Origin of the sequence: Segatella bryantii (assembly GCF_022024215.1) — a bacterium.
Classification (GTDB): Bacteria; Bacteroidota; Bacteroidia; order Bacteroidales; family Bacteroidaceae; genus Prevotella; species Prevotella bryantii.
This window is the reverse complement of sequence record NZ_CP091798.1, coordinates 1,935,001-2,145,000: the sequence shown is the minus strand read 5'-3', so window position 1 is coordinate 2,145,000 and position 210,000 is coordinate 1,935,001. Positions and strand designations below refer to the sequence as shown.

193 protein-coding genes, 10 tRNA genes, 2 rRNA genes and 1 pseudogene (2 of these 206 cut by a window edge) are annotated in these 210,000 nt (G+C 37.7%); 132 read left to right on the top strand and 74 right to left on the bottom strand.

The annotated features are described in order from the left end of the window. The 7 genes from L6471_RS13180 to priA form a co-directional block, all read left to right on the top strand. A protein-coding gene (locus L6471_RS13180; protein ID WP_036858058.1) for a PorP/SprF family type IX secretion system membrane protein crosses the window boundary here: on the top strand, positions 1-749 show its 3' portion. 217 nt of this gene lie to the left of the window's left edge; the window shows 749 of its 966 coding nt (coding positions 218-966); the start codon falls outside the window, past its left edge; it ends in the stop codon at positions 747-749. 27 nt (positions 750-776) lie between these two features. Then, complete coding sequence (porK, locus tag L6471_RS13175) at positions 777-2,228, top strand: T9SS ring complex lipoprotein PorK/GldK (RefSeq protein WP_237797438.1); 1,452 nt, start codon at positions 777-779, stop codon at positions 2,226-2,228. Further along, the gene (porL, locus tag L6471_RS13170; protein ID WP_237797437.1) at positions 2,228-3,043 is read left to right on the top strand and encodes a type IX secretion system motor protein PorL/GldL; all 816 of its coding nucleotides are present in this window, start codon (positions 2,228-2,230) and stop codon (positions 3,041-3,043) included. The genes porK and porL overlap by 1 nt, the downstream gene beginning before the upstream one ends. A 28-nt stretch (positions 3,044-3,071) precedes the next feature. Further along, positions 3,072-4,628 carry a type IX secretion system motor protein PorM/GldM gene (gene porM / locus L6471_RS13165; RefSeq protein WP_006281541.1) on the top strand — a complete coding sequence of 519 codons (1,557 nt, stop codon included), beginning with the start codon at positions 3,072-3,074 and terminating at the stop codon, positions 4,626-4,628. Between the two features lie 20 nt (positions 4,629-4,648). Continuing rightward, positions 4,649-5,671 (top strand): type IX secretion system ring subunit PorN/GldN, encoded by a 1,023-nt coding sequence (gene porN / locus L6471_RS13160; RefSeq protein WP_237797740.1) that lies wholly within the window; start codon positions 4,649-4,651, stop codon positions 5,669-5,671. A 29-nt stretch (positions 5,672-5,700) separates the two neighbouring features. Beyond that, a complete protein-coding gene (locus tag L6471_RS13155; protein WP_027453370.1) occupies positions 5,701-6,321 on the top strand; it encodes a porin family protein in 621 nt (206 codons plus the stop codon). A gap of 75 nt (positions 6,322-6,396) precedes the next feature. Next, positions 6,397-8,667, top strand: a complete 2,271-nt coding sequence (gene priA / locus L6471_RS13150) for a replication restart helicase PriA (protein ID WP_237797436.1) — start codon at positions 6,397-6,399, stop codon at positions 8,665-8,667. Positions 8,668-8,697: 30 nt separating this feature from the next. Here the strand turns inward: priA and L6471_RS13145 are convergent, their stop codons facing one another. Both L6471_RS13145 and L6471_RS13140 read right to left on the bottom strand, forming a co-directional pair. Beyond that, on the bottom strand, positions 8,698-10,257 hold the full coding sequence (locus L6471_RS13145) for an OmpP1/FadL family transporter (protein ID WP_237797435.1): 1,560 nt from the start codon (positions 10,255-10,257) through the stop codon (positions 8,698-8,700). Positions 10,258-10,416: 159 nt separating this feature from the next. Then, positions 10,417-12,486, bottom strand: a complete 2,070-nt coding sequence (locus tag L6471_RS13140; protein WP_237797434.1) for an HD family phosphohydrolase — start codon at positions 12,484-12,486, stop codon at positions 10,417-10,419. Positions 12,487-12,596: 110 nt separating this feature from the next. Between L6471_RS13140 and gltX the strand changes: the two genes are divergently transcribed. After that, on the top strand, positions 12,597-14,114 hold the full coding sequence (gltX, locus tag L6471_RS13135; RefSeq protein ID WP_237797433.1) for a glutamate--tRNA ligase: 1,518 nt from the start codon (positions 12,597-12,599) through the stop codon (positions 14,112-14,114). Between the two features lie 28 nt (positions 14,115-14,142). After that, a complete protein-coding gene (locus tag L6471_RS13130; RefSeq protein ID WP_006281534.1) occupies positions 14,143-15,375 on the top strand; it encodes a 3-deoxy-D-manno-octulosonic acid transferase in 1,233 nt (410 codons plus the stop codon). A gap of 53 nt (positions 15,376-15,428) precedes the next feature. On the opposite strand, the gene L6471_RS13125 is transcribed toward L6471_RS13130, so the two are convergent. From L6471_RS13125 to L6471_RS13110, 4 genes are all read right to left on the bottom strand, one after another. Beyond that, positions 15,429-15,953, bottom strand: a complete 525-nt coding sequence (locus L6471_RS13125; protein WP_006281533.1) for a nitroreductase family protein — start codon at positions 15,951-15,953, stop codon at positions 15,429-15,431. Positions 15,954-16,009: 56 nt separating this feature from the next. Beyond that, on the bottom strand, positions 16,010-17,167 hold the full coding sequence (locus L6471_RS13120; RefSeq protein WP_237797432.1) for a MalY/PatB family protein: 1,158 nt from the start codon (positions 17,165-17,167) through the stop codon (positions 16,010-16,012). 5 nt (positions 17,168-17,172) lie between these two features. After that, positions 17,173-18,018, bottom strand: a complete 846-nt coding sequence (locus tag L6471_RS13115; protein ID WP_237797431.1) for a DUF3737 family protein — start codon at positions 18,016-18,018, stop codon at positions 17,173-17,175. A gap of 187 nt (positions 18,019-18,205) precedes the next feature. Then, positions 18,206-19,198, bottom strand: a complete 993-nt coding sequence (locus L6471_RS13110; protein ID WP_006281530.1) for a malate dehydrogenase — start codon at positions 19,196-19,198, stop codon at positions 18,206-18,208. A 194-nt stretch (positions 19,199-19,392) separates the two neighbouring features. Between L6471_RS13110 and L6471_RS13105 the strand changes: the two genes are divergently transcribed. The 53 genes from L6471_RS13105 to L6471_RS12845 all read left to right on the top strand — a co-directional run bounded on the left by L6471_RS13105 (position 19,393) and on the right by L6471_RS12845 (position 56,604). After that, positions 19,393-21,201 (top strand): aminopeptidase P family protein, encoded by a 1,809-nt coding sequence (locus tag L6471_RS13105; protein ID WP_094448078.1) that lies wholly within the window; start codon positions 19,393-19,395, stop codon positions 21,199-21,201. 126 nt (positions 21,202-21,327) lie between these two features. Beyond that, positions 21,328-21,519: a 30S ribosomal protein S21 gene (gene rpsU / locus L6471_RS13100; RefSeq protein WP_006281528.1), complete on the top strand. Its 192-nt coding sequence runs from the start codon at positions 21,328-21,330 to the stop codon at positions 21,517-21,519. A gap of 74 nt (positions 21,520-21,593) precedes the next feature. Then, positions 21,594-22,475, top strand: a complete 882-nt coding sequence (locus L6471_RS13095) for a tyrosine recombinase XerC (RefSeq protein ID WP_006281527.1) — start codon at positions 21,594-21,596, stop codon at positions 22,473-22,475. Positions 22,476-22,497: 22 nt separating this feature from the next. Then, on the top strand, positions 22,498-22,797 hold the full coding sequence (gene hpf / locus L6471_RS13090; RefSeq protein WP_006281526.1) for a ribosome hibernation-promoting factor, HPF/YfiA family: 300 nt from the start codon (positions 22,498-22,500) through the stop codon (positions 22,795-22,797). Between the two features lie 100 nt (positions 22,798-22,897). After that, a tRNA-Thr gene (locus L6471_RS13085) sits at positions 22,898-22,971 on the top strand. 24 nt (positions 22,972-22,995) lie between these two features. Then, positions 22,996-23,077, top strand: a tRNA-Tyr gene (locus L6471_RS13080). A gap of 5 nt (positions 23,078-23,082) precedes the next feature. Continuing rightward, a tRNA-Gly gene (locus L6471_RS13075) sits at positions 23,083-23,155 on the top strand. Between the two features lie 12 nt (positions 23,156-23,167). After that, positions 23,168-23,239, top strand: a tRNA-Thr gene (locus L6471_RS13070). A gap of 81 nt (positions 23,240-23,320) precedes the next feature. Next, complete coding sequence (gene tuf, locus L6471_RS13065; protein WP_074803322.1) at positions 23,321-24,538, top strand: elongation factor Tu; 1,218 nt, start codon at positions 23,321-23,323, stop codon at positions 24,536-24,538. Between the two features lie 47 nt (positions 24,539-24,585). Then, positions 24,586-24,658 (top strand) — tRNA-Trp (locus tag L6471_RS13060). Positions 24,659-24,673: 15 nt separating this feature from the next. Continuing rightward, a complete protein-coding gene (secE, locus tag L6471_RS13055) occupies positions 24,674-24,871 on the top strand; it encodes a preprotein translocase subunit SecE (protein ID WP_036858065.1) in 198 nt (65 codons plus the stop codon). A 5-nt stretch (positions 24,872-24,876) separates the two neighbouring features. Further along, positions 24,877-25,419 carry a transcription termination/antitermination protein NusG gene (nusG, locus tag L6471_RS13050; RefSeq protein ID WP_027453359.1) on the top strand — a complete coding sequence of 181 codons (543 nt, stop codon included), beginning with the start codon at positions 24,877-24,879 and terminating at the stop codon, positions 25,417-25,419. A 57-nt stretch (positions 25,420-25,476) separates the two neighbouring features. Next, positions 25,477-25,917, top strand: coding sequence for a 50S ribosomal protein L11 (gene rplK, locus L6471_RS13045; RefSeq protein ID WP_027453358.1), 441 nt, complete (start codon positions 25,477-25,479; stop codon positions 25,915-25,917). A 21-nt stretch (positions 25,918-25,938) separates the two neighbouring features. Then, complete coding sequence (gene rplA / locus L6471_RS13040; protein WP_027453357.1) at positions 25,939-26,631, top strand: 50S ribosomal protein L1; 693 nt, start codon at positions 25,939-25,941, stop codon at positions 26,629-26,631. 18 nt (positions 26,632-26,649) lie between these two features. After that, positions 26,650-27,168 (top strand): 50S ribosomal protein L10, encoded by a 519-nt coding sequence (rplJ, locus tag L6471_RS13035; RefSeq protein ID WP_027453356.1) that lies wholly within the window; start codon positions 26,650-26,652, stop codon positions 27,166-27,168. 51 nt (positions 27,169-27,219) lie between these two features. Then, positions 27,220-27,594: a 50S ribosomal protein L7/L12 gene (rplL, locus tag L6471_RS13030; protein ID WP_027453355.1), complete on the top strand. Its 375-nt coding sequence runs from the start codon at positions 27,220-27,222 to the stop codon at positions 27,592-27,594. Between the two features lie 105 nt (positions 27,595-27,699). Continuing rightward, positions 27,700-31,512: a DNA-directed RNA polymerase subunit beta gene (gene rpoB, locus L6471_RS13025; RefSeq protein ID WP_027453354.1), complete on the top strand. Its 3,813-nt coding sequence runs from the start codon at positions 27,700-27,702 to the stop codon at positions 31,510-31,512. Between the two features lie 26 nt (positions 31,513-31,538). After that, entirely contained in the window at positions 31,539-35,873 is a 4,335-nt protein-coding gene (gene rpoC / locus L6471_RS13020) for a DNA-directed RNA polymerase subunit beta' (RefSeq protein ID WP_027453353.1), read from the top strand. Between the two features lie 130 nt (positions 35,874-36,003). Further along, positions 36,004-36,327: a DUF3467 domain-containing protein gene (locus L6471_RS13015; RefSeq protein WP_006283662.1), complete on the top strand. Its 324-nt coding sequence runs from the start codon at positions 36,004-36,006 to the stop codon at positions 36,325-36,327. Between the two features lie 633 nt (positions 36,328-36,960). Continuing rightward, positions 36,961-37,341, top strand: a complete 381-nt coding sequence (gene rpsL, locus L6471_RS13010) for a 30S ribosomal protein S12 (protein ID WP_006283661.1) — start codon at positions 36,961-36,963, stop codon at positions 37,339-37,341. Positions 37,342-37,509: 168 nt separating this feature from the next. Beyond that, positions 37,510-37,986: a 30S ribosomal protein S7 gene (rpsG, locus tag L6471_RS13005; protein ID WP_006283660.1), complete on the top strand. Its 477-nt coding sequence runs from the start codon at positions 37,510-37,512 to the stop codon at positions 37,984-37,986. 22 nt (positions 37,987-38,008) lie between these two features. Then, a complete protein-coding gene (gene fusA, locus L6471_RS13000; protein ID WP_074803329.1) occupies positions 38,009-40,123 on the top strand; it encodes an elongation factor G in 2,115 nt (704 codons plus the stop codon). Positions 40,124-40,217: 94 nt separating this feature from the next. After that, positions 40,218-40,523 carry a 30S ribosomal protein S10 gene (gene rpsJ, locus L6471_RS12995; protein WP_006283658.1) on the top strand — a complete coding sequence of 102 codons (306 nt, stop codon included), beginning with the start codon at positions 40,218-40,220 and terminating at the stop codon, positions 40,521-40,523. A gap of 19 nt (positions 40,524-40,542) precedes the next feature. After that, positions 40,543-41,157, top strand: coding sequence for a 50S ribosomal protein L3 (gene rplC / locus L6471_RS12990; RefSeq protein WP_006283657.1), 615 nt, complete (start codon positions 40,543-40,545; stop codon positions 41,155-41,157). After that, the gene (gene rplD / locus L6471_RS12985; RefSeq protein WP_006283656.1) at positions 41,157-41,786 is read left to right on the top strand and encodes a 50S ribosomal protein L4; all 630 of its coding nucleotides are present in this window, start codon (positions 41,157-41,159) and stop codon (positions 41,784-41,786) included. Before rplC ends, rplD begins: the two co-directional genes overlap by 1 nt. Positions 41,787-41,797: 11 nt before the next feature. Continuing rightward, positions 41,798-42,091, top strand: coding sequence for a 50S ribosomal protein L23 (rplW, locus tag L6471_RS12980; protein WP_006283655.1), 294 nt, complete (start codon positions 41,798-41,800; stop codon positions 42,089-42,091). Between the two features lie 7 nt (positions 42,092-42,098). Beyond that, positions 42,099-42,923 carry a 50S ribosomal protein L2 gene (rplB, locus tag L6471_RS12975; protein WP_006283654.1) on the top strand — a complete coding sequence of 275 codons (825 nt, stop codon included), beginning with the start codon at positions 42,099-42,101 and terminating at the stop codon, positions 42,921-42,923. A 10-nt stretch (positions 42,924-42,933) separates the two neighbouring features. After that, positions 42,934-43,203 (top strand): 30S ribosomal protein S19, encoded by a 270-nt coding sequence (gene rpsS, locus L6471_RS12970; RefSeq protein ID WP_006283653.1) that lies wholly within the window; start codon positions 42,934-42,936, stop codon positions 43,201-43,203. 29 nt (positions 43,204-43,232) lie between these two features. Further along, positions 43,233-43,637, top strand: coding sequence for a 50S ribosomal protein L22 (rplV, locus tag L6471_RS12965; RefSeq protein WP_006283652.1), 405 nt, complete (start codon positions 43,233-43,235; stop codon positions 43,635-43,637). An 8-nt stretch (positions 43,638-43,645) separates the two neighbouring features. Next, positions 43,646-44,371: a 30S ribosomal protein S3 gene (rpsC, locus tag L6471_RS12960; protein ID WP_006283651.1), complete on the top strand. Its 726-nt coding sequence runs from the start codon at positions 43,646-43,648 to the stop codon at positions 44,369-44,371. A 14-nt stretch (positions 44,372-44,385) separates the two neighbouring features. After that, the gene (gene rplP, locus L6471_RS12955) at positions 44,386-44,814 is read left to right on the top strand and encodes a 50S ribosomal protein L16 (protein ID WP_006283650.1); all 429 of its coding nucleotides are present in this window, start codon (positions 44,386-44,388) and stop codon (positions 44,812-44,814) included. 2 nt (positions 44,815-44,816) lie between these two features. Continuing rightward, the gene (gene rpmC / locus L6471_RS12950) at positions 44,817-45,011 is read left to right on the top strand and encodes a 50S ribosomal protein L29 (protein ID WP_006283649.1); all 195 of its coding nucleotides are present in this window, start codon (positions 44,817-44,819) and stop codon (positions 45,009-45,011) included. A gap of 2 nt (positions 45,012-45,013) precedes the next feature. Further along, on the top strand, positions 45,014-45,280 hold the full coding sequence (gene rpsQ / locus L6471_RS12945) for a 30S ribosomal protein S17 (RefSeq protein ID WP_006283647.1): 267 nt from the start codon (positions 45,014-45,016) through the stop codon (positions 45,278-45,280). 2 nt (positions 45,281-45,282) lie between these two features. Next, positions 45,283-45,648, top strand: a complete 366-nt coding sequence (gene rplN, locus L6471_RS12940; RefSeq protein ID WP_006283646.1) for a 50S ribosomal protein L14 — start codon at positions 45,283-45,285, stop codon at positions 45,646-45,648. A 20-nt stretch (positions 45,649-45,668) separates the two neighbouring features. Continuing rightward, the gene (rplX, locus tag L6471_RS12935) at positions 45,669-45,986 is read left to right on the top strand and encodes a 50S ribosomal protein L24 (protein WP_006283645.1); all 318 of its coding nucleotides are present in this window, start codon (positions 45,669-45,671) and stop codon (positions 45,984-45,986) included. Further along, a complete protein-coding gene (rplE, locus tag L6471_RS12930) occupies positions 45,986-46,540 on the top strand; it encodes a 50S ribosomal protein L5 (RefSeq protein ID WP_006283644.1) in 555 nt (184 codons plus the stop codon). Before rplX ends, rplE begins: the two co-directional genes overlap by 1 nt. A 5-nt stretch (positions 46,541-46,545) precedes the next feature. Next, entirely contained in the window at positions 46,546-46,848 is a 303-nt protein-coding gene (gene rpsN, locus L6471_RS12925) for a 30S ribosomal protein S14 (RefSeq protein WP_006283643.1), read from the top strand. A 67-nt stretch (positions 46,849-46,915) separates the two neighbouring features. Continuing rightward, on the top strand, positions 46,916-47,311 hold the full coding sequence (gene rpsH, locus L6471_RS12920) for a 30S ribosomal protein S8 (RefSeq protein WP_006283642.1): 396 nt from the start codon (positions 46,916-46,918) through the stop codon (positions 47,309-47,311). A 14-nt stretch (positions 47,312-47,325) separates the two neighbouring features. After that, the gene (gene rplF, locus L6471_RS12915) at positions 47,326-47,898 is read left to right on the top strand and encodes a 50S ribosomal protein L6 (RefSeq protein ID WP_006283641.1); all 573 of its coding nucleotides are present in this window, start codon (positions 47,326-47,328) and stop codon (positions 47,896-47,898) included. An 18-nt stretch (positions 47,899-47,916) separates the two neighbouring features. Continuing rightward, complete coding sequence (gene rplR / locus L6471_RS12910; RefSeq protein WP_006283640.1) at positions 47,917-48,261, top strand: 50S ribosomal protein L18; 345 nt, start codon at positions 47,917-47,919, stop codon at positions 48,259-48,261. Positions 48,262-48,267: 6 nt separating this feature from the next. Further along, the gene (rpsE, locus tag L6471_RS12905) at positions 48,268-48,780 is read left to right on the top strand and encodes a 30S ribosomal protein S5 (protein ID WP_027453351.1); all 513 of its coding nucleotides are present in this window, start codon (positions 48,268-48,270) and stop codon (positions 48,778-48,780) included. 13 nt (positions 48,781-48,793) lie between these two features. After that, positions 48,794-48,970, top strand: a complete 177-nt coding sequence (gene rpmD, locus L6471_RS12900) for a 50S ribosomal protein L30 (protein ID WP_006283638.1) — start codon at positions 48,794-48,796, stop codon at positions 48,968-48,970. A gap of 23 nt (positions 48,971-48,993) precedes the next feature. Beyond that, positions 48,994-49,440 (top strand): 50S ribosomal protein L15, encoded by a 447-nt coding sequence (gene rplO / locus L6471_RS12895; RefSeq protein ID WP_006283637.1) that lies wholly within the window; start codon positions 48,994-48,996, stop codon positions 49,438-49,440. Between the two features lie 4 nt (positions 49,441-49,444). Then, positions 49,445-50,782, top strand: a complete 1,338-nt coding sequence (gene secY / locus L6471_RS12890; RefSeq protein WP_006283636.1) for a preprotein translocase subunit SecY — start codon at positions 49,445-49,447, stop codon at positions 50,780-50,782. 9 nt (positions 50,783-50,791) lie between these two features. Further along, positions 50,792-51,568 (top strand): M24 family metallopeptidase, encoded by a 777-nt coding sequence (locus L6471_RS12885; protein ID WP_006283634.1) that lies wholly within the window; start codon positions 50,792-50,794, stop codon positions 51,566-51,568. A gap of 10 nt (positions 51,569-51,578) precedes the next feature. Beyond that, on the top strand, positions 51,579-51,797 hold the full coding sequence (infA, locus tag L6471_RS12880) for a translation initiation factor IF-1 (RefSeq protein ID WP_006283633.1): 219 nt from the start codon (positions 51,579-51,581) through the stop codon (positions 51,795-51,797). A gap of 9 nt (positions 51,798-51,806) precedes the next feature. After that, entirely contained in the window at positions 51,807-51,923 is a 117-nt protein-coding gene (ykgO, locus tag L6471_RS12875) for a type B 50S ribosomal protein L36 (RefSeq protein ID WP_004350205.1), read from the top strand. 103 nt (positions 51,924-52,026) lie between these two features. Beyond that, entirely contained in the window at positions 52,027-52,407 is a 381-nt protein-coding gene (gene rpsM / locus L6471_RS12870) for a 30S ribosomal protein S13 (protein WP_006283631.1), read from the top strand. A 21-nt stretch (positions 52,408-52,428) separates the two neighbouring features. Next, the gene (gene rpsK / locus L6471_RS12865; protein ID WP_006283630.1) at positions 52,429-52,818 is read left to right on the top strand and encodes a 30S ribosomal protein S11; all 390 of its coding nucleotides are present in this window, start codon (positions 52,429-52,431) and stop codon (positions 52,816-52,818) included. 39 nt (positions 52,819-52,857) lie between these two features. Beyond that, entirely contained in the window at positions 52,858-53,466 is a 609-nt protein-coding gene (rpsD, locus tag L6471_RS12860; RefSeq protein ID WP_006283629.1) for a 30S ribosomal protein S4, read from the top strand. 12 nt (positions 53,467-53,478) lie between these two features. Beyond that, entirely contained in the window at positions 53,479-54,471 is a 993-nt protein-coding gene (locus tag L6471_RS12855) for a DNA-directed RNA polymerase subunit alpha (protein WP_006283628.1), read from the top strand. A gap of 27 nt (positions 54,472-54,498) precedes the next feature. After that, entirely contained in the window at positions 54,499-54,975 is a 477-nt protein-coding gene (gene rplQ / locus L6471_RS12850) for a 50S ribosomal protein L17 (protein ID WP_006283627.1), read from the top strand. Between the two features lie 615 nt (positions 54,976-55,590). Beyond that, positions 55,591-56,604 carry a class II fructose-bisphosphate aldolase gene (locus tag L6471_RS12845; RefSeq protein ID WP_006283626.1) on the top strand — a complete coding sequence of 338 codons (1,014 nt, stop codon included), beginning with the start codon at positions 55,591-55,593 and terminating at the stop codon, positions 56,602-56,604. A gap of 337 nt (positions 56,605-56,941) precedes the next feature. On the opposite strand, the gene L6471_RS12840 is transcribed toward L6471_RS12845, so the two are convergent. Further along, positions 56,942-58,459, bottom strand: coding sequence for an NAD(P)H-hydrate dehydratase (locus L6471_RS12840; protein WP_094448076.1), 1,518 nt, complete (start codon positions 58,457-58,459; stop codon positions 56,942-56,944). Between the two features lie 88 nt (positions 58,460-58,547). Between L6471_RS12840 and hpt the strand changes: the two genes are divergently transcribed. From hpt to L6471_RS12815, 5 genes are read left to right on the top strand one after another with little or no spacing between them, the layout of a single operon-like run. Continuing rightward, complete coding sequence (gene hpt / locus L6471_RS12835) at positions 58,548-59,090, top strand: hypoxanthine phosphoribosyltransferase (protein WP_006283624.1); 543 nt, start codon at positions 58,548-58,550, stop codon at positions 59,088-59,090. A gap of 45 nt (positions 59,091-59,135) precedes the next feature. Further along, positions 59,136-59,714 carry an adenylate kinase gene (locus L6471_RS12830; protein ID WP_006283623.1) on the top strand — a complete coding sequence of 193 codons (579 nt, stop codon included), beginning with the start codon at positions 59,136-59,138 and terminating at the stop codon, positions 59,712-59,714. 29 nt (positions 59,715-59,743) lie between these two features. Further along, positions 59,744-60,904, top strand: a complete 1,161-nt coding sequence (gene obgE / locus L6471_RS12825; RefSeq protein WP_006283622.1) for a GTPase ObgE — start codon at positions 59,744-59,746, stop codon at positions 60,902-60,904. A gap of 20 nt (positions 60,905-60,924) precedes the next feature. After that, entirely contained in the window at positions 60,925-61,704 is a 780-nt protein-coding gene (pgeF, locus tag L6471_RS12820) for a peptidoglycan editing factor PgeF (protein WP_006283621.1), read from the top strand. Between the two features lie 26 nt (positions 61,705-61,730). After that, the gene (locus tag L6471_RS12815; protein ID WP_036858055.1) at positions 61,731-62,900 is read left to right on the top strand and encodes a M23 family metallopeptidase; all 1,170 of its coding nucleotides are present in this window, start codon (positions 61,731-61,733) and stop codon (positions 62,898-62,900) included. 48 nt (positions 62,901-62,948) lie between these two features. On the opposite strand, the gene L6471_RS12810 is transcribed toward L6471_RS12815, so the two are convergent. Both L6471_RS12810 and L6471_RS12805 read right to left on the bottom strand, forming a co-directional pair. Next, positions 62,949-63,161 (bottom strand): hypothetical protein, encoded by a 213-nt coding sequence (locus L6471_RS12810; RefSeq protein ID WP_006283619.1) that lies wholly within the window; start codon positions 63,159-63,161, stop codon positions 62,949-62,951. Positions 63,162-63,176: 15 nt separating this feature from the next. After that, positions 63,177-64,364 (bottom strand): phosphoribosylaminoimidazolecarboxamide formyltransferase, encoded by a 1,188-nt coding sequence (locus L6471_RS12805; RefSeq protein ID WP_256208013.1) that lies wholly within the window; start codon positions 64,362-64,364, stop codon positions 63,177-63,179. 109 nt (positions 64,365-64,473) lie between these two features. Here L6471_RS12805 and L6471_RS12800 point away from each other — a divergent pair, with 109 nt between their 5' ends. Then, positions 64,474-64,701, top strand: a complete 228-nt coding sequence (locus tag L6471_RS12800) for a hypothetical protein (RefSeq protein ID WP_006283617.1) — start codon at positions 64,474-64,476, stop codon at positions 64,699-64,701. Positions 64,702-64,764: 63 nt separating this feature from the next. Here the strand turns inward: L6471_RS12800 and rplS are convergent, their stop codons facing one another. Continuing rightward, on the bottom strand, positions 64,765-65,127 hold the full coding sequence (rplS, locus tag L6471_RS12795) for a 50S ribosomal protein L19 (RefSeq protein WP_006283616.1): 363 nt from the start codon (positions 65,125-65,127) through the stop codon (positions 64,765-64,767). A gap of 187 nt (positions 65,128-65,314) precedes the next feature. On the opposite strand from rplS, the gene L6471_RS12790 reads away from it, so the two are divergent. Both L6471_RS12790 and L6471_RS12785 read left to right on the top strand, forming a co-directional pair. Then, positions 65,315-66,082, top strand: coding sequence for a 5'-nucleotidase C-terminal domain-containing protein (locus L6471_RS12790; RefSeq protein ID WP_027453345.1), 768 nt, complete (start codon positions 65,315-65,317; stop codon positions 66,080-66,082). Between the two features lies 1 nt (position 66,083). Then, complete coding sequence (locus L6471_RS12785; RefSeq protein ID WP_094448087.1) at positions 66,084-66,923, top strand: bifunctional metallophosphatase/5'-nucleotidase; 840 nt, start codon at positions 66,084-66,086, stop codon at positions 66,921-66,923. 51 nt (positions 66,924-66,974) lie between these two features. Here L6471_RS12785 and porT read toward each other — a convergent pair whose 3' ends face one another. Continuing rightward, positions 66,975-67,721, bottom strand: a complete 747-nt coding sequence (gene porT / locus L6471_RS12780) for a type IX secretion/gliding motility protein PorT/SprT (protein ID WP_074549399.1) — start codon at positions 67,719-67,721, stop codon at positions 66,975-66,977. Between the two features lie 177 nt (positions 67,722-67,898). On the opposite strand from porT, the gene L6471_RS12775 reads away from it, so the two are divergent. Next, positions 67,899-68,069, top strand: coding sequence for a DUF362 domain-containing protein (locus L6471_RS12775; protein ID WP_006283612.1), 171 nt, complete (start codon positions 67,899-67,901; stop codon positions 68,067-68,069). 271 nt (positions 68,070-68,340) lie between these two features. Here the strand turns inward: L6471_RS12775 and L6471_RS12770 are convergent, their stop codons facing one another. The 9 genes from L6471_RS12770 to L6471_RS12730 form a co-directional block, all read right to left on the bottom strand. Continuing rightward, the gene (locus tag L6471_RS12770; RefSeq protein ID WP_027453342.1) at positions 68,341-69,762 is read right to left on the bottom strand and encodes a tetratricopeptide repeat protein; all 1,422 of its coding nucleotides are present in this window, start codon (positions 69,760-69,762) and stop codon (positions 68,341-68,343) included. Between the two features lie 57 nt (positions 69,763-69,819). After that, the gene (locus L6471_RS12765) at positions 69,820-70,779 is read right to left on the bottom strand and encodes a PstS family phosphate ABC transporter substrate-binding protein (RefSeq protein ID WP_094448075.1); all 960 of its coding nucleotides are present in this window, start codon (positions 70,777-70,779) and stop codon (positions 69,820-69,822) included. 5 nt (positions 70,780-70,784) lie between these two features. Continuing rightward, a complete protein-coding gene (locus L6471_RS12760; protein ID WP_006283609.1) occupies positions 70,785-71,642 on the bottom strand; it encodes an energy transducer TonB in 858 nt (285 codons plus the stop codon). Between the two features lie 30 nt (positions 71,643-71,672). Continuing rightward, positions 71,673-72,323, bottom strand: a complete 651-nt coding sequence (locus tag L6471_RS12755) for an ExbD/TolR family protein (protein WP_006283608.1) — start codon at positions 72,321-72,323, stop codon at positions 71,673-71,675. Then, positions 72,323-72,967, bottom strand: a complete 645-nt coding sequence (locus tag L6471_RS12750; protein WP_027453340.1) for an ExbD/TolR family protein — start codon at positions 72,965-72,967, stop codon at positions 72,323-72,325. Before L6471_RS12750 ends, L6471_RS12755 begins: the two co-directional genes overlap by 1 nt. 30 nt (positions 72,968-72,997) lie before the next feature. Next, a complete protein-coding gene (locus L6471_RS12745) occupies positions 72,998-73,834 on the bottom strand; it encodes a MotA/TolQ/ExbB proton channel family protein (RefSeq protein WP_006283606.1) in 837 nt (278 codons plus the stop codon). 239 nt (positions 73,835-74,073) lie between these two features. Next, positions 74,074-75,267: a pyridoxal phosphate-dependent aminotransferase gene (locus L6471_RS12740; RefSeq protein WP_006283605.1), complete on the bottom strand. Its 1,194-nt coding sequence runs from the start codon at positions 75,265-75,267 to the stop codon at positions 74,074-74,076. A 134-nt stretch (positions 75,268-75,401) separates the two neighbouring features. Beyond that, complete coding sequence (locus L6471_RS12735; RefSeq protein WP_094448074.1) at positions 75,402-76,610, bottom strand: bifunctional 3,4-dihydroxy-2-butanone-4-phosphate synthase/GTP cyclohydrolase II; 1,209 nt, start codon at positions 76,608-76,610, stop codon at positions 75,402-75,404. 17 nt (positions 76,611-76,627) lie between these two features. Then, entirely contained in the window at positions 76,628-78,523 is a 1,896-nt protein-coding gene (locus L6471_RS12730) for an LptF/LptG family permease (protein WP_094448073.1), read from the bottom strand. 293 nt (positions 78,524-78,816) lie between these two features. On the opposite strand from L6471_RS12730, the gene L6471_RS12725 reads away from it, so the two are divergent. From L6471_RS12725 to rodA, 7 genes are all read left to right on the top strand, one after another. Next, positions 78,817-78,890 (top strand) — tRNA-Met (locus tag L6471_RS12725). A 287-nt stretch (positions 78,891-79,177) separates the two neighbouring features. Further along, positions 79,178-79,771 carry an IMP cyclohydrolase gene (locus L6471_RS12720; protein ID WP_027453338.1) on the top strand — a complete coding sequence of 198 codons (594 nt, stop codon included), beginning with the start codon at positions 79,178-79,180 and terminating at the stop codon, positions 79,769-79,771. Positions 79,772-79,795: 24 nt separating this feature from the next. Further along, positions 79,796-80,818 (top strand): rod shape-determining protein, encoded by a 1,023-nt coding sequence (locus tag L6471_RS12715; RefSeq protein ID WP_006283589.1) that lies wholly within the window; start codon positions 79,796-79,798, stop codon positions 80,816-80,818. Between the two features lie 4 nt (positions 80,819-80,822). Then, positions 80,823-81,686, top strand: a complete 864-nt coding sequence (gene mreC, locus L6471_RS12710) for a rod shape-determining protein MreC (RefSeq protein ID WP_094448072.1) — start codon at positions 80,823-80,825, stop codon at positions 81,684-81,686. A gap of 4 nt (positions 81,687-81,690) precedes the next feature. Next, entirely contained in the window at positions 81,691-82,191 is a 501-nt protein-coding gene (mreD, locus tag L6471_RS12705) for a rod shape-determining protein MreD (RefSeq protein WP_006283587.1), read from the top strand. Next, the gene (gene mrdA / locus L6471_RS12700; protein ID WP_006283586.1) at positions 82,192-84,042 is read left to right on the top strand and encodes a penicillin-binding protein 2; all 1,851 of its coding nucleotides are present in this window, start codon (positions 82,192-82,194) and stop codon (positions 84,040-84,042) included. Further along, positions 84,023-85,492, top strand: coding sequence for a rod shape-determining protein RodA (gene rodA, locus L6471_RS12695; protein ID WP_027453336.1), 1,470 nt, complete (start codon positions 84,023-84,025; stop codon positions 85,490-85,492). Before mrdA ends, rodA begins: the two co-directional genes overlap by 20 nt. A 50-nt stretch (positions 85,493-85,542) precedes the next feature. On the opposite strand, the gene L6471_RS12690 is transcribed toward rodA, so the two are convergent. From L6471_RS12690 to L6471_RS12660, 7 genes are all read right to left on the bottom strand, one after another. Then, positions 85,543-86,001 (bottom strand): gliding motility lipoprotein GldH, encoded by a 459-nt coding sequence (locus tag L6471_RS12690; protein WP_006283584.1) that lies wholly within the window; start codon positions 85,999-86,001, stop codon positions 85,543-85,545. A 27-nt stretch (positions 86,002-86,028) separates the two neighbouring features. Continuing rightward, positions 86,029-87,384, bottom strand: coding sequence for a PSP1 domain-containing protein (locus L6471_RS12685; RefSeq protein WP_036858049.1), 1,356 nt, complete (start codon positions 87,382-87,384; stop codon positions 86,029-86,031). A gap of 3 nt (positions 87,385-87,387) precedes the next feature. After that, the gene (locus tag L6471_RS12680; RefSeq protein ID WP_094448071.1) at positions 87,388-88,485 is read right to left on the bottom strand and encodes a DNA polymerase III subunit; all 1,098 of its coding nucleotides are present in this window, start codon (positions 88,483-88,485) and stop codon (positions 87,388-87,390) included. Between the two features lie 6 nt (positions 88,486-88,491). After that, positions 88,492-89,448, bottom strand: coding sequence for a methylenetetrahydrofolate reductase [NAD(P)H] (gene metF / locus L6471_RS12675; RefSeq protein WP_006283581.1), 957 nt, complete (start codon positions 89,446-89,448; stop codon positions 88,492-88,494). A gap of 529 nt (positions 89,449-89,977) precedes the next feature. Continuing rightward, a tRNA-Lys gene (locus L6471_RS12670) sits at positions 89,978-90,050 on the bottom strand. A 103-nt stretch (positions 90,051-90,153) separates the two neighbouring features. After that, the gene (locus L6471_RS12665) at positions 90,154-91,242 is read right to left on the bottom strand and encodes an AI-2E family transporter (protein WP_074549427.1); all 1,089 of its coding nucleotides are present in this window, start codon (positions 91,240-91,242) and stop codon (positions 90,154-90,156) included. Then, positions 91,220-91,864 carry a thymidine kinase gene (locus tag L6471_RS12660; protein WP_074614610.1) on the bottom strand — a complete coding sequence of 215 codons (645 nt, stop codon included), beginning with the start codon at positions 91,862-91,864 and terminating at the stop codon, positions 91,220-91,222. The genes L6471_RS12665 and L6471_RS12660 overlap by 23 nt, the downstream gene beginning before the upstream one ends. A gap of 93 nt (positions 91,865-91,957) precedes the next feature. Here L6471_RS12660 and rsmI point away from each other — a divergent pair, with 93 nt between their 5' ends. Together rsmI and L6471_RS12650 are read left to right on the top strand one after the other, a co-directional pair. Beyond that, on the top strand, positions 91,958-92,677 hold the full coding sequence (gene rsmI / locus L6471_RS12655; protein ID WP_027453333.1) for a 16S rRNA (cytidine(1402)-2'-O)-methyltransferase: 720 nt from the start codon (positions 91,958-91,960) through the stop codon (positions 92,675-92,677). Then, complete coding sequence (locus L6471_RS12650) at positions 92,674-93,528, top strand: Cbp1 family collagen-binding glycoprotein adhesin (RefSeq protein WP_027453332.1); 855 nt, start codon at positions 92,674-92,676, stop codon at positions 93,526-93,528. The genes rsmI and L6471_RS12650 overlap by 4 nt, the downstream gene beginning before the upstream one ends. Positions 93,529-93,593: 65 nt before the next feature. Here the strand turns inward: L6471_RS12650 and L6471_RS12645 are convergent, their stop codons facing one another. Further along, positions 93,594-94,046, bottom strand: a complete 453-nt coding sequence (locus L6471_RS12645; protein WP_027453331.1) for a nucleoside deaminase — start codon at positions 94,044-94,046, stop codon at positions 93,594-93,596. A 90-nt stretch (positions 94,047-94,136) separates the two neighbouring features. Here L6471_RS12645 and L6471_RS12640 point away from each other — a divergent pair, with 90 nt between their 5' ends. Genes L6471_RS12640 through pyrH form a run of 3 tightly spaced genes read left to right on the top strand, consistent with a single transcriptional unit; the run spans position 94,137 to position 95,978 of the window. Beyond that, a complete protein-coding gene (locus tag L6471_RS12640) occupies positions 94,137-94,511 on the top strand; it encodes a YraN family protein (RefSeq protein WP_027453330.1) in 375 nt (124 codons plus the stop codon). Positions 94,512-94,513: 2 nt separating this feature from the next. Further along, positions 94,514-95,248 (top strand): biotin--[acetyl-CoA-carboxylase] ligase, encoded by a 735-nt coding sequence (locus L6471_RS12635; protein ID WP_074549385.1) that lies wholly within the window; start codon positions 94,514-94,516, stop codon positions 95,246-95,248. A gap of 19 nt (positions 95,249-95,267) precedes the next feature. After that, the gene (pyrH, locus tag L6471_RS12630) at positions 95,268-95,978 is read left to right on the top strand and encodes a UMP kinase (RefSeq protein ID WP_027453328.1); all 711 of its coding nucleotides are present in this window, start codon (positions 95,268-95,270) and stop codon (positions 95,976-95,978) included. Between the two features lie 66 nt (positions 95,979-96,044). On the opposite strand, the gene L6471_RS12625 is transcribed toward pyrH, so the two are convergent. From L6471_RS12625 to L6471_RS12615, 3 genes are read right to left on the bottom strand one after another with little or no spacing between them, the layout of a single operon-like run. After that, positions 96,045-96,344 (bottom strand): DUF4834 family protein, encoded by a 300-nt coding sequence (locus L6471_RS12625; RefSeq protein ID WP_006282133.1) that lies wholly within the window; start codon positions 96,342-96,344, stop codon positions 96,045-96,047. A gap of 4 nt (positions 96,345-96,348) precedes the next feature. Beyond that, a complete protein-coding gene (gene pssA, locus L6471_RS12620; protein WP_006282132.1) occupies positions 96,349-97,068 on the bottom strand; it encodes a CDP-diacylglycerol--serine O-phosphatidyltransferase in 720 nt (239 codons plus the stop codon). Further along, the gene (locus L6471_RS12615) at positions 97,068-97,760 is read right to left on the bottom strand and encodes a phosphatidylserine decarboxylase family protein (protein WP_039870200.1); all 693 of its coding nucleotides are present in this window, start codon (positions 97,758-97,760) and stop codon (positions 97,068-97,070) included. The genes pssA and L6471_RS12615 overlap by 1 nt, the downstream gene beginning before the upstream one ends. 138 nt (positions 97,761-97,898) lie before the next feature. Here L6471_RS12615 and dnaE point away from each other — a divergent pair, with 138 nt between their 5' ends. Further along, a complete protein-coding gene (gene dnaE / locus L6471_RS12610) occupies positions 97,899-101,606 on the top strand; it encodes a DNA polymerase III subunit alpha (RefSeq protein WP_173651756.1) in 3,708 nt (1,235 codons plus the stop codon). A gap of 77 nt (positions 101,607-101,683) precedes the next feature. Further along, positions 101,684-101,998, top strand: a complete 315-nt coding sequence (gene trxA / locus L6471_RS12605) for a thioredoxin (RefSeq protein WP_006282129.1) — start codon at positions 101,684-101,686, stop codon at positions 101,996-101,998. 71 nt (positions 101,999-102,069) lie between these two features. Here trxA and tsaE read toward each other — a convergent pair whose 3' ends face one another. The 7 genes from tsaE to L6471_RS12570 are packed head-to-tail and all read right to left on the bottom strand — an operon-like array spanning position 102,070 to position 111,101. Continuing rightward, positions 102,070-102,483: a tRNA (adenosine(37)-N6)-threonylcarbamoyltransferase complex ATPase subunit type 1 TsaE gene (tsaE, locus tag L6471_RS12600; protein ID WP_006282128.1), complete on the bottom strand. Its 414-nt coding sequence runs from the start codon at positions 102,481-102,483 to the stop codon at positions 102,070-102,072. A gap of 11 nt (positions 102,484-102,494) precedes the next feature. Beyond that, on the bottom strand, positions 102,495-104,063 hold the full coding sequence (gene porX, locus L6471_RS12595) for a T9SS response regulator signal transducer PorX (RefSeq protein ID WP_006282127.1): 1,569 nt from the start codon (positions 104,061-104,063) through the stop codon (positions 102,495-102,497). Between the two features lie 2 nt (positions 104,064-104,065). After that, positions 104,066-107,326, bottom strand: a complete 3,261-nt coding sequence (porW, locus tag L6471_RS12590) for a type IX secretion system periplasmic lipoprotein PorW/SprE (protein ID WP_237797430.1) — start codon at positions 107,324-107,326, stop codon at positions 104,066-104,068. A 35-nt stretch (positions 107,327-107,361) separates the two neighbouring features. Further along, complete coding sequence (locus L6471_RS12585) at positions 107,362-108,186, bottom strand: metal ABC transporter permease (protein ID WP_006282125.1); 825 nt, start codon at positions 108,184-108,186, stop codon at positions 107,362-107,364. After that, positions 108,173-108,607 (bottom strand): hypothetical protein, encoded by a 435-nt coding sequence (locus tag L6471_RS12580; protein ID WP_036858046.1) that lies wholly within the window; start codon positions 108,605-108,607, stop codon positions 108,173-108,175. Before L6471_RS12580 ends, L6471_RS12585 begins: the two co-directional genes overlap by 14 nt. A gap of 4 nt (positions 108,608-108,611) precedes the next feature. Then, positions 108,612-109,862 (bottom strand): 3-phosphoshikimate 1-carboxyvinyltransferase, encoded by a 1,251-nt coding sequence (locus L6471_RS12575; RefSeq protein ID WP_237797429.1) that lies wholly within the window; start codon positions 109,860-109,862, stop codon positions 108,612-108,614. A gap of 18 nt (positions 109,863-109,880) precedes the next feature. Then, the gene (locus L6471_RS12570) at positions 109,881-111,101 is read right to left on the bottom strand and encodes a zinc-dependent metalloproteinase lipoprotein (RefSeq protein WP_027453322.1); all 1,221 of its coding nucleotides are present in this window, start codon (positions 111,099-111,101) and stop codon (positions 109,881-109,883) included. An 897-nt stretch (positions 111,102-111,998) separates the two neighbouring features. On the opposite strand from L6471_RS12570, the gene L6471_RS12565 reads away from it, so the two are divergent. Further along, on the top strand, positions 111,999-112,505 hold the full coding sequence (locus tag L6471_RS12565; protein WP_027453321.1) for a toxin-antitoxin system YwqK family antitoxin: 507 nt from the start codon (positions 111,999-112,001) through the stop codon (positions 112,503-112,505). 91 nt (positions 112,506-112,596) lie between these two features. On the opposite strand, the gene L6471_RS12560 is transcribed toward L6471_RS12565, so the two are convergent. The 5 genes and pseudogenes from L6471_RS12560 to L6471_RS12540 all read right to left on the bottom strand — a co-directional run bounded on the left by L6471_RS12560 (position 112,597) and on the right by L6471_RS12540 (position 117,440). Further along, positions 112,597-113,349, bottom strand: a complete 753-nt coding sequence (locus L6471_RS12560) for an exodeoxyribonuclease III (protein WP_006282120.1) — start codon at positions 113,347-113,349, stop codon at positions 112,597-112,599. A 17-nt stretch (positions 113,350-113,366) separates the two neighbouring features. Next, positions 113,367-113,963: a GTP cyclohydrolase I FolE gene (folE, locus tag L6471_RS12555; protein WP_006282119.1), complete on the bottom strand. Its 597-nt coding sequence runs from the start codon at positions 113,961-113,963 to the stop codon at positions 113,367-113,369. Positions 113,964-113,997: 34 nt separating this feature from the next. Further along, on the bottom strand, positions 113,998-114,690 hold the full coding sequence (locus L6471_RS12550; protein ID WP_027453320.1) for an SPOR domain-containing protein: 693 nt from the start codon (positions 114,688-114,690) through the stop codon (positions 113,998-114,000). Positions 114,691-114,764: 74 nt separating this feature from the next. Further along, positions 114,765-116,878 (bottom strand): annotated as a pseudogene (locus L6471_RS12545) (BT_3928 family protein). Between the two features lie 19 nt (positions 116,879-116,897). Next, a complete protein-coding gene (locus L6471_RS12540) occupies positions 116,898-117,440 on the bottom strand; it encodes a DUF1599 domain-containing protein (RefSeq protein ID WP_173651754.1) in 543 nt (180 codons plus the stop codon). A 124-nt stretch (positions 117,441-117,564) separates the two neighbouring features. On the opposite strand from L6471_RS12540, the gene L6471_RS12535 reads away from it, so the two are divergent. The 5 genes from L6471_RS12535 to lpxA all read left to right on the top strand — a co-directional run bounded on the left by L6471_RS12535 (position 117,565) and on the right by lpxA (position 125,990). Further along, positions 117,565-119,031, top strand: a complete 1,467-nt coding sequence (locus L6471_RS12535; protein WP_006282114.1) for a CCA tRNA nucleotidyltransferase — start codon at positions 117,565-117,567, stop codon at positions 119,029-119,031. Between the two features lie 272 nt (positions 119,032-119,303). Beyond that, complete coding sequence (locus L6471_RS12530) at positions 119,304-120,503, top strand: efflux RND transporter periplasmic adaptor subunit (protein ID WP_006282113.1); 1,200 nt, start codon at positions 119,304-119,306, stop codon at positions 120,501-120,503. Between the two features lie 21 nt (positions 120,504-120,524). Next, positions 120,525-123,806: an efflux RND transporter permease subunit gene (locus L6471_RS12525; RefSeq protein WP_237797428.1), complete on the top strand. Its 3,282-nt coding sequence runs from the start codon at positions 120,525-120,527 to the stop codon at positions 123,804-123,806. After that, the gene (locus L6471_RS12520) at positions 123,793-125,187 is read left to right on the top strand and encodes an efflux transporter outer membrane subunit (protein ID WP_006282111.1); all 1,395 of its coding nucleotides are present in this window, start codon (positions 123,793-123,795) and stop codon (positions 125,185-125,187) included. Before L6471_RS12525 ends, L6471_RS12520 begins: the two co-directional genes overlap by 14 nt. Before the next feature lie 20 nt (positions 125,188-125,207). Then, a complete protein-coding gene (lpxA, locus tag L6471_RS12515; RefSeq protein ID WP_237797427.1) occupies positions 125,208-125,990 on the top strand; it encodes an acyl-ACP--UDP-N-acetylglucosamine O-acyltransferase in 783 nt (260 codons plus the stop codon). A gap of 90 nt (positions 125,991-126,080) precedes the next feature. On the opposite strand, the gene L6471_RS12510 is transcribed toward lpxA, so the two are convergent. Beyond that, complete coding sequence (locus tag L6471_RS12510) at positions 126,081-126,860, bottom strand: radical SAM protein (RefSeq protein WP_006282108.1); 780 nt, start codon at positions 126,858-126,860, stop codon at positions 126,081-126,083. 234 nt (positions 126,861-127,094) lie between these two features. Between L6471_RS12510 and L6471_RS12505 the strand changes: the two genes are divergently transcribed. From L6471_RS12505 to folK, 6 genes are read left to right on the top strand one after another with little or no spacing between them, the layout of a single operon-like run. Further along, positions 127,095-127,973, top strand: coding sequence for a cell division protein FtsX (locus L6471_RS12505; RefSeq protein ID WP_006282107.1), 879 nt, complete (start codon positions 127,095-127,097; stop codon positions 127,971-127,973). Positions 127,974-127,991: 18 nt separating this feature from the next. Then, positions 127,992-128,234, top strand: a complete 243-nt coding sequence (locus tag L6471_RS12500) for a DUF3098 domain-containing protein (RefSeq protein ID WP_074614604.1) — start codon at positions 127,992-127,994, stop codon at positions 128,232-128,234. Continuing rightward, positions 128,234-129,064: an undecaprenyl-diphosphate phosphatase gene (locus tag L6471_RS12495; RefSeq protein ID WP_006282105.1), complete on the top strand. Its 831-nt coding sequence runs from the start codon at positions 128,234-128,236 to the stop codon at positions 129,062-129,064. The genes L6471_RS12500 and L6471_RS12495 overlap by 1 nt, the downstream gene beginning before the upstream one ends. Next, on the top strand, positions 129,065-129,772 hold the full coding sequence (gene truB, locus L6471_RS12490; RefSeq protein ID WP_006282104.1) for a tRNA pseudouridine(55) synthase TruB: 708 nt from the start codon (positions 129,065-129,067) through the stop codon (positions 129,770-129,772). A gap of 33 nt (positions 129,773-129,805) precedes the next feature. Next, positions 129,806-130,969 carry a tRNA preQ1(34) S-adenosylmethionine ribosyltransferase-isomerase QueA gene (queA, locus tag L6471_RS12485; RefSeq protein WP_006282103.1) on the top strand — a complete coding sequence of 388 codons (1,164 nt, stop codon included), beginning with the start codon at positions 129,806-129,808 and terminating at the stop codon, positions 130,967-130,969. Between the two features lies 1 nt (position 130,970). Further along, on the top strand, positions 130,971-131,378 hold the full coding sequence (folK, locus tag L6471_RS12480) for a 2-amino-4-hydroxy-6-hydroxymethyldihydropteridine diphosphokinase (protein ID WP_006282102.1): 408 nt from the start codon (positions 130,971-130,973) through the stop codon (positions 131,376-131,378). Positions 131,379-131,436: 58 nt separating this feature from the next. On the opposite strand, the gene rpsO is transcribed toward folK, so the two are convergent. Further along, entirely contained in the window at positions 131,437-131,706 is a 270-nt protein-coding gene (gene rpsO / locus L6471_RS12475; protein WP_006282101.1) for a 30S ribosomal protein S15, read from the bottom strand. A 201-nt stretch (positions 131,707-131,907) separates the two neighbouring features. On the opposite strand from rpsO, the gene typA reads away from it, so the two are divergent. After that, complete coding sequence (gene typA / locus L6471_RS12470) at positions 131,908-133,710, top strand: translational GTPase TypA (protein WP_027453313.1); 1,803 nt, start codon at positions 131,908-131,910, stop codon at positions 133,708-133,710. A 212-nt stretch (positions 133,711-133,922) separates the two neighbouring features. On the opposite strand, the gene L6471_RS12465 is transcribed toward typA, so the two are convergent. Next, the gene (locus L6471_RS12465) at positions 133,923-134,612 is read right to left on the bottom strand and encodes a 5'-methylthioadenosine/adenosylhomocysteine nucleosidase (RefSeq protein WP_027453312.1); all 690 of its coding nucleotides are present in this window, start codon (positions 134,610-134,612) and stop codon (positions 133,923-133,925) included. A gap of 109 nt (positions 134,613-134,721) precedes the next feature. Here L6471_RS12465 and L6471_RS12460 point away from each other — a divergent pair, with 109 nt between their 5' ends. The 6 genes from L6471_RS12460 to L6471_RS12435 all read left to right on the top strand — a co-directional run bounded on the left by L6471_RS12460 (position 134,722) and on the right by L6471_RS12435 (position 144,722). Beyond that, the gene (locus L6471_RS12460) at positions 134,722-137,220 is read left to right on the top strand and encodes a YfhO family protein (protein ID WP_237797426.1); all 2,499 of its coding nucleotides are present in this window, start codon (positions 134,722-134,724) and stop codon (positions 137,218-137,220) included. 136 nt (positions 137,221-137,356) lie between these two features. Further along, complete coding sequence (locus L6471_RS12455) at positions 137,357-138,232, top strand: GSCFA domain-containing protein (protein ID WP_237797425.1); 876 nt, start codon at positions 137,357-137,359, stop codon at positions 138,230-138,232. A 1-nt stretch (position 138,233) separates the two neighbouring features. Continuing rightward, positions 138,234-140,708: a bifunctional UDP-N-acetylmuramoyl-tripeptide:D-alanyl-D-alanine ligase/alanine racemase gene (locus tag L6471_RS12450; RefSeq protein ID WP_006282095.1), complete on the top strand. Its 2,475-nt coding sequence runs from the start codon at positions 138,234-138,236 to the stop codon at positions 140,706-140,708. 163 nt (positions 140,709-140,871) lie between these two features. After that, positions 140,872-142,257, top strand: coding sequence for a PTS galactitol transporter subunit IIC (locus tag L6471_RS12445; protein ID WP_006282094.1), 1,386 nt, complete (start codon positions 140,872-140,874; stop codon positions 142,255-142,257). 12 nt (positions 142,258-142,269) lie between these two features. Next, positions 142,270-143,235: a 5-dehydro-4-deoxy-D-glucuronate isomerase gene (gene kduI, locus L6471_RS12440; protein ID WP_006282093.1), complete on the top strand. Its 966-nt coding sequence runs from the start codon at positions 142,270-142,272 to the stop codon at positions 143,233-143,235. Between the two features lie 29 nt (positions 143,236-143,264). Next, complete coding sequence (locus L6471_RS12435) at positions 143,265-144,722, top strand: MFS transporter (protein ID WP_027453308.1); 1,458 nt, start codon at positions 143,265-143,267, stop codon at positions 144,720-144,722. 82 nt (positions 144,723-144,804) lie between these two features. Here the strand turns inward: L6471_RS12435 and L6471_RS12430 are convergent, their stop codons facing one another. After that, complete coding sequence (locus L6471_RS12430; protein WP_237797424.1) at positions 144,805-145,545, bottom strand: nitroreductase family protein; 741 nt, start codon at positions 145,543-145,545, stop codon at positions 144,805-144,807. 916 nt (positions 145,546-146,461) lie between these two features. On the opposite strand from L6471_RS12430, the gene L6471_RS12425 reads away from it, so the two are divergent. The 5 genes from L6471_RS12425 to dnaA all read left to right on the top strand — a co-directional run bounded on the left by L6471_RS12425 (position 146,462) and on the right by dnaA (position 153,358). Next, positions 146,462-149,047: an adenosylcobalamin-dependent ribonucleoside-diphosphate reductase gene (locus L6471_RS12425; RefSeq protein WP_094448845.1), complete on the top strand. Its 2,586-nt coding sequence runs from the start codon at positions 146,462-146,464 to the stop codon at positions 149,045-149,047. Next, positions 149,047-149,430 carry a dihydroneopterin aldolase gene (folB, locus tag L6471_RS12420; protein ID WP_237797739.1) on the top strand — a complete coding sequence of 128 codons (384 nt, stop codon included), beginning with the start codon at positions 149,047-149,049 and terminating at the stop codon, positions 149,428-149,430. The genes L6471_RS12425 and folB overlap by 1 nt, the downstream gene beginning before the upstream one ends. A gap of 52 nt (positions 149,431-149,482) precedes the next feature. Continuing rightward, positions 149,483-150,691: an N-acetylmuramoyl-L-alanine amidase family protein gene (locus L6471_RS12415; RefSeq protein WP_074614625.1), complete on the top strand. Its 1,209-nt coding sequence runs from the start codon at positions 149,483-149,485 to the stop codon at positions 150,689-150,691. A 6-nt stretch (positions 150,692-150,697) separates the two neighbouring features. After that, the gene (locus L6471_RS12410; RefSeq protein ID WP_006282078.1) at positions 150,698-151,600 is read left to right on the top strand and encodes an MlaD family protein; all 903 of its coding nucleotides are present in this window, start codon (positions 150,698-150,700) and stop codon (positions 151,598-151,600) included. A 348-nt stretch (positions 151,601-151,948) separates the two neighbouring features. Further along, positions 151,949-153,358, top strand: coding sequence for a chromosomal replication initiator protein DnaA (dnaA, locus tag L6471_RS12405; protein ID WP_237797423.1), 1,410 nt, complete (start codon positions 151,949-151,951; stop codon positions 153,356-153,358). Between the two features lie 43 nt (positions 153,359-153,401). Here the strand turns inward: dnaA and rhaM are convergent, their stop codons facing one another. The 7 genes from rhaM to hflX all read right to left on the bottom strand — a co-directional run bounded on the left by rhaM (position 153,402) and on the right by hflX (position 162,558). After that, on the bottom strand, positions 153,402-153,719 hold the full coding sequence (gene rhaM / locus L6471_RS12400) for an L-rhamnose mutarotase (protein ID WP_006282076.1): 318 nt from the start codon (positions 153,717-153,719) through the stop codon (positions 153,402-153,404). Positions 153,720-153,916: 197 nt separating this feature from the next. After that, positions 153,917-154,564 carry a thiamine diphosphokinase gene (locus tag L6471_RS12395; RefSeq protein ID WP_027453304.1) on the bottom strand — a complete coding sequence of 216 codons (648 nt, stop codon included), beginning with the start codon at positions 154,562-154,564 and terminating at the stop codon, positions 153,917-153,919. 11 nt (positions 154,565-154,575) lie between these two features. Continuing rightward, entirely contained in the window at positions 154,576-155,157 is a 582-nt protein-coding gene (pnuC, locus tag L6471_RS12390; protein WP_027453303.1) for a nicotinamide riboside transporter PnuC, read from the bottom strand. Continuing rightward, positions 155,158-157,515 (bottom strand): TonB-dependent receptor, encoded by a 2,358-nt coding sequence (locus L6471_RS12385; protein WP_237797422.1) that lies wholly within the window; start codon positions 157,513-157,515, stop codon positions 155,158-155,160. A gap of 242 nt (positions 157,516-157,757) precedes the next feature. After that, the gene (locus tag L6471_RS12380; RefSeq protein ID WP_006282072.1) at positions 157,758-159,416 is read right to left on the bottom strand and encodes a fumarate hydratase; all 1,659 of its coding nucleotides are present in this window, start codon (positions 159,414-159,416) and stop codon (positions 157,758-157,760) included. Positions 159,417-159,441: 25 nt separating this feature from the next. Beyond that, the gene (locus tag L6471_RS12375; protein WP_237797421.1) at positions 159,442-161,277 is read right to left on the bottom strand and encodes a DUF4954 family protein; all 1,836 of its coding nucleotides are present in this window, start codon (positions 161,275-161,277) and stop codon (positions 159,442-159,444) included. Between the two features lie 33 nt (positions 161,278-161,310). Continuing rightward, positions 161,311-162,558, bottom strand: coding sequence for a GTPase HflX (hflX, locus tag L6471_RS12370; RefSeq protein WP_006282070.1), 1,248 nt, complete (start codon positions 162,556-162,558; stop codon positions 161,311-161,313). A gap of 471 nt (positions 162,559-163,029) precedes the next feature. Here hflX and L6471_RS12365 point away from each other — a divergent pair, with 471 nt between their 5' ends. After that, a complete protein-coding gene (locus L6471_RS12365; protein WP_237797420.1) occupies positions 163,030-164,994 on the top strand; it encodes a glycoside hydrolase family 97 protein in 1,965 nt (654 codons plus the stop codon). 75 nt (positions 164,995-165,069) lie between these two features. Here the strand turns inward: L6471_RS12365 and clpB are convergent, their stop codons facing one another. Both clpB and rmuC read right to left on the bottom strand, forming a co-directional pair. After that, positions 165,070-167,658 (bottom strand): ATP-dependent chaperone ClpB, encoded by a 2,589-nt coding sequence (gene clpB / locus L6471_RS12360; protein ID WP_237797419.1) that lies wholly within the window; start codon positions 167,656-167,658, stop codon positions 165,070-165,072. Between the two features lie 141 nt (positions 167,659-167,799). Next, positions 167,800-169,242, bottom strand: coding sequence for a DNA recombination protein RmuC (rmuC, locus tag L6471_RS12355; protein WP_143007236.1), 1,443 nt, complete (start codon positions 169,240-169,242; stop codon positions 167,800-167,802). 171 nt (positions 169,243-169,413) lie between these two features. Here rmuC and L6471_RS12350 point away from each other — a divergent pair, with 171 nt between their 5' ends. Further along, positions 169,414-170,487: a DUF1573 domain-containing protein gene (locus L6471_RS12350; RefSeq protein WP_074549347.1), complete on the top strand. Its 1,074-nt coding sequence runs from the start codon at positions 169,414-169,416 to the stop codon at positions 170,485-170,487. A gap of 27 nt (positions 170,488-170,514) precedes the next feature. Then, positions 170,515-171,375 carry a 4-hydroxy-3-methylbut-2-enyl diphosphate reductase gene (locus L6471_RS12345; RefSeq protein WP_006282065.1) on the top strand — a complete coding sequence of 287 codons (861 nt, stop codon included), beginning with the start codon at positions 170,515-170,517 and terminating at the stop codon, positions 171,373-171,375. A 230-nt stretch (positions 171,376-171,605) separates the two neighbouring features. Here the strand turns inward: L6471_RS12345 and cmk are convergent, their stop codons facing one another. Together cmk and porQ are read right to left on the bottom strand one after the other, a co-directional pair. Then, positions 171,606-172,298: a (d)CMP kinase gene (gene cmk / locus L6471_RS12340; RefSeq protein WP_237797418.1), complete on the bottom strand. Its 693-nt coding sequence runs from the start codon at positions 172,296-172,298 to the stop codon at positions 171,606-171,608. Between the two features lie 2 nt (positions 172,299-172,300). Next, positions 172,301-173,245 carry a type IX secretion system protein PorQ gene (gene porQ / locus L6471_RS12335; RefSeq protein ID WP_006282063.1) on the bottom strand — a complete coding sequence of 315 codons (945 nt, stop codon included), beginning with the start codon at positions 173,243-173,245 and terminating at the stop codon, positions 172,301-172,303. A gap of 135 nt (positions 173,246-173,380) precedes the next feature. On the opposite strand from porQ, the gene L6471_RS12330 reads away from it, so the two are divergent. The 9 genes from L6471_RS12330 (at position 173,381) to L6471_RS12290 (ending at position 179,134) form a co-directional block, all read left to right on the top strand. Further along, complete coding sequence (locus L6471_RS12330; protein ID WP_173651744.1) at positions 173,381-174,121, top strand: energy transducer TonB; 741 nt, start codon at positions 173,381-173,383, stop codon at positions 174,119-174,121. A 20-nt stretch (positions 174,122-174,141) separates the two neighbouring features. Beyond that, a complete protein-coding gene (locus L6471_RS12325) occupies positions 174,142-175,116 on the top strand; it encodes a polyprenyl synthetase family protein (RefSeq protein ID WP_006282061.1) in 975 nt (324 codons plus the stop codon). 26 nt (positions 175,117-175,142) lie between these two features. Then, complete coding sequence (locus tag L6471_RS12320) at positions 175,143-175,943, top strand: TatD family hydrolase (protein WP_094448853.1); 801 nt, start codon at positions 175,143-175,145, stop codon at positions 175,941-175,943. Between the two features lie 101 nt (positions 175,944-176,044). Further along, positions 176,045-176,132, top strand: a tRNA-Ser gene (locus L6471_RS12315). A gap of 22 nt (positions 176,133-176,154) precedes the next feature. Further along, positions 176,155-177,000, top strand: coding sequence for a MotA/TolQ/ExbB proton channel family protein (locus L6471_RS12310; protein WP_006282059.1), 846 nt, complete (start codon positions 176,155-176,157; stop codon positions 176,998-177,000). Next, positions 176,997-177,524, top strand: a complete 528-nt coding sequence (locus L6471_RS12305; protein ID WP_027453295.1) for a hypothetical protein — start codon at positions 176,997-176,999, stop codon at positions 177,522-177,524. Before L6471_RS12310 ends, L6471_RS12305 begins: the two co-directional genes overlap by 4 nt. Beyond that, a complete protein-coding gene (locus L6471_RS12300) occupies positions 177,508-178,038 on the top strand; it encodes an ExbD/TolR family protein (RefSeq protein WP_006282057.1) in 531 nt (176 codons plus the stop codon). Before L6471_RS12305 ends, L6471_RS12300 begins: the two co-directional genes overlap by 17 nt. Further along, positions 178,035-178,499, top strand: a complete 465-nt coding sequence (locus tag L6471_RS12295) for an ExbD/TolR family protein (RefSeq protein WP_173651743.1) — start codon at positions 178,035-178,037, stop codon at positions 178,497-178,499. The genes L6471_RS12300 and L6471_RS12295 overlap by 4 nt, the downstream gene beginning before the upstream one ends. An 89-nt stretch (positions 178,500-178,588) precedes the next feature. Then, positions 178,589-179,134, top strand: a complete 546-nt coding sequence (locus L6471_RS12290) for an Lrp/AsnC family transcriptional regulator (protein ID WP_006282055.1) — start codon at positions 178,589-178,591, stop codon at positions 179,132-179,134. Here the strand turns inward: L6471_RS12290 and L6471_RS12285 are convergent. From L6471_RS12285 to L6471_RS12230, 12 genes are all read right to left on the bottom strand, one after another. Continuing rightward, positions 179,029-179,568, bottom strand: coding sequence for a dihydrofolate reductase (locus L6471_RS12285; protein WP_074549343.1), 540 nt, complete (start codon positions 179,566-179,568; stop codon positions 179,029-179,031). The genes L6471_RS12290 and L6471_RS12285 overlap by 106 nt on opposite strands. After that, positions 179,565-180,965 carry an RsmF rRNA methyltransferase first C-terminal domain-containing protein gene (locus tag L6471_RS12280; protein ID WP_006282054.1) on the bottom strand — a complete coding sequence of 467 codons (1,401 nt, stop codon included), beginning with the start codon at positions 180,963-180,965 and terminating at the stop codon, positions 179,565-179,567. Before L6471_RS12280 ends, L6471_RS12285 begins: the two co-directional genes overlap by 4 nt. Beyond that, positions 180,962-183,031, bottom strand: coding sequence for a PorE family type IX secretion system protein (porE, locus tag L6471_RS12275; RefSeq protein ID WP_027453292.1), 2,070 nt, complete (start codon positions 183,029-183,031; stop codon positions 180,962-180,964). Before porE ends, L6471_RS12280 begins: the two co-directional genes overlap by 4 nt. Before the next feature lie 38 nt (positions 183,032-183,069). Then, the gene (locus tag L6471_RS12270) at positions 183,070-185,154 is read right to left on the bottom strand and encodes a DNA topoisomerase 3 (RefSeq protein WP_006282052.1); all 2,085 of its coding nucleotides are present in this window, start codon (positions 185,152-185,154) and stop codon (positions 183,070-183,072) included. A gap of 83 nt (positions 185,155-185,237) precedes the next feature. Next, positions 185,238-186,338, bottom strand: a complete 1,101-nt coding sequence (locus L6471_RS12265) for a DegT/DnrJ/EryC1/StrS family aminotransferase (RefSeq protein WP_074614623.1) — start codon at positions 186,336-186,338, stop codon at positions 185,238-185,240. 1 nt (position 186,339) lies between these two features. Beyond that, positions 186,340-187,281, bottom strand: a complete 942-nt coding sequence (locus tag L6471_RS12260) for a GNAT family N-acetyltransferase (RefSeq protein WP_094448837.1) — start codon at positions 187,279-187,281, stop codon at positions 186,340-186,342. Continuing rightward, complete coding sequence (locus tag L6471_RS12255) at positions 187,269-187,673, bottom strand: sugar 3,4-ketoisomerase (RefSeq protein ID WP_027453289.1); 405 nt, start codon at positions 187,671-187,673, stop codon at positions 187,269-187,271. The genes L6471_RS12260 and L6471_RS12255 overlap by 13 nt, the downstream gene beginning before the upstream one ends. 126 nt (positions 187,674-187,799) lie before the next feature. After that, on the bottom strand, positions 187,800-188,981 hold the full coding sequence (gene purT / locus L6471_RS12250; protein WP_006282049.1) for a formate-dependent phosphoribosylglycinamide formyltransferase: 1,182 nt from the start codon (positions 188,979-188,981) through the stop codon (positions 187,800-187,802). A 5-nt stretch (positions 188,982-188,986) separates the two neighbouring features. Then, complete coding sequence (locus L6471_RS12245; protein WP_006282048.1) at positions 188,987-189,292, bottom strand: hypothetical protein; 306 nt, start codon at positions 189,290-189,292, stop codon at positions 188,987-188,989. Continuing rightward, positions 189,292-189,801 carry a metallophosphoesterase family protein gene (locus L6471_RS12240; protein ID WP_074614595.1) on the bottom strand — a complete coding sequence of 170 codons (510 nt, stop codon included), beginning with the start codon at positions 189,799-189,801 and terminating at the stop codon, positions 189,292-189,294. Before L6471_RS12240 ends, L6471_RS12245 begins: the two co-directional genes overlap by 1 nt. Then, the gene (locus L6471_RS12235) at positions 189,798-190,421 is read right to left on the bottom strand and encodes a cytidylate kinase-like family protein (RefSeq protein WP_006282046.1); all 624 of its coding nucleotides are present in this window, start codon (positions 190,419-190,421) and stop codon (positions 189,798-189,800) included. Before L6471_RS12235 ends, L6471_RS12240 begins: the two co-directional genes overlap by 4 nt. Positions 190,422-190,432: 11 nt before the next feature. Then, positions 190,433-191,815: an MATE family efflux transporter gene (locus tag L6471_RS12230; RefSeq protein ID WP_237797416.1), complete on the bottom strand. Its 1,383-nt coding sequence runs from the start codon at positions 191,813-191,815 to the stop codon at positions 190,433-190,435. A gap of 151 nt (positions 191,816-191,966) precedes the next feature. Here L6471_RS12230 and L6471_RS12225 point away from each other — a divergent pair, with 151 nt between their 5' ends. From L6471_RS12225 to trmB, 6 genes are all read left to right on the top strand, one after another. Further along, positions 191,967-193,373: a S8 family peptidase gene (locus L6471_RS12225; RefSeq protein WP_237797415.1), complete on the top strand. Its 1,407-nt coding sequence runs from the start codon at positions 191,967-191,969 to the stop codon at positions 193,371-193,373. A gap of 2 nt (positions 193,374-193,375) precedes the next feature. Beyond that, positions 193,376-194,671, top strand: coding sequence for an exodeoxyribonuclease VII large subunit (gene xseA / locus L6471_RS12220; protein WP_074614594.1), 1,296 nt, complete (start codon positions 193,376-193,378; stop codon positions 194,669-194,671). A gap of 11 nt (positions 194,672-194,682) precedes the next feature. Beyond that, positions 194,683-194,880: an exodeoxyribonuclease VII small subunit gene (gene xseB / locus L6471_RS12215; RefSeq protein ID WP_027453284.1), complete on the top strand. Its 198-nt coding sequence runs from the start codon at positions 194,683-194,685 to the stop codon at positions 194,878-194,880. Positions 194,881-194,977: 97 nt separating this feature from the next. Further along, complete coding sequence (locus L6471_RS12210; RefSeq protein WP_074549332.1) at positions 194,978-195,994, top strand: branched-chain amino acid aminotransferase; 1,017 nt, start codon at positions 194,978-194,980, stop codon at positions 195,992-195,994. A 53-nt stretch (positions 195,995-196,047) separates the two neighbouring features. Continuing rightward, positions 196,048-196,662, top strand: coding sequence for a DUF975 family protein (locus L6471_RS12205; protein ID WP_237797414.1), 615 nt, complete (start codon positions 196,048-196,050; stop codon positions 196,660-196,662). Positions 196,663-196,763: 101 nt separating this feature from the next. Further along, complete coding sequence (gene trmB / locus L6471_RS12200; protein WP_006282038.1) at positions 196,764-197,534, top strand: tRNA (guanosine(46)-N7)-methyltransferase TrmB; 771 nt, start codon at positions 196,764-196,766, stop codon at positions 197,532-197,534. Between the two features lie 53 nt (positions 197,535-197,587). Here trmB and L6471_RS12195 read toward each other — a convergent pair whose 3' ends face one another. Next, a complete protein-coding gene (locus L6471_RS12195; protein ID WP_237797413.1) occupies positions 197,588-200,095 on the bottom strand; it encodes a glycosyl hydrolase 115 family protein in 2,508 nt (835 codons plus the stop codon). Between the two features lie 157 nt (positions 200,096-200,252). Between L6471_RS12195 and L6471_RS12190 the strand changes: the two genes are divergently transcribed. Continuing rightward, on the top strand, positions 200,253-201,365 hold the full coding sequence (locus L6471_RS12190) for an Mrp/NBP35 family ATP-binding protein (protein ID WP_006282036.1): 1,113 nt from the start codon (positions 200,253-200,255) through the stop codon (positions 201,363-201,365). Between the two features lie 57 nt (positions 201,366-201,422). Here L6471_RS12190 and L6471_RS12185 read toward each other — a convergent pair whose 3' ends face one another. The 3 genes from L6471_RS12185 to L6471_RS12175 form a co-directional block, all read right to left on the bottom strand. Further along, entirely contained in the window at positions 201,423-203,522 is a 2,100-nt protein-coding gene (locus L6471_RS12185) for a glycoside hydrolase family 127 protein (protein ID WP_006282035.1), read from the bottom strand. 73 nt (positions 203,523-203,595) lie between these two features. Next, positions 203,596-204,426, bottom strand: coding sequence for a hypothetical protein (locus L6471_RS12180; protein WP_237797412.1), 831 nt, complete (start codon positions 204,424-204,426; stop codon positions 203,596-203,598). 110 nt (positions 204,427-204,536) lie between these two features. Continuing rightward, positions 204,537-205,355, bottom strand: a complete 819-nt coding sequence (locus L6471_RS12175; RefSeq protein WP_027453277.1) for an SGNH/GDSL hydrolase family protein — start codon at positions 205,353-205,355, stop codon at positions 204,537-204,539. A gap of 1,440 nt (positions 205,356-206,795) precedes the next feature. Here L6471_RS12175 and L6471_RS12170 point away from each other — a divergent pair. The 4 genes from L6471_RS12170 to L6471_RS12155 form a co-directional block, all read left to right on the top strand. Continuing rightward, positions 206,796-208,325 (top strand): 16S ribosomal RNA (locus L6471_RS12170). 182 nt (positions 208,326-208,507) lie between these two features. Beyond that, positions 208,508-208,581 (top strand) — tRNA-Ile (locus L6471_RS12165). A gap of 36 nt (positions 208,582-208,617) precedes the next feature. Beyond that, a tRNA-Ala gene (locus L6471_RS12160) sits at positions 208,618-208,691 on the top strand. 179 nt (positions 208,692-208,870) lie between these two features. After that, positions 208,871-210,000 (top strand): 23S ribosomal RNA (locus L6471_RS12155) (it continues 1,765 nt past the right edge of the window). Together the 16S and 23S rRNA genes with 2 tRNA genes alongside form the textbook arrangement of a ribosomal RNA operon.

Below are 210,000 nucleotides of genomic sequence, written 5' to 3'. Positions count from 1 at the left end.
CTGCAGATATGCCTCTTTATTTTATGAAGAATTTTCATGGGGTTGGTATACAGTTAATCAATGACCAGTTGGGTTTAATGAAGCATCAGATGATTAGTGTGCAATATGCTTATAAGCATCGGCTTTTAGGGGGACAAATAAGCATCGGCTTACAAGCAGGTATGGCCAGTGAGTCTTTTAAGGGAAGCGAACTGGATTTGGATGATACCGAATCGGGAACTGATAATGCACTTCCTACCTCTGATGTAACTGGTAATGGTATGGATTTGTCAGCTGGTGTGTATTATTCCAAGGGTAATTGGTATGCAGGTTTGTCAATTACGCATATTACAGCTCCTACAATAACTTATTCTTCGTCAGATAATAATATCAATGAACTCAAGATTGACCCAACTTATTATTTGACAGGAGGATACAATATTAAACTAAGAAACCCGTTTTTAACAATAAAACCTTCTGTCTTGGTTCGTACGGATGGTGTAAGTTATCGTGCAGATATAACAGGACGTTTAGTTTATAATCATGATAAGAAATTATTATACGGTGGTTTAGCTTATAGTCCGACTAATTCTGTTACGGTTTTGGTAGGTGGCAATTTTCATGGTGTTATTATAGGGTATAGCTATGAAGTCTATACTTCAGCTATTAGCATTGGTAACGGAAGTCATGAATTATGTATTGGATACCAAACGGATATTAACTTAATGAAGAAAGGTAAAAACCTTCATAAAAGCGTAAGAATACTATAGAAATTAGAATATAATAGAAAGCGAATTATGAAAAAAATATTACTAGCCCTTTGCTCTTCCATTGCTCTGATAACTTTATCAGGGTGTTTGGGTGCTCGCTCTGCGTCTGTATCAGGAAGAGGAGGTGAAGTAGTTGGCGTAGGTGGAAGGAATTTCGTAGAACCTACTCCTTATGGCATGGTTAAAGTTAATCGTGGTCATCTTAGGATGGGCCTAGAGAACAATGATTCTTTGTGGGGAAAGAATACTCCTGTAAAGGATATTTCTGTTGATGGTTTTTGGATGGATGAAACAGAGGTCACAAATTCAGAATATAAACAATTTATTAATTATGTCAAGGATTCTTTGTTAAGAACACGTCTTGCAGATCCTTCATATGGTGGTGATGAAAGTTATATGATTACAGAAGATAAGAATGGTGATCCTATAACTCCTCATTTGAACTGGAAAAAGCCGTTGCCTCGTAAGCCAAATGAAGATGAAAAGCGGGCTTATGAGAGTTTGTATACGGTTAACCCAGTGACAGGTGAAAAATTGTTAGACTGGCGACAGATGAATTATAAGTATGAAATCTATGACTATACAAAAGCGGCTCTTCGTAAAAATCGAATCCGTCCACAGGAACGTAATCTGAATACAGATATTGCGGTGGATGAAAGCGAAGTGGTTATGATTTCTAAAGATACTGCTTATATTGATGATGAGGGTAGAATCGTAAGTGAAACGATTAATAGACCTCTTTCTGGTCCTTGGGATTTCTTGAATACGTATATCGTGAATATCTACCCTGATACAACAGTGTGGGTTAATGATTTTAAAAACTCTGATAATGAAGTATATTTAAGAAGTTATTTCAGTAATCCTGCTTATAATGATTATCCTGTAGTGGGTGTGACATGGGAACAAGCTAATGCTTTTTGTGCATGGAGAACTGATTATTTATTAAAAGGACTGGGTAACGAAGCCCGTTTTGTACAGCGTTATCGCCTTCCAACAGAAGCAGAATGGGAATATGCTGCGAGAGGCAAGAATGGAAGTGAGTTTCCATGGGAAAAGCAAGACGTAAAAAATGGTAGTGGATGTTTCTATGCTAATTTTAAACCTGATCGTGGTAATTATACTCAAGATGGTAACTTGATAACAAGTAAGGTTGGAATTTTTTCTCCTAATTCTAATGGGCTTTATGACATGGCAGGTAATGTGGCTGAGTGGACTAATACTGTGTATACAGAGTCTGGTGTCGATGCTATGAATGACTTGAACCCAGAGCTAGAGTATAAGGCTGCAAAAGAAGATCCATATCGTCTCAAGAAAAAAAGTGTTAGAGGTGGTTCATGGAAAGATCCAGAATCGTTTATCAGATCAGCATGGAGAAGTTGGGAATACCAAAATCAGCCACGTTCATATATTGGCTTCCGTTGTGTGAGAAGTCTGGCTACAACATCTAGTACAAAACAAAAATCTAATAAGAGAAAATAATGACAGAGTATAGTAAGTTTAATATTGTCTATCGTCTGCAAAAGTGGATGGATAGTGTACCTGGACAGACATTCTTAAACTATGCCTACAGTTGGGGTGCTTCTATTGTAATTCTTGGTACCCTCTTTAAACTGACTCACCTTCCTGGAGCTAATGTCATGTTATTCTTGGGTATGGGAACCGAAGTCCTCGTGTTCTTTATTTCAGCTTTTGATCGTCCTTTTGATAAAACTCAAGAGGGTATGGATCTTGCTATTCATGCTTTTAAGGCAACAACGGATGATGATGATAAAGCAAGTGTAAATAATAATGATATTGTTGCTACTCCAAGAAGTAATGGAGCATCTCGTGTAGCTGGTAACCAAACGGTGGTTGTTCCTGTTTCATTGAATGATGCTTCTAAGGCTGCAAACGTAACAGCGGTAGAGATAGAAAACGGTTCTCATAATTTAGGTTCTGTTCCTCCAATAAATACGGAGGTAGTAGATGCTCAGAATAATTATATAGAAGAACTCAAGAAACTTGTAGATACTTTAAGTAAAGTTAATGAGCAGAGTACTCGTCTTACACGTGATAGTGAGGAAATGGAAAATCTTAACCGTACACTTACAGGCATAAGTAAGGTTTATGAAATGCAACTTAAAAGTGCAAGTCAGCAGATTGGTACTATTGACCAAATCAATGAACAGAGCCGTAAGATGGCAGAGCAGATAGAGCAACTGAATAAGATCTATGCTCGAATGATTGAGGCGATGACTGTAAATATGCAGGTAGCTCGTCCGGCAGGCGCTTCTCGTATCAAAGATGAAGACTGATCTTATCCTTTTTAAGTTTTAAAACACTATGGCTATAAAGAAAAAAAGAGTTACACCTCGCCAAAAGATGATAAACTTGTTGTATGTCGTCTTGATGGCCATGTTGGCTCTAAATATATCAACAGAAGTCCTAAATGGATTTTCTATTGTCGAAGAAAGCCTGAATAGAACAACAGCTAACTCTTCCTCAGAGAATCTATCGCTATATAAAGATTTTGAAGATCAAATGCAGAAAAATCCGGCGAAGGTGCGGGAGTGGTTTGAAAAAGCTACAACTGTAAAGAATATGAGTGATTCTCTCTATAATTTTGCTCAATCATTGAAGGTTGCAATAGTAAGAGAGGCTGATGGTGAGTCGGGTGATGTTTATCATATTGAAAATAAAGATAATTTGGAGGCCGCCGGTATTATTATGTTGGCACCTGGCTCAGGAAAAGGAAAAAAACTCTATGAAGCGGTAAATCGTTATAGAGAGCAAATTTTAAAGATGATAGCCGATCCTGAACAAAAAAAGATCATTGCCAGTAATTTGTCTACCGCTTTACCAAAGAAAGCAAATACGTTAGGTAAAAACTGGCAAGAATATATGTTTGAGAATATGCCAGTGGCTGCTGCTGTTACGTTGCTATCGAAATTACAAAGTGATGTGAGATATGCAGAGGGTGAGGTGCTTCATACGTTAGTTGCTAATATTGGATTGAAAGATATCCGTGTTAATAAACTTGATGCGTTTGTAATACCAGAGAAAACAACTCTTTATCCAGGGGAGCGTTTTAATGCTAATATCGTAATGGCAGCTATAGACACAACACAGATACCTGAAATCTATGTGAATGGTTCTCGAGTACGTTCTGCTAAGGGTGATTACTCTTTTACGGCAGGTGGAGTAGGCGAACATCAGTTTAGTGGTTATATTTTGATGCATAATGCTAATGGTGAGACGCTTCGACGGAATTTTTTGCAGAAGTATAGTGTTATACCAGCGCCAAATACAGCAACTGTTGCTGCCGATTTGATGAATGTGCTCTATGCTGGTTTCCAAAATCCAGTAAGTGTTAGTATGCCTGGTATTCCGCAAAATGCGGTTTCACTTACAGCTTCTGGGGCTTCAGTATCATCTCGAGGTAATGGACATTTTATAGTAAAACCAACTGCTGTTGGTAAAGATGTTACATTACATATTTCTGGTCGTGATGGTAAAAATATGCGTAATGCAGGCTCTTTTATTTTTCATGTAAGGAAATTACCTGATCCTACAGCGTATATCAGTTTGGGTACAGATCGCTTTAAAGGTGGTGGCATGGGAAAAGCTGCTTTGATGGGGGCTAGTGGTATCCATGCAGCTATAGATGACGGCTTGCTGGATATCCCGTTCCGTGTGGTTAGTTTTGAAACTGTATTTTTTGATAATATGGGAAATGCTATACCAATGGCATCAGCAGGTGCTAGTTTTACTGATCGGCAGAGAGATACATTTAGAAAATTATCTCGTAACAAGCGTTTCTATATTTCTCATATCACGGCGATTGGTCCAGATGGAATTACTCGTAAATTGCCTACAGCAATGGAAATTATTGTAAAATAATGAATAGATTTAAAATGAAAATGAAGAAACTCTTATTCATATTTCTGATGGGATGTACATCGATGACTGTCTGGGCACAGCCTACAGCTCGTCGTCAAGCTCAGCAGAAAACTCAGACGAATGCAAACAATATTACGACTCGTGCTCGTTTGGATTTCCCAACAGCTGCTCCAATGGAAGAAAATGTGGTTTGGCGTAGAGATATCTATCGTGAAGTCGACTTGATGCTCGATCCTAATGCTGGTCTTTACTATCCAACAGAGTCAATAGGTAATCAGATGAATCTGTTTACTTATATCTTTAAGTTATTTATGACGGGTAATATTAATGTTTATGAGTATCGTTTGGATGGTAATGAGTCTTTTATTGATGCAGCAAAGGTGAATCCGAAAGCTTTTCTAGATAATTATCATATTTATTATGAGCGAACGGATAGAGGTATTCATATCGATGATAGTGATATTCCATCTAAGGAGGTTAAGGGATATTATGTGAAGGAAAGTGCTTATTTTGATCAGGTATCTGCTACTTTTCATACTAAGGTGTTAGCTTTGTGTCCTATTATGCAGCGTGAGGATGATTTTGGAGATGGCTCTCAGAAGTATCCTTTGTTTTGGGTGAGATATGATGATCTAGCTCCTTTTCTCGCTAAGCAGCAGATTATGACAAGTAATCTGAATAATGCTGCCACAATGAGCATTGATGATTTTTTTACAAGGAATCAGTATCGGGGTAAGATTTATAAGACCACTAATATGTTGGGCAAGACTCTGGCTCAGTATTGCAATACAGATTCTGCTTTGACAAAAGAGCAAAAGCGTATCGAAGCAGAGCTTGTGGCTTTTGAAAAGAATATTTGGGGAGATCAAGCTAAGAAAGATTCTCTAGATAGCATTGCTAAGTCACGTGTAGATGTGAAAAAGAATAAGGTGGCCAAGTCTAAAAATAGAAGAGATAAAGTTAATTCTTCATCAAAGCGTTCTCGCGGAGAATCTTCTACTGGAAGTAGTGCTCGTGTAACTGTCCGTAGACAGCGTCATTAGTGTAAGTTTTTATTTAAAGATAAGGTATAATGAAAAAATTATTTTCTGCATTGTTGGTTGTCATGTGTTTGATGGCAACTTCAGTAAATGCTCAGACTAAGTTTGGTATAAAGGCTGGTATCGATGCTACGAGTATGAGCTTGAATAGTGAAGAAGTTTTTAAAGCTTCTAATAGAGCAGGCTTCTTTGTAGGTCCAATGGTTAAGTTCACGCTTCCTATTATAGGTTTAGGTGTTGATGCTGCAGCTTTGTATGATAACCGAACTTCAAAAGTAGCGAACGAATCAGCGGCATCTTCTGAGTCTATCAAGCAACAGTCTATATTGATTCCTGTAAATGTGCGTTATGGTGTAGGCCTAGGTGATGCAGCTAATATATTCCTCTTTGCTGGTCCTCAGTGGGCTATTAATGTCGGCGATTCTGAATTTAAATGGAATAGCACAGATAGCTATTCTTTGAAGAAGTCAACATTTAGTATTAATGTTGGTATTGGAGCAACTGTGTTGAGTCATATTCAATTGACAGCTAACTATAATATTGCTTGTGGCAAATCTGCTAATTTGGATGTGTGGGATGCTGTATCTAATGCAACCAAGAGTTATAATAGTCGTAATAATACTTGGCAGATTGGTGCTGCTTATTTATTCTAGGAATTATAAGCATCCTCATATAAAATGCAGACAACCTCTTCGTTGTCTGCATTTTTTTGTTTACCTTTGTTCATTATGAAGTATGTTGATGTTATTTTACCACTTCCTCTAGAGGGGCTTTTTACCTATGGTATTCCAGAAGAAATGATGGATAGGATAGCCGTAGGTCAGCGTGTTTTGGTGCCATTGGGGAAAAGTAAAAAGTATATTGCTATAGCTTCTCGTTTGCATCATGATGATCCATCATTTAAGGTACGTCCAATACTTGATATTTTAGATGATCAGCCAATATTGTATCCAGAACAGTTAGATCTTTGGCAATGGATATCTTCATATTATATGTCACCGATAGGCGATGTTTATACCGCAGCGATTCCTGGTGGCTTGAAAAGCCTGGATAAGTATAAACCTAAAATGGAAACTTATGTGGGACTGGCCGAAAACTATCAACATGAAGAAACGCTACATATAGCTTTGCATACATTATCTCGTGCTTTTAAGCAACAAAAAGCCTTTATCGAATTTTTAGCCTTGAGTCATTGGGATTCTTTAGAAGGTGATCAGCCGCGTGAACCGATTAAAGAGATTACGCGTGAAGAATTGATGAATGCTTGTCCTTGTACTTCTGCTGTTGTTAAAGCTTTATGTGATAGAGGAATTCTGTGTATTTATGAAAAGGAAGTTGGTCGACTAAATACTTCTTATTCATCTGCTTTATTACCATTAAAGCAATTGAGCGATGCTCAGCAAACAGCCTATCATCAAGTACTTCAGCAATTTGAACAGAAGGATGTCGTACTTTTACATGGCGTAACGTCAAGTGGTAAGACGGAATTGTATATTCATCTCATCCAAAAAGCTATTAATGAACACAAACAAGTGTTATATCTTCTTCCAGAAATCGCATTAACTGTGCAGATTATGGAACGTTTGAAAAAGATTTTTGGCAATAAATTGGGTATTTATCATTCTAAATACAGTGATGATGAGCGAGTGGAAATATGGAAAAAGCAACTGTCTGAACATCCATATGACGTTATATTGGGTGCACGAAGTGCAGTCTTTCTGCCATTTCAGCGTCTAGGTTTGATTATTGTTGACGAGGAGCATGAAAGTTCTTTTAAGCAACAAGACCCTGCTCCTCGCTACCATGCTCGCAGTGTGGCAGTAGTGCTGGCAAAGCGGTGTGGAGCTAAAACTTTATTGGGAACAGCTACTCCTTCCATGGAAAGTTACTATAATGCTGTTCATGGTAAATATGGTTTTGTGGAGCTTAAAACACGTTTTCAAGGTATACAATTGCCAAAAATACAGGTAGTAGATATTAAAGATTTGCGTCACCGTAAGATGATGAATGGTCCTTTTTCTCCTCAACTGTTAGCGGCTGTAAGAGCCGCATTGCAGTCAGGACAGCAGGCTATTCTCTTTCAAAATCGAAGAGGATTTGCTCCGATGATAGAATGTAAGGTATGTGGATGGGTTCCTAAATGCTTGAACTGTGATGTGTCTTTAACATTGCACAAGAATCTGAATTTGTTGACATGTCATTACTGTGGTTCTACTTATCCTGTACCATCTGAATGTCCAAACTGTGGAAGTACAGAGATAAAAGGTAGAGGATATGGTACAGAGAAAATAGAAGACTATATCCGTGAAATATTTCCGGAAGCTAAGGTTGCCCGTATGGATCTTGATACTACGCGTACTCGAAATGCATATGAACGCTTAATAGGTGATTTTTCTGCTGGAAGAACCAATCTGCTTATAGGTACCCAAATGATTAGTAAAGGACTGGACTTTGACCGGGTCAGTGTGGTCGGTATATTAGATGCAGATAGTATGCTTAATTATCCTGATTTTCGTGCTTATGAACATGCTTTTATGATGATGTCTCAAGTTAGTGGTAGAGCAGGAAGAAAAGGAAAACAAGGATTGGTGATTTTACAAACCAGAAATACAGATCTGCCGATTATACAGCAAGTTGTGCATCATGACTATACTTCCTTTTTTAAAGGTCTTTTATCTGAGCGACAAATGTTTCATTATCCACCATTTTATCATTTAATTTATGTGTATATGAAACATAAGAAAGATAATGTTGTAGAAATGGCTGGACAGGAGATGGGATATACGCTCAAACAGTGGTTTGGTGAGCGTGTGTTAGGTCCAGATAAACCTTCTATATCTAGAATTAAGGATATGAATATCCGTAAAATCGTATTAAAACTCGAGAATGGTATTCATCTTAATAAAGTACGCGAGTACCTTCGGTTTGCTCAAGAGCACATGTTGAAGGACTCGCGTTACGGAGCTTTGCAGATCTTTTATGATGTAGATCCGCTATAAAAATCTTATCGTTGCAGTTTCGGGTATGGATTAGAATTTGAAGTCGACACCAACACCGAATACATGGTTGGTACGGGTGTAATCAGAATTATATGATAATTTAGTTGTACCCAAAGTCGATTCTTCACTAGTCTTCTCATGACCATAGAGTGTTGTGAAGTAAGCCAGATTCAAATCTAATTTATTTGTAAGATGAAGGCAAACACCTGCACCAATGGAATTAGAACTGGTAACAAACGATTTGTCTTCCATATATTCTTGTGTGAGGCCGTAGTTTGTATTTTGCCAACCTGCACTTACTGTAACAAGTTTACTAGCATCATATTCGACACCTGCATTTAACTCAATTGTTCCACGAGAAAGTTTCTCGTTTTTATTGTTATATGCAGTAGCTTGCTTATCCCAAAAATAATGGTAACCAATATTGATGCGCAATGGATCTATAGGGCTGTAGCCTACACCCAGGGTTAATAATGCCGGAATATCGCATGCTATGCTCTTGCCATCTGCATATTCACCGATGGCTTCATCCAGCTTTTGGTCAAACTGAGTCTTTAAACTTACCATGGCATCTGTTACGTTCTTACTATTTAATATTGCTGCACTTGTATTTTCATCGAAACCATTTGCAGAGAACGCTGAGGCTAGGTTTGCCGGTAAATTACCAATACTTGGAGTTCTGTTAACCGACTCATTTTTAAGTCGCATGCGAGTTTTAAACTCATATTTAGCACTAAAATTCCAATGACGGAGTTTGTAGTCAATAGCAATAATTGGTGTAAATCCCCAACCATTTTGATCACAATTCAATTCAATATCTGCTGAATTTGATTTGGTCGGATCTAATACTTGATATAGTGGCATATTACCAACTTTTATATCTTTTACGTATCCATAGTAGTTGCAGGATGCATAAACAGTGCGAAGACCTCCGTATACACTCCAATTAGAATTCAGCTTATAAGCTGCACCAACAGAAAGTCCAAAATAATATTGGCGACCACGCATATAACTGTTGAAACTGTATGTGCCTTTTGTGCCAAACATTGCATCGTTCGTAAAAATTTGCATTCCTGTTGTTTGCAGTGCTTGATTAATAGTGCCGTCAATAGCATTAGCTAGTCCAACTGCCCCCATGGCAGTTTCAGAAACGATCTTTTCAAAACTTCCTAAGCCATCATCGAATTTACATTTACCACCACCACCGGCTACTGCAAAGTTAGCTTGTAATGAAAGATTGTTTTTGTTATATGCAAACTGGAATGAAGGGAGTACAGGAGCAAATGCTTTTCCCTTAAATTGACGTTGTGCCGTAGGGTTATTGGTATTATTATTAAATAATGCGTACTCATTCTCTATGGTTCTGGTCTGTGCTACGGTCTGCCAGTTGATAGAAAAATATGTACCATCATCCATAAATGCTACACCGGCTGGATTATAATATACACCATCAATGCCTATAGAAGCCTCACGGCTCATCATACGATTAAATGCTATATGCTGGTTGGTGTTAGTAAGTAATCCACCAGCAAAAGCAGGAGAACATGCTGCTATACTGATAGCAGTAAATGCCAATTTCATTTTATTCATCTTAAAATATCTATAACAAATTGGTCGCAAAGTTACTTATGTTGTTCGATTTTACCTAATTTGCCAATCCTATTTAAAGTATGTTAACAATATACGAAAAGAATCTTGCACAAACTATAACAATTGTGCAAGATTCTTTTGTGAATTTATGTGATAATCTTATGCTCTTGTATTCTGAGCTTTTTTGAGTTCTGGATATTGGATTCTTGTGTGATAAATGGCCTTGAGACGGTCTATCAGTACGTTTTTGGCAAGATAAATATCGCGGAAAGTAATCGGACATTCTTTAAAGAAACCATCTGCTAATTGACCATCAATTAATTTATTTACAAGATTGCTAATGCTTTCTTCTGTGTATTCTGATAAAGAGCGTGAAGCAGCTTCTACAGTATCTGCAATCATTAATATAGCCTGTTCTCGAGTGAAAGGATTAGGACCTGGGTATTGGAATATAGTTTGGTCTATTTCTTCATCAGGATGCTCGTTTTTATATTTGATATAGAAATATTTGGTAAGTCCTGTTCCATGATGCGTAGTGATAAAACTCTTAATAATACTTGGTAAACCGTATTTCTCTGCAAGTTTTAAGCCATCTGTTACATGGCTGATGATGATACGTGCACTTTCTTGATAAGGAATGTTGTCATGTGGATTTACACCAGCTTGGTTTTCTGTGAAGAAAACAGGATTATTCATTTTACCGATATCATGATATAATGCTCCTGTTCTGACGAGCAAGCTGTTGGCTCCGATACGGTTTGCAATCTCTGCAGCTAAGTTACCCACGGTAATGCTATGCTGGAATGTTCCAGGTGCAATCTCACTCAAATCGCGAAGAACCCCTTTATTGGTATTTGATAATTCAAACAAGGTGACATTTGAGATAAATCCGAATGTCTTTTCTATTAAGAACATAAGCGGATATGCAAGTAGCAGGAATATACCATTTATGGCAAAATACTTATACATATTTCTATCAAGTTCGCTCAAACTATTGGTTTGTATAAGTTGTAAGGCCAAGTAAATAGCTGAACTAGCCAGTGTTACATATATCGCAGTCTTAAATACTTGTGCTCTTCTGGAAAGATCCCGAAGTGAATAGATAGCAATAAGGCCAGATACTAATTGAACAGCAACAAATTCATACTGATATTTTACTGCTACTGCACTTATGAGAATCATAATGGCATGAGCTACAAATGCTGTTCTTGAGTCCATAAAGACACGTATAAAGATGGCACCCATAGCGAAAGGAATGATATATACGTTAAAGATGCTATGCTTCATAATGAGAGATACGAATATAGGGAAGATTGTTATCATCGCATAGATCATGGCTATGTTTCTGTTTTTTTCAAAGTAATCCTTCCTGAACAAAACCATGTAGATAGAGAATAATAAAACAAGTATGAAGACATACAGTGTTTGCCCCATGTATGTTGTGGTAATCTCTATTTGTGTTGACTCTCTTCGCTTCATCTCCTTCTCGAAAGAATTGAGGACGCGGTAAGTATATTCGTCGATAATTTCTCCTTGGTCTATAATCTTTTGGCCACTTAATACCATTCCGCTTGCTAGTGGTATACTACTTAACATATCGTTTCTTTCCGATTCTGTCCTGTTCTTTTCATAGATTAAGTTTGGCTCAATGTAGTCATTCAAATTACATCTCTGCAAAATCAGCTTCTGTTTCCCAAGAATAGAGTCTTTGAATAGTTTTTCATATGCACCCATAGTAGAGTAGAAGCAGTTCAGTTGTACACTTTGTGCTTTTTTCCCATAGACCACTCGTATCATGCTTGTGGTATCCTTATAAATAGTATTATATTCCGGTGTATACATGATACCCGCCGCATACAATTGATGTAAGCGATTGATAATCGTAGCTTTGTATTCTGGAGATAGGCCCGGGATTCCTTCCTTGAAATCTGAATTAAATTTTTCTATTTCTTTTTTTTCTACTGAAACGTCATATCTATAATATGGCTGAAATAGTTTGAGCATAGAATCACGTTCCTGACGAATGGTCTCATCGGTCTTATAAATAGGAAAGTCAAATTTGGCTATGAATGAGCCATACATCCATGGTTTATTGATATCGTAGTGAAAACGTTGTCCTTCTTCACGTGGCAAAAACCACACGATAATAAAAACCGTACCAAAGACAAGACCGATACGTGTGAAAAAATTACGCCAATAGTGTTCTTCTTTTCTTTTGAATGCGCTCATTTGCAGTGTTTTTATTTTTTGATATTGCGAAAATACGAAAAAATTGGGCTATAATGCAAAAAAATATGTAAATTTGCACAAAAATTATATCTTAAGCTATATTTTTTAGGATGGCAGAAAGAAAAGTTAGAGTGCGTTTCGCACCTAGCCCTACAGGGGCTTTGCATATTGGTGGTGTTCGTACCGCCTTGTATAATTATCTCTTTGCGCGCCAGCATGGTGGTGAACTGGTATTCAGAATTGAGGATACTGATTCGCATCGTTTTGTACCGGGTGCAGAGGAGTATATCATTGAATCTTTTAAATGGCTCGGCATAAAGTTTGACGAAGGTGTTAGTTTCGGAGGAAACTATGGTCCTTATCGCCAAAGTGAGCGTCGTGATATTTATAAAAAGTATGTAAAGCAATTATTGGATAATGGTAAGGCATACTATGCGTTTGATACTCCAGAAGAACTTAATGCTAAGCGTGAAGCAGTAAGCAATTTCCAATATGATGCACATACTCGTATGGAAATGCGTAACTCTCTTGCTTTGCCAAAGGAGGAAGTAGAGAAACTCTTGGCCGATGGTGCACAATACACAGTTCGCTTTAAAATTGAACCAGGAGAAGAGGTTCATGTTAACGATATGATTCGTGGTGATGTGTGTATCAAGAGTGATATCTTGGATGATAAAGTGCTTTATAAGAGTGCAGATGAACTTCCAACTTATCATCTAGCTAATATTGTTGATGACCATTTGATGGAAATCACTCATGTGATACGTGGTGAAGAATGGCTGCCTAGTGCACCTCTTCATGTCTTGCTATATAAGGCTTTTGGTTGGGAAGACACTATGCCTCGTTTTGCTCACCTTCCACTGTTGTTAAAACCTGAGGGTAAGGGAAAATTGAGTAAGAGAGATGGTGATCGTCTTGGTTTCCCTGTGTTCCCGTTGGAGTGGCATGATCCAAAGACAGAGGAAGTATCTTCTGGTTATCGTGAAAGTGGATATTTCCCAGAGGCTGTTGTTAATTTCTTAGCTCTGTTGGGCTGGAACCCTGGTACAGAGCAGGAATTATTCTCTCTTGACGAGCTTGTTCAAGCATTCGATATATCAAAATGCTCAAAGAGTGGTGCTAAATATGACTACAAAAAGGGCATTTGGTTTAATCATGAATATATTCTTCGTAAGAGTGATGAGGAAATTGCACAGTTATTTGCTCCTATCGTAGCTAATAATGGTGTTGATGCTTCTATGGAACAGGTTACAGCTGTTGTTCACATGATGAAAGATCGAGTTGATTTTGTTAAGGAACTTTGGCCATTGTGTTCTTTCTTCTTTATTGCTCCAACTGAGTATGACGAGAAGACTGTGAAGAAACGTTGGAAGGAATACTCTGCACAGCAGATGACCGAACTTGCTGAAGTTATCGAAGGAATCGATGATTTCTCTGTTGAAGGTCAGGAAGCTGTTGTCATGAAGTGGGTTGAAGAAAAAGGATATAAGCTAGGTGATGTTATGAATGCTTTCCGTTTAACTTTGGTAGGTATTGGTAAAGGACCTGGTATGTTCGATATTACAGCCTTCCTTGGAAAAGAAGAAACACTTAAGCGTCTTCGTAGAGCAATAGAAGTGTTGCACTAATTGAATATTCATTGAAAAATAGAAAGTCGTGTATATTCTTTTTACCTATTTGTTAGAGCTGGGCGTTGCAATAGCAAGTCTGTTCAGTAAAAAAGTAAGAAAGATGTGGCGTGGTGAGCGTCACTCTTTTGAGATTCTACGGGAGAAGGTAGATCCCAATGCACGATACATTTGGTTTCATGCTGCATCTTTGGGCGAATTTGAACAAGGTCGTCCTTTGATGGAGCGTGTACGCCAAAATTATCCTGAGTATAAGATATTACTTACTTTCTATTCGCCTTCAGGATATGAGGTGAGAAAAGATTATAAAGGGGCGGATATCATTTGCTATATGCCTATAGATACACCGACCAATGCAATTCGTTTTTTGCGTCTGGTTCGTCCTGTTATGGCTTTTTTCATCAAGTATGAGTTTTGGTATAATTTCTTGCATATACTTCATCATCGAAATATTCCTACTTACAGTATATGTAGCATTTTTCGTCCTGATCAGATTTTCTTTAAGTGGTATGGGCGTCAATATGGAAGAGTCTTGAAGTGTTTTACACATTTCTTTGTGCAAAATGAAGAAAGCAAGCGGTTGTTGGCTGGTATAGGACTGAATAATGTCGATATTGTAGGTGATACAAGATTTGATCGTGTCTTACAGATAAAAGAAGCTGCAAAGCAATTGCCTATTGTTGAGGCTTTTGTTCATTCCGGTGATCCGATGCGGTCTAAGGTCTTTATAGCTGGTTCTTCTTGGCAACCTGATGAGGATATTTTTATTCCTTTCTTTAATAACCATAAGGATTGGAAAATGATTATTGCTCCTCATGTGATTAGTGAGAATCATTTGGCGCAGATTGAAAGTAAATTGCAGGGAAAATCTGTACGATATACTCAAACTTCTAAAGAACAGGCTGCAGAGGCTGATTGTCTAATCATCGACTGTTTTGGTCTTTTGAGCAGTATTTATAGATATGGAGATGTTTCATATGTAGGAGGTGGCTTTGGTGTTGGTATCCATAATACATTAGAGGCAGGTGTATGGGATATTCCGGTTATATTTGGTCCTAATAATAAAAAGTTCCAAGAGGCTCAGGGACTATTAAGGGACAAGGGGGGATTTGAAATTACTAATGCTAGTGATTTTAATCAAATTATGACTGGATTTATTCAAGATCAGAAGGCTATTTTACGTGCAGGTAGCCAAGCTGGTAATTATGTAAAGAAGTTGACAGGTGCAACGGATATTATTATGAATAGTATTCAGTTGTAGTGTACAGCGTTGATATAAAAAACACCGAATTTCATTTAGAAATTCGGTGTTTTTTATTTGATAATTCGGTAATAATTTTCTTTTCTTGGTTTTACTGTATTTGGATGGCTGGAAGCATAGCCTAAAGCTAAGGCTCCGATGCCAACAAGTCCGTCGGGAAGGTTCCATGTCTTCATAAGTTCTTTGCCTTCATCTGTAGCAAACATACTATCTTCTCGATTTATCCAGCAAGATGCTAACCCTATAGAATGAGCAGCCAACATCATATTGCCAAGAACTAAACTTCCATCACGGAAATTGTTAACATTATCTAGAGGTGCGAAAACAAGAACAATGGTAGGAGCATCGTAATATGGGTTTGAAGTTACTCCCATAACGGTGGCATTCATTCTGATGAGTTGCTCCTTTTGTTGTTCATTCTGAACAGCCACGATCCATGGTGCTTGTGTTCCATGTCCTGTTGCAGCCCATGTTCCGGCTTCTAAAACAGTTTGAAGTTCTTCGTCTGTTACTTGTTCTGGTTTAAACCTACGAATACTTCTTCTCTCTTTAATAGCTTTTAATACTTCGTTGTTCATATTTTCGTGTTTAGTATATTTCTGATTGCAAATATAGTAAAATAAAAGAAAAAATACTATTTTAATGCTGATACAATTCTTTCTAATCCTTCTTTTAATGTTTGTCTAGGGCAGGCCAAATTCAATCTTAAATATCCTTCACCAGAAGTTTCTCCATAAAGAGTACCGTTGTTAAGCATTACTTTACCTTGTAATAGTTTGTTGTAGGCTTCTTCAGAAGAAAGGTTGGTAGCTGTAATATCTATCCAAGCTAAATATGTGCCTTCTAACTTTAGTACTTCAATATTTGGAAGTTTTTGCTTAAAGAAGTCAACCAAATATTTATAGTTGTCTGCAATATACAAAATTAGTTGGTCAAGCCAGTCTGCACTGTTATCGTAAGCAGCCTCTAGCGCTAGAACACCAAACGGGTTGACATCACAGACTTCGTAAATATTGATATATCTATCAATTTTTCTTCTTCGCTCAGAATCTTTACATATGATATTGGCGATTTGTAGTCCTGCTATGTTGAAAGCCTTGGTAGGTGAGTTTAATATGATACTGTTTTCTGCACATGCTTCGGATACAGAAGCAAAAGGGATAAAGGTATATCCTGGCATAATGAGTTCACCATGAATTTCATCGCTGATAACTTTAACACCATGGCGTAAACAGATTGTATTTAATTTTTCTAATTCATCTTTACTCCATACTCTTCCTGCAGGGTTGTGAGGATTGCATAGTAGAAATACGGTTGTTTTCTCGTCAGAACATTTTTTTTCAAAGTCGTCAAAATCAATAATATATGTATTTCCTTCACGTATGAGTTTGTTCTCAAGTACTTCACAGCCTTGGTTTTTAATGCTTGAATAAAAGCAGTTATAGACAGGGGTCTGTACTAGTACTTTCTCTCCAGGTGTCGTCAGGGCTTTTATACTACAGCTAATGGCAGGTATAACCCCTGATGTATAAATAATCCAATCTTTTTGTATATTCCAATTGTGTCGTGTTCTGAACCAATTGGTGATAGATTGATAGTACGAATCTGGTACTAGTGTATATCCAAAGATGCCATGGCTTACACGTTTTTGCAGTGCTTCAATGATGGCTGGTGCAGTTGCAAAATCCATATCAGCAACCCACATAGGGATAACATTATCCTCAGATATGATATCCCATTTATATGAGTTGGTTCCTCTTCTATTAATAATTTTATCAAAGTTGTATTTCATGAACTTTATCTTTCAGTGATTTCACAGTTGTTAGGAGCCTTAACATATTCATTAATTGTTACAGAGCCGATTTCGTCTGCGACAATTTTTCCAGAAATAGGATTTTTGATATTTGTAATTCTTCCTTTTATTGATGCGTTGATATTACTACATTCTTCGAAAGCTCGGTCACACTCCTGATCAAAGGTGCAGTCTTCAAGTATCACATTGTCCATATAACAGAGTGGCTGTTCGCCTGAGATATGGCAACGTACCAGTTTTACGTTAGTAGAATGCCATGCAAGGTATTCTCCGTTCAGTTCAGAATCGTAAATGGTAACATTGTTGCATTCCCAAAAACTATCTTTCGTAGTTATCTTAGCATGGCGTATTTCTACATTTTCGCAATATTGAAATACATATTTTGCATCACTGATTAAACCATCTACAAAAATATTCTTTGAGAACATAAATGGATATGTGCCCTCATGAAGTTCTACATCTTTAATTTTCAGGCCATCAATTTTCCAAAATGTTTCATCAGCATCATTGATTTTGACATTTTCCAGGGTCAGATTATTCATTTCTCTGAAAAATTTTGGACCATCTATGATACAATCTTTCATGGTCATATCATTGCTGTACCAAATAGCAGAGCGTGAGCCTGGTGCAAAATAACAATTGGTGATAAGACTTTTATTAACATGCCACCATGGATATTTTCCATAGAATTTAGAATTGTTGCATTCTAGGTTTTGACAGCATTTTATGCCAGATTCTCCATCAGTGATAGTTATATTTTCAAGTCTCAAATTTTGTGATCTAAATAGAGGTCTTTCACCTCCAAAGCTTTTATTCTTTATAATTTCCATCTTTTTTTTATACCTATTGTTTCTTATTTTTATTTATGTTGCAAATATACATACTGTATCGCAAACGTTAGGTATATTAATTACGGAAATGATAACCATTTTTGCAGTTTTATTTTTAGACTTTACAAAAAAAGCCTGAAAACAGAGTTTCAGGCTTTTTAAAATTATGTATAACAAATTTCAAGAATTAGAGATTTGCATTGTCATTTTTCCATGCTTCGATACTTGGAACGATATCTAGGTCAATAATCTCTTGACGCATCTTGCAAAGGTGCTCGTAAGATTTCTGAAGTTCTGCAAGTTCTTCAGGTGTACCCGTTGGCTCTGAATAGTGGACACCAGTCTTATCGATAGTAGTAGGCATTGCCATCATAACATTCTTGAAACCAAGTTTGTCATCGTTAACATAGCAACCTGCAGGAAGAGTGAATGGTTCGCCACCCATAGCAGCTTCAATCATCTTAACTGCATTGTAAGCTGGGCTCTGGAAAGAACTGCGACCACGAAGTTTGATGATGTTTGAACCACCTTGTACAGTCTTATGTTTGATTTCTTCCCAACGCTCTGCAGAAAGGCCCATTTCAGACAATGGCTTGCCGTCAATCTTAACCTGAGAAGCAAATACTGCCATCTGCTCACCATGGCCACCATAAGTATGTGCGCCTGTAACCTTATCCTGCTGTACACCAAATTCGTGAGCAAGAGCTTGCTGCAAACGAGTAGAATCAAGAGCTGCAAGTGAAGTCAACTGATTTGGTTTCAAACCTGAGTGGATAAGAGCTGTAAGAGCTGTAACATCGGCAGGGTTGAAAATTACAACAACGTGATTTACGTCAGGGCAATACTTCTTGATGTTCTCACCGAATTCAGCAGCAATCTTACAGTTACCTTTTAACAAGTCTTCACGAGTCATGCCCTCTTTACGTGGTGCACCACCAGATGAAATGATGAATTTAGCATTTGTGAATGCCTCTTCTGGATCTACTGTGTAAGTGATATTTGCACCAGGGAAAGCGCACTGCTGCATCTCGTCGTATACACCATGTACTCCTGGCTCATAGATGTCGTACAAGCAGATGTTTGGAGTAAGGCCGAGCATCAGAGCACTCTGAACCATGTTTGAACCAATCATACCACCGGCTCCGACAATTAAAAGTTTGTCATTAGTTAAAAATTCCATAACTGCGTATTTATATAAGATTTTTAATTTGTCTATCTTTATTTTCTAAACGATTTGTTTTCTCAAACAAATTATCTCTTAGAAGCACCGCAAAGTTACTAAATTAAAGTGTAATTTCTGCATTTACTTGTTATTTAATTTGTGATAATTTCTTAAAATTGCTATCTTTGTAAGGTCTAAATAGCAAAATAGATATGAAACAGAAAGTATATGAACGCTTGGAGGCTCTTCGTGAGTTGATGAGACGTGAACGAGTTGCGGCTTTTATTTTTTCTAGTTCAGATCCGCACAATAGTGAATATGTTCCTGATCGTTGGAAAGGTAGAGAATGGATATCTGGTTTTGATGGTTCTGCTGGTACTGTGGTTGTTACATTGAAGCATGCTGCCTTATGGACAGATTCTCGTTATTTTCTTGCAGCTGAAGTGCAGTTAAAAGATACGGGTATTGAATTGATGAAACTTAAAATGCCAGGCACGCCTTCTGTTTCTCAATGGATTGCCCAGGAAATTTACGATGAAAATGACGGTGGAATAACTGAAATAGGAGTGGATGGACGGGTAAACTCTCATAGTTTTGTAGAACAACTAAAATATGATTTGCAGCAATCTGGCATAACCGTACGTACGAATTGGGATCCTTTGGAAGAATTATGGTTGGATAGGCCTGATATTCCTAATGCTATTATACATATTCATCCTTTGAAATATGCAGGGGAAAATGCTATAAGTAAAATTAAACGTATTCGGCATGAGGTAAGTTTACTGCATGGAGATGGAATTTTGATATCTTCTTTGGATGATATCGCTTGGACTTTGAATCTTCGAGGAACAGACGTTCACTGTAATCCTGTTTTTGTGTCTTATCTACTTATCGAACCAGATAAAGTTGTTCTTTTTGTTGATGCTAACAAATTAACATTAGAAGTCAAGCAATATTTATGCAAAATAGGTGTTAGTGTACTTCCGTATAATTCAATATCTTCCTATTTACATAAGGATTATTTAGCCTATAATATATTGCTTGATCCTGATGTAACGAACAGTTATTTGGTAAACTGTGTTGATCGTAAACGTGTAAAAATAGTATTTGGGCATTCACCTGTTCCTGCCATGAAAGCGGTTAAGAATTCTGTTGAAATAGAAGGATTTCATCAGGCAATGTTACGAGATGGTGTCGCAATGGTAAAGTTTTTGAAATGGCTTCAGCCTGCTATAGAGGCAGGTGGACAGACGGAAATTTCGTTAGATCGAAAGCTAACATCTCTTCGTGCTCAACAGGCTTTATTTAAAGATATATCTTTTGATACTATTGTAGGTTATGAGGCACATGGTGCTATCGTGCATTATGAAGCAACTCCGGAAACGGATGCTACTGTCGATGCAAAGGGGCTTGTCCTGATAGATAGTGGTGCTCAGTATGAGGATGGTACAACAGATATTACACGTACGATTGCCTTGGGACCTGTAACGGAAGAGCAGCGTCATATTTACACCTTAGTTTTAAAAGGACATATTCAGTTGGAATTGGCGAAGTTCCCAGTAGGAGTCAGTGGAACACAAATAGACGCTCTTAGCAGAGAGGCTATGTGGCGAGAAGGATTCAACTTCTTACATGGAACTGGGCATGGAGTAGGTTCTTATTTAAATGTTCATGAAGGTCCTCATCAGATAAGAATGGAGTTTATGCCAGCCCCACTACATGCAGGAATGATCGTAACAGATGAGCCTGGATTGTATCTTTCTAATAAATTCGGTGTGAGAATAGAAAATACTCTTCTTATCAAAAAATATATGAAGACCGAATTTGGGGAATTTTTACAGATGGAACCATTAACACTTTGTCCTATAGATTTGACCCCAGTGGATATAACAATGTTGTTACCGGAAGAAGTCATGTGGTTGAATAATTATCATCAATTAGTTTATGCAAAATTATCTCCGTATCTGTCTGTAGATGAGAGAGAATGGCTGAAAAATGCGACAAAAGCAGTAGAATTATAAATAAAATGCAAAAAAAAGGCTGAAAAGTTGTTTTTTTAATAAATAAGATGTAATTTTGCACCCGCAAATAGTGGCACTAGGTCACAAACGCTAAGTTTAACAAATTTAAAATTAAAAACAAAAAGTATGATTATTGTACCAGTAAAAGATGGTGAGAACATCGAAAGAGCTTTGAAAAAGTTCAAGAGAAAATTCGAAAAGACAGGTGTTGTTAAGGAGCTTCGTGCTCGTCAGCAGTATGACAAGCCATCTGTTTTGAAAAGACTCAAGATGGAACACGCTGTCTACGTACAAAAATTACGTGACGCTGAGGAATAAAAATTTTCCTCTTAAAATTTGGTAGTTTGAATTTTATTCCGTATATTCGTTGCTGAAAACGTAATATCAGTGCGATGATAATAGAAGATTTTTTGGACTACTTGCAATTTGAGCTTAATCGCTCAGAGCGCACGGTGCAAAGTTACGGTGATGACCTTCGGGCATTTCAATCGTACTTTGAAGGTTTAGATGATCATCTCTCGTGGGAATCTGTAGATTCTGACGTAGTACGTGGCTGGATAGAGCTGATGATGGATAAAGGAAATAGTGCAACTTCTATAAATAGAAGGTTAAGTGCACTTCGTACTTTTTATCGATTCGCCCTTTCTCGCAAAAGAGTTGAGTCAGACCCTGTTCATATGATAAAGGGTCCCAAAAGGGGAAAGCCTCTTCCTCAATTCTTGAAGGAGAATGAAATGAATGCTCTGCTGGATACGGCTATGCATGGAGAAAGTTTTTATGATGTTCGTGATCGTACGATTATAATGACTTTCTACGAAACGGGAATTCGCCTTTCAGAACTGATTGGATTAGACGATAATGATGTCGATTTTCAAAAAGGTGAACTGAAAGTTACTGGTAAGAGAAATAAACAGCGTATTATTCCGTTCGGAAACGAATTGGCAAGTGCGCTAACAATATATATGAAACTCAGAGATGAGTTTATTGGTAATACATCTCTTGCTCTGTTCGTGTCGAATAAGGGTTGCCGTTTGAATGGTAATCAGGTGAGGTATCTAGTTCAAAAAAATCTATCTAGGGTTAGCACGTTGAAAAAACGTTCGCCCCATGTGTTGAGGCATACATTTGCTACAGCTATGCTAAATCATGAGGCTGGATTAGAAAGTTTGAAAAAATTGTTGGGTCATGCTAGTCTGTCTACGACAGAGATTTATACGCATACAACCTTTGAACAATTAAAACGTATATATTCTAATGCCCACCCTAGGGCTTAACCTTTTAAAATTGGAGGTCACTATGGAAGTAAAAATTCAGTCGATCCATTTCGATGCTACCGAGAAGTTATTGGCATTCGTTGATAAGAAAGTTGCCAAGTTAGAAAAAACTTATGAAGATATTCAGAAAGTAGAGGTGCAATTAAAAGTCGTAAAACCTGCTACTGTCCTAAATAAAGAAGCTGGAATAACCGTAACGGTGCCAGGTAATACATTGTTCGTAGAGAAAGTGTGTGATTCTTTTGAGGAAAGTGTGGATCAAGCAGTAGATGCTTTGAAGGTTCAATTGACTAAATTTAAAGAAAAACAAAGAAAACACTAAAATTTTTTAGGAAAAAATTTGGTGATTCAAAATAAATTCGTAACTTTGCAGCCGTTTCACAACAACATGAAATCAGAAGCCGTGTACGGCTGCAAGATTTGCCTCTTTAGCTCAGTTGGCCAGAGCACGTGATTTGTAATCTCGGGGTCGTTGGTTCGAATCCGACAAGAGGCTCAAGAAACGAAAAGTTCGTGGTCCGGGTAGTTTCCAGAGTGGCCAAATGGGGCAGACTGTAAATCTGCTGCTTCTAGCTTCGGTGGTTCGAATCCATCACTACCCACATTTGCGGAAATAGCTCAGTTGATAGAGCACTAGCCTTCCAAGCTGGGGGTCGCGGGTTTGAGCCCCGTTTTCCGCTCTATTTTTGTTCGCTGTAATAGCTCAGTGGTAGAGCACTTCCTTGGTAAGGAAGAGGTCCTGAGTTCAACTCTCAGTTACAGCTCTTTTTGTATATTTCGATCTTGAATAAGAGAAGAAAATATTTAAATAGATTATTCATTTATATAAATAAAAAGTTTAAGCTATGGCTAAGGAAGAATTCGTGCGTACCAAACCGCATGTAAATATTGGTACTATTGGTCATGTTGACCACGGTAAGACTACATTGACTGCAGCTATCTCTAAGGTTCTTAATGAGAAGCTTGGTACTGCTGAAGATGTTAAGTCATTCGATCAGATTGATAATGCACCTGAGGAGAAAGAGCGTGGTATTACTATTAATACAGCTCACATCGAGTACGAAACAGAAAATCGTCACTATGCACACGTTGACTGTCCGGGTCACGCTGACTATGTAAAGAACATGGTTACTGGTGCTGCTCAGATGGATGGTGCAATCTTGGTTGTTGCTGCTACTGATGGTCCTATGCCTCAGACTCGTGAGCACGTACTTCTCGCTCGTCAGGTAAATGTACCTCGTTTGGTTGTTTTCTTGAACAAGTGTGATATGGTTGACGACGAGGAAATGCTTGAACTCGTTGAAATGGAAGTACATGAAATCCTTGAGCAGTACGGTTATGAAGAGGATACTCCAATCGTTCGTGGTTCTGCACTTGGTGCTTTGAATGGCGTTGATAAGTGGGTTAATAGCGTACTTGAGTTGATGTCAACTTGTGATACTTGGATTCAGGAGCCTACTCGTGACCTCGATAAACCATTCTTGATGCCAGTTGAGGACGTATTCTCTATTACTGGTCGTGGTACTGTAGCTACAGGTCGTATTGAGACAGGTAAGTGCCATGTAGGTGATGAGGTTCAGTTGCTCGGTCTTGGTGAAGATAAGAAGTCTACTATCACTGGTGTTGAGATGTTCCGTAAGACTCTTCCAGAAGGTGAAGCTGGTGATAACGTAGGTTTGCTTCTCCGTGGTATCGATAAGGAAGAAGTTAAGCGTGGTATGGTAGTTGTACACCCAGGTGCTATTACTCCTCACGATCACTTCAAGGCTTCTATCTATGTTTTGAAGAAGGAAGAGGGTGGTCGTCATACTCCATTCGGTAACCACTATCGTCCTCAGTTCTATCTTCGTACAATGGACTGTACAGGTGAAATCAAACTTCCAGAGGGAGTAGAGATGGTTATGCCTGGTGATAACGTTGAGATTGAGGTTAGCTTGATTTATCGTGTTGCATTGAACGAAGGTCTTCGTTTCGCTATCCGTGAGGGTGGTCGTACAGTAGGTTCAGGTCAGATTACTGCTTTGCTTGAGGATCTTCCTGAGAACTGGCAGAATAAGAAGTAATTATAGATAATTACATAGTCTCCGCATCTTGCGGTGCGGAGACACATACGGGTTTAGCTCAGTTGGTAGAGCACTGGTCTCCAAAACCAGGTGTCGAGGGTTCGAGTCCTTCAACCCGTGCTAAAAGAAGATAATATGTTTACAAAGATAGTTAATTATTGCAAAGCTTGTTATAATGAGCTAGCGCATGAAACTACATGGCCAACTGGACGCGAATTAACGCACAGTGCAATGGTTGTATTATCTGCTTCCCTTGTCATTGCACTTGTAGTATTCGCCATGGATTCTGTTTTTAGATTCATCATGACTGGTCTTTATTCAATTGGTAACTAAGGAAAATGGCAGAGACAATTAACAAATGGTATGTTCTTAAAGCTGTAAGTGGTAAGGAAGCTAAAGTTAAGGAGTATATTGATGCTGAGATCAAACATAATGATTTGTTAGCAAATAATATTTCTCAAGTACTGATTCCTACAGTTAAACAAGCAACTTTAAGAAATGGTAAGAGAGTAGTCAAGGAGAAAGTAAGTCTTCCTGGCTATGTTTTTGTTGAAGCTAATCTTAAGGGTGATGTTGCTCATACTTTAAGATTTATGCCTAACGTATTAGGTTTCCTTGGTGGATTGGATGAGCCTACACCTGTTCCACAGGCAGATATCAATCGTATGCTTGGTACTGCTGATGAAACAGAGTTGGAAGAGAGTATGGATGTTCCTTATGCAGTAGATGATACTGTAAAGGTTACAGACGGTCCTTTCAGCGGTTTCAGTGGTGTTATTGAAGAAGTTGATTCTCAGAAGCACAAACTGAAGGTGATGGTTAAGATCTTCGGACGAAAGACCCCGTTGGAGCTGAGTTTTATGCAAGTTGAAAAAGAATAATGCCTGTTACGAAGTATTGTTCTTTTTATAAATTCAAATTTTTAATATACAAAAAAAATGGCTAAAGAAGTTGCTGGATTAATCAAATTACAGATTAAAGGTGGCGCTGCAAATCCTTCACCTCCAGTAGGACCTGCTCTTGGTTCTAAGGGTATAAATATTATGGGATTCTGCAAGGAGTTCAACGCCCGTACCCAGGATAAGGCTGGAAAAGTTTTACCAGTTGTTATCACTTACTATACAGATAAGTCATTTGATTTCGTTATCAAGACTCCTCCTGCAGCAGTTCAGCTGAAGGAAGCAGCCAAGGTAAAGTCTGGTTCAGGTCAGCCTAATCGTAAGAAGGTTGCTGAAATTACTTGGGATCAAGTAAAGGTAATCGCTGAAGATAAGTTGAAAGATCTTAACTGCTTTACAGTGGAATCAGCTATGAGACTTATTGCTGGTACAGCAAGAAGTATGGGTATCACTGTAAAAGGGGATTTCCCTGGTCAATAATTTATAACTTCAATTAGAAAAATGAGTAAACTGACAAAAAATCAAAAATCAGTAGCTGATAAGGTTGAAGCAGGGAAAGCATACTCTTTGGAGGAAGCTTCAAAATTGGTAAAGGAAATTACAACAACTAAGTTTGATGCTTCTCTTGATATTGACGTACGCTTGGGTGTAGATCCACGTAAAGCTAACCAGATGGTTCGTGGCGTTGTATCTCTCCCTAATGGAACAGGTAAAACAGTTCGTGTTCTTGCTCTTTGTACACCTGATCAGGAAGAAGCTGCTAAGGCAGCTGGTGCTGATTATGCAGGTCTCGATGAGTATATCGATAAGATCAAAAGTGGATGGCTCGACATTGATGTCATCATCACTATGCCATCTTGCATGGGTAAAGTAGGTCCTTTAGGTCGTTTCCTTGGTCCTCGTGGTTTAATGCCTAACCCAAAGAGTGGTACTGTAACAATGGACGTTGCTAAGGCAGTTAAAGAAGTTAAGCAGGGTAAGATTGACTTCAAGGTTGATAAGGCTGGTATTATCCACACATCAATCGGTAAGATTTCAATGACTCCTGAACAGATCGCTGGTAATGCAAGAGAATTCCTCAATACAGTTATCCGTTTGAAGCCTGCTTCTGCTAAAGGTACATACATCAAGAGTATCTTTATTTCTAGCACTATGAGTAAGGGTATCAAAATTGATCCTAAATCAGTTGAATAACTCTAAAAGTATTGAAAAATGAAGAAAGAAGTTAAAGATACTATTATCGTAGATTTAGGTCAGAAGTTGAAGGAATATCCTCACTTCTATCTAGTTGACGTAACTGGTCTTAACGCAGAGGCTACTAGCAAGCTCCGTCGTGATTGCTTTAAGCAGGAAATCAAGATGGTAGTTGTTAAGAATACCTTGTTGCGTGAGGCAATGGAAGCTTCAGATGTAGATTTCGCTCCATTATATGGTAGTCTTAAGAATAACACAGCTGTTCTTTTTGCTCATACTGCAAATGTACCAGCAAAACTTTTGAAGGACTACGCTAAAGAGGGCATTCCTGCATTGAAAGCCGCTTACGCTGAAGAAGAGTTCTATGTAGGTGCTGATAAACTTGATGAACTTGTTTCTATTAAGAGCAAGAACGAAGTTATCGCAGATATCGTTTCTTTGTTGCAATCACCTGCAAAGAATGTTATTTCTTCTCTACAATCAGGCGCAAACACTATTCATGGTGTGCTTAAGACTTTGGGCGAGCGTGCTGAATAATCAAAAGTCACAATTATTTACAGTATAAACAAAATTAAATTTTAGAATAAAATGGCAGACGTAAAAGCTATTGCAGAAGAGTTAGTAAATCTTACTGTTAAGGAAGTTAATGAATTGGCAACAGTCCTGAAGGACGAGTATGGTATTGAGCCTGCTGCTGCAGCTGTTGCTGTAGCTGCTGGTCCTGCTGCTGCAGGTGCTGCAGCTGAGGAGAAGTCAGCATTCGACGTAGTTCTCGTTGAAGTAGGTGCTACTAAACTCCAGGTAGTTAAGGCTGTTAAAGAGGCTTGTGGTCTCGGTTTGAAGGAAGCTAAGGATCTTTGCGACGCAGTTCCTGCAACATTGAAGGAAGGTGTAGCTAAGGACGAGGCTGAAAACCTTAAGAAGGCTATCGAAGAGGCTGGTGCTAAGGTAGAGCTTAAGTAATCGAACTTAACTTTTTAAAATATGGTTAGAGTCCACCAAGTAGGTGGGTTCTAACCTTTTTGTGTCTTATATATTTAGATTAACAACACCCGTTAAAATCTTCTAATGACAACAAAAGTAGTAAATAATAGAGTAAATTTTGCCAGCGTGCATAATCCGTATCCATTCTCGGATTTTCTCGATGTGCAGTTGAAGTCTTTCCGTGACTTCTTACAGTTGGATACTCCGCCTGAGGAACGCAAGAATGACGGTCTTTTTAAGGTATTTGCAGAGAATTTTCCTATAACCGATACAAGAAATAATTTCGTTCTTGAGTTCTTGGATTACTATATTGATCCGCCTCGTTATACTATTGACGAATGTTTGGAGCGCGGCTTGACTTATAGTGTACCTTTGAAGGCTAAGATGAAGCTGTACTGTACTGATCCTGATCATGAGGATTTTGGTACTTTTATCCAGGATGTTTTCTTGGGTACTATCCCTTATATGACACAGAATGGTACTTTTATCATTAATGGTGCTGAGCGTGTTGTCGTTGCTCAATTGCATCGTTCTCCTGGTGTATTCTTTGGTCAGGGTGTTCATGCAAATGGTACTGTACTTTATTCTGCACGTATCATTCCTTTTAAGGGTAGTTGGATTGAATTTGCAACTGACATCAATAATGTCATGTATGCATATATCGATCGTAAAAAGAAATTGCCTGTAACAACATTGCTTCGTGCGATGGGTTTTGAACAGGATAAAGATATTCTTCAGATTTTTGATCTTGCCGAGGAGGTAAAGGTTAATAAGAAAAATCTTAAGGCAGCTATTGGATGCAAGTTAGCTGCTCGTGTCTTGAAGAGTTGGAATGAAGACTTTGTTGATGAAGATACAGGTGAGGTTGTTTCTATAGAGCGTAATGAAGTCATTATGGACCGTGAAACAGAATTGACTGAAGAGAATATTGAGGATATTCTGGATAGCGGTACACCTACAATCTTACTTCATAAAGATGCAGAGGCTGCTAATAAGTTCTCTATTATCTTTAATACATTAGCTAAAGATCCAAGTAACTCTGAAAAGGAGGCTGTTAATTATATTTATCGTCAGTTGCGTAATGCAGATCCTGCTGATGATACTAGTGCTCGTGAAGTATTCCAAAATCTATTCTTCTCTGATAAGCGTTATGATTTAGGAGAAGTAGGCCGTTATCGTATCAATAAGAAACTTGGCTTGGATACTGATATGGATACTAGAGTCTTGACTAAGGAGGATATTATTGCTATTATCAAGTACTTGATTAAGCTTGTTAATTCTCAGGCTACTGTTGATGATATTGACCACTTATCTAATCGACGTGTTCGCACTGTTGGTGAACAGTTAGCTAATCAGTTCTCTATTGGTCTTGCTCGTATGAGCCGTACTATTCGTGAACGCATGAATGTTCGTGACAATGAAGTATTTACTCCAACAGACTTGATTAATGCTAAGACAATTTCTAGTGTTATCAATTCTTTCTTTGGTACAAATCCATTGTCACAGTTTATGGATCAAACTAATCCATTGGCAGAGGTTACTCACAAACGTCGTTTGTCAGCATTAGGTCCTGGTGGTTTGACACGTGAACGTGCAGGTTTCGAGGTGCGTGACGTACACTATACTCACTATGGTCGACTTTGTCCAATTGAGAGCCCTGAAGGTCCAAACATTGGTTTGATTTCTTCACTTTGTGTATATGCAACTATAAACGAACTTGGCTTTATCGAGACTCCATATCGTAAGGTTAATAATGGAGTTGTTGATATGGACAATGAAGATGTTGTTTTCTTGTCAGCTGAGGAAGAGGAAGGCAAAATTATTGGACAGGGTAATGCTCCTTTAAATGTTGATGGTACATTTATTCGTAAAGTCGTTAAGTGTCGTCAGGATGCAGATTATCCTGTAGTTACTCCTGAGAATGTAGACTATATGGATGTCGCTCCACAACAGATCGCTTCAGTTTCTGCTTGTTTGATTCCATTCTTGGAGCATGATGACGGTCACCGTGCTTTGATGGGATGTAACATGATGCGCCAGGCTGTTCCATTGCTTCACAATGAGGCACCTATCGTTGGTACTGGTCTTGAAAAGCAGGTATGTGAGGATTCACGTACTCAAGTTACAGCAGAAGGTGAGGGTGTAATCGATTACGTTGATGCTACAACAATTCGTATTTTGTATGATCGTACAGAAGAAGATGAGTTCGTAAGCTTTGAGCCAGCATTGAAAGAATATCGTATACCAAAGTTCCGTCGTACTAACCAGAACATGGTAGTCGATCTCCGTCCTATTTGTAGCAAGGGCCAGAGAGTTAAGAAGGGTGATATTCTGACAGAGGGTTATGCAACAGAAAATGGTGAATTGGCACTCGGTAGAAACCTCTTGGTAGCTTATATTCCTTGGAAGGGTTATAATTATGAGGATGCTGTCGTTATTTCTGAGCGTATGATTCGTGAGGATGTATTGACATCTGTACATGTTGACGAATATTCTCTTGATGTTCGTGAGACCAAGCGAGGTGTTGAGGAATTCACCAATGATATTCCAAATGTAAGTGAGGAAGCTACAAAGGATCTTGATGATAATGGTATCATTCGTGTAGGTGCTCGTGTTGAGCCAGGTGATATCTTGATCGGTAAGATTTCTCCTAAGGGTGAAAGTGATCCTTCTCCAGAAGAGAAGCTCCTCCGTGCGATTTTCGGTGATAAGGCTGGAGACGTTAAAGATTCTTCACTTAAGGCTAACCCTTCATTGAGTGGTGTTGTTATCGATAAGAAATTGTTCTCTCGTGCTGTTAAGACTCGTGAATCAAAGAAGCAGGATAAGATAATCTTAGCTAAGATAGACGAGGAGTATGAGGCAAAGAACGATGATCTTAAGGATATCCTTGTTGATAAGTTGTTGACTTTGACTGAGGGTAAGGTTTCTCAGGGAGTTAAGGACTATACAGGTGCAGAGATTATCACAAAGGGTAGTAAGTTTACTACTGTTGCTTTGAAAAATCTCGAGTATGATGGCGTAGAGTCTAATAATTGGACTGGCGATGAGCATACAGATAAGCTTATCCAAAAGTTGATTATGAACTATATCCGTAAGTATAAGCAACTTGATGCAGAATTGAAGCGTCGTAAGTTTGCAATTACTATTGGTGATGATCTTCCTTCTGGTATTTTGCAGATGGCAAAAGTATATATAGCTAAGAAGCGTAAGATTCAGGTAGGTGATAAACTTGCTGGTCGCCATGGTAATAAGGGTATTGTTTCTAAGATTGTAAGAATGGAAGATATGCCATTCCTCGAGGACGGTCGACCTGTAGATTTGGTTTTGAACCCAATGGGTGTGCCTTCTCGTATGAACTTGGGTCAGATTTTCGAGGCTATCCTTGGTGCTGCAGGTAAGAAGTTGGGTGTTAAGTTTGCTACACCTATTTTTGATGGTGCCAAACTTGATGATTTGTCAGAATGGACAGATAAGGCTGGTTTACCACGTTTGTGCTCTACTCATATCTTTGATGGTGAGACAGGTGAGCAATTCGATCAGCCAGCTACCATTGGTATGACTTACTTCTTGAAGCTTGGCCATATGGTAGAAGACAAGATGCATGCTCGTTCTATTGGTCCTTACAGTTTGATTACTCAGCAGCCACTGGGTGGTAAAGCTCAGTTTGGTGGTCAGCGTTTTGGAGAGATGGAGGTTTGGGCACTCGAGGCTTTCGGTGCCAGTCATGTACTTCAGGAAGTTCTTACCATCAAGTCGGATGATGTAGTAGGCCGTTCTAAAGCTTATGAGGCAATTGTCAAAGGTGATGCCATGCCAACTCCTGGTATCCCAGAATCACTTAACGTATTGCTTCATGAACTTCGTGGTCTTGGTTTGAGCATTAAACTCGATTAACAGTCAACCCCTTAACAAAAAGAAACATGGCTTTTAAAAAAGAGACAAAAGTAAAAAATAATTTTACGAAAATTACCATAGGTTTAGCTTCTCCTGAAGAAATCTTGGAAAATTCGTATGGCGAGGTTACTAAACCAGAAACCATTAACTATCGTACATATAAGCCTGAACGAGATGGTCTTTTCTGCGAGCGTATTTTTGGTCCTACTAAGGATTATGAGTGTGCTTGTGGTAAGTATAAGCGTATTCGTTATAAAGGCATTGTTTGTGATCGTTGTGGTGTAGAAGTTACAGAAAAGAAGGTTCGTCGTGAGCGTTGTGGTCATATCGAACTTGTAGTACCTGTTGCTCATATTTGGTATTTCCGTTCTTTGCCAAATAAGATAGGTTACCTTCTGGGTTTACCAACAAAGAAGCTTGACGCTGTTATCTACTATGAGAAGTATATCGTTGTCAAGCCAGGTGTTATGGAAGGTAAAAAAGATGCCGATGGTGTCGAATTAAATGGTTCTCATAAAATGGACCTCCTCAGTGAAGAGGAATATATCGATATTATCGATAATCAAATAGATCCTAATAATGATCGTTTGGCTGATGATGACCCAAATAAGTTTGTTGCTAAAATGGGTGCAGAAGCTATTTATGATCTCCTGACAGATATCGATCTTGATGGTCTTTCTTACCAGCTTCGCGACATGGCTAATAATGATTCTAGTCAGCAGCGTAAGACAGAAGCATTGAAGCGTCTTCAGGTTGTAGAAGCTTTCCGTACCAGCAAGGGTATTAACAGACCTGAGTGGATGATCATGAAGATTATTCCTGTTACTCCACCAGAACTTCGTCCATTGGTTCCACTTGATGGTGGTCGTTTTGCAACTTCTGACTTGAATGATCTTTATCGTCGTGTTATTATTCGTAATAACCGTTTGAAGAGACTTGTAGAAATCAAGGCTCCGGAAGTCATTTTACGTAACGAAAAACGTATGCTTCAGGAGGCTGTGGACAGTTTATTTGATAATTCTCGTAAGAGCTCAGCTGTTAAGAGTGAAAGTAATCGTCCTTTGAAGTCTTTGTCTGACTCTTTGAAAGGTAAGCAGGGACGTTTCCGTCAGAATTTGTTGGGTAAGCGTGTTGACTATTCTGCTCGTTCTGTAATCGTTGTAGGTCCTGAGCTGAATATGGGTGAATGCGGTCTTCCTAAGTTGATGGCTGCTGAGCTATATAAACCATTTATCATTCGCAAGCTTATTGAGCGTGGTATAGTAAAAACTGTAAAGAGCGCTAAGAAGATTGTTGACCGTCGTGAACCAGTTATTTGGGATATCCTTGAAAATGTAATGAAGGGTCACCCTGTTATGCTTAACCGTGCTCCGACACTTCACCGTTTGGGTATTCAGGCTTTCCAGCCAAAATTGATAGAGGGTAAAGCAATTCAGTTACATCCATTGGCTTGTACTGCATTTAATGCAGACTTCGATGGTGACCAGATGGCTGTTCACCTTCCTTTGAGTAATGAAGCTGTATTGGAAGCTCAGATTTTGATGCTTGAGAGCCACAATATCCTTAACCCTGCTAATGGTGCTCCTATCACCGTACCTGCACAGGATATGGTGCTTGGTTTGTATTATATTACTAAATTGCGTCCTGGTGCTAAGGGTGAAGGCTTGACTTTCTATGGTCCTGAAGAGGCAATTGTTGCAAGTAATGAGGGAAAGTGTGATTTACATGCGATTGTAAAGGTTGTAGTAGACGATATTGTTGATGGCAAGCATGTTAAACATATGGTTGAAACATCAGCAGGTCGTGTTATTGTAAACCAAATTGTCCCTGATGAGGTTGGTTACTTCAATGATATTATCTCTAAGAAAACTCTTCGTGGTATCATTGCTGATGTGATTGGTGCTGTCGGTATGGCACGTGCATGTAGCTTCTTGGATGGTATCAAGAATTTGGGTTATCGTATGTCTTATGAGGCTGGTCTTTCCTTCAATCTTGATGATATTATCATTCCAGAAGAAAAGGTCGCTATCGTAGAAAAGGGTAATAAGGAAGTTGAGGAAATTACCAATAATTATAATATGGGTTTCATCACAGATACCGAACGTTATAATCAGGTAATTGATACATGGACTCACGTAAATAATGACTTGGGTAACATTCTGATGAAGGAGATGCGCGAGGCAGATCAGGGTTTCAATGCTGTTTATATGATGCTTGATTCTGGTGCTCGTGGTTCTAAAGATCAGATTAAGCAGCTGTCTGGTATGCGTGGTTTGATGGCAAAACCTCAAAAAGCAGGTGCAGAAGGTGCTCAAATTATTGAAAACCCAATTTTGTCAAACTTTAAAGAGGGTATGTCTGTGTTGGAATACTTTATTTCTTCACATGGTGCTCGTAAGGGTTTGGCTGATACTGCTATGAAAACTGCAGATGCTGGTTATTTGACTAGACGTTTGGTTGACGTAGCTCATGATGTTATTATTACTGAAGAAGATTGTGGTACATTAAGAGGCCTAGTTTGCTCGGCTTTGAAGAATGGTGATGAAATCATTTCAACGTTGTATGAGCGTGTTCTTGGTCGTGTATCTGTACATGATGTTGTAGATCCAACTACAGGTAATCTTATAGTTGCTGCTGGTGAAGAAATTACTGAGCCTAAGGCCAAAGCTATTGAAAATTCGCCAATCGAAAGTGTAGAGATACGTTCTGTACTTACTTGTGAAAGTAAGCATGGTGTTTGTATGAAGTGTTATGGTCGTAACTTGGCTACAGCTAGAATGGTACAGCTGGGTGAAGCTGTGGGCGTTATCGCAGCTCAGGCTATTGGTGAACCTGGTACACAGTTGACTCTTCGTACATTCCACGCTGGTGGTATTGCTGCTAACGCTGCTGCTAATGCTAATATTACGGCAAAGAATGATGCAAAACTAGAATTCGATGAACTTCGTGTTGTTCCTTTTGTAGAGGAAGATGAGGAAGGTAATGATATTAATTGTCAGATGGTAGTAAGCCGTTTGGCTGAGGTTCGTTTTGTAGATCCTAATACAGGTATTGTTCTTTCTAGCTTGAATGTTCCTTATGGTGCTTCTTTGTATAAAAAGCACGGAGATGTAGTTAAGAAAGGTGATGTTATCTGTAAATGGGACCCATTTAACGCCGTTATCGTATCTGAATATGCTGGTGTTCTGAAGTTTAATGATGTTGTTGAAGGTCAGACTTATCGTGCAGAGACCGATGAAACAACAGGCTTGACTGAAAAGATCATTACTGATTCTAAAAATAGATCTTTGGTTCCTACATGTGATGTAGTTGATGCTGAAGGTAATGTAGTAGGTACATATAACTTCCCTGTAGGTGGTCACGTTGTTGTTGAAGATGGTCAGACCATTAGTACAGGTACAACATTGGTTAAAATACCTCGTGCTGTTGGTGGTGCTGGTGATATTACCGGTGGTCTTCCTCGTGTAACCGAGTTGTTTGAGGCACGTAATCCTTCTAATCCTGCTATTGTTTCTGAAATTGATGGTGAGGTTACTATGGGTAAGGTTAAACGTGGTAATCGTGAAATCATCGTAACTTCTAAGACTGGTGACCAAAAGAAATACTTGGTTCCATTGTCTAAGCAGATCCTTGTACAGGAACATGATGCTGTTCGTGCAGGTACACCTCTTTCTGATGGTGTTACAACTCCAGGTGATATTCTTGCTATTAAGGGTCCTACCGCTGTACAGGAGTATATTGTTAACGAAGTTCAGGATGTTTACCGTCTTCAGGGTGTGAAGATTAATGATAAGCACTTTGAAATCATTGTTCGTCAGATGATGCGTAAGGTTCGTATCGATGATCCGGGTGATACAACATTCCTCGAGCAGGAACTTGTTGATAAACTCGACTTTGCTGATGAAAATGATCGTATTTGGGGCAAGAAGGTCGTTACAGATGCAGGTGATTCAGAATTGCTTAAACCTGGTCAGATTGTGACGGTTCGTAAGCTAAGAGATGAGAACTCTAGCTTGAAGCGTAGAGACTTGAAGTTAGTTCAGGTTAGAGATGCTGTTCCAGCTACATCTACCCAAATCCTTCAGGGTATTACCCGTGCAGCTTTGGGTACTAAGAGTTTCATGAGTGCTGCATCATTCCAGGAAACTACTAAGGTACTCTGTGAGGCTGCAATTCGCGGTAAGAGTGATTATCTTGAGGGTATGAAGGAAAATGTTATTTGTGGTCATTTGATTCCTGCAGGTACAGGTCTTCGTCAATGGCAGAAACTTGTTGTAGGTTCAAAGGAAGAATATGAGCGTATACAGGCTAATAGAAAGAATGTTCTTGACTTTGCAGATAACAATGTTGCAACAGAATAATCTTTAATATTATACTTTTAAAAAGGAGTTGTCATTTTAATAATGACAACTCCTTTTTTAGTTATAGATTTGTGTGTTCTATGTATTTTAAGTATCTTTGCAAAGTAAAATCCAATTATAATTATTACTTATGGCAGAAAATTCAGATAAAGAAAATGGTAAAGCGGTTCAAATAGATATTAAACCTGAGGTTGCTCAAGGTGAATATTCTAATTTGGTGTTGATAGCTCATTCAAGTTCAGATTTTATATTAGATTTTGCTAAAATACTGCCAGGGATGCAGCAGCCACAAGTCAAAAGTAGAGTGATTTTGGCTCCAGAACATGCCAAGAAACTTTTATTGGCATTGAAGGAAAACATTTTTAATTACGAGAGTGCTTATGGAGAAATTAATATTTCAGATCAGGCCCCTCGTACTATAGCTCCTTTTAATACTGGAGGTAATGAAGCTTGACGTAATTTATTTTGTGAATATATTCTTGCCCCATTAGAGCTTCTGACAGTAGTACTTTTGGTCTGTATTTTTGGAGTCTACAGCAAAGTCTTTGTACGCTCATTTGAAAGAATACTTGACTTTAAACTAGTTGCTACATGCTGTTTACTAAAGTTTTAGTCTTAGCTGGTTGTAATAGACTAGTGGATCTGTCTAATAAAACTTGATGTATTCCAATGGTGAACTTCGATAATGTTGCATGACAATATCATGTATCTGAAAGTTTATAATCAAATTGAAGAGTAGAGGTCTGTTTCACTCTCACACAGTTATTGAAACGTTTTCAGAACTATACTTATTATAGAGAAATTCTACTCAACTGCTAATTATATTTACTGCTATCTGTTTTTAAAGTCTTAGTTACTATAGAATACCACTTGCTGAACTTGTTGGATTTTAAAGTTAAACATTAAAAAAATATTAATAAAGACTATATTCTGCTAATTTTTGATTAATATGGTCTTTTTATTTTAGATAATAGATATCATATTGCGGGATTTTTTGTACCTTTGCAGCCCGAAACGGTTTGTGAAAAGTTGTTTCGTAACAGGTTGATAATAAACAAAATAAATATATAAATTAAAAAGTAAAATTATGCCTACTATTTCACAATTGGTTAGAAAGGGCAGAAAGGTATTGGTAGACAAGAGCAAGTCACCAGCTTTGGATAGCTGTCCACAGCGTCGTGGTGTTTGTGTTCGTGTATACACAACTACTCCTAAGAAGCCTAATTCAGCAATGCGTAAAGTTGCTCGTGTGCGTTTGACAAATCAGAAAGAGGTTAACTCTTATATTCCAGGAGAAGGTCATAACTTGCAGGAGCATTCAATTGTTTTGGTACGTGGTGGTCGTGTTAAGGACCTTCCAGGTGTGCGTTATCATATCGTACGTGGTACACTTGATACTGCGGGTGTTGCTAATCGTACACAGCGCCGTTCTAAGTATGGTGCAAAGCGCCCTAAGGCAAAGAAGTAATATCAACTTATTATTAAGCTGAAGGCTATTAGTTAGGATAAAAGGCTAAGTGCTAGATGCTTTTATGTTTTTTTTTAGTTTTGCTGGAGAAGTAACAGGTTGAGTAAACGCTCGAGTGAGAGCATTGAAGAACATTGAAACAGCCCCAGTCAAATAATTTTTATTAAAATGAGAAAAGCAAAACCAAAGAAGAGAGTGATCATTCCAGATCCTGTCTTCAACGACCAGAAGGTCTCTAAGTTCGTTAATCATTTGATGTATGATGGTAAAAAGAATACATCTTATGAAATTTTCTACAAAGCTCTTGATAATGTAAAGGCTAAAGCTGCAAACGAAGAGAAATCAGCTCTTGAAATTTGGAAGGCAGCTTTGGATAACATTACTCCTCAGGTAGAAGTTAAGAGTCGCCGTATCGGTGGTGCTACTTTCCAGGTTCCTACAGAAATTCGTCCTGATCGTAAGGAAAGTATCGCTATGAAGAATCTTATTGCATTTGCTCGTAAACGTAGTGGTAAGTCTATGGCAGAGAAATTGGCTGCAGAGATTATGGACGCATTCAATAATCAGGGTGGTGCATACAAGCGTAAAGAAGATATGCATCGTATGGCTGAGGCTAACCGTGCATTCGCTCACTTTAGATTCTAATCATTTAGGAGGATTATAAGAAATGGCAAATCGTGATTTACATTTGACTCGTAACATCGGTATCATGGCTCACATTGATGCTGGTAAGACTACAACATCAGAGCGTATCTTGTTCTATACAGGAAAGACTCATAAAATTGGTGAGGTACACGATGGTGCGGCTACAATGGACTGGATGGCTCAGGAGCAGGAGCGTGGTATTACAATTACATCTGCTGCTACTACTTGTAACTGGAATTATAACGGTAATAGCTATAAAATTAACTTGATCGATACTCCGGGACACGTTGACTTTACTGCTGAGGTAGAGCGTTCTCTTCGTGTTCTTGATGGTGCTGTTGCTACATATTCAGCTGCAGATGGTGTTCAGCCACAGTCTGAAACTGTATGGCGTCAGGCAGATAAATATAACGTTCCTCGTATTGGTTATGTTAATAAGATGGACCGTTCTGGTGCAGATTTCTTTGAAACTGTACAGCAGATGAAGGATATCCTTGGTGCTCATCCAGTTCCTGTTCAGATTCCAATTGGTGCAGAGGAAAACTTCAAAGGTGTCGTTGACTTGATTAAGATGAAGGCTATCTTATGGCATGATGAGACCATGGGTGCAGAATATGAAATTGAAGATATTCCTGCTGATTTGGTTGATGAAGCACAGGAGTGGCACGATAAGATGATCGAGGATGCAGCTAACTTTGATGATGAAATTATGGAACTTTATCTCGATGGTAAAGATATTCCAGAAGATAAGATTCTTGCTGCTCTTCGTAAGGGTTGTATTGCAATGGAGTTAACTCCTATGACTCTTGGTTCTTCTTATAAGAATAAGGGTGTACAGCCACTTCTTGATTATGTTTGTGCTTTCCTTCCATCACCTCTTGATACTCCTGCAATCGTAGGTGAAAATCCTGAAACAGGTGAAGAAGATAGTCGTAAGCCTTCAGAGACAGAGGCAACTTCTGCTCTTGCATTTAAGATTGCAACTGATCCATTCATGGGTCGTCTTGTTTTCTTCCGTGTTTATTCTGGTAAGATTGAGGCTGGTTCTTATGTTTACAACCCTCGTTCAGGAAAACGTGAGCGTATCAGCCGTTTGTTCCAGATGAACTCTAAGCAAGAGATTCCAATGGATTCAATCGATGCTGGTGATATTGGTGCAGGTGTTGGTTTCAAAGATATTCGTACCGGTGATACTTTGTGTGATGAAAATCACCCAATCGTATTGGAATCTATGTCATTCCCTGATACTGTAATTTCTATTGCAGTTGAACCTAAGAGTCAGGCTGATGTAGCTAAAATGGATAATGGTCTTGCAAAATTGGCAGAAGAGGATCCAACGTTTACAGTTCGTACTGATGAGCAGAGTGGTCAGACTATTATTTCTGGTATGGGTGAGCTTCACCTTGATATTATCATCGATCGTTTGAAGCGTGAGTTCAAGGTTGAGTGTAATCAGGGTAAACCTCAGGTTAACTATAAAGAGGCTATTACTAAGGCAGCTCAGAGCCGTGAAACTTATAAGAAGCAGTCTGGTGGTCGTGGTAAGTTCGCATGTATCGATGTTACTATCGAACCTAAGGATGAGGATTACACAGAGGGTGACTTGCAGTTCATTAACCAGGTTAAAGGTGGTAATGTGCCTAAGGAATTCATTCCTTCTGTAGAGAAGGGTTTCAAGGATTGCCTTTCTGCAGGTGTTCTTGGTGGCTTCCCAATGACTGGTCTTAAAGTTACATTGAATGATGGTAGCTTCCATCCTGTAGACTCTGACCAGTTGTCTTTCGAGTTAGTTGCACATCAGGCATTTAAGGTTCTCTGCCCTAAGGCAGGTCCTGTTTTGATGGAGCCTATCATGAAGGTTGAAGTTGTTACTCCAGAGGAGAACATGGGTGATGTTATTGGTGACTTGAATAAACGTCGTGGTTTAGTTCAGGGTATGGAAGAAGCTCGTAGTGGTGCTCGTATCGTTAAAGCTATGGTTCCATTGGCTGAAATGTTCGGTTATGTAACAGCTCTCCGTACAATCACTTCTGGTCGTGCAACATCTTCTATGGAGTATGATCATCATTCACCTCTTTCTTCTTCTATTGCTAAGGCTGTGCTTGAAGAAGTTAAGGGTAATTCAGAACTTCTGTAATAAGATATAAAACTAAGAAGAGACGCTGTTTAGCGAATGACTCTTAATCAGTGCTCTCTTCTTTCTATTTTTAATATATAATTTATTTTATCTAATGAGTCAAAAAATTAGAATTAAGCTTAAGTCTTATGACCACCAGTTGGTAGATAAGTCAGCTGAAAAGATTGTGAAGGCTGTTAAGGCAACAGGCGCTATTGTTAGCGGTCCTATTCCATTGCCAACACACAAGCGTATTTTTACTGTAAACCGTAGTACTTTCGTTAATAAGAAGTCTCGTGAGCAGTTCCAGTTGTCAGATTTCAAGCGTCTTATTGATATCTATAGCTCAACAGCTAAGACTGTAGACGCACTTATGAAACTTGAATTGCCTAGTGGTGTTGAAGTAGAAATTAAAGTTTAACTATTTATATTAAATTGAAATGCCAGGATTAATTGGAAGAAAAATCGGAATGACATCCGTTTTCAGTGCCGACGGTAAGAATGTACCGTGCACTGTTATCGAAGCAGGTCCTTGTGTAGTAACCCAGGTTAAAACCGTAGAAAAAGATGGCTACAAGGCTGTTCAGCTTGGTTTCGGTGAGGCTAAAGAGAAGAATACTTCAAAGCCTTTGATGGGAACCTTTAAGAAAGCCGGCACAACACCTAAGAAGCACTTGGCCGAGTTCAAGTTTGATGAGGAATTAAACTTAGGTGATACCTTGACTGTGGAAATCTTCAATGATGCTCAGTTTGTAGACGTTGTTGGTACCTCAAAGGGTAAAGGTTTCCAGGGTGTTGTTAAGCGTCACGGTTTCGGTGGTGTAGGTCAGTCTACTCATGGTCAGGATGACCGTGCTCGTAAGCCAGGTTCTATTGGTGCTTGTTCTTACCCAGCAAAAGTATTTAAGGGTATGAGAATGGGTGGCCAGATGGGTGGCGACAGAGTAACTACTCAAAACCTTAAGGTGTTAAAAGTAATTCCAGAGCATAATCTCATTCTTGTTAAGGGTTCTGTAGCTGGATGCAATGGTTCAACTGTTTTAATTGAGAAGTAATGGAAGTTAACGTATTAGATATTAAAGGTCAGGAGACCGGCCGTAAGGTAACTCTTAATGATGCTATCTTCGGAATTGAACCTAACGATCACGTTCTTTATCTCGATGTTAAGCAGTATCTCGCTAACCAGCGTCAGGGTACAGCTAAGTCTAAAGAAAGAAGTGAGATGTCTGGTTCAACTCGTAAGTTGGGACGCCAGAAAGGTGGTGGTGGAGCTCGTCGCGGTGATATCAACTCTCCAGTTCTCGTTGGTGGTGGTCGTGTATTTGGTCCTAAGCCACGTGATTATCGTTTCAAATTGAACAAAAAAGTTAAGGTTTTGGCTCGTAAGTCAGCTTTAACTTACAAGGCACAGGAAAATGCTATTGTTGTTGTTGAAGATTTCAATTTTGAAGCTCCAAAGACTAAAGATTTTGTAAATATTGCTAAAAATCTTAAAGTTGACAACAAGAAGGCGTTGGTAGTTTTGCCAGAAGTAAATAAAAATGTATATTTGTCCGCTCGTAACTTAAAGAAGGCTAATGTCGAGACAGCATCATCTATCAATGCATATAAAGTTTTGAATGCTGATGTTCTTGTTATTTCAGAAAGCTCACTTGAGACAATCGAGTCAATCTTAAATAAATAAAGGAGAGAAATATGTCAATTATCATTAAACCATTGGTCACAGAAAAGCAGGCCAAGATGACAGAGAAACAGCCTAACCGCTATGGTTTTGTTGTTCGCCCTGAGGCAAATAAGCTCGAAATTAAGAAAGAGGTTGAGAGTCTCTATAAGGTTACAGTCGTAAGTGTGAATACGGTTCGTTATGCAGGTAAGCGTCAAGCACGTTATACAAAGGCTGGTCTCGTAAAGGGACAGAAGAACGCATTCAAAAAGGCAATCGTTACCGTTAAGGATGGCGATCAAATTGATTTTTACAGCAATATTTAAATAAAAAATGGCAGTACGTAAATTTAAACCGGTAACTCCGGGACAAAGACACAAAGTTATTGGCACGTTCGAGGATATTACTGCATCCGTGCCAGAGAAGTCTCTCGTTTACGGCAAACGTTCTACTGGTGGTAGAAATAACACTGGTAAAATGACCGTTCGCTACATTGGCGGTGGCCATAAGCAGAAGTATCGTCTTATAGACTTCAAACGTGAGAAAGATGGTGTTCCAGCTGTAGTTAAGTCAATCGAGTATGATCCAAATAGATCTGCTCGTATTGCGCTTTTATACTATGCAGATGGTGAAAAACGTTACATTATTGCTCCTAATGGACTGCAGGTTGGTGCAACCTTAATGTCTGGTGCTGATGCTGCACCAGAAGTAGGTAATTCACTTCCACTTGCTAATATCCCAGTTGGTACTGTAATTCATAACATTGAATTACGTCCAGGTCAGGGTGCTTTATTGGTTCGTTCGGCTGGTAATTTTGCTCAGTTGACTTCTCGTGAGGGCAGTTATTGTGTTATTAAGCTTCCTTCTGGCGAAACTCGTCAGATCTTGAGTGCTTGTAAGGCTACTATTGGTAGTGTAGGTAATTCTGATCATGCTCTAGAACAGTCTGGTAAGGCTGGTCGTTCTAGATGGTTGGGACGTCGTCCTCACAACCGTGGTGTTGTTATGAACCCTGTTGATCACCCAATGGGTGGTGGTGAAGGCCGTCAGAGTGGTGGTCATCCACGTTCACGTAAGGGCTTGTACGCTAAGGGTCTCAAGACTCGTGCACCTAAGAAGCTTTCTAACAAGTATATTATCGAAAGAGCTAAAAAATAAAGAGTAAATTATGAGTCGTTCATTAAAAAAAGGTCCATATATTAACGTATCACTCGAGAAGAAAATTCTTGCTATGAATGAGAGTGGTAAGAAATCTGTAGTTAAGACATGGGCTAGAGCTTCAATGATTTCCCCTGATTTTGTGGGTCATACTGTTGCAGTTCATAACGGAAACAAATTTATCCCTGTTTATGTTACAGAGAATATGGTTGGTCATAAGTTAGGTGAGTTCTCACCTACTCGTCGTTTTGGCGGACACTCTGGTAATAATAAGAAGTAAGGGTTAAATCCATTTAAAGTAAATAAATAATGGGAGCAAGAAAACATATCGCGGCTGAAAAATTAAAAGAGGCACGCAAAAATTTGTACTTTGCTAAGCTCAATGGAGTACCTTCGTCACCACGTAAAATGCGTTATGTTGTAGACATGATTCGTGGTATGGAAGTTAACAAAGCTCTGGGAGTACTTAGATTCTCTAAGAAGCAGGCTGCTGCTGATGTAGAGAAACTTCTCCGTTCAGCTATCGCTAACTGGGAAACAAAAAATGACCGTAAAGCTGAGGACGGTGAACTTTTTGTAAGTAAAGTCTTCGTTGATGAAGGTGTTACTATGAAACGTATGAGACCAGCACCACAAGGTCGTGGTTATAGAATTCGTAAGCGTTCTAACCATGTAACTATCTTTGTTGATGCTAAAACTAACGACGATAAATAAATAATAGAATGGGACAGAAAGTTAATCCAATAAGCAACCGACTTGGTGTAATTCGTGGTTGGGATTCAAATTGGTTCGGTGGTAAGAACTTCGGCGATAGTCTTGTAGAAGATCAGAAAATCCGTAAGTATCTTAACGAGCGTTTGGCTAAGGCTAGCGTTTCTCGCATTGTCATCGAACGTACCTTGAAATTGGTTACCATTACTATTTGTACAGCCCGTCCGGGTATCGTTATTGGTAAAGGTGGTCAAGACGTTGATAAATTGAAAGAAGAACTGAAGAATCTCTTTAAGAAGGATATTCAGATTAACATCTTCGAAGTTAAGAAGCCTGAATTGGATGCAACTATCGTTGCAACTAATATAGCTCGTCAGGTAGAGGGTAAGGTAGCTTATCGTCGTGCTATTAAGATGGCGATTGCTAATACAATGCGTGCTGGTGCTGAAGGTATTAAAGTTCAGATCACAGGTCGTTTGAATGGCGCTGAAATGGCACGCAAGGAGATGTTAAAGGAAGGCCGTACTCCTCTTCATACATTCCGTGCAGATATTGATTTCTGTCAGGCAGAAGCTCTTACTAAGGTAGGTTTGCTCGGTATTAAGGTATGGATTTGCCGTGGAGAAGTATATGGCAAACGTGATCTTACACCTAATTTTACTCAAGACAGTAAGAACAATCGTAATAACGGTCGTTCTAATCGCGGTAATGGTCGTAAGAGAAACAATAACCGTTAAATGTAAGAATTACAATGTTACAGCCTAAAAGAGTTAAATATAGAAGACCTCAAGATGGACGTGGTAATAAAGGTAACGCCCATAGAGGTACACAGTTAGCTTTTGGTTCTTTTGGAATTAAGACACTTGAAGCTAAGTGGATTGATAGCCGTCAGATCGAAGCTGCACGTGTTGCATTAAACAGATACATGAATCGTCAGGGACAAGTTTGGATTCGTATTTTCCCTGATAAACCAATTACTCGTAAACCTGCTGATGTGCGTATGGGTAAGGGTAAAGGTGATCCAGCTGGATGGGTTGCTCCAGTAACTCCAGGTCGAATTCTTTTCGAAGTTGAGGGTGTATCTTTTGATATTGCAAAAGAAGGCCTTCGCCTTGCAGCACAGAAGTTGCCTGTTAAGACTAAGTTTGTTGTTAGACGTGATTTCGATAAAAACGCTTAATTATGAAGATTAAAGAAGTAAGAGAACTCGAAACCAAGGAATTGGTAGAGAAATTAGAAGCTGCAGAGGCTAATCTTAAGAAGATTAAGCTTAATCATCAGATTACTCCTCTCGTAAATCCATCTCAGATTAAGGCCGCTCGTCGTGATATTGCGCGTATGAAAACCGAACTTCATCAGAGAGAACTTAACAAATAATAATGGTCCAGATGGAAACAAGAAATTTAAGAAAAGTAAGACAGGGTGTTGTTATCAGCAACAAAATGGATAAAACCATTGTTATTGCAGCTAAGTTCAAAGAGATGCACCCTATTTATGGTAAATTCGTTCAGAAGACGAAGAAATATCATGTACATGATGAAAACAATGAAGCTAATGTTGGTGACACTGTTATGATCATGGAGACTCGTCCTTTGTCAAAAACAAAGAGATGGAGATTAGTACAAATTGTTGAAAAAGCTAAGTAATTATGATACAAACAGAATCAAGACTTACAGTGTGTGATAATAGCGGCGCACGTGAAGCAAAATGTATTCGCGTTCTCGGTGGTACCGGTCGTCGCTATGCTAGCGTTGGTGACGTTATCGTAGTTGCTGTTCAGAACGTTATTCCTTCTAGTGATTTGAAGAAAGGTGCTGTTTCTAAAGCATTGATCGTTCGTACCAAAAAGGAAATCCGTCGTGCGGATGGTTCTTATATTCGTTTTGATGATAATGCTTGTGTATTGTTGAACAATGCCGGTGAGCTTCGTGGTAGTCGTATCTTCGGTCCAGTTGCACGTGAACTTCGTGCAGTTAACATGAAGGTTGTTTCATTAGCACCTGAGGTTCTTTAATTTAAAAAAGAAATTTAGTAATGAGTAAATTACATATTAAAAAAGGCGATACCGTAATTGTTCTTACTGGTAAAGATAAGGGCAATAAGGGTAAGGTGCTTCAGGTTCTTGTAGATGAGAACCGTGCTATTGTTGAAGGTATTAACTTGGTATCTAAAAGTACCAAGCCTTCTGCAAAAAATCCTCAGGGAGGTATTGTTAAGCAGGAAGCTCCTATCAATATTTCAAATTTGAGTTTAATCGATCCTAAGAGTGGTAAGGCTACTCGCGTTGCTATCAAGCATGATGGTAAAAACGTTATCCGTATTGCTAAAAAATCAGGGGAGGAAATTAAATAATGGATACAGCACAGTTAAAGAAGGTTTACAAGGAGACTATCGCTCCTGCGCTGCAGAAGCAATTTAATTACTCTTCTGCAATGCAAACTCCTGTATTGAAGAAAATTGTGATTAATCAGGGTCTCGGTGATGCAACTCAAGATAAAAAAATCATTGATGTTGCTATCAACGAAATTACAGCAATTACTGGTCAGAAGGCTGTTGCTACATATTCAAAGAAGGATGTTGCGAACTTCAAACTTCGTAAAAAGATGCCTATTGGTGTAATGGTTACATTGCGTCGTGAGCGTATGTATGAGTTCCTTGAAAGACTTGTACGTGTTGCTTTGCCTCGTATCCGTGACTTCAAGGGAATTGAATCTAAGTTTGATGGACGTGGTAACTATACTTTAGGTATCACAGAGCAAATTATCTTCCCTGAAATCAATATTGATCAGGTAGATAGAATTCAGGGTATGAATATTACTTTCGTAACATCAGCTAAGACTGACGAAGAGGGTTATGCTCTCCTAAAGGCATTTGGTCTTCCATTCAAGAACGCTAAAAACGATTAAAAGATATGGCAAAAGAATCAATGAAAGCTCGCGAAGTTAAGCGTGCAAAACTTGTTGCTCGTTATGCTGAAAAACGTGCAGCTTTGAAAAAGATTATTGCAACTTCTAATGATCCAGCTGAGGCTTATGAGGCATCTCGTAGGCTTCAGGCTATTCCAAAGAATGCTAATCCTATTCGTCTGCATAATCGTTGCAAGATAACTGGCCGTCCAAGAGGTTATATGCGCCAGTTTGGTCTTTCACGTATTCAGTTCCGTGAGATGGCATCTTCAGGTTTGATTCCTGGTGTTAAGAAAGCAAGTTGGTAATATTATTACCGTTCATTTTATATTTTTAATATTGTCGGGGATGTCCCGATTAATTAAATTATTTTTTATGACAGATCCAATAGCAGATTATCTGACAAGACTCAGAAACGCGATCATGGCTCATCACAGAGTTGTTGAGGTTCCTGCGTCAAATTTGAAAAAAGAGATTACTAAGATTCTCTTTGAAAAGGGTTATATCTTGAACTACAAGTTCATTGAGGATGGTCCTCAGGGTACTATTAAAGTAGCTCTTAAATATGATCCAGTTACTAAAGCAAATGCAATAAAGAGTTTGAAACGTGTTTCTACTCCAGGTTTGCGTAAGTATACTGGTTATAAAGATATGCCAAGAGTTATTAATGGTTTAGGTATCGCAATCTTGTCTACATCTAAGGGTGTAATGACTAATAAGGAAGCTGCTGACCTGAAAATCGGTGGTGAGGTTCTTTGCTACATTTATTAATTGGAGGGATTTATATGTCAAGAATAGGAAAATTGCCAATTAGTATTCCATCAGGAGTTACAGTTAACTTCGATGAAAAAGCAAATGTTATCTCTGTTAAGGGTCCTAAAGGTGAACTTTCACAGGATATCAACGAATCAATCAAGGTAAAGATTGAAGATGATAAGGTTATTTTTGAAGTAGATGAAAATAGCCCAGTAAATTATAAGCAGAAACAAGCTTTTCATGGTTTATATCGTTCACTTGTTAACAATATGGTTGTTGGTGTAAGTGAAGGATTTAAGAAAACTATGGAACTTGTAGGTGTTGGTTACCGTGTTTCTAATCAGGGTAATATCATCGAGCTTTCTTTAGGTTATACTCACCCTATTTTTATTCAGGTTCCTAGCGAAGTTAAGGTAGAGACAAAGTCAGAAAGAAACCAGAATCCTATATTAACTTTGGAGTCATGTGACAAGCAGTTACTTGGTCTCATCTGTGCTAAAATTCGTTCTTTCCGTATGCCAGAACCTTATAAGGGTAAAGGTATTTTGTTCCAGGGTGAAGTTATTCGCAGAAAGTCTGGTAAGACAGCTGCTGCTAAGTAATTTTTTATTTTTACGATTATGACAACAAAGAAAGTAGAAAGACGAATTAAGATAAAATTCCGTATTCGCAAGAATGTAAATGGAACTGCAGAACGTCCTCGTTTGAGTGTTTTTCGTTCTAATAAACAGATCTACGCACAGGTTATTAACGATTTGACTGGTAAGACATTGGCTTCTGCTTCTTCACTTGGTTTGGAGAAGTTGCCTAAAGTAGAACAGGCTAAGAAAGTTGGTGTATTAGTTGCAGAAAAGGCAAAAGCTGCAGGTGTTGAATCAGTAGTTTTTGATCGTAATGGTTATCTGTATCATGGTCGTGTTCAGGCATTAGCTGATGGCGCTCGTGAAGGTGGTCTTAAATTCTAAACGATAATGGCAATGAATAAAGTAAAAGTAAATAATGATGTTGAATTAAAGGATCGCCTTGTTGCAATTAATCGTGTAACAAAGGTAACTAAAGGTGGTCGTACTTTCACATTTGCTGCTATCGTCGTTGTAGGTGACGGTAACGGTGTTATTGGCTGGGGTCTTGGTAAGGCTGGTGAAGTTACAGCTGCTATATCTAAGGGTACTGAAGCTGCAAAGAAGAATCTTATTAAGGTTCCTGTTTTGAAGGGAACTGTACCTCATGAAGTCGAAGTAAAGTTCGGTGGAGCACAAGTTTTGCTTAAGCCAGCTGCTGCAGGTACTGGTTTGAAGGCCGGTGGTGCTATGCGTGCTGTTTTGGAGAGTGTTGGTGTTAAGGACGTTATTGCTAAGTCAAAAGGTTCTTCTAACCCTCACAATCTTGTAAAGGCAACTATCCTTGCACTTTCTGAGATGCGTGATGCTTATCAGGTTGCTGGTGAGCGTGGAATCTCTATGGATAAAGTTTTTAATGGTTAATTAGGATATAACGATGGCAACAATCAAGATTAAACAAATTAAAAGTAGAATTGGAGCACCTGTAGATCAGAAGAAAACACTTTTGGCTTTAGGTCTTCATAAGATTTCTCAAGTTGTTGAAGTTGAGGATAATCCTAGTATGCGTGGTATGATTCGTAAAGTTCATCACCTTGTAACCGTAGTTGATTAATTTAAACTTAAAATTGAACAATTATGAAATTAAATAATTTAAAACCAGCAGTAGGTTCTACACATTCACGTCGTCGTATTGGTCGTGGTCCTGGTTCAGGATTAGGTGGTACTTCTACTCGTGGTCACAAAGGTGCTAAGGCTCGTTCTGGTTATAAGAGAAAAATCGGTTTTGAAGGTGGTCAGATGCCTTTGCAGCGTCGTATTCCAAAAGCTGGATTTAAAAATATTAACCATAAAGAGTATTTTGCTGTTAACTTGTCAACTCTCCAGAGTTTAACAGAGGCTAAAGGTTTTACAAAGATTGGTATCGCAGAACTTAAAGAAGCAGGTCTTACTAATGGTAAGGAGCTAGTTAAGGTTTTGGGTAATGGTGAGTTAAAAGCTAAAATCGATGTAGAAGCTAATGCATTCTCAAAAACTGCAGAAGAAGCAATCAAGGCAGTTGGTGGCAATGCAACAATAATCTAAATAAATGAAAAAGTTAATCGAGACACTGAAGAATTGCTGGAAGGTTGAGGATTTGCGTCAGCGACTCCTTATAACTCTTCTTTTTACGGCTATTTATCGTTTTGGCTCATTTGTTGTCCTTCCGGGCATCAATCCGGGCATGTTGGAAAAATTACAGTCGCAAACTTCAACAGGTCTTATGGCCTTGTTGAATGCATTCTCCGGTGGAGCATTTTCCAATGCGTCTATTTTCGCTTTGGGAATTATGCCTTACATCTCGGCTTCTATCGTTATGCAGCTTCTAGCTATTGCTGTACCTTATTTTCAGAAGATGCAGCATGAAGGTGAAAGTGGTAGAAAGAAAATTAATTGGTATACAAGGATCCTGACTGTAGCTATATTGCTCTTTCAGGCTCCTTCGTACTTACTTAATTTAAAGATGCAGGCAGCTGGTGCCTTAGCTTCAGGTATTTCTTGGACAGTATTTATGATTCCTGCTACTATTATTCTTGCAGCAGGAAGTATGTTTATCCTTTGGTTGGGTGAGCGTATTACTGACAAGGGTGTAGGTAATGGTATTTCTCTTATCATTATGATTGGTATCATTGCTAGATTACCTCAGGCTTTTGTTCAGGAGGTTACTTCTAGATTACAGGCTATTACTAGCGGTGGTCTAATTATGTTTATTGTGGAGCTACTTATCTTATATGGTGTAGTTTGCGCTTCTATACTTCTTGTTCAAGGTACTAGAAAAGTTCCAGTTCAATATGCAAAGCGATTGATTGGGAATAAGCAATATGGTGGTGCTAGACAGTACATTCCATTAAAGTTGTTTGCTGCTAATGTAATGCCAATTATTTTTGCGCAAGCATTGATGTTTATCCCTTTGGCTATAGTACAGTATCAATCAGACGGAGCTAGTTCTGTTGTACGTCAGTTGTTGGATAATAGAAGTTTGCTTTATAATATAATTTATGTTGTATTGGTTATAGCATTTACTTATTTTTATACTGCTATTACTTTGAATCCTACACAGATGTCCGAAGACATGAAACGTAATAATGGTTTTATTCCTGGTGTAAAGCCAGGTAAGGATACTGCAGAATATATCGACACCGTTATGTCTCGTATAACTTTACCGGGTTCTTTTTTTATTGCATTTATAGCTATCATGCCAGCTCTTGCTGGACTTCTTAATGTTCAACAGGAATTTTCACAGTTCTTTGGAGGTACTTCTCTTTTGATTCTTGTGGGTGTTGTTATTGATACATTGCAGCAAGTTGAAAGCTATTTGCTTATGAGGCATTATGATGGATTGTTAAATTCAGGTCATACTCGTCAAGGGAGCGTTTCTGCATATTAAATTTTCGTCATGAGTTTTATTCTTAAGACGAATGATGAAGTTGGTTTAATGCGCAAAGCCAATCAATTAGTTGGTGCAACGTTATTTGAACTTGGTAAACATATAAGACCAGGTATATCGACCTTCCAATTGGAACAGTTAGCTAGGGATTTTATATTAAAACATGGAGGTACTCCATTTTTTATTAATTTTCTTAATCCTCTTGGAGGGTCTTTTTCTGTTTCTGAAAATTATTCAGGACATGATTTGAACAAGAAAACAGTTACTCTTAGTGAGGGTGATATTATATCTATAGATTGTGGCGTTAGTTTCTGTGGCTTTTGTGGTACCTGTTCTCGCATTTTTTTTGTGGGGAATGTTTCAACTGGTCTAACGGAGTTGGTTCATGGTATTGAAGTTGCTCTCATTGATGCAATTAATTCAACTATTCCTGGTAAATATATTTGTGATATAGGATATTCTATTGAACAGGTATTTGAATCATTAAAAGGTGTTAGAGTAAGACAGATTTTTGGGAATAGCATCGGACAAGAGTTTGCAGAATCAACAAGATTATCTTTCAATTCAAAAAGAGGTAAAAGAGTTCTTTTAAAAAATGGAATGTGTTTTACTATTAATTGTATAGTAAGTTTAGAGAAAGGTTATTTAACCCAGCATAATATCAGTAGTGGTTTTGCAGGGAATAATGCACAGTTATCACTCCATTTTAAGCATACTTTTTCTGTTGGTATTGATCATGTGGATATTTTATCAAGTTTTGATAGTATAGAACGAATTGACAGTTAGATAGTATTTTATGGCAAAACAGTCAGCAATTGAACAGGATGGTACAATTTTAGAATCTCTTTCTAATGCCATGTTTAGAGTGGAATTAGAGAATGGAGTTCAGATTGTAGCTCACATCTCTGGAAAGATGAGAATGCATTATATAAAGATTCTCCCAGGAGATAAAGTAAAAGTGGAAATGAGCCCATATGATTTAACAAAGGGTAGAATAGTTTTCCGATATAAATAAACAATTAAAATGAAAACAAGAGCATCATTAAAGAAGCGTACACCAGATTGTAAAATTGTACGTCGTAAAGGTCGTTTGTTTGTTATTAACAAAAAGAACCCTAAGTTTAAATTGCGTCAGGGTTAATTAAAAAATGTGAATTCTTTGGTAGTTATTTATTTTCTATTAAATATTTTGACTACCTTTGCTTTCCATTTTAGTTAAACACATTTTATATTTATTATTTCAAATGGCAATTAGAATTGTTGGAGTAGATTTGCCCCAGAATAAGCGTGGCGAAATCGCATTGACTTATATCTTTGGTATAGGTCGAAGTAGTTCAGCAAAGATATTGGATCAGGCAGGTGTAAACCGTGACTTGAAGGTCAGTGAGTGGACTGATGAGCAAGCAGCTAAAATCCGTGAAATTATCGGCGCTGGTTTTAAAGTTGAAGGTGATCTTCGTTCTGAGATCTCCATGAATATTAAGCGTCTGATGGATATCGGTTGTTATCGTGGTATCAGACATCGTAATGGTCTTCCTGTTCGCGGTCAAAGCACTAAGAACAATGCTCGTACTCGTAAGGGAAAGAAGAAGACTGTTGCTAATAAGAAGAAGGCTACTAAGTAATTTTGAAGGAGTTAAATTATTATGGCAAAGACAAAAGCAACATCTAAAAAAAGAAATGTAAGAGTTGATGCAATTGGACAACTTCATGTTCATAGCTCTTTCAATAACATTATAGTTTCTCTTGCTAATAATGAAGGTCAGATTATTTCTTGGTCTTCTGCTGGTAAGATGGGTTTCCGTGGTTCTAAGAAGAATACACCTTATGCTGCTCAGATGGCAGCTGAAGACTGTGCAAAGGTCGCTTTCGATCTTGGTCTTCGTAAAGTAAAGGCTTATGTTAAAGGTCCTGGAAATGGTAGAGAATCAGCTATCCGTGCTGTACATAGTGCAGGTATTGAGGTAACTGAGATTGTAGACGTAACACCATTGCCACATAATGGTTGTCGCCCTCCAAAGCGTCGTCGTGTTTAATCAATATTACAGATCCTTTAATAATTAGCATTTTAAATTATGGCAAGATATATAGGTCCAAAGTCTAGAATTGCACGCCGTTTTGGTGAGCCAATTTTCGGCGCAGATAAAGTTTTGAGTAAACGCAATTTCCCTCCAGGTCAGCATGGTAATAACCGTCGTCGTAAGCAGTCTGAGTACGGTGCACAGTTGGCTGAGAAGCAGAAGGCAAAATACACTTATGGTGTATTAGAGCGTCAGTTCCGTAACATGTTTGATAAGGCCGCTAAATCTGATGGTATTACAGGTGAGGTTCTGTTGCAGGAACTCGAGAGCCGTCTTGATAACGTGGTCTTCCGTTTGGGTATTGCTCCAACACGTGCTGCTGCTCGTCAGCTTGTTAGTCATAAGCACATTGTTGTTGATGGCGCTGTTGTAAATATTCCTTCTTATTCTGTAAAACCTGGTCAGGTTATTGGTGTTAGAGAGAAAGCTAAGTCTCTTGAGGTTATCGAAGGTGCTTTGGCAGGTTTCAATCATAGTAAGTATCCTTGGATCGAATGGGATGAAAACACTAAGAGTGGTAAGTTCCTTCACAGACCTGAGCGTGCAGATATTCCTGAGAATATTAAGGAACAGTTAATAGTTGAGTTGTACTCTAAACAATAAATCATTGAATTAATGGCGATATTAGCATTTCAAAAACCTGACAAAGTCGTAATGCTGGAGGCTAACGATAAGTTCGGAAGATTTGAGTTCCGTCCTCTCGAGCCTGGATTTGGTGTTACTGTAGGTAATGCCCTCCGTCGCATGCTTCTTTCCTCTCTTGAAGGATATGCTATCAATACTGTTAAAATTGCAGGTGTTGAGCATGAATTTTCTTCAGTTCCGGGTGTTAAAGAAGATGTAACCAACATTATCTTGAATCTCAAACAAATTCGATTCAAGCAAGTAGTAGAAGAATTCGAGAACGAGAAAGTTAGTATCATAGTAGAGAATTCAACAGAATTCAAAGCTGGTGATATAAGTAAACATCTGACTGGATTTGAAGTGTTAAATCCTGAATTAGTGATTTGTCATTTAGACCCTAAGGCTTCGATGCGAATTGACCTTACAATCAACAAGGGACGTGGTTATGTTCCTGCTGATGAGAATCGTCAATTTTGTACTGACGTTAATGTCATTCCAATCGATTCTATCTACACCCCTATTCGTAATGTTAAATATTCAGTTGAACCTTATCGTGTTGAACAGAAAACAGACTACGATAAATTAACAATTGAAGTTACTACTGATGGTTCCATTCATCCAAAGGATGCGCTTAAGGAAGCAGCTAAGATATTGATTTATCACTTTATGTTATTCTCTGATGAAAAGATTACACTTGAAAATCCTGATCAGGATGGTAATCAAGAGTTTGACGAAGAGGTTCTTCATATGCGTCAGTTGTTGAAGACTAAGTTGGTAGACATGAATCTTTCTGTTCGTGCTCTTAACTGTCTGAAAGCTGCGGATGTAGAAACTTTAGGTGATTTAGTTCAGTATAATAAGACTGATTTGCTTAAGTTCCGTAATTTTGGTAAGAAATCGCTTTCTGAGCTTGATGATTTGCTCGAGAGTCTGAATCTTTCGTTTGGAACTGATATTTCAAAGTATAAACTTGATAAGGAGTAATCTTCTTATCTTAATTAAAAAACAATAATGAGACACAATAAAAAATTCAACCATTTGGGTCGTACTGCATCTCATCGTGATGCCTTGCTTTCAAACTTGGCTATCTCTTTGATTATGCACAAAAGAATCACTACGACTCTTGCAAAAGCTAAAGCTCTTAAAAAATATGTAGAGCCTTTAGTTACTCGAGCTAAGAATGATAGTACAAATTCTCGTCGTGTAGTTTTCCGTTATTTACAGAATAAAGAGGCTATCAAGGAATTGTTTGGTACTGTTGCAGCAAAGGTTGGTGATCGTCCAGGTGGTTATACTCGTGTAATCAAATTGGGTACTCGTCAGGGTGATGCAGCTCCAATTGCTTTTATCGAGTTGGTTGACTTTGATGAAAACATGTCTAAAAGCGCTAAATCTGCTGCTAAGAAGACTCGTCGTTCACGCAAGTCTACAAAGGCAGTTGAAGAAGTTGTTGAGACTCCTGAAACCGAAAATAATGCAGCTGAGTAAGTTTTAGCATTTTATATTAATCTCCATCCCGAAAAGGATGGAGATTTTTTTTGCTCTATTTAAAATTTGATTGCTTCAGGAAAGTTCTTGTAGCATATATAAGTTTGTCATTTATGAATGGTTATATGCTTTCTATAAGTAATTTTCAATCCTATGGTCTTTGTTTCCTTATTAGATTATGCCTCATTTTGCTTTTATTGCCTTTTTGCTCTGTTATTGTGCAGTGATAGCGGATTCATTTTTATCACATTAGTGTCTTTTCAAGATGCCTTTTGTTTTTTTTGAATAATTATCTATTATGGATTTTCGCTTTTGTAATTGTGGATGACTTCTTGTATCCAGTTTTTCTTGTGTAAGTTTTTCAAATCAACCAACTACGTTAAGTAGTTCTTTCATTGAGAATTTACGTTGTATTTGTTTCTTACTAATCTTTGCTTTTGTAATGTGAATTTAGCAAAATCTATTTTCATACTTATGATACTGAATTAATCGCCTTTTTAAGTTCCCTTATGCACTAAAAAAGTTACATTCTTTTTTGAAAAGCCAGAAGAAAATACTATTTTTGCAATGGTTTCAGTGGTTTAAAAATTATTCATTTTAAATATAAAAAATATTATGGCAGTAAATTACAAGGATTTAGGCTTGGTAAACACTCGTGAGATGTTTAAAAGAGCTATCAAAGGTGGTTGGGCAGTTCCAGCATTTAACTTTAATAACCTTGAGCAGCTGCAAGCTATTGTTAAGGCTTCATCTGAGTTGAAATCACCTGTTATTATTCAGGTTTCAAAGGGTGCTCGTAACTATGCCAATTCAACTCTTCTTCGCTATTTGGCAGAAGGTGCAGTTGCTTATGCAAAGGAATTGGGTTGCAACCATCCTGAGATTGCTCTTCATTTGGATCACGGTAGCAGTTTTGAATTGTGTAAAGACTGTATAGATCTCGGTTTCTCATCAGTAATGATTGACGGTTCAGCTCTTCCTTATGAAGAGAATGTTGCTTTAACTAAGAAGGTGGTAGATTATGCTCATCAGTTTGATGTAACCGTAGAAGGTGAGCTTGGTGTATTAGCTGGTGTTGAAGATGATGTAGTTGCTGAGGAATCTCATTATACTAAGCCTGAGGAAGTTGTTGATTTCGCTACTCGTACAGGTTGTGATTCTTTGGCTATATCAATTGGTACTTCACATGGTGCTTATAAGTTCAAGCCAGAGCAGTGTACACGTGATCCAAAGACAGGTTTACTTGTACCACCACCATTGGCATTTGATGTTTTGGCTGGTGTAGAAGAGCAGTTACCAGGTTTCCCAATTGTTCTTCATGGTTCATCTTCAGTTCCACAGGAATATGTTAAGATTATCAATTCTAACGGTGGTAAGCTTCCTGATGCTGTAGGTATTCCAGAGGAGCAGCTTCGTAAGGCTTCTGAGAGTGCTGTTTGCAAGATTAATATTGACTCAGATTCACGTTTGGCATTTACAGCTGGTGTGCGTGAAACATTGACTCAGCATCCTGAATATTTCGATCCTCGTCAGTATTGTGGCGCTGGTCGTGAGTATATGGAGCAGATGTATCGTCATAAGATTATTGATGTATTAGGTTCTGATAACAAGTTGGGTCAACTTGATTAATAGATTAAGTTTATTTTAATTTTATAGTAGAGGATGGGGCAGAATTGACTCATCCTCTTTTTTTGTTAATTTGGGTTGATATTATGAGCAATGCGTAGCAGGTGATCGTCTGGAGCGAGTTGTAATAATGCTGATATTCCTTTTTAATCCTTGTGTAAGTAGTTCTAATAGCAATTAATAAGTGTTTAATTTAAAACGTGTAAGAGGTATGCAATTAGAATGTCATACCATAGAAATATTATAATTCGCACAGAGAATAATACAAGTCTTAGTGGAATTATAATATTTTGCTATACAGTATCATCTTTATCAGATAGCTTTCTGATACCGGTAGCTTCTAGTCTTCTAAGCGTAAAAATGCTTGAGGTAAATACTTAATTATATCACTTGCAATCAAACTTTCTTTGCCTAAATCTTTTACAGCTAAATCACCCGCTAATCCATGCAAATACATGCCAAGTTTGCATGCTTCTTCTTGCTTATATCCTTTTGCCAATAATCCTGTAATAATACCAGTAAGAACATCGCCACTACCTGCTGTAGCCATTCCGCTATTTCCAGTTGTATTGAAGAAAATATGTCCATCGGGAAGACAAAGCGCAGAATAGTGTCCTTTTAAAATGATATAGACTTGGAAATGTTCAGCTAGCTCTTGTGCTTTCCGAAGTCTGTCGTAGGAACCATTATTGATGCCATTATTAAGTCTATCCATCTCTTTAGGATGAGGAGTTAGTATAGCACCTGGAGGTAATTGTTGCATCCATGCACGATGATTGGCAAGAATATTTAAGGCATCAGCATCAATGACAATCGGGCAGGTAGCTCTTCTTATTTGGGCAATTAGTGCAATAGCAGTATTTTCTAAAGAACCTAATCCTGGGCCAATTCCCACTGCATTATATTTTTCAGTATCTATTGGTTCTGAAAAATATAATTCATCCTTGTCCATTTGGAGAACAGCCTCAGGTACAGAAATCTGCATAATTTCATAGTTTCTTCTAGGCGTAACGGCAGTAACTTTACCAACTCCAGCTCGTAAACAAGCTTTAGTAGCTAGAACAGATGCACCAGCCATGCCGTAGCTGCCAGCTATGATAAGTGCGTTTCCCATATTTCCTTTATGTGCAAAGTCATTGCGGTGGTGGAGAAGTGAACGAATATCGTTTTCTTCAACCATTTGATATGGGCTATCTGTGTTTTGTATAAATTCTTGAGACAATCTGATATCCAGTACTTTAATCTTACCAAGAAATATTTGATTGTCAGCCAAGAGCATAGCTAATTTTTTCTGTTGGAGTGTAAATGTTTGATTTGCTTTAATGATATTCGTAGGTATATTGTAAGTATTGTCTTCACACATCAAACCAGAAGGTAAATCAATACTTATAACCTTACAAGCAGATGCATTAATATATTTTACTAAAGAAGCAAATCCGCCAGAAAGCGGCTTATTCAGTCCGCTTCCAAATAGTCCATCAATGACAACAGTATTTTCGTCTAGTGTAGGAGGATCAAAATTTACAGTTATTTCTGTAAATTTCTTGATCTTTTTCCCATCGAGAATTCTTTGTTTATTAGTCGCACATTCTTCAGAAAGGTGATTGTGAATATTAAAGAGGAAAACAGACACGTTGTATCCATTTTCAGCTAGCATTCGTGATACAGCTAGCGCATCACCACCATTATTGCCCGGTCCTGCAAAAACTACAAAAGAGATACGATTATCATATTCTGCAGAAATCGCATGGTATATCGCTTTAGATGCGCGTTCCATTAAGTCTATAGATGATATAGGTTCGTGCTCTATAGTGTATTTATCAAGTTCGTGGATTTGGTTGCCAGTAAATATCTTCATACATGCAAAAATACGAAAATTATGCCAATGAGTATGTTATGTTTGCTATATTTTTCGTAATTTTGCTCCAAATTTAAAAATCATATCAATGAGTATCGTAAAAATCAAGGATTTAACGTTTAAAACGTTCATTCCGGAAGATGAAATCCAAAAGAATGTCAAGCAGGTAGCAGATAAAATCAATCATGATTTAGCTGGAAAAAATCCATTGTTTCTTGCTGTTCTTAATGGGTCTTTTGTATTTGCAGCAGATCTCATGAGATATATTACTATCCCATGTGAAATCTCTTTCGTTAAATTGGCCTCTTATCAGGGTACTACTTCTACAGGTACAATCAAGGAAGTAATTGGTCTTAATGAAGATTTAGCTGGGCGTACAATTGTCATAGTAGAGGATATTGTAGATACAGGTTTTACGATGAAGCGTATGGTAGAGTCTTTAGGAACTCGTGGACCAAAGTCTATCCATATTTGTACATTATTGTTAAAACCTGGAAAACTTCAGGTACCTTTGAACATTGAGTATGCTGCCATGTCTATTCCAAATGACTTTATAGTCGGTTATGGTTTGGATTATGATCAGCAAGGTCGAAATTTAAGAGATATCTACACCCTTGTAGATGATAAATAATTACTTGTAAAGCGAATAATCAAAAACAAATCTATAAGAAAACAAATGAAAAATATTGTAATTTTTGGTGCCCCTGGTGCTGGAAAAGGAACACAGAGTGACAAAATGATAGAAAAATATGGTTTAGGTCATATTTCTACAGGTGATGTGCTCCGTAGTGAAATCAAGAATGGTACAGAACTTGGTAAGATTGCTAAAGGATTTATTGATAATGGTCAGTTGATACCAGATGAACTGATGATTGATATCTTGGCTAATGTATATGATTCTTTTGGTAAAGAGCATAAAGGTGTGATCTTTGATGGCTTCCCTCGTACTATACCACAGGCAGAGGCCTTGAAAAAAATGCTTGCAGAGCGTGGGCATGTTGTTGCTGCAATGATAGAATTGGCAGTTCCTGAAAAGGAGTTGATGAGTCGTCTTATTAATAGAGGTAAAATCAGTGGTCGTTCTGATGATAATGCGGAAACTATTCAGAAGCGTTTGAATGTATATCATGAGCAGACTTCTCCGTTGATAGATTGGTATAGTAAAGAAGGAATTCATCATCATGTAGAGGGTCTTGGTACAGTAGATGAAATCTTCAGCCGTATCGAGTCAGTGATAGATGCCCTCGAAGATTAATTTTAACATATAATATAACGTTATATTGAATGGCAGAATCTAATTTTGTAGACTACGTAAAAATTTATTGCCGCTCTGGAAAGGGTGGTAGAGGATCTATGCATTTAAGGCATGTTAAGTATCAGCCTAATGGTGGACCTGATGGTGGTGATGGCGGTCGTGGAGGTAGCATTATTCTTCGCGGCAATCACAATTATTGGACTCTGCTTCATTTAAAATATCAACGTCATATTAAAGCTGAGCATGGTGGAAATGGCGGGCGTGACAAGTGTCATGGTACTGATGGTAAAGACATGTATATTGATGTTCCTTGTGGAACGGTGGTATATAATGCTGAAACAGGAAAGTATATCTGTGATGTTACGTATGATGGCCAGGAAGTTGTGCTGTTGAAAGGTGGTAGAGGTGGTCTTGGTAATTTTCAGTTTCGTACTTCTACAAATCAAGCTCCTCGTTATGCACAGCCAGGAGAACCTGCTCAGGAATTGAATGTCATTATGGAATTGAAGCTCTTGGCAGATGTTGGCTTAGTTGGTTTTCCAAATGCAGGAAAGTCTACTTTGCTTTCATCTTTGTCAAGTGCTCGTCCAAAGATTGCAAACTATCCATTTACTACATTGGAGCCTTCACTTGGTATAGTCAGTTATCATGATCATAAGTCTTTTGTGATGGCTGATATTCCTGGTATTATAGAAGGTGCTAGTGGTGGAAAAGGGTTAGGACTTCGTTTCTTGCGTCATATCGAACGTAACTCATTGCTTCTTTTCATGGTGCCTGGAGATACAGATGATATTAAGAAGGAATACGAAATCTTACTGAATGAGTTAAAAACCTTTAATCCAGAGATGCTTGATAAGCATCGAGTTCTGGCTGTTACCAAGTGTGACTTGCTTGATGAAGAATTGATGGAGATGTTAAAAACGACTTTACCTGATGATTTGCCAGTTGTTTTTATTTCATCTGTAACAGGATTAGGTCTGAATGAACTGAAAGATGTATTGTGGCGTGAGCTCAATAGTGAAAGCAATAAGCTTCAGGATATCATGTCGGAAGATACATTGGTTCATCGTGATAAGGATATGTTAACGTTTGCTGAAGAGTTGGATGCTGAGCATGTCATTGATGACGATGAAAATGCTGAGTATGAGGCTGACGATATTGATGATCTTGATGATTTTGAATATGAATAAAAAATCATAATCTTTGAGTTTTGCAGAAACTTGATTTAACATATTATCATTTTGGTGATGATGTAGTTGCTTTTTCCTCTACTCGTCATGGCGGTTATGGTATAGGAAATTATAGTGACTTTAATATCAATCCTTACAGTGGTGATGATACAACCCATATAAAGGCTAATCGGGAATTATTATGTAGCTTATTACATATTCCTGATAGCCGTCTTATATTGCCTCATCAAACGCACGGGATTGTATGTCGCCAAATAACCCAGTCTTTTTTAGATAGTCCTTCAGAACTCCGTGATGCTTTATTAAATCAAGTAGATGCCGTTATGACAAATTTGAAAAATGTGTGTGTAGGAGTTTCTACTGCAGATTGTATTCCCGTTTTACTTTATGATAGTCATCGGAAAGCAGTTTGTGCTATTCATGCTGGCTGGCGAGGAACGTTGAATAGAATAGTACAACATTGTATATTAGAATTTACGCGTGCCTATTCGGTGAAAGTTTCAGATATACGTGCAGTGATAGGACCTGGCATTTCATTGCAGAATTTTGAAGTTGGACAGGAGGTTTTTGATCAATTTCGTTTAGCAGGTTTTGATATGTCTAAAATAGCAAAGAAGTATACCAAATGGCACTTAGATCTTTCTGAGTGTAATCGTATACAGCTTATAGAGTCTGGCCTGTTACCCGATAATATTCATTTAAGTGGTATTTGTACTTATCAAGAAGTGAAGCATTATTTTTCTGCTCGTCGATTAGGAATATTGTCCGGGCGTATCTATACAGCTTTGATGCTTCGTTAATCTTCTAACCTTGATAATCTAAAATTATGAAATTAAAACATTTGTTTATAGGCTTGCTTACTTTCGGAAATAGTTTTTTGGTGTGTTATGCTCAGCAGTCTGGTTTTTCAGTAGCTGAGCAGGAACAAATCAGTATCCCAACACCACATCTTTTTTCACATAGTAATGTACTCACTATAGACTTTAGTACTTATAGTAATCAGGATTATTCTTTTCCTTTACCAATAGGTAAGGCTACATTGCAGAATAATCAGGCACTAGAAATTACGACGAGAAAAGGTGACGCTGTTCGAGCGATGTTTGCAGGAGTAGTTCGTTTAGCTCGAAAGACTTCTAAGTATGGAAATGTTATAGTCGTGCGTCATGATAATGGTTTGGAAACGGTTTATGCCTATAATCTTCAGAATGTTGTCAAAGTGGGACAGCGTGTTAAGGCGGGGCAGACTTTGGCTATTGTTGGTGGAAAGGATAATCGTTTTTTTTGTCTTTTTGCTATAATGATTAATGGAGGCTGGCTTAATCCTTCAATTTTTGTAGAGGTTAATAGTCATAAATTGAGTAAAAGGGCTTTTTCGTTTAAGAGATTCGGAAATCATGTTGATATTATTCCATCATCATCTTCTTCAAATGGAAGTTTATTACAAGAAAGTTCAGATAAAAAAAATAATTCGCCAGTGAAATTGACATTGGATCCAGAAGAAGCCTCAGATCCTTTCTTGAATAGTATGACGTTCAAACTTGATTTAGAAGGCATTCAGAAGGAGCATTGGGCTTATCCTTTACCTGGAAGTCATGTTATAAGTTCATATGGCGGTAAAAGAAATCATTCTGGTGTTGATATCAAAACAAAGCCTAATGATAATATCTTAGCAGCTTTTGATGGTTTAGTGATTAAGTCTTCACCCTTTTCGGGTTATGGTAATTGCATTGTTATTAAGCACGCTTATGGATTTGAAACTCTCTATAGTCACCAAAGTAAAAATTTGGTCAAAGTAGGTCAAAAGGTTAAAGCTGGTCAAGTTATAGGTTTGACAGGACGAACGGGTAGAGCAACTACAGAGCACTTACATTTTGAAGTTCATTTTAAGGGTAGAACAATTAATCCAGCTACTATTTTTAATCATGTGGCACGTCGATTGCAGGCATTTACTCTAATACTTTCCAAGAGCGGAAATGTGAAAACTCTGAAGAAGTAAAAATAAAAAACTCATACCAAACATTATGTTGGTATGAGTTTTCTATTTTTACTTCTTTTTCTGTGATTTCCTATTTGCTCTTTGCTGGCGGTATTTCGCCTTTTGTTTAGCAGATCCGGAACCATGAGAACCGGTGATGTATTTCTTCTTTTTGGCTTTAGTTTTTACTTTGCCATCGTCATTATGTCCTCCCTTTGGAGCACTTTTAAATACCAGACCACCACCGGAAATGATCTCGTCTATTTCGTCTTCGTTGGGCATAATTTTTATTATATATTAATGGTGGAACAAACGGACACCAGTCATTGCCATGGTGATGCCGTATTTATCACAAGTTTCAATAACATTGTCATCTCGGATAGAGCCTCCTGCTTGTGCTATATATTGTACACCGCTCTTATGTGCACGTTCGATGTTGTCCCCAAATGGGAAGAATGCGTCACTACCGAGAGATACATTTGTATTTTTGGCAATCCATTCCTGTTTTTCTTCACGTGTGAAAACTTCCGGTTTTTCGGTAAAGAACATTTGCCAAGTACCATCACGTAAAACATCTTCGTATTCATCACTAATGTATACATTGATAGTGTTGTCTCTGTCAGCGCGGCGTATACCTGGCTTAAATGGCAGCCCCATCACTTTTGGGCTCTGGCGAAGCCACCATTCATCAGCTTTACTTCCTGCAAGTCGTGTACAGTGTACGCGGCTTTGTTGTCCAGCTCCAATACCAATAGCTTGTCCGTCTTTGACGTAGCATACAGAGTTACTTTGAGTATATTTCAAAGTGATGAGGCTTATCATCAAATCTCTGATAGCTTCTTTAGGAAACTCTTTTGATTTAGTTGGGATATTTTCAAACAATTTTGGATCATTCAGTTGGATATTATTTCTTCCTTGTTCGAAAGTGATGCCAAATACTTGCTTGTGTTCTATCTCATCTGGAATATAATTTGGATCAATCTTAATGACATTGTATGTGCCTTTACGCTTTTCTTTCAAAATTTCGAGGGCTTCTGGTGTATAATCAGGTGCAATAACACCATCGCTAACCTCACGTTTGATAAGAAGTGCCGTTTCTTTATCACAGGTATCGCTTAGGGCACAAAAGTCTCCATAAGAGCACATACGGTCAGCTCCACGTGCTCGAGCGTATGCACTAGCAAGTGGTGTCAATTCAAAATCAACATCATCAACAAAATAAATTTTCTTGAGTGTGTCAGATAATGGAAGTCCTACAGCAGCACCAGCAGGTGAAACGTGCTTAAAACTTGCAGCAGCAGGTAATCCGGTAGCTTCCTTCAATTCTTTTACCAATTGCCAGCTGTTTAGGGCATCCAAAAAGTTAATGTACCCAGGACGACCGTTAATGACTTCGATAGGTAATTCCTTACCACCTTCCATGTAAATTTTAGAAGGCTTCTGGTTAGGATTACATCCATACTTTAAAGCTAATTCTTTCATTATTGAGGGATTAATAAAATAGTATTGCAAAGGTACAATTTTTCGATGATATTTGCTTATCGTATTTCAAAAATTAATATCTTTGCAGTAGATTTTAAAAATACGTTAGGTTATGAAGCGTGATTTTCATCTTCTTATTCAAGCTGTAGAGAAGAAACTAGGTAAAAAGATAACTTTGGCAAATGAAGTGGGCAAGTTATGTCAGCGTTTGAAAGAAACAGGTAAATTAACTCCGTCTTCTTTAGATAAATTGGCTTTATTCGTGGGTTTTCAGAACTGGAAAGAATTTCAGAATGCCTTGCATGGAGATGAAGATGGTCAAGTTAATTATAATGGTTAGAACAAAAATAAAGAGAGATTCCTTATATGGAGTCTCTCTTTATTTTTGTTTTGGTTGAATTGCTTAGTCTGCCTTAACAACGGTTCTCTTCTCAGCAATACGAGCCTTTTTACCGGTGAGTTTACGAAGGTAGTACAATTTAGCACGACGTACTTTACCACGTTTGTTCACTTCGATGCTATCAATAGCAGGAGATTCGATTGGGAATATACGCTCTACACCTACTGTGCCTGACATTTTACGAACAGTAAAACGCTTTTTGTCACCATGACCAGAAATCTTGATAACAACACCACGATAGAGCTGGATACGCTCTTTAGAACCCTCGATAATCTTGTAAGCTACAGTGATTGTATCACCTGCACTGAACTTAGGGAATTGCTTACCTGTTGCAAATGCTTCTTCAGCAACTTTAATTAAATCCATGATTTAAAAAATATTTTAAATGATTTGTATTACGATGCAACGTGACACGCAACTCTTCTGCTGTCAGCGGTTACACCATAAAGCGGTGCAAAGTTACTACAAAAAATGTAAAGAACCAAATTTTGGTACCTTTTCTTTGCCTTTTTATCCTTTTTAACTACCTTTGCAGCAATCAATTATAATTATAATGTGTAGTAAGTATTTTGTTTTAGGTCTAATTAGTGCTTCTCTTTTTACAGAGTCGTGCAGTTCTCATTACGAATTACTGTCTGTAAAGCGCAATCGAATAATCATAGATGAAAGATATGATGCTAATCCAGATGAGGCTGCGATTCGTTTTTTGGCTCCTTATCAGCATACTGTTGATAGCTTGATGAGCCCTATTGTAGGTCAGGTTGCTTATGATTTGTCTGCAAAGAGGCCAGAAAGTAGTTTATCTAATTTATTAGCAGATATTTTGGTGTGGGGTAGTTCAAAATTTCAGGAGCATCCTGATTTTTCGGTTTATAATGTTGGTGGTATTCGTGCTGCTTTTGCAAAGGGGACAGTAACCTATGGTGATGTCTTAGATGTTTCTCCTTTTGAAAATAAAATATGTTTGCTTTCTTTATCAGGTGAAAAAGTTTTAGAGTTGTTTCGTCAGATAGCAAGTCGTGGTGGAGAAGGGGTTAGTCATGGTGTTCAGCTCAAAATCACTAAGAGTGGAAAACTAGTTGAGGCTATTCTGAATGGTAAGCCTATTGATCCACAAGCAACTTATCGTGTAGCCACTTTAGATTATTTGGCTCAAGGTAATGATCAACTTGTTGCTTTTAAATCAGGAGTGAATGTTCTTTCACCTAAATCAAAGGATAATAATGCTCGTTTTATTATAATGGATTATTTCCGTGAAAAATGTTCAGGAGGCCGTGCATTGGCACCAATAGTTGAAGGTAGAATTAAAGTGGTTGAATAATATGAAAATCAAGAATATTTTATTAGGTTGTCTTTTCTTGTTAGTGTTACCTTCTTTTGCACAGAAGCATTTGGAGATTTTGCATACAAATGATACTCATAGTTGTATAATGCCGTTGAGTAAAAATTTGGCTGATACGATGCTTGCTAATCGTGGTGGTTATATTCGTCGAATTTCTATGTTAAAAGAAGAGCGTAAAAAGAATCCTTATATTTTACTTTTTGATAGTGGCGATTTTTCTCAAGGATCTCCTTATTATACCCTATATAAGGGTGATGTGGAGATTGGTTTGATGAATCAGATGGGCTATGATGCTGTTACTATAGGCAACCATGAGTTTGATTTTGGTCTTGAAAACATGGCTCGTCTTTTTAAAAAGGCTAATTTTCCGATTATTTGTTCGAATTATGACTTTACAGGAACCCCTCTTCAAGATATTGTTAAACCTTATATTATTTTAAGGCGTAATGGAATCAAAATAGGAGTTTTTGCTTTGTGTCCTAAGTTGGATGGTTTGGTCTCAAAAAATAATTATGGTTCAGTTGTTTACTTATCTCCTATAGAAGTTGGCCAAAAAATGGCATCCTTCCTTAAGAAAAGTAAAAAGTGTGATGTTGTTATTCTGTTGTCTCACCTTGGTTGGAATATCGAGGGTGATGATGATAATGCGCTCATATCACAAACAAATAATATTGATTTGGTCTTGGGTGGACATTCTCATTCTTTTTTAAAAGAGTTAGAGTATGTACCTAATAAAGATGGCAAACTTATTCCTGTAGATCAGAATGGTAAGAGTGGTTTGTTTATTGGTAAAGTATTTTTAGATTTTCAAAAGAAATAAAATTTTTGAATGAAACAAGAAATGCACTCATATTAGAGTGCATTTCTTGTTTCATTCAAAATAAAATGTTAATGCGATTATTTTACTTTTAGCTTGATCTACTGAAGTTGTGTATGGGAGCAGTGCTCCATCTTTTACTTTATTTGCGTGATTTTTATCGAGACAATTTGTTAAGCCGAACATGAATTTAAGTTCTGGTCTTAGCTTAAAATATGGAAGGTAGAAATCGCAACCTAATCCTGCTTCAATAAAGACATCAGAACTTTTAAGTTTTAATATATCATCATCGTTACCGCTTAAATTGATCATTGGATTAATGCCAAACATCAAATAAGGTCTATGATTATTAAATCTTGGAGCAGCTGCGATTAATTCGATAGCTGTAGATATATAAGCAGTTTTCATATCTTGCTGCTTTGTCGAAAGTTCTTTGTTGTTTTGATCAGCTGTTAAGTTTCTGAAATTATAATGTCTAGTACCGAAATAAAGTGTAGGTGCAATTCTTAGTTGGAAGTGTGTGTGTAGTCGTATTTCGCCTAATACGCCAATGTTGAATCCTGGTTCCCATTGGTTTTGATCACAAGTAATTAATGCTTCTTGTTTGTTTCCATTTTCATCAGTATACGTATGTAATCCCACATTATTGAATTCTATATCTTGCATGTGAGTTCCTACTAATATTCCAAAATGGAATTTTCTTAGATCTGTATAGGGTCTATTTTCTACAACTTTTTCTTGTGCTTGGCAAGTACAACAGAGTAGAATATGTAATATTATGATTGTTATAGTATTCTTCATTGATTTTATAACGGGTTGTTATCACTTTTATTATATATACTATTTCGACTTCGTACAAATAAAAAAAAATCTATCATCATTTTTAGGTATTTCAAAAATATTTTATAACTTTGTAGCCATAAGTAGGTATTTCTACTTTATTATACAAACATTATATTAACAATAAATATTTTTATTATGGCTTACGTTATTGGTGACGATTGTATCGCATGTGGTACATGTATTGATGAGTGCCCAGTTGGTGCTATCTCTGAAGGTGAAAAGTATTCAATTGACCCAGACGCTTGTACAGAATGTGGTACATGTGCTTCTGTTTGTCCTAATGAAGCTATTGCTCTTCCTGAGTAAGAAAATACTTTTTAGTTACATAAAAAGGAAAAAGGCGTTCTTTTTAGAACGCTTTTTTTGTTTTATGTTGATGTGTTCTTGTTGGTGCAATTACCTTTCCAGGCCCTGTGGTAAAAAAATAAAATTGCAGGAGGTAATAGTATTATGAATATGATGTAGTTATGTAGTCAGTATTTGAAGTAATGGAGGATCATTTTTCGATGTTTGATTTTATATAAAAAAATGAGGTGAACAAAAATGTTCACCTCATTGAATATTTTTTTGTCGATTTTTACTGAGCTGATTCATCTGTGATACCTAATGCAGCTTTAGCATTTTTATCATTTGGATCCAGTTTATACAATTTTTCGTAATATGGTTTAGCTTTTTCTAAATCATTCTTTGTACCCCAGTAGTAGTAGCCAATATTACTATAAGCTGATTTCAAATAGCCTGTTTCGTCATTGTCACGGCCTTCTTTGTTCTCAAGTAAGTCTATAACTTTCTGGAAGAATGAAGCTGCTTTCTCATCGTATCCAGCTTTAGAAGCTTGGAAACCAGCTTGTAGACCAGCCCAACCTGCTATTGATGGAAATTTTTCTGCAATTTTATTGTATATGCTAAATGCTTTATCGTATGTTGCATCTTTTGCAGCACCTGTTAGTTTTTCAGCTTTAGCCAAATATACACCAGCTAATTTAGCGTAGTCTGATGGTGCAGCTGCAGTGTTTGCACTCATATATTTTTCATTATACTCGAGTGCTTTATCTTCGTCGCCCATTGCAGTATATACGTCCGAAATGTACTGTAATGGTTTAATGTCATCAGATTTCATTTCAAGAGCCTTGTTATACTGTGTAATAGCTTCGTTATATTGTTTGTTACCAGCTAAAGCCATGCCATAGTAAACGATATCACGCTGTGTTTTTTCTATAGAGTCTGTATTGACGATTACATTTGCAAATTTGATAGCCTCTTCAAATTTTTGTAGGTCATCAGCACTCCATAAAGCTACACGTTGGAATGCAGCACTTTTAGGGAATTTGTTGATACCAAATTTTGCAAGTTCTAAACTTTGTTCTTTTTTGTTCTGCAAGTAGGCAGATACTGCATATTCATTAAGCTGGAATTCTTTCAGCTTGTTCTTATCAGCTTTGTCGAAATTCTCCAAAGCCTTATCATATCTACCGCCACTATAGTATGTGTGTGCTGCTTCAGCTTCAATAGGAAAATCTGGACGTTCCTGTTTTAATTTATTAAGTGCTCTTTCTGCTTCTTCTGGAAATTTTCTGTTTACAGCAGCATAGCTCATATATCCTTGTGGATTTTTAGGGTCCATAGTCATAGCCTGTTCGAACCACATAGCAGCGTTACCACCATCATCTTTAAGAGCTGCGATATTTCCAAGAAGTATATATGCGTCGCCAAAGTTCTTGTTTTTCTGAATTACAATATTAGCAATTTCTTCTGCTTCTGCGTATCTTTTAACGCTTACCAAAGCATTTCCTAATGCAATCAGAGCTTTAGGATCTTTCTTATACTCTTTTTTATAAGTCTTGATGAGATCTTTTGTTGCCTCGACATCTTCAGGCTTATCTTTTAACACATTTACGATTGACTTTAAAGGTGTTTCAAAATTAACATCTTGAGCGCAAACTGGTGCAGTCATACTCAGTACGAGAGCACCTATCATAACATATCTTCTTGTATTCATAATTCTAACATTAATAGTTGTTAATTCTAAGACTCTTTATTATTTCAAAGGTTTAATTTAATTTTTTACATTAACAGTTCTAATATTAATTTCTCCTCTGTATGGTAAAAGTCCTGATTTAAATATTATTAGCTGTCCAGTAGGACTTGTAATATAATTTGCAAAACTCCATGGTAATGCTTTGCTACCGTCTGCAACATTAGCCCATAATGTTCTTACAAATGGGTATCTTCCATCTAATAAATATGCTTGGTAAGGTTTCCAGCTATTCATGACGGTAGCTTTATCCCTTGTTGATATTGACATTACATGGATATTTTTATTAAATGTTGTATTGGTAGTATCTCGTTTGTCGTTCAGCCAGTTTGATCCAATAATGCCAATGGCATTTGGAGTCTTATGAACGTATTCGATAACTTCTTTACTTGTTTTAGCTGCGAAGATATTTTTTCCTTCAAGCTTCTTTCCACCAAGAATAGAATCTACAACGAAATTGGTTGTTGCGGATCTTACGTTATCAAGAACGACTTCAATATTTCCTCTTTTTGAGCCTGGATTAATTTGATTCCAGTTTGTAGCTTTTCCTGTCAGTATTCTTTTGATATCATTTACAGTGATGCATGTATCGTTATTTTCTTGATTTACAATAAAAGCAACACCATCATATCCGATAGGAAAACTTTGAGCTATGATATTAGAATTGGTTTTAATGTATGCCAATTCACTATCCTTTAGTTTTCTAGAGGTGATTAAAAGACATGTTTTGAAGTCTTTCAACATTTGAAGTCCCGTAACTTCATCTGTGTATTTAGGTTTAAGATGAGCTTTAGGATATTCAAATTCAAATTGTTTTCTCTCTTCTTCTACTATGGGAGAAAAACTTTCGTCAGAGACGAATTCAATCGTCCCTGACGTCGGTGTATCAGTTCTCTTAACCTTACTATTTTTCCCACTGCATGAGAAAAGTAGTAAGGGTAGAGATAATCCTATAATACTATAAGATACGGTCTTTTTCATATAAATTATTGCAATCTGAATGAAACAGGTACGTTGTATTTAACACGTACTGCGGAACCATTCTGCTTACCAGGATTCCACTTAGGCATGCTCTTAACAACACGAGCTGCTTCGCGGTCAAGTGAAGGGTCTACAGAACGAACGACTTTAACGTCAGAGATTGAACCATCACGTTCTACAACGAATGATACAATGACACGTCCTTGAACACCATTCTCTTGTGCTACAACTGGATATTTTACGTTGCTGCTGAGATATGACATCAAAGCACCATTACCTCCAGGGAATGAAGGCATAACTTCTACAACGTCGAATACCTTATTAGTAACAACTTCAGTAGGAGCTGCTGCTGGTGGAGGTGGAGGTGTATTGACAGCAATGTCATTTCTTACAGCCTCTACAGTACGGTTCTTAGAACCTTCTACATCCTGGTTACCTACAGCTGCTTTATCATCCAATTTATCCATCTGCTTCAACTGGTTGTCCTCTTTTACGAGTTCATCCTTTTTGATGACAGGGGCAGTAAACTTCTGAGTTTCGCGAGCTACAGGTATTTCCTTTTTAGGCTCTACTTTTGGTTTAACAGGTTCCTGTTTCTTCTTGTCTTCTTTCTTAGCCATCTCCTGAGCCTTAGCAAGCTGCATAGCTTCCATATAGGCCTGCTGTTCTTCCATCTGCTTCTGCTGAATAACCTTCCATGCAAGGAAGCCACCGATGAGAGCTGCAGCTATGACCAAGATAACAATAGCTTTGATATTTCGCGAAGAAGTACCTTTTCTAAGCTGGTAAGCTCCGTACTCCTTGTTTTTGTTGGCGAATACCATATCTACCCATTTAGGGTCGTATAGATCTATTTTAGCCATTTTTTCTTGTTTTAATTAAGTTGTAAATCATTACTCCTTAACACCTGCAGATTTGAGAAGTTTCTCGTCGTCAGGGTTAAGTTTGTCAATGACATACGTACCAATGTTCAAAATCTGCATTTCATCGAGCGCATCGACAAGGTTCTTGTAAGAAGCATTGTCAGTTGGTTTGATGACAATAGTCAGAGTTGGTATCTTCTCGCCACCTGGGAGTTCACCACCTTTGATATCAGCAAGTTTCTTCTGATAGATGCTGTCTGGCATCATTTTAGGATTCTTTGCTCTCTCTTGGTTCAACTGCTTTACGGCAAGACTGATACGTGTTACAGGACGAGTTCCATCTTCTGTTGCGTGATCTCTCAAGGCTTTACGGATACCATCGTTACCCCAAGTTGTCTTTTTCAGCCAAGCTGGGTTGTCATATTGTGGTACACCTTCGCCATAATAGATCTGATTGTCAGCAGCAACATAAAGAGTAACTGTCTGAGAAGCCTTAGCTTCATTTTTCTGATCTTCTCTTGTATTTTCGTCATTGCTAGGCATGGTTAACTCCATGGTCTGAGGCTTGCTCAGAGTGGTACAAAGCATGAAGAATGTGATCAGAAGCATAAGCATATCCACCATAGGCGTAAAGTCTACGCGGACATTCATCTTCTTTTGTTTACCTTCTTTCTTAGCCATTATTCATCCCCCTCTTGTTTAAGCTGTGTGATCATGTAGTAGTGGCTCTCATCCATATCCTGAAGCTCGTTCATGACGCGTTTAACTGTTTTGTAAGGAGTCTTAGCATCTGCCTTAAGAGCGATTTTAATATCCTCGTTTACAGTACGTGCCTGATTTACCCAGTTTTGGAATTCACTCATACCACCATCGATACTATCCAATGGAATACCCTTAGTTGCGAGTACCTTATCGCGCTGCTTTGAAGGCATTGCGAGGTATGCTGCTAATTCCTTCATTGGAACACCGAATGTACCTTCAGTCTTGAAAACATCTCTCAACTGTGGAGCAATATTTATACCAAACTGACTTGCCATTCCGTCCAATGTACTACCTAGCTGGTCCGTATTATCAATACTCATAAATACCTGGCCTTCACCTGTAGGTTTGCCTGTGGCATCCTTTTCAGGGCTAACCAGAATTGTCAAAACGCCGTTCTCTGGCACCTTTATTTCAGATACAGATCCTGGTGTATTTACCTTAACTGGCTCATTCTTAACGAATGTAGATGTCAGCATAAAGAAGGTAAGCAACAGGGTCATTACGTCTGACATAGGCGTCATATCGATCCAGACGTCACTCTTCTTAATTTTTACTTTACCCATAGCGATAAAATTTTAAAGGGTTAGCAAAAATTAAGCCTCTTCTGTGTGGTTTGCTTCGTATGTCTGAGCAATAGAATAACCTACCTCGTCAAGAGCGTATGTCAATTTATCAACCTTGTTTGTGTAGAAGTTGTAAGATACAACAGCACACCAAGATGTAGCGATACCGAATGCAGTATTGATCAAAGCCTCAGAAATACCGGCAGAAAGAGCAGCTGAGTCAGCACCACCACCTGCAGACAAAGCAGAGAATGACTTGATCATACCTGTTACAGTACCAAGAAGACCGGTCAAAGTACCCAATGTTACGATAGTAGCGATGATAGGAAGGTTCATTGTCAGAGTTGGCATCTCAAGCTGAGTTGCTTCTTCGTGAGCCTGCTGAATCTTAGCTACCTTCTGAGCCTTTTTCAAGTTAGCGTTAGCGCCTGATTCCATGTCTGCATAAGCGTTCAAAGAAGCTTTTACAACATTAGCTACAGAACCTTTCTGCTTGTCGCAGAGCTCGTTAGCCTTTTTGAAATCGTTAGCATCAAGAGCAGCCTTAATGTTTGCAACGAACTTAGGAAGTGAACCCTTACCGAAAGCTGTCTTCAATGCGAAGTAGCGCTCGATAGACATAGCTAAAACGGTGAGCAACAATGTGTGGATAACTGGTACGACTACACCACCTTTGAAGATTGTACCCCAAACGTCAGCTGGTGTTGTCATAGCTTCACCATCCTGGAAGTGCATTGGGTTACCGAACCATGTGTAGAACAATGTAAATGCGATACATGCGCAAACAACGATGATCCAGAATGCACCTCTTACTCCCTGAAAGCCCTCAGATTTCTTAGGGCTGGCTTTTTGATTTGTAGTTGCCATAATTTTAAACTTTTAATTTTTAGTTATTTGATAAATTTAAATTGTTATTTTCTGATTTAACGCCAACAATTTACATATATTGTTTATGTTAGGTTTGCAAAGGATCTAATATTCCCTTTTAAATGTTTCCCGCAAAGGTAATCATTTCATCAAAATTATGAAACTAATTAATAAGTTTTAACGGGATATTTGCTAAAAAATCACAAATACCCCGCTAATCCTATAATTTTTTTGCCTTATTATTTTAGTTTGCTTACGGCTTCTTTGATTCTTCTAAGAGCTTCTTTAATGTTTTCATCGCTAGTTGCATAGCTCATTCTGAAGCATTCAGGGCTTCCAAATGCATCACCTCCTACAGAGGCTACGTGTGCATTTTCTAGCAAGTAAAGTGCAAAGTCTGTAGAATTATTAATTGTCGTTTTTCCATCGCTTTTTCCGAAGAAACTTGATATTTTAGGGAAAAGATAGAATGCACCTTGTGGCATATTAACTTCGAAACCAGGAATGTCTTTGGCCAGTTCAACAATCAGATTTTTGCGTCTTTCAAATGCTTTACGCATTTCTTCCACACAGTCTTGTGGACCTTCGTATGCTGCTACTGCGGCCATTTGACTTACATCACATGTACCACTTGTGTATTGACCTTGAAGTTTGTTGATTCCTTTGATGATCCATTCTGGTCCAGCAACCCAACCTAATCTCCAACCGGTCATGGCGTAAGCTTTTGATACGCCATTACAGATAATGGTACGTTCCTTCATGCCAGGGAATTGAGCAATACTTTCATGTTTGCCTACGTAGTTAATATGCTCATAGATTTCATCTGCTAAGACGAATAGGTCTTCATGCTTTAGTACAACATTGGCAATTTCCTTCAATTCTTCTTTGCTGTATACGCTACCTGTAGGGTTACTTGGTGAACAAAGAATTAGCATTCTTGTGTTAGGGGTTATTGCTGCTTCTAGTTGTTCTGGTGTTATTTTGAAATCTTGTTCAATAGGAGCGTCTATTATAATAGGTGTTCCTGCTGCTAGTTTTACCATTTGTGGATAGCTTACCCAATATGGTGCTGGTACGATTACTTCGTCACCTTCATCAATCAGAGCCATAATAGTGTTGCAAACTCCTTGTTTGCCACCTGTTCCACAGATAATTTCGCTAGAAGTATAGTTCAGGTTGTTTTCTTTTTTGAGTTTGGCTACAATTGCATTTCTCAGAGCCGGATATCCAGGTACGGGAGAATATTTGGAATAATTGTCAGTTATTGCTTTTTTTCCAGCTTCCTTGATGTGCTCAGGGGTCATGAAGTCTGGTTCACCAACACTCATGTTGATAACGTCTATGCCTTGAGCCTTCATTTCATTACTCTTCTGTGACATCGCCAGTGTTGCTGATGGTGCCAATCTGTTTAATCGATTAGATAATTGTGCCATATTTCAATACTACTGATTGTTATTTTTGCAAAAGTAATCATTTTATTCTTTAATAGAAAAGAAAAGTGGCAATATTTCGCAAATTATATAGAAATTGTGAAATATTGCCACTTTTGTGGGATTATTTTTTACTTTTATTTTATGTGTAGTCTATGCCCCATACGGTCTCTTTTGGTTTTTAGATAGCGTTCGTTGTAGCGATTTGGTGCTACTTCTATAGCTACGATTTCTGTTATCTCTAAGCCGTAGGCTTCTAGTCCAACTCGTTTAACAGGATTATTTGTCAGAAGTCTCATCTTATGTATACCAAGGTGTCTTAGCATTTGGGCTCCACATCCGTAGTCGCGTTCATCAGGCTTGAATCCAAGGTGTACGTTAGCATCTACGGTATCATAACCTTCTTCTTGGAGTTTGTAGGCTGCAATTTTGTTCATAAGGCCAATGCCTCTTCCTTCTTGTTGCATATAGATGATAGCACCTTTCCCTTCTTTTTCTATCATTTCCATGGATTTATGAAGTTGGTCGCCACAGTCACAACGTTTACTACCCATGATATCACCTGTTGCACATGAAGAATGTACACGTACGAGAATTGGTTCATCTTCTTTCCATTCTCCTTTTATTAGTGCCATGTTCTCCAGTCCATTGTTTTGGCGGAAAGGTATGAGTCTGAAGTGTCCCCATGCGGTTGGCATATCTACTTCTTCACCGACTTCTATACATGATTCTTTGCGAAGTCTGTATGCGATAAGATCTTTGATACTGATGAGTTTCATGCCCCATTCTTTAGCCTTTTCGGCTAGTTGTGGAAGTCTAGCCATGGTTCCATCTTCGTTCATAATTTCAATGAGGGCACCTGCTGGATATAGTCCTGAAAGTTTACAGAGGTCTATGGCTGCTTCTGTATGTCCAGAACGACGAAGTACTCCGTTATCTTGTGCGTAGAGTGGGTTAATGTGCCCAGGTCTTCCAAAAGTCTGAGGAGTAGATGTTGGATCAGCCAATGCTTTTATCGTTTCCGCCCTGTCGTAAGTAGAAACACCAGTACTGCATCCTTCCAACTTATCTATTGTTACAGTAAATGGAGTACCCAACATGGATGTATTATCTTCTACTTGATGGGGTAAACCGAGTTCATCTGCTCTAGATATAGTTATAGGGGCGCATAATACACCTCTAGCATTCTTGAGCATGAAATTCACTTTGTCAGGAGTTATTTTTTCGGCAGCAATAATGAGGTCTCCCTCATTTTCACGGTCTTCATCATCAACGACGATGACAAAATTACCATTTTTGAAGTCTTGCAAAGCATCTTCGATGCGGTCAAGTTTGATTTCTCCCATGTCTTTATACTTTTTAGTTACATTTCTTGTATTCGTGCAATCACCTGTTCGTTGGTTTTAGAGGTGATCTTTAAGTCTCTTAGTAGGCGCAGTCTGAATCGCCACATTCTCATGTAGAAAAATAGGCCTGCTGGTATGATGATAGCGGCAATAATATTTTTCCATTTCTTTTCAAAGGGACGAGTATGGGCCTTTACAGCCATAATGGGGTATTGATTGATATATCTGAGAATTTGTTGATCTTTGGTATTTGCCAAATTCTCAATAATCTTTTCTAGTTCCTCATTAATCATTTCTATGGCATGATCAGGTTTGTATTTGAAGAATACACGGATAGGATTTGGTGCCTTTTTCAAGCGATGTACAGTATTGTATTCTGCTATTTGTTGTGATATTTTTTGCAACTGTAATGCATCAGCTTGATAATTAGGTTCTTCTATGATAACTTCTTTGCTTGGGATGTGACGCTTAAGTCTTAATCCAAGTGCTTTCATAAGCAAGTTTCGGTAGACGTCAACGTTAAAGACTACAGAATCTTTATTGGCCTTATAAGTTACAAAAATAGCTATCGGGGTTAATACACCTGGTGCAAGACCCTTTCCGAACCAAATAGCCCAGATGCCTTCTCTGGCCATTCTGAATCCAGAGTTGTCAAGAATGTAATATATTATGAATACTAAGACTGAAATAATTACAGGTACACCTAATCCACCTTTTCTGATAATGGCACCTAAAGGTGCACCGATAAAGAAGAAAATGAGACAAGATAGGGCAACGGTGAATTTGTTGACCATTTCTATTCTATGTCTTCTTATGTTCTTATCACCATCACTTGTAAGAAGACTCTTAAATTCTAAATCGCTCATCTCATTTTGAGCTTTGGCTAAAGCTGAAGCTACAGTTTGCTGTTTTTGTTCTGTCGATAATTTGCCGAAAATACTATCTATATTATAGCCTTGGGTATATGCAAGCTGTAGTGCTTTTAAGGAATCTCTTCTCTCTGTATGAGGTATGTTATAATACAGCATATTGAGATCTCGTAAATAATTTCTACCAATGCTGTCATATACTAAATTAATAGAGTCTAAGTCATTTCGTATTTTTGCAAGACTTTTACCTTGAGCATTATTAGACAAAGCTGCAGCATCGGTAAGGTTAAAATCACCATCAAAATCAAGGACGATTTTTTTGTATGTAAAGGTTTCGCGACGATATGGTACGGCTGCACTGTTGCCTAATTCGTCAGAACGCATATTTTCAAACCATTCTCCACTCCAGAGTTTTAAAATTAGGTGTTTTTTTTCAGCGGTAGATTGCATCATACCAGAATCGGCAAGGATAATGGCTGCATCCTCGTAACTTTGTGTCATACGGTATATCATGATACCATATAGTTTTCCTGATTTTAAGTCTTTTTTTTGAACGTAAATGTTACTGTTAGGTATTCCGTCATAAAAAACACCTTCAGGAATTTCTAGTTCTGGACTTTTTTGCTTCATAGAAATCAGCAATTGACTGAGTTTCATGTTCGCATCCGGACCGAGATTGTTCTCAAAGTAGAAAGAGGCCATCATGATGATACAGGTAATTACAATCAAAGAGCGTAAAGCCTGTAATAATGATATTCCTGCGGCCTTGATAGCTGTAAGTTCTGAACTTTCTCCTAAGTTTCCCAATGTAATCAAAGAGGAAAGAAGAATTGCTAGAGGTAAAGCTTGTGGAACCATCATTAACCCCATGTACCAAAAAAATTGTGCAAGGGCTGTCATTGGGATACCTTTACCGATAAGATCGTCAACGTATCGCCATAAAAATTGCATCATCAGCACAAATTGGCAAATGAAGAAGGTTCCTGCAAAAAGTAGTCCAAACTGTTTGGCAAGGAATATATCTAATTTCTTTATGCGGAGCATATTTGAATAATTGCTTATAAACTAGTTTGCAAAAGTAACACAAAAATATCAAAATCTTTGCTTTTTACGGAATTTTATTATTTTTGTATGAGTGTGTAATGTGGTGTATGATTATTGATACAAAAAGAGAAATTTTGATTTTTGATATTAATATAATAAGGTGTAAAAATTGTATAAAGGATGCTTTTATTATTATTTGAAAATAAAATAGCAAAAATCTCTCAAAATATTTGGTGGGTTTAAAAAAATATATTACCTTTGCACCCGCAATCGAAAACAAGATTGAATGTGATGGCGGGATAGCTCAGCTGGTTAGAGCGTCGGATTCATAATCCGGAGGTCGTGGGTTCGGGTCCCACCCCCGCTACAAATAATGAGGTTATATCTTAATTAGTAGATATAATCTCTTTTTTTGTTTGCAAGTTTCTTCAAAGAAGAAATGTTCGTTTCAGTCTTTTGGGTATAGTACAAAAGTTTCCGTTCTTATAGAATTTTAATAGCATTCAGTAAGATAATCGACGCCGCTACTAAGAAATTAGTGGTTGATTTATTTTTAGTAACCAATAAAAAAGGTGTAAAAAATCCTTTTTTTTAGTAGCTATTCGTAAGATTTTCGTAACTTTGCAATCTCAAAATATATAATGTACATAATATATGGCTGAAAGAAAACAAATCAAGACTGCATTAATCTCAGTCTTTCACAAGGATGGTTTGGAAGAATTGCTTGCCAAACTAAATGAAGAAGGTGTTAAATTTCTGAGTACTGGTGGTACGCAGCAATTTATAGAGTCTTTAGGGTATGATTGTCAGAAGGTAGAAGATGTTACCACCTATCCTTCTATTTTGGGTGGTCGTGTAAAAACTCTGCATCCAAAAGTGTTCGGAGGAATTTTGGCACGTCGTGATAATAAAGGCGACCAGGAGCAGATGAAAGAATATGAGATACCTTCAATCGACCTTGTTATTGTAGATCTTTATCCATTTGAACAAACTGTAGCCAGTGGTGCATCTGAGGCTGATATAATTGAGAAAATCGATATAGGTGGCATCTCTTTGATTCGTGCAGGAGCAAAGAATTTTAAGGATGTCGTTATCATTCCAAGTAAGGCAGAGTATTCAGTTCTTCTTGATATATTGAAGGAGAAAGGCAATGCTACTGATATTGAAGATCGTAAGATGTTTGCGGAGCGTGCATTTGGCGTAAGCAGTCACTACGATACAGCTATTCATGCTTGGTTTGCTAAATAAACAATTTAAAAAAGAGTAAGAAAAATGGGATTTTTTTCTTTTGTTCAAGAAATTGCAATGGACTTGGGTACAGCCAATACGATTATTGTCAGTGATGATAAGATCGTAGTTGATGAGCCTTCTGTTGTAGCCCTTGATCGCCGTACAGACAAAATGATAGCTGTTGGTGCCAAGGCTAAGATGATGTATGAGAAAACGCATGATAACATTCGTACAATTCGTCCTTTGCGAGATGGTGTGATTGCAGACTTTACAGCTTGTGAGCAGATGATGCGTGGTTTGATCAAGATGGTTCACACAGGTAATCGTCTTTTCTCACCTTCACTTCGTATGGTAATAGGTGTTCCTTCTGGCAGTACAGAAGTTGAGCTTCGTGCTGTTCGTGATTCTGCAGAGCATGCTGATGGCCGTGATGTATATCTCATCTTTGAACCAATGGCTGCTGCTATCGGTATAGGTATCGATGTAGAGGCTCCTGAAGGAAACATGATTGTTGATATTGGCGGTGGTAGTACCGAAATAGCTGTTATCTCTTTAGGTGGTATTGTTTCTAATAACTCTATTCGTACTGCAGGTGACGATTTGACAGCTGATATTCAAGAATATATGAGTCGTCAGCACAATGTAAAGGTCAGTGAGCGTATGGCCGAACGTATAAAAATACATGTAGGTAGTGCGCTGACGGATTTAGGTGATGAGGCTCCAGATGATTTCATCGTTCATGGTCCTAATCGAATAACAGCTCTTCCTATGGAGGTACCTGTTTGTTATCAGGAGATTGCGCATTGTCTTGATAAGACTATTGCAAAGATTGAAAATGCTGTATTGAGTGCGTTGGAAAATACACCACCAGAGCTTTATGCTGATATTGTTAAAAATGGTATTTATTTGTCTGGTGGCGGTGCTTTGCTTCGTGGTTTGGACAAGCGACTTACAGATAAAATCAATATTCCATTCCATATTGCAGACGATCCATTGCATAGTGTGGCTAAGGGTGCTGGTATCGCATTGAAGAATGTAGACCGTTTTTCTTTCTTGATGAGATAGTATTATGCACAACCTTATAGAGTTTTTGGCGAAATATAATCATTGGTTCGTCTTCATACTCCTTGAGGTCATCAGTTTTGTGCTGTTATTTCAATATAATAGTTATCAGGGTAGTGTATGGTTCTCCTCTGCCAATGTGGTTTCGGGAAAAATATATGAGTGGAACTCAGAGATCGAGGCTTTCTTCTCGTTGTCACAGGTAAACGAAAAGCTTGTTTTGCGAAATGTTTATTTGGAGCAACAGGTGAGAGCCTTATCTGATAGTTTGACTTCTAAAACCCAAGATTCTTCTTATTTGAGGAAATCGCAGATGGTTTTGCTCCAAAATTATCGGTTAATATCAGCAAAAGTAGTCAGCAATTCTATTACAAAAGCAGATAACTTTATTACGTTGGATAAAGGCTCAGCTGATGGAGTGAAAAAGGATATGGGTGTAATCAGTGGAACTGGTGTAGTAGGTATTGTTTATCTAGTATCTACACATTATTCTATTGTTATCCCGGTTTTGAATACCAAGTCGAATATCAGTTGTTGTATTCAAGGGAGAGATTACTTTGGTTATCTCCATTGGACGGGGGGAAATTCCAAAATGGCTTATGTTGATGATATTCCACGTCATGCTCATTTTAAACTGTATGATAAGATTGTAACCAGTGGTTATTCTTCTGTTTTTCCTTCTGGTGTTTTAGTTGGAAAAATTATGCATGTGTATAATTCTAGTGATGGATTATCGTATCGTCTAAAGATTGAATTGTCAACAGATTTTGGCAATCTGCGTGATGTTTGTATTATCGATAATAGTTTGATTCAAGAGCGTATAGAATTATTCCATGCTGCTCAGGATTCTATTAAACCAAAAGAGGAATAATATTATGAATATTGTAATGATTCGTGGGGTTGTTACCTTTATTATTCTGTTATTAGCACAGGCTTTGGTATTAAATCATATCCATTTTTTTAACTGTGCGACTCCTCTTCTGTATGTCTATATGGTACTTCATTTTCGAAGAAACTCTCCAAGGTTTGCTTTGTTAATATGGAGTTTCACCATGGGATTGTTAATAGATGTATTTTCTAATACACCAGGAATAGCAGCTAGTGCGATGACCTTTATCGGTTTTGTCCAGCCTTACCTCTTGGAATTGTTTGTACCTCGAGATAGTGCAGATGACCTTGTTCCTTCAGCAAGAACCTTAGGAGGTGCTTCTTTCTTTTATTATACGCTGATATTAGTTTTCTTATACTGTTTGCTGTTTTTTACTTTGGAGACGTTTAATTTCTTTAATTGGTTGCAATGGCTTTTCAGTATTTTAGGCAGTATGCTATTAACAATAGTACTATTGTATGCAATAGAGAATGTTAGAAGGAAGTAAATGAAAGATTTTAATATCGAAAATCGTCGGTTTGTTATAGGTGGAGTGGCTATTACTATAGTCACTCTTTATATCATTCGTCTTTTTACATTGCAGATAGTGAGCGATGACTATAAGAAAAATGCCGATAGTAATGCTTTTTTAAAAAAAATAGAATTTCCTTCGCGAGGTGTTATTTTTGATAGAACTGGTAAACTGATGGTTTACGATCAGCCTGCCTACGATATAATGGTTGTTATGAATGAAGAAAGTGGTAGGTTGGATACGTTGGATTTTTGTCAAACTCTTGGAATAACTAAGGAGTATTTTATTCAGCGTATGAATGATATCAAAGATCGTAGTAAAAATCCTGGATATTCTCGTTATACACAGCAGCTTTTTATGAGCCAAATTCCAGCTAAGGATTTTAGTATTTTTCAGGAGAAAATGTTCCGTTTTCCCGGTTTTTATGTACAGAAAAGAAGTATACGTCAATATACTTATCCATATGCAGCACATATATTAGGAGATATTGGTGAAGTCTCTGAGAGTAATATTGAGGAAGATGATTATTATCAGCCCGGTGATTATATAGGGAAACTGGGTATTGAAAAGTATTACGAGAAGCAACTTCGTGGTGAAAAAGGTATTCAGATACTTCTTCGTGATGCTCATGGGCGTATTCAAGGGCATTATCAGCATGGTAAGTTTGATACCAAACCAGTTCCCGGTAAGGATCTTACATTGAGTATCGATGTTCAATTACAAGCATTAGGGGAACGCCTTCTTGAAGGTAAAATCGGTAGTATTGTAGCCATCGAACCTTCCACAGGAGAAGTGTTAGCATTAGTTTCTTCTCCAACTTATGATCCGCGTCTTTTGGTGGGACATAATCGTGGTAAGGTACATAAGGCATTGGCTCGCAATGTGTGGAAACCGTTGCTCAATCGCGCTATTATGGGACAATATCCTCCGGGGTCAACCTTTAAAACTACTCAGGGACTTACATTTTTGTCTGAGGGTGTAGTTAATTCACATACGTTGTTTCCATGTAACCATGGATTCCGTTATAAAGGTCTTCATGTAGGCTGCCATGGTCATGCTTCACCTGTTAATTTGAATTTTGCTATTGAGACATCTTGCAATGGTTATTTCTGTTGGGGACTTTATTATATGATGGCAAATCGAAAAAAATATCCTTCTGTTCAAGTTGCCATGGATACGTGGCGAGATTATATGGTTAGCATGGGTATGGGGTATAAGCTTGGTATTGATTTGCCTGGTGAGAAGCGTGGTCTGATACCTAATTCTGCTTATTATGATAAGGCATATCATGGTTCCTGGAATGGGCTAACAATTATTAGTATAGCCATAGGACAAGGTGAGGTAAATATGACACCTCTTCAGATTGCTAATTTAGGAGCAACTATAGCTAATCGAGGCTTTTTTTATGTGCCTCATGTCGTAAGAAAAGTGCAAGATGAGCCATTGGATACAATGTATACTCGTCGCCATTATACCAAAGCTACACCTAATGCATATGCTCAGATCGTTAATGGTATGCGTAGTTCTGTATTAGGTGGAACTTGTAAATATCTTGGTCATCTTGATTTCCCTGTTTGTGGAAAGACGGGTACGGCGCAGAATCGTGGACAGGATCACTCTATCTTTATGGGTTTTGCACCAATGAATAACCCCAAAATAGCCATCGCTGTATATGTAGAGAATGGTGGTTTTGGTGCTGACTTTGCTGTTCCTATGGCAGCATGTTTATTTGAGCAGTATATGAAAGGTAAATTGTCGCCTTCTATGGAAAAGGAGGCTTTAATGTTACAAAAACGAAGAATTGGTTATGGAAAGGCGAATCGATAGGCAACCAAGTGTATTACGATCTCTTGATTGGTGGACAATAGGAATCTATCTTTGTCTACTTGCTTTTGGCTGGATTAGTGTCTGTGGAGCCAGTTTTAGTTTTGGCGATACAGATATTTTTAGTTTGAGTAGTCGCTCGGGCATGCAAATTATTTGGATTGGTACGTCTATCGTATTAGGTTTTGTTCTGTTGATGCTGGATGATCGTTTTTATGATACCTTTGCTTATGTGCTTTTTGCGGCTATGTTGCTCTTGTTGTTTGTGACGATTTTCAATCCACATCAAATAAAGGGCTCTCGATCATGGCTTGTATTAGGACCTTTACGATTGCAGCCAGCAGAGTTTGCTAAGTTTGCAACAGCTCTTGCTATAGCCAAGTTTATGAGCACATATGGATTTGATATACATCGTTGGAAGCATCTTTTTGCAGCAGCTGCATTTATCTTTTTACCAATGCTTTTTATTATAGGTCAGCGAGAAACTGGTTCTGCATTGGTCTATTTGTCTTTCTTCTTGATGCTTTATCGTGAGGGAATGCCTGGTAGCTTCCTTTTTACAGGAGTTGCTATGGTGATATACTTTGTGGTAGGTATTAAGTATGAGCAAGTTTTTTTGTGGGATACGCCTACATCTATTGGAAAATTTGTTGTATTGCTACTTGTTCAAATTTTTACGGCAGTGATGGTACAAGTATATTGCAATGATAAAAAGAAAACATGGCTCATGATAACTTATGCGATTTGTACAACACTTATATTCTTATTATTCTCAGAGTTTGTCATTCCTTTTGATATCGTGTGGGTTCAATTGATGATTAGTGCGGGGGTTATAGGTTATGTACTTTATTGTGGATTAAGTACGCGTATCAATAATTATTTCTTTATCGCATTATTTGCTATAGGTAGTATAGTATTTTTCTATTCTGCAGATTTTGTGCTTAATAATGTGATGGAACCTCACCAACGGGTGCGTATTAATGTTTTGTTGGGTCTTGACGAAGATTTGTCCGGAGCCGGTTATAACGTGCATCAAAGTGAGATTGCTATCGGTTCTGGTGGATTACAAGGCAAAGGATTTCTTAATGGTACACAGACAAAGCTAAAGTTTGTGCCAGAGCAGGATACCGACTTTATATTCTGTACAGTTGGAGAGGAAGAAGGCTTTATGGGATCAGCAGGTGTATTGCTTTTATTTTTAGCTTTAATATTACGACTGGTTTATTTGGCGGAGCGTCAACCTTTTAAATTCGGTAGGATTTATGGTTACTGTGTGCTGAGTGTTTTTCTTTTCCATGTCTTTATTAATGTTGGTATGGTATTAGGTTTGACACCTGTTATTGGCATCCCTTTGCCGTTTTTTAGTTACGGTGGCTCCTCATTATGGGGCTTTACTTTCCTCCTCTTTATATTTTTACGAATAGATGCTGGTCGAAATCTGATTAGAGCATAATAAAAAGTAAAACAGCTAATTAACTAATAATTAGCTGTTTTACTTTTTTATTAATGTTTAGTGTATTGTATGCCAATATCGCTTATTCCAGGAAGAATTTCCCTTTTCATATCATGTCTTACTCGTACCACAATAGAATCTCCTTGTTGTAGCTCTATAGGATGAAGAGGAAAATTGTACTGGTAGTAGCTTATTCCTTGTCCTTGTGCTGTACCATTTTTGTCGATTAAGTTACAGTTTAGGGTATCTATGTATGTTCTATCACCAGGGATAATTATTTGCTCAACAATAAGAGATAGCCCCATGAAAGGGTATGCACCATTGATTCTCAGGCCTAGTTTTGGTCGATATGTACCTTTATCGGCCAGTTTAGGTACCTCAAAGAATAGGGTATCGTTCTTTTCCCATCCAGATATTGGTGTATGACTATATTTGTCGTACACCTTTTTACTATTGCACGATGTGAGCAGCAGTATTATTACTGTATAAAGGAAAGTTATTTTTTTCATTATTATTTATCTTCCTCCCACTTGGTGTTATTGATTTCCTTCAGTCTTTGGCTTTTTATTATTGTTGTTTGGTCTTCTTCGATGATTTTTTTTGTTACGATTTGTATTTGTTGAATCACTTTGAACTGTATTATTATTCCTGTTTGGTCGATTATTATTTTCTTTAGCATTACGATTTACAGGAACATTTTGTTTACCTTGCTGTTCGTTTTGTAGATTATCATTTTGAGTTTGCTGCTGAGGCTTGTTCTGACGGTTATTGTTTACATTACTGTTGTTTCCAGAACGATTGCGTGATTTTTTCTTTTTTGCTTTGTCAAATCTGCTGATATCAGCATTAGCCAAAAGGTCGATAGGTTTAGAAGGTTCTTTGATTTTATCTTCTTCGAGCAGTGATACTGGTTTTTCGCCACGTTTATTCATGGCAATAATTTCGTTTGCTCGTTCTGCGCTGATAGTTTCCAAATTTGCTGCAAGATTCTTGTCTGTGGAGTATGTCAGCTGGTGTGACAGAATATCAATTTTAAATTGATAGTAGTCGCTATCCATAGTTTGTAAGACAATTTCTTTTCCTGGAATACTTTGTCGTGCCTCTATATATTCATCTACCTCATAGTTTAGACAGCATTTTAATTTGGCACACATACCAGCTAGTTTCTGAGGGTTAAGAGAAATATCTTGATGGCGTGCCGCATTAGTGCTTACCGAAACAAAGTTTTTCATCCATGTGGCACAACATAGTTCGCGTCCGCAAGGTCCTGTACCTCCAATGCGCCCAGCTTCTTGACGAGTACCAATTTGTTTCATTTCGATGCGTACGTGGAAAGTTTCAGCCAAAACCTTTATTAACTGTCGGAAGTCTACACGCTCATCTGCGATATAGTAAAAAATGGCTTTGTTGCCATCACCCTGATACTCTACGTCACCGATTTTCATTTGTAATCCTAAGTCTTTAGCAATTTGTCGACTTTGAATCATTGTGTCATGTTCACGGCTCTTTGCTTCTTCGTATTTTTCCATATCAACAGGCTTTGCAATACGATAGATGCGTTTAATATCATCGGCTGATTTTAGATTTGCCTTCTTAATTTGAAGTTTAACTAGTCTTCCTGTGAGACTTACTACACCGATGTCGTGCCCAGGATTGGCTTCTACAGCAACAATATCTCCCTTTTTGAGTTCCAGGTTATTGTCGTTGTGGTAATATCCTTTTCGGGTGTTTTTGAATTGCACCTCGACAAGGTCAGTGCTACGGGAGTTTCCTGGTACGCCAGCTAACCAGTCGTATGTGTTGAGCTGTCTGTCCTGACGACCAACAGCACAAGAGCACAGACCTCGGTCGCATCCGTTGCACATTCTGTATTTCATATCATTGTAATCCATATTTTATTTTCGAATTAAAAGTACTATCATTTTAAGTGCCATATCAAAGAAGACGATTTTGGCATTGGCATTTTGTCCGATATCGTGGTGAGCTCTCTCAAGTAATTCTGTGATATCAATCACATTGGCTTCATTAATGAAACGAGCGAAGTTTTTGGAGAAATTTTCCTCATCCTGTGTCATGTAATTGAGATCAGGTTGTTGAAAATTAAACATGAAATTTTCTCTAATCATTCTCATGAAGTAGGTAAGCATGCGACGCTGTTTTTCTCTACCGAAGAGCGATATAGTTTCACTCCATTTTTTAAGATCGTGTATGTTCCTCATGTATGCTAATCGCATGAGCATGATAAACATGTCTAAGAATTGTCTGTTTTCGTTGCCGGCATCCAATTCTTCTAAAGCTTTATTCCAGTTGCCGTTGGCAACTCGTGCTACTCTTCGAGCAATATCTTCATCAAGGCCTCTTTGTTGTATGAGAGCCTGCTGAATAGCATCATTGTGTATCTTCTTGAAATCAAATCGTTGAGTACGGCTTCTAATGGTTTCCAAAAGATGCTCAGGTTCTTCGCTTACAAGTATAAATACTGTTTCGTGAGGTGGCTCTTCAAGTATTTTCAACAGTTTATTTGCACTTGTCAGATTCATACGTTCAGGAAGCCAAATGATGCTTACCTTATATCCACCTTGGCTTGATTTTAGACTTAGGTTTTTGGCGATAGCATCACTTTCTGCTGCTGTAATAATAGCCTGTTGGCTGGTAGCTCCCATTCGTTGCATCCACTGGTTAACCGTAAAGTATGCACCCTGTAGGAGCATTTCGTGCCAAGGTTTGGCAAAATCATCACTTATCGGCTGATGGTCTGCACCCATACCTGGCAGTTTTATGGTAGGGTAGGTGAAGTAGAGGTCAGGATGTTCCCATTTCTTTAGCATCGGACTGTCATTGAGCAGGTGTGATGCAAAAGCTAAAGCCAATGCCATTTTTCCACATCCTTGTGGACCACAGAAAAGCATAGCATGGGGTATTCTGTTTTCTTCGGCAAGTTGGAGCAGATGTTGAGCAGCTTCCTCTTGGCCAATAACTTCACTAAACTTCATCTCGTATTATAATAATCTTCTTGCTACTTCTTTTACGCTGTCTACTGCAGAAACGGTATAGAAATGTACATCATTTACACCATTGGTATATAGTTCTTTTACCTGGTGGGTTGTCCATTCTATCCCAAGTTGCTTAGCCTCTTCGTCATTCTTGCATTTCATAGCTTCGTTAGCCAACTCTTCAGGAAAATCGATGTGGAAGACACTAGGAACAACTGATAATTGTGATAATTTGGCAAATGGTTTGATACCAGGAATGATAGGTATTGTGATGCCCATTTCGCGTGCTTTCTTCACAAAATCGAAGTATTTCTTATTGTCATAAAACAGTTGGGTTACGGCATAAGTCGCACCAAGATCCTGTTTTTCTTTTAAATATTTTAAGTCGATATCCAGATTTGGAGCTTCGTTATGCTTTTCAGGATAGCATGCTACTCCGTATTCGAATTTTTTTCCTGGATGCTTGATGGGAGTACCATCTACAAAGTAGCCATTGTTAAACTGATTTACCTGTTTAATCAATTCTGTAGCGTGATCGTATCCACCTGGTACTGCTTTAAATCTATTGTCTTCGTGTGCTTTGTCACCGCGAAGCAAGAATAATGTCTCAATACCCAAAAATTGTATGTCGAGCAGTTCGTATTCTATATCCTCTTTAGTAGCTCCGCTGCAGATCAAGTGTGGAATGACAGGAATGTTATATTTGTTCTGAATAGCAGCAGCTATAGCTACAGAACCCGGACGTCTGTGGATTCTGCTTTTCTCAATGAGTCCGTTTTCTAGTTCTTGATAGATATATTCAAACGAGTGGTTTGTAATGTTGATAAATAGAGGATTGAATTCTTTCAATTTATCGATTGTGCGAAACAAACCATCTGTTCCGTTTCCTTTTAGAGGTGGTAGTACCTCAAAAGAAAAATGCTTTTGCGCATTACTGCTATTTAGTATTTCTGAAATATTCATATATGTTAAAAGGGTATTTGGTTGCAAATTTACTAAAAAAAAGTGTCAATAAAGCACGATTTATTGCTTTTTCAAGGGCTTTTTCGTTATTTTTTTAGGGCTAAATAATAAGTGTAAATCATTATTTTAGATTTTGGTGGTTGTATTGATGATTTCTGTCATATCTTGAAACGGTACATTATATTCAGCACGAAATCGTGTGAAACAATTGGTGCTATCAGTTTGCTCATGATGAAGTGTGCATTGAAAGCAGAGATTCATTCCCAAGTATAAATATCCGTTATTCTATGCTTTTTGCTATTTAATAGCACTGTCATTATATAGAACACTCTTGTAGGGTTTATGAATTCTTTCAAAGGATTATATTTGGGGCAGTTAAAATATGAAATAAGTTTTGTTAGAATATTGTAAAGTCATATTGGAATATGCTTTTAGATAGTTGTATATGTTGCTAAAAATATTGGTAGAGTAGAATATAGCAATCAAGTTTTTATAAAAAAAAGGAGTTACAATATTGTAACTCCTTTTGTGATCCGTTTGGGGCTCGAACCCAAGACCCCAACATTAAAAGTGTTGTGCTCTACCGACTGAGCTAACGGATCTCCGTAACTTTGTATCTCAAAAGCGAGTGCAAAGGTAATGCAATTTTTTGAAACTCCAAAATAATTTCGCACTTTTTTTTGAAAAATCTTCATTTTTTTTGTTTTAGGGCTGTTTTTGTGGGGTTTCTTCATGTTCTCGGGTGACATATCTTTGCCAATAAGCCATAATGAGAGTCGTGAGTGGAAGCGCAATAATTAACCCAATGAAGCCTAAAACTGCTCCCCAAACAGACAAACTGAGCAATAGAACTGCAGGATTTAGTCCCATAGCCTTGCCCATAACCTTAGGAGTTACTATAAAATCAGTGATAATTTGTACAATAATGAATACCAGAACTGCAGAACCAAAGACAATCCAAAAGTTCTCACCTGTGTCTGCTGCTTTGAGCATAGCAAGGAAGGCTGTTGGAATCAGAGCGAAAGTATGCAAGTAAGGTACGAGATCGAGAATACCAATCAAAATACCTAGACCAATTCCCATAGGGAAACCGATAATTGTAAAGCCGATGCAGAACATGATACCCATAATAAGGGCAACAAGTCCCTGGCCTCTGATATAGTTATTGAGCGCATGTTCTACGTCCTGTGCTAATTCTTGCCAAAATGGACGATTCTTCTTAGGGAATATCTTAATCCAGTTTTGGGTAAGGTATTCGTAATCTAGAAGAATGAAGAACATATATAATAACGTAATCATGGAGGCTATTATACTGATTACAATGCTCGCTGTTTGTCCTAAAACATTGAAGACTTTGGGCATTGCAGTCTTTACAGCATCGTTAAAGTCCTTGCTCTTTAAGAAATGTTCTATCTCAACTTGGTTGTTAACAAACCAATTTTTTATAAGTGTTGTTAGTGAATTACTATGTGTAGTTTGCCCCAACCACCTGTTTAGTACATCTTCGAAGCGAGCAAACTGGTCAAGCATTGGAGGAATGATAGCATAATATAAGGCTCCGATAACAACGACAACAAGAATAAGAGTCAAAATGATAGCTAAAGCCCTCACTTTAACATGCATATTGTATTGGATAAACTTGACGATAGGATAAAGTAGATAGGCAAAAAGCCATGCTATGAAAAACGGGAGCAGTACACTGCTCAGATAGTTGACGACATAAAATGTAGTCAGGATAAGCAATATAATGCCTATCCAACGAGCTGCTTTATCAAAGGTTATTTCCTGTTTCAGAAACTGTGGCTCTTGCATGTTTCTTTTCCTCCTTTAACTTATCCTCTTCAAGCACTTTGCGATAACATTCTCGGCAAAGAGGTTCATATTCTTCTTTTTCACCAAGAAGAACACGGTTGTTGTTATGTACAAGACGATGACTGACATATGCTAAAGCACCACAACGTACACAGATTGCATGTACCTTGGTTACTTCATCGGCAATGGCACAGAGTGCTGGAATAGGACCGAAAGGTACCCCCTTGAAATCCATGTCAAGACCAGCAATGATAACACGAACTCCCGAATTGGCTAGCTGATTGCAAACATCTACAAGTCCCATATCGAAGAATTGGGCTTCGTCGATACCTACTACATCAATTTCGTCAGCCATAGCGAGCAAATGTAATGCTGCAGATGATTCAACTGGGGTAGAATGGATCACATTTTGATCATGGCTAACGACATCCTCTTCAGAATATCGTGTATCCATAGCAGGCTTAAATATTTCCACTTTCTGCTTTGCAAATTTCGCACGCTTCATACGGCGAATCAGTTCCTCTGTTTTTCCAGAGAACATAGACCCGCACACAATCTCGATTCTTCCAGGGCGACGTGTTTCGCCAATTAAATTTTCAGTCATTTGAATGCAAAAGTACAAAGACGTTTTAAAAATTGCAAAGAATTAGTCCCTTTTTTTGTTGTCGAAGATAATTTAACTATATTTGTATCAATTATGGGCATATTATATATTGTACCTACACCTGTAGGCAACATGGAAGATATGACGTTTCGTGCCATTCGTATATTGAAGGAGGCAGATGTCGTCTTGGCAGAAGATACTCGTACTTCAAGTGTCTTACTGAAGCATTTTGAGATTAAAAATCATTTGATAGCTCATCATAAATTTAATGAGCATGGTACTTCGGCTCGCATTGTTGAGGAATTAAAGGCTGGTCGTACAGTTGCGTTAATTAGTGATGCTGGTACTCCAGGTATTAGTGATCCAGGTTTCTTTTTAGCACGTGAGGCTTCTAAAGCGGGTATTACGGTGCAGACTCTTCCTGGACCAACTGCTTGTATTCCTGCTATTGTAAATTCGGGACTCCCTTGTGACCGTTTTTGCTTTGAGGGGTTTCTTCCACAAAAGAAAGGACGTCAGACTTTCTTAGAATCGCTGAAAGAGGAATTCCGTACGATGGTATTTTATGAGTCTCCTTATCGTGTTGTGAAAACCTTACAGCAGTTTGCTGAATATTTTGGTGGTGATAGAAATGTTAGTGTAAGCCGTGAAATTTCCAAAATGCATGAAGAAACGGTAAGAGGTTCCCTTAATGAGGTTATTACTCATTTTAAGGAAGTCGAACCGCGAGGTGAATTTGTTATTGTGCTTGCAGGTAAAGAAAGAGTCAAAAAGAGTGCTAAAAACAAAAAGCTAAAAGACGAAGAAAAATGAGAAAGTTATTGATGGTGGCAGTGTTAGTTACTTTAGTTGTGACAGGCTGTCAAGATAATAAAAAAGAGGCCCCAGCTTTAGTTCGTTTAGAGCAGACAGATTCGCTTCAAAAGATAATTACCCAAAAAGACAATGAAATGAACGACTTGATGGGTACGCTCAACGAAATAGAAACAGGGTTTCGTGAAATCAACGAAGCTGAAAATCGAGTGGAGTTGGTTAAAGATGGTGAAGGCGCCAATCGTTCTCAGCAGTTGCGTGAGAATGTCCAGTTTATCTCAAATCGTATGAAGCAGAACAGAGCTTTGATAGCTAAACTGAGGCAACAGTTGCGCGAAAGTAGTTTTAAAGGTGATGAGTTTAAGAAGACTATCGAAAACCTTGTGAAACAGATGAACGAGAAAGACCAGCAACTGCAGGAACTTCGTGTAGAATTAGATGCTAAAGATATTCATATAACAGAGTTAGATGAAACAATCAATACTCTCAATTCTGATGTTAATAATTTGACTGCAGAGAGTGCACAGAAGACAGAGACTATAACGAATCAGGATAAGCAATTAAATACAGCGTGGTATGTTTTTGGAACAAAGAAAGAATTGAAAGAGCAGCGTATCCTTGTTGATGGTAAAGTGCTTCAGGGGAATTTCAATAAAAGCTATTTTACCAAGATTGATATTCGCGTAAGCAAAGAAGTAAAGCTTTATTCCAAGTCGGTTCGGCTATTGACCATGCATCCTTCTTCTAGTTATACGCTGACGCAGGATAATAATAATCAGTATATTCTACGAATATCTAATCCTCAGCTTTTCTGGAGTACTAGCAAGTATTTGGTCGTTTTAGTCAAGTAAAAGAGAATTTCTATATGCTAGAATCGGGCAACTTTTTTCATGATGAAAAGGTTGCCCGATTTGTTTTATCTTCGATGTTGAAAGAAACGCTGCATCAGTTCTTTGCATTCATCTTCAAGTATGCCACAAGTTGTTGAGGATTTGGGATGCATAGCCTGTGGAGCATATTTACGATATCCTCGTTTTTCTTCGGAAGCACCGTATACAATTCGTGGTATTTGTGCCCATCCTATGGCACCGGCACACATCGTACATGGTTCGATAGTCACATATAGTGTGCAGTCTTTTAGATACTTCCCACCAAGTGTATTGGCAGCTGCAGTTATAGCTTGCATTTCAGCATGAGCCGTAACGTCATTCAGTGTTTCGGTTAGATTGTGTGCTCTTGATATGATTCTTCCTTTGCATACAATAATAGCACCGATGGGTATTTCGCCCTCCTCGAAAGCTTTTTGGGCTTCAATGAGTGCTTTGCGCATAAAGTTCTCGTCTTCTTTTCGTATTTCTTCTGTTGTCATAAACCTATTTTTAGTGAGACAAATTTACAAAGAAAAGTTTGAAGATGTAGAATAAAAATCGTAATTTTGCATTAGTAATAGTGAATAATAATGGCAGAACATAACGATTTAGGTGCTTGGGGGGAGGATAAGGCTCAAGAATACCTGGAAAGTGAAGATTATGTAATTCTTGAGCGAGATTGGAAGGACGGTAAGCGTGATCTTGATATTATTGCAGAGACTCCTGATGGTGAGCTAATTGTTTTTGTAGAGGTTAAGACAAGAACGGTTAATGATGGACAGATGCCTGAAGAAGCTGTTGATCTTGCTAAAATAAAAAATTTACGATCAGCTGCTAATGTCTATGTTAAGACTTATGAGGTTGACAAACCGCTTCGCTTTGATATCATCTCAATTACTGGTTCTGATGGTATAGTCCAAAGGTTTAAACATATCGAGGATGCTTTTAACCCATTATTGTTTTAAAAATGAATATAAGGGCAATACATTTAAAGGAAACGGATTCAACAAATCGTTGGTTAGCAGATTATACACCAGCGAGTGGTGAAGATATGACCGTTGTTGTTGCTGACTATCAGACGGCAGGTAAAGGACAGGGTACCAATACGTGGGAGAGTGAAGTTGGTAAAAATTTGCTTTTTAGTATATTGATACATCCGACAATGGTCCCTGTGGCTCGACAGTTTCTATTATCAGAAATGGGGGCTGTTGCTATTAAGTCTGTTTTAGAGAAATATACGGATGGTATTACTCTTAAATGGCCGAATGATGTTTATTGGAAGGATAAAAAATTATGTGGTACACTTATTCAAACTTCGATAGCTCAGCATCATATCAAAAATTGTATTTTTGGTATTGGCCTTAATGTTAATCAAACAGAATTTAGAAGTGGTGCCCCAAATCCCGTTTCGCTTGTTCAGATACTAGGTTATGAATTGGATTGCGAAGAATTATTGCTTGAAATTGTTGAGGCTTTCAAAAAAACAATGGAGTTAGTTTTACGAGCTGATTATAATTCGATAGTTGCTTTGTATCATTCTGCGTTATATAGATCGCATGGTTTTCATACCTATCGAGATGCTTATGGAGAATTTGAAGGTGCTTTGGTAGAAGTAGAAGATGATGGTCATTTAATTCTGAGGGATCGGAAAGGAGTGATGCACTCTTATGCTTTTAAGGAGGTGCAGTTTGTGTTAGATTAAAATGTAAACTTATTAATATATGGCAAGATTCAAGAGAATACTGCTCAAGTTGAGTGGTGAAAGTTTAATGGGTAATCAAGGTTTCGGTATTGATCCAGATCGTTTATCTGACTATGCAAAACAGATTAAGGAAGTTCACGAAATGGGTGTACAGATAGGTATTGTTATCGGAGGTGGTAACATTTTCCGTGGGCTTAGTGGTAGTCAGAAGGGGTTTGATCGTGTAAAGGGTGATCAGATGGGTATGTGTGCAACTGTTATTAACTCTCTTGCTTTGAGCAGTGCCCTGGGTGCTTTGGGAGTTAAAACAAAAGTATTAACTGCTATTCGTATGGAGCCTATCGGTGAATTTTATAATAAGTGGAAAGCAATAGAGTCAATGGAAGCAGGATATGTATGTATATTCTCTGCAGGGACTGGTAGTCCTTACTTCACTACAGATACTGGCTCTTCTCTTCGTGGTATAGAGATTGAAGCTGATGTGATGTTGAAAGGTACACGTGTAGATGGTATTTATACAGCTGATCCTGAGAAAGATCCAACAGCTACCAAGTTTACTGATATTACTTATGATGAAATATATACTCGTGGCTTAAAGGTGATGGACCTTACTGCTACTACGATGTGTAAGGAAAATAATCTTCCTATCTATGTATTTAATATGGATATCTTTGGTAATCTTAAAAAAGTAATGGAAGGTGAAGAGATAGGCACACTTGTGCATAACTAATTTCTGTAAGAATGTTATATATAAACAATAAAAGGATACCTCTTTGCAGGTGTCCTTTTATTGTTTTTATTCTTCTGTAAAGTCTACATATTCTCCTTCGTCCTTTGGAATAATCTTCTTATTTACTTCTCTAGAATTGTGCACGTCGAAAATAATTTCTTCGTCCGAAGAACAATCCTTTGATTTATTCTGCTTAGAAGTATAAGAACCATTACTATGTTGATTATTACCAAAAGATTCATTCATCTGCTGTTTAAAGCGATTAGCATGTTGGCGTATCCGTGTATAAATACGAAAAGCGACCATGCCCACAATCAGAAGGAATGCAATGATGATAATTAGCAGAAAATGAAGAATTGTTACCATATAATTATACTCTCTTACGGTTGAGAATAATTGAAAGAATTACGTACCAAGCTATAATGAATGCAAATGAAGCAGTCAAGTAGCCGATGCATAAAAAGAGAGTAAAGAAGATAATGCATGTAATGATAAAAGAATATTTTACTTTGTTTTCTTTCCATCCCCAATGTTTGAATTTCAAAGCGAACATTGGTATCTCAGAAATGAGTAGCCAACTGCTCAGACAAATCATGAATAGTAGAAAGTATACACTATACGTAGAATGTTCAAAGAAAGGAGTGCCTCCTATAATTAATGACCCCCAAAAAAGGGCATTAGCAGGTGTAGGTAATCCGATAAAAGAGGTAGTCTGACGCTCATCCAAATTAAATTTCGCTAGTCTTAAAGCAGAAAAAGCAGCCATAATATATGCGAAATATGGAATATATGCTCGATAAGTGTCTAAGAACTCAGGATACTCTATAACATTTAGTTGCCAAAAAATGATGGTAGATGGGGCGACACCGAAGGTGATATCGTCTGCAAGTGAGTCTAGTTCTTTTCCAATAGGAGAAGACACTTTGAGTAAACGAGCACTCATTCCATCGAAGAAATCAAATATGGCACCAATGATAATCCATGCCAGGGCCATGGATGTGTTTCCTGTAAACGCATAGGTAGTGGCAATGCAGCCAGAAACCAGATTACAGCACGTAATAGTATTTGGAATATGTTTCTTGATAGACATTACTTCAATTTTGCAAGAATTGTTTGATCGCCAGTCGTCTTCTGTCCCATTTTTACCAAAATTTCAGAATCGACAGGAAGGAATACGTCTACTCGTGACCCTAATTTGATAAAGCCGAGGTGTTCATCAATGAAGCAATCTTCTCCGTCTTTAGCGTAAGTAACAATACGACGAGCTGCTGCACCGGCAATTTGACGACACAAAATATCAACACCGTCTGGTGTAGTAATCATTGTATCTGCTCGTTCGTTTTCCTCACTGGCTTTTGGGAGCCATGCTTTATGAAAATTACCATTGCGATGACGTACAAACTTTACTTTTCCATCAACAGGAAACCAGTTAGCATGAACATTAAAGAGGCTCATAAAAATGGAAACCATAATGCGTTTGTCGTGGAAGTATTCATTTTCTTGAACTTCCTCGATAACAACGATTTTACCATCTGCAGGAGCAACAACAAGTTTGCTGGTATCGTCTACATTAATATAGCGGATAGGACATTGGTAAAAGTTTGTTACAATACCATAGACTATACCGAAAATAACTACAAAACTCCAAAATGGAATTTTTGTTTCAAAGACATACCATAGCAGTCCCGCAACTGCTATTAATAAAATACCGCTATACAATAAGGTGTTTGTTCCTTCTCTATGTATTCTGATTTTTTTAAATTTCTTGATTCTATTTCCCATTCTGCGGATTAGGTTTTTATCATTCTGTGCAAAGGTAAACCTTTTTTGGTAATTTTGCAAATTTTTTCTCTTTCTTTTGGCTATTCGGAGTTTTACTCGTATCTTTACCAACGTTTTTCTAAGGAGAGAACTATATAAATGGAAGATTTTGTTCATTTACACGTCCACACTCATTATTCTATTCTTGATGGTCAGTCTAAGATACCTCGTCTTGTTGATAAGGCTATTCAGGATGGCATGAAAGGTATGGCTATTACCGATCATGGCGTCATGTTTGGTATTAAGGAGTTTGTAGATTATTGTAGTGGTGTTAACAAGGGACGGAAAAAGGAAGGTTTAGAACCATTTAAGCCGATAATTGGTTGTGAGATGTATGTGGCTCACCATCGTCTTGAAGACAAGGTTAAAGAAAATGGTGATCAGAGTGGTTATCATCTTATAGTTTTAGCAAAAAACTATGAGGGATATAAAAATCTCATTAAGTTGGTATCCCGTTCTTGGGTTGATGGTTATTATTATCGTCCTCGAACAGATCGCGTAGATCTAGAAAAATATCATGAGGGTCTTATTGTTTGCTCAGCCTGTATTGCGGGTGAAGTCCCTGCTAAAATTATTAAAGGTGATATTGCTGGTGCTCGTGAAGCTTTAGAATGGTATCATCGTGTTTTTGGTGAGGATTATTATCTGGAACTGCAACGCCATGAGGTAAAGGATCCAGTGATTATGGCTAACCGTGAGGCTTTCCCTTTACAGCAAAAAGCTAATAAGGTCTTAATAGATTTTGCTAGGGAATATGGTATCAAATTGATTTGTTCCAACGACGTTCACTTTGAGGATAAAGAAACGGCGGAGGCACATGACCATTTGCTTTGTTTGTCTACTGGTAAGGATTTGGATGATCCGATGCGTATGCGATACAGTAAGCAAGAGTGGTTTAAAACACGTGAGGAGATGAATGAAGTTTTCTCTGATGTTCCAGAAGCTCTTTCAAATACATTAGATATACTGGACAAAGTAGAAATGTACAGTATAGATCATGGTCCTATTATGCCTTTCTTCCCAATTCCTGAATCGTTTGGTACAGAGGATGATATCCGAAAAAAGTTTTCTACAGAAGACTTGTTGAAGGAATTTTCTTCTGATGAAAATGGGGATAATACTCTTCCTCGTGAGGATGGTTTGAAGAAGATAGAGTCGTTAGGAGGATGGGATAAAGTTTATCGTATCAAGTATGAAGCTGAATATTTAGCAAAATTAGCTTACGATGGGGCTAAGAAATTATACGGTGACCCACTGCCGCAAAATGTAAAAGAACATGTAAATTTCGAGTTGCATGTCATGAAGACTATGGGTTTTCCTGGCTACTTCTTGATCGTCTCTGATTTTATTCGAGCAGCTCGTGAGGAGTTAGGGGTTATGGTCGGTCCTGGTCGTGGTTCAGCTGCGGGTTCTGTGGTTGCTTATTGTTTAGGTATTACGAAGATAGACCCACTAAAGTATGATTTGCTGTTTGAACGTTTCTTGAATCCTGATCGTGTAAACCTTCCTGATATTGATACAGACTTCGATGATGATGGCCGCGGTAAGGTGTTGAGATGGGTAATGGATAAGTACGGTCATGAAAACTGTGCTCATATTATTACCTATTCGAGTATGGCTACCAAAAACTCTATTAAGGATGTTGCTCGAGTAGAAAAGTTGCCTCTTGATCGTTCAAATGCTTTATGTAAAGCCATTCCTGATCGTCTCCCTGATGGTCTGAAGATGAATTTGACTAATGCAATCAAGTGTACTCCTGAATTACGTGAGGCAGAATCGTCTTCTGATCCAAGAGAGCGTAATACTATAAAATATGCTAAAATGCTTGAGGGTACAGTCAGAGGAACAGGTATTCATGCTTGTGGTTTTATTATCTGTCGTGACCCGATTAGTAATTGGGTTCCGGTATCTACTGCTGATGACCCAGATTTTCCTGGTCTCAAAACGGCAGTGACTCAGTATGATGGTCATGTGATTGAATCTACTGGTTTGATCAAGATGGACTTCTTGGGTTTGAAAACACTTTCCGAGTTAAAAGAGGCTTGCAAAGTTGTTAAGCAAACTACTGGTGTTGAAGTAGATCTAGATAATATTCCTATTGATGACGAGCTGACTTATAAGTTGTATCAAGAAGGAAGAACCATTGGTACCTTCCAGTTTGAATCAGCAGGTATGCAGAAGTATCTTCGTGAACTAAAGCCTACCGTCTTTGAAGACTTGATAGCCATGAATGCCCTGTATCGACCAGGACCTATGGATTATATACCTTCATTTATTGCTCGTAAAAACGGCAGGGAAGAGATAAAGTATGACATTCCTTGTATGGAGAAATACTTAAAGGATACGTATGGTATTACTGTGTATCAAGAGCAAGTGATGCTTCTTTCTCGTCAGTTAGCTAGTTTTACTCGTGGTGAGAGTGATGCCCTTCGTAAGGCAATGGGTAAGAAGAAAAAAGCGATTGTAGACCAAATGAAGCCAAAGTTCTTGAAGCAGGGACAAGAAAATGGTCATGATCCAAAAGTGCTTGAAAAAATTTGGGGTGACTGGGAGAAATTTGCTTCTTATGCTTTCAATAAATCTCATGCCACTTGCTATTCATGGGTAGCTTACCAGACAGCCTATATGAAGGCTCATTATCCTGCAGAATTTATGGCCGCGTTGATGACCCGTCGTTTTAGTCAGATTACAGAAATCACCAAATTGATGGAAGAATGTAAGTCGATGGGTATACAGACATTAGGCCCTGATGTTAATGAGAGTTATTCAGGATTTGGTGTTAATGATAAAGGAGAAATTCGTTTTGGTCTTTCTGCTATTAAGGGTATGGGTGGTAATGCTGCTGCATCTATAGTAGCTGAACGCCAGAAAAATGGGCCATATAAATCAATATTTGATTTTGCAGAACGAGTAGATTTTGGTTCTGTCAACCGTAAGGCTTTTGAGAGTCTTGCACTGAGTGGTGGTTTCGATGGCTTTGGTCTTCGTCGTGAACAATATTTTGGTACTAGTGCCAAGGGGGAAGTTTTCCTTGATACACTTGTAAAATATGGTCAGTTGTTCCAGGCTGAGCAAATGGAAGCGCAGACATCACTCTTTGGTGGAGCTGATGCTATTGAAATTGCAACTCCTCCGATACCAGAGGGAGAGCAGTGGAGTACAATTGAAAAGCTAAACAGAGAGCGTGATCTTGTCGGTATTTATATATCAGCTCATCCTCTTGATGATTATAGTATCGTGTTAAATAGCATGTGTAATACGCATTGTACAGAAATTGAGGATAAGGCTGAGCTTGCAAAGAAGGAAGATATTGTTTTAGGTGGAATCGTTACAGGCGTAAAATCTAAATTTACCAAGAATGGTAAACCATGCGGCTTTGTGACAATCGAAGATTTTGAAGGCTCAGGAGAACTTGCTTTTTTTGGTGAAGATTGGGGTAAATGGAGAGGTATGTTGACAGAAGGCTGTTCGGTATATATAACTGGTAAATGTGTTCCCAAATATCGTGATTCTAATTATTACGAATTTCGTATCTCTGATATACAATATTTACAAACGGTAAAGGATACTAAAATAGACAAAATTACGATAGAAGTAGAAAGTGATGTACTTGACGAAGCAACAGTAAATGATATGAATATCATATTGGCAAACCATCCTGGTAAGACTGCGGTTTACTTCCAGATACACGACAAAGATACACATAGTGTAGTTTTGCTTCGTGCTAAGGATATGATGATTGATATTCCGAAGGAGTTGATTCATCTGATAGACAGTAATGCAGATATGAATTATCATATCAATTAATTATGGCATAAAGTTTGCGGATTCCGTATTTATTAATTAAATTTGTGCACATTATAAACTAAACGAAAGGAATAAAGATGGAAGTAACAATTACAACTGACAATTTTGAGTCTTATAAAAATGGTGAATTACCTTTGGTAGTAGATTTGTGGGCAACATGGTGTGGTCCTTGTCGTATGGTAGGTCCTATTGTTTCAGAGCTTGCTAATGACTATGATGGCAAAATTGTTGTAGGTAAATGTGATGTAGAAGAAAATGATGAAATAGCTATGGAATATGGTATTCGTAATATTCCTACTATTTTGTTTTTCAAGGGTGGTGAGCTAGTTGATAAGTTCGTTGGTGCTGCTTCAAAGGCTACTATCGAAGAAAAATTCAAGGCTTTGCTGTAAGATTCATAGTTTCATGATATATAAAAAATGAGAATGTCAAAATGGCATTCTCATTTTTTATATGCTTATGTTTAGTATTCGATGTTTCTAGTACCATCTTCGTTGGCGGTTATAGTAACTTTAACAGCATCTTCAGGAAGTAGGTCTTCTATGAGTTCAGGCCATTCTAGGAAACATAAATTACCACTGTAGAAATAATCTTCATACCCCATGTCGTATACTTCATCTAACTTTTTAATTCGGTAGAAGTCAAAATGGTATATTGGCTCACCTAATTTGTTAGATGTATATTCATTGACGATTGCAAAAGTTGGTGATGTAATCACGTCGTCAACATCTAGTGCTTCACAAATGGCCTTAATGAAAGTAGTCTTTCCAGCTCCCATTTTACCATAAAACGCAAAAATTTTGTTGTCGCCTAAATTATTTAAAAATTCTTGAGCGGCTTCCTGGATATTATCCAGTGATGTAATCGTAATCTTCATATTTTATCTATTTATCTCTTTCTTGGTTTTAAAGTAATCAGTGGAATGAGCATTTCCTCCATTGAAATGCCACCATGCTGAAATGTATCCTTATAGTAAGATACGTAATAATTGTAATTGTTTGGATAAGCAAAGAATGATTCACCTGTGGCAAATACGTAAGACGTGCTAATGTTAGGTGATGGTAACTGTGCTTTAGCAGGCTCTTTTATGGCAAAGACTTCCTTGGAATTATAAGCTAAGTTCTTTCCTAATTTATATCGCAGATTGGTATTGGTGTTTCTGTCTCCGATAATTTTTACGGGTTTAGAAGCACGTATGCAGCCATGGTCAGTAGTTAGAATAATTTTAAAATCTTCTTTGGCTAGTTGTTTAAATAGTTCGGATATGACAGAATGTCGCAGCCAACTTGTGGTAATACTTCGATATGCCGATTCGCTATTAGCGAGCTCTCTAACCATTTTGGATTCTGTTCGGGCATGAGATAACATATCAATGAAGTTGATAACAACGACATTGAGATCTTTTGATCTAAGATTATCAAAATGCTCTAAAAACCTATCTGCACCTATGGAATCATTGATTTTGTGATAAGAAAAAGAATTGTGTCTTCTGAATCGGTCTAATTGTGTCTGGATGAGTGGCGCTTCGTTCAGATTCTTACCTTCTTCTTCATCCTCGTCTACCCACAATTCTGGAAACATTTCAGCAATTTTGTTAGGCATAAGTCCACTAAAAATCGCATTTCTTGCATATTGTGTAGCAGTAGGAAGAATGCTCATATATACATCTTCTTCAATGTCGTACAGATCACCTATTTCTTTAGCAAGCATTTTCCATTGATCGAAACGAAAATTGTCTATTACAATGAAAAATACTTTTTCATTATTATCTAATAATGGGAATAATTTTTTCTTGAAAATCTCTGGACTTATTATAGGCCGTTCGGCTTCTTTATCCTTCATGGTCTTGGGGTTAACCCAGTATAGATAGTTTTTGGATATGTATTTAGCAAATCCGATATTGGCTTCTTCTTTTTGCATTTTCAGCATATCGGTCATTTCGCTATCTGTACTACTGAGTTCGAGTTCCCATTTCACAAGAGTTTTATATAGGTTAATCCAGTCTTGTGCAGTTCTGCATTCGCTGATCTGCATCATGATATTCTGGTAGTTTTGCTGATATTCGCTCTGTGTTACTTCAGTAACGATTTCCTTTCGGTGGATATTTTTTTTCAGACTGAGCAAAATTTGACTAGGATTGACAGGCTTAATCAGATAATCTGCTATTTTAGATCCGATTGCCTGATCCATGATGTGTTCTTCCTCGCTTTTAGTGACCATAACAATAGGGGTCGTAGGTTGAATATCCTTTATCTTTTGGAGCGTTTCTAGTCCACTGATACCAGGCATCATCTCATCCAGCATTATAAGATCATAGTTCTGCTGTTTGCATAGGTCAATTGCGTCGCTGCCGTTACTTGCTGTTACAACTTCGTATCCTTTCTTCTCAAGGAATATAATATGTGCCTTTAGAAGTTCGATTTCGTCGTCTACCCACAATAATAATCCATTGCTCATAATTAAAATCCTTCTAAATCATAATATTCATCTTCCAAATCGAAGGTTTGCTTTTGAGGTTGGCGTTTGTCCTTCGTCTTGGAACTGTTGCTTTTTGTATTACTAAATCCATCATTGAAATATATGCCTGTATTTGTCTTTTTGGAAATAGATTCCTTTTTGACCGAAGACTTTTGGGATGGTATATTTTTGCTAACTTTGCTATTGCCATTGACAATTGTCTTCTTTGTTGTTTCTTTTTCAATGACTGTTTTGGTAGGAATGGTAACTCCTAAAGTCTTTGGTGATGCAGGTACAGGAGTTGCTGTTTTTTCTTCTTTAATTTCTACAACAGTTGTATGAGAAGAAGGAGAAGAAGTATTTTTTTCTTTTTCCTGAATAATAGTACCTTCTAGTTTAGGTTCTATATCCAAACCATTGTCAATGAAAATACCGTCATTAAGCATATTATTCATTTCTTCTTGTGTCGGTGTTGTACTGCTATTTTCTTTGTCAGTGATAATTTCTTCTGGCTCAGTCAATAGGCGGAATGTACGTATCTTAAGTGTTGCAAAATGCTTCTTGTAGAATTTATCATAATCACTATAAGACAAATATTTCCCAATTATCTCAAGGTTTGTATTGCTAATGATTAACGTGTTAGCATTTTTTTCAATACTCCTGACAATATTTTCCTGATCTGCTAATTGTCGAGCATATTGCATTGCTTCGTCATAATTCCTAAATCCTTGGATGCGCATGCGATGTATGCCGTCAACATCGTCGATGGCTATATCGAAATTGCGGACAAGGAAATTGGTGAAATTGAACTTCGCAACTTCAAATAATAATTTGTTTTCATGTAGTGAATCTGGATTATACATGATGATGAAATTAAACTCCGTATTTCGTTCAGCCGTAAATTTTTGATTTTTAATAGTATTACTATCATTAAGAATATCTGCACGCTGATTCCATACCACATTCAAATCAAATTTGGCTCCATGTAGTTTTCTTCCGTCGTTAACTCCATTCAAAATCATACCAGCCATTTCTGCCAGTCTGCTGTTAGCGAATTTATCGACGATAGTTTTCATATCAGAAATACAACCTTTGGTATCACCACTATTGAGTTTGCTCATACCACCGATAAATAGAAATTTATCTCTATTAGCACCAGTAGGGAAGCGATATTCAGAAATACTTGTATTGGCTTTAACTTCTTGATATCGATCTGCTTTAAATGCTTCGTATGTAGCAGCGTATAGAGAGTCTTCTATTTGTTCACCAAATTTTGCATTTTCTATATAATATGGGTCAGTAAGGAGAGTCGTCCATTGACTTTGTGGATAGTCATCTTTTAATTTTTCGATATAAGTATTAGCTCTATTAGCTTGTCCTTCACGTGAATATAACAAAAATAAATGATAATAAACATCATCGAGGTGTTCATAATCTGAATAATTGTCAGTAATACGTCTAAGTGCTTTTTCGCTAAGTGTAAGATTGTCTAATTTATCTTTAAAGATTATGCCACAGTGGTATAATGCATCTTGAAGAATCTTATTACTTGCTGTAATTTGTTCTTCTGTAAATGGAATATCTTTGAGATAATATTCGCGCTTATGTGGATTGTTCTGTGCGCTATCGCTTATATTTTCCAGCGAATCAAGTCTATTCTGTTCTGCAAAAAGAGAATCTCTCTGTTCATCAGATAATTGTTCCTGATTCTCTTCACCCATAGCAACAACGGTTTTATTGGAGCGCTGCCAGTTATCCACGTTTTCCCGTTTGCCCCATGATCTTTCAAAGGAAGCTTTTCCCTGTGATACCGTTAAAGGATTGTAGAAATACCAAATTCCGTTTTGTCGGGTGTTAGATAATTGTTGAGGCTGCTGTTTATTTGTATTTGCTGTATGAAAGCCATTCTTGCTGTTATTAATTGTAATTTGTGCTTCTGCTTCTTTATTTTTTTGTTCTTTTTCTTTTTTCTTGTAATTAGCTATTAATTTATCAATAATAGCATATCTTTCTTTATCGCTCATACGAGCTAAACGCTGTAGAGAGTCTTGTAATTCCACAGCGTCACTATAAGGAACCAATTCTTCAAGAATCTTGTCGCGATCTTCAAGAGTCTTATAATCTTTTCGGTCTTTATCGAGAAGACCTATAGCAGTACTATAACATCGATGTGCATCTCCGTATTTTTCCTTATCCCAGTATAAATTGCCAAGATGTAGCAGTAATACACCTTTTTCTACACCATTGCGAGTTGCTTTTTCATATCCTTCTTCGTAGGCTTTTATAGCTTGCATAGTGTCTTTTTGTGTTAAATAGATATTTCCAATGGCATAGTATACTTGGTCAAGATATTCTTTATTGTTATCAGATGTAGCCATACGTCTGAGTCTTGAAATCATTTTCTTGGCTTGCCCTCCAGCCATAACTTCAGTCATAGCAATGCGTGCATTGAATGCCAGTTCGTATGGTGGATTGAGTCTTTGTACATGCTTAAATGCAGTATAAGCTTCTTGATAATGACCTAAAGAAGCCTCAATTTGTCCAAGTAAAAACCATTCACGAGCTTTTTGCTTGCGTCTCATTTCGTGCTTGATAACCTTTTTCAGAAAAGGTATTGCTTTTTCGAAATTATGGGTATGTAAATAGTAATCGGCATACGTGTAGTCCCATTCTTTTTGTGCGCGCCAATGGATGGAGTCTCTTTCTATATTTTTCATGACATCTTCTGCATCATACAAAAATCCCTGTTGTATGAAGCATTTGGCCAACCAGGCACGTGCCTTTCCATAAATGGCAGGTTGTGTCTCGTATAATCGACTCATATAGGAAAAGGTTGATACAGCTTCGTCAAACTGTCCGGAATGAAACTGAGACCGTCCCATTAATAACCACGCTTTCCAAAGAAATGGGTTAAATTCTTTGCGATTAAGCCACTCTATATCTTTTGCAGTTTTTCGTCTGCTTTTATCCCAAATTGGTTTACGTTTTATACTATGTTGTTGGATAGCTTTTTCACATTTTTCAATAGCTCTATCAAAGTTAGACTTGCCAATAGCTATACTGTTCTTGTTTCCAACAGTATACAGTGGAATTATTTCAGTATAGTTGTCTCGATTGCCGTTTTCTTTTTCAAGGGAAGCGTCAATATAGGCTAGCGAACCATTGTAATAGGTGTTGTATTTGGCATTAAAAGAATGCCACCATCTATTTTTAGCTGTATTCTTTTGGGTAGAACAGCTCACAATGGCTACAAGAATAGACATTATTAATAGTAGTTTAATATGTGAAATTCTAATTTTCAAATTCTAATGCTTTTATGATATTTTTGATGAATTAATCTTTCTATTTTCATCATGATGTACATGATGATGCTTACAAAGATTATGGACGCTCCAGAAGGAACATTTAACTGGTAACTGATGCCAAGTCCCATAAGGCAGTCTATCCATCCGATAATGATGCTGAGTAGAATCATCTTTTTATAAGAGTATGTATAAAGATTTGCTGTCATCTGTGGTATAGTCAGCAGACTTATAGCTAAAACGATACCCACCATTCGTAGTGTTGACACAATGGTCATCGCGATGAGAGCCATCATGAGATATTCGATGAAAGTTACAGGTAGGTGTTGTGAACGAGCAAAAGTACGATCGAATGCAATACTTTGTATAGGTCTTAAAAAGAAAGTAAAAAGTAAGGTTACCACAGCTGCCAATATACCTAGAAGTATGAGGTCGCAACTTTCTATCGTTAATATGTTGCCAAATAGAAACGATGAAAGATCAGGCATAAATCCTGGAGTAAGAAAGCAGCATATAATTCCGATACTCATGCCAAGTGTCCAAAAAAGAGCAATTGCAGAATCTTCTCGTACACCTCCTTTTCGGGAAATCCACTGAACACCAAAGGCGCTCATGATAGAGAAAAACATGGCACTCCAAATCGGACTGATTCCCAAAATGACACCAATGCCTATTCCACCAAAAGAGGCATGAGTGATACCACCACTAATGAATACCAATCTGCGGGTAACGATATAGGTACCAATGAATCCGCAGAGTATGCTGGCTAGTAGAGAACCGATTAGTGCATTCTGGAAAAATGTATATTCAAATATACTCATGTTTTTTGTCGTTTTTATCGTTTGTAGAGTTTGCATCTTCTATAAGTGCAATTAACTCATCTTTCAGAGGATTTGGAAAATTAATCTCTCGTAATATCAAACTTCTGTTCCACGCTTTTACCTCTTCTGGTCTCATGGTGTACATAATGTCTGAAAATAGCTCGACTTCTTCATTTGTATAGCTATCAGATGCTTTATGTTTGAACTGATCAAGTTCTTCGTCATCGAAATATTCTATTTCTTTGGTCGCAGCTTCCATGACGCATTCTTGTTCGCATTTAGGGTTAGAACCACTGCAGGTAGCGCAGTTGGCTGTTGAGGGAGCTATAATAATTTGACTTTCTCCTTTCCTGTTTGATATATAGCCGAACAAGGCTGCAATAATACCTAGAAAAGCTAGTGAACCGATTAATACCCACATTGTGTTAATTTTGTTTGATTATAAAATTTGCCTGTCGTAGATCATCCCAAAAGTGTGGGTATGATTTGCTGACTACTTGTGGATTATTCATCAACAGATTCTTATGAACAAAGCAAGTTGGTGCAAAAGCCATAGCCATACGATGGTCTTCATAAGTATCTATCGGTGCCATGGACGCTTCACATCTATCGCCATTCCAAATTAAAGTATCATCGTGCTCATCATGCAGTATAAAACCAAGTTTTCTTAGTTCTATTTTGAGAGCTTCTATACGATCGGTTTCTTTAATTTTCAGACTTGCTAATCCTGTAAAATGGAATTTTATACCCAATTCGCAGCAAGTTACAACTACGGTCTGTGCTAAATCTGGACATTTTGTAAAATCGTATGTAAACGACTCTAAATGGTATGGAGTTTTGGTTAGTGTAACTGTTGTTGTTGCATCAGTACCTGATTCTTCAAAAACAGTGCGTACTCCTAACTTAGCAAAGATATCCTGAATTACAGAATCGCCTTGGAGTGAATTCCTGAACAGCCCGGTAAGATGTATTTTAGCCTGGTCATCTTTGCAAAGAGCCATAATTTCGTACCAATATGAACTGCCACTCCAGTCATTTTCAACAAGATACGCTTTGTTAATATATGGTTTTGGTGATACTTTGATAATATTCTCGCTTTCCCATTGTGCTTCTGCTCCAAAATATGCCATAATTTTAAGTGTCATGTTTATATAAGGTCGAGACACAATTTCACCGGAAAGTTCAAGTTCTAATCCTTGTTTAAGAATTGGTCCAATCATTAATAGAGCTGAAATATATTGAGAACTTATATTTCCTGGAATTTGCAAATGTCCTCCGGTAAGTTGTTTCCCTGTGATGTGAAGTGGTGGAAATCCATCTTCTTTTATATACGAAATATTGGCGCCAAGTGACTTTAATGCATCAACAAGTATTTTGATAGGACGATGTTGCATTCTTTCGGTTCCTGTAATAGTATGTGAACCAAGAGTAGATGACAGAAAAGCTGTCATGAAACGCATGGCAGTTCCGGCTGCTTTGATATCGATAATGTCAGGGCTATTTTTTAAAGCAGCTATGATGACCTCCGTATCATCACAGTCTGAAAGATTTTTGGGGAGAATCCCGCCGTGTGATAGTGCGTATATGATGAGTGCACGATTGCTAATACTTTTACTGGCTGGCAATTCTATAGTTGCATCTATTTGTTGGGGTGCATTTATTGTGTATGATTTCATCGAAGTTCAATTATTTTGTTATCTTGCTACATGAATAGGCAGATCGAATATCTCGTTGTTGGTAGCTCTTGTTACTGATACTGCGTTAGAATTCTTTTTCGGGCCAGGAATTAGTGGGCTATAGTATAATACATTTCTAATTCGATCTCTTTGTTCCTGAGTAAAGAGATCGCTGTGGCTAAAAGAATAATCCATGAGATTGTGTGATTGGAACGTAGAGTCTTGGTTGGTTCTATTCACTAATTCATAAAAATTATCAATAGTCAACCCTTCAATATTCAAGTTTTGTTTGTTATATTCGTTCATTTCCAATACTCTTTCTGTCAGTTGGGCTGTGTATGTTACACGATTGTATGAAGGTGTGTCTTTACAATAATCTGTATCTTCTTCCTTGTCTACAAGTTTATCATCTCCATCATCTGCAAATACATGATGTAATCCTAGATAATGTCCTAATTCATGTGCAAGAGTTACACTTATGTCAACTGTACTAGAGTTGATGTTCCAATTTGGGTTACGCTTATTCTGTGTATACCTCCAAGAGTCAGAGGACTTTTGGGCATATTTACTATTGATGGATGAGCAATAGGCAAATTTTATATTGTCTTTTGTCACTTGGCCATCTTTAACAGATAATCCTTCCAGTTTGTGTTCTGTTGTTGTATATGGCAAATGAGAGATACCTAAAGTCGTGGTAGACTTGGTTGTATCTGTCTTGAAAGGGTAGACCATAATATTGATATAGTCGTTAGGTTCCCAGATTAGGGATTTATATTTACCCGTCGAATTTTTCATGAACTCTGACGGTGAAATAGAATCGCTATTCCAGTGAATATATTCTATACCTGAATTTTTTAGCAGTTCTCCTTGTTCATTATGGGTAGCCATGACAAAGTCAATGCCAAGGTCCACACTTTGCGAATTATATATATTACCTTTGTACAGATCGTTTACATTCTTCAGAATTGTAGTAAAGCGTTCTGGAGGTAAGCTGTCTTTTTCTGCTTCATTCGTATATAGAATATGAAATATTACAGGTAGCTGATATCGATAGCTGTCTGTAATATTATTAGCAGATATGGTATCCTGATCTTGATGACTTTGTCCATCTTTGTTTCCAGTTGTATTATCTGAATCTATGGTATATATACTATCATCAAGCTCTTCTGTAGTATTTTTTGAGCACGAAGAACAAATTATAAGCAGTGTAATGATGGAGAGAAAAAAATGATATTTCATACCTCTTTATTATTGTATAATGCAAAAATACAATTTTTTTTGGTTAAAGGAGCAAAGAAACTACTGAAAATTCATTAACTCAACATCTTGTAGTCATAAAGAAATTTAACAAAAAAATAACTTATACTTGCTTTTGTTCTTTTTTGATATGTGGATGTAATATTGATGCATAGAATACTGTTAAAATGATAATCGTCGAACAGTTGCTGACCAATTAATTAAAAATGCACTGGAATCAGATACTAAAGTACAAATATTCTTTTAAATCAGCATTTACATACTTTTTAATCATTTTTTACATTTTGTTGATTAAGCTTTCAGCCCAAAAATGCTAGATTTTGTTGGCCTGTGGAATGCGAATTTTGTATTTACTCGTAAAATTTCAGCTATTTACAGAAAGATTTTAGTAAGTTTTTGGTTGGAAAATATATTGTAGAAACTACGGGGAATTAATCAATGTTAATCTGAGAGGCCTAATTATTTTCATTTTGATACATTTGATGGTTTTGTAGTTATAAGTTTGAATAAAAATGAGAGTAAAATGTTATAGTTTTGTGTAAGGTATAAAAAGTTTACAAAAAGACAGCTTTAAACTGTAAGTAATTATTTCTACCTTTTAAAATGATTTGTCCGATATTTAGATAGAATTTTGTCTAAAATGATTTTGAGACACTATTTTTAGCTATATATGTAACTGTGAAATTTACAAATAGTAACTATTTACCCTTAAAAATAGATATTTTAAATTAAAAGTACATTTAAAAATAACAGCTTAGATATGGTTGAAAAAAATGTATAAAATAGTGTTAAAGAAATAACGAAATTTGAGAAATATACACTATATTTGCAATAGAAATAAAAACAATATCTGATTAAGAACCTAAAAACTATATGATTATGAAACGTGTATTATTACTTTCAGTTTTGGCAATGCTCACTATAGCAAGTTTTGCTCGTAAGCATGTTGAAAATGCAACAGTAGTTGCAGATACAATATATTATGCAGAGAATATGATTAATGTTGCTCACGCAGATCAAGCTAGTTATTATAGATTGCTGATGACAACAGGTAAAGGTCTTAAAAAGCAGGATGTATTCCAGGATTTCTATATGAATGGTAATCTTCGTGCAGAAGGTGGATATAGCTTTATAGATTTAGCTAATGACAAGAATACCGTATTCAATGGTGAAGTTACCACATATTATAAGAATGGTAAAGAGAAATGGCACGGTATGTATGTAAATGGTCAGCGTCATGGATACTTTACATTACAGCTTCGTGATGGTGGTGTTGCTGTTGTACGATTTGTTAATGGAAAGTCTGCTTATGATTATTTCACTATCACTAGAAGTGATGGTACTGTCGAGAAACATTCAATGGACGAGATAAAATCTCTCTTATAAATACGATAAATTTTGTTCATAACCACTAGAGATTCAATAATAAAGGTGTGCCATTAGGCACACCTTTTCCTGTTTTATAAGTGTAGTTGATTTAAAGTTCAATTGTAAGTTCTACGGGACAGTGATCGCTGCCCATGATATCTGTGTGTATTTTAGCATCTAAAACTTTTTCTTTAATCCTATCAGAAACAAGGAAATAGTCAATGCGCCATCCAGCATTTTTCTCTCTAGCACGAAATCTGTACGACCACCATGAGTATGTTATTTGCTCTGGATATTTGAATCTGAAGGTATCTGTGAAGCCATTTGAAAGGAGTTGTGTCATCTTTTCTCTTTCTTCATCAGTGAATCCTGCACTCTTGTGATTGGTTTTAGGATTCTTGATATCGATTTCTTGATGGGCCACATTCATATCACCACAGACGATTATTGGTTTCCTCTTATCAAGTTTATGAAGATAAGTTTGAAAGTCCTTTTCCCAAATCATTCTGTAGTTGAGGCGTTTTAACTCATTTTGTGAGTTTGGTGTGTAAACCGTTACTAGAAAGAAGTTATCATATTCTAAAGTGATAACTCTGCCTTCATGATTATGATCGTCTATGTCAATGCCATAAGTTACGTTTAGCGGTTTCGTCTTTGCGTAAATTGCAGTTCCGGAATATCCTTTTTTATCTGCATAATTCCAAAAAGATTCATAGCCGTCAAACTGCAAATCTAATTGCCCTTCTTGCATCTTTGTTTCTTGGATACAGAAAAAATCGGCATCAAAGGATTTAAAAGTTTCTTTAAATCCTTTAGTTACACAGGCTCTTAATCCGTTAACATTCCACGATATTAATTTCATACTATTGGCTTGGATTCTTAGATTCTCTTAGACTCTCCACGAAGAAGATTCATAAATTCTTCTCGGGTTTTTGCTTGTTCAAAAGCACCACTGAATGCACTTGTTGTAGTAATAGAATTTTGTTTTTCAACGCCTCGCATCTGCATGCACATATGTTTGGCTTCTATTACAACCATAACACCTTGTGGGTGAAGGGTATTCTGGATACAGTCTTTAATTTGTTGGGTTAGGCGTTCTTGAACTTGTAGACGATGACTGAAGATATCAACGACTCTTGCTACTTTGCTTAATCCTGTGATGTATTTGTTAGGAATGTAAGCTACGTGTACCTTGCCATAGAATGGGAGGATATGGTGCTCACACATTGAGAAGAAATCAATATCTTTTACGATAACCATCTGATTATACTTTTCTTCTTCAAAGAGTGCATCTGTTAGAACTTTATGAGGATCTTGCGTATATCCTCTAGTTAGTATCTGCATTGCTTTAGCAACACGCATCGGAGTTTTTGCTAATCCTTCTCTATCTGGATTTTCACCTAAAAGCTTTAATACTTCTTTATAGTGATTTGCGAGTTCGTCTAATCCCTCGCGAAATTCTGTTTCTGGATTCATTGTTATTGTTTACTTTATTTATTGATTCGAATCTTTAGTATTGAACTGTGATTTTACCTTTTACGATACTTGCTGAGCTGTAGCCTAATTTTTTGATAGCTTTAAGCATTCGATTTGCTTCCGCAAAACTTTTGTAATTGCCAACTCGGCAAATCCATCTTGGAGAGTAAAAGTGCACGTATACCGGTTGATCCGGAAAATTCATTTTGATATTACTTCCTATTTGTTCGGCTTTTTGCCTGTCATTTCTTGTATTTCCTCCAGCGAAAGCCTGTACACGGTATCCCGTTATTTTATGGCTTCTAGCCATAATTTTCTTTCTCATATCAACAGTCGGGATAGAAAAATCATCATCTAGCGAGTCGGCTTTCTTGTTGTTATTCTGATGATTCTCTTTGTTGATAATGGTTTGGGGCGTTTCTTTATTCTCTTTTATAGGGTTGACCGATTCCTGGGATTGATGTTCCTTAGTAGAATGTTGTGGTTCTACAATCTGTTTCTTTTTTTCTGTGTTTGATATCTTATCAGACACAGTCTTTGAACTTGTTTGCAGTAGTGTTTTTTGATTGTTGTTGCCATTCACTAAGTCGTTTATCTCTTTGCTTTGAGTAACCGTAACTGTTCCTTGACCTTGGGTCTTCTTTTGAAGATGGTCCATGAATGTCTGAGCTGAAATAGAAACAGCTGATGTCATGGCTATAAACAATATGATTACGAATTTTTTCATACTTTGTGAATGTTTTATGAGCAAATAAATGACCTTCAGGCTAACCAGTAGAGATAGCCTGAAGGTATATGGTATTATTTCCAAGCGTCGATGATACCCTTGAAGTCAGCGCATTTCAAAGAAGCACCACCAATCAAACCACCATCGATATCTGGTTTAGCGAACAACTCTGGTGCATTGCTAGCTTTGCATGAGCCACCATAGAGTATAGAAGTGTTCTCTGCAGCTTCCTTGCCATAAACCTCAGCTACGCAGCTGCGGATGTATGCGTGAATCTCTTCTGCTTGCTCTGCAGTAGCGGTTTTACCTGTACCGATAGCCCAAATTGGTTCGTAAGCGATTACGATGTTCTTCCACTGTTCTGCTGTGAGGTGGAAAACGCTACCTGCGAGTTCAGCCTTGCAAACTGCTTCCTGCTCGTTTGCCTCACGTTGTGCAAGACTCTCACCGATGCAGAAGATAACCTTCAAGCCATTAGCCAAAGCGAGGTCTACTTTCTCCTTCAAAATTTCTGGAGTTTCGTTGTAGTATTCACGGCGCTCTGAGTGCCCAAGGATAACGTATTCTGCACCGGTACTTTTTACCATAGCAGCACTAACCTCACCTGTGAATGCACCCTTTTCTTTGTTAGCACAGTTTTCAGCACTTACAGCAACAACGCTATCTTTCAACAACTCGCTTACAGAAGCAAGGTGAATGAATGGAGTTCCGATGATTACCTCACAGTTTGGCTTTTCTGCAGCCAAAGCTTCTTTAAGTTCAGTAGCAAGAGCTACACCTTCCTGCAGGTTCATGTTCATTTTCCAGTTACCTGCTACGATTTTCTTTCTCATTTTTTTTGTTTTAAAAGTTGATATATCTTGTTAGAATTCTCTTTCTGTTTTATCCATTTTGACCAAGCCCATAGCCTGTCTGCTAATGTCAAAAGAAATAATGGTAAAATAAACCATATTATAATCGTTAGTATCTTTGTAGGAATGTTATCTTTTTTTAGTTTTCCAATATCAGAATGTGACAGAGGCTTGCTGAGTTGCTCCTTATCTGGTAAATCGTTGTGACTCCATTTTTTTATGATCGTTCCATTTTTTATCAGCATGAGTCCAGGATTACTTCTAATCATTGTTTTTAGTGTAGTTTCATCTGCTGTGTAGAAAGGATATTCTGCACCTGTAATATTTCTCCATTTTTCAATGGCCAAACTATCACTAGCAGTAAGTCCGATAAATGCAATGTTGTGATCTTGAGCATATTCATAGATTAACTCGATATCTCCAAAATTAGAATCACTAGCTTGTTCTACATGTGGTGAGATGAGTATAAAAGTATATCCTTTGTTATGAAGTATTTGCGTAGAGATATCTTCTCCTGTTTTATGATCTTGTATAAAAAAATCATGAATAGGGGGAATATATCCTTCTTCTGTTTGTGTGGTCTTACTATCAACAAAAGTCCACGTAGAGTCTGGGTAATGATCTAGGGTAAACTCTTTTTGGATTCCATTCTTTTCCATAATGAATATAGTCTCAAATTGTGGCTGCTTAGCACCTGCAGGTATTTGCATGCCTTCTATTATATTAGCGCCAACATGATAAGGCCTAAAATCAATTATTGGTAATTTGTATAGACAATAAGAACTTGATATGAAGATGAAAAGAATGGTGTAGTTGATGACAATCCATTGATTTGATTTGGAAATGAATCTGATCATCTGCCTTGGCCATTTATAAACAATGATGGCACAGACTAATAATATGATATTTTTTAGTAGTGTTTGTCCGTTGGTGAGTTTGATAGCATCTCCAAAGCAACCACAATCTTTTATTGGATTAGCCCATACCAACCATATGGTTAATAATGTCATGATGACCATAAATGCCAAACAGACGCGTGAAATAAGTTTGCGGCGAATGGCAAAGAGAAGAAATACACCGATGCAAAACTCAAGGTTAGATATAGCAACCGAAGCTAGCAAAGTAATCCAATCGGGAATAGTACCCTGTAAATTGATGGCAGCCAAATAGTCGTCAATCTTATATTGGGTTCCTATAGGATCAATAGCTTTTACGTATCCTGAGAAAATAAAGGTAATGGCTATGATTATTCTACATAGAAAAACAATAGAGGTCAGAACTCTATCCTTTGCAGATGGGCTTGACTTTATTTTATTGTTTGTATTTTCTATAGCCATTTATCTATTTTATTATATTTTACTTTAGTTTTATTGCGCCAAAAACAGCATAGTTGATAATGTCCATGTAGTTAGCGTCAATACCTTCTGAGACAAGAGTTGCTCCTTGTATATTTTCAATCTCTTTAACTCGTTCGATTTTGGTTAAAATAAAGTCGGTGTAGCTTGTTGTGCGCATAGAGCGCCAAGCTTCGTTATAATCATGATTTTTTTTCAGCATTAGTTCCAACGCTTCTTGAGCATGTTTGTCATAAAGAGCTATAGCCTGCTTTGGTGTCATGTCAATTTGGTCGGCAAATCCATTTTCGAGTTGAATGAGTCCAACGATTCCATAGTTGATAAGGGCTATAAATTCTGGGCGAATGCCTTCGCCTACAAGCGATTCTCGCTGAATTTCTAGTGATCTTATACGCTTGGCCTTAATGAAAAGTTGGTCGGTCAGTGAAGATGGTCTGAGAATTCTCCAAGAAGCACCGTAGTCATGTAATTTCTTTTCGAAAAGAGTGCGGCATTCTTGCATGATTTCTCTAAATTGTTGTTCTGTATTTGATATTTCAGACATAATCTTTTTATATAATTTGCTGCAAAGATACATATAATAAATGAGAAATGAAAATGAAAAATGAAAAATGAAAATTTCCATTTTTCATTTATAATCATTAACTTTGCAAATTCAAATAAAAAATATGAGAAATCTTTCAAATGCCGATTTGGCAAAAATACTCGATAAAGACATTTTCCACAAGATATCATATGCTGCAGATAGCTTGCAACTTGAGTGTTATGTTGTTGGAGGTTATGTACGTGATTTGTTTCTAGAGCGCCCTTCCAATGATATAGATGTGGTAGTTGTTGGTAGTGGTATAGCTGTAGCGGAGAAGCTACGTCAAGAATTAGGTAAAAAAGCGCATATTTCAGTTTTTAAAAATTTCGGTACAGCCCAAGTGAAGTACAAGGGTATGGAAGTGGAATTTGTTGGAGCTAGAAAAGAAAGCTATAGTCATGATTCTCGTAAACCTATTGTTGAAAATGGAACTTTAGATGATGATCAGAATCGTCGCGACTTTACAATTAATGCTTTAGCTGTATGTTTGAACAAAGAACGTTTTGGCGAGTTGGTAGATCCTTTTGATGGGCTTCTTGATATGGAGGATGGTATTATCGCTACACCATTAGATCCTGATGTCACTTTTTCTGATGATCCGCTTCGAATGATGCGTTGTATTCGTTTTGCAACTCAATTAAATTTTCAAATAGAAGATGTTACTTATGAAGCTCTATCTAGAAATGCAGATCGATTGAAAATTATAAGTGCAGAACGTATCGCAGATGAGTTGAACAAAATTATGCTTTCTCCACATCCTAGTGTGGGGCTTTATTATTTGCATGAAACAGGTCTTCTTAAATTGATTATTCCTGAGCTGGATATCATGGATGTCGTAGAAATACGTAATGGAAGAGGGCATAAAAATAATTTTGACCATACACTTGAAGTGTTGGAAAATGTTTGTAAAGCTCAACTCGCTAAAAATGAAGTAGAACCGAAAATTGTATCTATTAATACGAAACTTTGGTTGAGATGGGCTGCTTTGTTCCATGATATAGGAAAACCAAAAAGTAAGCGTTGGGATAATGTCGCAGGATGGACATTTCATAATCATAACTTTTTGGGTGCGAAGATGATACCTTCAATTTTCCGTCGTATGAAATTGCCTATGGGAGCAGAAATGAAATACGTTCAGAAAATGGTCGAGCTACATATGCGTCCGATTGTTATTGCTGATGAAGAAGTTACTGATAGTGCAGTACGGCGTCTTCTCAATGATGCTGGCGATGATATTGATGATCTCATGATGTTGTGTGAAGCTGATATAACAAGTAAAAATGCAATTAGAAAGCAGCATTTTTTAGATAATTTCCGTGTTGTGAGAGAAAAATTAGCAGAGTTGAAGGAGAAAGATTATAAGCGACTTTTGCAGCCGGTAATTGATGGTAATGAAATCATGGAAATGTTCCATTTAGTACCATCTCGTGAGGTTGGTACTCTTAAACAGACCTTAAAAGATGCTGTTCTTGACAATAAAGTAGCTAATGAAAGAGAACCTCTTCTACTGTTACTTCGGGATAAAGCAAAACAGATGGGATTACTCTAATTCCATCTGTTACACGAATAGTTTGGTTGATTTTTTTAAAATATTCTCGTCAAACAATTTGATTTTTGGTAGCAATAAAGTGCTTTTAACGTTATCCATACGTTAAAATATGTGTTCTTTTTTTCTTTTTTGTGTTAAAGGATGTGTATTTCGTTTTTAACATATTGATAATTATAGTAACTTTGCTGTGAAAAAACTAATAGAGACATCTTAGTTTTCTATTTAGGATAAAATTTTTATTTTAGTAGTTAATATTAAAACTATAAATAGGTATGAAAATTAAAAGTTATTTATTCCTTGCAGCTGTTGTTGCTGTATTGTCATCTTGTGGTGGGCAAAGTCAGCAGTTGCCGGCAGATAATTCGTTTGCGGTACGCACTGCAGGCGTATCTAATGCTGATTTACAGACGACATATCCTGCTACAATCAAAGGTATTCAGGATGTTGAAGTTCGTCCAAAAGTATCTGGTTTCATAACTAAAGTTTATGTTCATGAGGGACAACGTGTTTCTGCGGGCCAAATATTATTTGAAATAGACAATGAAACATATCAGGCATCTGTACGTCAAGCGCAAGCTGCTGTAAATACCGCACGCTCACAGATGAATACTGCTAAGTTGACCTATGAAAACAATAAAAAATTGTTCGAAAAGAATGTAATTGGTCAGTATGAGCTTTCTACAGCTCAGAATTCTTACATGACAGCAAAGGCTAGTGTTGCTCAGGCTGAGGCATCTTTGGCTTCTGCTAAGGAAATGTTGGATTTCTGTTATGTTAAGAGCCCTGCATCTGGTGTTGTAGGTAGTTTACCTTATAAGGTCGGTGCTTTGGTTAGTTCTTCAAGTCAAGAAGCATTAACAACAATATCTGACGTAAGTACAGTTGAGGTTTTCTTCTCTATGTCAGAAAGTGAGATACTCAATCTTACAAAGACGGCTGGAAATGTACAAGGTGCAATATCTTCTTTTCCATCAGTAAAACTTCAGTTGGCTGACGGTACCGTGTATAATCAGCCAGGTAAAGTTGTTAAGATGAGCGGTGTTATTGATGCTACTACAGGTTCTATTTCTTTGATAGCTCATTTTGCTAATCCAAATCGTTTATTGAAGAGTGGTGGTGCTGGTAAGATTATTATTCCTAATATCAAGGGCAGTCAAAATCAGATTATCATTCCTCAAGAAGCTACAGTAGAAGTTCAGGATAAATTCTTTGTCTATGTGGTAACTAAGGATAGCAAAGTGAAATATACAGAGATTACTGTAAATCCTCAGAATGATGGTAAGAATTATATTGTTACCAGTGGCTTGCATGTGGGTGATCGTTTCGTAAGCAAGGGTATTACGAAATTGAATGATGGTATGGCTATTAAGCCTATTACGGAAGCTCAGTATCAGAAACAACTTGATGAGGCTGCAGAGTTAGCCAAAAAACAAGGAACTGCTAAGGGCTTTATTGAAGCTATGACAAAATAATTAAGGTATTAGAACAAAATTATGACATTTACAAACTTCATAAAACGACCGGTACTATCGACGGTGATTTCTATCTTCTTCGTCTTATTGGGTACCATCGGATTGATATCTCTGCCTATAGAGCAATATCCTGATATCGCTCCTCCAACCATTGTTGTTCAGACTACCTATACAGGTGCGGATGCTAAAACCGTAATGAACTCTGTTATTACTCCTTTGGAAGAGAGTATTAATGGTGTGGAGCACATGACTTATATGACGTCTACAGCTACCAATGCTGGTTCTGCAATGATTACTGTTTACTTTGAACAGGGTTCAGATCCAAATATGGCTGCTGTCAATGTTCAAAACCGTGTATCTCAGGCACAGGCCTTACTGCCTTCCGAAGTTACTCAGGTAGGTGTTACCGTCTCTAAACGTCAGAGTTCTAACGTTATTATGTATTCTTTGACAACAGAAGACGGTCGCTATGATGGTAAGTTTCTTACCAACTACAATAATATTAATATTGTACCACTGATTAAACGTATCTCTGGTGTAGGTGATGTGCAGACTCCTTCTACACAGAATTATTCAATGCGTATTTGGCTGAAGCCTGATAAAATGAAGGAATATGGTCTGATACCTTCAGATATTACTGCAGCTTTAGCTGAACAGAATATTGAAGCTGCTCCTGGTTCTTTTGGTGAACAGAGTGATATGGCTTACGAGTACACTCTTCGTTACAAGGGCCGTTTATCAACAGTACCAGAGTATGAGAATATAATCTTGAATAGTAAGACTACAGGTGAGACTCTTTATTTGAAAGATGTAGCAAAAATAGAACTTGGTGGTCTTCAATATAATGTATTCTTGAAGAATAATGGACAGCCAGCTGTGCTTGGTATGGTTCAGCAGATTGCTGGTTCCAATGCTACACAGATTGCTAATGATGTAAAAGCAGCTTTGGCAGATGCTCAGAAAGCTATGCCTCCTGGCATGGAAGTTACTTTTGAACAGGATGTTACTGAATTCTTGTTTGCTTCTATCGAAGAGGTTGTTATGACCTTGTTCATTACTTTGGGCTTGGTATTCTTGGTAGTATATATTTTCTTGCAGGATTTCCGTAGTACTTTGATTCCAATGATTGCCGTTCCTGTGGCATTGATGGGTACATTCTTGTTCTTGTGGATATTTGGTTTCTCTATCAACTTATTGGTGTTGTCTGCTATGTTGCTTGCTATTGCCATTGTTGTGGATGATGCTATCGTTGTTGTTGAGGCTGTTCATGCTAAACTTGATCAGGGATATCAGAGTGCGTTGACTGCATCTATCGATGCAATGAATGAAATTAGCGGTGCTATTATCTCTATTACATTGGTAATGTCTGCTGTGTTTGTCCCTGTATCATTTATTAGTGGTACTAGTGGTACATTCTATCGTGAGTTTGGTGTTACCATGGCTATTTCTATCGTAATCTCTGCAATCAATGCATTGACTTTGTCTCCTGCACTTTGTGCGATATTGCTGAAGCCGCATGCCAATGATAAAGAGCATGGTAAAACAAGTTTTTTGGATCGTTTCCATGCTGGTTTCAACCGTTCTTTTGAGAATCTGACAAATAAGTATAAGAAGGGTGTTGAACGTGTTATTAATCATAGTTTAATAACTGTTGTTTCTGTTGTTGTCGGTATTGTGGCTTTGGTCGTTTTGATGAGAACTACTCGTACAGGTCTTGTTCCTGATGAAGATACAGGTACATTGTTCGTGATGGTTTCTGCAGCTCCAGGAACTAGTCAGGAGCGTACGCAGGAAATTGCCGACCAGATTGATAAGATGTTTGCTAATAACCCTGCTATTCAACGTCGTGAACAGATTGTAGGTTATAACTTTATTGCAGGACAGGGATCCGATCAGGCAACCTTTATTTTGAAATTGAAACCTTTTGAAGAACGTTCTAACGGTTTCTTTGATAAGATTAAGGCTATAGTTTCAGGTGACCCTATGCGTGCTGTAGTTAACCCATTGGAAAATACTAGTGTATTGGGTATGATCTACAAGCAGGCTGCTATGATTAAAGATGCACAGATCTTGGCATTTGGTCCACCTATGATTCCTGGTTTCTCTGTTAGTAATGGTATTACGATGACTTTGCAGGATAAGACTGGTGGTGATTTGAATAAATTCTTTAATATCACTAAATCTTATTTAGCAGAATTGAATAAGCGTCCAGAGATAAAGACTGCTATGACAACTTACAACGCCAACTATCCACAGTATATGGTTGATGTAGATGTTGCAAAATGTAAGCAGGCTGGAACTTCTCCTTCTGCAGTGCTCTCTACTATGCAAGGTTATTATGGTGGTCTTTATGCATCTAACTTTAATGCCTATGGTAAACTCTTCCGTGTAATGATTCAGGGTGATGTTGAGTCACGTATGCGACCAGATGGCTTGAGTAATATTTATGTAAGAACTGCTAGTGGTATGTCGCCAGTAAGCGAGTTTGCTACTTTGCGTCGTGTTTATGGTCCTTCTAATATTTCACGATTTAACTTGTTTACTTCTATCAACTTGAATATTACACCACAAGATGGTTATTCTACAGGTCAGGCTCTTCAGGCTTGTGAGGAGGTGGCTGCAGATAATCTTCCTATTGGTTATGGCTATGAATATTCAGGCTTAACCCGTTCAGAGGCTGAAAGTTCTAATACTACAGGCTTGATTTTTGCTCTCTGTTTGCTCTTTGTATATTTGATCTTGAGTGCTCAGTATGAGAGTTATATTTTGCCATTGTCAGTTATTCTCTCTATTCCATTTGGTTTGGCTGGTGCGTTTGCGTTTACTCAGATTTTCCAGCATACGAACGATATTTACATGCAGATATCTTTGATTATGTTGATCGGTTTGTTGGCAAAGAATGCAATTTTGATTGTACAGTTTGCTTTGGAACGTCGTAGAACCGGTATGGCTATCAAGTATTCTGCAATTCTTGGTGCTGCAGCTCGTCTCCGTCCAATTTTGATGACCTCATTGGCTATGATCGTTGGTTTGTTGCCTTTGATGTTCGCTTCTGGTGTAGGTAAGTATGGTAACCAGACTTTGGGAGCTGCTGCTGTTGGTGGTATGTTGATTGGTACCGCAGTCCAACTATTTGTAGTACCTTCATTGTTTGCTATCTTCCAGTGGTTGCAGGAAAAACTTACTCCATTGAAGTTTGATGATGAGGAAAATCCTGACGCTGCAGCTGAGTTGGCTCAGTATGCGCATTGTAAGAAGCTCGAAACTTACGTTAATCAATTTGATCAAGATGAAAATAAATAATATAGTAGTTATAGGTCTTGCTGCGCTCACTCTGAGTAGCTGCAAGACTCTGTATGGCAAATATGAACGTCCTGATGTTAACACGAAAGGATTAGTACGCGATACAGCATCTATTGCTGATACGTTAGCCGTTGCTGATACGACAAGTTTTGCCAATTTGCCTTGGCGTAGTGTGTTTACTGATCCTCATTTGCAAGAATTGATAGAGAAGGGACTCAAAAATAATCCAGATCTCTTAAATGCTGCATTAAATGTAGATATGGCTCAAGCTCAACTAAAAGCAGCTAAGTTGTCTTTTTTGCCTTCTTTTACTTTTACTCCTAATGGAACATTGGCAGGAGTGCAGGATGTGTCAGGTATAACCAAAACTTATACTTTGCCTATTAATGCTAGCTGGAATGTTGATTTGTGGGGCAAACTTTTGTCTTCTAAGCGAGCTGCACAGGTAGCGCTTCTGCAGAGTAAAGATTATCAAGTATCTGTACAAACTAATTTGATTGCCAACATTGCTAATATGTATTATACACTCCTGATGTTGGATAAGCAAGTTGAGATTGTAAACGATATGGAAAAGTTGACAAAGGATACTTGGGAAATATATAAATTACAGAAGGATGCCATATTAGGAATTCGTTCTACAGCTGTTCAAAGTGCTGAGGCTAACTATTATTCTGTTTTGACACAGAAAGAGGATTTATTGCGCCAGATTCGTACTACCGAGAATTCATTATCGTTAGTATTGGGAGAGTCTGGACATGCTATAGCTCGAGGTGATATAGATCAGCAGAATCTGCCAACCTCATTCTCTACTGGAGTGGGTATTCAATTGTTGAATAACCGTGCGGATGTTCATGCTGCAGAAATGAATTTGGCATCTTGCTTCTATGCGATAGAGACAGCTCGTGCCAGTTTCTATCCTGCATTAACGATTTCTGCCACAGGTGCTTTTTCCAATAGCTTGGGTAATGCTATTGTTAATCCGGGTAAGCTGCTTTGGAATGCTATAGCATCTTTAGCTCAACCGATTTTCCAGAATGGTAAGCTTACAGCCGCACTTCGTGTATCTGAAGCTCAGTATAAACAGGCTTATAATACGTGGCAAAATTCTGTTTTGAGTGCAGGCAATGAAGTTAGCAATGCTCTTGTTCTTTATAATACTTCTGCCAAAAAGAGTAAGCTTGAAGAGAAGCAGATTGCTGCTTTGAAGAAAAATGTAGAGGATACTAGAGAATTGATGGCAAGTGCTGGTAGTAATTATCTTCAGGTTATTACAGCTGAGTCTTCACTCCTTAATGCACAGTTATCAAAGATTAGTGATGACTTCAGTAAAATGCAAGCTATTGTTAACTTATATTATGCTCTTGGTGGTGGTGCCAAGTAATAATCCTTAAAGAAATAACTATGGCAAATGAAATAAGTGAGAAGGCTTATGTTTCTCCAAAAGCCAAAATTGGGAATAATTGTAAGATATTTCCATTCGCCTATATTGAGGACGATGTAGAAATAGGAGATAATTGTATTATTTTCCCATTTGTGAGTATCTTGAATGGTACAAAAATGGGTAGCGGTAATAAAATTCATCAGGGAGCAGTTCTTGGTGCTCTTCCTCAAGATTTTGATTTTTGTGGTGAGAAAACGGAGTTGGTAGTTGGTAATAATAATATTATTCGTGAAAATGTTGTTATTAATCGTGCTACCCATGCTGGTGGTCAGACTGTAATTGGTGATGATAACTTCTTAATGGAGGGAGTCCATATTTCTCATGATACTAAAATTGGTAACAAGTGCGTTTTGGGCTATGGTACCAAGATTGCTGGATCTTGTGAAATTCACGATGGTGTTATCTTTTCTTCTTCTGTTATCGAAAATGCTAATACTCGTGTTGGTAAATTAGCAATGATTCAAGCTGGTACAACTTTCTCTAAAGATGTTCCTCCTTATGTTGTTGTTGGTGGAAAACCGGTTACTTATGGTGGACCTAATACTACGATGATGACCGTAGCAGATGTATCACCAAAGGTTCAGAAACATATTGCTAATGCTTACCGTCTAGTTTTTCATGGACAGAACAGTGTATTCGATTCTGTTCTTCAGATCGAATCACAGATACCTGATAGCTCTGAAATTCGATATATTGTAGAATTTATTAAAGGCACAAAAGCTGGTATTGTCTCTAAAAAGTAAGACAAACCATAGCAATTTACTCTATATAACAATAAAAAGGATTTATCATTATGATAAATCCTTTTTATTGTTATATAGAGTGATACATATTTAATAGGAAGCAGTGCAAGTTATACCAAGTTTTTCTACCATTAGTTTTATATGGTCTAACTCTTCATGTGTGGCTTTAATAAGGTCTTTATCAGGAGTTTCTCGGTCTATGGTATATACCATTACTTCTTTTGGTTTAATCTCTTGTATTGCTTTCAGCCAAGGCTTGGTATATTTTTCCCCGGTATTATCCATATTCTTGTTGCCACTTTTGCCTTTTAGAAACATGGTCTGTATGATGACATGTCCATTGAAAGCTTTTAGATTTTCAATAATCGTATTGACATCGTATGGTTTTCCTGTTGGTCTATCTAATGCATTGATGTATTCAGGATCGATAGTGTCCAACTTTAATATATTATTATCAACTTGTAGAAGTGCCTGGTGTACTTTAGGATTGTTAATAAAAGTACTGTTGCTTAAAACGCTAACTTTGGCTTGAGGACAATAGTCATTTCTTAGTTTGATGGTGTCATTTATGATTTCTGCAAATTGTGGATGTCCAGTTGGCTCTCCGTTCCCCGCGAAAGTTAATACGTCAGGATGAACCCCTGTTGTATGCATTTCTTTTAGTTTTTGTTCCAAAGCATCAGCTACCTGCTCACGGGTAGGGCGTTTGTGATGTGGAATATGATCTTTGTTGAATCCGCATTCACAATAAATACAGTCGAAAGTGCAGACTTTTCCATCGTCCGGCATGAGGTTAATGCCTAATGAAATGCCTAATCTGCGGCTATGAATAGGACCAAATATAGGAGATGGATATAATACCGTGCTCATTATATACAGAATTTAAAATCTAATAATATCGTTTAGTCAGCAAAGGTACAAATTTCTACTAAAAGATAGAGTTGCTTTTTTTATTTTCGCGTTAATACAAGTTAAAGCCTCGTTTAATCATTTATTTTTTTGTTACTTTGCAACAAATTTGGTGTGCTGTACCAATATCAGAATAAATCTGTTTTGGTCCGGTATTTATTTAGAACAAATATTTGGTATAAATATCTCTTAATAATGGGAAATAAACGTAAGAAAGCCGGCAGTCGATCAAGATTGCAGGTGGCTACTTTGTGTATTAGTACAGCAATGGTACTTGTTTTGTTAGGAATGGTTGTTTTTTCAGTCTTAACAGCGAAGAACCTCTCAAATTATGTTCGTGAGAATCTTGTTGTAACAATCATGCTTGATCAAGATATGACTTCCTCTGAAGCTCAGCAGATTTGTAATAAGCTGAAAAGTCGTCCTTATATTAATCATTTGACTTATATAAGTAAAGAAACGGCTTTGAAAGAGGGAACCCAAGAGTTAGGAGTAAATCCTTCTGAATTTGCAGGTGTAAATCCTTTTCTTTCTTCCATAGACATTACCTTATTGGCCGATTATGCTAATAGTGATTCTTTGAAATGGATATCTCGTGAACTTCAGGCTTATCCTAAAGTAAATGAAGTGGATTTTCAGAAAGATTTGGTAGATCAGGTTAACCATAATATTGTAAAAATTAGTATTGTCCTTTTAGTGTTAGCTGTATTGCTGACCTTTGTTTCTTTCTCATTAATCAGTAATACTGTAAAGTTGAGTATTTATGAGCGTCGTTTTGCTATCCATATAATGAAACTGGTTGGTGCATCATGGAGCTTCATTCGTAAACCTTTTATCAAAAGGGCGATTTTAATTGGTATTTTGGCTGCTTTAATCGCCTGTGTCGTGCTTGGAGGGTGTGTATATCTTCTTTATCGTTTTGAGCCGGATGTGTTACTTGTGGTTACTTGGAAGGAAATGGCTATCACTGGAGCATCTGTCTTTTTGTTTGGTATAATTATCACAGCCTTTTGTTCAACAATTTCTGTTAATAAGTTCTTGAAAATGAAAGCTAGTGCTCTTTATAAAATTTAATTTAAAAAATTATATACTATGGATAAGAAAAATTTGGCATTCGACAAAGTCAATTTCATATTATTGGCAGTTGGTATGTTAATCGTTATTTTGGGTTTTATTCTGATGAGTGGTGCTGGTTCTACAGAAACATCATTCAATACTGATATTTTTAGTACTACTCGCGTGAAAGTTGCACCTGTAGTTTGTTTCTTTGGCTTTATATCTATGGTATATGCCATTGTTCGTAAACCAAAAGATACAAGCAATAAGGAGGCATAATGGATTTAATTCAAACGATAATTATCTCTATAGTTGAGGGATTGACAGAGTTTTTACCTGTATCTTCAACAGGTCATATGATTATTACTCAGAATCTGCTAGGTGTACAATCTGGTGATCCGTTTGTTCATGCTTTTACTTTTATTATACAGTTTGGTGCCATCCTTTCTGTAGTTTGCCTTTATTGGAAACATTTCTTTCAAATGAGAAATAAGCATGAATTTAATGAGAAAATGAAATTTTATGGCTTGCTGATTATTGGTGTGCTACCTGCGGTCATAGTTGGTTTGGTTGCTAAAAAAAGTGGATTACTCGATTGGTTGCTCGATTCTGTACATGTAGTAGCAATAACCTTGGTGTTAGGAGGTATTTTCATGCTTTTCTGTGACCGTATATTTGATAAGGGTAAGGATGATAACGAAATAACGACAAAACGTGCCTTTTTTATTGGATGTTTTCAGTGCTTATCTGTTATTCCGGGTATGAGTCGAAGTATGTCAACAATAGTTGGTGGTATGCAGCAGAAACTCACTCGTAAAAATGCCGCTGAATTCTCTTTCTTTCTTGCTGTTCCTACGATGGCTGGAGCTACTTTACTAGATTTGATAGAGATGTTCGGTGAAGATACCCAATGGGCTACTTCTGAAAATATTATGTTATTGATCGTAGGGTGTGTCGTGGCTTTCTTTGTAGCTCTCTTTGCTATGAAGTGGTTTGTTTCATTCCTAGCTAAATATGGTTTCAAATGGTTTGGGTGGTACCGAATTTTGGTAGGTTCCATCATTTTGCTTCTTTTGGCAACAGGTCATTCACTTGTAATGGTAGACTAAATGAATTTTTTTCAAGGAGAAATTTTAGCAATAGACAAGCCTTATCGCATCTCAAGTTTTGGCGCTTTGGCGCATGTTCGTTATCTGTTGTCTCGTAAGTTAGGTCGTAAAATAAAAATAGGACATGCAGGAACTTTAGACCCATTAGCAACAGGTATACTTATTCTTTGTACGGGTAAAGCAACTAAGAAAATTGAGAGTTTGCAATATCATACCAAAGAATATGTAGCAGGCTTGCAATTGGGAGCAACAACGGCGAGTTACGATAAGGAACATACAGTAAATTATACTTACCCAACACACCATATCACTCGAGAATTGGTGTTGCAAACTATTCAGCAATTTATAGGGGATATTCAGCAGGTTCCTCCCACCTATAGTGCAGTCAAAGTTGGTGGAGAACGTTCTTATGCATTGCGAAGAGCAGGCGAAGAAGTAAAGTTGCAGCCAAAAACGGTTCATATTGAGGAAATTGAATTATTGGACTTTGATCCCACAACGATGCAGATGACTATTCGGGTAGTATGTGGAAAAGGTACTTATATTCGTTCTTTGGCGAGAGATCTTGGAAGGGCTTTAGGAAGTGGAGCCTTCCTTACATCTTTGAGAAGAACTCGAGTAGGAAAAGTTACTATTCAGGATTGTGTGAATTATGACCATTTTGCAGAGTGGCTTGATACAATCGAAATAGATTTTGAAAATAATTAAGAACTAAAAATCCAGAAAGGAAATTTATATATTATGAAACTATCACAATTTAAATTCAAATTACCTCAGGATCAAATTGCTTTGTATCCTCATCAAGTAGAGAAGACTATAAAAACATCTTCTGGCGAGAAAACGTTTACAGTTACTCGTCGTGATGAGTGTAAGTTAATGGTACTTCATAAGAAATCAGAGACAATTGATATTTTTAAGAAAGATAGCAACGGTAATGATATTCAAGGTGAGTATCTTGATTTTCGCAATGTTCTTGACTATTTTGATGATGGTGATACTTTTGTGCTAAATGATACGAAGGTCTTTCCTGCACGTTTGTATGGAACTAAGGAGAAAACGGATGCTAAAATAGAGGTATTCCTTCTCCGTGAATTGAATGAGGAAATGCGTCTTTGGGATGTTCTCGTAGAGCCAGCACGAAAAATTCGTATCGGTAACAAACTTTTCTTTGACGACTCAGGGTCTATGGTGGCTGAGGTTATTGACAATACCACAAGCCGTGGTCGTACGTTACGTTTCTTATATGATAGCCCACATGAGGAATTTAAGCAGAATTTGTATGCTTTAGGTGAAGCTCCACTTCCTCGTTATGTTATTGATAGTCGTGAGGATCATCATGCTACAGTTGATGATTTGGACGATTTTCAGTGTGTTTTTGCCAAGAATGAGGGTGCTGTTACAGCTCCAGCAACAGGTCTGCATTTCAGCCGTGAGTTGATGAAGCGTATGGAAATCAAAGGCATTAATACTGCGTTTATTACTTTGCATTGTGGGCTTGGAAACTTTCATGATATTGAAGTTGAGGATTTAACCAAGCATAAGATGGATTCTGAGCAGATGATTATTGGTCGTGAAGCTTGTGATTTGGTTAATGATACTAAGAAAGCTGGACATCGCGTTTGTGCTGTTGGTACAAGTGTTGTAAAAGCTACAGAAACTGCTGTTGGTACAGATGGTTTCTTAAAGGAGTACGATGGCTGGACTAATAAGTTTATTTTCCCACCTTATGATTTTGGTCTAGCTGACTCTATGCTTGCTAATTTTTATCATCCAGAGTCAACCTTGCTCATGGAGACTGCAGCCTTTGGTGGTTATGATTTGGTCATGGAGGCTTATCATAAAGCGCTTGAAAATGGTTATAAGTTTGGCTGTTATGGTGATGCTATGCTTATTTTGAACGATTAATATGCATACCGTCTATCTTAGCCTTGGTGCAAATATCGGTAACAGAAAGCGCACGATACGTGAAGCAATTGAAAAAATAGAGGAGATGGTTGGTGTCGTTGTACGCCAATCAACTCTTTATGAAACAAAGCCATGGGGCTTTGAGTCTCCTAATGATTTTATTAATGCTTGTATTTGTGTTGAAACTGGATTGTTACCTCATCAATTGTTGCTGACTACTCAGAATATAGAGAAAGAATTGGGTAGAATAGGAAAGTCAGTAAATCAAGAATATCATGATCGTGTTATAGATATTGATATTCTGCTTTATGATGATTTAAGTATAGATGAACCAGATTTAAAGATTCCTCATCCTTTAATGAATGAACGGGATTTTGTAATGAAACCCTTACAAGAAATACTGAAATAAAAAAAGGTTTGGATTATTTTGTAATCCAAACCTTTTATTTTTCTTGACTTCGCAAAAATTACTTACGGAGACCGAGAGCCTTAATGATAGCACGATAACGCTCGATATCGTTTTTCTTCAAGTAGTTAAGGAGAGCACGACGCTTACCTACCAACTTTGTCAAAGCACGAGTAGTAACGAAGTCCTTGTGGTGCTCCTTAACGTGCTCTGTCAAGTGCTTGATACGGAAAGTAAACAATGCAATCTGGCTTTCTGCTGAACCTGTGTTCTTGCTGTCTTTACCGAACTCTGCGAAGATTTCTTCCTTTTTTGTCTTGTCTAAATACATGATTTGTTTGATTAATATAAAATGGTGCAATTACATCCTTCGTACGCCATATCTACCTTAATCACAGCGGGTAAGCGGACTTGAATGCATCGGATTTTCCGAAATTGCGGTGCAAAGTTACAACTTTTTGTAGTATCGAGCAAATATTTCCAATAATTTTTGTACTTTTGCACTTGAAATAAGCATATTAAGGTAAAAGAAATGCAAGACATTAGAAACATTGCAGTTATTGCACACGTCGACCACGGAAAGACTACTTTGGTTGACAAGATGATGATCGCCGGTAATCTGTTCCGTGACGGCCAGGATAACAGTGGCGAAGTTTTGGACTCCAATGATTTGGAGCGTGAACGAGGTATAACCATTCTCTCAAAAAACGTTTCTATTAACTGGAAGGGTACAAAAATTAATATTCTTGATACTCCGGGTCACTCAGACTTTGGTGGTGAAGTAGAGCGTGTGCTCAATATGGCTGATGGTTGTCTTTTGCTCGTTGATGCCTTCGAAGGCCCAATGCCACAGACACGTTTCGTTCTTCAGAAGGCTCTTCAGCTTGGTTTGAAGCCTATTGTTGTTGTAAATAAGGTTGATAAGCCTAATTGTCGTCCTGAGGAAGTGTACGAGATGGTATTCGATTTGATGTGCGATTTGAATGCTACAGAAGAACAACTTGACTTCCCGGTTGTTTATGGTTCTGCGAAAAACGGTTGGATGAGTGAAGACTGGAAAACACCAACTGATAATATAGACTATCTTTTGGATAAAATCGTTGAGATTGTTCCAGCTCCTAAATATTTGGAAGGTACTCCACAGATGTTGATTACGTCTTTGGATTATTCTAACTATACAGGTCGTATTGCAGTAGGTCGTGTTCATCGTGGTACTCTTAAGGAAAACCAGAATATCACTGTATGCCACCGTGATGGTAGTATGGAAAAAACAAAGATTAAGGAACTACATACTTTTGAGGGAATGGGCCATAAGAAGACTGATGAAGTTTCTTCTGGTGATATCTGTGCTGTAATCGGTTTGGAGCACTTTGAAATCGGAGATACTATTGCCGATTTCGAAAATCCAGAACCTTTACCAACTATAGCTGTAGATGAGCCTACTATGAGTATGTTGTTTACTATCAACGATTCTCCTTTCTTTGGTCGTGAAGGTAAGTTCTGTACTTCTCGCCAGATTACTGATCGTTTGAACAAGGAATTGGAAAAGAATATTGCTCTTCGTGTTCGTGAAGTTGAAGGATATACAGATCGTTGGATTGTTAGTGGTCGTGGTGTACTTCATCTTTCTGTGTTGGTTGAAACCATGCGTCGTGAGGGTTACGAACTTCAGGTAGGTCAGCCACAGGTAATCTACAAAGAGATTGATGGTGTGAAGTGCGAACCTATAGAGGAGTTGACAATTAATGTACCTCAGGATTATTCTAGTAAAATGGTTGATATGGTAACTCGTCGTAAGGGTGAATTGACTGGAATGGATACTGAGGGCGATCGTGTTAATATTACATTTGATATTCCATCACGTGGTATTATTGGTCTGCGAACCAATGTGTTGACTGCTTCTCAAGGTGAGGCTATTATGGCACATCGTTATAAAGAGTATCAGCCATACAAGGGTGAGATTGTTCGTCGTTCAAATGGTTCTATGGTTGCTATGGAGACTGGTACAGCTTTTGCTTATTCTATTGATAAGTTGCAAGATCGTGGTAAGTTCTTCATAGATCCAGGAGAAGAAGTTTATGCTGGTGAGGTCGTTGGTGAGCATATTCACGAAAATGATTTGGTTATTAATGTAACTAAGGCTAAGCAGTTAACTAACGTTCGTGCTTCTGGTTCTGATGATAAGGCTCGAGTAATACCTAAGACTGTAATGAGTCTCGAAGAGTGTCTTGAGTATATTAAGGAGGATGAGTTCGTAGAGGTTACTCCAAAGAGTATGCGTATGCGTAAGGCTATTCTTGACCACTTGGAGCGTAAGCGTTCTAACAAGGATTAAGATTTTGATAAAATATAAAAAGGATGCAATTTTGATTGCATCCTTTTTTATATTTTCGAATTTGTTTATTTTGGATAAACTCTTTCCAAGACCTCCTTTGGTATTTTTCGATATCCATTTAGTTATAGATAAGTAGTGTCAAATGTCTTATGATGCTAAAAGCTTTACCAAATTTTGCTGTAGGTCTACAGTTAGATTACTTGTTTGTAATATTACTCCGTAATAGTATCTAGGAAGTTTCTTGTTACATCAAATGAGCCTTCGGCCATTTTGTCCCAAAAATCAAAATACATCTGTGCTTTATGGTCTTTTAAAGGCACATCGCTTATGATGCGGAAACTAATGAAAGGAATGTTATAAATATGGCAAGTCTGTGCAATAGAACAACTCTCCATATCAACAGCTGTAGCCATAGGGAATTTGTCGAGTATCGACTGCATCTTTTCTCGAGAATCTACAAACCATTCTCCGCTGACAATCAGTCCTGGTACAACTTTTTCTTTACTATTAATCCGTGTAGCAATGTTTACAAATTTCTGAGGAGATTGGAACTGCGCAGGCATGCCCAGTATTTGTCCGAATTCACACTCGCTGCCACAATAGGCATCATGGTAGACACATGAAGTCGAAACGACGACATCACCTACTTGGAGTGAAGTATCTACTCCTCCAGCACAACCTGAAGAAATAATGAGATCTGGCTGGTAGTTGTTAATCATCTCTACTGCTCCAATCGTAGAGTTAACTTTTCCGATACCACATTTTTGCAGAATGATATCATGATTACCGATTTTACCAATAAAGAAATCTTTTTTGTGATGGGTTTCTTTTTTGGCATTAGTGAATAAAGATTGCAACTGTGCTAATTCTTTATCCATGGCTACAATAATACCTATTTTCATAATCCGTTCTTTTATTTTTTGCAAATATACTAAAAAGATGACAGATGATACGGTAGAGTTGCTATATTTTTTGTACTTTTGCCATAAATACAAACGTTTATATTAAATAATGAAAGCATTTAAGAAATATCTGCTAGACATACTAGCAGTAGTTATTTTTGCTGTAATTTCTTTTGTCTATTTTATGCCTGCAGATATGGATGGTCGTATCCTCTACAGACATGATTCTTCTGCCGGTGTAGGAGCTGGACGGGAAATTAGTCAGTACCGTGAACAAACTGGCGAAACATCACGTTGGACCAATTCTGTATTTGGAGGTATGCCGACTTACCAATTGGCACCTTCTTATAAGAGTACTACCGTTTTAAATGAGGCTGTTTCTGCATATCACCTATGGTTGCCCGAGAATGTATGGTATGTGTTTGCCTACTTGCTTGGCTTTTATATTCTCTTAAGGGCATTTGATTTTAGGCGTTCGTTAGCTGCTTTGGGTGCTATCATTTGGGCTTTCTCCAGTTACTTCTTCATTATTATTGCCGCAGGACACATCTGGAAAGTGATGGCATTAGCTTATTTGCCACCGATGATTGCAGGTATCGTATTGTCTTTCCGTGGAAAATATTTATGGGGACTTGTTTTGACAGGTCTCTTTGGTGGATTCGAGATTCTCGCTAACCACGTTCAGATGACCTATTATTATCTCTTCATAATATTCTTTATGGTGTTGGCCTATTTAGCTGAAGCTATCAAGAATAAAACTATGCTAAATTTCTGGAAAGGTGCAGCTGCTTGTGCAGTCGGTGCCGCTATAGCCATTAGTCTTAACCTCTCTAATCTTTATCATACATGGGAATATGGTCAGGAATCTATGCGTGGTAAGAGTGAACTGGTTAAGAAAAACTCTGCAAATCAGACGGAAAGTGGTCTAGATCGTGATTATATTACACAATGGAGTTATGGCATAGATGAAACTTGGACACTTTTGATTCCAAATACCAAAGGTGGCGCTTCAATGCCTTTAAGTCAGAATGAAATCGCAATGAAAAAGGCTGATCCTCAGTTTATGCAGGTTTATCAGCAGATTGGTCAGTATTGGGGTGAGCAGCCTGGTACTTCAGGTCCTGTTTATGTAGGCGCTTTTGTCATGTTACTTTTTGTGCTTGGGCTCTTCATTGTTAAGGGACCTATGAAATGGGCCTTGTTGGCAGCTACCATACTTTCTATATTGTTATCTTGGGGACGAAATTTTATGGGATTTACCGATTTCTTCCTTGATTATGTTCCTATGTATGCTAAGTTTAGAACGGTTGCTTCTATTTTGGTTATAGCCGAATTTACTATTCCTTTATTGGCAATGATGGCACTCAAGAAGATTGTAGATGAGCCTGAAATCCTGACGACCAAAATGAAATGGGTATGGATTAGTTTCGGTCTTACTGCGGGCTTCTGTGCTTTGTTTGCATTGATGCCAGGAGTATTCTTTTCAGATTTTATTTCTTCTTCAGAGTTAAAAGCATTACAGCAGATACCCGCTGAATATCTGAACCCTCTGATGTCTAATCTGATTAGTATGCGTCAGGCTATGTTTACATCAGATTGTTGGCGTTCGTTCGTTATCATCCTTATCGGTATGGTGTTCTTAATGCTTTACAAGTATAAGAAAATCGGCGATGTTTACATGATTGTCGGTTTAGCTGTACTTTGCCTTATTGATATGTGGCAAATTAATAAGCGCTATCTTTATGATGATATGTTTGTAGAGAAGAGTCAGCGCGAGGCTCCTCAACCGATGACAGAAACTGATAAGCAGATTTTACGTGATAAATCATTAGATTATCGTGTACTTAATTTGGCTTCGAATACATTTAATGAGAATGAAACTTCTTATTATCATAAGAGCATAGGTGGTTATCATGCGGCTAAACTTCGTCGCTATCAAGAGATGATAGATGCGTATATTTCGCCAGAGATGCAGAAATTGATGTCTGCTGTTTCTAAGTCAAATGGCGATATGACAAAAGTGAATGGGGATAGCATATTCCCAGTCCTCAATATGTTGAACGCCAAATATTTTATTCTTCCGCTTCAGGATGGCAAGACTGTTCCTTTACAAAATCCTTATGTATATGGAAATGGATGGTTTGTTGATCATGTTGACTTTGTAGATAATGCAAATGAAGAAATTGCAGCGTTGGGTAAGTTAAACCTCCGTCATCAAGCTGTAGCAGATAAGAAATTCCAGGAACAACTTGGACAAAGTACGGTTCAAGACCAGACTTCTATCGTGAAGTTGACATCTTATAAACCTAATCAACTGGAATACCAGGTAAAATCAGGCAAGGGTGGTATTGTCGTATTTTCTGAGATTTATTATCCAGGTTGGACTGCTACTGTAGATGGATCTCCTGTTGAATTAGGACGAGTTAACTATATACTTCGTGCCTTGAAGGTTAAAGCAGGTAGCCATAAGATAGTGCTCAGTTTCTTCCCTAAATCAGTGACAGAAACAGAGACTATTGCTTATGTGGCCTATATTGTTCTAATCTTAATTATAGGTTTAGGAGTTTATATAGAGTGGAAAAGAAAAAAACAGCTAAGTAATATGTAGTTATAATAATCAACACTCGGCAGTTATGACTGATTGTATCGTCTTCGTATTTGGCGGGGACGATACAAAAGTTTTATTGAAAAGGTGTGAGTTTGATTCGCATTAGGGATGTTGATTTTAAAGATGCTTTGTGTTTATGGAATTCCAGACAAAAGTAGATATACAATCTTCTTCTTGGAAAATTTCACCGTGTGAAAAGATGCTTTTTCTGGGGAGTTGTTTTGCTGATAATATAGGTAATCGATTTCGAGAAGAGCAGTTTCGGGCTATCGTCAATCCCTTTGGAGTGATGTATAATCCTGCTAGTATTCTTCATTCTGTTCAAGAGCTGTTAGATAGTTCACATGAAATAGAGGGAGTGGGGAGCTATGAAGATAGAATTCCTCAGGTTGCTATATTTACCTTAGGTACTAATCATGTCTATATCCTTAAGGAAACTCGTGAAATTGTAGATAATTGTAAGAAACGCCCCCAGCATCTATTTGTAGAGAGAGCATTGTCTGTCAGTGAATGTTATCAGTATTTAGATGAAGCAGTATCGTTGTTGCGAAGCGCCAATCCTGAGATTAAAATAATCCTAACTGTAAGTCCGATACGTTATCGAAAATATGGCTATCATGGAAGTCAACTTTCCAAGGCTACTTTACAGTTAGCTGCAGACCAACTTGTACAACATTATGTTAGCGAAGAAAATGATAATTCCGTTTGTTATTTTCCTGCTTATGAAATCGTTAATGATGAACTACGCGATTATCGTTTTTATAAGCCCGATATGTTGCACCCTTCAGAGCAAACCGTAGAATACATCTATGAGAGGTTTGCTGAGGCCTATTTTAGTGAGGATACTCGAAAATTTCTAGCAGAGTGGAAGCCTATAAAAGAAGCCTTGGGGCATAAGCCGTTTCATCCAGAATCTGAAGAATATAAGAAATTCATGGATAAAACAATGTTAAAAGTATCCATGCTTTCAAAAAAATATCCGAAATTTGCATATCAGAAAATAATTAAGTGAAATGATATATACTATTGAAAAAGTAACCACACTTATAGGTGCGCGTCGCTATGGAGACAGAGACTGTAATGTCGGTTTTATTTTGACAGATAGCCGTTCACTCTGTTTTCCTGAAGAAACTCTTTTCTTTGCTCTAAAGTCAGAGCGAAATGATGGGCATAATTATATAGCCGAGTTGTATCGTCGTGGAGTCAGAAATTTTGTTGTATCTGATGTTCCGAATAATTTTGCCTCAGATTATCCAGATGCTAATTTCTTGCGTGTTGTTAATACGCTTGAGGCTTTACAACGATTAGCAGAGCGTCATCGTGATGAATTCAATATCCCTATTGTGGGTATAACGGGTAGTAATGGTAAGACCATCGTTAAAGAATGGCTATATCAGTTGCTTTCTGATGATATGTATGTTACACGTAGTCCTCGTAGTTATAACTCTCAGATAGGAGTGCCTTTATCAGTTTGGTTACTTAATAAGCAAACTGAGATTGGTATATTTGAGGCTGGTATCAGTGAGCCTGGAGAAATGCTTGCGCTTCGTGACATCATCCAGCCAACAATTGCAGTCTTAACGAATTTGGGGTCTGCTCATCAGGAAAATTTTAAGTCAAAAGAGGCGAAATGCCGTGAAAAACTGATCCTTTTTCATGATGCTAAAACTATCGTCTATAATATGGACGATGAAATTATAAATGATACAGTAGAGTCTTATAACTATTCGGGAGAAAAAATAACATGGTCTTTCAAGAATCCGAAAGCTACTATGTTTATTAAATCGGTAGAAAAAAGAAAAAATGATACTGTCATAAATTATAATTTTAAAGACAAAGAAGGAAAATATATACTGCCATTTATCGATGAAGCTTCTATTTCTAATTCGATAATTTGTGCAATAGTTACGCTTTGTTTGGGTGTCAGCACTGATGTTCTCTCTCGCCGTATGGCTAAACTTGAACCTGTCGCTATGCGATTGGAGGTAAAAGTGGGGCAGCATGGTTGTACATTGATTAATGATAGCTATAATTCAGATGTGAATTCGCTGGATATCGCTCTTGATTTTATGAATCGTCGTCCTGATCATAAGGGAAGACGTCATACATTGATATTGAGTGACATCTTCCAAAGTGGTGAAAAACCAGAAAACTTGTATCGTGATGTTTCGGATTTGGCCTATAAGCGTGGTGTTGTCAAATTTATTGGTGTAGGACCCGAATTGAAAGCACATGCTGATCAGATACAGATTCCTGAAAAATTCTTCTTTTCTTCTGTAGAACAGTTGATAAATAGCGAAGTATTTCGTTCTTTGCGTGATGAGGTTATTCTGATTAAGGGGGCACGTCAATTTGGTTTTGACCAGATTACCGAACTTCTTGTCCAGAAAGTGCATGAGACTATCCTTGAGGTAAATCTAAATGCGGTAGTGAAGAATCTTAACTGGTATCGTTCTTTTATGAAACCAGAGACCAAATTGGTCTGTATGATAAAAGCGAATGCTTATGGTGCAGGTTCTGTAGAGATTGCAAAAACTTTACAAGATCATCGTGTTGATTATCTTGCTGTGGCAGTAGCCGATGAAGGTGTAACGTTACGACGTAATGGTATTACAAGTAATATCATGATTATGAATCCGGAAATGACGGCTTTCAAGACTATGTTTGACTATGAACTAGAGCCAGAAGTATATTCTTTCCGTTTGCTTGAAGCATTGATAAAAGCTGCGGAAAAAGAAGGAATTACCGATTTCCCAGTTCATATCAAATTAGATACAGGTATGCATCGTTTAGGTTTTGATCCGATAAACGATATGGATAAACTTATAGATCGGTTAAAACATCAGAATGCAGTCATACCAAGAAGTGTATTCTCTCACTTTGTCGGTTCAGACAGTGATGATTTTGATGATTTCTCAGCTAACCAATTCGCTTTGTTTGATGCGGGGAGTAAGAAATTGCAGGCAGCATTCGATCATAAGATACTCCGTCATATAGATAATTCTGCAGGTATAGAGCACTTCCCTGAGCGCCAGTTGGATATGTGCCGTTTGGGGTTAGGCTTGTATGGTATCAATAGTCGTAATAATGAAATTATCAACAACGTGAGCACGTTGAAGACCACCATTCTTCAGATGCGACATATCCCAGTTGGTGATACGGTGGGTTATAGTCGAAAAGGAACTATAGAACATGACAGTGTTATTGCAGCAATTCCTATCGGATATGCAGATGGACTGAACCGACACTTAGGTAATCGTCATTGCTATTGTCTTGTTAATGGGCAAAAAGCTGAATATGTGGGCAACATATGTATGGATGTTGCCATGATTGATGTTACGGGGATAGACTGTAAAGAGGGTGATACCGTAGAAATTTTTGGTGATCATCTACCAGTAACCGTCTTGTCAGATGTTCTTGATACGATTCCTTACGAGGTACTGACTAATATTAGCGACCGCGTTAAGAGAATTTATTTCCAAGACTAAAATTTCTTATTAAAAATAAAAAGCTAAGTAAAAAGCTAAAAAAGTAGAGGCACGTATGCTTTTTGCCCGTTACTATTTTAGCTTTTTACTTTTTTTTTGTATCTTTGCAGACAATCTAATCTTTAAAAATCTATTGAGATAAAATCAAAACTTAAGCAAAATTATGGAACAAGTGTTTAGCTATATCATCAGCTTAGGTGCTAGTGTAATGATGCCAATCATTTTTACAATCATCGGCTTGTGTATAGGTATGAAATTCGGAAAGGCATTACTTTCTGGCCTTTATGTAGGTGTCGGTTTTGTTGGCCTAGGTGTGGTTACGGCGTTACTGACAAATAATTTTGGTGATCCACTTAGTGCAATTTCTCAAATTTATCATCTTCAGTTGAATGTTTTTGATATGGGATGGCCTGCAGCAGCTTCTGTTGCGTATAATACAGCCGTTGGTGCCTTGATTATTCCAATTTGCCTTGGTGTTAACTTTTTGATGTTGATTACAAAGACAACTCGTACTGTCAATATCGATTTATGGAACTATTGGCATTTTGCTTTCATCGGTGCAGTTGCTTACTTTGTAATGGATGAAAGTCTTGCATGGGGGTATTTTGCAGCGATTATATGTTATATCGTAACATTGGTATTTGCTGATATTACAGCAGACAAGTTCCAAGGCTATTATGATAATCTTGATGGAATTTCTATTCCACAGCCTTTTGTTCAGAGTTTTGTTCCTTTTACATGGGTTATCAATTGGGTGCTAGATAAAATACCTGGATTCAGTAAACTCGATATAGATGCTGCAGGTTTAAAGAAGAAGTTTGGTGTATTGGGTGAGCCATTAGTACTTGGTGTTATTGTCGGAATTCTGATTGGTATAGTTGCCAAACTTGATATAAAGAAGATACTCTTCTTGGGTATAACTATGGGTGCTGTTATGGAATTGATACCTCGTGTTACTAAACTCTTCATCGATGGTTTGATGCCTATCTCAGAGAAGACAAAGGAAATTGTTGGTAAGAAGTTTAATGGCAAAAGAGTAAATATCGGTATGAGCCCAGCTTTGGTTATCGGTCATCCAACAACATTAGTTGCTACACTGCTCCTTATTCCAACTTATCTCATTATCGCAGTTGTCTTACCAGGCAACCAGTTCTTGCCATTGGCTTCATTAGCAGGCTTGTTCTATCTTTTCCCTATGATTTTGCCTTATACCAAGGGTAATGTTGTCAAGACGTATGTTATTGGTTTGGTAGCACTTGCTGTAGGGTTGTATTTCGTAACCAATATGGCTCCAGATTTTACTAAAGCTGCAGCAGCTGTTTATGCTGCTACTGGTGATCAGGCAGCTAAAGTTCCAGAAGGTTTCTCTGCAGGAAGTATGGACTTTGCTAGCTCTTTGTTTGGTTATGTTATCTATGCTTTCACTAAATATCTATCATGGATAGGTGCAGGCGCACTTGTCGTTGTTACTGCAGCATTAATGTGTTATAATCGTATGCAGATTATAAAAGATGAAAAAGCTGCTGCTCAAACTATTAGAAACAAATAATCACGCTAAAATATGAAAAAAATAGTATTATCAATTGCTTTGTGCTTAGCTGCTAGTCTCGTATCTGCACAAGATTTCAAAGGCTATGAGGTTAAAGCTGAAAATGCTTATACTAATTATAATGTACGTTGGGCTACCGGTCCAGAAGATGCTAAGCATTATACTACAGATCGTTTACGTAAGGAATATCTTATTGAGAAAGTCTTTGCTCCAGGTGAAGTCAACTGGACTTATACATTCTATGATCGTTTCCTTATTGGTGGGGCGGAGCCAACAACAACTCCATTGAAGTTGACATCTATTGCTCCTCTTTATGTTGATGAAAGTAAAGGAACCAGTGGTCGTACACTGCTTGATAATCGTGAATTGGGTATTATCAATATTGGTGGTAATGGTATTGTTACTGTTGATGGAAAGAAATATGAATTAGGCTTCCAGGAAGCTCTTTATGTTGGTAAGGGCGCAAAGGAAATTATTGTAGCCAGCAAAAATGCAGCTGAGCCTGCTAAGTTCTATTTGAATTCAGCTTGTGCACATGTAACTTATCCTACAAAGAAGGTAACGTTGAAGGAAGCAAAAAATATTAAAGCCGGAAGTTTGAAGGAAAGTAATGATCGTGTAATCCATCAGATGATTATTGATGGTGTTGCAGGTGTTCGTACTTGTCAGTTACAGATGGGTATTACAGAATTGAAGGAAGGTAGCGTGTGGAATACCATGCCTGCACATACACATACTCGAAGAATGGAAGCTTATATGTATTACAAGGTACCACAGGGCCAGAAGATTCTCCACGTCATGGGAGAGCCACAGGAAACTCGCCCTATGTGGATGAATAATGAACAGGCTGTTATTTCTCCACAGTGGAGCATTCACTGTGCAGCAGGTACAAGCAATTACACCTTTATCTGGGGTATGTGTGGTGAAAACTTGGTTTACACCGATATGCAGGTAGTAGGTATCCCTAACCTCAAATAATTAATTTACTTAAACAAAATCAAAAAGTAATGAGTTCAATACAAACAAGTAAAATGACCAACTTTCGTTGGGTTATTTGTGCACTGTTGTTCTTGGCAACAACTGTGAACTACATGGATCGTCAGGTTCTATCATTAACATGGAAAGACTTTATAGCTCCAGAGTTCCACTGGACAGATGATGACTATGGTACGATTACCGGTTGGTTCTCTATCTTTTATGCTATAGCTAACCTTTTTGCAGGAAAATTTATTGACTGGATGGGTACCAAGAAGGGTTACCTCATAGCTATTTTCGTGTGGTCAACTGGTGCGGTTATGCATGCAGGTTGTGGATGGGTAGCTATGCAGATTGAGGGCTATTCTTCTATTGAGGCACTACGTTTAGTACAGCGTGGCAGTGATGCTGCAGTGGCTATTGCTACGGTTAGTGTATGGCTTTTCCTTTCTTGTCGTTTAATTCTTGCACTTGGTGAAGCTGGTAACTTTCCAGCAGCTATTAAGGTAACTGCAGAGTATTTCCCAAAGAAAGACCGTGCTTTCTCTACCTCTATTTTTAATAGTGGTGCTTCTATTGGTGCATTGGCAGCTCCTGCTACCATTCCATTGTTGGCTCGCGCTATGGGTTGGGAAATGGCTTTCGTCATCATTGGTGTATTAGGATATGTCTGGATGGGGCTTTGGATATGGTTGTATGATAAACCTAATAAGAGTCAGTATGTTAATCAGGCAGAGTTGAACTATATCGAGCAGGATTCTGATATAGCTGAGGTTCAGGATAAGCAGGAACCAAAAGAAGAAAAAACTATCGGTTTCTTGGATTGTTTCACTTATCGTCAGACTTGGTCATTCATTGTTGGTAAGTTTATGACCGATGGTGTATGGTGGTTCTTCCTCTTCTGGGCTCCAGCTTACTTCTCAGATCAGTATGGTTATACCTCAGACTCAACCATGGCTATTGCTTTGATTTTTACCCTTTACGCTATTACAACAATCTTGAGTATTGGTGGTGGTTATTTGCCAACTTATTTTGTTGATAAGAAAGGTATGAATCCATATATCGGTCGTATGCGTGCCATGTTGATTTTCGCTTGTTTCCCATTGCTGGGATTGTTTGCACAGCCAGCAGGTGAAATTAGTCCATGGTGTCCTGCTATTATTATTGGTCTCCTTGGTGCTGGTCATCAGGCATGGTCTGCTAATTTATACTCTACCATTGGCGATATGTTCCCTAAGTCAACTATTGCTACTATTACAGGTATTGGTGCTATGGCTGGTGGTTTAGGTTCTTTCTTGATAAATAAGGGCTCTGGTATGCTCTTTACTTATGCAGAAGGTCAGGGCTCAGCATTCAGCTTTTTGGGTTTTGAAGGCAAGCCAGCCGGTTATATGATTGTATTCTGTATTTGTGCTGTTGCTTACCTTATTGGTTGGATTATTATGAAAATTTTGGTTCCTAAGTATAAACCAATTATTGTAGAAGATTAATAGATTTATTAATATAGTATATAAAAAAGCCTGGTGAAATTATTCATCAGGCTTTTTTTATATGGTGTACTTTCTTGTGTTATTATTCTAGAAATCCTTGATTTTTAAGAGCTTTTATCATGCCTTCAGACATGGTTTCATTATCCTTTTTAGTATATCGTATATCAGTGAAAATTTGAGCTAGTGTCTCTTTTTTGTTAATCTCAACAAAATGCTTATTCTCTTCGAGGTTTTCTTTTTCTTCGTAGAAGTCATTAATTTTGTCTGCGTTGTAATCCTCGAATTGCTCTTGATGAATAATAGCGCGTAATGGTAAACGGTCACTAAGTGTTGGATTTTCATCGGGCCATCCTAAAGTGATCGTTGCTACAGGGAAAACAAGCTTAGGAAGCTTAAGAGTGTCTATAATGAGTTGTGGCATATAGACTGTTGTACCTAAAAAGCATGTACCGAGACCTGCTTCTTCTGCAAGATTACAAAAAGTCTGGGTATAGAGTAGAGCATCTGTAGTGGCGTTCATAAAACTTAAAAAATTACTATATCCAGGTACGGCTTTTCGATTTTCTGCCCATATAGAAGTACGACGGAAGTCTGCACATATTGTTAATACAACAGCAGCATTTTTCACCATAGGTTGGTTGAAATGTGTTGGTGCAAGAGCTTCTTTTCCTTCTTTACTACGAGTTATGACAACGCTGTAAAGTTGGAGATTACCCATAGTAGGTGTTCTTTCAGCTTCCTTAAGTAGTTTATTTAATAGTTCATTACTAACTTCTCGTGAGGAGTATTTTCTAATTGTCTTTCTTGTTGTTATAGATTCCATGTTGATATTTTTACTTATTTACAACAAAGGTAATTTTTTTTTTTTATTCATGCGCACATTTAGCTAAAAGCTTCGTAAATAAAATGTAAAAGCTTATAAAATAGTATCGTATAATTGAGATAATAGCATTTCTTTTTATCTAATTAAAATAATAGTAACTCTAGTTTATAACTACTATGAGTACTTTCAAAATAGAGTATAGCTAACAAATCGGTGCACTGAATTTTGTCACAGCTCAAATTGTAGAACGGCTGCGGAGTGTTGATATATGTCAAATAAAATATCAAAAAATACATCCTACAGAAATCTTCATCTAGCTTGAAATCTTCAATTTTTAGACAGACTATTTTGTATCTTGCTTAACCCTTAACCTTCTCTTCCTGCTAAAACCATAGTTATTGATGGGTAAATACATACTTTGAACTGATAACTACTATGGTTTTATAGTATAAATCCTATACTTTTGAACCGTAAAAACTATGCTTTTACCAAGCAAGTTTCAAATTGATAAAGATAAAAAATGCGTAACATGTTGATATTTTGCTAGTTATAAAATGCTTCAGAATTTGCATATTTAAGCCTTTCTAGTATACTAACTTCAAATACGCAAACTACAAATCGGTTTCTGTCAATTAAATTCAAAAATGTAGTAATGTATGCAGATATTGTTCTTCTTGTCGTAAGTGCGACAGAAGGGAGTATTGAAGATAAATTTTATCGAGCATAGTTTGTAGTGAAGATGAGTAAAATGAATTTTCTTTTTGGGGAACTTTTTAAAAAAATGGAGAAGGAAAGTTTTCCAAAAAGAAAATATTATAGCTTTTTTTAAACGAAAAGATTTTCGAAATTAGATTTATTCGAGTATATTTGCATCACATAAATCTTTTATATCTTACATTTGCATTTTTATTAAATAATGGAGGAACAAAAAATGTATACCTTCGATGAAGCATTCGAAGAGTCCTTGAAGTATTTCGATGGAGATCAGCTTGCAGCTCGTGTATGGGTAAACAAATATGCAATGAAAGACAGTTTCGGGCATATTTATGAAAAGTCACCATTAGAGATGCATTGGAGAATTGCCAACGAGGTGGCTCGTATCGAGAAAAAGTATAAAAATCCTTTAAGTGCCCAGGAAATTTTTGATCTTTTGGATCATTTTAGATATATTGTTCCAGCTGGAAGTCCGATGACGGGTATCGGTAATACTCATCAAGTAGCAAGTTTGAGTAACTGTTTTGTTATTGGTCTTGATGGTGATGCTGATTCTTATGGCGCTATCATGCGTATAGATGAAGAACAGGTTCAGTTGATGAAACGACGTGGTGGAGTGGGACATGATTTGAGTCATATTCGTCCTGCAGGTTCTCCTGTGAATAATTCAGCATTAACCAGTACCGGTATAGTTCCTTTTATGGAGCGCTATAGTAATTCTACTCGTGAGGTGGCACAAGATGGTCGTCGTGGTGCGCTTATGTTGTCTGTAAGTATCAAGCATCCTGATAGCGAAGCTTTTATTGATGCAAAGATGACAGAAGGTAAGGTGACAGGTGCAAATGTTTCGGTTAAAATCGATGATGAATTTATGCAGTGTGCCACAGAAGATGAACCTTATACACAGCAGTGGCCTATTCATGATGTACATCCTTCTGTTGTAAAGCAGATTTCTGCGCGTAAATTATGGGATAAGATCGTACATAATGCATGGAAAAGTGCAGAACCTGGAATCTTGTTTTGGGATACGATTCTTCGTGAGAGTATACCAGATTGTTATGCAGATTTAGGTTTTCGTACAGTAAGCACCAATCCTTGTGGTGAGATACCATTGTGTCCATACGATAGTTGTCGCCTGCTCAGTATTAATCTTTATTCATATGTAGAGAATCCTTTTACTCCACAGGCTTCATTTAATTATGACTTGTTTAAAAAACACGTTCAGTTGGCTCAACGTATTATGGATGATATCGTTGACCTTGAAATGGAGAAAATCGATTTGATTATGAGTAAAATCGATAAGGATCCTCAATTGGAAGAAGTGAAGGGTGCAGAATATCATCTTTGGGAGAAAATAAAGCGTAAAAGCAGTCTAGGACGCCGTACGGGTGTAGGTATTACTGCAGAAGGTGATATGATAGCTGCTATGGGGTTGCGATATGGTACACAAGAGGCTACAGATTTCTCTGTATCAGTACATAAGACTTTAGCTCTTAATGCCTACAGAAGTTCTGTTAATTTGGCTGAGGAACGTGGTGCTTTTGAAATATATGATGCAAATCGTGAAGCCAAGAATCCTTTTATACTACGAATTAAAGAAGCCGATCCTGCATTATATGCTGATATGGTGAAATATGGTCGTCGTAATATAGCATGTCTGACGATAGCCCCTACTGGTACAACCTCGATTATGACACAGACTACCAGTGGTATAGAACCCGTATTTATGCCTGTTTATAAACGTCGTCGTAAGGTAAATCCTACTGATAAAGATGTACATGTTGATTTTGTAGATGAAGTAGGTGACAGCTTTGAAGAGTATATCGTATATCACAAGAAGTTTGTTGAGTGGATGAAAATCAATGGCTTTGATACTGACAAGCGCTATAGTCAAGATGAAATCAATGAGTTAGTGGCTAAATCTCCTTATTATAAGGCTACAGCGAATGATGTCGATTGGCTTATGAAGGTGAAAATGCAAGGTGCCATTCAGAAATGGGTAGACCATTCTATCTCTGTAACGGTTAATCTTCCTAACGATGTAGATGAGTCTTTGGTAAATCGCTTATATGTAGAGGCCTGGAAAAGCGGTTGTAAAGGATGTACGATTTACCGTGATGGTTCTCGTTCAGGTGTAATGATTTCTGCCTCAAAGTCAGAGAAAAAAGAAGCAGAAAAACAGGGCACAGCAGATCCAAAAGAGCAGGAAAAGGATGATGTGGAAAACAAACAGCCTGAAGTAGTAGAAGTTAGGCCAAAAGAACTCGATTGTGATGTGGTAAGATTCCAGAATAATAAGGAAAAATGGGTAGCTTTTGTGGGATTACTTGATGGATATCCTTATGAAATCTTTACGGGGCTTCAGGATGATGAGGAAGGAATCTCTTTGCCAAAGGGTGTAACTAAGGGTAAGATTATTAAACAAACGAATGAAGATGGTTCCCATCGTTATGATTTCCAGTTTAAGAATAAGCGTGGTTACAAGACAACTGTAGAGGGATTGAGTGAAAAATTTAATCCTGAGTATTGGAATTACGCTAAGCTCATTAGTGGAGTATTACGTTACCGTATGCCAATTGATCATGTATTGAAACTTGTATCTTCGTTATCATTGAAAGATCAGAGTATCAATACTTGGAAAAATGGTGTAGAACGTGCTTTGAAAAAGTATATAGAAAACGGAACCAAGGCCAAGGGTAAAAAGTGTCCTGTTTGTGGACATGAAAATCTGGTCTACCAAGAAGGCTGTTTAATATGTACAAATTGTGGAGCTAGTCGTTGTGGATGATGAAGGTAAAAGAATGCTATATAAATATAACGAACCTGCGGTTTCATGCCTATCATGGCGTGTTACCGCAGGAGCGTTTAACGGGTAATGACTATTTATTAACATTGCATATCTGTTATGATTTTTCAGAGGCTTTAATATCTGATGATGTTAGGCATACTTTAAATTATGCAGAAGTATACCAAATTGTTTCAGAGGAAATGAAGCATAGCTGTAATCTGCTTGAGAAAGTAGCGGGCAATATAGGAAGCCATCTGATTCAAGCATTCCCATTAATTCAAGCAATCGATTTGCAGATTACTAAGGTTAATCCTCCTATGGGGGCTGACTGTAAAGGTGCAGGTGTAGAAGTTCACTTAATAAATGATAAATCCGAAGTCTGATTTTGTGTTATTTGCTAAATAATGATTACTTTTGTACGAATTCATTCATGATATGCATAAGAAATTACTGTTAACGATAGCAATACTTTTGTGTTTTGCAGTCTCTGTTGTAGCTGCAGATCAGAAATTCACGCTTGTTATTGATGCCGGACATGGTGGGCATGATGCTGGCGCTATAGGAGCAATCTCTAAAGAAAAAAACATCAATCTGAGTGTGGCTTTAGCTTTTGGCCAATATGTAGAGCAGAATTGTCCAGATGTAAAGGTTATTTATACACGTAGAACTGATGTCTTTATACCTTTGAAAGAGCGTGCAAGTATTGCAAATAGAAATAATGCAGATTTGTTTATTTCTGTTCATACCAATGCTCTTCCAGGTGGTAAGATAGCCAGAGGCTTTGAAACTTATACGCTTGGTATGCACCGTGCTAAAGATAATCTAGACGTCGCCATGCGTGAGAATGGAGTTATTTCAATGGAGCAAGGCTATAAGCAGACTTATCAAGGTTTTGACCCTCGTTCGTCTGAAAGTTATATCATGTTTGAATTCATTCAAGATAAAAACATGCAGAAGAGCGTAGATCTTGCCCGTTATATTCAGAATAGTGTGTGTACTCATGTTAGTGTACCTAACAAGGGTGTACATCAAGCAGGATTTTTGGTATTAAGAGAAACCTCGATGCCAAGTTGTCTTATCGAACTTGGTTTTATCACTACTCCTGATGAGGAGTCTGCATTGAATACATCTTCCTATGTAGATTCTCTTGCAAAACAAATTTATAACGGTTTCAAGCAGTATAAGGAGCAGTATTATACAGGATTGACTGTACCTTACCGTGCGACTAAAAAAGCAAAAGTCGAGATGCCTAAACTTGTACCAAGTAGCTATCAAGAGAATAAATCCAATGATGCTCCCAAAACGATTCGGAAAGTGGTTAAGCCAGCGCCGGTGGTATCAGAAAAGCAAAATGCTGTACAACCATCAGAGGTGCCTATATTTAAGGTGCAGATTTTAACGAGTAGCAGAGAATTGCGTAAGGGCGATGCTCACTTTAAAGGGGAAACAGATATCAACTCTTTCAAAGAAGATAATTTGATAAAATATACGGTTGGTTCTTCATCTAATTATAATGAAATCTATAAATTGAGAAAGTCATTGTTAGAAAAGTTCCCTAACGCATTTATCATTGCTATGAAAGGTGGTGATAAGGTAGATGTAAATGCTGCCATAAAAGAATTTTTAAAAAACAAAAAAAAGTAGTCTGATATGAAGTTTTTTACCAACGAAGTGAAGATTGCGCTCGTTGCTATTGCGGGTGTTGTAATCTTGTTTTTTGGCATCAATTTTCTGAAAGGAAAGAATTTGTTTGCTAATGCAAATACCTATTATATTACTTTTGATAATATTATGGGTTTAGGTGCATCTACTCCTATTTATGCCGATGGCTTTAAAGTCGGTACTGTAAAAAACATTGTTTTTGACTATGGTGAGCTTGGTCCTATTAAAATTGAAATAGAATTGAATCAAGCTATGAGAGTGCCTGTTGGTACCACTGCAGAAATCGACAAAGATTTAATGGGGAATACTCAGATCAATTTGTTGATTGCTGATAATAAGTCGAAATGGCTGTCTCCTGGAGATATTATTTCTGGTAAAGTTGCTGAGGGAGTGATGACTAAGGCTGCTGGACTTATTCCTGAAGTAGAGAAGATGATGCCTAAGGTAGATTCTATTCTTGATCGTCTGAATATGATACTTGCTGACCCTAATATTGGAAAATCACTTGGTAATATTCAGCAGACTACTGCTAATCTTGCAGTTTCTACACAAGAACTTAATACCTTGCTAAGAGGTTTAAATCATAGTGTGCCGGGCATGATTAATAAGGCAAACGGTGTGTTAGATAATACACAGACCTTAACTGGTAAGTTGGCAGATGTTGATGTTGCGGGTACTATGCAACAGATAAATGCAACTCTAGCTAATGCTAAAGAGTTTACTGAAAAGCTTAATAGTAATCAGGGTTCTTTGGGTAAACTTATGAATGATCCTTCGCTCTATAATCATCTCAATGCTACTATTCGAGATGCGGATTCGCTGATGATTGATTTAAAACAGCATCCTAAGCGTTATGTACATTTCTCTGTATTTGGTAGAAAGGATAAGTAATTTGAATTTTGTTTAGATAAGAAACTGATATGTGTTTCACGGAAGTAAATCAGGAACTCCCTATGATATAGGGTGTTCCTGATTTATGTAAATTGTTTCACGATATTGCTTAGCGGTGTTAATATAATCGATAACTGATTGACTTTTAGTTGATTACGTGGATATTGTCTAGTTGAATGTTATAAGGAAAATAAATTGAAGTATAATGTAATTTTAAAGAGCTAATGTGAGTTCTTTATCAAAATTATAAATGAAGTAATTTGTTTATGTCTAAAAACTTTCGTAATTTTGCAGTCGCAATAGTAAGAAATAATGCCGTTTGGCATGTTTAACACTTAAATTTAATAAATGCAGGTAAGTCCTAAAGCTCTTTGGGACAACAGTCTTACACTCATAGCTGAGAATGTTACCTTAGAGCAATATAATACATGGTTTAAGCCAATAGTCTTTGAATCGTATAATCAAGCAACGAAGACATTATTGCTAAATATTCCAAGTACTTTTTTTTATGAGTATTTGGAAGCTAACTATGTTGATTTATTAACCAAAGTGTTGACGCGTACCTTTGGGCAAGGTGTACGGCTTAATTATCGTGTTGTTGTTGTAAAAAATCCACCGACGACACAAAATATAGAGGCCGATCCTTCAGATCAGGCTCCTAAGCCTCAATCGAGTTTAGAAACTAATCAAGCTCCTTCCGTTTCGGATGCAGCCAAACCTCAGGATATTGCTTCTCATCTGAATAATCGATTAACATTTGATAATTATTTGGAGGGAGAGAGTAATAAACTGACTCGTACTGTTGGTGTCTCTATAGCTGAACATCCATACAACTCACAGTTTAATCCATTCTTTATTTATGGTCCTTCTGGATGTGGAAAGACGCATCTAGTGAATGCTATCGGATTAAAAATTAAGAAACTGTATCCTGATTCTCGTGTGTTGTATATCAGTGCCAAACTGTTTTCTGTGCAATATACACAGGCTGTGCTTGAAAATCATACCAATGATTTTATAGCTTTCTATCAGACTATTGATACCTTGATTATTGATGATGTGCAGGAATGGATGGGGAAAACTAAAACTTTAGAGACGTTCTTCCATATCTTCAATCATCTTTTCAGAAATAATAAGCGTATTATCCTGGCTTGTGATCGACCTCCTGTTTCTTTGACGGGTATGCCAGATCGTATGTTGACTCGTTTCTCTTGCGGTTTGATAGCCGAGATGGAAAAGCCAAATGTACAGTTGTGTATTGATATTATGAAGCACAAAATGCGGCGAGATGGCTTGGATATTCATGATGATGTTCTGACTTATATAGCTCAGAATGCTAACTGTAGTGTTCGTGACTTGCAAGGTACTATCAATCAGCTGTTAGCTTACAGTATTGTATATAATAGTAAAATTGATATCAAGTTGGCAAAACGCTGTATAGAGCGTGCTGTAAAAGTCGATGATCGACCATTAACGGTGGATGATATATTGGAGCAAGTATGTAATCACTATAATGTGACATCCACTAATATTAATAGCCGAAGCCGGAAACGTGAATACGTAATAGCTCGTCAAGTTTCTATGTATCTTTGTCAAAAATATACAAAGATGCCGGCATCACGTATTGGTATGTTGGTAGGAAAGCGAGACCATTCTACGGTGGTGCATAGTTGTAATCAGGTGGAAACTCGTCTTAAAACGGATAAGAAGTTCTTTGATGAAATTCAAAGTATAGAGAATTCTTTTAAACTTAAAAAATAAAATAAAAACTCCAAAACCGTAAGTTTTGGAGTTTTTATTTTATTTAGTCCATATGGAAAACCTCTTCCATTGGTATACTTATAGGACTATTATCAGGATTTGTATCCATAATGTCGGCCATCATATCCCACCATTTCTGTGTAATGGGGTCTATATCAGTGGTATCCTGACTATTGGTCTCTTTACTGCATTCTTGATAGGCAAAGAGGAGATTAGTTTCTTTATCCCAGAAAATACTGTAGTTATTTACACCTGCATCTTTTATCATTTGTTTTAACTCAGGCCAGATTGCAGCATGTCTTTTTGCATATTCTTTTTCGCATCCAGGTTTTAAATACATTTTAAAGGCAAATCTTTTCATGTTTTTAATTTTATAGTTATTTAGGTTGACACAAAGGTACAAAAAAAAATAAAGCCACTGCCTTTTGACAATGGCTTTATTTGATTCTGCAAGAAAATATTCAAAGCTTACGAGTTTCAGACAAGGTCTCACTGCGAAAAGTGGACATGATTACGTATGTATTGATTTTCCATGTTCTTGAGCACAAGAAATGTATATTATTTGGAATTGAAAGTACGATATACTAAGTATTTTCCATTTCCTTCAAATGTAATAGTGTCGCCTATAGCTTCATTCAGTGTACCTTGCCATAGTTCATCAAAAGCGTAAGTATTCCATTTGCATCCTTCACTATAAAGTGTGGTACATCCAAAATTGAAAATACTAATCTGTTGTCCACGGAAAGATTCAAACTGATTTTTTCCTTCTGCAGGAGTAAAATATCCATGGTCGGTAACCATGGTAGCCTGAATATGAAAAGCATGCATATAACGAATCAAAAGGCTGATATTGCCTAAAGTATGATCTTCTCGTTTACCTGTGGCTCCTAAATAACAGATAGACGTATATCCTTTAGCCATACAGTATCGTGTGGCTTTGGTAAGGTCATTGTCTTCCTGTTCACTAATATGATGAAATATAGACTGATATTTTGTTTTGAATTCTTCTGTTAGTGAGTCTCCATCCCCAACGATAGCATGGGGGATGTAACCATGTTCGATATAGGTCTGAGCAGTTCCATCGCAACAACATACAAATTTAGCATGTCGTAATAAAGCCAATGGGATGGGGTGAGTAGGATAGTCGCCACCTGCAATGATTACGGCTTCCGGATGATAGCTTTCTGTTATGAGAGGAAAAATCATAGAGCTGATATTTATTGAGTTGCCATTATTTTTTTCCACTTACATATTCCTGCAAATGAAATGATGACGTATAATATATATAAGCCACCTGTAAAGAATAGATCTTTGTACAGATAGAGTAGGGATAATTCTATGTCGGCTACAATCCATATCCACCATTGTTCCAGATATTTTCGAGCTAGTGCCCAGAGTCCGATGATGCTTAGTGCATTTCCCAGACTATCGAGTATGGGAACATTACTATTGGTGAAATGAATGAGGATAAGGTAGATTCCTACCCAAAGTGCGCAAAATGCAATGATGGTAGGTAGAATATATCTTTTCGGGATGTGAGTAATAGGTACCTCTTTATGTTCTTTGTTGCTAAATAGTTTCCATGCAACAAATCCATAGATTGCTGCTAAAGTATAGTAAATACTCATACCGAAGTCGGCAAATAATCCCGCTTCGTAATACACAAAAATATAGATCACTGGCATAATAATGCCGGTGATCCATAAGTAAATACTAGCTTTATATTCTTGATAGACATAGATGAGGCCTGTAAGGGTACCTAATATATCCATCCAATGGTCTATTAGAAATTTTTCCATTTAGAAACGTAATGTAATATTACCCATCATATTAAAGCCTGCCATAGGTACATAACCTAGCTGGTAGTAGCGGTTGTCAGCGGGATAGTCTTTGCCTACGATAGCTGAATAAGCCCAGCCGCTTGCTGCATAATGACGATTAAAGATATTATTTAGGTCAATGCCGAAGACAACTTCCTTCATACCCATGATGTGTTTGTTCATATGGTGAGTATATTTCAGGTTGATATTTGTCTGGGAATAGCTTGGAAGCGATCTATCCTTATTCTCGCTATTATCCATATACTGGCGGCTTACAAAATTGGTATGCCAAACTGCACTTATGCCTTGGTAATGGAAATTGAGGAAGCCGTTAAGTATGGTTGATGGTGAGAACGATAAGGTAGAATTGTCATAGTGTATAGTCGTTGAAGGCTGTTCTACCCAGTTTTCATCATATGTTTCAACTACTTCATCAAAATCTTTGATTTTGTTTTGTGACAAAGCTGCATTACCTGCGATTGTAAACCATTTTACCGGACTCCAATCAGCAGAGAGTTCGATACCTATACGGTAACTTTTCTTGATATTGGTTGTTAAATTTTCGCCAATATCACTTTTGGCTCCCGTCTGCACGAACTGGTTATCGTAATTCATATAGTATAAATTAGCACCAGCATTCCAGTTGTTACCAGAGAACTGATAACCTAGTTCAAAATCGAGCATATGCTCTGGCTTTGGTGCTGGATATGAACCATTATCAGTGAAGTTGTTGCGTTCAGGTTCACGACCAGCATAAGCTATAGAGAAATACGTCTTGTGTCCATTCTGATGAAAGCTAATACCAGCTTTTGGATTAAAGAAATCATATTTCTTGTCAATGTTCAGTTCCTGATTTTTATAGGTATTACTATTGACTTTATAAAACTTATCATTGAGACCGTTAGTCTTATAATCAATGTGTCTATACTGTAAGTCGGCAAATATATCCCACATCGAGTTGATGTGGTAATTAGCCTTTGCAAATACAGAATAGTCATATTTGTGTGCGTCAGAATTATAGTACTTGTTGTCGCTATAAGGCTTTTGGATATTTAAATTTGATTTATTTTTAATGTAGTCGATATATCCAAAATGGTTGGCGCGGAATTGTTGTAAGTTTACTCCACCTACGATGTCCCAATTTTTATCCTTATAGTTAGCATTGTATACAATACCATAAGTATGTTGAGTCATACCTTTACGGCGGATGAAATCAGATTTCTTAACGAAACTATTGTCATCTTTAGAGGTAGCATACATTCCAAATTTTTCAAACTTATTGTTTGAACGGAATTCCTTATAATAGCCATGTCCGTAGGTATAGTGTAAAGCGGCACTATGTGACCAGTGGGTAGAGGAATTCCAAGTTACTGATAAAATATTGTGATTCTGATAGAAATTATCAGTTGCTTTATCCCAGAACGTACCATCCTCTAATTTGTATCTGCTGATGGTATATCCGCCTTCCCAATCAGGAGTGAAACTCTCATAGAGGCTATTGAACTTGCCCAAGCCTAGGTTATACATATCCTCATAGGTCTTTATGCCCATATAGCTATTCATACTGTAATCGTCATTGCCAGCTGTAACACCATTCCAAGCTTGACCTGTCTTTTCGAAGTTTCCGATATTCTTATATTTAATTTGGAAATTATGACCGATATAAGTGAGGCCACCATAGTAAGACCCCGAGCGACCAGATGTGCCATGAAGGTATCCATCTGTTGCTGTCTCATGATAAGCACCATCAAAAATGAGATGATTCCAAAGCAATCCTGTAGAGAAATTAACACCAGCATGGTAGGTGTTGTATGAGCCAAAAGAACCTGTAACTTCAGCTGATGGCTCAAAGTTAGGTGTTGCTGTTGCCAAAGAAATGGTACCACCAAAAGCGCCATCACCATTCGTAGAGGAACCTATACCACGTAGAATCTGTGCAGAACCTAAGAGAGAACCATAAGAATTCATATTAACCCAAAAAACAGTTTGGTCTTCAGGAGAATTCAGAGAGACGCCATCTAAAGTTACATTAATACGACTACCTGCAGCTCCGCGAATGCGCATATAAGTAGTTCCAATTCCAAGTCCGTTCTCGCTCCAGGCTAAAATACCAGGTGTATTTGCAAACAGGAATGGAAGTTCTTTTCCTGATTTGGAAAAATTTTGTAAATCGCTTTTCTTGAAATCTGCCATCGCAAATGGCGCATTTTCTTGAGCACGGACACCTTTGACCACAACATCTTCTAATTGATGAATCTTAGTTGTGTCTAGGTGAGTCTGTGCATTTGCTCCAGCTACACTAATAAGTGTGGCTGAAAACAATACAATCTTTTTCATCTTGTAGTTTTATAAACATTAAAAAATGAGGGTAGTCCTACCTACGCCGGCATTACCCGGATCAGGTTGTTGGGTATATTCTCAGCAAGGGCAATCGCCCAAGCACCCCCTTATACATCTGTATACGTGTACAAAGGTACTTCAAAAAACGGATATAGCAAAATTATACATAAAAAAAAGTCTCGAATCTGACAATTTGCAGATTCGAGACACTATTATTTTGTTGATAAATGGTCAGTATATTACTTCTTGCATCCTGCACAAGGTGCCCATGGTTTAAGCTCCTTAAAGAAGTCGTGCCCCTTATCATCTACGAGGATAAATGCTGGGAAGTCTTCTACTTTGATTTTCCAAACGGCTTCCATACCCAATTCTGGATACTCTACACATTCGATGCTCTTGATGCTACTCTGAGACAGTACAGCAGCTACGCCACCAATAGTACCAAGGTAGAAACCACCATGTTTTTTGCAAGCATCTGTAACTACTTGCGTACGGTTACCTTTAGCAATCATAACTAAACTACCGCCGTGTTCCTGGAATTCATCAACATAAGGGTCCATACGGTTAGCTGTAGTAGGTCCCATACTTCCACAAGGATATCCTTCAGGAGTTTTAGCAGGTCCTGCATAAAGAATAGGATGATCCTTAAAATATGCTGGTAAGTCTTCACCTGCATCTAATCTTGCTTTCAGTTTAGCGTGTGCAATATCACGAGCTACGATAATAGTACCCTTCAAAACGACGCGAGTTGAAACAGGATATTTAGTTAATTCGGCTCTAACAGCATCGATACCCTTGTCGAGATCGATTTCGATACCTTTGCCACCTTCACCAGGGTTTCTATATTCTTCAGGAATTAGTTCGCCAGGATTAGAATCCATCTTCTCCAGCCAGATACCATCTTTATTGATTTTACCCTTGATATTGCGGTCTGCTGAGCAGCTTACACCCATACCGATAGGACAACTTGCACCATGTCGTGGCAAACGGATAACTCGGATATCGTGTGCTAGGTACTTACCACCAAACTGTGCTCCAAGACCAATTTTATGTGCCTCTTCAAGAAGTTTATTCTCTAGATCAATATCACGGAAAGCACGGCCCGTCTCATCACCTGTAGTAGGAAGATTATCATAATATTTAATGGACGCAAGTTTAACGGTGAGCAAGTTTTTCTCAGCAGAAGTACCACCGATAACGAAAGCGATATGATATGGAGGACAAGCAGCTGTTCCTAAGTGCTTCATTTCTTCAACGAGGAATGGAAGGAGGGTTCCCTCATTCTGAATGGTAGCTTTAGTCATTGGATAGAAGTAAGTCTTGTTAGCTGAACCGCCACCTTTAGCAACCATAATAAAGCGATATTCTGCACCTTCAGTAGCTTCGATATCAATCTGAGCAGGAAGGTTGCAACGAGTATTTACCTCATCGTACATGTTGAGAGGGGCATTTTGTGAATAGCGAAGGTTTTCCTGTGTATATGTGTTGTAAACACCGCGAGCGAGTGCTTCTTCATCTTCGAAGCCTGTCCAAACCTGCTGTCCCTTTTCAGCATGGATAATGGCTGTACCTGTATCCTGGCAGAAAGGTAGAATACCTTTAGCAGCTGTTTCTGCATTGCGAAGCATAGTCAGAGCTACGTATTTATCATTCTCTGTTGCTTCAGGATCTTTCAAAATTTTTGCAACTTGCAGATTATGCTCACGACGAAGCATAAATTCTGCATCGTGGAATGCCTGCTGTGCCAATAAGGTGAGTGCCTCTTTGCTTACCTTTAAGATTTCTTTACCTTCAAATTCACCAACTGATACACCTTCTTTTGAAATCAGTCGATATTCAGTATCGTCCTTCTGTACTTGAAACATAGGAGCATACTTAAAATCTGGTGCTTTTGCCATAATGTTTTTATTTTTTATATATAAGTTAGTATTTTTGTTTGTTTAAAAAATCGTTGAGTGTTTCGATGGCCACATCGCCCATCTTGAATTCATTCTCAGCGTCGTATTTGATAGCATTATTCCATTCATTCAGAGCTTGCTGGTAATCTTGTTGAATGTGGATAATATCTTCTTGTCCAATAGTGTCTAAGTGATAGAAACTTAGAATGATTCGGAATGCCCATGCCCATTTGTATTCTTCATAATGTGCATGTATGTTTTGCATTTCTTCCTGTAATTCAGAATAGCTAGTGATACAGCCATTCTTGATATTGTCAATAAGCTCCAGTTCTTTCTCTTCTGGTAAAATTAAGCCTGCTAAATCGTTCCATTCGCCAGAGCCTATACTTGTAGAAGGTAAATCGATATCCAAGTGTTTTTGAAGTGTTTCTCCAATAAAAAGCCTAATAGCTAAATCGTAGTATTTTATGCCTTTTTCTAATGACTTATTACGAATGTTACAACCTTTATAGATATAGCTAGCCATGTGCTCGCCTTGTTCTGTGCGTAAATCTTCCAAAACTTTTTTTCCTCGGCAACATTCTTGTATAGTCGTCGGATTGAGCCAGTCGAAATTGATAATGCTGTTTTTTCCACTTCTTACGCGCATATCTCGTTTTGGCCATTTTGAAATGTCACGATATGTTCCTACAGTGGTAATATTTCTTCCTGGTGCCAAGTAAGTGCTATCGTTACTACCAAAGATATAGCTGAAAGGTAAATCTAGGGTGCAAGGATGATTTTGTATTTTCCCCATGCACATAGAGAAACTTCCTATTTGAGCAGGCCATAGAATATGTGTTCCACTGGCAGTTTTGCTTCCACGTTCTATGATTCCCCAATGGATAGGTCCCATTTTGTAGGCATGATTGCTGTAATTTGTGTTACTTCCTGCATTATAGAAGGAATATTGTCCGCTGATAAGTAAAGTGCTCTTATGATGACTAACGGTGAAAGGTCCACAGAATGCAGCACAACTCTCTCCGTTATCAAGATAGCTATTGGCAAAAAAGAGAGAATTATCTGCTGATGCGCCTTTACCAATATGACAGGCTTCTCCAACAAAACAATTATTGATCTTGGCACCATCCATAATGGAAGCATTAGCTACAACTATACTGTTTTCCAAAATGACATCATTCCCAATGAATATTCCAGAATCTGCATCCATCGGATAGGTGAATAAAGTTGTTTCACAAATACGTGAAGCTCCATTAACTTCGCAATGGTCCATGATGATAGAATTGGTAATCTCCAAGGTATTCGTAATCTTCACTCCATAGCCGATTTCTCCGCGTTCGGGTGTGTTGCTTTGAATGACATTTCTGACTAATTTCCACATGGACGATTTAAATTCCTTATCATCTGCATGCTTCACCATTAATGCTGCAATGTTGGATGTAAGTCCTTCGAAAAGAATGGTGTTTCCGTTATCAGACTCGTTGATTACAGATATAATATTTCCTCTACCGAAAGTATATTCTGTGGAAGTGTTAATTTTGCCGATATTGACGAGAATGCTATCTTCACCGATGGTATAATTATAGATATAACCACCAATATTTTCTATCAAGCAATTATCTCCAACTGTTACGTCGCGAAGAATAGCATGACGAATGCCACTGTGTCTTGAAAAGCCATCTTCAAATGTGATATTCTTTTCAAAGACACCCAAGTATATTTCTCCAGAGAATTCTACATTCTTGAGATAGAGAGGACTGAAATCTTCTGCAACATTGATAGCTGTCCAGTCTTCTGCTATACATCCTTGTTTTTCAAGAATTTGTATTTCTTCTTCTGTTAGTGATCTATATTCGTCCATTTTCGTCAATATTATCTTGGGGACTATCCGGTTTTATTCAACTTCTGGATATAGAAAGTCGTTGTAAGGATATTTTTGAACATGGAGCTCGCGTACTTTCTTGTACAGAATATCTCTAAACTCATCGACATTCTCCTTAGTCTTGGCAGAAATGAAAATGCAGTTGTCATGCATACGAGCCATCCAAGTCTTTTTTAATTCGTCTAGACTAATATTTTCCTTGGTTGAAGGTGTTAAATCGTCTTCTTCCTTTTCCACCCATGTATAATTGTCAATCTTGTTGAAAACAATCATACTAGGTTTATCTGTACAACCAATATCCTTTAGTGTCTGTTCTACAACGTTAATCTGTTCCTCAAAGTCAGGGTGAGAAATATCTACCACGTGTACTAACAAGTCTGCCTCTCGGGTCTCGTCAAGTGTACTCTTGAAAGAATCTACAAGATCTGTAGGAAGTTTACGAATAAATCCAACTGTGTCAGCCAATAGAAATGGTAGATTCTTGACAACGACTTTTCGTACGGTAGTATCAAGGGTCGCAAATAATTTGTTTTCGGCAAATACTTCGCTTTTTGACAACAAATTCATGGTAGTTGATTTACCCACATTGGTGTATCCTACCAAGGCTACTCGGATGAGGCGTCCTCGATTTTTACGCTGTGTAGACTGTTGACGATCGATTTCTTCAAGTCGCTTCTTGAGCAAAGTGATACGTTGTAAAATGATACGACGGTCCATCTCTAACTGGGTTTCACCAGGACCACGTAGACCAACAGAACCTTTACCACCACCTGAACCTGATCCACCTCCTTGGCGTTCCAAGTGAGTCCATAAGCGTTGAAGACGTGGCAACATATAGCGATGTTGGGCAAGTTCTACTTGAGTCTTAGCATTTGCTGTCTGAGCGCGCATAGCAAAAATATCTAGGATAAGTGAAGTTCTATCCAATATCTTGACGCCAAGCTCCCCTTCGATATTTCGAATTTGTTTGGCTGTAAGTTCGTCGTCAAAGATAACCATACCAATTTCTCGTTCGTTATCCTCTTCGTCTTTGATATATTGTTTGATTTCCTCAAGTTTACCTTTACCTACATAGGTAACTTGACTTGGTCCGTTTACTCTTTGCGTAAATCGCTTTACAGTAACAGCCCCAGCTGTGTCTGCTAAAAATTCGAGTTCGTCAAGGTATTCCTTAGTCTTTTCCTCGTTCTGGTTTGGAGTTATGAGTCCAACTAGAATAGCTGTTTCAGCCTTGGCTTCTGATATTACGAATTCTTTCATGCAATTTTTTTTAAATTATGTATGCAAACTTACAAAAAAAAAGTGAGACGGGTGTGTATTTGTTTTAAAAACTAAAGGGTATAGATTAAAAGATCATAGGAAAAAAGGGATTTTTTAGTAAAAATAGTGTCAATTTTCCACTTATTGTCAGTGTAGATGAATTGCAAAATAGTATCTGCTAAACCCTATATAGGTACTTTAACTACCGCAAACGTTTACGTTGAAATTTGCGTAAAAAGTGAATTCCATTTTGATGTAAATCAATTATTATCATTATCTTTGCAGTGGTTTTAATATAACTGATTTTCAAAAAAAGAGATCATAACTACATAAAAACACAAACTGCTGAAACATTCAAAATGAAGAAATTCGTCTCGACGTGATGTCGAGACGATTTTTTTTGTATATTTGTATATGATTTTAATTATAAAAACTATCTTCTTATAGAATCAATAACCTAACAATCTAAAAATGCAAAAAGTTATATTTATTTGTCTTTTTTTGCTTTCTTCGTTTTCGATGAAGGCTGAGAATCGAGTTGTTACATCTCCTAATGGTAAAACTATAGTTAAGTTGGTAGATGATGGAGGCCTTTTAAATTATCAAGTAGAGTATGATGGAATGCTTATGCTCGAACCTTCAGGCTTGGGGCTTCGTACTGATATTGATGATTTTACCAAAGATCTCAAATTTGTAAAAGAGGAATCTTCACGTATAGAGGATACTTACACGATGGATAGAACTAAAGCTTCTAAAGTGCATTATACGGCTAATAAACTAGAGGTAACATATTCTACGGTTCAAAATCATCAGATAACAATTGTTTTTCAAGTTTCTGATAATAATGTAGCTTATCGTTATTTAATTCCTCAACAGAATAGTGGTGAGACCAAAATCGTCAAGGTGTTAGAAGAGGCTAGTAGTTTTAAACTTCCACAATCGACAACAACATTTTTAAGTCCTCAGATTACTCCTATGACAGGTTGGAAGCGTAGTAAGCCTTCGTATGAAGAAGAATATGTTGCAGAAGCTAAACTTTCCGAAAAGTCTCAATTTGGTGTAGGTTATACTTTTCCATGTCTTTTTCATGTAGGAAACGAAGGATGGGTTCTGATTAGTGAAACGGGCGTGGATAGTCATTATTGTGCAAGTAGATTGAGTGATTGGAATGCTCAACGAGGCTATACCATTGCTTTTCCACAGGAAGGAGAAAACAATGGTGTGGGAAGTGCCTTTGCTGCATTTGGATTGCCTGGAGTGACTCCTTGGCGAACGATTACAGTGGGGGCATCTTTAAAGCCAATTGTAGAAACAACTATTCCATTCGATGTCGTAAAGCCTTTGTATGATCGTAAATATACTTATAAGCCTGGTCGTTATACATGGAGTTGGTTGGTTTGGCAAGATAATTCTATCAACTATAATGATCAGGTTTCGTTTATAGATTTAGCAAGTAGAATGGGATACGAATATTGTCTTGTAGATGGACTTTGGGATGAGTCTATGGGACATAGTGGTATCGAAAAGCTGTCTAGTTATGCACAGGATAATGGGGTAAACTTGATGCTTTGGTATAATAGCAATGGTTATGCAAACGACGCCCCTCAGGGTCCTCGCGATATTATGAATAATAGCATTAATCGAAAGAAAGAAATGGCCTGGATGCAAAAAAATGGTATCAAAGGCATTAAGGTTGATTTCTTTGGAGGGGATAAGCAGGAAACTATAAAATTGTATGAGGATATCCTAAGTGATGCTAATGATTATGGCTTATATGTTATTTTCCATGGTGCAACTATGCCTCGTGGTTGGGAGCGTATGTATCCGAACTATATCGCTAGTGAAGCGGCATTAGCCAGTGAAAATGTTTTCTTCTCTGAACATCATGCTAAAAAAGAAGGATTTGAGCTGACCATGCATCCATTTGGTAGAAATACGTTGGGTGCTTTTGATTGGGGTGGTGTTATAATGAACCGATATATGAGTCGCGATAATAAGTCTCGTCATCCTCGTTATACAAGTGATGTCTTTGAAATGGCTACGGCTATCACGAATCAAGTTGCGTTTAATTGTGTAGAAATAACGCCTGAGTCAGAGAAAACACTATCTGACTGGAAAATCGATTTCTTGAAGAAGATTCCAAGTCAGTGTGATGAAACTCGTTTCTTAGCAGGTTATCCGACTAAATATTTCTGTGTTGCTCGTCGGTATGGTGATACATGGATGGCTGCTGGTATTAATGGAACGGAACAACCTATCAAGGTCCTTTTGGATTTACCTGAGTTTGCTGGCAAGACAGTGAAACTACTTTTGGACAAAAATAAGAAGAAAGGACAGATTGTTGCTGACTCTGAAATGAAGCAAGTAAAAGTTGGCAAGAATGGTAAAATCGCAGTTGTCTTGCAGCCTATGGGGGGTGTTATCCTATGTGAGTAAGCATTATATGTCTTACAAAAAAATCCTGGAAAAGCTACAATACTTTTCCAGGATTTTTTGTAAGTGCATTGTATTTTAGTTTCTAAATACTAATCCTTGCATATTTGCATCAATGATAATCGGTTTGTCGCGTAATACAGTTTCGGCAAGAATTTTCTTGCTTAAATCATTGAGCACATACTGTTGGATGGCTCGCTTAACAGGTCGTGCTCCAAACTCAGGATCAAAACCGACATCACCAAGATAATCTATTGCAGCATCGGTTATCTGGAGTTGGAAACCTTGTTGGGTAAGCATCTTTGATACACTATTCATTTGCAAGCGTACGACTTCTCTAATCTGTGGCTTGCTTAGTGGCAGGAACATAATCGTATCATCGATACGATTAAGGAACTCCGGACGAATGGTCTTTTTCAGCATATCCATAATCTGATGGTTGAGCTCTTCTTGCTCGTTATTACTGAGCACTCCGTGTGCCTCTTCCATTTTTTCTCGGATAAGGTTGCTACCCAGATTGCTTGTCATGATGATAATCGTATTTTTAAAGTTGACAGTTCTACCCTTATTGTCAGTCAATCGTCCATCGTCTAATACTTGTAAAAGTATATTGAATACATCAGGGTGTGCTTTCTCGATTTCATCGAAGAGAATAACACTGTATGGTTTGCGTCTTACTGCTTCAGTGAGTTGGCCACCTTCATCATATCCTACGTATCCTGGAGGCGCTCCTACGAGCCGTGAAACACTGAATTTTTCCTGATACTCACTCATGTCGATTCGCGTCATCATATTTTCATCATTGAATAGGTAGTCAGCCAGCGCCTTCGCCAATTCTGTTTTACCTACACCCGTTGTGCCAATGAAGATAAATGAGGCTATTGGTCGTTTAGGGTCCTGAAGACCAGCACGACTTCTTCTCACGGCATCGCTCACGGCACGTATGGCTTCTTCCTGACCAATAACCCGCTTATGAAGTTCTTCTTCCATATGCAAGAGCTTTTCCCTTTCACTCTGAAGCATTCTGGTAACAGGAATACCAGTCCATCTACTAACGACTTCAGCGATATCATCAGAAGTAACTTCTTCACGTACCATTGCTTCCCCACCTTGGGTTGCCTTCAATTGAAGTTGGATATTGTCAATATCCTGTTGCAGTTGTTGTAATTTAGAATATCTTATTTCAGCTACACGCTCATAATTACCTTCTCGTTCAGCGCGTTCAGCTTCATATTTCAAATTTTCTATTTCCTGTTTGTCCTGCTGAATTTTGTTTACCAAAGCTCTTTCGCCTTCCCATTTTGCGCGATAGTCTTTTTCTTTGTCTTTTAGTTCAGCGATTTCTTTATCAAGGTGAGCGATTTTGTCGGTATCATTTTCACGCTTAATCGCTTCTCGTTCGATTTCAAGCTGTTTTAGTCTTCTGTTTAATTCGTCTAATTCTTCTGGAACAGAATCGCGCTCCATGCGGAGTTTAGCTGCAGCTTCATCCATTAAGTCTATCGCTTTATCAGGTAGAAATCGATCGCTGATGTATCGTTCTGATAAATGTACAGCAGCAATACAAGCATCATCCTGGATACGTACCTTGTGATGATTTTCGTATCGTTCCTTGATACCACGAAGGATGCTGATGGCATCTTCTTCTGTAGGTTCATCTACAAGTACAGTTTGGAATCGACGTTCTAATGCTTTATCTTTCTCGAAGTATTTTTGATATTCATTTAAAGTAGTGGCACCGATAGCTCTAAGTTCGCCACGAGCAAGAGCAGGTTTTAGAATGTTTGCAGCATCCATGGCACCTTCACCACCACCTGCTCCAACCAGTGTATGAATTTCATCGATAAAGAGAATAATCTCACCATTTGCATTGGTAACTTCCTTAATTACGCCTTTAAGACGTTCCTCAAATTCTCCCTTATATTTCGCACCGGCAACAAGGGCGCCCATGTCCAACGAGTAGAGTTGCTTATTCTTTAGATTCTCAGGAACATCTCCTCTGACAATACGTTCCGCCAATCCTTCTACAATAGCAGTCTTACCTGTACCAGGTTCGCCAATCAGAATTGGATTATTCTTAGTTCTTCTACTCAGTATCTGGAGCACCCGTCTGATTTCTTCATCACGTCCGATAACGGGGTCGAGTTTTCCTGTTCGAGCCTCTTCTATGAGATTTTTAGCATATTTGGATAAAGCCTGATAGTTTTCGTCTCCGCTTTGACTTTGCACTTTCTGACCTTGTCGAAGTTCCTGAATAGCAGCTAGCATCTCTTTTTCGGTGCAACCTGAGTCTTTTAATATTCTACTAGCAGCTGAATTTGCATTTAATAGCGCCAGTAAAATAGGTTCTATGCTTACGAATTCATCGCCCAATTTCTTAGATATGTCAAAGGACTTTTGTAATACGTTGTTTGAATCATTACTCAAATAAGGTTGTCCACCTTGTACTTTAGGCAAATGGTTTATTTCCTGTTGCACAGCATATTCAATAGCAGTACCGTTTATACCTAATTTTTGAAAGATATAGTTAGTTATATCTTTCCCTTTGCTCATGATACCAGCAAGAAGGTGAACAGGTTCTATTGTTTGTTCTCCTGCTTTTTGTGCAATATTTGCTGCCTCTTGTATGGCTTCTTGAGCTTTAATTGTAAATTTGTCGAATGTCATATTCGTGCTCCTTTCTTTTATTGTTATTTTCTATGGAGGGATTGGCAACAAATAAGCCATTGTATAAAAGATGCCAAATTGTCTTGCCGGTAAGACAATTTGGCATCTTTTGGTACTCGTGAATAGGTTTTAGAAGATATTTTAAGCCTGGTTGGCATTCATTTCTTCTTCGGTTTCGGAAATATTTTCGAGTTTATTTTGTTTTGATAATTTATATTTTCGTTTGGGATTTTCTTTTGCGCCATATTTGAGTAAATTATTGGCGGCAGTTTCTATGCTCTGACCGTTTGGAGCTGTTATAGTATTGAGTTTATTAAAGGCTTTACGTGTATTGTCGAATTGCTTTTCTACATCCTGAAGTCGCTCATAATATATTTGAATGCGGTCTATAATTAAGTTGGCAGTATCCATAATTCGTTGTTGGTTTTCCACCTGTTTTACTTGTTTCCACGTCATTTCCAAAACCCTTAACATCATGTACAGGTTTTGACTTCCTGAGATGACAACCCCTTGGTCATATGCCCATTTCCATAAGTTTTGATCATTTGTTAGTGCTAGTTGTAGGGCACTTTCGCTAAATACATACATAAACACGAAGTCTAATTTTTGATGACCTTCTTGTATATAATTGTTATATTGCTTGCGTGCCAGTTCGACAACATGGGTTCTTACAGAAGTGAGGTGTCTGTTTAATGCATCTTTCTTGTCGTCTTCAGAGTCTGCATTATAGTAATCTTCAAAAGCTTTGAACGACATTTTGGAATCGATAATGACATCTCTGTCGTACGGAAAATGAAGAATAACATCAGGAATAAGTTTTTTGCCGCTTTCATCGTTTTTAATAAAGTTGCCATGAGAATCTTTCATGGTATATTGTTCTTCAAACTGTACGCCTTCTTCAAGTCCCATATTTTCGAGAATCTGACGTAAACGAAGTTCACCGAAATTACCTTGAGTCTTGTTTTCGCTTGTTAAGGCTTGAGCTAATTTATCAGCTCGTTCTCCTACTTCCTGTGCTTGTTTAAGATTAGCTTTAATAGAAGCATCTAATCTTTCCAGCGATAAAGACTGATCTCGATCGTTTTTCTCTACAGCCTCTTTCATCTGTTTGATGTTTTCATGCAGAGGTGTAAGGATAGCTGATAGTTGTTGCTGGTTGGTTTGGGAAAGTTCTTCTGAGCGTTGTTTTAAGATTTCTTCTGAGGCATGATGAATTTGTTCGTTAATTAGTTTGGACTGTTGTTCGAGCGATTCTTTATGTTGTTGTCTTATTATTTCTAATTGTCTAACATACTCTGTTCGTAATTCATTTTTCTCATACAAGAATAGTTTGCGAGCTTCTTCTTTTTCTTGTGCATTTCGTTCTCTTTCTTCTTGTAGCTGTTTGTTGAGGCTTTCTATAGCATGTTGGTTTTGTTGCGTTATGCTTTCCAGTTTGGTTTGGAAAATGTCGCGTTGTGACATCAACTGTGTTTCTTGTTGATGATGTTTGTTATTGCTAATGATGTAGCCGATGATAATACCGATGATAATTCCTAATATAAAGTATATAATATCCATGTTATAGTTTAATGAAACTTTCAAATTTTTAGTGCATGCAAAGTTAGTTATTTTTTTGCTAATTCAATAGTTTTTACTATCTTTGTCGTGAAGTTATATTTCTTGGCTGTTATGTTTGTCTTTTGTTTCCAAAAGTAATAAAAGTATGAACTATTTATCAAGAGTAGAGTATAGATAGCTTAAAAGACAAAAGTTATGAAAAAGAAGAATATTATCTTAGCCATTCTGTTGGCATTCGCATCCATTCAGCTTCAAGCTCAGCGTATCGTTACAGATGAATCTTCTATTGATTTAGGGCAGATACTTTTCCGTGATCCGATTACGGCCGTTTATAATTTGAAAAATGGTGGAGATAAACCTTTGGTAATACATGACGTGAAAAAAAGTTGTGGATGTACATCTGTTTCTTTCCCTCATAGAGCAATCCTTGCTGGTGAAAAGTTTAAAGTAGAAGTAACCTATGATGCCAAACTGATGGGGCATTTTGATAAATTAATAGGATTGTATAGTAATGCAAGTGAAAATCCAACGATTCTTCGCCTTAAAGGTGTTGTAGTTAGTGATTATGTAGGCTTCTCTGGAGCTTATCCTTTTCAGATAGGAGATTTGAAGTTGGATGTTAATGATATTGAGTTTGATGATGTTAATCGGGGGGATCGTCCAGTAGCACAGATTCATGTTTTTAATGCCGGTCGTTCAGAGATATTACCTCAGGTAATGCATTTGCCTCCATATCTTACAGCAAATGTTTCTCCTTCAAGATTGGCTGCGGGGCAAGCGGGTATTATTTCGCTGACTCTTGATTCAAAGAAGTTGCGTAATTTTGGTCTCTCTCAGACAAGTTTATATTTGGGGATGTATCCTGGCGACAAAGTAGCTCCGGAGAAAGAAATCAGTGTCTCTTCGGTATTACTTCCTGCGTTTGACGAAACTGAAACAAGTTCAATTCAAGCGTTAGCTCCAAAGTTAAAAATAACTAGTAATACGCTTGATTTAGGTTCGTTTGGAAAAAAGACCAAGCTGAAGGGTGTGCTTGAATTAGAGAATGTTGGTAAAAGTGATTTGGATATTCGTAGTATGCAAATGTTTACTGAGGGCTTTGAAATGTCTTTAAATAAAACGAAGCTTGCTCCTGGTGAAAAAGCTAAATTGAAAGTTACTGCTTTAAAGCGACAACTTAAAAAAGTTCGTTCTAAACCCCGTGTGTTGATGATTACTAATGATCCTTCATATTCTAAGGTTATCATTCATATAAACGTTAAAGATTAATTGATAGTATAGCATAGCATAGTATCGATGATACAGATAGAAATTGATAATGGAAGTGGTTTTTGTTTTGGTGTAACAACTGCCATCAAAAAAGCAGAAGAAAAACTTGCAGAGGGGGAAACTCTGTATTGTTTAGGTGATATTGTTCATAATGGAATGGAGGTTGAACGGTTGCACGATCGTGGCCTAGTAACAATAGATCATGAACAAATGAAAAATTTGCATCATGTTAAAGTTCTTCTTAGAGCACATGGGGAGCCACCTGAAACATATGAACTGGCTCAAAGAAATCATATAGAAATAATCGATGCTACTTGTCCTGTAGTATTGCAGTTGCAAAAAAGAATCAAAAAGCAATATGATAGTAATCCCTCTGCTCAAATTGTTATTTTTGGTAAAAAAGGTCATGCTGAAGTTTTAGGACTTGTAGGTCAGACACAGAATAAAGCTATCGTAATCGAAAAGTTCGAGGATGTTACAAAATTAGATTTCAATCGAGATATTTATCTGTATTCTCAAACGACTAAGGGGCTGGATGAATTTCATCGTATAATAGATTATATTCAGGATCATATCAGCAAAAAGTCTGTATTCCAAAGTTTTGATACAATATGTAGACAGGTGGCTAATCGTATGCCCAATATAGCTACTTTTGCTTCTAGGCATGATCTTATTCTGTTTGTTGCAGGAAAGAAAAGTAGCAATGGAAAGGTATTATTCAAAGAGTGTCATAGTGTAAATCCTAATAGTTTTCAGATTGAAAGGGCTGAAGAAATTGATATGAATTGGGTAACAAATGTCAATACCATAGGTATCTGTGGTGCAACAAGTACTCCTAAATGGTTGATGGAGGAGTGTAGAGACTACATACTTCGAAATACGAAGTAGAAAAAAATAAGCAGTGTCGCTTTTCTCAAAGAAACACCGCTTAAAAAACAGTAATTAACTCAAAATTTTTAATCTATTATAATCATCTGTTTTTGTAATTAACATAAACAAAAACTTAATCTTTATTCTAAATTATAGTATCACAAATTTACATATTTTGAGCGTGCTCACCAAAAATATTCAATGAAGCATGCTCTTTTCTAGGTAAATAAGGATTTTGTTAAAGCTAATTAGTTGTTGACAATATGGTTAAAATGGCTTATAAGCCATTCTTTTTGTTCGGCTATTGTTAATTTGCTATTGTCAAGTTCGATAGCATCATCAGCTTTCTTAAGCGGTGAAACTTCACGATGGGTATCAATGTAGTCGCGCTCTTCAACATTTTTCTTAATTTCATCATAGTCTGCAGGCATACCTTTAGCTTTTAATTCATCAAAACGGCGCTGTGCTCTTACTTCAGATGAAGCCGTAACAAAGATCTTTAGTTCGGCATCAGGAAAAACGGTTGTACCGATATCTCTTCCATCCATGACGACACCTTTATCTTTTCCTAGATTCTGTTGTTGGGCTACTAGGGCTTCACGTACAAAAGGTACAGCAGCAATCGGACTTACGTGTGATGAAACTTCTAGAGAACGAATTTCTTGTTCTACGCATTCCCCATTCAGATAAGTATCAGGACGTCCTGTTTCCTTATTCAGTTGAAAGGAAATTTTAATATTTGGCATTTCTTTCTCTAGTTCAGACGTTTTAACGCTTCCGTCTTCATTGAATAATTGATGGCGAAGAGCATATAGCGTTACAGATCTGTACATAGCGCCAGTATCTACATAAATATAGCCAATTTCGCGAGCTAAATCTTTGGCCATAGTACTTTTCCCGCATGATGAAAATCCATCAATAGCAATCGTTATCTTTCTCATAATTATAGTGTATATGCAGCATTAATTAATAATGAACTGCTGCTTACGTGATATTTACCATAAGCAACATTCAACTTGAATCTGTCTAAATTTAATCCAGCTCCGAATGAAAGTCCAGCACCATGACTACTTTCACCATCAGAACTTTGTAATTTCATTTCTTTGGCACGTCTACAATTATATCCAGCGCCAATCCATATATTTGGTGAAAGTATAATCTCTGCACCAAATACTGCATGATTGATAAAACTGTAATTTAAGTGGTTTAAATCAACCAAGGTCGTAGATATTCTAAAAGGGGTGTTTAGTAAGCGTTTGGTTGCTCCTATTTGAATGTCGATCGGCATAGGTTCGAAGTCTTCATTATACGCTTTTAATTGACCTCCTAGGTTTTTGGCTGCTATAGATACAGACCATTCTTTATTTGGATCATAATAGTTTAATCCCAAGTCAAAGCCAACAGCTAAAGAGTTGTAATCACCAATGTAAGAGGTTATAAATTTAGTTGTGAGACCTCCGACAATGCGTTCGGATAGCATGTATGATAAATAGCCTGCAAGAGCGATATCTTTTGCCGAGAAATTACCTGTCTGGATGTTATTTTCATCCGTTTCCTTCATGGTGCCATAGTTGATATATTGAGCAGAAATCGCCCAAGAAACTTTCTCTTGAACTATACGATTGAAGGATGCACTAAGGATGTTTACTCCGGACATATAGTTCATGTAGTTGAAATTTATAGTTTTGTCACTGACTGATGAGAGAAGGGAAGGATTGTTAAAGATGAATGTCTCATCATCTTCAATTATTGAAATATTATCTCCTCCAAGGGCCGCAGAATGTGCGCTTACAGGCACTCTTAAAAAATTATATTCGGTTTGACTCTCTTGGCTCAAAACGCTCAAAGAGTAACATGCTGAAAGAAGGGTAAAAACAATTTTTCTCATCAGTATTTTTTATTGAAAGGCAAAGATACATCTTTTTGAATAAAAAAGAATGTTTTTCTTTTGTAATTCGTTTTATTTACTGTAATTTTGCCTTTGAATTCGTTTAACACATAACGAAGAAAAATTGTTTTTAGTGTGGAAATAAAAAAATCAAATAAAGCAAATTTAGAGGACGAACGAATAACAGGCTTTTTGTTGGGTCTGATTTTGGTGTTGTCTGTATTGTTTGTTAGTTTTGAATATACCACTAATTCTTCTAACGGTAGCGAACTAAACGAAGATTTACTGGACGATATTTCACAGGATTTGGAGATGATGCCTCAGGATAATCATGATATGGTAAGTTATGAACCGGCAGCAGCTCCTTCTAAAACAATTACGACTAATATTAAAAAGCAAGAGAAGGTTGAAATGACTCCTAAGAAATTGAGCGCTATTAGTGAGGCTATTCTTAATGGAGTCGGTAATTCAGATGCTGCTGGGCATGGAACCGTTGAGGGAGCTGTGAAGGAATCAGATATAACAACAGCTCTTCCCCAAACTCCTGCAAGTCTTGACAATCCATTTAATTTCCAGATTGTAGAACAACTTCCTGAGTTTCCTGGAGGTATGGTAGAGTTTATGAAGTGGATAACCAAAAGTTTGAAGTATCCACCTCAAGCAAAAAATAGTAAAATACAAGGAGAAGTAGTTGTTTCCTTTATCGTAGATAAGGAAGGTAACGTTTCTTCGATAAAAATAGCTAAGTCTGTTAATCCTCTTTTGGATAGAGAGGTGCTTCGTGTAATGCATGCTATGCCAAAATGGAAACCGGGACTTATGCATAATAAACCATGTATGACCATGATGGCTATACCTATAGTCTTTAGTTTGTAAACTTTTTAAATACAATACATATGTTAACAGCTAATGAGATATTAGATAAAGTTAATGACTATCTCAATAAACTTCCTTATGATCGTAAACCTGTATCTCTTTATGAACCAATTCGATATGTTTTATCTATTGGGGGAAAACGAATTCGTCCGACTTTAATGTTGTTGGCTTATAATCTTTTTAAAGAAGATCCAGAAAGTATATTGATGAGTGCATGTGCACTTGAAACTTATCATAATTATACATTATTGCATGACGACTTGATGGACCAAGCTGATTTGCGACGTGGAAAAGAAACTGTTCATAAAAAGTGGAATGCCAATACTGCTATTCTGTCAGGTGATTCTATGCTTGTTTTGGCTTATCAGAGAATGCTGAATTGTAAACCTGAGTATCAAGGTAAGGTGCTGAAATTGTTTACAGAAACAGCTTTAGAGATCGGTGAAGGACAGCAGTATGATATGGAGTTTGAAACCCGTATGGATGTTGTGGAGGAAGAATATATAGAGATGATTCGTCTGAAAACAAGTGTCTTGTTAGCTTGTGCTATGAAGATTGGTGCAATCTTAGCAGATGCTTCAGATGAGGATGCTGATAATCTTTATAAGTTCGGAGAACAGATAGGACTCGCTTTCCAGTTGCAAGATGATTATCTTGATGTCTATGGTGATCCAAAGGTTTTTGGTAAGTCTGTAGGAGGGGATATTGTTTCTAATAAGAAAACATATATGCTTATTAATGCCTTCCATAAAGCTGATAATCGACAGTTGAAAGAGTTAACTCGATGGGTTGAGGCTAAAGAGTTTGTTCGACAAGAAAAGGTTGAAGCTGTAACACAACTCTATAATGAAATGGGCATAGATAAGTTGGCTTTGGAAAAGATATCTTATTATTTTGAGCAAAGTAAGAAATTTCTATCTGCAGTTCATGTTGCAGAAGATCGTAAGATGGAATTGATGAAATTCGCTGAACTTATGATGCATCGTAAGTATTAATTATTCATTTAAAAATAAACATCGTGTTGCAATTTATTGATACACATGCTCATTTAGATGTGGAGGAGTTTGCAGAAGATCTCCCTGAAGTTATTATTAGAGCAAAGGAGGCTGGAGTGGCAAAAATCTTTCTTCCGGCTGTCGATTTACCTTCTGTAAGTACAGTTCTTCAGGTTTGTCGAGACTATCCTAATTATACTTTTCCGATGATTGGTCTTCAGCCTGAGGAAGTAAAAGGTGATTATCAAGAAGTGCTCAAGAAGATGAAGAAAATTTTAGATGCATCATTTGCGCAATCTTCTCCTTCTCCTTTTATTGCTATTGGTGAAGTGGGATTAGACTTTTATTGGTCTCGTGAATTTGAGCAGGAACAGTTGATTGTATTCGAAGAAATGGTGAAGTGGGCTGTCGAGTATCAATTGCCGTTGATGATACATTGTCGTAAGGCCCAAAATGAATTATTGCATATTTTAAAAAAATATAAGCATGATCTTGTAGGCGGTGTATTCCATTGTTTTACAGGTAATCAAAATGAAGCTGCGGAATATCTTAAGTTTGATAAGTTCGTGTTGGGTATTGGTGGCGTATTGACTTTTAAAAGTAGTCATTTACGAGAAGACCTTCCTGCATGCGTGCCTTTGGAGCGTATAGTGTTAGAAACAGACAGTCCGTATATGGCTCCTACACCTCATCGAGGTAAGAGAAATGAAAGTGCTTTTGTTGCTAACGTACTTCGGCAATTAGCTGCAAGTTATCAGGTATCTGAAGAAATTGTGGCCAGCATAACTAACCAAAATGTAGCACGTATATTTGGCATTTCCGTTTAATCTAAAAAAAGTTTAAAACTCGGTAAAAATGTGGTGTAAATCATCATAAAACTCTTACATTTGCATTACATTGAAAAATATTTTATTTTCGATAATGAATAGGAAAGATGCTCGAGTGGTTGAAGAGGCACGCCTGGAAAGCGTGTAAGCGCCTAAAGCGTTTCACGGGTTCGAATCCCGTTCTTTCCGCAAATTTAATTTAAATCCAAAAATGAAAAGTCTAATTGCAAAACTTGCATTAGTATTCCTTTTATCTTGTTCTTGTCAACTTGGTACTGCACAGAATACCTCTGTAGCTAGTAAAGGGTCTGATTCAGTTTCTCAGGTCGTAGCCAAGGATACAAGTTCTATTGATGAGGTTAGTGCAGAAGATGTCGATACCAGTTCTGTTAATCTGTTGGCTGGTGATGACGAGGATTGTGAAAGTTTCCATAAATCATTGAAAACTAAATTTATTGAAGGTAATGCTGGTTTTATGTCTTTGGTAGCTTTAGCTTTAGTCTTGGGTCTAGCTTTTTGTATAGAGCGCATTATTTATCTTAGTCTCTCAGAAATCGACGCTAAGAAAATGATGAAAGATATTGAAGCTAAGGTAGAAGCTGATGATATTGAGGGTGCCAAAAGTCTTTGTCGTGAAACACGAGGACCTGTCGCTTCCATTTGCTATCAAGGATTGTTAAGAATACATGAATCAATAGATGATATAGAACGATCGATTTCTTCATATGGTACAGTTCAGGCTGCTAATTTGGAGAAAGGTTGTTCATGGATTAAGCTATTTATTGCTGCTGCACCATCTTTGGGATTCTTAGGAACTGTTATTGGTATGGTAATGGCATTTGATCAAATCGAGCAGGCTGGTGATATTAGTCCGACGATTGTTGCTTCTGGTATGAAAGTTGCTTTGATTACTACCATCTTTGGTATCATTGTAGCTCTTATCCTTCAGATGTTTTATAATTATATTCTCTCGAAGATAGAGCATCTGGATAGTCAAATGGAAGAATCGGCAATTACATTAATGGATATTATTGCTAAACGTAAGCAGAATTTATGAAAATAGAAAGTGTTAAACAATGGTCTACAGAAAAGATATCCCAGTATATTCTTTATGTGTTGGTAGGATTAATTGTACTCATTTTTATTTTATTTTATTTGATAGGTTTTGATCTTCCATTTTTAGACAATCCTGCATTTAATGCACCATTGTTTACGGATGGTGTCATAGCACTGATGTGGCTAATGCTTATATTTGCTATAGGACTTGTTGTATGGTCTTTTGTAAAGTCTTATCGTTCTCAAACCAAAGTAGATCAGATTGTAAATGGAATCCCTGCAACTAAAATTAGTTATGTGGTCTGGGGGGTTACTTTTGTTTTAATGGTACTGACATTCTTATTTACTCCTACATCACCTGTAATTGTGAATGGGAAACTGTTTCAAGAGTGGTTCTCTTTGAAACTGTCAGGAATGTTTGTCTATACATCTATATTATTATTGGTTATTGCTATTGCTACCGTTGTTTTTGGTTCCACAAGATATATAAGGAGGAATACACATCAAGATGTTCATAAGGCGTAAAAATCATAACGTTCCAGGACTTAATACGACATCGACTGCAGATATTTCTTTTATGCTGTTGATTTTCTTTTTGGTTACAACATCTATGGATGTTGATAAAGGACTGTCTAGACAATTGCCTCCTCCTGAACCACCTAAAAAGGAGCAGATGGAGAGTCAAGTCCAAAAAGATAAGTTAATGGAATTACATATTTCTGCATCAAATCAGTTGTTGGTTAATGGTAACCCTTTTCCTGTTTCAAAATTGAAAAATGAGGTCATATCATTTGTTACCCGTGTAGGGGCTTCACATCTGATCACTATAGAAACAGATCGTCAGGCTAGTTATGATCTTTATTTTCAAGTTCAAAATGAGATTATGGCTGCCTATCATATTCTCCGGGATAAGAAGGCAATAAAAAAATATGGTAAGGCTTATCTGAAATGTACTCCTGATCAAAAGGAATATATAAAGGAAGTATGTCCACAGCGTATATCTGAGTCTTATGAAAATGCGAAAGGAGTTGCGATATGATAAATTTTAACAAGCGATACTCTCATGATGTACCTGAGTTGAATACTGCGTCTTTGCCAGACTTAATATTTACGGTCTTGTTCTTCTTTATGATTGTAACTCACATGAGAAAGGTGCAACTAAAGGTGAAATATGTAGAACCAACTGGAACCGAATTGACTCGTCTAACAAAGAAAACTGCTGTATCATATATTTATATAGGTAAACCCATTTCTGGAACAAATGGGATAAATAACAATGCTACGAGAATTCAGTTAAATGATAAATTTGCCACTGTTGAAGAGGTAATGGATTACATTTCTGCAGAAAAAAATCGGATGCAGCCTGATGATCAGAAACAAATGACAATTTCATTAAAGGCGGATAAAAATACCAATATGGGTGTCATTACAGATGTTAAACAAGCATTACGTCAGGTAAAAGCCTTAAAAATTAACTATTCGTCAAATTCTAAAAAATAGCAAACTCTTTCAGTTTTGAATAAAATCATTTAAAAAGTTGCTAATTTCATAGTTTTATACTAACTTTGCATACAAATTAATATAAAATAATGGCACATCATAGTTTAGATTTATTAGATAAGAAGATTCTGAAGCTTCTTTCTCAAGATGCTCGTATACCATTTTTGGAAGTAGCACGTGCATGTAATGTTAGTGGTGCTGCAATTCACCAGCGTGTAGCAAAATTGACAAGTATGGGTATTCTTAAAGGATCAGAATTTATTATTGACCCAGAAAAAATTGGTTATGAGACCTGTGCGTATATAGGACTTTATTTGAAAAACCCAGAATCGTATGACAGCGTAGTAGACGCATTGAGAAAGATTCCTGAGGTTGTAGAATGTCATACAACAACAGGTGGTATGGACTTATTCATTAAGTTGTATGCATATAATAATCATCATTTGATGAAGATAATTCACGATAAGCTTCAGCCTTTAGGCCTAGATAGAAGTGAAACGATTATTTCTTTTAATGCTTCAATTGATCGTCAACTTCCTATAGTAGAGTTACCTCTTGATGCCCCTGAGATATCAGATGAAGAAGGTGATGATGTTGATGTCATCGATTTAGGTGGAATCAATTCTTCGAAGTAAAAAAAATCATGCTCTTCTTGATGGACAATTTTCCATTGAGAATAGTCTGGAAAATATGTATCGGCTTTATTTGGCGTATCTTTAATGAGCGTCAGATAAAGCCGATTTGCTATAGGTAGAGTTTGTCTATAGATTTCTGCACCACCAATAATAAAAACCTCGTCTTCGTTATTGCACAGTTCTAAAGCTTCTTGTATGGAGTGAGCAATATCACAGTTTGGTATTTGTATTGACTGCCGGGTAACTACGATATTTCTTCTGTTGGGTAATGCTCCGTTGGGGAGTGATTGATAAGTTTTTCTACCCATGATGATGGTATGACCTATGGTTAATGATTTAAATCTTTGTAAATCTTCATGATAGGAATAGAGCAATTGATTGCGGTATCCGATTGCTCTATTCTGTGCCACAGCTACTATAATATTTATGTTCATTCGAAAAGTATGATATTATTATTACCATCAGGTATGTGTGAACTTTTAATTTTCCATTCTTGAGGGTAAAGATTATTGGCCCTATTACCTATATTTTTTTCGAATCCAAGGGGAACATCCTGATAGGTTAGGAGAATGATTCCTGTTGGAGTTCCATCTGGTAGGGGAACTGGTTCTTTTCGTAGATATGAAATAGCCTCGTCGTATGTTAAAGAAGCTGTTGGGTAATAGCTTCTGTTTAGTTCCAACGACAATGCCAGTGATTGGCTAGGTATAATTTTTTTCCCCTTTATAGTTCCAAGGTTAATTCCTGCATGTATTACTTTCAGGTTTGTTGTTGCTTTTTTATAAGTTGAGAGCCATTTTTTACGGATTGCAACAACTTGATCATGGTCGGTACATAGTTCGTAATTTTCAGGTTGTTTAATACAACTTGTATCTATCTTGATTTTATTTTTGGTGTCTTTGTTTTTACTTACTTTTTCCTTTTCTTTTCTTTCTTTCCCAGAAGTCTTTCTCAAAACAGCCATAAATATGCCTTCCCCTTTGGTCTTTCCTGGAATAAAACGATATACAGGGTGCTCGTTGATGAGTGACGGAGTTATGGGCCAATTGTTATCGATGTCAACAGATATATATTCTGCTCCCAGTTCGTTAACTATCCAGTCTACATTTTCTTCGTCTTCTTTTGCATTAAAGGTACAAGTAGAGTAGATCAGTATACCATCTTTTTTGAGATTATTCCAAATATCTTGAATAATTTCTCTTTGTAAGTTTCTACAGTTTTCTACATTTTTCTGACTCCATTCTTCAATGGCTCCTTGGTCTTTTCTGAACATTCCTTCTCCTGAACATGGAACGTCCGCAACAATAATATCAAAGAGAAGATCTGTTTTTTTATAATCCTTGGGGTAGTTATTAGTTACGATAACATCTGGATGCCCGAATTTTTGAATATTCTCCGCTAATATATTAGATCGTGTTCTGATAGGTTCATTAGCAAAAAGTAGGCTGCCTTCTGGTAAGATGGAGCGTGCAACGGTTGTCTTTCCTCCAGGAGCAGCACATAGGTCGAGCATGAGAATAGGTGTTTCATCTAAAATTTGGCGTAATACGTGTTCAAGAAACATAGAAGAGGCTTCTTGTACATAGTATACTCCGGCATGCAATAAAGGATCGAATGTGAAATTCGGTCTACTCTTCAAGTACATTCCATGCTTGCACCATGCTACGGATTCATCCAGATTAGCAATCTGAAAGCGGCGTTCTTTTAATTTATATGGGTTGATTCGTATACTGGTAACAGGATCTTGTTTTAATCCTTTTTCTAAGGTTGAAAATAGTTTTTCACCCATTAAATCACGAGTATATGATACAAATTCTTTTGGCAGATTCATTGTTCAAAACTTATGTTGATACCGTTTTTATTATTTTCTTCGAACTTCTTTTGTTTTGCTTTAGGAGGATTTTTTAATTGTCCATCTTTATCAAACAGATTATATGTGGTTCGTAGTACAATAAATTCAGTGCGACGATTTAACTGATTGCATATTTCTTGTTCTTCTTTACTAAGTTTCTTGATATATTCTTCTGTGAGTACATCATTTTCTTTCAACCATTTATATTTTTCGGTAAGTTTCTTTTTTATCGTCTTTGGTTTATCTTTTCCATATCCCACTGGAGTAAGACGATCTTTGGCTATGCCTTTGGCAATGAGATAATTGACTACCGATTCTGCTCTTCGTTGTGAGAGTTGTTTATTATAGTCTTCAGAACCTTTATAATCACAATGTGCACTGAGTTCAATGGTTACATTTGGGTTCTCGTTCAACAAATTCACAAGCTCGTCAAGTGCTTTTGTCGATTCCGATGTCAAGTTGGCTTTGTCAAACTCATAGAAAATATTATCGATCAACACCGGAGCTGTGATAGAGGCCAGTGGGAATTGAAGTACATGTTCTTGAGAGTCTTCAGTAGCACCAATATGAATCTCTTCTTTGTGATTAAGATATCCCTTGCATGTTGCCATAAATAAGTAATCAACATTGGTCTTAGCTACCATTTCAAAAGAACCATCTCCTTTCACGGATACTTTTTTATTTGTGCCATCAGAGCCGATTATATATACCTGTGCTGCAGGCAGTTCATATCCTTCCATTTCATATACCCAACCTTTTATTGTTTGTACAATTTCAGGGTTTTCAAAAGAGTAAATGTGATCATAGCCTCTAGCATCTCCACGGTTTGAGCAGAAAAATCCTCTATTATGTTGGCCTTCAAAAGTCATACCGAAATCGTCTCCTTGTGAATTCAGTGGATATCCAGGATGGAACAGGCGGTAATGAGCCGTTGAATCACCTTGTGCAATATAAATGTCTAACCCTCCTAATCCTGGATGTCCATCAGACGAAAAGTAGAGATCACCATTTGGTCTGAAAGTTGGAAATTCTTCGTTTCCGGCTGTATTAATAGGTTCTCCTAAGTTTTCTACTCCACCTAAACCTGCGGCAGTAATGCGTACTCGCCAAATGTCAAGTCCTCCTTTTCCTCCAGGCATATCAGATGTGAAATATAGCCAATTGCCATCTGGTGAAATTGCAGGGTGAGCATAGCTTGATAGGCTATCTTTGGAAATGTTAAGTTCGTTGGTTTTCCCCCAAGCTGCATCTGAGCGTTCAGAAGTTACAATCTGTGCATATCTTGGATAGTTCGCATCAGTTTGACAGCGTGTAAGGTACATGGTCCTGCTATCAGGAGAAAAACAGCAAGCGCCTTCATCCTCTATGGAATTCAAACCACCTCCCACAGGCTCAGGTTGGCTCCATTTTCCTTTATCGTCTTTTTCGGAAACAAAGATATCTCCAGATTTTGTACCTGTAATGCCATTTAGTTCGTCACCTTGTGTTTCGTTTCTTGTTGATGAGAAATAGAGATATTCATAGTTGTCACCCAGAAGCATCGGTGAATAGTCATCTCTTCTGGAATTGAAGACACTCATTTTTTTTACCGTATATCTTGAACCTGCTTTTTTCCATTCATTTGCTTTTTGTGCAGAAATAAGTCCATTTTTAGCCAATTTGTTGCCCGGAACGGAATCAAGAATGTCTTTAAATATGCCTTCTGCTTTTTTGTATGCTCCTGCTTTTAGTAATTGGCGTGCATAGCTCAATTCGCTGTCAAGTCCTGGAGAAGTGTACCTGAAAGCTTTTTCGTATGCCGAATTTGCTTTACCCGTAGCATTAATTTTCTCATAGCATTGTGCCATTTTAAGAGAGATGTCACCTCTTTTCTTTTTATCTTTAGTTGGAACTTTACGATATGCTTGTCTATAATGTTCGGCAGCGTTAAAATATTCTCCAAGGGCTAAAGATTTTTCAGCCTTTTTTAGATTATATTCAGCTCCACAAGAGTTGAATATAATTATAAGCAATAAAGTGAGGTATGAGAAAAGGCGTCTTTTCATGAATGTTCTTTTTGTTAGAAACGCTTATTTTCTGATTTTTATTGTTTAAATGGGAGTCTGAATGAGCATCCTCCTTTCCATTCGCTACACCCATAAGAATTTCGCCCTTTAATAATATATCCTTTTCCGCAGACAGGACATGTCTTCCCGACAATACTATCATCTGTTGGTAGTGTTGCTTGATTCGTATTTAGCGGTGTTGCTCTGTCTGATACCTGCTTGTCATTTGCCTTACTTTTGGATGTAGTTTTTCGCTTTTGTGGCGTCTTCTTTTTTAAATCTTCATCCGTTGTAATGGTAACATGCCGATTACTGTTATCAGCAAGGACATCGTTAACGATGTCGTTAATCTGCTCTTTCAGTCCACTGATAAAGTCTCCAGGTTCATATTTATGCTGCTCTATATCCCTGAGTTTCTTTTCCCATATACCAGTCAATTCGCAGCTTTTAAGCAATTCTTCGTGAATGGTATCAATGAGTTCGATACCGGTAGGTGTGGCAAGAAGGTTTTTACGTTCTCTGCGAATATAGTGCCTTTTGAATAGTGTTTCGATAATACCAGCACGTGATGATGGCCTTCCAATACCATTTTCCTTTAAGGCAGCTCTTAATTCTTCGTCTTCAACGAATTTTCCAGCTGTCTCCATAGCTCTCAGAAGAGTGGCTTCTGTGTAGTATTTAGGAGGTGTTGTCCATTTCTCTGTTAGAGTAGGGGTATGTGGACCACTCTCACCTTTAGTGAAAGATGGTAATGTTCGTTCTTCTTCTTTGCGTTTTTTCTCCTCTTCATCGTCCTGTTGGCTTTTGTCTTTTTGATATACGACACGCCATCCTGGTTCCAAGATTTCTTTTCCGCTAACCTTGAACTCTATATCTTCTACTTTTCCCAAAACAGTAGTTGTCGAAAATTTGCAATCAGGATAAAATACGCTGATGAAGCGAAGGGCAATCAGATCGTATACATTTTGTTCTAAGTCGGTGAGTCCTGTCGGAGGTACACCTGTTGGGATGATGGCATGGTGGTCTGTAACTTTTGATGTATCGAAAACCTTCTTGCTTTTTGGCAACTTTTTGTTTATAGCTGCTAAATCGCGTACTAAAGGCATATATTTCTGTTGACTATTGATTTTTGCTTGACTTATTCCGTTTAGGATCCCAGGACATTTCGGATATATATCGTCAGATAAATATTGGGTATCTACACGTGGATAGGTGGTAAACTTTTTTTCATATAAGCTTTGAATCAGTTTAAGTGTCATGTCAGCAGAATAGCTGAATTTCTTGTTACAATCTACTTGCAATGACGTAAGATCGTACAGATGGGGAGGTGCTTCTGTACCTTTCTTTTTTTGTACAGAGGTTACCTCAAAAGGTTTATCATCTATTGTTGAAAAGGCTTGTTCTCCTTCTTCTTTACTTGTAAATCTACCCTTAGTAGCAGTAAATTGAGTATCACGATATATGGTTGCCAGTACCCAATATGGTTCTGGTTCGAAATTATCGATTTCTTTTTGTCTGTTAACAATGAGTGCCAGCGTAGGGGTTTGTACTCGTCCGATACTTAATACTTGTTGATTTCTACCATACTTTAAGGTATATAGGCGAGTTGCGTTCATCCCTAAAATCCAGTCTCCGATGGCACGTGATAGCCCTGCCATGTAAAGAGATTGATATTGGTCTTGTTCTTTTAGTTTTTTGAAGCCTTCTTGGATGGCTTCGTCTGTCATGGATGAAATCCAAAGACGCTTAACGGGACACTTTACTTGTGCCTTTTGCATAACCCATCTTTGGATGAGTTCTCCTTCTTGCCCAGCATCACCACAATTGATAATCTCGTCTGCTTGGCTATATAGTTTTTCGATGATACCAAACTGCTTTTTGATACCCTCGTCATTAATAAGTTTGATGCCAAATCGTACAGGGATCATTGGCAATGCAGAAAGGCTCCAATGCTTCCACATAGGGGTATAGTCATCAGGTTCTTTCAATTCGCACAAATGTCCGAATGTCCAGGTTACTTGATAACCGTTTCCTTCCATATAGCCATCATGAGCATTATTAGCTCCTAATATTCTGGCGATGTCTTTGGCTACGCTTGGTTTCTCTGCTACACAAACTATCATTTTCTTTTTCTTTTTTAGAATGCAAAGATACTGCTTTTTAGCCGTTTCGACAACATTATTGATTGAAAGTCTATATCATTTCTTTAATCAAATTGATTGATACTATTAATGATGTAGTTTATTTCTTCAGGTAATAAGGTTTGGTTAAGTGGAATACTCAACTCTTCTTGATGTATTTTCTCGGTAATTGGATACGAGAGCTTGTTCCACATTTTATAGCATTGTTGTTGATGTGGTGGAATCGGATAGTGTATCATTGTACTTATTCCTTTATCTTTCAGAAAAGCTTGTAGTCTATCTCTTTCAGGGCAGAGTATTGGATAGATATGATATACATTATCGCTAATTTGTCCTTGAGGTATGATAATATGCTTATTCTTAATTTGGGCATTATATAGCTGTGCTATTTCTCTTCTTTTCTGATTATCATAATCGATGTATTTTAGTTTTACTCGTAATATAGCAGCTTGTATTTCATCTATTCTACTGTTCTTGCCTTGGTATGAGAATACATATTTTTGTTGTGAGCCATAGTTCCCCAAAGCTTTTACTGTTTCAGCTAGTTTATGGTCATTTGTAGTAACAGCTCCAGCATCACCTAATGCTCCCAAATTTTTTCCTGGATAAAATGAGTGTGCCCCTGCATCTCCAAGACTTCCTGTATGTTTGTTGTTATAAAGGCAACCATGTGCCTGTGCATTATCTTCAATCAGTTTCAGATTATTTTTTTTGCAAAGTTGCTGTATCTTGTTGGTCATGGAACACCGACCATAAAGATGTACAATTAGTATGGCTTTCGTACGTGGTGTAATTGCTTGTTCGATTAAATCATCGTCTATCTGCAGTGTATCTATGCGAGGTTCCACCAATACGGGTTTTAGGTGATTTGCAGTGATGGATAAGATAGAAGCGATATATGTATTTGCAGGAACAATAACTTCATCATCGTCTTTTAATTCCCCCATTTCCTTATAAGCACGAAATATTAGGGATAGTGCATCAAGTCCATTGCCACAGCCTATACAATATTGTGTACCAATATAGTTGGCATATTCGTATTCAAATTGTTGAGTAGAATAGCCTTGTAGATACCAACCACTTTCAACCGTGTGGCTGATGGCATCCTGTATTTCTGCAAGATGCATATTGGTAACTTTTTTCAGTGAAAGATAGTCTATTTTCATATCAGATATTCCATTCATACCAGTCATAACAAACTCCACGGCCTCCAAATCCTTCTTTTTGGTAAATTAAACTTTGATTAATGGTTTTACCATGATCCTCGTTAGAAGTTCCAAAGTCGAAATATGGATAGTTTGTGTATTCTTCAGTTAGAATCTTTCTGAATAGTGCATCGACGGCGTGTAGATGTTTTCCTTCTGCACTGGCAGATATATATTGTGCATGTACAACGCGCGGGGTTATATACAGTAGTGTTCCTCCGATAACTTGTTCGCCTTTTTTGGCTACATATAGTTTGATATTATTTGGAAATCTGTTTTGAAGAAGACGTATTTCCTCTAAGGTATGCACAGGTTTAGCATGATAGGTATTATAGAGGTTTTCTTCAAGTATTTTCCAAAAAGTTTTGTATTCATCGTCGTTTTGTTCTACGCTGATGCCGTTTGTTCTTGCTTTGTTTGCTCCGTAGTGTCTGTCGTGCTTCCATTTAATGGGATCTTTTTGATAAACTACAGAAGCTATATTTCTTGTTACAATCTGAGCGTGACATATGTTAATAAGCGCATATAAATCTTCTTCGGAAGGAATAATCTGATAAATCCAAGGTATGGCTTTATAGATTACCTTTTTGAAGTGAGCTTGTTTTAAAAACAAATTTATCTGTTTAAAAATTTCGCATATATCGACAGCTGTAGCCTGATGACTCGTAATGATTCCTCCATAGGTTAGTCCTTGATGAGACCAAAATACATTTCCATCTTGGTTACCTGGAAGAAGGGCATATATTTTATGGTCTTTAAGGATAATAAGAGAATAATCGGTAAATCTATCGCTGTGATATTCCATGTAGTCACGTTGAAACAGGAATGTACCTTGTTTAGAATGAGTTACAAACTCATCCCATTGTTCTTTGTATTGTGCTTCGTATTTCTTTATTTCAAACATTTTATATATTCTTGAAATTCAGAATATTCTCGGATATAATCTTCTTCTTCGAAAGGATCTTCTGCCAATACTAAACATACGGATCCGGATGAAAAATCTTCTAGGGTTCGCCAAACGTTTGTTTCGACGAGAAGTCCTTGATAAGGGTGGTTGAGTAAAAAGGATTGTTTATTATTTCCATTATCAAGTGTGACCGTAAAAGACCCGCTTACTGCAACGATAAATTCTCGGCAGTGTTTGTGGGCATGTCCTCCACGACTTATACCGCCAGGTACATCATAGGTCCAATATACTCTCCTCACCTGAAAGGGTATATCTTTAAGTTGTTCCGCAACGGTAAGATTGCCTCGTGGATCAACAATTTTTCTTAATGTGATCATTTTTCCAAACATTACTTATTTAACGTAATTCTTTCGTCTTTTTGTATATCATACTGGCATTTATTTTTGATTAGACGTAAAAGGGTATGCAGTTTTTTGTCTGCATACCCTTTTTTCTTTTATAAAACGGTTGTTGTTTTATTTCTTCATATATGGATCTGTTCCGAGAACAGTTTTGGCCAAACGCTTTGCTTTATCTCGGAGAGCTTCCATATCGCATCCAACTTCATCATAGCAAGTAACCACACCCATACGTCGACCAATGTGAGCTTCTGGCTTATTGAATATACGAATGCGAGCTTTGTCTTCTTTGCATACTTCTTCTAGGTTATAGTCTAATGGCTCGTTACTTTCTACAGGAGAAAGGATAACGGCACTCGCACCACTGTGTTCTAGATGAATAGCAGGGATAGGAAGGCCCATTACAGCCCGGAAGTGAAGTTCGAACTCACTTAAATTGGTGCAGTGGCTTAGAGTTACCATACCCGTATCGTGTGGTCGAGGACTCAATTCAGAGAAGATAACTTCTCCCTGTTTGGTGAGGAAGAATTCTACACCCCATATGCCATATCCTGTAAGCGCTTTGGTTACCTCGTCAGCCATGTGCTCTGCAGTTTTGAGAGCTTCTTCAGAAATTTGGTAAGGCATCCAACTTTCACGATAGTCGCCACCTTTCTGAATATGACCTATAGGAGGGCAGAATAGTGTTGGGAGGTTCTTTTGGGTTACAGTAAGCAATGTAAACTCTGAATCAAAATCTATAAATTCTTCAATAATGACTTCTTTTACATCACCGCGACCTTCCTCCATCGCATCTTTGAATGCCTCTTTCAGTTCGTCGTCATTATGTACATAGCTCTGACCATGACCAGAAGAGCTCATCAAAGGTTTTACTACACAAGGGAAACCAATTTCATCGGCTGCTTTTTTGAATTCATCAAATGTTTTAGCATAAAAATATTTAGCTGTACGTAGGCCTAGTTCCTGAGAAGCAAGATCGCGAATTGCTCTTCGGTTCATGGTGTAATTTACGGCTCTTGCTGATGGTACTACCTGTACACCTTGTTTCTCAAAATCGAACAGACGTTCTGTTCTGATAGCTTCTATTTCAGGAACTATGATGTCTGGTTGATGTTTGTTGACAACAGCTGTGAGTGCATCTCCATCCAGCATCGAAAATGTTTCACGCTCATCGGCTACCTGCATGGCTGGTGCATTATCATACTTATCGCAAGCGATGACGTATTGGCCAGCTCGCTTAGCAGCAATAGTAAATTCTTTGCCCAGTTCTCCTGAGCCTAAAAGCATAATTTTTTTCATATGGATTATTTATTATGAGGGATTAATTGTTTCATCATCTGCCATTCCGGTGTAACAGAAAGGCGGCGTAGCAGTACCTCTACGACTTGTCTGATAACATCAGGTGTCGTCTTATTGATCTCTGCCAGTTCTTCAGCTGATTTCAACGGATGTCCTGCCAGTCCATAGTAATTGTCAATCAGTAGTTCATCCTTTATGTTGAGTAAGTGAATCAAGTGCTCGGTATAGTGCGCCATGCGTTCACTTACGATAGAAGGATTCTTGCCTAAACTGATAAGATAATTTTCTAGTTCTTGTGATAATGCATCCATTATAGTCGTGAATTATTATTTCCTAATGTTATAACTTCGCAGTCGGTGAATTTATTGCCATCTATTGTCAGTTTTACGATGGTTCTTTCTTTTTGCCAACCCATTTGTCCTGCTGCACCTGGATTGATATGAAGCAGATTTAGCGTTTTATCAGACATCACTTTAAGAATGTGTGAATGCCCATCTATAAATAGGTCGGGTGGCGAAGCGTACAATTTATTGCGTATCGAAGGGTCGTATTTGCCAGGATAGCCTCCGATATGTTTCAGTAATACATCCACATCTTCGCATTTAAAGCGAAGTATTTCTGGATATCTTGCTCGGATATCATATCCGTCACAGTTACCATATACAGCTCTGAAAATAGGTTTCATGGCTTCAAATTTGTCGGCTATTTCTGTTGAGCCGATGTCTCCAGCATGCCAAATTTCATCACACTCGCAGAAATATTTTTCGTATTTTTCATCCCAAAATGCGTGTGTGTCTGAAATGATTCCTACTTTTTTCATAGCTTAAAGTATTTACGAATAAAATCTGCAATATAAGTAGATGTATTGTCGATTCCTAGAAGAGAAGAATTAATACATAAGTCATAGCTCTCTCCATGTCCCCATTTTTTACCCGTGTAGTAATTATAGTATGATGCTCTTTCTTCCTCGTTGCGGAAAATGTACTTTTGAGCATCTTTGGAGCTTATCTTCAGTCTTCGACTTACTCTTTCCACGCGTTCTTCCATATTGGCAGATATAAAAATGTTAACCACATTGTCGAAGTCACGAAGAATATAGTCAGCAGTTCTTCCGACAAACACGCAACTGTTTTCCGTTGCTGCTTTTCTTATCGCGTCACTTTGCATCTTATAGAGACTTTCCTGCGTAAAGTCACTTCGATAAAAGTTGTTGTCTCCAACTAATGGCATATGAAAATGGAAAAGAGATTTGAAAAATCCTTTTTTCTCATCATTTTGTTCAAAGAATTTTGCATCGAATCCACTCTCTTTTGCGGCAAGGTTGAGTATTTCTTTATCGTAAAATTTGCAGTTGAACTCTTCCGATAGTTTATGAGCTATAATCTTTCCTCCACTTCCTATTTGTCTACCTACATTGATGATAATCTTTTTATTTGCCATGATAACCTAGTTTATTTGTTCATATTTGCTAAAGCTTGAGACTCGCGATGCATGCGATTAAATTTACGCATATATACAATCATTGTCCACCCAGCAATGATAGCTGAGAGAAAATCGCTTATTGGCATAGAGTACCAGATACCATCAATTTCCAGAAAAAGAGGAAGAATGGCAAGTAGTGGTATTAATAATAACAGCTGGCGAGACAAACTCAAGAATATACTGATTTTTATCTTTCCTATACTTTGAAAAAAGTTGGTGACAACCATTTGATAGCCTATAACAGGGAAAGCCAATAGGCTAATTCTGATGGCTTTCATACCTAGCTGAATAAGGGTAGCGTCGGTAGTAAATAAGCGTGCGCAATAATAAGGTAGAAACATTCCTATAAGCCAGCCAGTTGTCATGATGAGTGTGGCAGTTAAAACAGAAAGTTTTACGACATGTATCATTCTATCTAGTTTTTGTGCTCCATAGTTGTATCCGGCTATAGGCTGCATGCCTTGATTAACACCCATAACAAACATGACAAATACAAATGCTACTTTGTTTGCGATGCCATAAGCTCCGATGTCTAGATCTCCTCCATAGTGTGCTAATTGTTTATTGATAAAGATGACCACGATGCAGGCACATACGTTCATGGCAAAAGGGGATATTCCTATCGCAAGTATATTTTTTACAATTGACTTGTTTAGATAATATATTCCTCTTTTGAAATGCAGTAATTGCTTTTGGTCGCTGAACAACCAAATTTGCCAACATAAAGCAATAATTTGGGCAAGAATGGTTGCGTAAGCTGCTCCTGCGATACCCCATTTTAGTATAAAGATGAAAATATAGTCGAGTATCGAGTTCATAATGACAGTGAAGATTGTTGCAAACATGGCTTGTTTGGGTTTGCTCGCTGCACGTAAGAGTGCATTCATTCCAAAATACATGTGCGAGAAAACATTACCGGCTAGTATGACAACCATATAGTCTGCAGCAAAAGGGAGTGTTGCTTCTGATGCTCCGAAAAATTCCAATATTTGGTCGAGAAATAAAAGACTGAATATCGAAAAGGTGATACCGATGATGATATTAAGTGTAATGGTATTACCAAGAATGTGTTGAGCGGTTTGATAATCTTTTTGTCCTAGCTTTACAGAAATAAATGTTGAGGCTCCTATTCCGACAGCAGCTCCAAAAGCTGCAGCCAAATTCATAAATGGGAATGTAATAGTAAGTCCTGATATCGCTAAAGGGCCACATACTTGGCCGATAAAGATGCTGTCCACAATATTATACAGTGAAGAAGCTGTCATGGCAATAATGGCAGGAAGGGCATATTGCCAGAGTAATTTACCGATGGGTTTTGTACCTAGTTCAAGTGTTGCTTGCTTATTATCCATTAAAATCTTCTTATTTATATATGTGTGCAAAGGTAGTAAAAATATGTGGATAAGTGAGAGAATTGGTAAAATAAATCAATAAATTATATGCTTATATTTTTTCATTCCAATTGAAAACTGTATCTTTGCATAACATTGATATTTAGCCTAGATGAAAAGACCTTTAATGATTATACTGATGATGATAGCATGCTTCGCTATTTTTGCTCGGCATGTAGATGATACAAGCCGAATTTCTTATCCGGGCGGTAAATGTTATCTTTATCGTATTTATTTGTCAGATAAGGCTGGGTCTCAATATTCTTTGCAAAAACCAGAGGAGTTTCTTTCTTTACGTTCTATAAAACGACGGGAAAAGCAGCATCTTTCTTTGGATAGTACTGATTTACCGATTTCAGAACGATACATACGACAGATTTGTGATTGGGGGTTTGAGATTGTTGATAAGAGTAAATGGAATAATACACTTCTTTTGCGTGTTCGTACTCCTAAGGACCTTAAAAAACTAGAGCATATTCCTTTTGTTAAAAGCATAAAAAAAGTTTTTGAATCGCCTGATTCTATAAACAGACGTGATCGAATGAATTACCATAAGACCATTACTTCTTTTATTCAGGATAATGAGTCGTTTTATGGTTCTACCGAGTTTCAGATAAAAAAACTAAATGGGCATAAACTTCACGAGGCAGGATATCGTGGTGAGGCTATGATGATAGCGGTCTTGGATGGAGGTTTTATGAATGTTGATCGTATTCCTGCTTTTCATCAGATTCAACTTGCAGGTGTTGCCGATTTTGTAAGCCCTCGGTCGCAAAATGTCTTTAAAGAGATGGAGCATGGAACAATGGTGTTGTCTGTAATGGCGGCTGATGTTGAGCATTATTATGTTGGTGCTGCTCCTCGTGCTTCTTATGTCTTGGTTCGTTGTGAGGATGAACAGACAGAATCACTGGCAGAAGAAGACTATTGGGCTTCTGCTGTAGAATATGCCGATTCATTAGGTGTAGATGTTATTAATAGTTCGTTGGGATATCATGGTTTTGATGATAAGACGATGGATTATAAATACGAGAACTTAGATGGTAAGACGGCGATGATTTCGTGTACAGCAGCCAAACTTGCTTCAAAAGGTATTATTTTGGTGAATAGTGCTGGCAATGAAGGCATGGGTTCTTGGAAAAAAATAAATGTACCAGCAGATGCAAGTGATATTCTTACAGTTGGTGCAATAACTCGTTCAGGCATTAATGCTCCTTTTAGTTCAATAGGTTTTACTGCTGATGGAAGGGTAAAACCTGATGTTATGGCTATAGGTAGTCCTGCGTCTGTTATTACAGGTCGTGGCACTGTTATAAACGATATGGGAACATCCTTTTCAGCTCCTATTATTGCAGGTATGGTGGCTTGTCTTTGGCAAGCTTTGCCACATTTGAATGCTTATGAGATTATGTCTATAGTGAAACGTTCGTCAGACCGTTATTCACGGCCGAATAATATATTTGGATATGGTGTTCCTGATTTTTGGAAGGCATATCTGATGGGCAAAAAAGATAAGTAATCATGAAACAGGCTCTCTCTTTATATGAACTGAATCATTTGGTCCACGATGTTATCGCGATACAGCTCCCAGATAGTATCTGGGTTCAGGCCGAATTGTCTGAATATAGAGAGAACAATGGACATTGCTTCATGGAACTGATAGAGAAGGATAACCATTTGAATACTCCTATTGCTAAGGCTTCTGCTAAATGTTGGCGTAATCGATGGGTATATATTCGTGCAGGTTTTGAACGAATTACCGGAATGCATCTTCGTGCCGGTATGAAAATCATGTTACAGGTGCATGCTGAATTCCATGAGAATTATGGGTTCTCATGGATGATTGATGATATTGACCCAACTTTTACTTTGGGAGATATGGCTCGAAAGCGTTTGGAGATTATTCAGGTCTTGAAGGATGAAGGGGTTTTTGATTTGCAGAAGCAACTTGTTATTCCGATGTTTTGCCAACGGATAGCTGTCATTTCCAGTGTTCATGCTGCAGGTTATGGCGACTTCTGCCATCAAATGCAAAATAATGAGTATGGCTTATCCTTTAATATAGAACTGTTTCCTGCGGTTATGCAAGGTGAACAAATCGAAAAAAGTGTGATTGGGGCGCTGAACCTGATTAACGAAAGATATGAGGAGTTTGATGTCGTCGTCATTATTCGTGGTGGAGGTGCTACGAGTGATATGTCGGGCTTTGATACATTAGTATTGGCTGAGAATGTGGCTAATTTTCCTTTGCCGATTATTACAGGTATAGGTCATGAACGCGATGAAAGTGTACTCGACATGATTTCAAATACGAGAGTTAAAACACCTACTGCAGCTGCTACTTTTTTAATAGAGCATTTGGCTCAGGTGTACAATCGGGTACAAAATGCTAGTGATTTTATTTTTAGCTACGTTCGCGAGCGTATGACTAGGGAGAAAATGAGAATCCAGCATTTGGGTGGCAGAATACCATTGATGTTTTCTTTGGTTAAAACCAGCCATTTAAGAAAACTTGATGCTATAGAGAGTAAACTCAATAATCAGGTAGGTCGTCTGATTTTGCAGCAGTTTCAATATTTGGATAGACTACAAATGGCAATGTTACCCGCTATTCAGCGTAAACTGAATAAGGAGCAGTATAGGCTTCAGATGATAGAGCAACAAGTGATGTTGTTAGATCCAACTCTTTTGCTTAAACGCGGATATAGTATCACTCTGTTGAATGGAAAAGTTGTCAAAGATGCTAGTTGTTTACATGTGGGTGACGAAATTATAACGCGAGTGGAAAATGGTGAAATTCGTTCAATTGTCAAATAGAATTGTCTGATATGAAAAAGAATATTCGATACGAAGAGGCTGTTCATCGACTCGAAGAGATAGTAGAGAAGATGGAAAATGATGAGCTGGATGTAGATTCATTGAGTGATAAACTGAAGGAAGCGCAGCAGCTTATCAAATTGTGCAAAGACAAACTAACGAAGACTGATGAAAATATCAAAAAGTTACTTAATATAGAAGAAAAGTGATATTTTTGTTAATTTATAGTGTGAGTAATTGCAGAATATAATAAAAATTCGTACTTTTGTGCGAAATTATAAATATAACATATAAAATATTATTGTTATGAAAGATTTAGATTGGGCTAATTTGTCTTTCGGCTATCGGAAGACTGATTACAATGTACGCTGCTACTATCGTGACGGCAAATGGGGCGAAATAGAAGTTTGCTCTGATGAGTATTTGAAGTTGCACATGGCTGCTACCTGTTTGCATTATGGACAGGAGGCATTTGAGGGATTGAAAGCATATCGTTGTCCTGATGGTAAGGTGCGTGTGTTCCGCATGGATGAGAATGCTGCGCGTCTACAGAGTACTTGCCGTGGTATCTTGATGCCAGAACTTCCTACAGAATTGTTTGAAGAAATGGTTAAAAAGGTGGTTAGATTGAATCAGGAATGGATTCCTACATACGAGAGTGGAGCTACTCTTTATATTCGTCCATTGCTTATTGGTACAAGTGCCCAGGTGGGTGTTCATCCTGCTGATGAATATTGTTTCTTGATTTTTGTTACTCCAGTAGGTCCATATTTCAAGGGTGGATTCTCTTCTAATCCTTATGTAATTATTCGTGATTATGATCGTTCTGCTCCTTTGGGTACTGGTATCTACAAGGTTGGTGGTAACTATGCTGCTTCTTTGAAAGCTAATTCTATCGCTCATGAAAAGGGGTATGCTTGTGAATTTTACTTGGATGCTAAGGAGAAAAAATATATCGATGAGTGTGGTGCTGCTAACTTCTTTGGTATAAAGAATAATACGTATATTACACCTAAGAGTACCTCTATTCTGCCTTCTATTACTAATAAGAGTTTGATGCAGGTTGCTGAAGATTTAGGTATGAAGGTTGAGCGTCGTCCAATTCCTGAAGAGGAATTAGAAACGTTTGAGGAAGCTGGTGCATGTGGTACTGCTGCAGTCATCTCTCCAATTTCTTATATTGATGATTTGGATACCAATAAGCGATATAATTTTGGTGATAAACCGGGTCCTTGGTCTAAGAAGTTGTTTGATACACTTCGTGGTATTCAGTATGGTACTATTGAAGATAAGCACGGTTGGACTACAGTGGTAATCGAATAATAACGCTAGCGGGCTATCCATACAGAAAAAATAACCTATAATTATGCCAAAATATGGAAACGAATCAAACTTACAAAAACAGAGCTCTAGCCTCACTGGAAGGCAAGTGGACGATTGGTGCTGTCGCAACACTTATTTTTTCACTTATAGTTAACATTGCAAGAGTGAGTATCACATACCCTATGGACGATACAACAGGAGCAAGCGTAAATGGTATATGGTTCTTGTTGAGTTTGCCCTTAATGTGGGGAAATCGAGTATTCTTCTTGCGCCTTATCCGTCAGGAGGACATTGGTTATGGGCATCTTTTCGATGGTTATAAAGATTGTGTACGTATCGGCGTCACCCTACTGTTGGTCGCTTTTTTTGAGGCTATTGGATGCGTCTTTCTCTTGATACCTGGCATTATCATCTCTCTGATGCTCTCACAGGTAGAATTTGTCATGGAAGACGACAAGGAGATAGGCTATCTTGATGCTATGAAACGCAGTGTCGATCTGATGAAAGGGCACAAAGCAAAGCTATTCTGGCTGATTCTGAGCTTCATGGGTTGGATAATTCTGGCTATTCTGACTTTCGGTATAGGATTGCTGCTATTATTACCATACTTTAATACAACATTAGCTTACTTCTACGAAGACCTGAAAGCAGAACAGCAAATAGGTTAATCGTAAATTATAAAACAACATAAAAAAGCATCGGTCTGTCTCCAGATCGGTGCTTTTTTATAATTTATTTCGTATATTTGCACCCGTTTATCAAATAAGGCATGGGAAAAGGAAAATTAGCTAAATTTGCGGATATGGAGCACTATGAGAACGTGTTTCAGTATCCATTTTCAGTAGTCAGTGATGTTCCATTCGATATGAAGGGACATTGGTGTGAACAGTATTTTCATAACGATAATCCAATAATCTTGGAATTAGGATGTGGTAGAGGTGAATACACCGTAGAGCTGGCCAAACTCTATCCCGAAATGAACTTTATCGGTGTGGATATCAAGGGTGCCCGTATGTGGACAGGTGCCACCCAAGCTCTGAAAGAAGGACTAAAGAATGTGGCATTTCTGCGCACCAATATCGAGATTATCGACCGTTTTTTTGATCAGAATGAGGTTGCTGAAATTTGGCTTACGTTTAGTGATCCACAGATGAAGAATCCTCGTAAGCGTCTTACGAGTACATTCTTTTTGAATCGTTATCGTAATTTCTTAGTAAATAAGGGTATTATTCATCTGAAAACAGATTCTAATTTTCTATTTACTTATACCTCTTATATGGTTGAGAAAAATAATCTTCCAGTTCTCTTCCGTACAGATGATTTGTATCATACAGAGGGTATTGATGATAGCACGAAACGCATTCTGTCTATTCAGACTTATTATGAGTCAATGTGGATAGAGCGTGGACTCAATATCAAGTATCTCAAGTTCCAGTTACCTACTGAAGGAAATTTGGAAGAACCTGATGTTGAAATAGAATTAGATGACTATAGAAGTTATCATCGTGATAAGAGAAGTAGTTTAGAAACAAGCAAATAAGTCGATATAAAAGGGGGATTCACCAATGATCAGGTGAATCCCTTATATCTTTGTTAGATAGCAGGTTCTATAGGAAACATATAGAATTTGCGATTCAGATTATAGTCAATCATCCATTGATCCAAGATGATACCTTCATCCAATGCTTTTATTTCTAAAGTATGTGTGCCTTTTTCCAAGAGTAATTGAAAAGACTTTACGGCTTGTCCCCGTAACACGTTTTGTTTCCATTGTTCTGACCGGAATGGTTCTTTAAGTGTAAAAATCTGTTCGTTATTTCCGTCGATGGTCACACTGAAACGAATATCGTTTTGGTTTACTGCATGAGTAGGGATCGTTGCAATTCTGATTATTGCAGAATCTGTTTTTTCACAAAGGAAGTTGTATTTGACCACGCTACCTTTAGGCAAATTCAGTGAATTCATGCTGTGACCGAGCATTTCTGTAGTGTAGACATCTTTGCTGGCTGCTGTGTAATGCACAGCATTTCGTGCGATGACTCTACTCATGTGATTTTCTAAAGGTTCTGCATCAATTTCCTTATCAGCATATTTTTTTATTTGTTCGTCTGTAAGTATACCCGGTAGTGCAGGCTCTTTAAAGACTGGTAAATCTCTTGGAGACATCGACATAATACCATTCCATTTTCCGCCGGCTAATTGTTCATTGTAGTATTTAGTCATTGCTATTATCTCCTGATGAGCAGTCATGCTATTAGCAGCAGCGGTCATTGCTTCTTTATCATTGAAGAATAATCCAGGGCGTGCTATATGGCGTGCTTCTTGAGCTTCTAGCTGTTTGATGGCCATGTCTGCAGCCATAAATATAGGATATTTGATAGCTGCGAAGTAGGCATCACTAAGTGTTGGTCGAATTGTTTTTTCTATTTCTTCAACTTTTTCTTTTATCGCTTGATAGGCTGCTTTGTAGCGTTCTATCTCATTTCCAAATTCACCGGCATTAAATTCAGTGTCTTGGATAGGGGATAGTCCTCTGTTGTATTTCTTTTTATCCAGTTCGGTTTGAGTCCATCCCATAAATTCAGGTTTACGGATAGCAGTAAGGTGATAAAATTCCTTCATAACGGGCAATAATAGTTTGCCTGTATGTGTACCGAATTGCTGGCAAAGCCAGTTTTGCATATGTTGCTGTAAAGAATTTGTCTTGGTGATATTGATGTTCCAGGCCATATCAAGAAAAAGCGATAAGTCATATGCTGCAACTTTCGGATCGTGAACATTAGCTATCCATATCCGTTTATTATTGTTGGTGTAAGCTTTATGCATCTCTTCGTAGATAAGTCCTGGTTGAGTGGTTGTCAGCCATAGATAGTCATGAGGCCTTCCCCAGTAGCTGAGATGGTAATAGACACCACTTCCTCCACTTCTTTTGGCTTCTGAAGGGTTAGATAGATGTGTAAGATAACCATAGTTGTCATCACACCACATCAAAGTCACGTCATCGGGTACTTTTAGTCCATTGTTATAAATATCAAGCACTTCTTTATACGGAACAAAAATTTGTGGTATTTTTTTAATGTCGGTTTTTAGATTCTTATGCAGTAGTTTTCTCTGGTCATTAATTACCTTCTGAAGCCACTTGGTTTTCTCATCTAAAGTTTTTACACCTTCCATGCTGCCATCATGTATGCCACGCATACCTAAGGTATATATGACGTCCATGCCTGCAGTTTCTTTAATACGATATGTCCAGTAGTCTTCTATTTTCTTTTGGTTGGTAAGATAGTTGAAGGCCCCCATATTTTTTACATTCCATTCGCCGACATTATTGCGGAGTAATGGTTCACAATGAGAGGTTCCGATATATATATCGCAACTATCTGCTACTTCTTGGTTTCCTTTTACTTGGAAAAAAGGTTTTGTTCCAGGATGCATGGCTGGCCATATCGTATTAGCTTTGAGTCGAAGTAGAAGTTCAAAGATCTTGCGATAGGTGTTTGGACCTATCGTCCCTTGCTCCTGTTTGCGATCGAGGGTTTTGTGAGCCCAAGTACGTGTACTCCAGTCTTCATCGTTGATGAATATACCGCGATATTCTACGGAAGGAACTTGTAGGGTTTGGTATTTGTCGTTGATGATAAGCTGCGATTTTTTTTCAGGATGAACATCTCCCCACCATATCCATGGAGATACACCGGATATTTTGGAAAGTTCAAGAATGCCGTATGCTGTTCCACGCCCGTTGTTACCAATTATATAAAGTTTGTCATTCTTTACGCCCATCCAAAAAGCATCTTTGCTGACTATAATCTTATTTAAAGGGAAGTCTATACGACTGACTTCTTTAAATTCTTTATCAGTGAGGGCATCTAACTGGTAAATAGCGAGAGGTGAGTCACTTTTACTTTTAGCTTTTTTACCTGTAACAGCTTGCATATCACTACTAAACATATTTAAGGCTATGTTTACTACAGGAGATGGATTACTATTAACAGTATAGCTTACTGGATTTTTTCCGTTGAAAAGAACAATATCTTTGGCTTGAACAGAAAAAGTACCACAAAGCAGTAAAAGAGAGGTTATATGAACCTTAAATTTCATAGATTTGTTCTGGTTTTGATTTATTTGCAAATATAGTTAAAAACGGTGTCATAGAGAAATTAATTAGTTTTTATTTGTAGTTTCTATATTTTATCGGTACTTTTGCATATGCAAACGATGTATATATATATAAGTTCAAAATAAACACAACAACGATATGACATTATATCCCAAATTGATAACAGATGCACTGGCAACGGTCATCTATCCGGGAACCAAAAAAAATCTTATTGAAAGTGAGATGTTGGCAGATCAGCCCAAGATTGATGGTATGAAAGTGGAAATAGTTCTTCTTTTTCCTCGTGAAACCGATCCTTTCTTGAAATCTACTGTAAAAGCTGCTGAGGCTGCTATTCATTATCATATCAGTAATGATGTTGAAGTTACCATTCTTACAGAATTTAAGTCTGCTCCTCGTCCAGAGGTGGGCCAGATGCTTCCTGGTGTGAAAAATATTATTGCTGTCAGCTCAGGTAAAGGTGGTGTAGGTAAGAGTACTGTTTCTGCAAACTTGGCTATTGCGTTGGCTAAATTAGGTTATAAGGTAGGTTTACTGGATACAGATATCTTTGGTCCTTCTATGCCTAAGATGTTTGGTGTAGAGAGCGAGCGCCCTTATGCTGTTAAGAAAGATGGGCGAGATCTCATAGCACCGGTTGAAAAATATGGTGTTAAATTGTTGAGTATTGGTTTTTTTGTAAATCCCGATACGGCTACATTATGGCGTGGTGGCATGGCAACATCTGCGTTGAAACAGCTTATTGCTGATGCTGATTGGGGTGATCTTGATTATTTTATTCTTGATACTCCTCCTGGTACCAGCGATATTCATCTTACATTGCTTCAGACGTTGTCCATTACGGGTGCAGTTATTGTAAGTACTCCTCAAAAAGTAGCTTTGGCTGATGCTCGCAAGGGTATTGATATGTATCGTAACGATAAGGTGAATGTGCCAATTTTAGGTTTAGTAGAGAATATGGCATATTTTACTCCTGCTGAACTCCCAGAGAATAAATATTATATCTTTGGTAAAGAGGGCTGTAAGGAATTGGCTAAAGAAATGAATGCTCCTTTGTTGGCTCAGATTCCTATAGTTCAGAGTATATGTGAAAATGGTGATGCTGGTACTCCTGCTGCTTGTGATACTTCTTCGTTAACAGGTTTAGCCTTTATAAATTTGGCTCAGGCTGTTGTTACTGTCGTTAATCGTCGCAATAAGGAACAAGCTCCTACAAAAATAGTTTCGGTTACTAACGAAAGTAAGCATTAATCTGAATTTCATTAGATAAAAAAAGGTGGCAATTTGCGAATTGCCACCTTTTATTATTTATTTTCTTACGTTCATCCAAACTGTCATATCCTGATTTCCTCGGTTTCCCCAGGCATAATAAGGAATGAGACGAACGGTAATTTGTTTATTGTTATTTTTCAGTTCACGATAAAGCTGTCGGTTATTCCAAGCCTTGCTCTGAGCTAATTCAACTTTTCCTTCAAGAGCTGTAAAGGTATGACCATCTATGGTTTGTTTTACAGTTTTGAAGTTTACATCTGCAGGAATCTGGATGTCATCGATATCAGCTTTTCCCTCGATGTCATTGCCTTCCAAACAGTATACGATAGGTCCTCGTTTTACCGCTATTTGGTTTTTGTTTTCTTCTACGAGAGGATTGCTTTCGATGAGTTTCACTTGCATAGGCATAGATATCTTGATGATGTCACCAGCTTGGTAGTTGTGTTGGAATGTTAAGTAGCCATTTTCTAACATAACATTAGGCTTAGCTATTGTTTTTCCACGCTTATTGGTAATAGTACTATTGCTGATAATTTCGTTTACTGATTCTTGACACCATTCTGGTATTCTCATCTTTACGGCTTTCAGTCCTTTGGCTTTGTTAATAATTAGTTTAACATCGCCTTCGAAAGGATACTCTGTAAGTTGTTCTATATCCAGATTTTTGGTTTTCAGTTTGTTTTCGCCATACAGGTTGACATAGAGTTCGCTTCCTTCTTTGTTTACGGAATAAGCATATTCCTGAGCTTGTATCAATGTACGGAGTGTATTAGGTGGACAACAGAAACAAGAAATGTATTTCTGACGTTCTTTTGGCCATCGCATAACGTAAGGGAAATCTTTGTTTTTACGAAGTGCCTGAGTATAGAAATACTTAGTTCCGTCTAGTGAAATTCCAGGAAGAATACCATTATACAATTCGTTTTCAACCATTTCTGCATATTTGGCATCACCTGTTGTTTCCAATAGTCGCCAGCTATAAAGTAGTTCACCTATCTGAGCGCAGGTCTCGTTGTGACTGGTCTCATTTGGCAGCTGAAACTGTCTTCCGTATGCTTGGTGTATCTGTTGGATGTAAGGTTGGTTATAAGTGGTACCGTCAGGTGATACACCATCGTACAGTGCGCCGCATCCACCAGTGATGTAGATTTTATGTTCTGCAATGTCATCCCAGATGCTTGACAAGTTTTTGTACAGTTGTTCTTCACCAGTTTCAGCATATAGATCGGCTACACCTGCATAGAGGTAATTTGCTCGTACAGCATGCCCCATTGCTTCATATTGCTGACGGAAAGGAATTCGGTCTTGATTATGATCTTCTCCATTCTTGACGCTGTCACGAATGGCAATCAGTTCTTCGCCTAATTCCATATATTTCTTATTGCCAGTCATGCGATACATTTCGAATGCACCCATGTAATGGCTTGGACAAATGGCATTTCGAGCAAGTTCGTCTCTGTCATTCTTTAAGAAGTTATATAGGAAATCAGCTGCTTTTACACTACATTTGAAAAGATTATCCTTGCCAGTTGCTCGTTTGTGTATGATACCTGCTGTTATCAAGTGACCTAAGTTATAGGTTTCAAAGTTGAGTCGAGAGGCAAAAGCATTTTTCTGGTCTTTACCAATTTCGATACCAATAACAGTATTATCTTTGCTGTGTGATTCAGCATTCTTTTTACGCTCTTCGATGATAACAGGTGTGTGGATATATCCATCTGCTCGCTGCGAACGGGCTACTGCATCAATAAACTTGTCCATTAACTGGTCAAGTTTCTTATCTTTAGTTATTGCATAAGCAGTAGCGCAGGCTTCAAGCCATTTGTACATATCGCCATCATGAAAAGGTGGACCTTTGTGGGCTCCTTCTACATCTCCAGCTGCGATTTCAAAATTTCGAAATCCGTGTGATACATTGGGATCATTCCATGTATTCCACATGTCCCAAATCGAAGTTTGGTTAAGTACTTGGAAGCGATTGTTCCAAAATCCACCAGTCCAGTGGACTGAGCCAATTGGTGTGTTAACCATTTTGGCCATTTTACTTTTACTCATATCTGTCAGACCATTATACTGGCCGTAACAGAAAGTGTTTGCAAAAAATAAAATACCTAAGGCTGTTGTTATTTTCTTCATCGTCTTTCTTATAATAATATATCAGATAGACGATCAGGCCTTTATTCTGTCATCAATTTATTTCTGTCAGAAATTACTTAATGGTGTAAGATTCCTTGTCAAGTAGTTTTCCATTGGATAGAATAGTAACCTGATATATACCTTTTTCTAATTCTTCGTCCTCATGGAGAGGGATTGAAATGGAAACTGGAGTCCTTTGGCCATTATATCTGATAGTTTTGGATGTATTATAGTCTTTATTTGGGGATTTGACGACTACGGTCATGTTTTTGTTGCCTTTCGGAGCCGTAGGATTTTTTGCAATGTTGAATGTAATTTCTATGGTTTTCGCTTTTTTGGGTTTCTTTGTCGTTTTTCCTCGTTTGTTTTTGAAAAGTAAATTTACATCGTCTACATTCAGTTGTGAGGCAATGGCAACCTTATAAGAAAGGTCTCTGTTTTGGGTGTTCAGTCCTGTGATATGATTGGTTGCTTCATCGAATTGTTCTTTTACTCGAGCATTTTCTGCAATAAGATTACTGTTGGTTTTTCTCAACGAATCCAATTGGTTCATATAGGCTTTAAGAACGTTTTTAAATGAAGGCAATTGTTTTTTTAATCGGGCTAGTTCCTGTGCATTATGAGGGTCTGTAACCTTTATTTTCTTTAAGATTTGTTGTGCTTTTGTCTGTTGTATACCCAATTGAGAGGATATCTCCTTATCGGTGATCATGTCTTTCATGTCACCGTATTGATTAGCAAATTCTTGATATTGGTCTTCTAGCTCTTTTTTGTCAAGTTCAGCAAGTTCGAGCATATCTTGGTTTTGTTTCTTCTGTGCATTGAGGTTATAGCTTAAAGAAACAATCGTTGTTAGAAGAACAGATCCAATGATGATAAAACAAATAAGAGCCTTTTTATTCATGTATAATATTTAATTTTTAAATAGTGTTTGCAAAAGTACCTTTTTTGAGTTAAATAGGCAAATAAAAGCATGAATAAAAAGACTCTTATTGTTTTTATTTTGATGATATTTTACATATCAAAGGTGCAAGGTAATGTACTCAACTGATAGAGTATTGTCTTGGCCATACGGTAATGTCCTGCGTCGTTCGGATGTAAACGGTCGGTGTCAGGTTTGTTGAAAAGTTGGGCTCCTTCGTCGGTAAGAGGATACAACCCACTAAGTGCGTTAAGGTCTATTACAGGAACAGACCATACATTACCTGCTTCTTTGATAGCCTGTACATAGTCGTCGATGAAAAATCCACAAGCGTTAGCATAGTCTTCGGCTGGCTGTATGTTGGTATCACTACTCTTAAAGTCAGCTCTGTGTATTGGGGTCATCAGTACAATTTGCTTCTTGGGATACATTTTCTTTAATTTATCCAGTGCAATATTGATTCGACCTTTCAGCGTGCTGTTATTCATGTTCATGGTACGATGGTATCTTAGATATTTCGCTTTTTCCCATTGACCTTTGTGAGCTGCAACAACTGAATCAGCACTGACGTTATACCATTCTCCGATAGGGACGGCTGCATTGAAGTCATTGGTACCGATAAAGATAAGAATGGCATCGAAATCATCACCGTGCTCAGCTTTTAATTTGTCGGCTTGACGTGGAATATCATTCCATTGTCTTCCACTTACACCATATACATAGGGAGTTATGCCCAACCACTCTTCTAAAAATCCCCAATATTTGGTCTTGGATGCCTTGAGTCTTGGGTCTGTAATGGAATCACCGAAATAGGCAACTCTTTTTTTCTTCCATGGATGTTCATTAAATTTTTGTGAAATCGATGGAAGTGCGATTAATGCGCACATAACTAATGTTAGTATTCGCTTCATGGTTTATATATTTTTTGATTTGTACTGCAAAGATAATATATTTTTTTGACTTGGATTAGCGGTGAAAAATTATATTCTTGTGAAAAATAAGATCTGAGTCCCCTTTAAAAAGTGACACATTTTGATATTACTAGAAATTTCCGTAAATTATGAGACTCATAAATTGATGATATGATAGGTGTAAGCCTCTTTCTGAAAAAACATCAAGAATAATTTGAAAATAGTTCCAAATAGTTTTAATGGGCTCTAATCTGCTTTAGTAACTGGTTCTGTCTGTGCAGAAGTGATTGAACAAGCCCCAAAGCTCTACAAGTTTATATAGATATGGTGAGTCTGCGTATAAGCAAGAATATCTATGTTCAACGAAGGGTTAACCTTCGTGTTCTTGTATGTGAAAGATGGTGCGTGTGTCAAATAATTTATCAAAAAACAGTGTTTTCAAAAATCGTCATCTAGCTTAAAATATTCAACTTTTGATCAGCCTGTTTGGTCTTTTTTCTTCCCCTCGATTTTTTCTCCCGTCAAAACCCCAGCTCCTAGGGGTCGAAAGCTAAGACTTTGTTTGCTAAACTCTATGACCTTATCGCATCAACCCTAAGCTTTCGACCCCTAGGAGCTGGGGTTTTGGCGCCCATTTCTTGAACCGAAGAAACGCTAAATGTGTAACATATTGATATTCAGGTAGATATGAAAATACTTCAAAATTCGCGTATTTGAGGCATTTCATTCTGGCAATTTCAAATATGCAAACCTCATGAGGGTTATTGTCCGTAAAATTCAAAACCTCTCTTTTGTTGTACATGTCGTAGAATGGTAAAAGTAGTGCTGATGCCGTAAAAATTGTCGGGGAGTGTAGTAAGCTGCGTCAACTAGTTTCGTCACGCTGTTTCCGATGGTGACGGATGTAAGGCCAGAGCAACCAATGAATGTATAACCACAAATACTCGTATAATTTGTGGGAGTAGGGGAGTCCTAGAATAAATTTTCCTTCTTTAAATCTAAAATTATTCTTATTTTTAAAATCCTTATATATTATTTTAATCTTTAATCCTTTATCCTTATATATTATAATGTGTACGTCCACGGGAATAAGCTTCTATTGTCAAAGAATGCGCAAAATCTTAGTTTTTTGCAATTTTTTCTTGAAAACATTTGGAGGTTATGGATATTTTGTATACCTTTGCACTCGCTTTCGAACAAACGGAAGCAGCCAAATAACGTTGGTTACGAGGCTTAAAAGAAAGAGTTCTTTGAAAAGATTACATAGACAGAGAAGTAGTACAAGAAGCGTTCACATATTATAGATATGTGTGAATGGGTAACAAAAACGAACCGTCAAGTTTAGTTTTTGTCCAGGCTTTAAACCGACTTCAATAAAAGGATAAGCGTCCTTGAAACAGAGACAAATAATCTATTCAATTAGGTATTTAAAGATATTTTACAATGGAGAGTTTGATCCTGGCTCAGGATGAACGCTAGCTACAGGCTTAACACATGCAAGTCGAGGGGTAACATGAAGAAAGCTTGCTTTCTTTGATGACGACCGGCGCACGGGTGAGTATCGCGTATCCAACCTGCCCATAAGTAGGGAATAGCCTTGCGAAAGTAAGATTAATGCCCTATGGTTTCCGTCGAAGACATCTGAGATGGAATAAAGATTTATCGCTTATGGATGGGGATGCGTCTGATTAGGTAGTAGGCGGGGTAACGGCCCACCTAGCCGACGATCAGTAGGGGTTCTGAGAGGAAGGTCCCCCACATTGGAACTGAGACACGGTCCAAACTCCTACGGGAGGCAGCAGTGAGGAATATTGGTCAATGGACGGAAGTCTGAACCAGCCAAGTAGCGTGCAGGATGACGGCCCTATGGGTTGTAAACTGCTTTTTTAGGGGAATAAAGTTAGCCACGTGTGGTTATTTGCATGTACCCTACGAATAAGGACCGGCTAATTCCGTGCCAGCAGCCGCGGTAATACGGAAGGTCCGGGCGTTATCCGGATTTATTGGGTTTAAAGGGAGCGCAGGCCGTTTGGTAAGCGTGTTGTGAAATGTCCGGGCTCAACCTGGGCACTGCAGCGCGAACTGTCAGACTTGAGTGCACAGGAAGCGGGCGGAATTCGTGGTGTAGCGGTGAAATGCTTAGATATCACGAAGAACTCCAATTGCGAAGGCAGCTCGCTGTAGTGTTACTGACGCTAAAGCTCGAAAGTGCGGGTATCGAACAGGATTAGATACCCTGGTAGTCCGCACGGTAAACGATGGATGCCCGCTGTTTGCCCTTCGGGGTGAGTGGCTAAGCGAAAGCGTTAAGCATCCCACCTGGGGAGTACGCCGGCAACGGTGAAACTCAAAGGAATTGACGGGGGCCCGCACAAGCGGAGGAACATGTGGTTTAATTCGATGATACGCGAGGAACCTTACCCGGGCTTGAATTGCAGATGACGGATCTAGAGATAGTGACTTCCTTCGGGACATCTGTGAAGGTGCTGCATGGTTGTCGTCAGCTCGTGCCGTGAGGTGTCGGCTTAAGTGCCATAACGAGCGCAACCCTTCTCTTCAGTTGCCATCAGGTTAAGCTGGGCACTCTGGAGACACTGCCACCGTAAGGTGTGAGGAAGGTGGGGATGACGTCAAATCAGCACGGCCCTTACGTCCGGGGCTACACACGTGTTACAATGGCCGGTACAGAAAGTCGGATGCCCGTAAGGTTATTCTAATCAAGAAAGCCGGTCCCAGTTCGGACTGAGGTCTGCAACCCGACCTCACGAAGCTGGATTCGCTAGTAATCGCGCATCAGCCATGGCGCGGTGAATACGTTCCCGGGCCTTGTACACACCGCCCGTCAAGCCATGAAAGCCGGGGGTGCCTGAAGTCCGTGACCGCAAGGGTCGGCCTAGGGCAAAACTGGTAATTGGGGCTAAGTCGTAACAAGGTAGCCGTACCGGAAGGTGCGGCTGGAACACCTCCTTTCTGGAAGAGATGCTTATTTAGAAGTAAGTAAAAGTCAAGAGACATGACAAACGTAAAGGTTGGTTGATGTCATCCAAAGTTTCCTTGTACTACAGAACCTGTTTAATATATAAGAGAAAAAGGAAGCCGGGCTCGAAGATGCAAGCCCAGAAATCTTGGACAGTCAGCCAACCCGGAACTATAGTCCTATAGCTCAGTTGGTTAGAGCGCCACACTGATAATGTGGAGGTCGGCAGTTCAAGTCTGCCTGGGACTACACAAACTTCCAGTCTTCTCAAACAAAAAAAAGTTTGGGGGATTAGCTCAGCTGGCTAGAGCACCTGCTTTGCAAGCAGGGGGTCAACGGTTCGAATCCGTTATTCTCCACTTCAGGTAATCCACTTTTGATAGAGTGAGATAAGCCAATAAGATCTTTGACATATTGACACAAGCAAAACTGTAGCGAGAACTAGCAATAGTTCAAGAAACAATACAGCTGAAAGTATGAGCTACCGTTCATCTTACTTGGAGAAGCAATTTCAAAAAGCAAGACTGAATCGGTAAAGAAAAAAGTAAGAAAGGGCGTATGGCGGATGCCTAGGCTCACAGAGGCGATGAAGGACGTGATAAGCTGCGATAAGCTTCGGGTAGGTGCAAATAACCTTTGATCCGAGGATTTCCGAATGGGACAACCCATACATTTGAAGAATGTATATCTCTACCTAATGTAGAGAGGCAAACCGAGGGAACTGAAACATCTTAGTACCTCGAGGAAGAGAAAATAAACTAATGATTCCCCCAGTAGTGGCGAGCGACCGGGGAAGAGCCCAAACCGTCGTTGTTTCGGCATCGGCGGGGTAGTAGGACCGCGATATTGTATGTGTTTTGTGAGTAGAATGTTCTGGAAAGAACAACCATAGGAGGTGAAAGTCCTGTATACGAAGTGAAACATGGCATAGCGGTATCCTGAGTAGCGCGGAGCACGAGGAATTCTGCGTGAATCAGCCGGGACCATCCGGTAAGGCTAAATACTCCTGTGAGACCGATAGTGAACGAGTACTGTGAAGGAAAGGTGAAAAGCACTCCGATGAGGAGAGTGAAATAGTTCCTGAAACCATACGCCTACAAGCGGTCGGAGCTCAGCAATGAGTGACGGCGTGCCTTTTGCATAATGAACCTACGAGTTACCGTCTCTGGCAAGGTTTAGTATCTCAGATACGTATCCGCAGTGAAAGCGAGCCTGAAATGGGCGTATAGTCAGAGGGGGTAGACGCGAAACCAAGTGATCTACACTTGGCCAGGTTGAAGTTCCGGTAACACGGAATGGAGGACCGAACGGATAAGCGTTGAAAAGCTTCCCGATGAGCCGAGTGTAGGAGTGAAAGGCCAATCAAACTTGGAGATAGCTCGTACTCCCCGAAATGCATTTAGGTGCAGCGTGTATCGATCCGCATGAGAGGTAGAGCGACCGATAGGTCAAGAGGGCTTCACCGCCTATCGAGACCTGACGAACTCCGAATGCTCATGCGCCGCAGATATGCAGTAAGGGGGCGGGTGCTAAGGTCCGTCCCCGAGAGGAGAAGAATCCAGACCGCCAACTAAGGCCCCGAAATTCTGTCTGAGTTAGTCTAACGAAGTCTGGTCCCTATGACAGCTAGGATGTTGGCTTGGAAGCAGCCATTCATTCAAAGAGTGC

Bases quoted from the DNA above. Each gene is read 5' to 3' on its own strand.
- L6471_RS12255 (WP_027453289.1), bottom strand. From the start codon at position 187,673: ATGTTTGGAAAAATGATCACATTAAGAAAAATTGTTGATCCACGAGGC.
- rpoB (WP_027453354.1), top strand. From the start codon at position 27,700: ATGACAACAAAAGTAGTAAATAATAGAGTAAATTTTGCCAGCGTGCAT.
- rpsD (WP_006283629.1), top strand. From the start codon at position 52,858: ATGGCAAGATATATAGGTCCAAAGTCTAGAATTGCACGCCGTTTTGGT.
- rplW (WP_006283655.1), top strand. From the start codon at position 41,798: ATGTCAATTATCATTAAACCATTGGTCACAGAAAAGCAGGCCAAGATG.
- L6471_RS12765 (WP_094448075.1), bottom strand. From the start codon at position 70,779: ATGAAAAAGACCGTATCTTATAGTATTATAGGATTATCTCTACCCTTA.
- L6471_RS12500 (WP_074614604.1), top strand. From the start codon at position 127,992: ATGGATAAGAAAAATTTGGCATTCGACAAAGTCAATTTCATATTATTG.
- L6471_RS12205 (WP_237797414.1), top strand. From the start codon at position 196,048: ATGGAAACGAATCAAACTTACAAAAACAGAGCTCTAGCCTCACTGGAA.
- rplE (WP_006283644.1), top strand. From the start codon at position 45,986: ATGGATACAGCACAGTTAAAGAAGGTTTACAAGGAGACTATCGCTCCT.
- L6471_RS12845 (WP_006283626.1), top strand. From the start codon at position 55,591: ATGGCAGTAAATTACAAGGATTTAGGCTTGGTAAACACTCGTGAGATG.
- L6471_RS12460 (WP_237797426.1), top strand. From the start codon at position 134,722: ATGAAAGCATTTAAGAAATATCTGCTAGACATACTAGCAGTAGTTATT.
- rplL (WP_027453355.1), top strand. From the start codon at position 27,220: ATGGCAGACGTAAAAGCTATTGCAGAAGAGTTAGTAAATCTTACTGTT.
- L6471_RS12325 (WP_006282061.1), top strand. From the start codon at position 174,142: ATGTTAACAGCTAATGAGATATTAGATAAAGTTAATGACTATCTCAAT.
- L6471_RS12465 (WP_027453312.1), bottom strand. From the start codon at position 134,612: ATGAAAATAGGTATTATTGTAGCCATGGATAAAGAATTAGCACAGTTG.
- infA (WP_006283633.1), top strand. From the start codon at position 51,579: ATGGCAAAACAGTCAGCAATTGAACAGGATGGTACAATTTTAGAATCT.
- L6471_RS13145 (WP_237797435.1), bottom strand. From the start codon at position 10,257: ATGAATAAAATGAAATTGGCATTTACTGCTATCAGTATAGCAGCATGT.
- L6471_RS12855 (WP_006283628.1), top strand. From the start codon at position 53,479: ATGGCGATATTAGCATTTCAAAAACCTGACAAAGTCGTAATGCTGGAG.
- L6471_RS12535 (WP_006282114.1), top strand. From the start codon at position 117,565: ATGAGAAATCTTTCAAATGCCGATTTGGCAAAAATACTCGATAAAGAC.
- L6471_RS12265 (WP_074614623.1), bottom strand. From the start codon at position 186,338: ATGAAAATAGACTATCTTTCACTGAAAAAAGTTACCAATATGCATCTT.
- mrdA (WP_006283586.1), top strand. From the start codon at position 82,192: ATGAAAGATTTTAATATCGAAAATCGTCGGTTTGTTATAGGTGGAGTG.
- L6471_RS12410 (WP_006282078.1), top strand. From the start codon at position 150,698: ATGAAGTTTTTTACCAACGAAGTGAAGATTGCGCTCGTTGCTATTGCG.
- hpt (WP_006283624.1), top strand. From the start codon at position 58,548: ATGAGTATCGTAAAAATCAAGGATTTAACGTTTAAAACGTTCATTCCG.
- trxA (WP_006282129.1), top strand. From the start codon at position 101,684: ATGGAAGTAACAATTACAACTGACAATTTTGAGTCTTATAAAAATGGT.
- queA (WP_006282103.1), top strand. From the start codon at position 129,806: ATGAAACTATCACAATTTAAATTCAAATTACCTCAGGATCAAATTGCT.
- rplC (WP_006283657.1), top strand. From the start codon at position 40,543: ATGCCAGGATTAATTGGAAGAAAAATCGGAATGACATCCGTTTTCAGT.
- rpsO (WP_006282101.1), bottom strand. From the start codon at position 131,706: ATGTATTTAGACAAGACAAAAAAGGAAGAAATCTTCGCAGAGTTCGGT.
- rpsK (WP_006283630.1), top strand. From the start codon at position 52,429: ATGGCAAAGACAAAAGCAACATCTAAAAAAAGAAATGTAAGAGTTGAT.
- L6471_RS13155 (WP_027453370.1), top strand. From the start codon at position 5,701: ATGAAAAAATTATTTTCTGCATTGTTGGTTGTCATGTGTTTGATGGCA.
- L6471_RS12690 (WP_006283584.1), bottom strand. From the start codon at position 86,001: ATGAAAAAAATAACTTTCCTTTATACAGTAATAATACTGCTGCTCACA.
- pnuC (WP_027453303.1), bottom strand. From the start codon at position 155,157: ATGGAAAAATTTCTAATAGACCATTGGATGGATATATTAGGTACCCTT.
- L6471_RS12445 (WP_006282094.1), top strand. From the start codon at position 140,872: ATGGAACAAGTGTTTAGCTATATCATCAGCTTAGGTGCTAGTGTAATG.
- L6471_RS12660 (WP_074614610.1), bottom strand. From the start codon at position 91,864: ATGACTGAAAATTTAATTGGCGAAACACGTCGCCCTGGAAGAATCGAG.
- L6471_RS12195 (WP_237797413.1), bottom strand. From the start codon at position 200,095: ATGAAATTTAAGGTTCATATAACCTCTCTTTTACTGCTTTGTGGTACT.
- L6471_RS12770 (WP_027453342.1), bottom strand. From the start codon at position 69,762: ATGAATACAAGAAGATATGTTATGATAGGTGCTCTCGTACTGAGTATG.
- L6471_RS12290 (WP_006282055.1), top strand. From the start codon at position 178,589: ATGGCACATCATAGTTTAGATTTATTAGATAAGAAGATTCTGAAGCTT.
- L6471_RS12585 (WP_006282125.1), bottom strand. From the start codon at position 108,186: ATGAGTATATTTGAATATACATTTTTCCAGAATGCACTAATCGGTTCT.
- L6471_RS12190 (WP_006282036.1), top strand. From the start codon at position 200,253: ATGACATTATATCCCAAATTGATAACAGATGCACTGGCAACGGTCATC.
- L6471_RS12735 (WP_094448074.1), bottom strand. From the start codon at position 76,610: ATGGGAGAAATCAAACTTGACCGCATCGAAGATGCTTTGCAAGACTTC.
- rplK (WP_027453358.1), top strand. From the start codon at position 25,477: ATGGCTAAAGAAGTTGCTGGATTAATCAAATTACAGATTAAAGGTGGC.
- L6471_RS12270 (WP_006282052.1), bottom strand. From the start codon at position 185,154: ATGATAGTTTGTGTAGCAGAGAAACCAAGCGTAGCCAAAGACATCGCC.
- L6471_RS13105 (WP_094448078.1), top strand. From the start codon at position 19,393: ATGAAACAGAAAGTATATGAACGCTTGGAGGCTCTTCGTGAGTTGATG.
- L6471_RS13095 (WP_006281527.1), top strand. From the start codon at position 21,594: ATGATAATAGAAGATTTTTTGGACTACTTGCAATTTGAGCTTAATCGC.
- mreC (WP_094448072.1), top strand. From the start codon at position 80,823: ATGCACAACCTTATAGAGTTTTTGGCGAAATATAATCATTGGTTCGTC.
- L6471_RS12430 (WP_237797424.1), bottom strand. From the start codon at position 145,545: ATGGAATCTATAACAACAAGAAAGACAATTAGAAAATACTCCTCACGA.
- rplN (WP_006283646.1), top strand. From the start codon at position 45,283: ATGATACAAACAGAATCAAGACTTACAGTGTGTGATAATAGCGGCGCA.
- rplV (WP_006283652.1), top strand. From the start codon at position 43,233: ATGGGAGCAAGAAAACATATCGCGGCTGAAAAATTAAAAGAGGCACGC.
- rpsH (WP_006283642.1), top strand. From the start codon at position 46,916: ATGACAGATCCAATAGCAGATTATCTGACAAGACTCAGAAACGCGATC.
- L6471_RS12740 (WP_006283605.1), bottom strand. From the start codon at position 75,267: ATGGCACAATTATCTAATCGATTAAACAGATTGGCACCATCAGCAACA.
- rhaM (WP_006282076.1), bottom strand. From the start codon at position 153,719: ATGAAAAGATTTGCCTTTAAAATGTATTTAAAACCTGGATGCGAAAAA.
- porE (WP_027453292.1), bottom strand. From the start codon at position 183,031: ATGAAAAGACGCCTTTTCTCATACCTCACTTTATTGCTTATAATTATA.
- L6471_RS12580 (WP_036858046.1), bottom strand. From the start codon at position 108,607: ATGTGGGTATTAATCGGTTCACTAGCTTTTCTAGGTATTATTGCAGCC.
- rpsG (WP_006283660.1), top strand. From the start codon at position 37,510: ATGAGAAAAGCAAAACCAAAGAAGAGAGTGATCATTCCAGATCCTGTC.
- L6471_RS12520 (WP_006282111.1), top strand. From the start codon at position 123,793: ATGAAAATAAATAATATAGTAGTTATAGGTCTTGCTGCGCTCACTCTG.
- obgE (WP_006283622.1), top strand. From the start codon at position 59,744: ATGGCAGAATCTAATTTTGTAGACTACGTAAAAATTTATTGCCGCTCT.
- porN (WP_237797740.1), top strand. From the start codon at position 4,649: ATGAAGAAACTCTTATTCATATTTCTGATGGGATGTACATCGATGACT.
- purT (WP_006282049.1), bottom strand. From the start codon at position 188,981: ATGAAAAAAATTATGCTTTTAGGCTCAGGAGAACTGGGCAAAGAATTT.
- L6471_RS13110 (WP_006281530.1), bottom strand. From the start codon at position 19,198: ATGGAATTTTTAACTAATGACAAACTTTTAATTGTCGGAGCCGGTGGT.
- L6471_RS12425 (WP_094448845.1), top strand. From the start codon at position 146,462: ATGGAGGAACAAAAAATGTATACCTTCGATGAAGCATTCGAAGAGTCC.
- rplB (WP_006283654.1), top strand. From the start codon at position 42,099: ATGGCAGTACGTAAATTTAAACCGGTAACTCCGGGACAAAGACACAAA.
- rplJ (WP_027453356.1), top strand. From the start codon at position 26,650: ATGAAGAAAGAAGTTAAAGATACTATTATCGTAGATTTAGGTCAGAAG.
- L6471_RS12760 (WP_006283609.1), bottom strand. From the start codon at position 71,642: ATGGCTAAAATAGATCTATACGACCCTAAATGGGTAGATATGGTATTC.
- L6471_RS12530 (WP_006282113.1), top strand. From the start codon at position 119,304: ATGAAAATTAAAAGTTATTTATTCCTTGCAGCTGTTGTTGCTGTATTG.
- rpmD (WP_006283638.1), top strand. From the start codon at position 48,794: ATGGCAACAATCAAGATTAAACAAATTAAAAGTAGAATTGGAGCACCT.
- kduI (WP_006282093.1), top strand. From the start codon at position 142,270: ATGAAAAAAATAGTATTATCAATTGCTTTGTGCTTAGCTGCTAGTCTC.
- L6471_RS12280 (WP_006282054.1), bottom strand. From the start codon at position 180,965: ATGAATCTGCCAAAAGAATTTGTATCATATACTCGTGATTTAATGGGT.
- L6471_RS12285 (WP_074549343.1), bottom strand. From the start codon at position 179,568: ATGAACATAAATATTATAGTAGCTGTGGCACAGAATAGAGCAATCGGA.
- L6471_RS12495 (WP_006282105.1), top strand. From the start codon at position 128,234: ATGGATTTAATTCAAACGATAATTATCTCTATAGTTGAGGGATTGACA.
- rpsU (WP_006281528.1), top strand. From the start codon at position 21,328: ATGATTATTGTACCAGTAAAAGATGGTGAGAACATCGAAAGAGCTTTG.
- L6471_RS12680 (WP_094448071.1), bottom strand. From the start codon at position 88,485: ATGAAGTTTAGTGAAGTTATTGGCCAAGAGGAAGCTGCTCAACATCTG.
- L6471_RS12565 (WP_027453321.1), top strand. From the start codon at position 111,999: ATGAAACGTGTATTATTACTTTCAGTTTTGGCAATGCTCACTATAGCA.
- L6471_RS12645 (WP_027453331.1), bottom strand. From the start codon at position 94,046: ATGACAACAGAAGAAATACGAAAAGAAGACGAGAACTTTATGCGCAAA.
- L6471_RS12375 (WP_237797421.1), bottom strand. From the start codon at position 161,277: ATGGACGAATATAGATCACTAACAGAAGAAGAAATACAAATTCTTGAA.
- xseA (WP_074614594.1), top strand. From the start codon at position 193,376: ATGAAACAGGCTCTCTCTTTATATGAACTGAATCATTTGGTCCACGAT.
- L6471_RS12525 (WP_237797428.1), top strand. From the start codon at position 120,525: ATGACATTTACAAACTTCATAAAACGACCGGTACTATCGACGGTGATT.
- rpsE (WP_027453351.1), top strand. From the start codon at position 48,268: ATGGCAATGAATAAAGTAAAAGTAAATAATGATGTTGAATTAAAGGAT.
- L6471_RS12810 (WP_006283619.1), bottom strand. From the start codon at position 63,161: ATGCCCAACGAAGACGAAATAGACGAGATCATTTCCGGTGGTGGTCTG.
- porL (WP_237797437.1), top strand. From the start codon at position 2,228: ATGACAGAGTATAGTAAGTTTAATATTGTCTATCGTCTGCAAAAGTGG.
- L6471_RS12435 (WP_027453308.1), top strand. From the start codon at position 143,265: ATGAGTTCAATACAAACAAGTAAAATGACCAACTTTCGTTGGGTTATT.
- L6471_RS12540 (WP_173651754.1), bottom strand. From the start codon at position 117,440: ATGTCTGAAATATCAAATACAGAACAACAATTTAGAGAAATCATGCAA.
- mreD (WP_006283587.1), top strand. From the start codon at position 81,691: ATGAATATTGTAATGATTCGTGGGGTTGTTACCTTTATTATTCTGTTA.
- L6471_RS12885 (WP_006283634.1), top strand. From the start codon at position 50,792: ATGAGTTTTATTCTTAAGACGAATGATGAAGTTGGTTTAATGCGCAAA.
- secE (WP_036858065.1), top strand. From the start codon at position 24,674: ATGTTTACAAAGATAGTTAATTATTGCAAAGCTTGTTATAATGAGCTA.
- L6471_RS12750 (WP_027453340.1), bottom strand. From the start codon at position 72,967: ATGGGTAAAGTAAAAATTAAGAAGAGTGACGTCTGGATCGATATGACG.
- pyrH (WP_027453328.1), top strand. From the start codon at position 95,268: ATGGCAAGATTCAAGAGAATACTGCTCAAGTTGAGTGGTGAAAGTTTA.
- rplD (WP_006283656.1), top strand. From the start codon at position 41,157: ATGGAAGTTAACGTATTAGATATTAAAGGTCAGGAGACCGGCCGTAAG.
- xseB (WP_027453284.1), top strand. From the start codon at position 194,683: ATGAAAAAGAATATTCGATACGAAGAGGCTGTTCATCGACTCGAAGAG.
- porQ (WP_006282063.1), bottom strand. From the start codon at position 173,245: ATGAGAAAAATTGTTTTTACCCTTCTTTCAGCATGTTACTCTTTGAGC.
- L6471_RS12745 (WP_006283606.1), bottom strand. From the start codon at position 73,834: ATGGCAACTACAAATCAAAAAGCCAGCCCTAAGAAATCTGAGGGCTTT.
- L6471_RS12505 (WP_006282107.1), top strand. From the start codon at position 127,095: ATGGGAAATAAACGTAAGAAAGCCGGCAGTCGATCAAGATTGCAGGTG.
- porW (WP_237797430.1), bottom strand. From the start codon at position 107,326: ATGTCTATTCTTGTAGCCATTGTGAGCTGTTCTACCCAAAAGAATACA.
- folK (WP_006282102.1), top strand. From the start codon at position 130,971: ATGCATACCGTCTATCTTAGCCTTGGTGCAAATATCGGTAACAGAAAG.
- truB (WP_006282104.1), top strand. From the start codon at position 129,065: ATGAATTTTTTTCAAGGAGAAATTTTAGCAATAGACAAGCCTTATCGC.
- L6471_RS12245 (WP_006282048.1), bottom strand. From the start codon at position 189,292: ATGGATGCATTATCACAAGAACTAGAAAATTATCTTATCAGTTTAGGC.
- nusG (WP_027453359.1), top strand. From the start codon at position 24,877: ATGGCAGAGACAATTAACAAATGGTATGTTCTTAAAGCTGTAAGTGGT.
- porM (WP_006281541.1), top strand. From the start codon at position 3,072: ATGGCTATAAAGAAAAAAAGAGTTACACCTCGCCAAAAGATGATAAAC.
- L6471_RS12225 (WP_237797415.1), top strand. From the start codon at position 191,967: ATGAAAAGACCTTTAATGATTATACTGATGATGATAGCATGCTTCGCT.
- clpB (WP_237797419.1), bottom strand. From the start codon at position 167,658: ATGACATTCGACAAATTTACAATTAAAGCTCAAGAAGCCATACAAGAG.
- L6471_RS12800 (WP_006283617.1), top strand. From the start codon at position 64,474: ATGAAGCGTGATTTTCATCTTCTTATTCAAGCTGTAGAGAAGAAACTA.
- ykgO (WP_004350205.1), top strand. From the start codon at position 51,807: ATGAAAACAAGAGCATCATTAAAGAAGCGTACACCAGATTGTAAAATT.
- L6471_RS12395 (WP_027453304.1), bottom strand. From the start codon at position 154,564: ATGATTTTTCCTCTCATAACAGAAAGCTATCATCCGGAAGCCGTAATC.
- rplO (WP_006283637.1), top strand. From the start codon at position 48,994: ATGAAATTAAATAATTTAAAACCAGCAGTAGGTTCTACACATTCACGT.
- L6471_RS12350 (WP_074549347.1), top strand. From the start codon at position 169,414: ATGAAAAAGAAGAATATTATCTTAGCCATTCTGTTGGCATTCGCATCC.
- rpmC (WP_006283649.1), top strand. From the start codon at position 44,817: ATGAAGATTAAAGAAGTAAGAGAACTCGAAACCAAGGAATTGGTAGAG.
- rpsS (WP_006283653.1), top strand. From the start codon at position 42,934: ATGAGTCGTTCATTAAAAAAAGGTCCATATATTAACGTATCACTCGAG.
- L6471_RS12570 (WP_027453322.1), bottom strand. From the start codon at position 111,101: ATGAAATATCATTTTTTTCTCTCCATCATTACACTGCTTATAATTTGT.
- rplA (WP_027453357.1), top strand. From the start codon at position 25,939: ATGAGTAAACTGACAAAAAATCAAAAATCAGTAGCTGATAAGGTTGAA.
- L6471_RS12175 (WP_027453277.1), bottom strand. From the start codon at position 205,355: ATGAAGCGAATACTAACATTAGTTATGTGCGCATTAATCGCACTTCCA.
- gltX (WP_237797433.1), top strand. From the start codon at position 12,597: ATGGCAGAAAGAAAAGTTAGAGTGCGTTTCGCACCTAGCCCTACAGGG.
- rplQ (WP_006283627.1), top strand. From the start codon at position 54,499: ATGAGACACAATAAAAAATTCAACCATTTGGGTCGTACTGCATCTCAT.
- lpxA (WP_237797427.1), top strand. From the start codon at position 125,208: ATGGCAAATGAAATAAGTGAGAAGGCTTATGTTTCTCCAAAAGCCAAA.
- L6471_RS12715 (WP_006283589.1), top strand. From the start codon at position 79,796: ATGGGATTTTTTTCTTTTGTTCAAGAAATTGCAATGGACTTGGGTACA.
- L6471_RS13120 (WP_237797432.1), bottom strand. From the start codon at position 17,167: ATGAAATACAACTTTGATAAAATTATTAATAGAAGAGGAACCAACTCA.
- L6471_RS12240 (WP_074614595.1), bottom strand. From the start codon at position 189,801: ATGAAAAAAGTAGGAATCATTTCAGACACACACGCATTTTGGGATGAA.
- tuf (WP_074803322.1), top strand. From the start codon at position 23,321: ATGGCTAAGGAAGAATTCGTGCGTACCAAACCGCATGTAAATATTGGT.
- L6471_RS13115 (WP_237797431.1), bottom strand. From the start codon at position 18,018: ATGGAAATTATAAAGAATAAAAGCTTTGGAGGTGAAAGACCTCTATTT.
- metF (WP_006283581.1), bottom strand. From the start codon at position 89,448: ATGAATATTTCAGAAATACTAAATAGCAGTAATGCGCAAAAGCATTTT.
- rpoC (WP_027453353.1), top strand. From the start codon at position 31,539: ATGGCTTTTAAAAAAGAGACAAAAGTAAAAAATAATTTTACGAAAATT.
- L6471_RS12635 (WP_074549385.1), top strand. From the start codon at position 94,514: ATGAATATAAGGGCAATACATTTAAAGGAAACGGATTCAACAAATCGT.
- L6471_RS12730 (WP_094448073.1), bottom strand. From the start codon at position 78,523: ATGCTCCGCATAAAGAAATTAGATATATTCCTTGCCAAACAGTTTGGA.
- L6471_RS12790 (WP_027453345.1), top strand. From the start codon at position 65,315: ATGTGTAGTAAGTATTTTGTTTTAGGTCTAATTAGTGCTTCTCTTTTT.
- L6471_RS12365 (WP_237797420.1), top strand. From the start codon at position 163,030: ATGCAAAAAGTTATATTTATTTGTCTTTTTTTGCTTTCTTCGTTTTCG.
- folE (WP_006282119.1), bottom strand. From the start codon at position 113,963: ATGAATCCAGAAACAGAATTTCGCGAGGGATTAGACGAACTCGCAAAT.
- rplF (WP_006283641.1), top strand. From the start codon at position 47,326: ATGTCAAGAATAGGAAAATTGCCAATTAGTATTCCATCAGGAGTTACA.
- rpsC (WP_006283651.1), top strand. From the start codon at position 43,646: ATGGGACAGAAAGTTAATCCAATAAGCAACCGACTTGGTGTAATTCGT.
- pssA (WP_006282132.1), bottom strand. From the start codon at position 97,068: ATGTCTATCAAGAAACATATTCCAAATACTATTACGTGCTGTAATCTG.
- rplR (WP_006283640.1), top strand. From the start codon at position 47,917: ATGACAACAAAGAAAGTAGAAAGACGAATTAAGATAAAATTCCGTATT.
- dnaA (WP_237797423.1), top strand. From the start codon at position 151,949: ATGCAGGTAAGTCCTAAAGCTCTTTGGGACAACAGTCTTACACTCATA.
- L6471_RS12510 (WP_006282108.1), bottom strand. From the start codon at position 126,860: ATGAGCACGGTATTATATCCATCTCCTATATTTGGTCCTATTCATAGC.
- L6471_RS12305 (WP_027453295.1), top strand. From the start codon at position 176,997: ATGAAAATAGAAAGTGTTAAACAATGGTCTACAGAAAAGATATCCCAG.
- L6471_RS12310 (WP_006282059.1), top strand. From the start codon at position 176,155: ATGAAAAGTCTAATTGCAAAACTTGCATTAGTATTCCTTTTATCTTGT.
- L6471_RS13125 (WP_006281533.1), bottom strand. From the start codon at position 15,953: ATGAACAACGAAGTATTAAAAGCTATTAAAGAGAGAAGAAGTATTCGT.
- rplS (WP_006283616.1), bottom strand. From the start codon at position 65,127: ATGGATTTAATTAAAGTTGCTGAAGAAGCATTTGCAACAGGTAAGCAA.
- secY (WP_006283636.1), top strand. From the start codon at position 49,445: ATGAAAAAGTTAATCGAGACACTGAAGAATTGCTGGAAGGTTGAGGAT.
- L6471_RS12185 (WP_006282035.1), bottom strand. From the start codon at position 203,522: ATGAAGAAAATAACAACAGCCTTAGGTATTTTATTTTTTGCAAACACT.
- L6471_RS12650 (WP_027453332.1), top strand. From the start codon at position 92,674: ATGAGAAAGTTATTGATGGTGGCAGTGTTAGTTACTTTAGTTGTGACA.
- porX (WP_006282127.1), bottom strand. From the start codon at position 104,063: ATGAGCAATGGATTATTATTGTGGGTAGACGACGAAATCGAACTTCTA.
- hflX (WP_006282070.1), bottom strand. From the start codon at position 162,558: ATGAAAGAATTCGTAATATCAGAAGCCAAGGCTGAAACAGCTATTCTA.
- L6471_RS13140 (WP_237797434.1), bottom strand. From the start codon at position 12,486: ATGAGCGCATTCAAAAGAAAAGAAGAACACTATTGGCGTAATTTTTTC.
- L6471_RS12345 (WP_006282065.1), top strand. From the start codon at position 170,515: ATGATACAGATAGAAATTGATAATGGAAGTGGTTTTTGTTTTGGTGTA.
- priA (WP_237797436.1), top strand. From the start codon at position 6,397: ATGAAGTATGTTGATGTTATTTTACCACTTCCTCTAGAGGGGCTTTTT.
- trmB (WP_006282038.1), top strand. From the start codon at position 196,764: ATGGGAAAAGGAAAATTAGCTAAATTTGCGGATATGGAGCACTATGAG.
- L6471_RS12575 (WP_237797429.1), bottom strand. From the start codon at position 109,862: ATGAAATCATACACAATAAATGCACCCCAACAAATAGATGCAACTATA.
- L6471_RS12830 (WP_006283623.1), top strand. From the start codon at position 59,136: ATGAAAAATATTGTAATTTTTGGTGCCCCTGGTGCTGGAAAAGGAACA.
- hpf (WP_006281526.1), top strand. From the start codon at position 22,498: ATGGAAGTAAAAATTCAGTCGATCCATTTCGATGCTACCGAGAAGTTA.
- L6471_RS12640 (WP_027453330.1), top strand. From the start codon at position 94,137: ATGGCAGAACATAACGATTTAGGTGCTTGGGGGGAGGATAAGGCTCAA.
- L6471_RS12385 (WP_237797422.1), bottom strand. From the start codon at position 157,515: ATGAAAAAGATTGTATTGTTTTCAGCCACACTTATTAGTGTAGCTGGA.
- L6471_RS12210 (WP_074549332.1), top strand. From the start codon at position 194,978: ATGAAAGATTTAGATTGGGCTAATTTGTCTTTCGGCTATCGGAAGACT.
- L6471_RS12230 (WP_237797416.1), bottom strand. From the start codon at position 191,815: ATGGATAATAAGCAAGCAACACTTGAACTAGGTACAAAACCCATCGGT.
- rpsM (WP_006283631.1), top strand. From the start codon at position 52,027: ATGGCAATTAGAATTGTTGGAGTAGATTTGCCCCAGAATAAGCGTGGC.
- porK (WP_237797438.1), top strand. From the start codon at position 777: ATGAAAAAAATATTACTAGCCCTTTGCTCTTCCATTGCTCTGATAACT.
- L6471_RS12755 (WP_006283608.1), bottom strand. From the start codon at position 72,323: ATGGCTAAGAAAGAAGGTAAACAAAAGAAGATGAATGTCCGCGTAGAC.
- rpsJ (WP_006283658.1), top strand. From the start codon at position 40,218: ATGAGTCAAAAAATTAGAATTAAGCTTAAGTCTTATGACCACCAGTTG.
- L6471_RS12785 (WP_094448087.1), top strand. From the start codon at position 66,084: ATGAAAATCAAGAATATTTTATTAGGTTGTCTTTTCTTGTTAGTGTTA.
- L6471_RS12300 (WP_006282057.1), top strand. From the start codon at position 177,508: ATGTTCATAAGGCGTAAAAATCATAACGTTCCAGGACTTAATACGACA.
- L6471_RS12550 (WP_027453320.1), bottom strand. From the start codon at position 114,690: ATGAAAAAATTCGTAATCATATTGTTTATAGCCATGACATCAGCTGTT.
- L6471_RS12685 (WP_036858049.1), bottom strand. From the start codon at position 87,384: ATGGATTACAATGATATGAAATACAGAATGTGCAACGGATGCGACCGA.
- L6471_RS12775 (WP_006283612.1), top strand. From the start codon at position 67,899: ATGGCTTACGTTATTGGTGACGATTGTATCGCATGTGGTACATGTATT.
- rpsL (WP_006283661.1), top strand. From the start codon at position 36,961: ATGCCTACTATTTCACAATTGGTTAGAAAGGGCAGAAAGGTATTGGTA.
- rplP (WP_006283650.1), top strand. From the start codon at position 44,386: ATGTTACAGCCTAAAAGAGTTAAATATAGAAGACCTCAAGATGGACGT.
- L6471_RS12840 (WP_094448076.1), bottom strand. From the start codon at position 58,459: ATGAAGATATTTACTGGCAACCAAATCCACGAACTTGATAAATACACT.
- folB (WP_237797739.1), top strand. From the start codon at position 149,047: ATGAAGGTAAAAGAATGCTATATAAATATAACGAACCTGCGGTTTCAT.
- L6471_RS12260 (WP_094448837.1), bottom strand. From the start codon at position 187,281: ATGTTTGAAATAAAGAAATACGAAGCACAATACAAAGAACAATGGGAT.
- rsmI (WP_027453333.1), top strand. From the start codon at position 91,958: ATGGGCATATTATATATTGTACCTACACCTGTAGGCAACATGGAAGAT.
- L6471_RS12235 (WP_006282046.1), bottom strand. From the start codon at position 190,421: ATGGCAAATAAAAAGATTATCATCAATGTAGGTAGACAAATAGGAAGT.
- L6471_RS12295 (WP_173651743.1), top strand. From the start codon at position 178,035: ATGATAAATTTTAACAAGCGATACTCTCATGATGTACCTGAGTTGAAT.
- L6471_RS12380 (WP_006282072.1), bottom strand. From the start codon at position 159,416: ATGGCAAAAGCACCAGATTTTAAGTATGCTCCTATGTTTCAAGTACAG.
- L6471_RS12815 (WP_036858055.1), top strand. From the start codon at position 61,731: ATGAAATTAAAACATTTGTTTATAGGCTTGCTTACTTTCGGAAATAGT.
- rplX (WP_006283645.1), top strand. From the start codon at position 45,669: ATGAGTAAATTACATATTAAAAAAGGCGATACCGTAATTGTTCTTACT.
- tsaE (WP_006282128.1), bottom strand. From the start codon at position 102,483: ATGAAGATTACGATTACATCACTGGATAATATCCAGGAAGCCGCTCAA.
- L6471_RS12560 (WP_006282120.1), bottom strand. From the start codon at position 113,349: ATGAAATTAATATCGTGGAATGTTAACGGATTAAGAGCCTGTGTAACT.
- L6471_RS12180 (WP_237797412.1), bottom strand. From the start codon at position 204,426: ATGAATAAAAAGGCTCTTATTTGTTTTATCATCATTGGATCTGTTCTT.
- L6471_RS12625 (WP_006282133.1), bottom strand. From the start codon at position 96,344: ATGGTAACAATTCTTCATTTTCTGCTAATTATCATCATTGCATTCCTT.
- rodA (WP_027453336.1), top strand. From the start codon at position 84,023: ATGGAAAGGCGAATCGATAGGCAACCAAGTGTATTACGATCTCTTGAT.
- rpsN (WP_006283643.1), top strand. From the start codon at position 46,546: ATGGCAAAAGAATCAATGAAAGCTCGCGAAGTTAAGCGTGCAAAACTT.
- L6471_RS13015 (WP_006283662.1), top strand. From the start codon at position 36,004: ATGGCAGAAAATTCAGATAAAGAAAATGGTAAAGCGGTTCAAATAGAT.
- L6471_RS12415 (WP_074614625.1), top strand. From the start codon at position 149,483: ATGCATAAGAAATTACTGTTAACGATAGCAATACTTTTGTGTTTTGCA.
- fusA (WP_074803329.1), top strand. From the start codon at position 38,009: ATGGCAAATCGTGATTTACATTTGACTCGTAACATCGGTATCATGGCT.
- L6471_RS12450 (WP_006282095.1), top strand. From the start codon at position 138,234: ATGATATATACTATTGAAAAAGTAACCACACTTATAGGTGCGCGTCGC.
- dnaE (WP_173651756.1), top strand. From the start codon at position 97,899: ATGGAAGATTTTGTTCATTTACACGTCCACACTCATTATTCTATTCTT.
- typA (WP_027453313.1), top strand. From the start codon at position 131,908: ATGCAAGACATTAGAAACATTGCAGTTATTGCACACGTCGACCACGGA.
- L6471_RS12720 (WP_027453338.1), top strand. From the start codon at position 79,178: ATGGCTGAAAGAAAACAAATCAAGACTGCATTAATCTCAGTCTTTCAC.
- porT (WP_074549399.1), bottom strand. From the start codon at position 67,721: ATGAAGAATACTATAACAATCATAATATTACATATTCTACTCTGTTGT.
- L6471_RS12455 (WP_237797425.1), top strand. From the start codon at position 137,357: ATGGAATTCCAGACAAAAGTAGATATACAATCTTCTTCTTGGAAAATT.
- rpsQ (WP_006283647.1), top strand. From the start codon at position 45,014: ATGGTCCAGATGGAAACAAGAAATTTAAGAAAAGTAAGACAGGGTGTT.
- L6471_RS12615 (WP_039870200.1), bottom strand. From the start codon at position 97,760: ATGGGAAATAGAATCAAGAAATTTAAAAAAATCAGAATACATAGAGAA.
- cmk (WP_237797418.1), bottom strand. From the start codon at position 172,298: ATGAGAAAGATAACGATTGCTATTGATGGATTTTCATCATGCGGGAAA.